At 49.7% G+C, this 230,686-nt stretch carries 197 protein-coding genes and 1 pseudogene (2 of these 198 only partly in view); 122 read left to right on the forward strand and 76 right to left on the reverse strand.

The features are described from left to right. The 8 genes from phhA to ACFSUS_RS09785 form a co-directional block, all read left to right on the forward strand. A protein-coding gene (gene phhA / locus ACFSUS_RS09750) for a phenylalanine 4-monooxygenase (protein WP_381522523.1) crosses the window boundary here: on the forward strand, window positions 1-248 show its final stretch. It extends 523 nt beyond the left edge of the window; the window shows 248 of its 771 coding nt (coding positions 524-771); its start codon lies off the left edge, out of view; it ends in the stop codon at window positions 246-248. Between the two features lie 65 nt (window positions 249-313). After that, window positions 314-751 carry a MarR family winged helix-turn-helix transcriptional regulator gene (locus ACFSUS_RS09755; RefSeq protein ID WP_381522006.1) on the forward strand — a complete coding sequence of 146 codons (438 nt, stop codon included), beginning with the start codon at window positions 314-316 and terminating at the stop codon, window positions 749-751. Between the two features lie 63 nt (window positions 752-814). After that, entirely contained in the window at window positions 815-2,011 is a 1,197-nt protein-coding gene (gene fahA / locus ACFSUS_RS09760; RefSeq protein WP_381522008.1) for a fumarylacetoacetase, read from the forward strand. Window positions 2,012-2,056: 45 nt separating this feature from the next. Continuing rightward, a complete protein-coding gene (locus ACFSUS_RS09765; protein ID WP_381522009.1) occupies window positions 2,057-2,539 on the forward strand; it encodes a DUF6452 family protein in 483 nt (160 codons plus the stop codon). Then, entirely contained in the window at window positions 2,536-3,192 is a 657-nt protein-coding gene (locus tag ACFSUS_RS09770; RefSeq protein ID WP_381522010.1) for a hypothetical protein, read from the forward strand. Before ACFSUS_RS09765 ends, ACFSUS_RS09770 begins: the two co-directional genes overlap by 4 nt. Continuing rightward, window positions 3,192-4,079, forward strand: coding sequence for a flavin reductase family protein (locus ACFSUS_RS09775; protein ID WP_381522525.1), 888 nt, complete (start codon window positions 3,192-3,194; stop codon window positions 4,077-4,079). The genes ACFSUS_RS09770 and ACFSUS_RS09775 overlap by 1 nt, the downstream gene beginning before the upstream one ends. A gap of 68 nt (window positions 4,080-4,147) precedes the next feature. Next, window positions 4,148-4,750, forward strand: coding sequence for a DUF4142 domain-containing protein (locus ACFSUS_RS09780; RefSeq protein ID WP_381522011.1), 603 nt, complete (start codon window positions 4,148-4,150; stop codon window positions 4,748-4,750). 98 nt (window positions 4,751-4,848) lie between these two features. Continuing rightward, entirely contained in the window at window positions 4,849-5,439 is a 591-nt protein-coding gene (locus ACFSUS_RS09785; RefSeq protein WP_381522013.1) for a DUF4142 domain-containing protein, read from the forward strand. Window positions 5,440-5,499: 60 nt separating this feature from the next. Here ACFSUS_RS09785 and ggt read toward each other — a convergent pair whose 3' ends face one another. Further along, entirely contained in the window at window positions 5,500-7,311 is a 1,812-nt protein-coding gene (gene ggt, locus ACFSUS_RS09790) for a gamma-glutamyltransferase (protein WP_381522014.1), read from the reverse strand. A 163-nt stretch (window positions 7,312-7,474) separates the two neighbouring features. Between ggt and ACFSUS_RS09795 the strand changes: the two genes are divergently transcribed. Then, on the forward strand, window positions 7,475-8,716 hold the full coding sequence (locus ACFSUS_RS09795) for an ABC transporter permease (protein ID WP_381522016.1): 1,242 nt from the start codon (window positions 7,475-7,477) through the stop codon (window positions 8,714-8,716). Window positions 8,717-9,118: 402 nt separating this feature from the next. Continuing rightward, window positions 9,119-11,836, forward strand: a complete 2,718-nt coding sequence (locus tag ACFSUS_RS09800; protein WP_381522018.1) for a S8/S53 family peptidase — start codon at window positions 9,119-9,121, stop codon at window positions 11,834-11,836. An 84-nt stretch (window positions 11,837-11,920) separates the two neighbouring features. Here the strand turns inward: ACFSUS_RS09800 and ACFSUS_RS09805 are convergent, their stop codons facing one another. After that, window positions 11,921-13,960, reverse strand: a complete 2,040-nt coding sequence (locus tag ACFSUS_RS09805) for an alpha-1,4-glucan--maltose-1-phosphate maltosyltransferase (protein WP_381522020.1) — start codon at window positions 13,958-13,960, stop codon at window positions 11,921-11,923. Window positions 13,961-14,400: 440 nt separating this feature from the next. On the opposite strand from ACFSUS_RS09805, the gene ACFSUS_RS09810 reads away from it, so the two are divergent. From ACFSUS_RS09810 to ACFSUS_RS09845, 8 genes are all read left to right on the forward strand, one after another. After that, window positions 14,401-14,910, forward strand: coding sequence for a response regulator transcription factor (locus ACFSUS_RS09810; protein ID WP_381522022.1), 510 nt, complete (start codon window positions 14,401-14,403; stop codon window positions 14,908-14,910). A gap of 529 nt (window positions 14,911-15,439) precedes the next feature. Further along, window positions 15,440-16,381, forward strand: a complete 942-nt coding sequence (locus ACFSUS_RS09815; RefSeq protein WP_381522024.1) for a sugar transferase — start codon at window positions 15,440-15,442, stop codon at window positions 16,379-16,381. Beyond that, on the forward strand, window positions 16,360-17,289 hold the full coding sequence (locus ACFSUS_RS09820) for a glycosyltransferase family 2 protein (protein ID WP_381522026.1): 930 nt from the start codon (window positions 16,360-16,362) through the stop codon (window positions 17,287-17,289). Before ACFSUS_RS09815 ends, ACFSUS_RS09820 begins: the two co-directional genes overlap by 22 nt. A 19-nt stretch (window positions 17,290-17,308) precedes the next feature. Continuing rightward, window positions 17,309-18,526: a glycosyltransferase family 2 protein gene (locus ACFSUS_RS09825; RefSeq protein ID WP_381522029.1), complete on the forward strand. Its 1,218-nt coding sequence runs from the start codon at window positions 17,309-17,311 to the stop codon at window positions 18,524-18,526. A 27-nt stretch (window positions 18,527-18,553) separates the two neighbouring features. Next, a complete protein-coding gene (locus ACFSUS_RS09830) occupies window positions 18,554-20,032 on the forward strand; it encodes an O-antigen ligase family protein (protein ID WP_381522031.1) in 1,479 nt (492 codons plus the stop codon). Continuing rightward, window positions 20,029-21,201 carry a glycosyltransferase family 4 protein gene (locus ACFSUS_RS09835; protein WP_381522033.1) on the forward strand — a complete coding sequence of 391 codons (1,173 nt, stop codon included), beginning with the start codon at window positions 20,029-20,031 and terminating at the stop codon, window positions 21,199-21,201. The genes ACFSUS_RS09830 and ACFSUS_RS09835 overlap by 4 nt, the downstream gene beginning before the upstream one ends. 126 nt (window positions 21,202-21,327) lie before the next feature. Beyond that, the gene (locus tag ACFSUS_RS09840) at window positions 21,328-22,188 is read left to right on the forward strand and encodes a glycosyltransferase family 2 protein (protein WP_381522035.1); all 861 of its coding nucleotides are present in this window, start codon (window positions 21,328-21,330) and stop codon (window positions 22,186-22,188) included. 63 nt (window positions 22,189-22,251) lie between these two features. After that, window positions 22,252-23,469: a glycosyltransferase gene (locus tag ACFSUS_RS09845; RefSeq protein WP_381522037.1), complete on the forward strand. Its 1,218-nt coding sequence runs from the start codon at window positions 22,252-22,254 to the stop codon at window positions 23,467-23,469. A gap of 45 nt (window positions 23,470-23,514) precedes the next feature. Here ACFSUS_RS09845 and ACFSUS_RS09850 read toward each other — a convergent pair whose 3' ends face one another. Beyond that, window positions 23,515-24,468 carry a hypothetical protein gene (locus tag ACFSUS_RS09850; protein ID WP_381522038.1) on the reverse strand — a complete coding sequence of 318 codons (954 nt, stop codon included), beginning with the start codon at window positions 24,466-24,468 and terminating at the stop codon, window positions 23,515-23,517. A gap of 100 nt (window positions 24,469-24,568) precedes the next feature. Continuing rightward, window positions 24,569-25,204 carry a 4'-phosphopantetheinyl transferase family protein gene (locus tag ACFSUS_RS09855; protein WP_381522040.1) on the reverse strand — a complete coding sequence of 212 codons (636 nt, stop codon included), beginning with the start codon at window positions 25,202-25,204 and terminating at the stop codon, window positions 24,569-24,571. A gap of 334 nt (window positions 25,205-25,538) precedes the next feature. Here ACFSUS_RS09855 and ACFSUS_RS09860 point away from each other — a divergent pair, with 334 nt between their 5' ends. From ACFSUS_RS09860 to ACFSUS_RS09875, 4 genes are all read left to right on the forward strand, one after another. Next, a complete protein-coding gene (locus ACFSUS_RS09860; protein WP_381522042.1) occupies window positions 25,539-26,537 on the forward strand; it encodes a T9SS type B sorting domain-containing protein in 999 nt (332 codons plus the stop codon). Between the two features lie 87 nt (window positions 26,538-26,624). Beyond that, entirely contained in the window at window positions 26,625-28,949 is a 2,325-nt protein-coding gene (locus ACFSUS_RS09865) for a T9SS type A sorting domain-containing protein (protein WP_381522044.1), read from the forward strand. 51 nt (window positions 28,950-29,000) lie between these two features. Further along, window positions 29,001-30,440, forward strand: coding sequence for an MOP flippase family protein (locus tag ACFSUS_RS09870; RefSeq protein ID WP_381522046.1), 1,440 nt, complete (start codon window positions 29,001-29,003; stop codon window positions 30,438-30,440). A 98-nt stretch (window positions 30,441-30,538) separates the two neighbouring features. Further along, on the forward strand, window positions 30,539-31,426 hold the full coding sequence (locus tag ACFSUS_RS09875; protein WP_381522048.1) for a cupin-like domain-containing protein: 888 nt from the start codon (window positions 30,539-30,541) through the stop codon (window positions 31,424-31,426). A 103-nt stretch (window positions 31,427-31,529) separates the two neighbouring features. On the opposite strand, the gene ACFSUS_RS09880 is transcribed toward ACFSUS_RS09875, so the two are convergent. The 7 genes from ACFSUS_RS09880 to ACFSUS_RS09910 all read right to left on the reverse strand — a co-directional run bounded on the left by ACFSUS_RS09880 (window position 31,530) and on the right by ACFSUS_RS09910 (window position 49,585). Next, on the reverse strand, window positions 31,530-35,561 hold the full coding sequence (locus tag ACFSUS_RS09880; protein ID WP_381522050.1) for a non-ribosomal peptide synthetase: 4,032 nt from the start codon (window positions 35,559-35,561) through the stop codon (window positions 31,530-31,532). Between the two features lie 7 nt (window positions 35,562-35,568). After that, the gene (locus ACFSUS_RS09885; RefSeq protein ID WP_381522052.1) at window positions 35,569-42,267 is read right to left on the reverse strand and encodes an amino acid adenylation domain-containing protein; all 6,699 of its coding nucleotides are present in this window, start codon (window positions 42,265-42,267) and stop codon (window positions 35,569-35,571) included. 87 nt (window positions 42,268-42,354) lie between these two features. After that, window positions 42,355-44,580, reverse strand: a complete 2,226-nt coding sequence (locus ACFSUS_RS09890) for a GumC family protein (protein ID WP_381522054.1) — start codon at window positions 44,578-44,580, stop codon at window positions 42,355-42,357. A gap of 9 nt (window positions 44,581-44,589) precedes the next feature. Then, window positions 44,590-45,417, reverse strand: a complete 828-nt coding sequence (locus ACFSUS_RS09895; protein WP_381522055.1) for a TolC family protein — start codon at window positions 45,415-45,417, stop codon at window positions 44,590-44,592. 270 nt (window positions 45,418-45,687) lie between these two features. Further along, window positions 45,688-46,884 carry a glycosyltransferase gene (locus tag ACFSUS_RS09900; protein WP_381522057.1) on the reverse strand — a complete coding sequence of 399 codons (1,197 nt, stop codon included), beginning with the start codon at window positions 46,882-46,884 and terminating at the stop codon, window positions 45,688-45,690. Between the two features lie 263 nt (window positions 46,885-47,147). Continuing rightward, window positions 47,148-48,659, reverse strand: a complete 1,512-nt coding sequence (locus ACFSUS_RS09905; RefSeq protein WP_381522058.1) for a phosphatase PAP2 family protein — start codon at window positions 48,657-48,659, stop codon at window positions 47,148-47,150. 23 nt (window positions 48,660-48,682) lie between these two features. After that, the gene (locus ACFSUS_RS09910; RefSeq protein ID WP_381522060.1) at window positions 48,683-49,585 is read right to left on the reverse strand and encodes a hypothetical protein; all 903 of its coding nucleotides are present in this window, start codon (window positions 49,583-49,585) and stop codon (window positions 48,683-48,685) included. 338 nt (window positions 49,586-49,923) lie between these two features. On the opposite strand from ACFSUS_RS09910, the gene ACFSUS_RS09915 reads away from it, so the two are divergent. Next, window positions 49,924-50,316, forward strand: a complete 393-nt coding sequence (locus ACFSUS_RS09915; protein WP_381522062.1) for a DUF983 domain-containing protein — start codon at window positions 49,924-49,926, stop codon at window positions 50,314-50,316. Window positions 50,317-50,402: 86 nt separating this feature from the next. On the opposite strand, the gene ACFSUS_RS09920 is transcribed toward ACFSUS_RS09915, so the two are convergent. The 4 genes from ACFSUS_RS09920 to ACFSUS_RS09935 all read right to left on the reverse strand — a co-directional run bounded on the left by ACFSUS_RS09920 (window position 50,403) and on the right by ACFSUS_RS09935 (window position 54,824). Continuing rightward, window positions 50,403-51,953 (reverse strand): phosphatase PAP2 family protein, encoded by a 1,551-nt coding sequence (locus ACFSUS_RS09920; RefSeq protein WP_381522064.1) that lies wholly within the window; start codon window positions 51,951-51,953, stop codon window positions 50,403-50,405. Window positions 51,954-51,961: 8 nt separating this feature from the next. Continuing rightward, on the reverse strand, window positions 51,962-52,855 hold the full coding sequence (locus ACFSUS_RS09925) for a hypothetical protein (protein WP_381522065.1): 894 nt from the start codon (window positions 52,853-52,855) through the stop codon (window positions 51,962-51,964). 66 nt (window positions 52,856-52,921) lie between these two features. Further along, window positions 52,922-54,058: a hypothetical protein gene (locus ACFSUS_RS09930; RefSeq protein ID WP_381522067.1), complete on the reverse strand. Its 1,137-nt coding sequence runs from the start codon at window positions 54,056-54,058 to the stop codon at window positions 52,922-52,924. Between the two features lie 226 nt (window positions 54,059-54,284). Then, complete coding sequence (locus ACFSUS_RS09935; protein WP_381522069.1) at window positions 54,285-54,824, reverse strand: hypothetical protein; 540 nt, start codon at window positions 54,822-54,824, stop codon at window positions 54,285-54,287. Window positions 54,825-54,976: 152 nt separating this feature from the next. On the opposite strand from ACFSUS_RS09935, the gene moaA reads away from it, so the two are divergent. Next, window positions 54,977-55,957, forward strand: coding sequence for a GTP 3',8-cyclase MoaA (gene moaA / locus ACFSUS_RS09940; RefSeq protein ID WP_381522070.1), 981 nt, complete (start codon window positions 54,977-54,979; stop codon window positions 55,955-55,957). A 72-nt stretch (window positions 55,958-56,029) separates the two neighbouring features. On the opposite strand, the gene ACFSUS_RS09945 is transcribed toward moaA, so the two are convergent. Beyond that, window positions 56,030-56,854, reverse strand: coding sequence for an alpha/beta fold hydrolase (locus tag ACFSUS_RS09945; protein ID WP_381522072.1), 825 nt, complete (start codon window positions 56,852-56,854; stop codon window positions 56,030-56,032). A 19-nt stretch (window positions 56,855-56,873) separates the two neighbouring features. Next, entirely contained in the window at window positions 56,874-57,659 is a 786-nt protein-coding gene (locus ACFSUS_RS09950) for a response regulator transcription factor (protein ID WP_381522075.1), read from the reverse strand. Between the two features lie 253 nt (window positions 57,660-57,912). Between ACFSUS_RS09950 and ACFSUS_RS09955 the strand changes: the two genes are divergently transcribed. The 4 genes from ACFSUS_RS09955 (at window position 57,913) to ACFSUS_RS09970 (ending at window position 60,562) form a co-directional block, all read left to right on the forward strand. Continuing rightward, entirely contained in the window at window positions 57,913-58,380 is a 468-nt protein-coding gene (locus tag ACFSUS_RS09955) for a hypothetical protein (RefSeq protein ID WP_381522077.1), read from the forward strand. A 98-nt stretch (window positions 58,381-58,478) separates the two neighbouring features. Then, window positions 58,479-58,838, forward strand: coding sequence for a DsrE family protein (locus tag ACFSUS_RS09960; protein WP_381522078.1), 360 nt, complete (start codon window positions 58,479-58,481; stop codon window positions 58,836-58,838). Window positions 58,839-58,872: 34 nt separating this feature from the next. Then, entirely contained in the window at window positions 58,873-59,043 is a 171-nt protein-coding gene (locus ACFSUS_RS09965) for a DUF1059 domain-containing protein (RefSeq protein WP_381522080.1), read from the forward strand. Window positions 59,044-59,239: 196 nt separating this feature from the next. Continuing rightward, window positions 59,240-60,562 carry a PKD domain-containing protein gene (locus tag ACFSUS_RS09970; protein ID WP_381522082.1) on the forward strand — a complete coding sequence of 441 codons (1,323 nt, stop codon included), beginning with the start codon at window positions 59,240-59,242 and terminating at the stop codon, window positions 60,560-60,562. 283 nt (window positions 60,563-60,845) lie between these two features. Here ACFSUS_RS09970 and ACFSUS_RS09975 read toward each other — a convergent pair whose 3' ends face one another. Continuing rightward, window positions 60,846-61,166 carry a hypothetical protein gene (locus ACFSUS_RS09975; RefSeq protein ID WP_381522084.1) on the reverse strand — a complete coding sequence of 107 codons (321 nt, stop codon included), beginning with the start codon at window positions 61,164-61,166 and terminating at the stop codon, window positions 60,846-60,848. 186 nt (window positions 61,167-61,352) lie between these two features. On the opposite strand from ACFSUS_RS09975, the gene ACFSUS_RS09980 reads away from it, so the two are divergent. Then, a complete protein-coding gene (locus ACFSUS_RS09980) occupies window positions 61,353-61,592 on the forward strand; it encodes a hypothetical protein (protein ID WP_381522086.1) in 240 nt (79 codons plus the stop codon). A gap of 104 nt (window positions 61,593-61,696) precedes the next feature. On the opposite strand, the gene ACFSUS_RS09985 is transcribed toward ACFSUS_RS09980, so the two are convergent. The 5 genes from ACFSUS_RS09985 to ACFSUS_RS10005 form a co-directional block, all read right to left on the reverse strand. After that, window positions 61,697-62,665 (reverse strand): ABC transporter substrate-binding protein, encoded by a 969-nt coding sequence (locus ACFSUS_RS09985; RefSeq protein ID WP_381522088.1) that lies wholly within the window; start codon window positions 62,663-62,665, stop codon window positions 61,697-61,699. Window positions 62,666-62,885: 220 nt separating this feature from the next. After that, a complete protein-coding gene (locus tag ACFSUS_RS09990) occupies window positions 62,886-63,821 on the reverse strand; it encodes a polysaccharide deacetylase family protein (RefSeq protein WP_381522090.1) in 936 nt (311 codons plus the stop codon). Window positions 63,822-64,010: 189 nt separating this feature from the next. Further along, entirely contained in the window at window positions 64,011-64,805 is a 795-nt protein-coding gene (locus ACFSUS_RS09995; RefSeq protein ID WP_381522091.1) for an SDR family NAD(P)-dependent oxidoreductase, read from the reverse strand. Between the two features lie 100 nt (window positions 64,806-64,905). Further along, complete coding sequence (locus ACFSUS_RS10000; protein ID WP_381522092.1) at window positions 64,906-65,487, reverse strand: DinB family protein; 582 nt, start codon at window positions 65,485-65,487, stop codon at window positions 64,906-64,908. Window positions 65,488-65,670: 183 nt separating this feature from the next. Continuing rightward, window positions 65,671-65,943, reverse strand: coding sequence for a hypothetical protein (locus tag ACFSUS_RS10005; protein WP_381522093.1), 273 nt, complete (start codon window positions 65,941-65,943; stop codon window positions 65,671-65,673). Window positions 65,944-66,409: 466 nt separating this feature from the next. Between ACFSUS_RS10005 and ACFSUS_RS10010 the strand changes: the two genes are divergently transcribed. Continuing rightward, window positions 66,410-67,567: a cysteine desulfurase family protein gene (locus ACFSUS_RS10010; protein ID WP_381522095.1), complete on the forward strand. Its 1,158-nt coding sequence runs from the start codon at window positions 66,410-66,412 to the stop codon at window positions 67,565-67,567. An 83-nt stretch (window positions 67,568-67,650) separates the two neighbouring features. Here the strand turns inward: ACFSUS_RS10010 and ACFSUS_RS10015 are convergent, their stop codons facing one another. Next, on the reverse strand, window positions 67,651-68,745 hold the full coding sequence (locus ACFSUS_RS10015; RefSeq protein ID WP_381522097.1) for a Fic family protein: 1,095 nt from the start codon (window positions 68,743-68,745) through the stop codon (window positions 67,651-67,653). A gap of 83 nt (window positions 68,746-68,828) precedes the next feature. Here ACFSUS_RS10015 and ACFSUS_RS10020 point away from each other — a divergent pair, with 83 nt between their 5' ends. Continuing rightward, on the forward strand, window positions 68,829-69,092 hold the full coding sequence (locus ACFSUS_RS10020) for a DUF2442 domain-containing protein (protein WP_381522098.1): 264 nt from the start codon (window positions 68,829-68,831) through the stop codon (window positions 69,090-69,092). Between the two features lie 313 nt (window positions 69,093-69,405). Here ACFSUS_RS10020 and ACFSUS_RS10025 read toward each other — a convergent pair whose 3' ends face one another. The 3 genes from ACFSUS_RS10025 to ACFSUS_RS10035 all read right to left on the reverse strand — a co-directional run bounded on the left by ACFSUS_RS10025 (window position 69,406) and on the right by ACFSUS_RS10035 (window position 70,415). Then, window positions 69,406-69,813 carry a type II toxin-antitoxin system VapC family toxin gene (locus ACFSUS_RS10025; RefSeq protein WP_381522099.1) on the reverse strand — a complete coding sequence of 136 codons (408 nt, stop codon included), beginning with the start codon at window positions 69,811-69,813 and terminating at the stop codon, window positions 69,406-69,408. After that, on the reverse strand, window positions 69,810-70,070 hold the full coding sequence (locus ACFSUS_RS10030; RefSeq protein ID WP_381522101.1) for a hypothetical protein: 261 nt from the start codon (window positions 70,068-70,070) through the stop codon (window positions 69,810-69,812). Before ACFSUS_RS10030 ends, ACFSUS_RS10025 begins: the two co-directional genes overlap by 4 nt. 111 nt (window positions 70,071-70,181) lie before the next feature. Then, entirely contained in the window at window positions 70,182-70,415 is a 234-nt protein-coding gene (locus ACFSUS_RS10035) for a hypothetical protein (RefSeq protein WP_381522103.1), read from the reverse strand. Between the two features lie 242 nt (window positions 70,416-70,657). Between ACFSUS_RS10035 and ACFSUS_RS10040 the strand changes: the two genes are divergently transcribed. After that, a complete protein-coding gene (locus tag ACFSUS_RS10040) occupies window positions 70,658-70,891 on the forward strand; it encodes a hypothetical protein (protein WP_381522105.1) in 234 nt (77 codons plus the stop codon). Window positions 70,892-70,918: 27 nt separating this feature from the next. Here ACFSUS_RS10040 and ACFSUS_RS10045 read toward each other — a convergent pair whose 3' ends face one another. Further along, window positions 70,919-71,902: an HNH endonuclease gene (locus ACFSUS_RS10045; protein WP_381522106.1), complete on the reverse strand. Its 984-nt coding sequence runs from the start codon at window positions 71,900-71,902 to the stop codon at window positions 70,919-70,921. Next, window positions 71,895-73,169: a DNA phosphorothioation system sulfurtransferase DndC gene (gene dndC, locus ACFSUS_RS10050; RefSeq protein WP_381522527.1), complete on the reverse strand. Its 1,275-nt coding sequence runs from the start codon at window positions 73,167-73,169 to the stop codon at window positions 71,895-71,897. Before dndC ends, ACFSUS_RS10045 begins: the two co-directional genes overlap by 8 nt. Before the next feature lie 362 nt (window positions 73,170-73,531). Between dndC and ACFSUS_RS10055 the strand changes: the two genes are divergently transcribed. The 3 genes from ACFSUS_RS10055 (at window position 73,532) to ACFSUS_RS10065 (ending at window position 80,390) form a co-directional block, all read left to right on the forward strand. After that, entirely contained in the window at window positions 73,532-75,013 is a 1,482-nt protein-coding gene (locus tag ACFSUS_RS10055) for an amidohydrolase (protein ID WP_381522108.1), read from the forward strand. 183 nt (window positions 75,014-75,196) lie between these two features. Further along, window positions 75,197-76,972 carry an aspartate--tRNA ligase gene (aspS, locus tag ACFSUS_RS10060; RefSeq protein ID WP_381522110.1) on the forward strand — a complete coding sequence of 592 codons (1,776 nt, stop codon included), beginning with the start codon at window positions 75,197-75,199 and terminating at the stop codon, window positions 76,970-76,972. Window positions 76,973-77,402: 430 nt separating this feature from the next. Continuing rightward, window positions 77,403-80,390: a sialate O-acetylesterase gene (locus ACFSUS_RS10065; protein ID WP_381522112.1), complete on the forward strand. Its 2,988-nt coding sequence runs from the start codon at window positions 77,403-77,405 to the stop codon at window positions 80,388-80,390. Window positions 80,391-80,424: 34 nt separating this feature from the next. Here ACFSUS_RS10065 and galU read toward each other — a convergent pair whose 3' ends face one another. The 6 genes from galU to ACFSUS_RS10095 form a co-directional block, all read right to left on the reverse strand. After that, window positions 80,425-81,291, reverse strand: coding sequence for a UTP--glucose-1-phosphate uridylyltransferase GalU (gene galU / locus ACFSUS_RS10070; protein WP_381522113.1), 867 nt, complete (start codon window positions 81,289-81,291; stop codon window positions 80,425-80,427). A gap of 68 nt (window positions 81,292-81,359) precedes the next feature. Continuing rightward, complete coding sequence (locus tag ACFSUS_RS10075; RefSeq protein WP_381522115.1) at window positions 81,360-82,355, reverse strand: mevalonate kinase family protein; 996 nt, start codon at window positions 82,353-82,355, stop codon at window positions 81,360-81,362. A gap of 157 nt (window positions 82,356-82,512) precedes the next feature. Further along, complete coding sequence (locus tag ACFSUS_RS10080; protein WP_381522118.1) at window positions 82,513-82,980, reverse strand: hypothetical protein; 468 nt, start codon at window positions 82,978-82,980, stop codon at window positions 82,513-82,515. A gap of 365 nt (window positions 82,981-83,345) precedes the next feature. Then, a complete protein-coding gene (locus ACFSUS_RS10085) occupies window positions 83,346-85,097 on the reverse strand; it encodes a RagB/SusD family nutrient uptake outer membrane protein (protein ID WP_381522120.1) in 1,752 nt (583 codons plus the stop codon). 30 nt (window positions 85,098-85,127) lie between these two features. After that, complete coding sequence (locus ACFSUS_RS10090; RefSeq protein ID WP_381522121.1) at window positions 85,128-88,667, reverse strand: SusC/RagA family TonB-linked outer membrane protein; 3,540 nt, start codon at window positions 88,665-88,667, stop codon at window positions 85,128-85,130. 281 nt (window positions 88,668-88,948) lie between these two features. Next, window positions 88,949-89,314, reverse strand: a complete 366-nt coding sequence (locus ACFSUS_RS10095) for an XRE family transcriptional regulator (protein WP_381522122.1) — start codon at window positions 89,312-89,314, stop codon at window positions 88,949-88,951. Between the two features lie 228 nt (window positions 89,315-89,542). Here ACFSUS_RS10095 and ACFSUS_RS10100 point away from each other — a divergent pair, with 228 nt between their 5' ends. From ACFSUS_RS10100 to ACFSUS_RS10125, 6 genes are all read left to right on the forward strand, one after another. After that, window positions 89,543-90,202: a hypothetical protein gene (locus tag ACFSUS_RS10100; RefSeq protein ID WP_381522123.1), complete on the forward strand. Its 660-nt coding sequence runs from the start codon at window positions 89,543-89,545 to the stop codon at window positions 90,200-90,202. Window positions 90,203-90,294: 92 nt separating this feature from the next. Then, a complete protein-coding gene (locus ACFSUS_RS10105; protein WP_381522124.1) occupies window positions 90,295-91,074 on the forward strand; it encodes a PD-(D/E)XK nuclease-like domain-containing protein in 780 nt (259 codons plus the stop codon). A gap of 32 nt (window positions 91,075-91,106) precedes the next feature. Continuing rightward, on the forward strand, window positions 91,107-91,454 hold the full coding sequence (locus ACFSUS_RS10110) for a hypothetical protein (RefSeq protein WP_381522126.1): 348 nt from the start codon (window positions 91,107-91,109) through the stop codon (window positions 91,452-91,454). A 95-nt stretch (window positions 91,455-91,549) separates the two neighbouring features. Beyond that, window positions 91,550-92,452, forward strand: coding sequence for an Rpn family recombination-promoting nuclease/putative transposase (locus ACFSUS_RS10115; protein ID WP_381522127.1), 903 nt, complete (start codon window positions 91,550-91,552; stop codon window positions 92,450-92,452). 118 nt (window positions 92,453-92,570) lie between these two features. Beyond that, window positions 92,571-93,344: a pentapeptide repeat-containing protein gene (locus tag ACFSUS_RS10120; protein ID WP_381522129.1), complete on the forward strand. Its 774-nt coding sequence runs from the start codon at window positions 92,571-92,573 to the stop codon at window positions 93,342-93,344. A gap of 230 nt (window positions 93,345-93,574) precedes the next feature. Next, the gene (locus ACFSUS_RS10125) at window positions 93,575-94,774 is read left to right on the forward strand and encodes a DUF748 domain-containing protein (protein ID WP_381522131.1); all 1,200 of its coding nucleotides are present in this window, start codon (window positions 93,575-93,577) and stop codon (window positions 94,772-94,774) included. Between the two features lie 95 nt (window positions 94,775-94,869). Here the strand turns inward: ACFSUS_RS10125 and ACFSUS_RS10130 are convergent, their stop codons facing one another. The 3 genes from ACFSUS_RS10130 to ACFSUS_RS10140 all read right to left on the reverse strand — a co-directional run bounded on the left by ACFSUS_RS10130 (window position 94,870) and on the right by ACFSUS_RS10140 (window position 96,977). Then, a complete protein-coding gene (locus ACFSUS_RS10130) occupies window positions 94,870-95,319 on the reverse strand; it encodes a hypothetical protein (RefSeq protein WP_381522133.1) in 450 nt (149 codons plus the stop codon). Between the two features lie 150 nt (window positions 95,320-95,469). After that, window positions 95,470-95,751, reverse strand: coding sequence for a hypothetical protein (locus ACFSUS_RS10135; RefSeq protein WP_381522135.1), 282 nt, complete (start codon window positions 95,749-95,751; stop codon window positions 95,470-95,472). A gap of 50 nt (window positions 95,752-95,801) precedes the next feature. Further along, window positions 95,802-96,977, reverse strand: coding sequence for a CaiB/BaiF CoA transferase family protein (locus ACFSUS_RS10140; protein ID WP_381522137.1), 1,176 nt, complete (start codon window positions 96,975-96,977; stop codon window positions 95,802-95,804). Window positions 96,978-97,177: 200 nt separating this feature from the next. On the opposite strand from ACFSUS_RS10140, the gene ACFSUS_RS10145 reads away from it, so the two are divergent. Then, window positions 97,178-97,774, forward strand: coding sequence for an RNA polymerase sigma factor (locus tag ACFSUS_RS10145; RefSeq protein WP_381522139.1), 597 nt, complete (start codon window positions 97,178-97,180; stop codon window positions 97,772-97,774). Between the two features lie 61 nt (window positions 97,775-97,835). Then, a complete protein-coding gene (locus ACFSUS_RS10150; protein WP_381522141.1) occupies window positions 97,836-98,279 on the forward strand; it encodes a hypothetical protein in 444 nt (147 codons plus the stop codon). 1 nt (window position 98,280) lies between these two features. Here ACFSUS_RS10150 and ACFSUS_RS10155 read toward each other — a convergent pair whose 3' ends face one another. Next, window positions 98,281-99,471, reverse strand: coding sequence for an acyl-CoA dehydrogenase family protein (locus ACFSUS_RS10155; RefSeq protein ID WP_381522142.1), 1,191 nt, complete (start codon window positions 99,469-99,471; stop codon window positions 98,281-98,283). A gap of 156 nt (window positions 99,472-99,627) precedes the next feature. On the opposite strand from ACFSUS_RS10155, the gene ACFSUS_RS10160 reads away from it, so the two are divergent. The 4 genes from ACFSUS_RS10160 to ACFSUS_RS10175 all read left to right on the forward strand — a co-directional run bounded on the left by ACFSUS_RS10160 (window position 99,628) and on the right by ACFSUS_RS10175 (window position 105,063). Continuing rightward, window positions 99,628-100,335, forward strand: a complete 708-nt coding sequence (locus ACFSUS_RS10160; protein ID WP_381522144.1) for a porin family protein — start codon at window positions 99,628-99,630, stop codon at window positions 100,333-100,335. 124 nt (window positions 100,336-100,459) lie between these two features. After that, window positions 100,460-101,170, forward strand: coding sequence for a porin family protein (locus tag ACFSUS_RS10165; RefSeq protein WP_381522146.1), 711 nt, complete (start codon window positions 100,460-100,462; stop codon window positions 101,168-101,170). A gap of 435 nt (window positions 101,171-101,605) precedes the next feature. Then, on the forward strand, window positions 101,606-104,611 hold the full coding sequence (locus ACFSUS_RS10170) for a glycoside hydrolase family 3 N-terminal domain-containing protein (RefSeq protein WP_381522148.1): 3,006 nt from the start codon (window positions 101,606-101,608) through the stop codon (window positions 104,609-104,611). Continuing rightward, on the forward strand, window positions 104,608-105,063 hold the full coding sequence (locus tag ACFSUS_RS10175; RefSeq protein ID WP_381522150.1) for a DinB family protein: 456 nt from the start codon (window positions 104,608-104,610) through the stop codon (window positions 105,061-105,063). Before ACFSUS_RS10170 ends, ACFSUS_RS10175 begins: the two co-directional genes overlap by 4 nt. Before the next feature lie 50 nt (window positions 105,064-105,113). Here the strand turns inward: ACFSUS_RS10175 and ACFSUS_RS10180 are convergent, their stop codons facing one another. Further along, window positions 105,114-105,518, reverse strand: a complete 405-nt coding sequence (locus ACFSUS_RS10180) for a hypothetical protein (RefSeq protein WP_381522152.1) — start codon at window positions 105,516-105,518, stop codon at window positions 105,114-105,116. 335 nt (window positions 105,519-105,853) lie between these two features. Here ACFSUS_RS10180 and ACFSUS_RS10185 point away from each other — a divergent pair, with 335 nt between their 5' ends. Continuing rightward, window positions 105,854-106,930, forward strand: a complete 1,077-nt coding sequence (locus ACFSUS_RS10185) for a glycoside hydrolase family 53 protein (RefSeq protein ID WP_381522154.1) — start codon at window positions 105,854-105,856, stop codon at window positions 106,928-106,930. Between the two features lie 33 nt (window positions 106,931-106,963). Here the strand turns inward: ACFSUS_RS10185 and ACFSUS_RS10190 are convergent, their stop codons facing one another. Then, complete coding sequence (locus ACFSUS_RS10190; RefSeq protein WP_381522156.1) at window positions 106,964-107,365, reverse strand: hypothetical protein; 402 nt, start codon at window positions 107,363-107,365, stop codon at window positions 106,964-106,966. A 138-nt stretch (window positions 107,366-107,503) separates the two neighbouring features. Between ACFSUS_RS10190 and ACFSUS_RS10195 the strand changes: the two genes are divergently transcribed. Beyond that, window positions 107,504-107,854 (forward strand): DUF6970 domain-containing protein, encoded by a 351-nt coding sequence (locus tag ACFSUS_RS10195; RefSeq protein ID WP_381522158.1) that lies wholly within the window; start codon window positions 107,504-107,506, stop codon window positions 107,852-107,854. A 58-nt stretch (window positions 107,855-107,912) separates the two neighbouring features. On the opposite strand, the gene ACFSUS_RS10200 is transcribed toward ACFSUS_RS10195, so the two are convergent. The 3 genes from ACFSUS_RS10200 to ACFSUS_RS10210 form a co-directional block, all read right to left on the reverse strand. After that, on the reverse strand, window positions 107,913-108,677 hold the full coding sequence (locus ACFSUS_RS10200; RefSeq protein ID WP_381522159.1) for a cyclase family protein: 765 nt from the start codon (window positions 108,675-108,677) through the stop codon (window positions 107,913-107,915). 167 nt (window positions 108,678-108,844) lie between these two features. After that, the gene (locus ACFSUS_RS10205; RefSeq protein WP_381522161.1) at window positions 108,845-110,260 is read right to left on the reverse strand and encodes a sensor histidine kinase; all 1,416 of its coding nucleotides are present in this window, start codon (window positions 110,258-110,260) and stop codon (window positions 108,845-108,847) included. A 6-nt stretch (window positions 110,261-110,266) separates the two neighbouring features. Then, window positions 110,267-111,211, reverse strand: a complete 945-nt coding sequence (locus ACFSUS_RS10210) for an acyl-ACP desaturase (protein WP_381522163.1) — start codon at window positions 111,209-111,211, stop codon at window positions 110,267-110,269. Between the two features lie 200 nt (window positions 111,212-111,411). Between ACFSUS_RS10210 and ACFSUS_RS10215 the strand changes: the two genes are divergently transcribed. Next, window positions 111,412-112,146 carry a lysophospholipid acyltransferase family protein gene (locus tag ACFSUS_RS10215; RefSeq protein WP_381522164.1) on the forward strand — a complete coding sequence of 245 codons (735 nt, stop codon included), beginning with the start codon at window positions 111,412-111,414 and terminating at the stop codon, window positions 112,144-112,146. Window positions 112,147-112,158: 12 nt separating this feature from the next. On the opposite strand, the gene ACFSUS_RS10220 is transcribed toward ACFSUS_RS10215, so the two are convergent. The 3 genes and pseudogenes from ACFSUS_RS10220 to ACFSUS_RS10230 form a co-directional block, all read right to left on the reverse strand. Next, window positions 112,159-112,500, reverse strand: coding sequence for a XisI protein (locus tag ACFSUS_RS10220; RefSeq protein ID WP_381522166.1), 342 nt, complete (start codon window positions 112,498-112,500; stop codon window positions 112,159-112,161). 10 nt (window positions 112,501-112,510) lie between these two features. Then, window positions 112,511-112,911, reverse strand: a pseudogene (locus ACFSUS_RS10225) (XisH family protein). A gap of 40 nt (window positions 112,912-112,951) precedes the next feature. Next, entirely contained in the window at window positions 112,952-114,322 is a 1,371-nt protein-coding gene (locus tag ACFSUS_RS10230; protein WP_381522168.1) for a sigma-54-dependent transcriptional regulator, read from the reverse strand. Window positions 114,323-114,514: 192 nt separating this feature from the next. On the opposite strand from ACFSUS_RS10230, the gene ACFSUS_RS10235 reads away from it, so the two are divergent. The 3 genes from ACFSUS_RS10235 to ACFSUS_RS10245 all read left to right on the forward strand — a co-directional run bounded on the left by ACFSUS_RS10235 (window position 114,515) and on the right by ACFSUS_RS10245 (window position 118,471). Continuing rightward, window positions 114,515-116,242 carry an ArnT family glycosyltransferase gene (locus tag ACFSUS_RS10235; RefSeq protein WP_381522170.1) on the forward strand — a complete coding sequence of 576 codons (1,728 nt, stop codon included), beginning with the start codon at window positions 114,515-114,517 and terminating at the stop codon, window positions 116,240-116,242. A gap of 182 nt (window positions 116,243-116,424) precedes the next feature. After that, window positions 116,425-117,672, forward strand: coding sequence for an efflux RND transporter periplasmic adaptor subunit (locus ACFSUS_RS10240; protein ID WP_381522172.1), 1,248 nt, complete (start codon window positions 116,425-116,427; stop codon window positions 117,670-117,672). A 121-nt stretch (window positions 117,673-117,793) separates the two neighbouring features. Further along, the gene (locus tag ACFSUS_RS10245; protein WP_381522174.1) at window positions 117,794-118,471 is read left to right on the forward strand and encodes an ABC transporter ATP-binding protein; all 678 of its coding nucleotides are present in this window, start codon (window positions 117,794-117,796) and stop codon (window positions 118,469-118,471) included. A gap of 101 nt (window positions 118,472-118,572) precedes the next feature. On the opposite strand, the gene ACFSUS_RS10250 is transcribed toward ACFSUS_RS10245, so the two are convergent. Next, window positions 118,573-119,016, reverse strand: a complete 444-nt coding sequence (locus ACFSUS_RS10250; protein ID WP_381522176.1) for a hypothetical protein — start codon at window positions 119,014-119,016, stop codon at window positions 118,573-118,575. 40 nt (window positions 119,017-119,056) lie between these two features. Here ACFSUS_RS10250 and ACFSUS_RS10255 point away from each other — a divergent pair, with 40 nt between their 5' ends. Next, window positions 119,057-121,441 (forward strand): ABC transporter permease, encoded by a 2,385-nt coding sequence (locus ACFSUS_RS10255; protein WP_381522178.1) that lies wholly within the window; start codon window positions 119,057-119,059, stop codon window positions 121,439-121,441. Window positions 121,442-121,453: 12 nt separating this feature from the next. After that, window positions 121,454-122,002 (forward strand): hypothetical protein, encoded by a 549-nt coding sequence (locus ACFSUS_RS10260; protein ID WP_381522180.1) that lies wholly within the window; start codon window positions 121,454-121,456, stop codon window positions 122,000-122,002. A 10-nt stretch (window positions 122,003-122,012) separates the two neighbouring features. Here ACFSUS_RS10260 and ACFSUS_RS10265 read toward each other — a convergent pair whose 3' ends face one another. Then, the gene (locus tag ACFSUS_RS10265) at window positions 122,013-122,465 is read right to left on the reverse strand and encodes a hypothetical protein (RefSeq protein ID WP_381522182.1); all 453 of its coding nucleotides are present in this window, start codon (window positions 122,463-122,465) and stop codon (window positions 122,013-122,015) included. A 57-nt stretch (window positions 122,466-122,522) separates the two neighbouring features. Between ACFSUS_RS10265 and ACFSUS_RS10270 the strand changes: the two genes are divergently transcribed. The 7 genes from ACFSUS_RS10270 (at window position 122,523) to ACFSUS_RS10300 (ending at window position 137,051) form a co-directional block, all read left to right on the forward strand. Then, on the forward strand, window positions 122,523-124,934 hold the full coding sequence (locus tag ACFSUS_RS10270) for an ABC transporter permease (RefSeq protein ID WP_381522184.1): 2,412 nt from the start codon (window positions 122,523-122,525) through the stop codon (window positions 124,932-124,934). A 98-nt stretch (window positions 124,935-125,032) separates the two neighbouring features. Next, on the forward strand, window positions 125,033-127,474 hold the full coding sequence (locus ACFSUS_RS10275; RefSeq protein WP_381522186.1) for an ABC transporter permease: 2,442 nt from the start codon (window positions 125,033-125,035) through the stop codon (window positions 127,472-127,474). A 46-nt stretch (window positions 127,475-127,520) separates the two neighbouring features. After that, window positions 127,521-129,971, forward strand: coding sequence for an ABC transporter permease (locus ACFSUS_RS10280; RefSeq protein ID WP_381522188.1), 2,451 nt, complete (start codon window positions 127,521-127,523; stop codon window positions 129,969-129,971). A gap of 333 nt (window positions 129,972-130,304) precedes the next feature. Next, on the forward strand, window positions 130,305-132,716 hold the full coding sequence (locus ACFSUS_RS10285; RefSeq protein ID WP_381522190.1) for an ABC transporter permease: 2,412 nt from the start codon (window positions 130,305-130,307) through the stop codon (window positions 132,714-132,716). Window positions 132,717-132,799: 83 nt separating this feature from the next. Continuing rightward, window positions 132,800-135,193 carry an ABC transporter permease gene (locus tag ACFSUS_RS10290; protein WP_381522192.1) on the forward strand — a complete coding sequence of 798 codons (2,394 nt, stop codon included), beginning with the start codon at window positions 132,800-132,802 and terminating at the stop codon, window positions 135,191-135,193. Window positions 135,194-135,246: 53 nt separating this feature from the next. After that, window positions 135,247-136,689: a DUF4932 domain-containing protein gene (locus tag ACFSUS_RS10295; RefSeq protein ID WP_381522194.1), complete on the forward strand. Its 1,443-nt coding sequence runs from the start codon at window positions 135,247-135,249 to the stop codon at window positions 136,687-136,689. A 68-nt stretch (window positions 136,690-136,757) separates the two neighbouring features. Further along, complete coding sequence (locus ACFSUS_RS10300) at window positions 136,758-137,051, forward strand: hypothetical protein (RefSeq protein ID WP_381522196.1); 294 nt, start codon at window positions 136,758-136,760, stop codon at window positions 137,049-137,051. A 3-nt stretch (window positions 137,052-137,054) separates the two neighbouring features. On the opposite strand, the gene ACFSUS_RS10305 is transcribed toward ACFSUS_RS10300, so the two are convergent. After that, entirely contained in the window at window positions 137,055-137,525 is a 471-nt protein-coding gene (locus ACFSUS_RS10305; protein WP_381522198.1) for a Uma2 family endonuclease, read from the reverse strand. 43 nt (window positions 137,526-137,568) lie between these two features. On the opposite strand from ACFSUS_RS10305, the gene ACFSUS_RS10310 reads away from it, so the two are divergent. The 7 genes from ACFSUS_RS10310 (at window position 137,569) to ACFSUS_RS10340 (ending at window position 146,256) form a co-directional block, all read left to right on the forward strand. Then, window positions 137,569-139,947: an ABC transporter permease gene (locus tag ACFSUS_RS10310; RefSeq protein WP_381522201.1), complete on the forward strand. Its 2,379-nt coding sequence runs from the start codon at window positions 137,569-137,571 to the stop codon at window positions 139,945-139,947. Between the two features lie 88 nt (window positions 139,948-140,035). Then, window positions 140,036-142,483 (forward strand): ABC transporter permease, encoded by a 2,448-nt coding sequence (locus ACFSUS_RS10315; RefSeq protein ID WP_381522203.1) that lies wholly within the window; start codon window positions 140,036-140,038, stop codon window positions 142,481-142,483. Window positions 142,484-142,792: 309 nt separating this feature from the next. Next, window positions 142,793-143,248 (forward strand): nuclear transport factor 2 family protein, encoded by a 456-nt coding sequence (locus ACFSUS_RS10320; RefSeq protein WP_381522205.1) that lies wholly within the window; start codon window positions 142,793-142,795, stop codon window positions 143,246-143,248. Between the two features lie 146 nt (window positions 143,249-143,394). Further along, window positions 143,395-143,805, forward strand: coding sequence for a hypothetical protein (locus ACFSUS_RS10325; protein WP_381522207.1), 411 nt, complete (start codon window positions 143,395-143,397; stop codon window positions 143,803-143,805). After that, on the forward strand, window positions 143,802-144,263 hold the full coding sequence (locus tag ACFSUS_RS10330) for a hypothetical protein (protein ID WP_381522209.1): 462 nt from the start codon (window positions 143,802-143,804) through the stop codon (window positions 144,261-144,263). Before ACFSUS_RS10325 ends, ACFSUS_RS10330 begins: the two co-directional genes overlap by 4 nt. 41 nt (window positions 144,264-144,304) lie before the next feature. Beyond that, on the forward strand, window positions 144,305-145,201 hold the full coding sequence (locus ACFSUS_RS10335) for a helix-turn-helix domain-containing protein (RefSeq protein ID WP_381522211.1): 897 nt from the start codon (window positions 144,305-144,307) through the stop codon (window positions 145,199-145,201). A 407-nt stretch (window positions 145,202-145,608) separates the two neighbouring features. After that, the gene (locus tag ACFSUS_RS10340) at window positions 145,609-146,256 is read left to right on the forward strand and encodes a hypothetical protein (RefSeq protein ID WP_381522213.1); all 648 of its coding nucleotides are present in this window, start codon (window positions 145,609-145,611) and stop codon (window positions 146,254-146,256) included. 200 nt (window positions 146,257-146,456) lie between these two features. On the opposite strand, the gene ACFSUS_RS10345 is transcribed toward ACFSUS_RS10340, so the two are convergent. Next, the gene (locus ACFSUS_RS10345; protein WP_381522215.1) at window positions 146,457-147,014 is read right to left on the reverse strand and encodes a sugar O-acetyltransferase; all 558 of its coding nucleotides are present in this window, start codon (window positions 147,012-147,014) and stop codon (window positions 146,457-146,459) included. Between the two features lie 229 nt (window positions 147,015-147,243). Here ACFSUS_RS10345 and ACFSUS_RS10350 point away from each other — a divergent pair, with 229 nt between their 5' ends. The 3 genes from ACFSUS_RS10350 to ACFSUS_RS10360 all read left to right on the forward strand — a co-directional run bounded on the left by ACFSUS_RS10350 (window position 147,244) and on the right by ACFSUS_RS10360 (window position 153,031). Continuing rightward, complete coding sequence (locus ACFSUS_RS10350) at window positions 147,244-149,631, forward strand: ABC transporter permease (protein ID WP_381522216.1); 2,388 nt, start codon at window positions 147,244-147,246, stop codon at window positions 149,629-149,631. A 71-nt stretch (window positions 149,632-149,702) separates the two neighbouring features. Continuing rightward, window positions 149,703-152,093, forward strand: coding sequence for an ABC transporter permease (locus tag ACFSUS_RS10355; protein ID WP_381522218.1), 2,391 nt, complete (start codon window positions 149,703-149,705; stop codon window positions 152,091-152,093). A 47-nt stretch (window positions 152,094-152,140) separates the two neighbouring features. Beyond that, entirely contained in the window at window positions 152,141-153,031 is an 891-nt protein-coding gene (locus tag ACFSUS_RS10360) for a hypothetical protein (protein WP_381522220.1), read from the forward strand. Window positions 153,032-153,074: 43 nt separating this feature from the next. Here the strand turns inward: ACFSUS_RS10360 and ACFSUS_RS10365 are convergent, their stop codons facing one another. Beyond that, window positions 153,075-153,461 (reverse strand): hypothetical protein, encoded by a 387-nt coding sequence (locus tag ACFSUS_RS10365; protein ID WP_381522222.1) that lies wholly within the window; start codon window positions 153,459-153,461, stop codon window positions 153,075-153,077. A gap of 92 nt (window positions 153,462-153,553) precedes the next feature. On the opposite strand from ACFSUS_RS10365, the gene ACFSUS_RS10370 reads away from it, so the two are divergent. Further along, entirely contained in the window at window positions 153,554-155,932 is a 2,379-nt protein-coding gene (locus tag ACFSUS_RS10370; protein ID WP_381522225.1) for an ABC transporter permease, read from the forward strand. A gap of 271 nt (window positions 155,933-156,203) precedes the next feature. Continuing rightward, window positions 156,204-156,950, forward strand: coding sequence for a head GIN domain-containing protein (locus tag ACFSUS_RS10375; protein ID WP_381522227.1), 747 nt, complete (start codon window positions 156,204-156,206; stop codon window positions 156,948-156,950). Between the two features lie 67 nt (window positions 156,951-157,017). Here ACFSUS_RS10375 and ACFSUS_RS10380 read toward each other — a convergent pair whose 3' ends face one another. Beyond that, complete coding sequence (locus tag ACFSUS_RS10380) at window positions 157,018-157,359, reverse strand: PIN domain-containing protein (RefSeq protein WP_381522530.1); 342 nt, start codon at window positions 157,357-157,359, stop codon at window positions 157,018-157,020. Between the two features lie 65 nt (window positions 157,360-157,424). Next, window positions 157,425-157,667, reverse strand: coding sequence for a hypothetical protein (locus ACFSUS_RS10385; RefSeq protein ID WP_381522229.1), 243 nt, complete (start codon window positions 157,665-157,667; stop codon window positions 157,425-157,427). Window positions 157,668-158,810: 1,143 nt separating this feature from the next. Here ACFSUS_RS10385 and ACFSUS_RS10390 point away from each other — a divergent pair. Continuing rightward, on the forward strand, window positions 158,811-161,225 hold the full coding sequence (locus ACFSUS_RS10390) for an ABC transporter permease (protein ID WP_381522231.1): 2,415 nt from the start codon (window positions 158,811-158,813) through the stop codon (window positions 161,223-161,225). A 73-nt stretch (window positions 161,226-161,298) separates the two neighbouring features. Further along, window positions 161,299-163,668, forward strand: coding sequence for an ABC transporter permease (locus tag ACFSUS_RS10395; RefSeq protein ID WP_381522232.1), 2,370 nt, complete (start codon window positions 161,299-161,301; stop codon window positions 163,666-163,668). A 2-nt stretch (window positions 163,669-163,670) separates the two neighbouring features. On the opposite strand, the gene ACFSUS_RS10400 is transcribed toward ACFSUS_RS10395, so the two are convergent. After that, entirely contained in the window at window positions 163,671-164,138 is a 468-nt protein-coding gene (locus tag ACFSUS_RS10400; RefSeq protein WP_381522233.1) for a Uma2 family endonuclease, read from the reverse strand. Between the two features lie 46 nt (window positions 164,139-164,184). Between ACFSUS_RS10400 and ACFSUS_RS10405 the strand changes: the two genes are divergently transcribed. The 4 genes from ACFSUS_RS10405 to ACFSUS_RS10420 all read left to right on the forward strand — a co-directional run bounded on the left by ACFSUS_RS10405 (window position 164,185) and on the right by ACFSUS_RS10420 (window position 172,360). Next, window positions 164,185-166,611 carry an ABC transporter permease gene (locus tag ACFSUS_RS10405; RefSeq protein ID WP_381522234.1) on the forward strand — a complete coding sequence of 809 codons (2,427 nt, stop codon included), beginning with the start codon at window positions 164,185-164,187 and terminating at the stop codon, window positions 166,609-166,611. Window positions 166,612-166,624: 13 nt separating this feature from the next. Then, a complete protein-coding gene (locus tag ACFSUS_RS10410; RefSeq protein ID WP_381522235.1) occupies window positions 166,625-169,066 on the forward strand; it encodes an ABC transporter permease in 2,442 nt (813 codons plus the stop codon). Between the two features lie 177 nt (window positions 169,067-169,243). After that, the gene (locus ACFSUS_RS10415; RefSeq protein WP_381522237.1) at window positions 169,244-169,855 is read left to right on the forward strand and encodes a hypothetical protein; all 612 of its coding nucleotides are present in this window, start codon (window positions 169,244-169,246) and stop codon (window positions 169,853-169,855) included. A gap of 87 nt (window positions 169,856-169,942) precedes the next feature. After that, on the forward strand, window positions 169,943-172,360 hold the full coding sequence (locus tag ACFSUS_RS10420; RefSeq protein ID WP_381522239.1) for an ABC transporter permease: 2,418 nt from the start codon (window positions 169,943-169,945) through the stop codon (window positions 172,358-172,360). Window positions 172,361-172,390: 30 nt separating this feature from the next. Here ACFSUS_RS10420 and ACFSUS_RS10425 read toward each other — a convergent pair whose 3' ends face one another. Next, window positions 172,391-172,831 carry a Uma2 family endonuclease gene (locus ACFSUS_RS10425; protein ID WP_381522241.1) on the reverse strand — a complete coding sequence of 147 codons (441 nt, stop codon included), beginning with the start codon at window positions 172,829-172,831 and terminating at the stop codon, window positions 172,391-172,393. Between the two features lie 216 nt (window positions 172,832-173,047). On the opposite strand from ACFSUS_RS10425, the gene ACFSUS_RS10430 reads away from it, so the two are divergent. From ACFSUS_RS10430 to ACFSUS_RS10455, 6 genes are all read left to right on the forward strand, one after another. Beyond that, entirely contained in the window at window positions 173,048-173,593 is a 546-nt protein-coding gene (locus tag ACFSUS_RS10430; protein WP_381522532.1) for an RNA polymerase sigma factor, read from the forward strand. Continuing rightward, complete coding sequence (locus ACFSUS_RS10435; protein ID WP_381522243.1) at window positions 173,568-174,404, forward strand: HEAT repeat domain-containing protein; 837 nt, start codon at window positions 173,568-173,570, stop codon at window positions 174,402-174,404. The genes ACFSUS_RS10430 and ACFSUS_RS10435 overlap by 26 nt, the downstream gene beginning before the upstream one ends. 35 nt (window positions 174,405-174,439) lie before the next feature. Next, the gene (locus ACFSUS_RS10440) at window positions 174,440-175,306 is read left to right on the forward strand and encodes a DUF4097 family beta strand repeat-containing protein (RefSeq protein ID WP_381522244.1); all 867 of its coding nucleotides are present in this window, start codon (window positions 174,440-174,442) and stop codon (window positions 175,304-175,306) included. Window positions 175,307-175,311: 5 nt separating this feature from the next. Continuing rightward, window positions 175,312-176,151, forward strand: a complete 840-nt coding sequence (locus tag ACFSUS_RS10445) for a DUF4097 family beta strand repeat-containing protein (protein WP_381522246.1) — start codon at window positions 175,312-175,314, stop codon at window positions 176,149-176,151. 234 nt (window positions 176,152-176,385) lie between these two features. Then, entirely contained in the window at window positions 176,386-178,827 is a 2,442-nt protein-coding gene (locus ACFSUS_RS10450) for an outer membrane beta-barrel protein (protein ID WP_381522248.1), read from the forward strand. Window positions 178,828-178,982: 155 nt separating this feature from the next. Continuing rightward, on the forward strand, window positions 178,983-181,340 hold the full coding sequence (locus ACFSUS_RS10455; protein WP_381522249.1) for an ABC transporter permease: 2,358 nt from the start codon (window positions 178,983-178,985) through the stop codon (window positions 181,338-181,340). Here ACFSUS_RS10455 and ACFSUS_RS10460 read toward each other — a convergent pair. From ACFSUS_RS10460 to ACFSUS_RS10470, 3 genes are all read right to left on the reverse strand, one after another. Next, the gene (locus tag ACFSUS_RS10460) at window positions 181,326-181,598 is read right to left on the reverse strand and encodes a PIN domain-containing protein (RefSeq protein WP_381522251.1); all 273 of its coding nucleotides are present in this window, start codon (window positions 181,596-181,598) and stop codon (window positions 181,326-181,328) included. The two genes, ACFSUS_RS10455 and ACFSUS_RS10460, sit on opposite strands and share 15 nt — an antisense overlap. 148 nt (window positions 181,599-181,746) lie before the next feature. Continuing rightward, on the reverse strand, window positions 181,747-181,944 hold the full coding sequence (locus ACFSUS_RS10465) for a hypothetical protein (protein WP_381522252.1): 198 nt from the start codon (window positions 181,942-181,944) through the stop codon (window positions 181,747-181,749). 266 nt (window positions 181,945-182,210) lie between these two features. Beyond that, window positions 182,211-182,678, reverse strand: a complete 468-nt coding sequence (locus ACFSUS_RS10470; RefSeq protein ID WP_381522254.1) for a hypothetical protein — start codon at window positions 182,676-182,678, stop codon at window positions 182,211-182,213. Window positions 182,679-182,878: 200 nt separating this feature from the next. On the opposite strand from ACFSUS_RS10470, the gene ACFSUS_RS10475 reads away from it, so the two are divergent. The 6 genes from ACFSUS_RS10475 to ACFSUS_RS10500 all read left to right on the forward strand — a co-directional run bounded on the left by ACFSUS_RS10475 (window position 182,879) and on the right by ACFSUS_RS10500 (window position 189,248). Further along, complete coding sequence (locus ACFSUS_RS10475) at window positions 182,879-183,490, forward strand: outer membrane beta-barrel protein (protein ID WP_381522256.1); 612 nt, start codon at window positions 182,879-182,881, stop codon at window positions 183,488-183,490. A 282-nt stretch (window positions 183,491-183,772) separates the two neighbouring features. After that, a complete protein-coding gene (locus tag ACFSUS_RS10480; protein WP_381522257.1) occupies window positions 183,773-184,384 on the forward strand; it encodes a hypothetical protein in 612 nt (203 codons plus the stop codon). 144 nt (window positions 184,385-184,528) lie between these two features. Then, entirely contained in the window at window positions 184,529-185,407 is an 879-nt protein-coding gene (locus tag ACFSUS_RS10485) for an alpha/beta hydrolase (RefSeq protein WP_381522259.1), read from the forward strand. After that, window positions 185,400-186,353: a GIN domain-containing protein gene (locus ACFSUS_RS10490; protein WP_381522261.1), complete on the forward strand. Its 954-nt coding sequence runs from the start codon at window positions 185,400-185,402 to the stop codon at window positions 186,351-186,353. The genes ACFSUS_RS10485 and ACFSUS_RS10490 overlap by 8 nt, the downstream gene beginning before the upstream one ends. Window positions 186,354-186,374: 21 nt before the next feature. Further along, window positions 186,375-186,779 (forward strand): hypothetical protein, encoded by a 405-nt coding sequence (locus ACFSUS_RS10495; protein ID WP_381522262.1) that lies wholly within the window; start codon window positions 186,375-186,377, stop codon window positions 186,777-186,779. Between the two features lie 6 nt (window positions 186,780-186,785). After that, window positions 186,786-189,248, forward strand: a complete 2,463-nt coding sequence (locus ACFSUS_RS10500) for an ABC transporter permease (RefSeq protein ID WP_381522264.1) — start codon at window positions 186,786-186,788, stop codon at window positions 189,246-189,248. A gap of 71 nt (window positions 189,249-189,319) precedes the next feature. On the opposite strand, the gene ACFSUS_RS10505 is transcribed toward ACFSUS_RS10500, so the two are convergent. After that, window positions 189,320-189,793 (reverse strand): CHRD domain-containing protein, encoded by a 474-nt coding sequence (locus tag ACFSUS_RS10505; RefSeq protein WP_381522267.1) that lies wholly within the window; start codon window positions 189,791-189,793, stop codon window positions 189,320-189,322. A gap of 513 nt (window positions 189,794-190,306) precedes the next feature. On the opposite strand from ACFSUS_RS10505, the gene ACFSUS_RS10510 reads away from it, so the two are divergent. The 9 genes from ACFSUS_RS10510 to ACFSUS_RS10550 all read left to right on the forward strand — a co-directional run bounded on the left by ACFSUS_RS10510 (window position 190,307) and on the right by ACFSUS_RS10550 (window position 199,430). Beyond that, window positions 190,307-191,386: an OmpA family protein gene (locus tag ACFSUS_RS10510; protein WP_381522268.1), complete on the forward strand. Its 1,080-nt coding sequence runs from the start codon at window positions 190,307-190,309 to the stop codon at window positions 191,384-191,386. A 285-nt stretch (window positions 191,387-191,671) separates the two neighbouring features. Next, window positions 191,672-192,745, forward strand: a complete 1,074-nt coding sequence (locus ACFSUS_RS10515) for a DUF4097 family beta strand repeat-containing protein (RefSeq protein ID WP_381522270.1) — start codon at window positions 191,672-191,674, stop codon at window positions 192,743-192,745. A gap of 68 nt (window positions 192,746-192,813) precedes the next feature. Continuing rightward, window positions 192,814-193,161 (forward strand): hypothetical protein, encoded by a 348-nt coding sequence (locus tag ACFSUS_RS10520; protein WP_381522272.1) that lies wholly within the window; start codon window positions 192,814-192,816, stop codon window positions 193,159-193,161. Between the two features lie 47 nt (window positions 193,162-193,208). Further along, window positions 193,209-193,472, forward strand: a complete 264-nt coding sequence (locus ACFSUS_RS10525; protein WP_381522274.1) for a hypothetical protein — start codon at window positions 193,209-193,211, stop codon at window positions 193,470-193,472. Next, window positions 193,469-193,732, forward strand: a complete 264-nt coding sequence (locus tag ACFSUS_RS10530; RefSeq protein ID WP_381522276.1) for a Txe/YoeB family addiction module toxin — start codon at window positions 193,469-193,471, stop codon at window positions 193,730-193,732. Before ACFSUS_RS10525 ends, ACFSUS_RS10530 begins: the two co-directional genes overlap by 4 nt. 137 nt (window positions 193,733-193,869) lie before the next feature. Further along, window positions 193,870-196,911 carry an FAD-binding and (Fe-S)-binding domain-containing protein gene (locus tag ACFSUS_RS10535; protein ID WP_381522277.1) on the forward strand — a complete coding sequence of 1,014 codons (3,042 nt, stop codon included), beginning with the start codon at window positions 193,870-193,872 and terminating at the stop codon, window positions 196,909-196,911. 88 nt (window positions 196,912-196,999) lie between these two features. After that, the gene (locus tag ACFSUS_RS10540) at window positions 197,000-198,073 is read left to right on the forward strand and encodes a hypothetical protein (RefSeq protein ID WP_381522278.1); all 1,074 of its coding nucleotides are present in this window, start codon (window positions 197,000-197,002) and stop codon (window positions 198,071-198,073) included. 123 nt (window positions 198,074-198,196) lie between these two features. Then, window positions 198,197-198,886 carry a 3-keto-disaccharide hydrolase gene (locus tag ACFSUS_RS10545; RefSeq protein ID WP_381522280.1) on the forward strand — a complete coding sequence of 230 codons (690 nt, stop codon included), beginning with the start codon at window positions 198,197-198,199 and terminating at the stop codon, window positions 198,884-198,886. 130 nt (window positions 198,887-199,016) lie between these two features. Then, window positions 199,017-199,430: a DUF596 domain-containing protein gene (locus ACFSUS_RS10550; RefSeq protein WP_381522282.1), complete on the forward strand. Its 414-nt coding sequence runs from the start codon at window positions 199,017-199,019 to the stop codon at window positions 199,428-199,430. Window positions 199,431-200,103: 673 nt separating this feature from the next. Here ACFSUS_RS10550 and arfB read toward each other — a convergent pair. Further along, window positions 200,104-200,505 (reverse strand): alternative ribosome rescue aminoacyl-tRNA hydrolase ArfB, encoded by a 402-nt coding sequence (arfB, locus tag ACFSUS_RS10555; protein WP_381522285.1) that lies wholly within the window; start codon window positions 200,503-200,505, stop codon window positions 200,104-200,106. 103 nt (window positions 200,506-200,608) lie between these two features. On the opposite strand from arfB, the gene ACFSUS_RS10560 reads away from it, so the two are divergent. The 10 genes from ACFSUS_RS10560 (at window position 200,609) to ACFSUS_RS10605 (ending at window position 205,295) form a co-directional block, all read left to right on the forward strand. Then, window positions 200,609-200,944: a hypothetical protein gene (locus ACFSUS_RS10560; protein WP_381522287.1), complete on the forward strand. Its 336-nt coding sequence runs from the start codon at window positions 200,609-200,611 to the stop codon at window positions 200,942-200,944. 20 nt (window positions 200,945-200,964) lie between these two features. Continuing rightward, window positions 200,965-201,306 carry a hypothetical protein gene (locus ACFSUS_RS10565; RefSeq protein ID WP_381522289.1) on the forward strand — a complete coding sequence of 114 codons (342 nt, stop codon included), beginning with the start codon at window positions 200,965-200,967 and terminating at the stop codon, window positions 201,304-201,306. Window positions 201,307-201,458: 152 nt separating this feature from the next. After that, entirely contained in the window at window positions 201,459-201,791 is a 333-nt protein-coding gene (locus ACFSUS_RS10570) for a hypothetical protein (protein ID WP_381522291.1), read from the forward strand. A 35-nt stretch (window positions 201,792-201,826) separates the two neighbouring features. Then, window positions 201,827-202,195: a hypothetical protein gene (locus ACFSUS_RS10575; RefSeq protein ID WP_381522293.1), complete on the forward strand. Its 369-nt coding sequence runs from the start codon at window positions 201,827-201,829 to the stop codon at window positions 202,193-202,195. A 90-nt stretch (window positions 202,196-202,285) separates the two neighbouring features. Beyond that, complete coding sequence (locus tag ACFSUS_RS10580) at window positions 202,286-203,179, forward strand: hypothetical protein (protein WP_381522294.1); 894 nt, start codon at window positions 202,286-202,288, stop codon at window positions 203,177-203,179. 148 nt (window positions 203,180-203,327) lie between these two features. Continuing rightward, a complete protein-coding gene (locus ACFSUS_RS10585; RefSeq protein WP_381522296.1) occupies window positions 203,328-203,690 on the forward strand; it encodes a hypothetical protein in 363 nt (120 codons plus the stop codon). A 103-nt stretch (window positions 203,691-203,793) separates the two neighbouring features. Then, a complete protein-coding gene (locus ACFSUS_RS10590) occupies window positions 203,794-204,138 on the forward strand; it encodes a hypothetical protein (protein WP_381522298.1) in 345 nt (114 codons plus the stop codon). 42 nt (window positions 204,139-204,180) lie between these two features. Next, window positions 204,181-204,525, forward strand: a complete 345-nt coding sequence (locus tag ACFSUS_RS10595; RefSeq protein ID WP_381522300.1) for a hypothetical protein — start codon at window positions 204,181-204,183, stop codon at window positions 204,523-204,525. Between the two features lie 73 nt (window positions 204,526-204,598). Then, window positions 204,599-204,943, forward strand: coding sequence for a hypothetical protein (locus tag ACFSUS_RS10600; RefSeq protein WP_381522301.1), 345 nt, complete (start codon window positions 204,599-204,601; stop codon window positions 204,941-204,943). Then, window positions 204,912-205,295 carry a hypothetical protein gene (locus ACFSUS_RS10605; protein WP_381522303.1) on the forward strand — a complete coding sequence of 128 codons (384 nt, stop codon included), beginning with the start codon at window positions 204,912-204,914 and terminating at the stop codon, window positions 205,293-205,295. Before ACFSUS_RS10600 ends, ACFSUS_RS10605 begins: the two co-directional genes overlap by 32 nt. A gap of 156 nt (window positions 205,296-205,451) precedes the next feature. Here ACFSUS_RS10605 and ACFSUS_RS10610 read toward each other — a convergent pair whose 3' ends face one another. The 6 genes from ACFSUS_RS10610 to ACFSUS_RS10635 form a co-directional block, all read right to left on the reverse strand. Next, window positions 205,452-206,666, reverse strand: coding sequence for an FG-GAP repeat domain-containing protein (locus tag ACFSUS_RS10610; RefSeq protein WP_381522305.1), 1,215 nt, complete (start codon window positions 206,664-206,666; stop codon window positions 205,452-205,454). A 73-nt stretch (window positions 206,667-206,739) separates the two neighbouring features. Beyond that, window positions 206,740-207,630, reverse strand: coding sequence for an MBL fold metallo-hydrolase (locus tag ACFSUS_RS10615; RefSeq protein WP_381522307.1), 891 nt, complete (start codon window positions 207,628-207,630; stop codon window positions 206,740-206,742). 55 nt (window positions 207,631-207,685) lie between these two features. After that, window positions 207,686-208,546 (reverse strand): SDR family NAD(P)-dependent oxidoreductase, encoded by an 861-nt coding sequence (locus tag ACFSUS_RS10620; protein WP_381522309.1) that lies wholly within the window; start codon window positions 208,544-208,546, stop codon window positions 207,686-207,688. Window positions 208,547-208,600: 54 nt separating this feature from the next. Then, window positions 208,601-209,338 carry an SDR family oxidoreductase gene (locus ACFSUS_RS10625; protein WP_381522311.1) on the reverse strand — a complete coding sequence of 246 codons (738 nt, stop codon included), beginning with the start codon at window positions 209,336-209,338 and terminating at the stop codon, window positions 208,601-208,603. A gap of 23 nt (window positions 209,339-209,361) precedes the next feature. Beyond that, a complete protein-coding gene (locus tag ACFSUS_RS10630; protein WP_381522313.1) occupies window positions 209,362-209,814 on the reverse strand; it encodes a RidA family protein in 453 nt (150 codons plus the stop codon). Between the two features lie 122 nt (window positions 209,815-209,936). After that, window positions 209,937-210,500 carry a Crp/Fnr family transcriptional regulator gene (locus ACFSUS_RS10635; protein WP_381522315.1) on the reverse strand — a complete coding sequence of 188 codons (564 nt, stop codon included), beginning with the start codon at window positions 210,498-210,500 and terminating at the stop codon, window positions 209,937-209,939. Window positions 210,501-210,619: 119 nt separating this feature from the next. On the opposite strand from ACFSUS_RS10635, the gene ACFSUS_RS10640 reads away from it, so the two are divergent. From ACFSUS_RS10640 to ACFSUS_RS10655, 4 genes are all read left to right on the forward strand, one after another. Then, on the forward strand, window positions 210,620-211,186 hold the full coding sequence (locus ACFSUS_RS10640; protein WP_381522317.1) for a hypothetical protein: 567 nt from the start codon (window positions 210,620-210,622) through the stop codon (window positions 211,184-211,186). An 84-nt stretch (window positions 211,187-211,270) separates the two neighbouring features. After that, a complete protein-coding gene (locus ACFSUS_RS10645; protein WP_381522318.1) occupies window positions 211,271-211,750 on the forward strand; it encodes a hypothetical protein in 480 nt (159 codons plus the stop codon). A gap of 97 nt (window positions 211,751-211,847) precedes the next feature. Beyond that, window positions 211,848-215,528, forward strand: a complete 3,681-nt coding sequence (locus tag ACFSUS_RS10650; protein WP_381522319.1) for a DUF7149 domain-containing protein — start codon at window positions 211,848-211,850, stop codon at window positions 215,526-215,528. Window positions 215,529-215,607: 79 nt separating this feature from the next. After that, window positions 215,608-216,555: a homoserine kinase gene (locus ACFSUS_RS10655; RefSeq protein ID WP_381522321.1), complete on the forward strand. Its 948-nt coding sequence runs from the start codon at window positions 215,608-215,610 to the stop codon at window positions 216,553-216,555. Window positions 216,556-216,624: 69 nt separating this feature from the next. Here the strand turns inward: ACFSUS_RS10655 and ACFSUS_RS10660 are convergent, their stop codons facing one another. Both ACFSUS_RS10660 and ACFSUS_RS10665 read right to left on the reverse strand, forming a co-directional pair. Next, complete coding sequence (locus ACFSUS_RS10660) at window positions 216,625-217,914, reverse strand: lytic transglycosylase domain-containing protein (protein ID WP_381522322.1); 1,290 nt, start codon at window positions 217,912-217,914, stop codon at window positions 216,625-216,627. 106 nt (window positions 217,915-218,020) lie between these two features. After that, window positions 218,021-218,641: a DUF6134 family protein gene (locus ACFSUS_RS10665; RefSeq protein WP_381522323.1), complete on the reverse strand. Its 621-nt coding sequence runs from the start codon at window positions 218,639-218,641 to the stop codon at window positions 218,021-218,023. Window positions 218,642-218,733: 92 nt separating this feature from the next. On the opposite strand from ACFSUS_RS10665, the gene ACFSUS_RS10670 reads away from it, so the two are divergent. Continuing rightward, entirely contained in the window at window positions 218,734-221,172 is a 2,439-nt protein-coding gene (locus ACFSUS_RS10670; RefSeq protein WP_381522324.1) for a glycoside hydrolase family 20 protein, read from the forward strand. A gap of 288 nt (window positions 221,173-221,460) precedes the next feature. On the opposite strand, the gene ubiG is transcribed toward ACFSUS_RS10670, so the two are convergent. Next, complete coding sequence (ubiG, locus tag ACFSUS_RS10675) at window positions 221,461-222,246, reverse strand: bifunctional 2-polyprenyl-6-hydroxyphenol methylase/3-demethylubiquinol 3-O-methyltransferase UbiG (RefSeq protein ID WP_381522326.1); 786 nt, start codon at window positions 222,244-222,246, stop codon at window positions 221,461-221,463. Window positions 222,247-222,378: 132 nt separating this feature from the next. Between ubiG and ACFSUS_RS10680 the strand changes: the two genes are divergently transcribed. Genes ACFSUS_RS10680 through ACFSUS_RS10690 form a run of 3 tightly spaced genes read left to right on the forward strand, consistent with a single transcriptional unit; the run spans window position 222,379 to window position 224,514 of the window. Then, complete coding sequence (locus tag ACFSUS_RS10680) at window positions 222,379-223,836, forward strand: APC family permease (RefSeq protein WP_381522328.1); 1,458 nt, start codon at window positions 222,379-222,381, stop codon at window positions 223,834-223,836. A 6-nt stretch (window positions 223,837-223,842) separates the two neighbouring features. Further along, window positions 223,843-224,199 (forward strand): hypothetical protein, encoded by a 357-nt coding sequence (locus ACFSUS_RS10685; protein ID WP_381522329.1) that lies wholly within the window; start codon window positions 223,843-223,845, stop codon window positions 224,197-224,199. 48 nt (window positions 224,200-224,247) lie between these two features. Continuing rightward, window positions 224,248-224,514, forward strand: a complete 267-nt coding sequence (locus tag ACFSUS_RS10690) for a hypothetical protein (protein ID WP_381522331.1) — start codon at window positions 224,248-224,250, stop codon at window positions 224,512-224,514. 385 nt (window positions 224,515-224,899) lie between these two features. Here the strand turns inward: ACFSUS_RS10690 and ACFSUS_RS10695 are convergent, their stop codons facing one another. Together ACFSUS_RS10695 and ACFSUS_RS10700 are read right to left on the reverse strand one after the other, a co-directional pair. Then, on the reverse strand, window positions 224,900-225,442 hold the full coding sequence (locus ACFSUS_RS10695) for a DUF2231 domain-containing protein (RefSeq protein WP_381522332.1): 543 nt from the start codon (window positions 225,440-225,442) through the stop codon (window positions 224,900-224,902). A 74-nt stretch (window positions 225,443-225,516) separates the two neighbouring features. Continuing rightward, window positions 225,517-226,275, reverse strand: a complete 759-nt coding sequence (locus ACFSUS_RS10700) for a ZIP family metal transporter (RefSeq protein ID WP_381522334.1) — start codon at window positions 226,273-226,275, stop codon at window positions 225,517-225,519. 210 nt (window positions 226,276-226,485) lie between these two features. Between ACFSUS_RS10700 and ACFSUS_RS10705 the strand changes: the two genes are divergently transcribed. The 3 genes from ACFSUS_RS10705 to ACFSUS_RS10715 all read left to right on the forward strand — a co-directional run bounded on the left by ACFSUS_RS10705 (window position 226,486) and on the right by ACFSUS_RS10715 (window position 228,911). Beyond that, on the forward strand, window positions 226,486-227,832 hold the full coding sequence (locus ACFSUS_RS10705) for a peptidoglycan DD-metalloendopeptidase family protein (protein ID WP_381522336.1): 1,347 nt from the start codon (window positions 226,486-226,488) through the stop codon (window positions 227,830-227,832). A gap of 81 nt (window positions 227,833-227,913) precedes the next feature. Continuing rightward, the gene (locus tag ACFSUS_RS10710; RefSeq protein ID WP_381522339.1) at window positions 227,914-228,267 is read left to right on the forward strand and encodes a hypothetical protein; all 354 of its coding nucleotides are present in this window, start codon (window positions 227,914-227,916) and stop codon (window positions 228,265-228,267) included. 113 nt (window positions 228,268-228,380) lie between these two features. Then, on the forward strand, window positions 228,381-228,911 hold the full coding sequence (locus ACFSUS_RS10715; RefSeq protein WP_381522341.1) for a ferritin: 531 nt from the start codon (window positions 228,381-228,383) through the stop codon (window positions 228,909-228,911). A gap of 78 nt (window positions 228,912-228,989) precedes the next feature. Here the strand turns inward: ACFSUS_RS10715 and ACFSUS_RS10720 are convergent, their stop codons facing one another. The 4 genes in view from ACFSUS_RS10720 to ACFSUS_RS10735 are tightly spaced (at most 32 nt apart) and all read right to left on the reverse strand, a layout consistent with a single transcriptional unit that may run on beyond the window. After that, complete coding sequence (locus tag ACFSUS_RS10720; protein ID WP_381522343.1) at window positions 228,990-229,625, reverse strand: HmuY family protein; 636 nt, start codon at window positions 229,623-229,625, stop codon at window positions 228,990-228,992. Between the two features lie 28 nt (window positions 229,626-229,653). Beyond that, window positions 229,654-229,869, reverse strand: coding sequence for a hypothetical protein (locus tag ACFSUS_RS10725; RefSeq protein WP_381522344.1), 216 nt, complete (start codon window positions 229,867-229,869; stop codon window positions 229,654-229,656). A 13-nt stretch (window positions 229,870-229,882) separates the two neighbouring features. Beyond that, the gene (locus ACFSUS_RS10730; RefSeq protein ID WP_381522346.1) at window positions 229,883-230,227 is read right to left on the reverse strand and encodes a hypothetical protein; all 345 of its coding nucleotides are present in this window, start codon (window positions 230,225-230,227) and stop codon (window positions 229,883-229,885) included. Between the two features lie 32 nt (window positions 230,228-230,259). Next, window positions 230,260-230,686, reverse strand: the 3' portion of a protein-coding gene (locus ACFSUS_RS10735) for a TonB-dependent receptor plug domain-containing protein (protein WP_381522348.1). The gene runs 1,694 nt beyond the window's last position; 427 of the gene's 2,121 nt are visible here — the last part of the coding sequence; its start codon lies beyond the right edge, outside the window; its stop codon occupies window positions 230,260-230,262.

Raw genomic sequence — 230,686 nt, forward strand, 5'->3', positions numbered from 1 at the left:
GGCTAATTCAGGAAGCCGACGGTCTACGCATCTACGGGGGCGGCATCTTGTCATCGCCGGGCGAAACCGTTTACAGCCTGGAAAGTGATCACCCAAAACGACTGCCTTACGACGTAGAGACGCTGCTCCAGACACCATACATCATTGATCACTTTCAGGAACAGTATTTCGTAATCAACTCCCACGAGCAACTGTTTCAGTCAGTACCCGAAATTGAACAGAAGCTGGAAGGGTTGTTAGTTAGCTAGTTTGGTTATTTTTGTCAGCAATACACGATTACTGCCAACTAGTAACCGGTTTCTGTTCGCCAACAATGACGCACCCCTCCGACACGCGGGCCTATTTTTTTAAGATTGACACCACAATCAAGAAAATTCGTAATGCACTTCAAAAGCAGTTCAACGACGCCGGTTTCGACTTGACGGTGGATCAGTGGGTAGTGATCGACCATCTGTTTCGCAATCCAGGAATCAGTCAGAATACAATCTCGGAAATGACCACCAAAGATGCGCCAACGGTTACCCGAATCATTGATTTATTGAGCCAGAAAGGCCTGACCGAACGGCGAATGGCAGATAACGATCGGCGTAAATTTCTAGTCTATCTAACACCAGCCGGTGAAGCCAAGCATCAGGAAGTGTTGCCGGTTGTATCAGCCATGCGACGGAAGGGTTGGGGAAATTTAAGCGAAGAAGATTATCAGCACTTCGTCCGAATCATGGATTCGATTTATACGAACGTAAGTGAATAACTGTGAAGCCGACACCCTTGTCGGCTTTTGTATATCAGTCAGTGAATGCATCAGCGCTCGATCATGTACGGAATTTTCAACTACGACATTGCCAGCCCTCGCATGGGCGTGAAAGTTGGCGAGTATATTCTTGATCTGGAATTAGTTAGTTTGCTTGGCTATTTCGGAGATCTCAACATCGATCCGGCCGTGTTTGCCCAGCCCGTATTGAATGACTTTATCGCCCTGGGCAAGCCAGTCTGGCAAGCGGTTAACCAGCACATCAAAGCATTATTGAGTGACGAACAAGCCGCTTTGGCCGACATTCATGACCAGGTATTCATTCACCAGTCGAGAGCGACGATGCACCTGCCGGTACGTATCGGCGACTATACCGATTTCTACGCGGGTATCCATCATGCCGAAAACGTCGGGCGCATGTTCCGGCCTGATGCCGAGCCGTTATTGCCCAATTACAGACATCTACCCGTAGCGTATCACGGCCGGGCCTCGTCAATTGTCGTATCCGAAACACCCGTTCGACGGCCGCAGGGACAGTTCATGCAAAACGGCCAGGTCACGTTTGGCCCATCACAGGCGCTGGACTTTGAGTTAGAGCTGGGGCTGATTATTGGCAAAAGCAATCCATTAGGTAAGCCAATACCCATTGACGAAGCCGAAGACTATATCTTTGGTATTACGTTGTTCAACGACTGGTCGGCACGCGATATTCAACGGTGGGAATATCAGCCGTTGGGCCCTTTTCTGGGTAAGAATTTCTCGTCATCTATGTCGGCCTGGGTGGTGCCACTCGACGAATTAGAGCCGTTTAGGGTAGAAGGCCCGGTTCAGGAACCAGCGCCCCTGCCCTACCTACAATCGTCTAAACCAGGGCACTTTGATATTCAGTTGGAAGCGATACTACAGACGAAACAGGGGACCGAGCATCGCATCTGTCAGACGAATGCGAAACACCTGTACTGGAGTTTTGCCCAGCTAATTGCGCACCACACCGTTGGGGGTTGTAACCTGAAAATTGGCGATGTGCTGGCTACAGGAACGATTTCCGGCACCGCGCCCGACTCGTTTGGCTCACTGCTGGAGTTGAGCTGGAACGGTACTCAACCATTGGCGTTAGCCGACGGCTCCAGGCGAACCTTTCTGGAAGACGGAGACAGCATTACGTTACGTGGTTTGGCCGTTGACGACGAGTTTGGTCTACGAGTAGAACTAGGTGATGTTTCGGGTAAAGTATTATCGGCGTTGCAACGGTTTAGTTAAGGTAAGGGTCAGTTGGTTAAACACCTTTCTTCCTTTTAAGCGTATATGTATCGTTCCTGGTTTATTCATTTACTGGCTGCCTTATCGTTGCTCAGTTTGTATAGCTGTGAGAACTGCGGGCCTTCAGCCGAACCGTCGCTTATACTATCGTTCCAGACGAACACTCGGCAGAAAATTGATACGTTATACGCCATTGGCAGCCAGAAGCCCGTTCCGGCTCAACCTTATTCAACCACAGCTCTGACAACGGGCACACAGCTTGCGCTTCCGCTAAATCTTAACGCCGATAGCACCCGGTATGTGTTCAGAATAGACGGGCAACGGGATACAGTAACCGTCTTCTACGAACGTCGATTTGCTTACCGCAACCGGAAGTGCGGCTACGTTCTGGACTTGTACCAGCCCAAAGGCAAGTCGGCCCGGACAACCCGTGGTACAATCCCTTACGTATCGTATCTGCAAAACCGCGATGGGGCATTTCTTAGTAGCTCTCAGAACACACAAGTTCAATTATCGGTGCGCCTATGAAACGGTTTATACTAGGAATTGTCTTGCTGCTGGTGACCTTACCAGGCCTCGGGCAAACAAAGAGTCCTTTGCTAATTGGTATCGACGTATTAAAACCGGTGCTTTCGGTAGCTACGCCCAACCGACCTGCCTTTCGGCTAGCAGAGCTTACAGTGAAGGTCCCACGACAGTATGGTTCCTACCTGTCAGTCGTGGGCGGTTATGGCCAGATGCGATCGGACACCACCTTTCGCAATGTGCTCATGAACTTGCAGGGTGGTTATCTCAAAGTTGGAGTGGAGTCCGTTACCGAACGAGGTTTCATAAAAGGCTTTCATGGTTTGGCAGCATTCTCAAATGAGTCTGCTGATTACGTGTTTTCAGGACCAAATTTCGGCGACTATCGAGCGATTGCCCTCCGGCAAAATCGTGTAGCGGTGGGCATAGAAGGGTTCCTTGCCCATCAGACACCTTTATCTAAACGATTCCTGCTTCGTATGAGCGCCCGAGCCACGTTAGCTGGCATGGTCGGTAATCGAACCGATAAAATTCCGGTTGTTTTCGCACCGGGCGTTGGCCTGGTTACAGGTGACCCAATTATGTATAGCGTTGGGGTTGGGGTACATTTGCTGTACCAAACCAATACGCGCCCAATTGCAACTCCTCAACAATGATCAAAACGATTAACCCCGCTGACCTTACTCCCCCCGAGTTCTATAAGTTCATGATCGGTACGATAGGCCCTCGACCGATTGCCTTTGCCAGCACAATTGATGCGCAGGGCAACGTCAATTTAAGCCCCTTTAGCTTTTTTAACGTCTTTGGTTACAACCCGCCGACGCTGGTGTTTGCGCCAAGCCTTAACCGACACGGCCACAAGAAGCATACGCTGCTGAATCTGGAAGAGGTGGGCGAGGTGGTTATTAATGTCGTGAGCTATGCCATGGTCGAGCAGATGTCACTGGCCAGTGCCGAGTTCGAGCGAGGAGTGAATGAGTTTGAAAAAGCTGGCTTTACGGCCGTGGCATCTGAGCGAGTTCGCCCACCAAGGGTACTGGAGTCACCGGCTGCTTTTGAGTGTGTAGTCCGGCAGATCATCGCCACCGGTGATAAACCCGGCGCGGGCCATTTAGTCATTTGCGAAGTTGTCATGGCGCATTTGCACGATATCATTTTCGACGAAAAAGGAGCCATTGATCCGCACCGTGTTGACCTCATCGGTCGCTTGGGAGCCGACTGGTACGCCCGTGCGCATGGTGATGCGTTGTTCGAAGTGGCCCGGCCTAAAGTTGGTATCGGCGTCGACCGGATTCCGGCTACGATACGTAACAGTGCAATTTTATCAGGCAACGATCTTGGTAAACTAGGCAGCTTTGCAGAACTGCCCACGGCGGACGAGATAAGTGAATTTCGGGCGTCCGGCGTGATGAACGAACTGTTCGACGAGGCAAAACACGGCTGTCAGTACCTGCCTGATCTGCTGCATATGCGAGCCAAACAACTACTTGCGGAAAACAAGGTACGCGAAGCATGGCTTACGTTGCTGCAAACCGGCCTGTAGCTATCGCCACTGTAAACAATGCCGTAACGGTGCCGTTAAGAACGTACGTCTTTACGCATAGCATTGTTATGAAAGGTATAATATTCTCTCTTACGTTAGTTGCAGGCATACTTCTGTTGGCCGGTTGCTCATCGGAACCAGATAGTAACGGATTGGCTGAAGAGATTAACAACCAGCGAATCGAAAACGCCAGTGAAAATACTCCTGAAGCTAAGGCAGCTACTTCTAAAAACGACCAGAAAGACGTGGCAGAATACATGGTCGACCTGGCAGATATTAGTTTGGCCAAGCACGTAATGAGCTTGTTAGCCATTAAACGATCTGTTCATCCAGCCGTACAAGTGTATGCCCATGAGACCGTTCAGCAGGAGGACGAAGAAAGGCAGAGGCTCAACGCTCAGGGTCAACAATACAAAATTACCTTGCCATCAACGCTCTCCAACACAAGTCAGCTCATGGTAGCAAAGTTAGAGGAGCAAAAAACGGGAGCCGACTTTGACAGTTATTACCTTAGCTACATAGCCGAACTCAACGATAGCGCGATCAGCAAGGCTCAGAATCTGATCAAAAACACCGATAAACCAGCTCTGGCTGGCTTTTTCGAAAACCTCATTGCTACTGATGAGCTGCATATGAAAAAGGCAACCGATTTAAAGAAGAGTATCAATTAGCCTTAAGGCGATGAAGTCAGTTCATTACTTGTTAATAAACTTACGAAACAAGCTGTCCTTTAGCGGGTTCTCTGGATACAACAATTCCATACTACGCTATGAAAATCAATCAGCTAACCACTAGTTTCTTACTAGCTCTGACCCTGTTTTACAGCTGTTCGTCGGGAACAGACAGCACTGAAAACGCCAATAAAGCCAACGAAGAACGGATTGATAAACAAGCTGTTGCTGCCAGTAGCGATGCCAAAGACGAAGCGAAGAACGTCAGCAAAAGCATGGTGGAGTTAACCAACACCAGCATGACAGAATACGAGCTGAGCAAGGTGGCTTTGCAAAAAGCGACAAATCCGGAAGTAAGATCCTTCGCCCAGCAAGCTATGAATGATCACCAGCAGGACGAACGGACTCTACGCGCCATTGCGAAGCAAATGAACGTAATACTGCCAACCGAATTATCGGGTAAAAGCAAAGGTAGTATAGGCAAGCTGAGCGATATGAAAGCGGGCACCGAGTTTGATCTTCAATACCTCGATTACATGACTAACGTTAATGACGACGCTCTCGACGCAGCTGATGAGCTGGAGGACAGCGCCCCGGCGGATAACGTTAAAAGCTTTGCCAAAAAGATTACCGAAGACGACAAAAAACATAAGGATCGGGCTAAGCAGCTCAAGAATGCCCTGGATTAGAAGTTGTTCATTCGGTGAAATAAGTGGAGTAAGTGACAATCACTTACTCCACCAAACTCTCTAATACCCTCTAGCCGTGTTATCAGCCCTTGGGTCAGAGGCTCCTTCGTATGACCCATCGGGACGAATCAAAACGCAGTCCATTCGACCGAGCGTATTGGTCAGCTTCTCCAGAATGTAGCCGCGGTTCTGCAGCGTCTGAATGGTGGCGTCGGAGAAGGCCCCGTTCTCAAACGTTGTTTTATCGGGCAACCACTGGTGGTGAAACTTCAGCGCATTAACCGCCTGCTGCATCGTCATACCATGCTCAACGACGTTCAGGATTGTCTGATACACTGACGTAATGATGGTTGAGCCACCCGGCGTTCCGACTACCATAAACAGCTTACCGTCTTTTTCCAGAATCGTTGGCGTCATGGATGATAACATACGCTTGTTCGGAGCAATGGCATTGGCCTGATTGCCAATCAGGCCAAACATGTTCGGTACGCCCGGCTTCACGCTGAAGTCATCCATTTCGTTGTTCATAAAAAAGCCGGCTCCCCCAATAACCACCCGACTTCCGTAACCGCCATTGAGCGTCGTAGTAATGCTTACGGCATTACCCTCTTTGTCTACGACGGAAAAATGTGTCGTTTCCAGACTTTCGTAGCCGGGGATATTACCGCCTTTCACCGCTTTGCTGTCCGTCGCTTTCGCGAACGAAAAGTCCGTCCAGCGGCTGCGCAGGTAATCGACGCTCATGAGTTTATCGACGGGCACCTTCACAAAGTCCGGATCACCCAAAAATTTGGCTCGGTCGGCATACACGCGCCGTTCGGCTTCAATCATGACCTGCACCGTCGAATCGCTGTTCCAGCCCCATTTCTTTAACGGATATGGTTCCGTGAAGCGCATTAATTGAACCAGCGCTACGCCCCCACTGGAAGTCGGTGGCATCGTGATCACATTATACCTTTTATAGGTAGCCCGGATGGGTTCACGCCAGACAGAGTGATAATTTTTGAGGTCTTCTTCAGTAATCAGGCCGTTTCCGCGTTTCATTTCTTCGGCGAGCAGACGAGCGGTTTCTCCCTCATAAAAACCGGCGCGTCCCTGGCTTTGAATGCGTTGTAATGTCTTGGCCAGATCCGTCTGAACCAATAAGTCGCCCTTGTGCCAGGTAGTGGTGTCGGTTGGACTAATGCTTTTCAGGAAATACGCTTTACCTGGATTGATCGTAGTTAAGTCATTTTTAATCCGGTTCAATGCTAGTGCATCTCGCTGGGTGAGATCGAACCCTTTCTCGGCCAGATCAATAGCGGGTTGCAGCACCTGTGCCCACGAAAGCTTGCCAAACCGTTTGTGCGCTTCGGCCATGCCATCAACCGAACCCGGTACGCCACTTGCCAGATGACCGCTGATACTCAGTCCTGGCCGCACGTTACCAAGCGAGTCGAGGTACATGTTTTGAGTAGCTTTACCCGGCGCTTTCTCGCGGTAGTCGAGCGTATAAGCATTCCCAGTATTATCTCGATACACCATAAATCCGCCCCCGCCGATGTTTCCGGCACTCGGAAATACGACGGCCAGCGCAAACTGTACAGCCACAGCCGCATCGACGGCATTGCCACCTGCTTTCAATACGTTTAGCCCTACCTGCGAAGCTTCAGGATGAGCCGAGGCTACCATACCATTTCGCCCAATGACGCCCTGACGGTCAGAGTAAAATGGACTGGTGGGCGTACCAGACCGGGCGGGACCTTCGTCGCGGTATTGATAAACGCCCTGACTCTCGCGTACTTTAGCATCTTTGCTACCTGGCGACTGAGTTTTGCAGGATGTAAGCAGTACGAAAGGCAGGGTAAACAGGAAGAGAAATGATTGTTTCATAGAGCTTCAGGTTGTCATCAGAAACCACTAATCTACGAAAATTGACCAAACGTCCGGCGATACGTCCGCACTCCTTGAAACCGCTTGAAAAGAACGCCTATAATGCGTTACTTTTGTTGGTACTCCGTCTGTTTCAGAACTTGAACAGAATCCCACGAAAGTCATGCAGTTCCTTCGTCAGGTCTTTGAAAGTTTCCGATTTGCGTGGCAGGCCCTACGCTCTAATTTGCTTCGTACAACCCTTTCGTTATTAGGAGTTACCATCGGTATCTTCGCCATCATCGCCGTATTTACGCTTGTCGATTCGCTGGAGCGTAACATCCGGACCAGTCTCTCTTTCATTGGCGATAAGGTTGTGTACGTACAGAAGTGGCCGTGGTCGTTTGGGGGAGAATATCAGTGGTGGAAATATTTTCAACGCCCTGTTTCGACCTATAACGAGTTTCGATTTCTGAGCGATCGCTTAGAAACCGCCCAGGCGATTGTGGCTATGGATTTTAAAGGACGTATTACCGTGAAGCGTGGCAACAACAGTATGGCATCGCTTATTCAGGGTACTACTTTTGATTACAACAAGATTTCCGACGTACCCATCGAACAGGGTCGCTATTTTACCCAACAAGAGATCGACGTAGCCCGAAACGTAGCCATTATCGGTTCGGATGTGTCCGAGAATCTGTTTTTGGGGCAAGATCCGGTCGGTAAAACGTTTAAGCTTAACGGCCTCAACTTTACCGTTATTGGCGTTCAGCGTAAAAAAGGCGAAAGTATAATCAATGTGGGCGGTAATCCGGACATTAAGTGCCTGATTCCTTTTGGAGCCTTTGCCAAAATGTTCCATTCGGTAAACCCAGATATTGACATTGCCATTAAAGGGTACGACGACGACGAAGGATTACTCGAACTTGAAAGCGAAATCAGGGGGCTATTACGTACGCGCCGTGGCCTCCGCCCTTCCCAGGACGACAACTTCGCCATCAACCGCCCTGAAGCGGCTGCCCAGGCAATTAGTGGATTATTTGCCGTATTGACTATAGCAGGCTGGGTTATTGGTGGTTTTTCGATTTTGATTGGGGGCTTTGGTATCGCTAATATCATGTTTGTGAGCGTAAAAGAGCGTACCAACATCATTGGCATCCAGAAGTCGCTGGGGGCGAAGAATTATTTTGTTCTTTTTCAATTTCTCTTCGAAGCCGTGCTCTTAAGTCTGGTGGGCGGTCTGGCCGGTATCCTCTTAGTATATCTGCTGTCGTTTATGAAGCTAGGAAGTCTGGATCTCCAATTGACGGCCAACAATATTGCATTAGGGCTAGGCGTATCCAGCGTCATTGGCATCTTGTCGGGTATCATCCCGGCCTTTTCAGCCGCCCGTATGGACCCAGTAATTGCTATTCGCGCCAAGTAATCGCATTAAAGCCAGGAGAGTAGCTGACTTACTAGCTACTCTCCTGGCTTTAATTATGCTAAAACCTTTATATAATTTTGTAGATTTTAAATAATCTTTATTTGTAAAATACATCTATAAACATTTCTATTCTTCAGATTATTAGTACATTATACGACTTATTCTGTTCAATACAAAATATAATTCTTCGATTTTTACATATCTCAGTAAAAACTACTAACACTGTTTGCCCGTAAGTAATATTGCTTAGGAGCAGAGTTAGTGATTCATGCAGACTGCAGGCTGCTTTTACGTTAACTACTAATTATGTTTTCCTGGCTAGTGCCGTAGCTTCAGCCGTTGAAGCCCAGGCTCTGTTTGCTTTCTTAACACTAACTAACATTTACTCAAAGCACACATCTCATGCGAAAACTTTTAGCAGTACTAGTAACAGTTATTTTGAGTGGGCAACGCTTGAGCGCTCAAACAGTAGTGGATGCCGCGTTAAAGACTATATTACAAACGAGTCCCGTTGCTCAGGTAGTCGTCACGTTTCACGGGAGTGGAGCTCCACTTCCTAGCCAGATAAACTTGCTTCAGCAGCTAGGCATAACCAAAGGAGTTACGCTTCAGGCCTTACCCATTGCTGGTGTACTGGCCACATCAGCTCAAATCGAAGCCTTGTCGCAGCGGCCCGAGGTTAAGTCAATCTACTTAAACAAACGGCTTACTTACTATAACTTCGACGATACGCACTTAACTGGTGTGAAACGCCTACGCGCCGATAAGGAAATGACAGCCCGCAATAACGGCATTCCTGTTTCAGGTAAAGGCATTGGCGTATTGATCAACGATAGTGGCGTCGATGGTACGCACGAAGACATCAAATTTGGTACTCATCTGGTACAGAATGTCCTCGGCTCCATCAACCTCAACTCGTTTGATGCCATGCTACCCGTTACCTATCAGGAAGGGGTACTCAACACCGATTCCAACTCGGGTCATGGTACGCACTGTGCTGGTACGGTAGGTGGCAACGGCACTCGATCAAACGGTAAGTATGAGGGCGTGGCTCCCGGGGCTTCGCTCGTGGGTTTTGGTTCCGGGGCTGCATTGCTCGTGCTGGACGCCCTTAGTGGCTTCGATTACGCCCTCACTCACCAGTATCAATATAACATTCGGGTCATTAGCAATTCATTTGGTTCCAGCGGTGATTTCGATCCGGCTCACCCCATCAACGTGGCTACTAAAAAAGCATATGACCGGGGAATGGTTATCGTTTTTGCGGCTGGTAACGAAGGACCAGGTGCTGACACCCACAATCCTTACGCCATTGCGCCCTGGGTTATCTCGGTAGGAGCCGGTGATAAAAACGGCAAATTGGCCGACTTTTCGTCGCGTGGGGTAAAAGGTGAACAAGGTACCTTTACCGTTGATGGTGAAACGTGGACATTCAAGAATGAACCTACCATTGTAGCTCCCGGTGTCGACGTTGTATCTACCCGCGCCATTGGTCCGGTTTCTACACTAGGGGCTCAATCCGACATCGAGCAGCTGGAGCCCGGCCAGATCCCGTTCTATACATTGAGCAGCGGTACATCGATGGCTACTCCTCACGTATCGGGTATTGTCGCATTGATGCTCGAAGCGAAGCCTTCGCTGTCGCCTGCTCAGGTAAAGCAAATTATTCAGAAAACCGCTACCAATATGCCAGGGCTCGAACCGTGGCAAGTTGGAGCGGGTTACGTTAACGCCTATGCTGCCGTTGACATGGCATTCCGGTCGTCGGCTTTCGGGGCTAGTGTCAACAGCACCCGCACCTTTAGCAGCACTGTCGACGCCCGCAGCAGTACGCAAGACTTTACTCTGGATTATAATCCGCTGCTCACTGCTAATAACCAACTGACTTTTTTTGTAGGTGCTGGCACGAACAGTCTGGAGGCCAAGATTATTGCCGGTGGCGTTTCGGGGCAAACGGGTAATCCAATCAATCTGATTCTGGTTGATCCGGCTGGCGTCGAATACCGGGCTGGCATTCCAGTAGCTTTTGCTTTATATCAGGACCGTAGCGTTGCTGTTGCATCGCCAGCACCGGGTACCTGGACACTGAAAGTAAATGGTTTGAACGGAGTTGGTATTCCGGAAACTGTATCGGGAAAGATCACTCAAATGGTAGCCAGCGGTACCTCTGGCTTAAGAGACATCGCGGGTCATGCGGCTGAAGCCTCTATTAAAATGGCCATTAGCAATCGATTAATGGACGGCGTTAACGGTAGCTTTAAACCCAATGATATACTTAAACGAATTCAGCTGGCTGACTACCTGCTGATGGGGCAGGCTATTCGTCAGTACTATCCAACGAATGGCACAAAAACCTATTCCGATGTAAGTGGTAGCGACGTCTTGTTATCAGAAGCTGTTTCGACCAAAGGGGCTGCGTTACGTGACCGGACGCATCAGTTTAATGGGGTGATGCAACCAACAGCCAGCGGTAAATTTTCGCCAACGGGCAATGTAGACCGCGTGACGGTAGCTTATGCTTTAGTGCAGGGACTTGGTTTGCAACAATATGCCCTGGAACGTACCGGGAAAGCCGTAACGGTGCAGGTTGACGGTAAGACCCTTCCTGTTGAAGATGCCGCTACCATCCCCGCTGGTATGGAAGGTTACGTGAGTATTGCTTTAGAACTCAACCTGATCAACGCGTTCTACAAATCAACGCAGGGACCGTTTGACCTAAAGCCAACGCTGCATGCAACGTTCAAACCGACACAAGCTGTTACCCGCGCTGATTTCGCCGTTATCGTAACGCGGACCTTCCCGCATTGGGAGGCCGTCACTCAACCAGCTGCGCAGGGCCGGATTGCGGCCTTCGGTGAGCCTCTTACCGACAAGACGTACGCTTATCCAAACCCATTTTCGGGTAGCACGACAATCAACTATAGCTTACCTCAGCAAAATCACGTAACCGTAGAAGTGTATAACGTTCTGGGCGGAAAGCTTAAAACGCTGGTTAATGAGTTTAAGCCAGCGGGTGATTATCAAGTCAAATTTGACGGCAGCACCCTTCCAAGTGGTACGTACTTGTTCAATGTTAATACAGGCACAAGCGTTACGTCTAAGCGTCTTATAATTAAGTAACCTTAGTTGCAGGAGCGTTATTAAGCAAAAAGCCGCGTCAGATTAGATCTATCTGGCGCGGCTTTCTATTTATTCGTTCTATTCTTACACTTCGATCCGGAATAAATGCATAGGCAGGACGTAAGGGTCTAGCTCGACATAGTTCCATTCACCTTTCCAGGTATAATACGCTCCGGTTAATAGGTCACGTACTGTATACGACTGGTCCTGGCTTATTCCGAGTTGCCATATAGGCACTTGCACCATACCAGCTCTACGTTGATAGGCGTCGGTATTGACCGCTATTAGCAAACGGTTATCGCCCGAGGCTTTTATATAAGCCATGATAGCATCGTCACTAACGTTACAGAATGTAAGGTTGTTTGTCTCTTGTAGAGCCGCATTCTCTTTACGCAGGCGATTTGTGAGCGTAATCAGGTACGTGAGCTTATTGGTCTTGTCCCAGTCCCAAAGCCGGATCTCGTACTTCTCTGAGTTCAGGTATTCTTCCTTACCCGGAAATGGTACGTGTTCCATTAGCTCAAACGATGGACCATAAATACCATAATTGCTTGATAACGTAGCAGCCAGGAAATAGCGAATCAAAAATTGAGGTTCATGCCCCGACTGCAAACTGTAAGGATTGATGTCGTGGGTCGTTGGCCAGAAGTTCGGGCGGAAATAATACTTCATTTCACTCTGCGTTAACTCTGTCAGATACTCCTGTAGCTCTGCCTTTGTGTTACGCCAGGTGTAGTACGTATAGGAATGCGCAAAGCCCCGCTTGGCTAGTTCCTGCATTACTTTAGGCTTGGTGAACGCTTCCGATAAGAAGATCATGTCTGGATACTCCTTCTTGACTTCAGCAATGATCCATTCCCAGAAGGCAAACGGCTTTGTGTGCGGATTGTCCACTCGAATCATGCGAACGCCCCAGGAACCCCACACCAGCAATACTCGCTTTAGCTCTTCCCAAAGGTTTCGCCAGTCTTCGGTCTCGAAGTAAACAGGGTAAATATCCTGATATTTCTTCGGCGGATTTTCAGCGTATTGGATCGTACCATCCGGCCGCTTCTTAAACCATTCAGGATGTTGTTTAGCCCAGGGATGATCGGGCGAACATTGAATAGCCAGATCCATTGCGACTTCCATATCATAGTTTTTCGCAATGGCAATCAGGTGCTTGAAATCGTCAACCGTTCCTAACTCGGCGTGTATCGCATCATGACCTCCCTCCTCAGAGCCAATGCCATAAGGAACACCCGGTTCGCCCGGCTGACATACGACCGAATTATTTTTGCCTTTCCGATGGGCATGGCCAATTGGGTGAATTGGGGGTAAATACAAGACGTCAAAGCCCATACCCGAAATCCGGGGTAATAGCGCTTCTACGTCCCGAAACGTACCATGACGCGGAACCGTTCTCCCGACCTCTTCGCGCGATGCGGAACGTGGGAACAAGCAGTACCATGTACTAAAGCCCGCCTTAGCACGGTCTACTTCTACAGCTAATTCCTGATGATAGCGGGTGGGATGCTGGCGTTCGGGATACCGATTCGCATAAAACGTGAACTGATCGCTTTCAGCCACAGAGACGGCTTCGTCGTAACGACTTTCATCACGGAATAAGGCTGCCATTTCCCGCAATCCACTAACATCAGGCGACTCATTTATGGATTCGGCTTTCTTTTTGCCTTTAGCTGGCGATTTACTATTAATAAGCGGTGTGCTGCCGCTTACCCGCTCAAGCATCTTATCTAGATACTGAGCTCCGGCCAGGAGTTCACTCGTGATCCGTTGCCCATCGGCAACCTTTAAGTGGATTTCATGCTGCCACGAGGCCAGGTGATCTACCCACCCTTCGAACGTGTATGTATAGCGGCCCTGTTTTTCGACTACAAATGAAGCTCCCCATCGGTCATTACCGAGTAAAGTCATAGGAGTTTCCCTCCAGGTGGTGTCGTCAGTGTGTTTATAAAGAAGCCGAACAGCTAAATAATCATGCCCGTCGGCAAAGATGTCAGCTTCTACAGCAATAACATCACCAGGCACGGCTTTTATAGGGAAACGGCCGCCATCGAGCTCGGGCGTTACTCGTTCTATCACTACGCGGGACTGGCCGGATAGATTAATAGGGATACTCATACAGAAGATTATTCGGTTAGTCTATGCTATATGAAGCAAGAAGGACGAACAATGTTACAAAAAAAGGCCAGGTTCGTAGACCTGGCCTCTATTTTACTATCTAATTGACGTTTTGTTTAAACAAAACGCCCACCGTTTAATATATAAATATACAATTTTTCATCATCTAATAATCATAAGAATTGTTAGATGATGAAAATATTGGTAGAATACAAAACTTCGATAATCAAACCTCTCCCCAAAAGATAACCTTCTAATTATCAAAAAGTTGATAAATATTTTTAAGAGCTCGGCTACTTATATTATTTTGGCTGGAAACCTTTATAGTTACTCAATACCAACTATTAAAACCACGAATTATCTGATCGCAAAAGTAACCGAATATGAGCTAGATAGTCTAAAAATCATCTTACCCACATTTGGTACTAAACGATTACAAAATGACATCCAAACATCGCTTACTCATAGTGGACGGCAATCCCTACGTAGCAGACATTCTCGTACAAACCCTCAAAAACGATTTTATTGTCACCGTAGCTAGCACTGGTCAAGATGCAGCTCGTTTACTAATCCAGGGTACTCGATTTGATTGCGTACTCACTGAGCTAAATTTACCTTTCTTTGATGGTTTAGAACTAACCAAACTCATACGCATGAGTCGGTTGCTCAGTCACACACCAATCGTTGTTCTTTCTAATGCTTCGGACAGTAATACCCGAATTATGTGTCTGGAACAGGGCGTTGACAGCTTCATTTCCAAACCATTCAATCCACTAGAAGTAAAAGCTCGCCTACAGGCTGTGCTTCGTCGGGTTGCACTTCCAGCCGAGAATCTCCAGGAACGCCCACTTCCCGTTCGCGGCCGAACCGAGAATCGATCGTTGGGGATGTTGAAGTCAAGAATCTTATCCATGATCCTGGGAGATTACGCAGTATCTCAAAGCGCCTAAATTTTGATACCTGATACGAACGAAGTGTAGCGTAGGGTATTCACCGTTTTGTTGCAAAATTTGTGCCAGATATCGAGCCATAATGGTGCTCAACTATATCTAGAACAAATATACTGTGATAATTCTTTATTTGTTATCTATTCCTCAAATAAATTAACTAATCGGCAAGAATTTTTCGAAAAACCATACTGGACTATAATTAGTAGTTAATAATCAAACTACATGCCAATTTATAAAATTTAGCGTTACTCAAATTGGTTTTTAAAAAACAACTGTGACTTAATCCGCCGTGCTACGTCTCTTGATAGTTGAAGAAAACGATCTTATTGCCAACCGATTTGTTTCTATAGCCGGCGAGATTTGTTCAGTAGTACGCTTCAAGGGTGTCAAAGACGCAGATGAATATTTAAAATGTGACGCCAAAGTTGACTTGATAGTTACTGATATAAAAAACGGGCGTACTATGGTAACAATAGCAAGGAGTAATCCAGCTAGTACTTCGGTGCCTGTTCTAACCATCTGTAACTCCATGAACAATCGTCTATTAAAAACCGCTTTTGATGTCGAGGTGACTGATGTGCTGCTTGCTAATGAGGATACGCAAAGCATTCAATCGACAATCCACCACTATCTCAATTTAAATGCTCATGTGGAGGCTTTGCCGCAACCGGCTCCTCCTTCACCTGTTGTGCGGCACGTAGGAACGCCCTGGTGGAAGCGAACAATTGACATCGCCGTTTCTTTTACCGCTTTACTACTATTATCTCCCCTACTGTTATTAGTGGCTGTATGTATAAGATTAGACTCGAAAGGGCCTATATTTTATAAATCAAAGCGAGCTGGTGCTCGTTTCCATATCTTCAACATGTATAAGTTCCGCACGATGCGGGTCGAAGCTGATCAGTTAATCGATACGTTAAGCTCTAATAACATTTATAGTAAGATAACAGCAGCTGATACCGCTGAGGCCGAAACTACCGACGAACTCTCTCACTTATGCAGTGCCTGTAGACAAAAGGGGACTTCATGCCAGCAACTTCTCTTTGATCAGGACCGACCTATCTGCGAAAAGCAGTTTTTACGGGAAAACGAAGGAGCTGCCAAGTTCATGAAATTCAGAAATGATCCCCGCATTACCCGAATCGGTACTTTTCTCCGTAATAGCAGCATCGATGAGCTTCCACAGTTATTAAATATCTTATTCGGCGATATGTCGTTGGTCGGGAACCGTCCGCTTCCCTTATATGAAGCAGAAAAACTTACGTCTAACGAGTCAGCCCAGCGCTTCGCCGGACCAGCAGGCCTTACTGGCCTGTGGCAAATTAAGAAACGGGCCAGGGGACAAGGACCGATGTCAGATCGCGAACGGACAGAACTTGACATTGAATACGCTACTACTTTCTCGTTCAAGACCGATATCTATATTCTCTGGAGAACTTTTTTCAGCTTATGGCAACAAGAGAACGTATAGACAGCACAGTTTCACCGGCGTTGGTATCTATCATCACCATCAACTATAACCAAGCTGAGATTACTCATCAGTTTCTGGATTCGTCGTTGTTATTGACCTACCCGAATTATGAGATAATTGTGGTCGACAACGCGTCCGAACCTATATTGAGTAACGTTATTGACCAGACGAAATACCCCCGGCTACGTATTATCCGTAGTGAGCGTAATTTAGGATTTACTGGAGGAAACAACCTGGGAATTCAGGAAGCCCAGGGTGACTTTTTCTTTATTGTCAACAACGACACCGAACTAACGCCTTCACTCCTTGACGAGCTACTTAAGCCCTTTCAGGAAAACGAACAGATTGGTGTTACCTGCCCCAAAATAAAGTTTTACGATACGCCTAGTTTAGTCCAGTATGCCGGCTACAATCCAATGAATATGTATACCGGTACAGCAACGGCTATTGGCTATAAACAGACTGACAATGGCAACTACGACAAACCTAGTCAGACCCCTTTCGCTCATGGTTGCGCTATGATGGTTCGTCGGGCGGTTGTGGACAAAGTTGGGCGGTTTGCCGAACGTTTTTTCCTGTATTACGAAGAACTCGACTGGTCGCAGCGCATCCGGAATGCGGGCTTCCTCATTTATTACCAACCCTCGGCCTCCATTCTGCACAAAGAGTCAGTGTCCGTTGGGCCGCATAACCCGCTGAAAACATATTACATGACCCGCAATCGGATTTTATATATGAGACGCCATTGCTCGTGGTCGCAGCGGTTGTTCTTTTACTTGTTCTTCGCAGGCTGCGTGTTTCCTAAACACATGTTATCCTATGTGGTAGCCGGTAAGTTCTGGCACGCGCGGGCGTTTGCCAAAGGAGTACTATGGAACCTTACGTCGGCAAGCGCTTCGCCGGTTTAGCCTAAATCAAGTTCAGACGATGACTTCTTCGTACTATTACACAAGCCTCATTTTCTTTTTCCTAACGTTCCTGGTGTTCTATACCTACTTAGGATACGGCATTGTAGCCTGGCTTTTGGTGAAAGCAAAACATTGGCTAAGAACACCGTCTACATCAATTAATCAATCTGCTAAAGTACCTGACGTCACTATTGTGGTGCCAGCCTATAATGAACTGGCTTATTTAGCCGATAAACTTCAGAATTGCCTTAGCCAGGATTATCCGGCTAAGTCGCTGCATTTATTGTTTGTTGTGGAAGGATCGACGGATGGATCAGCAGACTATCTAGAGCAGCGAAAAGCAGATGTGCCCAACTTAACAATTATCTCGGGAACACGACGGCTGGGTAAAGTAGCGGCTATGAATCAGGCCATGCTTCAGGTGAAAACCCCGATTACTATCTTTACGGATGCCAATACCGAGCTTAACCTCGAAGCCATTAGTCGGCTAGCCAACCGGTTTGCCAATCCGAACGTTGGGGCGGTAACAGGTGAAAAACGTATCCGGGTGCACGGTGAAGAATCAGCGGCCGGTAGCGGAGAAGGGCTCTATTGGCGCTATGAATCATTTCTGAAGAAATTAGACGCCCAGTTACATACTATTGTAGGTGCGGCTGGCGAGTTGTTCGCCATTCGGACAGAATTGTACGAACCCGTAGAGCCAGACACGTTACTCGATGACTTTATGATCTCGCTTCGGATTGCCGGACGAGGCTACCGCGTTGAATATGCTCCGGATGCCTATGCCTTTGAGCGGCCGTCGCATTCTGTGTCGGAAGAGATGAAACGAAAAGTGCGCATCGCCACTGGTGGCTTTCAGGCCATTCGTCGGTTAGCGCATCTGCTTAACTTCTTCAAATACGGCTGGCTCAGTTTCCAGTACATATCCCACCGCGTATTACGTTGGGCAGTTACTCCATTCTGCTTACCGCTGCTTTTTCTCTTAAATTGTATTATCTTAACGCAAACAACGAACTTATCGGCTACTAATTTCTGGTGGTGTATACTTAGTCTGCAACTGATTTTCTATGTTGCTGCCTACATCGGGTATACGCTTGAAAATCGCCAGACACGCTGGAAGCTAACTTTCGTGCCTTTCTACTTCGTGTTCATGAACTGGTGCGTGCTAGTCGGATTCGCTCAGTTTCAAACGGGTAATATTTCGGGCGTTTGGGAAAAATCGAGACGAGCGGCTTAATATGTAAGCCAGTGACAACAAAACAATATGCTTGAACGGACTACTTCTTTAACCAATCAATGGCGCGACAACCAATGGCTGTATAGTCTATTGGGAGTCTTGATTGCGTTAATAGCGGGGTGGCTAATTGGTACTTGGGGGGTAGTAGGCGCGCTCATGACCCTAGGTGTGCCAGTAGCTCTGATTGTGCTCGTCTGTATCTTCGTAGAACCCAAATTTGGCCTGCTGGTCTATGTAAACCTAAGCTTTCTTATTGGCTTTACACGGTTTATTCCAGGCGATACGCCATTAGGTCTCGGTCTCGACGGGTTGCTGATGCTGACTTTATTCAGCACCGTTTTGAATGGCAAGCGAATGGACTGGAAACAGCTTCGGCAGCCTGTATTCTGGCTGCTCATCGTTTGGCTGACCTACACCATATTAGAATACTTCAACCCAGAAGCTCCTTACCGGCCGGCCTGGTTCTATCATGCCCGGTCCTTTTCGTTGAGTTGGTTTTACATTGCTATCATTGTGCTTGTGAACCCCATTACAAAGGAAGACATTAAGTGGCTGGTGCGAATGTGGCTCTTCTGGTCATTTCTGGCTGCTCTATGGGGATTCAAGCAACAGTATATTGGCCTGGCGGCTGCCGAAGATAGATGGTTGGCCGAAGGTGGAGCCAGAACCCATATCCTTTGGGGCCAATTACGTAGCTTTTCTTTTTACTCAGATGCCGGTCAGTTTGGCTCAGAGATGGCTGGGGTAACCTTGATTTGTTTAATCCGTTTCTTTGAAAATAAGGCTTGGTTACGTAGGATCGCTTACCTCGCTCTGGCCGCGGTTATCTTTTGGGGGTACGCTGTTTCGGGAACCCGTAGTGCTTTGTTTGTTTTGATCGCTGGATATCCATCCTATCTGATTCTTAAACGTAATCCGGTTCATATACTTCGGGGGGTAATGGTAGCTGCTCCTGTCATGGCGATTCTGCTGTTCACCCACATTGGCGATTCTAACTATCAGATCTACCGGATTCGGACGGCCCTACGCCCTACCCAGGACGCTTCCTTTCTGGTGCGGCTTGAGAATCAGCAAAAATTACGAGAGTACTTAAAAGACAAACCCTTCGGAGCCGGTATTGGCACATCGTCGGGAGCCGGAGCACGCTTCTCTCCCGACCATTTTGCCGCTCAAATTCCGCCCGATAGCTGGTATGTTCAGCTTTGGATCGAAACAGGTGTTGTTGGCCTCTCTATTTATCTGGCCATGCTGCTGGGCATTATTTTGCTTGGTGTTTACAAAGTATGGCAACTGAAAGATCCCTGGTTGATAAGTATGATGTTGGCCCTGCTTGCCGAGTTTATCGGTATCGCTGTAGTGAGCTACTCTAATCCGATACTAGGTCAGTTTCCGACCAGCACAGTTGTATTTATCACATCAATTCTGTTTACGACCTGCGAACGATGGGATACGCCCACCGCATCGACAGCCTCCAATAAGAATTTAACGAGTAAAATGTTGGTATGAGAATTGGCATTGAAGCGCAGCGGCTCCTACGACCTCACAGGCACGGCATGGACATTGTGGCCCTGGAAACAATTCGGGCATTAGCTGACTACTCACAACATGAGTTCGTTGTCTTTGTGAAGCCTGACTCAGCGCATTTTGGTCTTCCTAGCAGCCCGAATATCGAGCTTGTCGAGCTACCCGGCGGTCCTTATCCTGTTTGGGAACAATACGCATTGCCTAGGGCGGTAAAACAATATGGCATTGACTTATTGCATTGCACGGCCAACACAGCCCCGTTACGTTGCTCTGTCCCGAGAGTGCTTACCCTGCACGATATCATTTTTCTGGAGAATCAACCACTACTTAGGGGAAGCTTATACCAACGCTTTGGAAATCAATACCGTCGCTGGAACGTGCCACGCATCATAACCGAATGTGAACGCGTCATTACCGTATCTCATTTCGAGCGCCAGCGCATTATCGATCATTTGAAACTCGACCCAGCACGTGTAGTGACCATCTGGAATGCCGTTAGCGATCAGTTTCGTCTCATTGATGACGCTGAGCAATTAGCGAATGTTCGGTCCCAGTATAACCTACCCCAGGAGTTTATCTTTTTTCTGGGCAATACAGATCCTAAAAAGAATGTGCAGGGAGTACTAAAAGCGTTGCTGTTGCTCAAGCAAGAAGGAAAGCTTTCGCTCCCGGTTGTTATTTCTAACCTACCGGCCGCTTCGCTGGACAGTATACTCACTGACATCGGTGGTCAGCAGTTAGCGGGCGACATTATCTTGTGTGGCTACATCCCAAACCATGTATTACCGCTGGTGTACAATGCGGCCACTGTTTTCCTCTGCCCCTCGCTTCGGGAAAGCTTTGGCCTACCGATATTAGAAGCTATGGCTTGTGGTACCCCGGTCATAACGTCTACAACATCATCAATGCCGGAAGTGGCTGGTGATGCAGCCCTGTTGGTTGACCCTAGTTCGGTAGAAGCAATGGCCTCACAGCTGGACCGGCTACTTAAAGAGCCGTCACTGCGGGATGAGTTGCGCCGAAAGGGGTTGGAGCGGGCTACCCTGTTTTCGTGGGCAGCTACTGCTTCTAACTTACTCGACGTTTATGCCGATTCGATAAAAGTTAATCAAACAATTAGTATTAGTAATACACAATCCTCTGACTACTAACCTCCTCACTAAACACTAGCAATCTATAAGCTGAACATAATTAGATCCATAAAATTGTTGATCGTTGCCCTATCATTCTGAGGTTACTCTAAACGGTAGGTGTAGATAGTTCAACTCCCATTACTAATGAGCATCTTTTCAAATCCCATATGGATCAAGCAACATGAGTATCCGTTTGAAAGCATCGACCAGGTGCCTCAAACTGTATTCGATGGGATAAATGCCCGCTTAGACAAGCGCATTAGTGCGACCCCATTGGTTTCTGTTATGGTCATCGCCTATAACGAAGAGATCAACATCCTACGTACCATAAGCACACTTTCTTCTCTGGCAACCAGTATTCCTTTTGAGATTGTTGTCATCAATAATAACTCAACTGACAAAACGCAGGAAACGGTCGACAAACTGCACGTTAAGTGTTTTTTTCAACCCGTTCAGGGATGTGGACCAGCACGACAGATGGGACAGGAGATGGCAATCGGGAAATACATTCTGTTGGCTGATGCCGATTGCCTTTACCCTACCAACTGGCTGGACGAAATGATGAAAGTACTTCAACAGCCTGGCGTCGTATGCGTATACGGCCGCTATTCATTCATTGCCCCGCCCAATGTGCCCAGGTGGCAGCTGTTTCTGCATGAGACCTTAAAAGACGTTATAGCTGGGTTTCGTCATTACAACAGGCCGTACCTCAACGCGTATGGTATTAGTATGGGATACGTTCGGGAAGCGGGTTTGAAAGTTGGCTACATGACCAACAATATTCGGGGCGAAGATGGCCGACTCTGCTTTGACATGATGCAATACGGCAAAGTTCGTCAGATGAAAACTCGTTCAGCGCGTGTCTGGACAGCACCACGTACGTTGTTTAACGAAAGCGCAACCATCTGGGAAGGCCTCAAACTACGTATCGCTAAAGAAGTAAAACGAGCACCTACCTACCTAACTCCTCATCCTCCTCACGATACCAAAACGTCTAACAATTAACGGGGCATTAGGCATTAAATAACTATCAATTAGCTAGTTGTCCCGTACTTTACCTATTTATACATGCAACAATTTGACAGCATAGTTTGCCTGGGGCAGACGACTTGGGAGGGGGATTATCAGAAGGCTGTGGTGCAATTGATGACTGAGTTATCGGTACGACACCGAGTTTTATACGTCGATTACCAATATACCTTAAAAGACTGGGCCATGGGCGTGGCCGGGCGGCAGGATATGCCCGTCCGAGCATCAATGCGACTAGCTAGCCCCCTTACCAAAAAAACGTTCGAGAATGGCAGTGAGGTCTACGTCTGGACTCCTCCCCTCATGCTCCCCATTAACTGGATGCCGCCCAAACCACATGACTTGCTTGTGCAGCAGAATGTGAGTCGGTTAGTGAAAGGCCTGAGGCAGATCATGCAGCAGTTAAATATGACCAGACCCCTGGTGATTAACGGACTCAATCCCGTATTTGGTCTGCCTATGCTCAATCAATTAAACGAGTGCGCCACCATCTATTACTGCTTCGATGAAATAAACATCATCAACTGGATGAGCCGCCACGGTAGCCGCTACGAGCCAGCGTACCTCAAACAGGTTGATGCAGTGGTTACTACTTCCGAAACACTGCGCCGATCTAAGTCAGAGCTACAGCCCAATGCGTACTGCGTCAAGAACGGGGTTAACTTTGAATTATTCAACCAGGCACATCAGATAGCTCAGCAACAGCCCCCCGACAGGCCAGTGGTAGGCTACCTAGGCACGGCCGACAATCGGATTAACATCGATCTGGTGGACTATTGCGTTCGTACCATGCCGGACGTAATTTTTCAATTTGTCGGCGAGGTGAATGAACCTGCTCTTAAACAGCGGCTATCCCAGTACTCCAACGTTACGTTCACCCCTCCGCACCAACCCGCCGATCTTCCTCCTTTACTGGCCCAGATGAAAGCGGCTATGATTCCTTTCGTCTGCAATGAACATACGTACACAATTTACCCCCTGAAAATCAATGAGTATTTAGCAGCTGGCCTACCAGTTGTTGCCACGCCTTTCTCTATACTGGACGATTTTAACGGTGTAGTCGAGCTAGCTGATCAGCCCGCTCAGTTTGCCCAAGCCCTTCGTCGTGCCCTGGCTGACGACAGCGATCAACGACTTAATGAGCGGATCACCATGGCCAAAGCGAACTCCTGGCAGAAGCGGGCAGAAGAGTTTGAAGCGGTTATCCGGCAAGTACAGGCGGCCTGGACACCAGACCCGGTTACAGAGCGTTTGTAACAATTTACCAGCGGTTTATCCCCACAGTAGTTCAACACCTAGTGGCTAATAATACTCACTGAGGTATCGAAAGACGTCGTCGGTATTCTTCGCATGTAAAATTTGGGCACCGGATAAAGCTGGGAAAATGGTGGCGTACTCATTGAAGTGATGCTCCATGCCACCTCCCGGATGCGACAGAATAATGTTCATCCCGCCAAAATAACTAGCCAACGCTGCGGTTCCTCCGTGCATGGAAATAAACCGATTGCAGTTTGCATATACCATCAATTGGAGGTGATTGAAATTATTGACCATGTTCTTATGCTGCTCAAACAGGTCGTGCATCAAGATGACTTCCGGATGGTTTTCGCGAAGCCATTGATGTTCATTCAAATCCATTATTTCGCTATTGTCCAGCACAATCTGCGTCGATAGCGGCCGGTTGTAAACGATCTGATACTTTGTTTTATACGTTGAAACAATCCGATTAAGCGCCGGAATGTCTAAGAAATTAATCGGGGGCTTATCCCATTCGATGTTGTATTTATTGGCGATCATCAGCATCGGCTTGTCAAATACAAACACCTCATTCTGATACCGTTTTTTGAATGGCACTCTAGTCCATTTCGAGAAATCGAAAGTTGGGCTGTGGGTCATGTTGGGTACATCGTAGTATTCATACCCAGCCTGCCATACACGTTTCTCGTACTGCTCTGTGTGGTGTTCGCTGAAGAAATAGAAATCTCTGGTGTTCGTGCAGGAGATGGTTTGCTTCAACGTTCCGTTCAGGTGGTGCCAATAAGCAAACGGTAATACATAACGCAGTTCCTGATCAAACTCGCCGTGAAAATCAATCACTTTATATTTCTTCCTGGCTATATAATCTTTCGTTACAAATCGAATCTGATTTAACCGAGAAAAATAGTTATCCCGAATAAAATAACGCAGATCACGTCTGATTCCTGGATACTTAAACGTGGCAACTACGTATAGAAATTTCAGCATGAATCGCTGCATACACTAAAGGTTATTAGACCAACTATTTGTTCTTCTTACTGTACCCTGAGTTGCTACTAGTTAACGACTTATCAAGACCAGCTAATTTTATTTTTTCAACTTATGACTTAAAATTATTGAATAAGCCACTGTCTAGTGTGTAAAATTTAGGAGTTTTCAGTTCTGCCAGACAAGAAACAGCCGCTACATAATCAGGCGCAATGTCAAAGCTACGAACCACCCACTCGCCGGTCGCCCCAATCAACTGGCTGGCTATATGATGGATACCATCCGCCGAAGGAACCTGCCCAAAGTCATCATCTATGCCTTTACCAGTCGCCTTAATGAGTGACTCTTTACGGGTCCAGAACCGATAAAAAAGCAACCGGGGATCAAGGCTACTTTCTACCTGATAACGTTCTTCTTGAGTAAAGCTAGTCAATAGCACCTCGTCAAAACAAAATCCGGTATCGACCCTTTCGACATCTATCCCAACGCAGTTCTTCGCAATAGCCAGCACGACCCAATCACCGGAATGCGATACGTTGAAAAACCAGTCTGTGTTATCCTGTAGCTCGGGCTTGTTAGTTGAGCCCACTACAAACCGGATTTTGTCAGGCTCCAGGCTTGTGTAGATACCAAGCAGCTTTCTCAGAATACTCCTTGAGTAAATGAATCGAAGGTAGTCTTCTTGCCGACGATACCGGTATGCCCGACTGATTTCGTCGGATTGCAACAAGGTTTGCCAAGCTGGCATGTTATCAGGCCGATTGGTTAACGAAAACCGGAATATAGCTAACTCCTCGTTAAATGAGCTGGCTAGCCAACTCTCCCACCTAACGTCTTGAATAGCAGCACACGAAACTACAGCATTAGACATTCTTGATCCGGTTGTACTCATTCTGAATACCTAACTGTTTATCTATCAAGCGTATAATATATTGATAATTAAACGATTCAACCAAAAATATAGTGACCATCACCGGCCAGTTTCGTCTCAAATAGCAAATAACCAAGACGTAATAAATACGACAAACGCCTGGTTTTAGGATGATTACAAAGCTTCATCAGGCCCGCCTTGACTATTATTTATGGTAACTCCGATTCGTAAATTTATCAGCAATGGTATTGTGTTGCTTAATAAGTTACATGTGACAATCGGTTTAGTTAGCTATTTAGCGTATGGAGTGTACCATCCTTTACTGGCTCAGGTATGTAATGAATCGTCTGGCGAGTTTTTGATTAACCAAACGTTTGGCAGCGCTGGTACTAGTTCATTGGGAGAATTAACTACGTATCAGTATATACCACAAGCTTGTCCCAGCGATGGTCAGTACACGGTATCGGAAACCGTAGATGGCACTTGCTTTAACTCTACCTGGCATAACGTTACAACGGATCACACGCCTGGTGATGTACGAGGTAACGTTATGATTGTTAACGGTACAAACGCTCCCGGAACGTTTTACCAGCAATCCGTATCCAGCTTGTGCGGAGGAACCAGCTACGAGATTTCTCTATGGGTGATGAACCTGCTCAGAACAGGTACCTGTCAGAATCCGTTGCTGCCTAACTTATCCATAAGCATTGAAACAAAAACCGGCCTAGTGATTCAGACAGCCGATATAGGCTTAGTTCTGCAAACGGACAGTCCGACCTGGCGTCGTTATTCAACCCTGTTCACCGCGTCGACGACCACCGATGAGGTTGTTATTAAACTGATAAATTATCAGGGTAATTACGGTTGTGGTAACGACATAGTCATCGATGACATTCAGTTAAAACAGTGTGGTGAGTGCGTAACCGAGCAAGTTTACGTTCCAGACGTGTTTACGCCGAATAATGATGGTAAAAACGACGCGCTCGAAATTTTTCTGAACCCAGCGGCTACGTTCAATCTGAATGTGTACAACCGATGGGGTAGTGTGATTTTTACCAGTACCAGCCGAGATTCCCGATGGGACGGAACCTATGCCGGTGCGCCGTGCTTACCAGGCAACTACTCATGGTCGCTTACGTATCGCTTTGATCAGCCAAGCCGTAAGGGCAGAGAGTATGTTCGAACCGGTCAGATTTTGCTACTCCGCTGATTCAATCCATTAGGGTAGTCAGCCTGCTATGCTTCGTCATCGAATCATTGATGCCGGTAGCTTACATAAGTTTAAGTAATGAATAAGATGATAAAAATCGTTTTCACGTCGATCATTGTCTACGCTTCCGTACTGGCAATAGCACCTATCCAGGAGCGTAGCCTATCGGCAAACGTAACTGAGTACTCAGCCCCTAAGGCTGGCAAAATACCTATTGACCCTAAGCGGTGGTATCAGGTTAATCATGTCGGTACGGGTCTCGAAGGGCTCTTCGACGGCGTCACTGATGTAAGTGTTAATACCGGATGGGGAAAAATATTAAGTAATTTTGATGCTTATTACCCCTTGCTGGAAGGGGAGCAATTGACCATTGAAAGTATCCGGTTTTATGACGGCGCAGGTACCAATCTGGAAACGCCTGTAACCTTGTCGATCATCACCGAGAAATGGGAGCGAATTCCCATCGGCCGTTTTATAGGGGATAAATATCAAGCGTGGGTTGGCCCTGACCCAACCCAGCCCAACGAGTTTACCCTTAAAACTTCCATCAAAAACGCCCGCTACCTGGTCTTGAATTCCTCCGGCGATTATCCTACAGAAATGGAACTGTATGGTACGTATCAGGCCGGAAAAGAACCTGCGCTGGCGGCCCGCCGATCTTATCCTTTCCGACATACATTAGGCATCAATGGATTCGAATGGTATGCTCAGGACCCCGATGCACCTTCTCCCCTACGTGTAGTCGAAGATTCTCGTATTAATGCGCTCAAAAGTTTTTCGTCCATGCGCCACTATATGGACTGGGATAAGCTCGAAGCAGAGCAGGGTAGCTATACCTATAATCCAACCTTCAGCGGTAGCTGGACGTACGATGGCATGTACGAGCGTCTGCAAAAGGAAGGAATCGAGGTGTTGGCTTGTTTACAAACCCTTCCGAAATGGATGGAGAATACATATCCGGCCGACGGTCGCGATTATAGCAATATACCGGCGCGGTATGGCAGTGACCTATCGTTACCTAGTTCTTATATTGAACATGCCCGAGTAGGATTTCAGTATATGGCTCGCTACGGCTTTAACAAAAACATTGATCCGAGCCTGGTAAAGGTTAGCCCCATTGTTACATCTGCCGGTGTTAACGTCCTGAAAATTGGGCTGGGATTGATTCGGTATATCGAGTGCAACAACGAACCTGACAAGTTCTGGAAAGGTCGGAATGGCTATCAATCGGCCCGGGAGTACGCAGCCAATCTATCAGCCTTCTATGATGGGCATAAAAACACAATGGGGCCAGGCGTTGGCGTCAAAAATGCCGATCCGTCTGTAACAGTCGTCATCGGTGGTATGTCTGCTTCGACCACTGATTATGTACGAGCCATGATCGACTGGTGTAAAGAGTTTAGAGGCTATCGCCCCGACGGTTCTATAAACCTGTGCTGGGATGTTATCAATCAGCATTTATACGCTAACGATGCAAAATCGTCGCAAAGCGGAGGAGCCACCCGGGGAGCCGCGCCCGAACTAGCTGGCGTTGGCGAACAAGCCGCTGAGTTTGTGAAGCTGGCCCGTCAGTATGCCGGAGGAATGCCCGTATGGATTACCGAAGCGGGATACGACGTTAATCAGGGCAGTCCGTTTCACGCAATTCCCATTGGCGAAAAGAGCGTACTTGAAACTCAGGCCGATTGGACGCTACGTACCTCCCTGCTGTATAGCCGAATAGGGATTGACCGGGTCTTTTTCTTCCAGGCTTATGACGACAATCTGCTTAATCCGACCCAATTCAGTTCAATGGGTTTGCTCAATGCCAACAAAAGTCGCAAGCCCGCTGCTGACTATCTCTACCAGGCAAAGAACCTTTTGGGTGACTATCAATATAAGGAAACGCTTAATAAAGACCCGCTCGTTGACCGTTATGAGCAGGATGGCCAGTCGGCTTACGTACTCCTGATTCCCGATGAGCGCGGCCGAACCGGCACCTATAACCTCCCGGTCAACAAAGGCGATACGGTACAAATATGTACCCCAGCAGTTGGTCGGGATGAGATGACGAAAACCACGCAGGTCAGTCAAACAGGAACGATCACGATAAACGTAAGTGAAACTCCCGTGTTTGTCATGCCTTTTTCCAAAGCAGGTGAGGTTAAGAACAACGATTTAAGCTCCCTGCAAATTTTTCCGAATCCTGCCGCCGATTACGCAGAGCTAGCCATGGAGAATGGAGCTAACGAAGCCGTGGACGTAACGGTGTACGGTAGTTCGGGCCGTCGGCTTAAGCAAGTAAGCTTTGCTAAACCAGTCCGGCAGCTTAGGGCACAAATCGATCTGGGCTCACTACCTAATGGCATCTATATGCTGGAAGTACGGCAGGGACAAGCCAGATTAGTAAAAAAAATTATCAGAGCTCGGTAAACAAGGCTATTTGACGTAGTAGACCAGATAACCAGCCAATAAAGTACTTACATGAGTAATACCAAAAAGGCGATAGATGGGGGGAAGTGGATAACGGTATCCACGGTCATTTCGACCCTATTTCAGTTTGTACAGGTAGCTGTGCTAGCCCGCTTATTAGCTCCCTCCGATTTTGGGATTGTAAGCATTAGTAATCTAATTATCTCTTTCTTTCAGGTTTTCGCCAATCTCGGATTCTCTAACTCTGTTATTTATAAGCAGGAAAGTGATCGTAACGTTTTGTCGACTCTGTATTTTTTGAACTTGATAGCGGGCCTTCTGATCTTTACACTCATTCATACCACCGCACCCTATGTGATCTCGTTCTACAAGGAACCAAAACTGGAACGAGTGCTAAACTATTCCTCCTATTATTTTCTGATTGCTTATTTTGGTCAGTTATACATGTTCCTGCTGGAGAAAGAGCTGCGCTTTAAATCAGTAGCTATCATTGATATAACAGGTACTATTATTGGATCAACAGTTACGATCTATCTGGCGTATAATGGCTACCACGAACTATCGTTGATTATTGGCTCACTGGTTATGCAAGCCGTCAAAACGGTATTACAAATTACGTTTGGGCTCAAATTATTCCTTCCGGCGCTTTCTTTCAACCTGAATAAAGTTAAAGACCACCTACGTTTCGGACTTTTCAATATGGGGGATGGCTTCCTGGGCTTCATTCAATCTAATTCCGACAATATTTTTCTGGGCGGTATGCTCGGCGTGAAAATGCTCGGATACTATACTATTGCCTATCAGCTGTCCATCTTTCCAATCACAAAACTGAATCCGATCATTTTGCAGGTGGCTTATCCTATCCTGGCTAAAATGAAGAATAGTACAGCAGAATTGAAGAAATCATACCTTAAAATCTTGGATTTCATCAGCTATTGTAACCTACCGCTGCTAGCTGGTTTGTTCATAACCGCTGACGGAGTTGTACCGCTTATTTATGGTCCAGGCTGGGAGCAGACTATTGATCTTATCCGTCTTTTCGTTTTTGTAGGTTTATTCTTTTGCCTTAGCCATCCGCTTTACACGGTGGCGTTCACAAAAGGAAAACCTAATCTGCTGTTCTACTTAAATCTGGGTACGCTACTTTTCAAAATTCCGTTGGTGTATATACTTGGTACGCACTGGGGAATCACGGGTATAGCAACGGCTTTTTTAATAACAACCTTTCTCAACATGGTTGCCAACTTTATCATTGTGCATTATCTGATCGGCGATTTCGCAGGAATTTTCCTGAAGAACATATCAAAGCCTCTTCTATTCTGTCTCATCATGATTGGTGTCATTACCGTGTATAAATCTTTAGTAGGCTCCTCCGGTTTAACGAACACATTAGTAGAAATCGGATTAGGCGGTCTCACATATGCCCTCTTCACTGTAACCTACAAGCTCTCCTTCACCGAAATTAAAGCCTACCGGCAGTCGATGCTATAATGTCTTGATTGATAAACTTACCTAGCTGTAGTCTGCCTTCACAGACCATAGCTGGTTTTATAGTGCCATAATTTTTTATACAATTCACTCCTATGAACATGGAAGCCATTCAACAGCTATCCCCTCAAAACGTTATTACTAAAATTGACAAACGTAGTAACATCACCCGCAGAGAGCTTATTAAAGAATACATTGAACCGGCGATTCCGGTCGTTCTAACCGACGCCACCAAAGAGTGGAAGGCGATGGGCAAGTTCACTCCTCAATTTTTCAAAGAGAACTACAAACACCTGTCTAAAGAAGTGAAAGGGAAAACGTATGCCATGTCAGATTACATCGATCTGATGCTGGCGTCTACCCCCGAGAATCCCGCTCCCTATCCATACAACTTTAACCTGGAACGGTTTGCGCCAGAGTTGCTGGACGACATGAAGCCCGAAATAGTGTACGCCAAGTCGGACCGGGTCAAGCATCCGCTCCTGCCCAAGTTCATGCTCAGCGGAACGGAAGTATATGAACTATTTCTCGGTGGTAACGGGAGCGCGTTTCCCTTTTTGCACGTCGATGCGCTGTTCCTTCACACGCAAATTACGCAATTGTATGGGTCGAAAGACTTCTTCTTTTTTTCGCCCGATCAGACGCCGTTCATGTATCCCAAAGAGGATAACCCAAAGATATCTCAAGTCAATGCGTTCAACCCCGACTACGAAAAGCATCCGCTGTTCAAAAAAGCGAAACCTATTAAAGTAACCGTAGAGGAAGGTGAAACCGTGCTTTTCCCGACGAAATGGTGGCACACCACCCAGATAAACGAGCCTTGCATCTCCTTAGGCCGGGTTCATTTGAATGCTTCTAATTGGGATGATTTTACGACTGACAACTTTTTATCGTTGAAAAAGTATAACCCTAAACTTGCCCTTCCAGCGCTGATTTACGGAAAAGTACTGGGACAGCTGATTAACCTACAAGAGATTATTGGTTCATAGGTGTAGCTGTTCGCTTAATCTTTGTCTTACCTTTGTTATATGCAAAAACTCGTAGTTTGAAGCGACTGTAAACTTCAAACTACGAGTTTTTTTTAGGCAACTTCTAGGCCTGGCTATTATCCAGAGCGCGTTGTAGTGACTCCGCCAGTGCTTTATCGTTCGGCGCGTGCATAATCGTTTCGTGATCCCCGGGAACATCATGTACACGTACACCACGGAGAGCAAACTCTTTCCAGCCCAGATAGTGATAATCATCCACGAAGTACAGCCGGGTTGTCGCTCTGAATAGATCAAGCGTACCATCGTAGGGATGCAACACGTAGTTTTGGAACGCAGTCTCGTGTTTGTCCATGATATAGTTCAGATGCGCCATCTCGGCCTGAGGTTTTGGCTCTTGCCCAAGGCCGACCATTTGAAGCAATTTTACGGCCTTCCGTTTAAAATAATCCCGTTGATACTGAATCGTCTGCGCAGGGCGTTCAAGCAGTGATCGACCAATCCAGACTAGCTTAGGGAACTGCCGACCAATTTTCCACATCACCCGGTTCAGCCCCGAATGGTGCATCGCCAGAGCACGGGCATCTGTATCAAACATAGCCAGCATTTTTATTTCTTTGCCCATGGCGGTTAGCTGACGAGCCATTTCATAAGCGACGTACCCACCAAATGAGTAACCGGCAATGGCATAGGGGCCGGTAGGGTTTTGCTCCAGCACCTCTTCAATATAGCAGGCCGCAATTGACTCCATCTTATCCAGCGGCTCCTCGGTACCATCAAGTCCACGGGCCTGCAACCCGTAAATGGGTTGCTCAGCATCCATGTATGTGGCTAAGCTGCTAAAGTTTAACAGATTCAGACCAATACCATGAATGATGTAGATGGGTTCTTTACTCCCATCCGGCTTGATAGGAACGAGTGATTTCCATGATTTAACCGGTTTATCAGGTTGAATCAATGCCGCTAGTTTCCGTATGGTTGGGTACTCAAACAACGCAGATAAGGGCAACCGGCGACCGGTTTGTTGTTCGAGCCGGTTCATAACCTGAACCGCAATTAGTGAATGCCCACCAATGTCAAAGAAGTTATCATCAATACTGATCGTGCTCAAACCAAACACATCCATCCAAATGGAAGCCAGTTGGATTTCTTCTTTGGTTTGTGGTTGGGTAGACCGGGCTTCTACGGCTACGGCACGGGAACCGGGCTTGGGCAACGCCTTCTTATCCGTCTTTCCGTTTGCCGTAACGGGTAACTCTGCGAGCAGCACGAAATTATTAGGTATCATGTACTCCGGCAGCATTCGCCGAATACCCGTACGCCATGTTTTGATTTGCTCCTCTTCGTCGCTAATGTACCGATCCGGAACAAGGTAGGCCACCAATCGTTGATCGCCGGGGGTATCTTCCCGAGCGATGACTACAGCATTCTTCACACCGGCCTGCTTCAGCAGATTATGTTCGATCTCGGCTACTTCAATGCGGTGCCCACGAATTTTAACCTGCTGATCAATGCGACCCAGGTACCGAATGTTACCACCGGACTCAAACTGGCCTAAATCGCCGGACCGGTACAGTTTTACCTGACGGCCGTCCGGCGTAACGAAGTCGATAAATTTTTCTGCCGTCAATCCAGGCTGGTTCAAGTAGCCCCTAGCAAGTCCAACCCCGGCAATACAAATCTCACCTGCCTGCCCTTCGGCTAATGACTGGAGCTGTTCATCAACGATGAAGACCTGCGTATTGTCAATGGGTTTTCCTATCGTGATCAGTTCGTCAGTCGGCAGAATCTGGGTGCCTGTCGCGTATATAGTCGTTTCAGTGGGGCCATAAAAATTCCATAATGACTTACACGAAGCCATCAGTTTATGCGCCAAATCCATGGGCAGGGCTTCGGCACACGAGATTACGGTTAACTGCTTATCACCCCGCCAGCCCGCTTCCCAAAGCATCCGCAATGTGGCAGGAGTCGTTTGCAGAAAGGAGATTCCTTCAGTACGTAGCAGATCGGCTAACGCCTGTCCATTTCGGCTAACGGTATTGTCAACAAAGACCAATTCGGCCCCGGTTAGTAAAGGCAGGTAAATCTCGACCGTAGCCAGGTCGAACGAGATCGTGGCCAGCGTAACAGTTTTGTCAGCAGGCAGTAGACCAGGCCTCTTCTGAACACTCAGTAACACGTTGACTACGCCATTATGCTTCGTCTGAACGCCCTTTGGTTTACCGGTTGTTCCGGACGTATAAAGCACATAAATAAGATCATCACCGGATGTTGGCACATTCAGGTCTGCCGTCGCGTATTGATCTAGGGATGGCCAGATTTCTTCGAGAACGATTTCTTCCAGCGCTAGCGAAATGCGGTTTTTAAAATTGGCCGAGGTAAGCAGGATTTGGCAAGATGCATCAGCCAGTATAAATTCAATACGTTCGGCTGGATGTTGCGGATCAACGGGAATGTAAGCAGCTCCGGTTTTCATGACCGCCAGGAGGCTAACCATCAATTCCAGAGAGCGCTCAGCGGCCAGGCCTATCCGGTCGCCGGGTTGTACTCCTTTCGCTACCAGAAGCCGGGCTAACTGATTAGCTTTCTCATTCAAGGCCTGATACGTCAGAGTAGCTTTACCAAATCGGACAGCTATGTTATCCGGAAATGCACGGGCCGTTTCAGTGAATAGGTCGTGCAGTGATTTATGGCTGGGGAAGTCGGCCTGCGTGTCATTCCAGGGCGCAATTTGTGGGCTAAGCCGCGGTTTTTCGACCAGGGGTATATCGCCCAGCAGTTGCTCTGGAGCTTCGACAACTGACCAAAGCAAACGCTCAAATTTTTGGTGAATGCCCTGAATAGTTTTCGCCTTAAAGAGATGAGCATTGTATGACCACTCCAGCGTCATCTTTTTTTCGGAGCCTGACGCGTTCAGTGAGAGCTCAAAGTTTTCAAAAGCTCTCGGATTACTAATAAGCTGGTATTGGAGCCCATGAAACGAAACACCATTGTCTAAGCCGATGTCAACATTGAAAACAACCGGTACAAGCGGCATTCGCGATACGTCGCGGGTAATGGGTAGTTTTTTCAGCAACCGGCCAAAGGTTAGCCGCTGATGCTCCAACGCATCCAGAAGACCAATTTTCCGTTGCTTCAGAAAATCGACGAATCGCTGCTCAGGGCTTGGATAACTCCGTAGGGGAAGCAAATTAACACAATGCCCAACCAGACCGGGATTGTCGGTCGCCGATTGCCCAGCCGCTGGTAATCCCAACACAATATCATTTTGGCCCGTTAGCCGGTGCAGGAGCACTTCAAAGGCGGCCATCAACGTAGTCACGAAACTACAACCGGCTTTAATACCCATTTGCCTGACAGCCAGTACTAACTCATCATCCAGCGGAAAATCGAGACGATTACCAGCGTAGGTTCGTATTCTAGGCCGGGAAGTGTCAATCGGCATCTCCAGAACAGGTACCGACTGTCGATACTGGTCCAGCCAAAACTGTTCTATTTGTTCATACTCCCGACTACCGACAAACGTTTGCTCGTCAATAGCATATTGGCTGAAGGGCAGTACAGCAGGCAGGTCAGGAGTTTTGTGCTGAACGTAAGCCGAGTACAAAACGCTAATGTCCTGCAACATTACGCCTAACGACCAACCATCGCAGACAAGGTGGTGCGCCGTAAAAGTGAAGTGGTGTATTGTGTCAGATAACTTAATCAGGCCAGCCTTAAGCAATGGCCCATTCACCAGATCAAATACATGCAGGGCGTCCTGTTTCACGTATTCTGCAACGATCTGCTCCTTTTCGGCGTCTGCCTTGTCAGAATAGTCCCGGTAATCAAGGCCAACGGGCATCTCCTGAAACACGCAAATGTGCTTACCATCGGCGCTAAAGGCCGAACGTAACGCTTCATGCCGATGCACCAGGCCCGACAAGGCCAGCTCTAAAGCAAGCTTGTCTACTGGTCCATTGAACCGTAAGGATACAGACTCATTATAAGCGCGATTAGCATCGTCTCCCCCAAACTGACAGGCTGTCCATATTTCGGTTTGCGGCTCGGTAGAAGGCGCTAACCGCACCAGATCAGGCCCGGCAAAAGGGTCAAAGTCAACGGCGATAAAATTCACATGGGTAGAGCTTGTCACCATTCAAGCATCAGTTTAATTCAACTTGTAAGTATTTGCCGGGCTGATCAGGATTAGGCATAAACCAGGCTGGATTCCCATGCTGATCGCGGCCTAATCTAGCACCAGGAGTTGGCGGTATATTTTGGGCAAAATTCAAGCCAACTACCTGTGTTTTAGCCCCTCTTGTTGAATCTATGCGTAAGAACCCGGCTTCTATTAATTCATCTAAGCTATCAATAAATTTACTAATTATCGCATCTATTTCTTTATCGGTATGCACTTCGGTCATAAAACAGGGGAAACCGTCCCAAATATGAATTCCTTTGTCACGCATTAGTGTAAATAGTAACTCTCCGTATGGTATCTCCTCTTTGAATTTTATTTTCCAGAGCGATCCAAACTGTGCTGCAAACATGGGGAGTTGCCGCTGGGTCAAGGCTGCGTTCAAGGCATCGGCCAGCCACTTCGTTTTGCGGGTTAGTTCCTGCTGCAAAGCTGGCCCCATCTGCTTCATGTATTGCAAGGATACTTTAGCTGCGGCCAATGCCAACGGATGCCGAACGAACGTACCGGCAAAGTACGTAACGCCCACTTCAGGGACAGAGCTGTCGCCATACTGCCAGAAACCCCCATCGAGAGCATCCATGAATTCACGTTTGCCAGCAATAACTCCGATGGGCAACCCAGCGCCAACTACTTTTCCGTATGAACCTAAGTCGGCCTTGATGCCAAATAGGGCCTGTGCTCCGCCGGGATGCATCCGGAACCCAGTGATTACTTCGTCGAAAATCAGCGCAGTACCCGATTCGGCTGTAATGGCCCGTACTTGCTTCAAGAAATCAATAGGGACGAATTCTGGTCGGCGGCTTTGTACCGGCTCCACCAGCACAGCGGCCAGTTCGTGCGCCCGTTCGCGGATTATGCGCAAACTTTCGTCGGTGCCATAATCCAGAATCAGCATGTTCTGCACCGACTCGGGCATAATGCCGGGAGAGGCCGGAAACGACTTAAGTTTTTTGGTGCCTCTAACAAGTACTTCGTCGACAATGCCATGATAAGACCCCGAAAAAGCTACGATTAGTGATCGGCCAGTTACGGTGCGAGCGATCCGCATGGTACCGAGTACGGCTTCAGATCCTGTGTTACACAGGGCCGCACGGTCGGCTCCTGTCAACTCACAGATCAGCTGGCTCACTTCGCCCGCCAATTCGTGCTGCGGTCCGACTTCGTAGCCCTTCTCAATCTGATCATGAAGCGCCTGCTTGACTAAATTAGGCTGATAACCGAACATGTTTGAGCCAAAACCGTTCAGGGCGTCGATGTATTCGTTACCGTCAATATCCCACAAGCGGCTGCCTTTCGACTGATTGACGACAAGGGGATACACAATCTCTTTGGTAAGGGGCCTGAACCCTGACACAACGCGAGGGTCGGCCATGTGCGAACGGTGCTCCTGCGCATAAGCTTTACTACGGCTCGTTTTCAGGTTGTAGCGTTGTGTAAGCTGTTTAAGAAAATCCTGTTGTTTATTACTTAATTCAGAGGCTTGGCGTTCAATGCGCGCTGTTGCGCCAAATGGTTTCTTGAGCTCGACCACCTCTTCTGGTGTTAAGTCAGCAATTGACGGCACTGAAGAGGATTGCTTAGCCGTTACATGCCCATTTGTGGTAGGCATCGGTGGTATTGGCATTGGTACCGTAACTGCTGGAGCGGCCGAAACGGGGGATAGAGAAGCCGTTGGCTGACTGCCTTGTAGCAGTGCCACCTGCTTAGCCAGTAATTGCAATTGCTGGGCTATAATTCCGAGAGCTGTGTCACTTTCAGGAACAGGGGCCACTGTAGGCGTGTACATTGGAGCAGGAGCTGTAGGCTGTGGAGCAGCAACATGATGCACGGGTTGAACTACCGGGGCGGGTTGGTAAGCCTCAGCCGGTAGCGCCTGATCGAGATACGTGACCAGCAATTCTGGGGTAGCATATTCATTTGTCAACTGCCGGAACGTAACAGGCAGGTTAAATTCCTTTTTCAGCGTCAGAGCGACCTGCGTCAGCAGCAGCGAATCAAGGCCTATTTCCAGAAAGCTCATGTCAGGCTTTAGACCGGCCATATCAATGCCAGATGCGTCTTCTAACAGCTCGTTGACTTTAGTAAGCAGTGTTTCTTTTCTCATAGGTATTGGTGCCAGGGGTGTGGAGTATTGGATTGATTCGGGTGTATGGGATGATGGTGTAACTGATGTTTCTGTAAGGATAGGATCAACCCAGCAGCGTTTGTTATCAAAGACGTAAGTAGGCAAAGCCACTTTTCGCCGACGCTGGTTCGCATAAATCGCAGGCCAGTTAGGCACTACGCCGTTCAGATACAATTGTCCTAAAGTTGTTAGCATCGACGTGCAAACCGTCGGCCAACCCGGCTCGTTTGTTAAGCCCGTCAATACTGTAACAGGCTTGCCAGCGGCCTGCTGCCGGGCCAACGTAGCCGAAACCTGCCCAGGGCCAATGTCTAATAGCAACGGGTTTTCCAGCTCCAGAATGGTGTCGAGCGCATCAGCGAAGCGGACCGTTTCGCGCAGGTGCCTGGCCCAATACTGCGGGTCAGTGGCTTGCGCATCCGTCATCCACGTACCGGTTGTCGTTGATACGATTGGCTTTTGAGGCCGGTTCAACGAAACTGTCTTTACAACTTGGGCAAACTCGTCGACAATCGGGTCCATCATGACCGAATGAAACGCATGACTCGTCAGCAGGAGCCGGTTAGGAATTTCCTGTTCGTCTAACAAGCGCGCAAAATCAGCAATGTGCTCATCGGGACCTGCTACTACGCATAATTTACGGCTATTGATAGCAGCAATAGACAGCGTTTCAGGCAGGATCGTTTGCAGCGCCGGGGCATCCAGCCGCACCGATAGCATACTTCCCCGGGGCTGTTCGCTGACCATCCGGCCTCGGGTCGCAATCAACGTTAAGGCATCCGACAGACTAAACACGCCCGCCAGATGAGCAGCGACGAACTCGCCAATGCTGTGTCCACAAAATACTGATGGCTCAATGCCCCAGCTCATCCACAACCGAGCCAGTGCGTATTCGGTAACAAAGAGCGCAGGTTGCGTATACCGGGTGTTCCGCAGCTGCTGCTCAGCCTGCGAATCAATTGCTTCGGGATAAATAATATCGCGAATATCAGTCTCCAGATATGCCATTAATTCCTGGGCACATTCGTCAACAGCTTGCCGGAATACGGTTTCATGCTCGTATAATTCACGGCCCATATTGAGGTATTGCGCCCCTTGACCCGGAAATAAGAAGACCATTTCCCCCGGCACATTCACGCCTGAACTTAGGCGGCCGGTTTGCCCGGACGAGTCAAGCTTTTCCCGTAGTTCAGTAGCTGTAGCCGCGACAACAAATCCACGGTGTTTAAAGTCGGCACGGGTCGTTTGCAACGTAAAGGCTGCGTCGGCCAGATTCAGCTGGTCCTCACCGGGAAGATGATCGGCCAGCCGTTTTGCATAGGCGTCCCGGCTCGTTGCCGATTTTGCCGACCATGTAATCAGTTGCACCGGCCGACCTGTATCGGTTGACACGAACACCTGCTGATTTGCTTCTTCTAAAACAACGTGTACGTTAGTTCCTCCCACCCCAAACGAGCTTACGCCAGCCCGGCGCGGGTGAGCAGGTTGCAGACCGGCAGATGGCCAGGCGGTGAGATGCGTATTGACGAAGAAGGGGCTGTTGGCAAAGTCAATGGCCGGATTGGGCTTCTCAAAGTTTATGGAGGCCGGAATTTGTTTGTGATACAGCGACAGGGCCGTTTTTATCAATCCAGCCACGCCAGCAGCCTGAGTCAGGTGCCCCATGTTACTTTTGATGGAGCCAATCGCGCAGAACTGCTTCTGAGTCTGCTCGCCAAACGCCTGAATTAAGCCGTCAATCTCAATCGGATCACCCAGCGGAGTGGCCGTTCCATGCGCTTCTACGTAGCTAATGGTTGACGGCTCAACACCGGCGTCGACAATGGCCATGGCAATAGCGCCAGCTTGTCCGTCGGCATTGGGAGCGGTAAAACTACCTTTCGCGCTCCCATCATTGTTAACCCCAATTCCTTTGATTACGGCGTAAATGGTATCACCATCCCGGCGGGCCGCTTCGGCATCTTTTAATAGCACAACCCCAGCCCCATCGCTGAAAACGGTTCCTTGTGCCTGTTCATCGAACGAGCGGCAATGCCCATCCCGGCTCAGCATAGCTCCTTCCTGGTAGGCATAACCGCTTTTGATTGGTGCCGTTATGCTGGCTCCACCCGCCAGCGCCACATCACACTGTCCATTCCGTATGCTTTGCACCGCCTGACTAATGGCGAGCAACGACGTAGAGCAGGCCGAATAAACACTAACGGCTGGCCCTTTCAGATTGAGTTGATAGGCCGTACGGGTGGCGATGTAATCTTTTTCATTGATGGTCATTACTTGAAACGCACCGACTTGATCAATCAGATCTTTGTGGCTAAGTACGTTATTCAGGTAATACGTATTATTGCCACAGCCCGCAAACACGCCGACACGACCGCTGTAATGCTGAGGCAGGTAACCGGTTTGCTCCAGCGCTTCCCAGGCAATGGTTAAGAAAATTCGCTGCTGCGGGTCCATGAGTTGCGCAACCGTGGGCGGTATGCCAAAAAGCTGCGCATCAAACTGGTCAGCATCGTCCAGAATACCTCTAGCTTTTACGTAAAGTGGATCGTTTTTAACCTGATCAGATATGCTTTGATCAAGCTCCTCATCAGTAAAAAACCGAGTAGTTTCCTTTCCTTGCTTCAGTAACTCCCACAATTCGTCGATGGTATTAGCCCCCGGAAAACGGCCCGCCATTCCGATCACCGCAATATCTTTCTGGGTAGTCGGCGGGTTGGCTACAACTGGCTGTGCTTTTGACTCTACCGCTGTGTGCGGCTGTAGGTAACGGGCAATACCGGCCGGAGTTGGGTATTGATAAAGCTTCGTAATCGGTAATGTGTGACCTTGTTCTCTAAAGGTTGCGACGGTTTTCTGAGCCAGCAACGAATTACCGCCTAACTCAAAAAAGTTGTCGTCTAACCCTACTTTATCAATCTGGAGCAGACCCGCCCAAATGCGCGTGATGGTCTGTTCGAGAGCGGTTTTTGGCTTACGGTAAATGGTTGCCCATTCCGACCGTTTACGTTCAGGACTGGGTAGTTTGTTTTTATCAATTTTGCCACTGCTGGTCCGGGGAAAATCGTCCATCCAGACAAAGGCAGAAGGCATCATGTATTCGGGCAGCCGTTGCGACAACCCCTGTCGCAGTGCCAGGGTATCCGTGTGCCCTGTAGAGGTCACGAGGTAAGCGACTAACTGCTTCTGTCCGTCGACACCATCACGGGCAGCAACCACAGCTTGCTTGACGCCCCCCATCTGATTGATGACTACTTCGATCTCACCCAGTTCAACCCGGTGCCCTCGTATTTTCACCTGATCGTCGCGACGACCTAAAAACTCGATATTTCCATCGGGTAAGTAGCGCGCCAAGTCACCCGTGCGATACGTCCGAATGATGCCTTCGGGTCGTGTTAAGCTGGTAAATTTTTCGTGGGTTAGGGTTGGCTGATTCAGATACCCTTCTGCCAGACAGCTTCCACTGATGCAAAGCTCGCCAATCGATCCGTCGGGCAACAGGTTTAGTTGTTCATCAACAACAAACAGGCTGACGTTGTCAATGGGTGTACCAATTGATGGTAGTGCAGGCCATTCGGCAGCATTGCCGTCTAACTTCAGCTGGCTTACCACATGGCACTCTGTTGGACCGTATTGATTATAAAGCACGCAACCCGGCAGTGCTGAAAAGAAGGTAGCTACTTGTGGCGTAATCTTTAGCTGTTCACCAGCCGTCATTACCTCCTGTAAATATTGGGGGAACAGCTCGGCGCTAACGGCCGCTTCGGCTAAATACTGTAACGCGACAAAAGGCAGAAACAGCCGGTTAATGGCCTGCTCATTAATAAACACTAAAAGAGCACTTAAATCTAACCGGAGCGTTTCGTCAACGAGCACGACCGTTCCCCCCGTACTGAATGTGGCAAACAGTTCCTGAAACGATACGTCGAAACTTAACGGTGCCAATTGCAGTGTTCGCGTTCCCAGACCCGCCTGAGAGTTGTTAGCCTGCCATTTGAGTAAGTTCACTAGGGGATCGTGTCCCATAGCTACTCCTTTTGGCTTACCCGTGGAACCGGATGTATATAAGACGTAAGCCGTGCTGCCTTGTTGAACAACCAGTTGTTCTGTATACGAATGTGATTGATCACCGGTTATTACCTGTACCCCCAAGCCCGCGAACTTAGCTCTGTCTTGCTTAGTGCTTAAGCATGTTTTCAGTCCAGAATCGGTGATAATTTGGTGCAGACGCTGCTCCGGATAGGCCGGGTCGAGCGGCAGGTATGCTTTACCCGCTTTCAGGATTGCCAGTACGCCGACAACCATGTCCAGGTTGCGGGCGCTACTTACTCCGATCAGGTTAGCCTTCGGATCGTTGTGCAAAATAGCTCGGCAGAGCTGATCGGCCCGCTCGTTTAGCTGCCCGTACGTAAGCTGCTCATCACCAAAAATGACCGCAATACGCTCCTGATTTGCACGGGAAACCTGCTCAACGAACTGATGAATTAGCAACGGACTGGTTATACCTGCCCCTGCTTCAATACCATTGAAGACCTGCATACAGTTGATGGTTTTCTATATCACCGACTCAGACAAAAACTTAGATCGCCAAGGCAGCTGATCGACTGGACAGTCTGGTTCATTCGCTTATCTACCGCTGGTTAGGCTGCGGTAATCCCAATTAGCATTACGTTGAGCTTGCCGAGGTTGTACGGGGCGTTCTGGCTGGAGAGTAGGCATAGCATCAGCCGGCTTTGGAACGTCTATGTAATTGTCTTCAACCCGGTTCAGAATGGTAAGTACGGGCTGGTTCGTAACCCGCTCATAGAGGCTTAAAAGCTGCTTCTCCGTCCGCCCCCAGGTACTGTTGGCATCGACAACCAACAGCGACATGGCACTTTCATTCATTAAATAAACCGGAATTTGATTGTTGATAAGCGCTGGTAATTCTAAAATGATCCGGTCAAATTGTGTAGCATCAAAGGGCTGGTTGTGATCGAGTAAGTATTCTATGCTCGTTACGTTCATGAAATCAGGACGTACTGTATACGGCAAAAACGTAACTCCTTTTTTCACTTCCCGCTGTTCGCGCCCGGTCACTCTCGGATAGCAATAAGCCACCCGCTGTTCGGCATTCGTATACAGATCGACCAGGCCATTAGCCACCCAGGATTTCCCCTGCTTAGAACGAATGCTAAACAACGTAACAATTGGCAGGTAGGGTTTACCCGATGCTTCAACAATTTCGATGTTGATAGCGTTGAAAAGCTGCTCAAACATGCTCTGAGCCGCCCGGGTCACTCGCGAGTACACCCGGGGTTTCCTCACGTTCGGGAACAAAGCGGTAACGGGCATGCCAATCAACGCTTCGGCCTGCTCCGGCGAATGAATACGTTTGTCAATCAAGAATCGGAGCGCCGTCAATAATAGCGCAATGAAAAGTCCAACGCCAAAACCAATGGCAATTAGCTGCCAGCGTTTAGACGCCTGCGGAGCCAACGGAAAATCAGGAGCGTCCAGCGTTTGCAACGTACCAGCAATAGCCACATCCTGACGGCGCGTACGGGACTGATCTACATTCTGAAGCAAATCTAGGTATTCTTTCTCGGCAACGCTTAACTCGCGGTTCAACTGACGCAGTTGGGACCCTAACGGGCTATACTCATCTGTTTTGGCCTGGTATTCGTCCAGGCGTTTCTGATACAGTTCCAAACGGGCGGATGACTCTTCGTATTCCAGCACCTTTGCTAACCGATCATTGGCCATTGACTGAGTGGGCACCGCATCGGGCGTATTGGTAGCAGCATCGTATTTCTGAGCACTCGCCTTCAACTCTTCGCCAGCCTGGGCCACATTGGCCTGTAGGCGACTGATAACGTTCTTTGGCTGGTTATACGCCCGGGCATTGGCCAATTGGTTTTCAGCCTGCGTCAGCTTGCGCTGTTTCTCGCTCAGGTCGTTGTTTGCCGTATACACATTGCCCTGCTGGCTCATGCGCCGGCTGAGGGCATCTAAGGCCGCTTTGGCGGCATTTTTCCGCATCAGCTCCTGATTATATTCACTAATGATTGCTTCGCGCGAAGCCGCCACATTTTTAGACTCTTCGTCGAAATCAACGACCTGGTGCCTGACATTGAATTCGCGCAGGTTTGCTTCAGCACGATCCAGGTTCTCTTTAGCTTTCTTTAACTGAACTTCATAATAGCCAACAACCGAGTTTGTCTCGGAGGTTTTAAACAGCGAATAGCGCTTATTTAAGATCTGGATAGCGTAACGAAGCGTTTGTTGTGCCACGGCCGGGTCATCCGACTCATACTCCATCAACAATATATCGTTTGTGTTCTTACGAGCCGACGCTTCGAGCTTCTTGCTGATTTGTTCAATCGAGTAATACGAATCTGACTTCAATAGCAAGTTCTTGATCGGATTATCAGTCTGTGTTTTCGACAGACTGTCAATAGCTCGGTATAGTTGAGCAGAATCGCCTTCAACGGGCAACATGGCACGCCAATCCAGTGGAATTTCGCTCTGAAGCCGCTGAAAGCCAGTTTCTCCCAATACCAATGTATCAGACTGCTGGAGCCGAAGATGATCAGCCAGCAAGCTAATGCCGATCTGAAGTAACGTCTCTTTCGAGTTAAGGGTCGTCAGTAGGTTATCGAACGCATTCGCTGACCGGTCAAAATAACTATTCTGCTTATCAGACAGCAATGAATAGCGCGACACCATGCCCGTGTAAATCGTGGCCTGCGACTTATATATGTTTAACTGGTTACGTGTTACATACCAGGCGGTAAGCGCTGTTATGCACGGAATCAGAATAAACAAAAGCAAGTGCTGCTTGAGAAGACGTAGAAAGACCTGGATACTCATACGATGCTGTTAATTACGTTTCATGCGTTGGATAGGCATACCAACCATAGCTTCGAACTGATGAACATTCTTCAGGAAATTGCCTTTTATTTCCTCAGATGCCGACTTAGTCTGTACGTAGCGAGACGTGGATTCGGCCAGTTGGTCGGCGGTTATTTTTCCCTTCTGGGCTTCAACTTCTGCAATCCGAAGGGCCACCAACGAAGCCTGCTCGTCGGTCAGACGAATTTTTAGCAGCTGCTGCGCCGTGATCATATCCTGATAAATGGTGATCAGTTCGCGTCTTAGTTGCAATTCAACGGTTTGTTTCTGCGCTAAAGCAGCCTGATAATTGGATTGGGCCTGCCGGATCTGATGCTTACGTCCGAATAAATCATACAGCGACATCCGAACCTCAACCCCAACCCGGTAGCCATTAGCGATCTGACCGATGGCATCTGAGCCTGTACCCGTTGGTAACGATGATCCTGATGAGATTATCGACTGGTTACCGCCCGAATAATTCGCAAATCCTGCAGCATTCTGTAAAACCTGAGCTTTAGAAAGGGCGTACCCCGAACTCAAGGAATTCGCTACTTCATTCTGGTACTTGACGAACGGCGAATTGGTGGCCGCTATTTTTACCAGTTCATCAAAAGGAATCAATTGTACAGCAATGTCCTGATCAATGTCGAGGTATACCGTATCAGCAGCCGCTCCCGATGATTGACCAAACATCATGAGTTTACGGCCACTAACCGTCTGGCCCGAGCAGACGGTACAGAATAATCCGATTACAGCAACCAGAAAGATTTGATACAGATTACGTACAAGTACAGTTGACAAATAAATGTTCATTCTAAAAAAATTTACGGCGGTAGGTGTACCCTGTAATTTACTAATATTATTTGATAGTAGAACCTTCAATCAGCAGCCCAGAAATTATTTTAACTACCTATTGGTCAACATCTTGCTACCTATTCAGCCACTTTCTCTATTTACACGGTAGACTCTTGTTACTTCTGACGTTTCATTTGCTTTTGTGTCACATTAGTAACCGTTGCTTATAGTAACTAGAGGTTATGTGTCGAGTTGGTAAAGATTAGGCCGTCGGACTGTGGCTGGTCCCTACTTGATTTTATCTACTGGTATAGGGGTCTGATGCGGAGTGTGAATAAAACTTTTAAAGGCTTTACGCATGTTAAATATAGCCTTGGCAAAATTTAGCATGAGAGCCGGAATAAGCAGTAGCTCACGTAGGGTAACGCGCTTCCATAAATAGAACGGAACGGAAATAACCAGACTGATGCACAGGGTAATAAGCGACACCAGCGGCAAGCCCCACAAGAGTACGTCACTGCTTAACAAGCCCACACAGGTGCACACAGCTAGCAGCCCAAGTAACATGACTCTGGGCAGCACGAACGCTTGAATAAATTTGAACGCACTAGCTATACGCCCCTTCAAAAGCTCGCTTATACCCACGCTGGAGTAAAATTTCAAAAACTGCCATTGAGCCGCTATCCAGCGAGTCCGTTGCTTTTCAAATACCGCTCGGTTGGCTACTTTTTCGTCGTAAATAAACGCCTGTTCGAGGTAGCCAATCTTGACGCCACTCAACACAATTTTTTTCTCCAGCTCCTTATCATACCCGCCAATGGTATGCAGATCGGTCATGGCAGCTTTCATCAACTTAAAGTCAATGGCCATGCCTGAACCGATAATTGACGATGATAAGCCCAGCGCCCGGCTTCCCTTACGGAAGATATGGTTGTTAATTTCTTCGCTAATAGCGTCCAGAACGGCAACGCTCGTGTTCGTATTCTTAGCAACCCGATGCCCCTGAACCGCTTGCCAACCGTGCTCAAACGCGGTGTTTACCCGCATCAGGAAATCAGGAGCCATGTGATTGTCGGCATCCGACACTAGCGCTATGTCGTAACGCCCCTCTGGTAACCAGTTTAAAGCTTCGTTGATTGCCTTAGTTACGGTAGAAACCTCGAACGAAACCTCAAGCACTTTGATGGGCAAAGTTGCCAGCTCAGCTAGAGTGGTAGGTTGCAGGGAATCGGCAATAACAATCAGATCGAACCGATCCGTGGGGTAACTCTGCTTCAGATTTACCAGGACCGACTCAACGATTACGGCATCTTCTTTATAAGCCGGGATTAGCACCGCTATTTTTCTAAAGATGTTAGGCAGGCGCACAGTTTGTATGTCATCCGCCCGACCGATCCGGCCAGCAATAGCAAAAGCCGTTATATACAGTACAGTGAATGCAATGTAACCCAGAAAGAATAAGTAGATAACGTAAAGTATGGACATAAGGCAATAACTAAAGCGATCAATAACAAGTGTTTATCAAACCGGCAAAGTGCCGAATAGACACCAGGCCCTTACGCTTGTTGAACAGCGTATTTATTCAATAAGACGAAAAGTTAGTTTAAAAGGTCACTTTGTTATCAACAAGAAAGTAACAAAAAGGTATTAAGAAAGCCATAAGCGTTAATTTCCTATACACCGCCACTCAGACAGGAGCTTTGACCGAATGTCACTTTCTGGCTGGGTGAATATATGGTATGCTTTCTTTATTGGGCACCGTCGGCTTTGGCCCAGTCGACAGCTATTTGACCAACACGTGTTCCGCTCTGGGTTCCGGCTTCGTTATCGAATCGATAATGAATGCCACTGTAGAGTCGGGAAACAGCTGCTTCATCAGCCTGCTGTTGCAATGTGGTTGCTTCGTCGGGGAAAATATATTTAAGCACAGTAGCCGCGGCCGCGGCTATTGTAGCATGGCTTGAGGCATAACTTGGGAAGTTAGGAATGCCATTAACCGTCTTGATGGTAGGGTCTAGTTGAGAAGGACGCGGCACAAAATATTTGTAAGTGGTTTGCCAACAGGCAGCGGCCCCATCTTGCATAGCCCGGTTCATGAGGGCATACGTACGAGCGGCTCGTAGTTCGTTCTGACGGGCTTGCCGAACAAGATCTTCGGTTATGTAATTCCAGTGACCAATGGGCGTGTACGTACCAGCTCCGTCGGTCCAGAAATCGGCGATACGCCATTGCTCACGGGTGCGGGTGTTGGCGATGTCACGCACTTCGGCCAACGCCTTCTGGAATTCCGGTGATGATGTCAACGGTGGAGCCGGTGGCACACTACGAAATACAGCCGTTGAGTCGTACCAGGTCTTTACGTTCGTAGCCAGCGGCAGCATGGGTGGCCGCTCCGGAATTTCCAGGCTCTTCCATTTCACGTCGTAAGGCGCATTGGCTAACAGCGTCTGCCAGGTATCAGTGGGGTTACGAGCCTGACCGTATCGATCGTTTTGAGCGTAGGCCATTACTTTAGCTGTAACGGCAGCCGCCAGATCTTCACCCGCTTTCAGATCACTGGGTACGTTGACTCCAGCCGAAATACGACTTTGCTTATGTTCAGCAGCTTTGGCTTTGAGCCAGGCGGTTTCGTTGGGAAAGAAATAAGCAAGCATTCGGCAGGAAGCTTCCGCAATGGCCGCATCTTCTGATGGATATGAGGGCACATCTGCTACGGGCACCTGCGTAGCAACGTCCTGACGCGCCAGCGACGGGCGGTTATATTGGTACTTAGCTCGCCAGGCAACCACTAAGGCATCATACTGCGCTACACTAAGCAGCGCATAGACACGAGCCGCATAGGGCGGATTGGCGAATGGATTATTGGCATCGTAGGCCTGGTACTGACCGGGTTGCTGGGCATTATCGGGCGATATATTGTATTTGGCGACTAACTGACGGGCAATCTGGTTCCAGCGTAATACGCCCCCATCAGCCCAATAGCTAACGGCCGTCAGCTGCTCGGGGGTTAATCCCTGTACACCCGTTTTAACCGCCGTCAATTCGCGCTGGTATTCATCCGAGGTGATAGAAGCAGGCTGTGGCACACTAATCTCAGCCGCTGATTTCAGCACAATGGTACGCCAGTTTCCCCCGTTCGGGTCAGCGGTAGCAGGCTCGCGAAGTGGCAAAACGCCTTCGCTGATGGTCTGCTCTTTACAACCCGGCAGAAACAGGGTAATGGCACAAACAAAAAGATACTTTATCGACGGGTGTTTCATAGGTACAAGCCGGAAATCGTAAGCTATCGTCCAATAACAATTCCTGCATTCAGCCGTTCGGCTTTGCCAGTGTTTCGGCCGCTCAGGGTCGTGCTATAACCCGCGGTTAAACCAAATTTTTTCAGCAGGGGTATATACACCGTGGCGCCCACGCGGGTAAACCCGATAGCGTTCGTTGGAAACGGAATACCGGGACCGATGTTGGTCCCTTCGTTATAAGGGGTTTGGCGCTGAGCCCAGCCATCTAGATAGAAATGCTTAGTTGTTATGCCAGTACGTACGACTGCATCCGTTACGTCCGGTACGTTGGCCGATGTGCCGCTGTTGGGATTGAGCTGGCTGGGATCGTAATAGTTAACGATTCGGTCGAGGGTCACTTTACCGCGCCGGATGTAGCCAAACTGACCTGTGAGGAAGAAAGCGCCCGCCTTGAAGTGCAACATCGTGCGGCCGTCGATGTTGCGGGAGCCTTGTCCGATGGTTACGGGTGAGTCAATCACGTAGTTTTGGAGCGGCATTGAATACCCTACCGAAAATAACCAGGACACTCTGAGGCCGCCGAACTTATAGTCATACGCTTCCCACCGCAGGGCCGCCGATAGATCCTGAAAACCTTCCTGTTTTTGCCAGTAGCCAGCGCTCGCTTCGGTACGAACGTAGGGAGCAGATACAATCAAATCGAGGTCATAGTCCAGCCCATAGCTGGCATAGAGATTAAGCGCCTGGGTTGAAACAGTACCCAGATTAGGATTACGAACTTCGGTCGTGTTGACGTAGTACGTATCGTAAGACCCCTGCGAATAGGTTACGGCTAATAATCCGTGTCGCTTCCCTCGCATAAACCCGTCTACCAATCCTTGCGCCTTGGTTTGCTGGCCTAAAAAAACAGAAAAGAAGATAGCAAGCGTGATGGGTATAGATCGCATAGAATAGTAGTAGAGCGAGTAAAGTTAATCGTTAGGTTTACTCGTCCGTTATCTAAATTGGTATTCTGTATAACCGGCCCCATATCGATACGGGCAGGCGAAAGTTGTGTTGCTCCTTTTCAAAACATCCTTACTAGTTATTCTGTATACTATACTTTTTATTAATTCCCTCCAAACAATATCAGTAGGTTCCCCAATACCAACGGCTGATTTGTCCTATACATAGGCGAATCTGTCCTTATAGGAGCGGTTCGGGTCAGGTACTTTTACATTGTTTTAAAGCACGTACTAATTGCGTGCTGAAACCCGAAACAGACATCCATAACCGCTCGATAGCCATGTTAACTGACAGCCGATTCTATAGTGTTCTGAATAACAAATGCCCTCGTTGTCATCAAGGCGACTTCTTTGTTGAGAAAAGTGCGTTCAGCCGACATTTCGACCAGATGCACAAGCACTGCCCGCATTGCGGTGAGAATTTTATGCCAGAGCCTGGCTTTTACTGGGCGTCTATGTTCGTGAGCTATGCCTTTTACACCATCTATACCCTTTTTACGTTCGGGGTAGTTGTATTATGGCTTGACATTGACCTGGACTATTATTTGATGGGCTTGATCCCTACGTTAGTGCTTCTAACGCCCTATTTTTTCCGGATGGCCCGCCGGACATGGCTAACAATATTTGTTGCCCCTGATCCTAGCTTAATACATACGCCAACAAAAGCGTTATAAACACGTTCGAAGAAATCTGTAACAAAGACAATGGCAACCTTCAGCAGGTTGCCATTGTCTTTGTTAGCAATTAATTAAAGCTCGGTTTACAATCCTGAGCCGTCGGCTTTACCCCGTGCCACGGCGTACGCCCCAATGTTCTTACCACACTTTAAGCCAACTTCGCAGTCGAAACGATAATGAATCAGCCCATACATACGTGAATCTGATGCTTCCTTTGCCTGTGCTTCAAATTCGTTGGCACGATCGGGAAAAACACTGCCCAGCACTGTAGCAGCAGCTGCGGAGAACGTAGAATGTCCCGATGTGTAGGACGGGAAGTTGGGTAGACCAACCGATGTTTTTAAACCAAACTGCTGTGGCCGCGGGTAGTAATAGTAGTATTTCGTCTCCCAACAGCAAACACCAGCGTCCATCAACGCTGTGCCGACCAGGGCTAACGTTCGGGCCATACGTATTTCACTATACTTGGCCTCGTGAGCCGCATTGGCCGCCGTACGATGCCAGTGACCGGGTGGTGTGTAACTTCCGGCACCGTCCGACCAGAAGTTGGCGATGCGAGCCTGTTCACGGGTTTGGTTTTTGTTGATGGCCTTCAACTCGTCCAATGCTTTCGTAAACTCGGGGCTGTTCAGGGCTGGGGGAGCTTCTGGACGCAGCTTTATCTTAGTAGCCGCATCGAAATTCCAGGTCGAAACAGCTCCGTAGTTAGGCAGCATTGGTGGGCGAATAGGGCTTTCCTGACTTGTCCATATCTCAGTCAAGCCCCGGGCTTTGGCCGATTCGATCATACCAGCCGTCACAGTCTGGTTGTTAGCGGCACCCATGCCGTCTGTTCTGGCACGCCCCATCACTTTGGCCGCCACCTGATTGCCAAGGTCACTGCCCGCTGTCAGGTCACTCGCTACGTTCATGCCCGCCCACAAGCGGCTGTTGCGATGCTCGGCCAGTTTAGCGTCCAGGAACGGCACTTCGCCAGGAAACATCGCCTTCAATATGGTATACGACGCAGCTGCCACGACGGCATCTTCAGATGGATACGACGGTAATGCCGACGTTGGCAATGCCACGCGCACGGTACCGTCAACTTTTGATGGAGCCACTCGCTTGAATTGATACTTGTAACTCCAGGCCGCTACCAGCGCATCGTACTGCGCTACGCTCAAATACGCCAGGGCACGAGCGGTGTAAGGCGGATTAGCAAACGGAAACCGTGGGTCGGCCAGCGGGTTAGCCGCGTCAGGAACAGGATACTTACCGTCGGGCGTCGACGCCGGGGGTACGTTATAGCGGGCCGCCAATTCACGGGCAATCTCGTTCCAGCGATAAACAGCCCCAGCTCCCCAATACACGACCGCTTCCTGCTGCTCCTGACTAAGGCTAGCCGATTTTGATTTCAAATCGGCTAGTTCGGCCTGATATTCTGCCGAAGAAGTAGCCGATGGCGTAGCTAGTGTTACGTCAGTTGGACTGGTTAATACGTATGTTTTCCAGGTTCCGGCTTTTTCATCTACACTGGCGGGTGTATAACCAACGCGCTGAGGCTCAGTAATACTTTTATCGCAGGATATCAGAGAGGCCGAAACGCCCAAAACAGATACACTGGCTATGACAATGTTACGGATTATTGATTTCATAGGGATGCTTACTTAAAATTTAACTGGTACAAAACACCAACGGTATAGCTTGTATTCTGGCCCACGTTTCGGCCATCAATGACGTAACCGATCCGGGCGTTGAGGCCAATGTTGCGAGGTTGTACTTTACCATACCAGCCGACCGACGTTGCCTGCATGTTGTTGGTGGGGAAAGGCATATCGTTCCGGCGAATGTCGTCGCCACTCAGGCCAGCCATGCGTTCAGCCCATACTTCAGTCTGCCATTTCTGGCGCACAACACCCAGCCTTATGCCTGCGTCATAGGCATTGGGTACGCTCACCACATTCGTGTTATAAACTCGACCCTCAGCCTGATAAGCATCCCGGTCAACTTTGATGGTACTCCGCCAGTTATAAGAGCCATGTGCGGTCAGGTACAGCCCCGTTTTAGGATGCGTATAGTTGACCAGGAGCCGTCCGATGGCCGTCCGAGCCTGTAATCCAATCGACAACGGTAAAAAGTCAGGGACGTAATTGCTGACCGGAACGGAGCCGCCTACAACCGCATGTAAGGAGAGTCCACCCACTTGTACAGCCTTTACTTTCAGCCAGGCCGATACATCCTGGAGGCCTTTCTGGCCCATTAAGTTACCCGCGCTCGTGCTCGTCCAGACGTAAGGCAAGTTTAAGATGACGTTGACCCGATCACTAACACCAATAGCGGGCATTATCCCAACGCTTTGTGTAGTTAGGGTACCAATATTGAAGTTTTCGCGCTTGAGCGACCCTTCCCAATATTGATTCCAGGAGCTATGACTATACATACCAGCAATACATACCGTTTTCTTAGGCATATATATGGCGTCGTGTGGCATCTGGGCCCAGGCCGGAGCTGATACAAACGCGATGCCTATGAGCAGCAACTGACTAATTTTTTTCATGATAAGTACGGTAAATGATGTTCCCTACGGCCAGGGGCTAGTATCCGGCCGTAGGGTTTTCAAGTATTAAAACCAGCGAGATACGTTGACAGAAATAAGATAATCCGCAAAAGCAGCGTCACCTTGCCTCAGGCCCAGCGGGTCGAGCCGATCCGCAAAGCTCTTGATGCGATTGCGGTAGATAGCTACTGGAACTGTAGCAGCAACAGACGTTTTATGGCGCATGTAGGCCAGTCCGGGCTCGACCGATACAATGTAGCCGGGCCGACGAAAACCACTACTGCCACCAAACGCGTCGATGGCCGGGACGCCCTCAACGCGGCCACCGAGCATTACTGATAAGCCAGGGATGAACGCGATTGACTGACTCAATCCAACACGGGCGGCAAACTGGTCAGCCACCGAGAATTTGCCCGTCACCAGATCAATTGTAGTTGCTTCCGGACTGCGAACAACGCCATTCGTTTCGCGGGGATTGAACAAGTAGTAGCCGTTGGCATAAGCCGTCAGCCCCTTTGTTAGTTGCGCATAGGCTTGTAGTTCGATGCTTACTCCTACGCCACCGTCGCCGAGTTGGATGGACTGATCAACGGGCTTGTTGATGGTATAGTCGGCCCCTTCTTTTGTCAGTTTATGGAAATCGTCGGTTACGCGGTAGTTGCCGGTTGGCAGCTTTACTCCTACTCCAACGGCTAAATTTGCTTTAGGTAGCTTAACGGGATTAACCAGCCAGTAGCTTCCCGAAAGGCGTAGATCGCCAATGCCACGCGAGCCTGTATGAAACCGCTTTTGCTCAGGATTTTGCGCAACGGCGTTGCCGTAATGTTCGTAAAGAGAAGAACGATCGTTATCCTGAACGGGCAGATTTGCCGAGAACGACAGCCGAGGGTTGACAATGTACGTGATGCCCAGATCAATGGCGTGCGATACGTTGATCACCTGTGTTCCCTGCTCAACGCGCTGTTTTTGTTCAACGTCGCCCACAAAATGCTTATAGGAACGGAAGAACCGGTAGCCCGCCGACACTTGCCAGCGACCAGTACGTTGTTTAAAAAAATCAGCGGAGTTGGTGCCCTGCATGGATATGCCTGCTGGAGCCGAGCAGCTCATGTGCCGGACTGCCACACAGCCCTGCGCCCAGACGGATGCAATAGAAAGAAATATAAACGCTATCGCCAGAACGATAGTAGATGTCGCTTTCATGAATTCGAATGTCTAAGATGTTTGATGGATTTGTGCTAAGACTACTTTACCCGTGGTCTTTGAGGACACTGATCACTTCACCGATAGTGCACGCTGACACATAGGCTGTCGGTGAAGACAGACTTAAGTATCAAACACCAAACGCGTGGGTAGGCTCAACACCAACTCAGCAGTGAACCTCTTCCGGAAAGCGCAAGAAAGCAGTCTTAAATACCAGGAAAACAGCTTACACTTCGGGCGGGGGTGAATGAACAGGCAGCGCGCGGGCAGTAACCACAAACAATTGTTGTGGGATACGTATGGCCTCGCGCCAAACAGGAGAGGGAAAGGAAAAACTAACGCGTGGATTGGGTGAATATTCTTTCAACAACAACTTCAGAAGTTGATTTTCTTTCTGGTGCGAATTGGTGGCACCGGTGACGTGGTCGTTCAGAAAAGATAATAAATCACTTTGCCAGAACGATCGACTTTCAGATTCTAAGCCAGCGATATGCAGCGTGTCTCCCCGTACTTCCAGACTCACTACGTCGTAATAATGTCCCCGATATGTGAAACCGTCGGAGGTAGTTGTCGTAATGGCGCTGGCATCGGGGGAATCTTTGAGAGGAATCTGAAACTCGACAATACTGTCAACTGACCGATACACCAGCAATCGTTCCGATAAGTCATGCTCTGCCTGCCACCACGCGCCCACACACACCAGCACATGAGCCAGGGTGTGGTAGAGTAGCAAGCCAAAGAGACTTATAGAAACAATTTTCTTCACGGAAACAAAGTAAATTTATCCCAAAAATAATACTAATTCTGAAACAATCCATACACTTTTCTATTGACTCTGTTTTTCTAGTTTGTTAATGGGGTTTCCTTTTTCTTACCTCTGCAATCAAAATTCGTAGATTTGTGTTAGTCCGATAGCCAATGATTTACGACAACCACAACCGCCCCATCACTTACCTCCGACTGGCCGTGACGGACCGCTGTAACCTGCGGTGCTTTTACTGTATGCCCGAAGAGGGAATCAAGTACCTGCCCAGGCATCAGGTACTGACCTACGAGGAGATGGAGCGTATTGTGCGTGTGTTGGCCAGGTTGGGAGTCTCGAAGGTACGGATCACGGGTGGAGAGCCATTTGTCAGGACAGGCTTGATGGACTTCATGCACAAGCTGGCCAGCGTTGAGGGGCTTAACGACCTCTCGGTGACAACCAACGGCGTATTGACGGCACCACACGTGACTGACCTAGCCGCGCTGGGGGTTAAAGCGGTAAACTTAAGTTTGGATACGTTAGATCGGGAGCGTTTTCGGCAAATTACCCGGCGGGATGAACTACCGGCTGTCCTGAAAACGTTAGATGCGCTCCTGGCGGTCGGCATTCAGACTAAGATCAACGCGGTTGTGATGGATGGGCAGAACACGCAGGACTTAATTCCATTGGCTAATCTGACCCGCACGGCACCGGTTGATGTACGCTTTATTGAAGAGATGCCGTTCAACGGTGAAGGGAGTCACTACCCAGTATTACATTGGACACACCAGCGCATTGTCGACGAACTCCGTAGGCATTTTCCGTTGCTGAAAAAACTGCCCGATTCGCCTTTTTCGACCTCGGCGAATTATCAGGTACCGGGCCATCAGGGAACAATCGGCGTGATTGCCGCCTTCAGCCGCACCTTCTGTGGCACCTGCAACCGCATCCGTCTGACCGCACAGGGAACACTCAAAACCTGTTTGTACGATACTGGCGTGCTGGATGTTCGGGCCTTACTACGTTCCGGCGCTTCAGATGAAGAATTGACGGCTGCTTTTCTGAAGGCTTTCGCCCATCGCCCGGCGAATGGTTTTGAAGCGGAGGGCAAGCGCGATAGTGTCACTGAATCTATGGCAACGATTGGTGGGTGAATGTTCATTGGGTAGCCGATGTGATAGCCCTGCTGAATGATACAGCAAGACGACAATTTTAGGCGGCTTCCATTACGCGCAGTCTTCAATAAAACTGGCCAGCAATTCGTTGATCGTAACCGGGTTTTCCCACGGCAGTAGATGCCCGGCTTTATCGACAAACTGGGGTTCATGTCGCCAGATGGGTAGATCGAGCGTTTTCAGGTAGCTCAGCTCGTGAATTTGATCTTCTACGCCAGCCGCTAGCGCTACGGGAATGTGGTTATTTTCAATCAATTTCAGCTCGTCTTCATAGTTCTCGTTGATGATAGTCTGCAAAAGTCCTATATGAACGGCCGGGTCAGTACGGTTGAAGTCAGTTTTTAAAAAGTCCGGGACATAATCTGGCGCGAACCGGAGCATATGGTTTACGTATTCATCAACATCAGCAGGCAAAGGATTTGGTTGCAGTGCCCGCCCATCCAGCCATTTTCTGGTGTACATGCGTTCGGCCTCCAGTGGTTTAAGTATAGGCATGGTCATAGCAAAAACACCCCGGCATCCGTGCAGCTTGGGTAAGGCCTGCAACACGATATGCCCACCCAAAGAAAGACCAACCAGGAAAAATTGGGTCAGCTGACAATGCGCGATTAGCTCAATCAACATCTGTCTGTAGCTTTCCAAACTATACTCCGACGAACCGGCAGCATTTCCCGATGTACCATGCCCGGGCAGATCAAATGCCACCAGCCGAGAGGAGCGGAGCAGCGGACTTGCAAATTGCTTTTCCCAAACGCGGACTGACATGCAACGGCCATGGACAAACAAGATGGTGAGCTCACCCGCACCAGGTCTTTCCATGCAATGGATAGTAATGCCGTTGATGATTGTGTCATATTCACGTATAGAATCAGTCATAAGCGGCAGAAATGGTTTACTACAAAAGTTTACGCGCTATGGCGTACTGTAACAATTCAAGCGAGTTCTGGCAGTTGGTTTTACGAAGCATATTCCGCCGGTGTGTGTTCACTGTGTTGAAACTAACGTGAAGTTTGTCGGCAATCTGTTTGCTGCTGTAGCCTTCTACGGCCCACTTCATAATTTCAATTTCCCGTTTGCTCAACAGGTTATCCGGTGCTATATCCGGAAAGTACTCCTTCGACAACAGCAATTTCCATTGCTGATTCACTGAATCATACTGCTCGATCTGATGAACAATCTTCCCTTTTTCGGTAAAATCAGTAATGTCGGTCGCCGAGCCAAAAATGGCAATAGGCGTTGACTGCTCGCTTACGCTAATAATAGTATTTCGCTGCAAAATAGTACGATAATGCCCTTCCTGATTTCTGAATCGGTAGGTCTTGGAAAACCGAAACGAGGCCAGGTCTTCATCCTGATGTTGGGCAATAAACCGAACCTCATCTGGAAATATTGTTTCGCTGAACACGGCAAAATCGTGTCGGTGGTAGAGCATAAAATCCAGCCCCCCTTCCACAAAAGCTTCTCTGGGTTGCCCAATTACCTGTTTCGCATCTGGACTTAGAAACGGATATTGTTTGGAACTGTAATCGAGGATAAACACATCGGTCGAGGATAGCCCCGACCACAGGTGCCGCGTACCGACTTCGGCTAGGTACTGCCCATAATCCCACCCACTGGGTTGAGGCTGTTGCGCCAGTAGGTTAAGGTAATCGACATAGGTTGGGAGGGTAACGGTTTTCATCTGTATGGCCAGTGGATAGCAAGACTTTGAAAATAAAATACTTAAAGTCAAGTGATAAATATACTTAAAAATGAGTATTGTCTACCAACTTACAGACTGCGATTTTTGTCAGAGTAATTCAAAGGCAGAGAAGGCCCGTTGAGCAGCCAATAAACCATCAAACAGAGAATATTGGCTTACCGGTCAGCAAAGCTAACTTTTACTCTTATATCCACACTATCTTTTAAAGAACTGTAGGCCAGTGCTTTTAACTATGAAGTTGTCTATTTCAAGCTTCATCGTTGCTGCCCTGCCGAGTGCTACGCTTGTTGTGGCGCAAAGCAACGATACAGCGGCCATCAGAACGTTGGTCCAAAACGAAACTCAGGCCTATTGTGCTGCCGACGCTAACGCCTGGCGCAACTGTTGGGCCAATGTTGCTGAAGCACGCGCGCTAAGCTATGGTGCTATGACAAGTAAGGTTAGCCAAAGTGTAATGCCAGCCAATGCGGCTGCAATCATAGCTGGGCGGAAACCCGTTGGGGTAAAAATTGATACAACGAACGAGCAGATACGGCTGAACCGCAACACGGCCTTTGTCCAGTATAATCAACACCTGACCCATGACGATGGAGCCGGGAACTTCTCCTACCGGACTCGCTATCCGGAGAACAGGAGCGGTGTCTGGAAAATCATTCACGTCGGATCAGTATCAATTAAGTATGTCCCACCTCTAAAATAAACCTGCCCTTTCTGTTTTTTATGAACGCCCGACTACTTCCTGTACTGCTCCTGTTTGTAAGTACTTCGTTTGCACAACCCAATCCGAACAAGCCGACCATGAAATTTCTCATTCACATCACTTGCAGTCCAGCCGACCCTACCCGTGCTGCGCTGGGTTTTCTGGTGGCCAAAACGGCCCTCGCCGAAGGGCATACCGTTACGCTCTTTCTGGCAGGCGATGCAGCTGTATTGCTACGCGACGCTGAGCTCGATAAGATTGAAGGGCTGGGTACGGGTAAACTCCGTGAACACTACGATGCGTTGGCCAAAGGCGGAGCACGATTTTATGTATCGGGGATGTCGGCCAAAGCGCGGGGCGTTGCCGATGCCGACATAGCCGGTAAGCCCGCTGAATTTGCCATGCCTACCAAACTGGTTCAGCTTGCCGCCGACAGTGATCGACTCTTTACGTACTAAGTTAACTTCACCTGACACCCTTAGTTCAAACGCCATGAAAACCCTGAACTGCCGCGATGCGGGTTTCGACTGCAACGCACAAATCAAAGCTGAGACCGAAGAAGCTATTCTGACGCAAGCCGCTGAACACGCCTATAGCATTCACGGCGTAACCGTAACGCCCGAACTCGCCGAGGGTCTAAAATCGCTGATTCACGACGAATAATTACCCGCACGGCTCCGCTTCTACGTACTCACCAACTTCATCAATCCAATGAAAAATCTCTTTGAAGCCGCGCTGTTACTGGCCGACGCAAGACATTTGAACAATCGGTCGCACTTCACGCATGAGCGCTGCAAAGAATTATTTCGGCCAATGTAGCCTGAGTAATCTTATTTAACTCCACAATCCACTCCACATCATGAAACTGATTCTCGTTAAGTTCAGGTCAATTATTTGGTCATCCATGCTCACTGTAGTATTTGCTATGAGTATGTGTACAACCAAAACCGATCCAGTTCCCGCTCCTAACGCATCGTTTTCTTATACGCCCAACAGCAACCTCACCGCACCTATAACCATCTCCTTTACCAACACTTCAACCAACGCAGATAGCTATCTGTGGACGTATGGCAACGGCCAAACGGACACGGATGAAGACCTAACTTTACAAATAAGTACTGGAGGCACGTACACTATTACGTTGAAGGCAATCGGCAAGGGTGGTTCGGACACGTATTCACGCACGATTTCGGTAGAGAATCCTACGGTCGTTACGCCACCCGCTACCCAACCTACGGCTGATTTCACATTCTCTCCTAGTAGTAACTTGACGGCTCCTATAAAAATCACATTTACGAATACATCAAAAAACGCGAGTAGTTATAAATGGGATTTTGGCGATGGCACAACTTCAGTCGAAACAAACCCGACAAAAGAGTATAATAGAGCAGGCAATTATGAGGTGAAATTGACAGCTACCGATACGAGAAGTCAGTCGACACAGAAATCAACAATCATATCCGTAAAAGGGGCTGCTGCCCCGCCAACCACCTCGAATATTAATCCATTTCGGTATCTGGCACGCCATGCCACTTCGCTGCAATCTAAAGAGTTGACCGCTCGTTCGTTTAGAATAACCAGGCCCACACCCGTGGTGATTATGAACACCTCGCGCTATGCTTCTCAAGCGGGCCTTATGACGGCCGATGAATACGCAAAATTCATCAACAACGGTGCGTTCCAGGGCTGGGGAGTGTTTGATAAACAGAACGGCTATGAATTTCTGACACTCGATCCGGGTACATATTACGTGGGCGTTCGGGACGCCAGCGGAAATAGCAAAGAAAACTATTACTGTTATCAGGTCTACTATGCTACGCAGATTCCGGAATCAGACCGCTGTGAGTTTGTCGATATATATATTAAAGACTTAAAGACATTACAGGCTGGCGAATATCTGTATCACAAATTCACCATTCAGGAAGGCTTTCGGTATGTATTCAATGGTGGTTATTCTTCGTGGAATTTAAGGGGCTATTTTATTCCCGAAAGCGAATTGGCCAACTTCACCAGCGGCCGGACTTTTCAATCATACACTGATTATGTAGCGGGTGCCGATGGCACATTAGCCGTCGAAGAACTGAAGCTTCCTGCGGGCAATTACTACTTTGTGTTTAAAAATACGTTGACAAAGCTGCCCCTCAATATCACCTATTTTATGGAACGCTACCGGCGATTATAAACCGGACTCGATTGGCCTATCTACAAAATGGTTCTACGGTAAATTTTCGCTGTCAAATCCAGACCATCATAGAAGAAGTAGTTATCGGGGTGTTGCCCCTGTGCACCTTAGTAAGGTATTCAGTTTTGCCCGCTGTACTTGCAGTAGGTTGCCAAAAAGAAAAAGAGGAAGCCACACCATAGCAAAACGGGTCGCGCTTGACGCATGAGCGACTACGAAGCCCACATGGCGGGTGATAGGGGTCAATCACCGCTACTGTACCAGATGATGTGAGCCTAACTAATCATGGGCCTATCCGGTCAAAGCCGGAAAACAAAAACAGTACGAACACTTTATACACGACATATTCTGAGCGGGAGCCAACAAATTGTCGGCTTCCGCACAACGCGTATTCCAGCAAACACGGGTTATGCACCCGCTGAAAGCAAACTCTGATGGTACCTCCATTTACCTGTTTGTCATGGACCCCTACATCAAAGGCGGGGACTTTGATGTCGAATCGCTCATCAAGAAGATGTACGATCCAAAACAGGGTGCAGAACACTACAAGTTGTTTACTGATGCGATTGTCGCGGGGCAAGACGTCGGCTATCGAGTTACGCAAAGATTAATAAATCATTGTTAAACCCAATAGACTATGAACTCCCGAAATCTGTTCTCTTTTGTTACCCTTATAAACGTACTGTTTGGGCTAGGGCTCGTATTCGCTCCTCAAGTCATGGCCACTCAGTATCTGACTAACCCCAGCTGATTCAATCCCGGTGCAGCCTTTATAGCGCAGGGGTGGGGCATGATACTGCTTGCACAAGGGGTGGCCTGCTGGGTTCTCCGAAGCACGGGCCTCACTAGTGGCAGTCAAGCTATGCTTTGGATGCTCGTGTTTCAGAATACGGGCTGGGTCGTGCTACATACACTGGCTATTGTCAACGGCGTCAAAACTCCAATGGCTTGGTTACAGGTAGGTATGGCGGTGGTGGTTGGTGGATGGTCAGCAGTGCTATTGCGCCAGACTACCAGCGTAACAGTCTGATGTTGTTGGTCTGTCCCTACCTACGGCAATGTAAATTACGACCTCGAGGTTGCTCCTGAAGAAACGAACTACCAAATCAATGGTCCGTCGACTGCTTTAGACAGCTAAGCGGACTTCTCGACCGCAAGCGCTGGTACTCCTTCTAAATATTCATTGGTAAACAGCGTCTCCGGATCAATTTGCGGAATCAGTTCACCCTCTGTATTCTTCAGTAGCTCATTACGAATCAACCAGCTGGAAAACGACGCCCAAACGGTCCGGTGCATGAATCCCCAGTTACCCTCGCCATCCAGGTAATAACCCGACACCATTTGCTGACTTTGCTCCAGGAAGTTTCGATTCGATAATGTGGGATGCTTAGCCGTTTCAGCCAACAACCGGGCGGCTTCGTCAGGATCTTTAACGGCAAACTTGAAACCCGCAGCCGTTATTTCCAGGAATTGACGTAATGCTTCCGCGTTTTCGTTGGCCCAGTCGCTATGAGCGGCCAGCACCGGACTGTAGCCGTATGGGATTTCGTAATCGTCCAGCAAAAACTGATGAAGCTCAATACCGCGAATGTCAGCTTCGACCCCTTCCCACGGCAGGAAGATCCAGGTAGCGTCAGCTTCGTTCGTCAAGAGCGTCTGCCACATATCGAGCCGGGCGGGCTTGTGCGCCACAAACTGTCCCTGTCCGCCATCGTTCTGAATCATATGCCGAACGATTTCATCTTCGTATCGAGCGCTATAAGATGCGTACACTTTACCGTCGAGCTGTTGTGGCCGGGTGATGCCGCTTTGTTTGAGCGTAACAATAGCACTGGCATCGCGAGCCAATACAGCGGCTATAGCTACTAGCGGCACCCCATTCGTCTGGTAACTAATGATACTTTCAGAAGGCGTAATGGCCAGATCGGCAGTCCCTTGGGCGACTCGTTTAGCGGGGGTCACCTGGTAATTGTCTTCGTCAGGGAGGATGATCTCTACATCAAGACCAGCTTTTTGGTAAGCTCCTTTTGCCAAAGCAACATAAAATCCGGTGTGGTTGGTATTTGGCGTCCAATCGAGGGCTAAGCGAATGCGGGTATCCATAGAATACAGTAGTGTTTCGGGTACCTAAACAGTACAGCAACCATAAGGTTTAGACATAAAACCAATGAGCCTAAAAGCTATTTATTCATTCTTATTTATTACCTGAATAGTGCTACAAAGGCTAATTAAATACAGCGTCACAGAGAACACACGGAGTAGCTAGTTAGGCCCTTTGTGTGTTCTGTGACGCTGTGTTTTATAAATTTATTGGCTACCCTGTTCAATCAAAACTTCCGATCATGTTGCGGTACAGGGTTTTTGTTTTCCATTGACCACCCGCAATAATACGTCGGACGGTCAGGAGCGGCATTTCTTCGTCGCGGCCGTCGGCTAATGTGAAGGCGGCCAGGTAACCACGTTTCTGCAATTCAGGAAGCGCCTGCTTATTCCACAAGCCAAACGGATAAGCAAAGTAATGAATGGGCTTACCCGTAATAGCCTCCAGCTTTGCTTTTGGCTCTTCGATCTGGATCTTCCAGTCTTCACCCTGGTATTTTTTCACGTTGTGGTGATCCCAGGTGTGCGCGCCAATGACGTGGCCGCGGTCTGCCAAATCTTTAATCTGGGTTTTATCCATGTAGGGTTGTTTTCCCCGCCGACCAATGGCTACCGTCATGATAAAGAACGTACCCTTAAACCCATGCTTCTCTAACTCGGGCATCGCCACCGTATACTGATCGAGGTCGCCGTCGTCGAACGTAAGCATGATTGGTTTTGGAGGTAGCGGTGCTCCGGTTGCCAGGTACGCATACAGCTGGTCGGGCAGGATGGTATGATAACCGCTATCCGCCAGCATCTGCATTTGTTCTTTGAAAGCGGCTACGGGAACGATGTAGTCTTTCGCGCTTTTTGAATCTTTAGCACGCCAGTCGCGGATTTGGTGGTAGCACAGGATTGGCACCTGCGGACGGCTCAGGATCGTAGCGGCATCGGCTATTTTACTGACTGGAATCTTAGTAGGGTCTACTGCTGCAGATGCGCCGGGCTTAGCGTTCGCGTCGGCGGACTTTTCGGGGCTCGCCCCTGCCGCAGCTGCGGTCGTGTTGGCGGCTTCGTTGGTGTCGGAGCCTTTGGATTGACAACCAGTGATGCCACTGGTAATAAGAACAGACAGGCAAAGGGCTGTTACGAGAGATACTGACTGACGAGTAAACATAGCAAATTAGTGTACCCCCAAACATACTGAAATCTGAGCGGGTAACTAGGAGATTCTGCGCAAGTGATTAAAATTTTTAATTACCTGTTGTGTTTGTAGCTTGTTACCCTAACCGGCTTGTAGCCGGGATTGGTGTAGCCCCCACCGGTCCGTCGTTACCGCTTCGGAGCTACACCAATCCCAGCTACGTTACACAGCGGCTTTGACGACGCCCCCATCAACGCGGATGGCGGCTCCGTTGGTGGCTGAGGATAACGGACTACACAGGAACGCGACCATCTGCGCGACTTCGTCGGTTGTGGCGAAGCGATGAATTAAAGAAGTCGGACGCATTTCGCGGAAGAACTGATCTTCCATCTCATCCTCACTGATGCCTTGTTTGTCGGCCAGTTCTTTAACGAACGTACCTACGCCTTCGCTCTTGGTCGGGCCGGGCAAAACTGAATTTACGGTGACGTTGGTGCCTTTTGTTAACTCAGCTAATCCCCGCGCTACGGCGAGCTGTGCTGTTTTGGTAGTGCCGTAATGAATCATCTCTTGCGGAATCTGAAGGGCCGACTCGCTGGAAATAAACAGGATGCGTCCCCAATCTTTAGCCAGCATCTTCGGGAAATAAACCCGCGACAGCCGAACACCACTCAGGACGTTGACGTCAAAGAATCTAAGCCATTCTTCATCGGTAATATGCTCAAAGTCTTTTGGACCGAAGATACCCACATTATTAACGAGGATATCCACATCCGGTACTTGTTTGAGCAGTTGGTCGATCATGTCCACCTTGCCAAAATCGACTACTACACCGGTCAGCGTTCCGCCACCAGCTTCGGCCTGAATCTTGCCAATTGCTTCGTCGATTCGTTCCTGGCTCCGCCCGGTTAGCACAACGTTTGCACCTTCTTTGGCCAGCAGTTTAGCAATGGCAAAGCCAATACCCGCCGTCGAGCCGGTAACCAGGGCTGTCTTGCCTGTTAATTGTAAGTCCATACAGAGATTTGCTAGAACATAATGCAAGCAGGCACCCTACCCACTTGCGACTTTCGTACTAAGTAATCGCTATGGATCGGCATTAGTTTACATTTTTAAGCTACCTGCTAAGCCCATCGCCCAGGAAAGCACTTGGTTGAAGCCCCAGTGCTAACTCGATATGCCCCTGATGATGCACGACATGCCACGTGGCCATGTACAGAAACTGCTTCAGGCTCAGGTTAATTTGCCGGGATGGGTGGTAATACGTTTTGGTCTGCGTTTGCTCGTCAAGCGTGCGCCACAGATACACAAACCGCCGGGTGATGCCGTCAAACATCAGCAATGAATCGTCAATTGGTGCAGTCGTAGCATCCGGCGTTTTCGCCCAATCGTTCATTTGCACCAAGGTTATCACGTAGTCATCTTCGGTCAGCGCCTTCTTGAGCCGCAGGAAATTCAGCAGTTGAATATCGGCTATGTGGTGAACCAGTTGCTGGACGGTCCAGCTTCCTTCCCGATACGTTCTGGCAAGGTCTTCATCCGAGCGCCCGGCGAGCAGCTTTTGGTATCGGGCCGGTGCCGTTTCCTGAAGCCCGATCATCCGGTTTACCTCTTCGATCGAGTAATCTTCCTTCGGCGCAAAACGCCCGATGGGGTATTGAAGCTGTTCGAGATTAGTAGTCGTTTGTGTAGTTGTCATGGGTAGCTTTTATGAGCATTGTCGTTCGCCACAGGTTGATTCCGGTAGCGTTGTCTACGGTGCAAACATACGGAGTCGCTGCCCACGAAACATGTATTCCCCCGCATTAGCGAACTAGCCACAACCGACGAGATTGTCGACAAATTGCCAACGCGGGGGAAATAATGTCTAGGCACTAAGCAGCTATTTCTTTTCCTGGCTTTGGAGTTCTTCGAAATCACCTTTCAGCCAGCGAGGTCTTCCGATGGTAGTGCCCTCAAAGATGTACTTCCCTGTTTTTGTATCGAGAATAACAGTGCCCTTCTCGCCGGTGGCTACCTGGTACCGGCGTATCTCACCCGTGTCTTGCTGGTGCGTATCTGATTTATTGAAGTTCGACAGCGACATGATAGCGAATACGCCCAAAGCGCCGATGCACAGCGATTTCAGGTCTAAGGTGATGGTTATGTTTTTCATGAAAGTTGGGGTTTGAAAGTGAATACCGTTCTAACGACTGATTTGCGAAAGACCATTCATCGTTGCTGTTAACTTTACTTTATGCTTTATCGCATGGCCTGACAACTCTCTACGACGTCACGTAAACATCAATTCCGTTATTCAAAATCTTACAACGTCTTTTCCTGCACTCACTTCCCAAAAGCGCCAAGGCGGCTTACAGTTACGAGTAGCCCACCCTTCGTCCCGTAGGGACGCAACAGCGCAGCGTCGGTAGCAAAATGCCTCGCTCAGCACGCTTTGTCCCGTTATGGACAATACAACCCCTTTTCGACATATAATTGCTCAGCCCAAGCCTGTAGGAAACGCCGTTCGTACCCTGGCCGGATTAACCCGTACAGCTTCCGTAACCCGCCTATGTAGAAACCCGTGAAAACGTACCGACGTAATCTCTCAAACCCTATCTTCTGCTGCTTATCTTTACTGAATGATCTACCTCGACAATAACGCCACCACTCGCATTGACCCGCGCGTCCTGGATACGATGATGCCGTTCCTGACTGACAACTTCGCCAATGCCGCCAGCACGCACCCGTTTGGCGTATCGGCGCACGAAGCCGTCAAGACCGCCCGGCAGCAGGTAGCCGATTTGTTAAGTTGCGAAACACATGAACTGGTCTTTACGTCGGGCGCTACGGAGGCAATCAACTTGGCCATTAAAGGCGTCGCTGAAAATTATCAAAGTCGGGGCAAACACATCGTTACCGTTCAGACTGAGCATAAAGCTGTGCTCGATGTTTGCCACTATTTGGAAACGCGTGGCTTCGAGATCACCTATTTACCTGTTCAGTCTGACGGGTTACTCGATATTGACGTAGTGAAAGCCGCTATCCGGCCAGATACCATTTTGGTGTCGGTAATGCTGGCCAACAACGAAACGGGCGTTATTCAACCCATCAACGAAATTGCGGCTTTGGCCCACGAAGCGGGTGCCTTATTCATGACCGACGCAACACAGGCCGTTGGTAAGATGCCGATTGATGTGGATGCGATGGGACGGTCCGACGCTTCGGTTGACCTGCTTACATTTTCGGCGCACAAATTCTACGGCCCAAAAGGTGTCGGTGGCCTGTTCATCCGTCAGCGTCGCCCGAATAAAGTAAAGTTAGAAGCACTGCTACACGGCGGAGGCCATGAGCGCGGTTTACGAAGTGGAACGCTCAACGTACCGGGTATTGTCGGACTCGGCAAGGCCGCCGAGCTCGCCCGGCTAGACATGGCAAAGGACAGTCTGCGCATCAGCGCCCTCCGCGACGAACTGGAAACGGGCTTGCTGACGATTCCCGGTACTAAAATAAACGGTAATCAGGAACACAGGCTGTACAACGTCACCAACATCTATTTTGAAAACTGCGACAGCGACGCATTAATTATGGGCTTAGAAGGCATGGCCGTTTCCAACGGTTCAGCATGTACGGCGGCTTCTATTGATCCCTCGCACGTATTACTGGCGCTGGGCTTAAATGAGCAGGAAGCCTTTTCGTGTCTGCGGTTTAGCCTCGGGCGGTTCAATACCGAAGCAGATATAGCAACTACGATTGATGCGGTAAAGGGAGTTGTGGAAGAGTTGCGGGCGTTGGTGTAACGCCATCTTAACCCCGTAAATTTTAAATTGAATTTAAAATTTACGGGGTTAATTGTTCAATACCACCTAGTTTCGGTATTTAACTATTCTCTCAGTAAGTCGAACAAACGGGTGTTAATGAATAAGGTTTCCTTCCACTTTTGCTCCGAGCGTAACAAGCCAAGCTTCTCAACTGTACGCAAGTATTTGGAAGCTGTTCGCCGGTCAACTGCTAACCGCTCGACAACGTACTCAATCTTGCTGTAAGGATACAGAAACAGCACTTCAACCAGTTCTTTACTATAAACACGGGGTGCTTCGCGCCGTATTTGTTCGCTCGTCTGATCAAAAAGCGTCTGGATGCTGAGTATCTGCTCAATTGTCTGTCGGGCGGTTTCCTCCACTGCCCGCAATATGAATAGAATCCAATCCGTCCAGTTCTGACGCGTGCGTACTTCCTGTAGCAGCCGATAGTAGTCAGCCTTATGACTAATGATGTAACCACTTAGATAAAGAATCGGCTCGGTCAGCAGGTCCTGCAAGATCAGATACAATACGTTGATAATACGTCCCGTGCGGCCATTGCCGTCGTAAAACGGGTGAATGCTCTCAAACTGGTAATGCTGAATTGCTAATTTGATCAAGGGCGAAACGTCATCCTCCTCATCTGAATTCAGGTACAATTCCAGGTTTCGCATCAATGTCTGAAGTACATTCGGGTCGTCGGGAGGTGTGTAGATTACTTCGTTGGTGCGGTCGTTACGCAACGCCGTACCGGGTAATCGCCGAATGCCCGCTTGATTGGCTTCTAATTCCTGCTGGATGGCTATGATTGCATTGGTGCTTAGAAAACCTCGTTCGCGAACAAAGCGAAACCCGGTATACAGTGCCTGACGATACCGCAAAACTTCCTTGGTGGCATTGTCAACCAGTCGCCCTTCGGTGGTTAAGGCCTGGTATAATCGGTCGCTGGTGGTGATTATGTTTTCGATTTCCGAGCTGGCTTTCGCTTCTTTGAGCACCAGTGCATCAACCAGGATATCTGGATTAGGTAACAGTCGGGTTAACCCTTTCAGCTCTGCCAATGCCCGAACGGACCGGCTTTCCTGCCGAAGAATAGGCAAACTCTCAATTTGCTCACGCATAGGTGGCAACAGAGGTAGCTGATTGTAGGGATGGTCGAGCTGTAAATTTATCATGTACAAAAATGTGCTTTTTTTGTACATGACAATCGACTCGTGTGCATTTTGTGTACATGATAGATTTCAAACCTATACAAACTATGAGAACGCTTACAGTTACCAATGCCGACTATGTAGATCAATATCAGCTGCGGTTATCATTTTCTGATAGGACGTCGCAGGTGGTTGATTTTGGTCCTTTTTTGCTGAATCACCCGCATCCTCAACATAACAAATACCGCAAACTGACCAATTTCAAACGGTTCCGGCTTGAACGGGGTAACTTGGTTTGGGGAAGAGACTGGGACATGATTTTTCCCATTTCACAATTGCATCAAGGATACGTAGCCCCAGCTATGTATTGATCCCTAGCACGTATTACTAGCGCTCAGCCTAAACGAGCAAGAACCGTTCTCGTGTCTACGGTTTAGCCTGGGAGGGTTCAACACCGACGCAGACGTAACGGCTATAGTGAGTGAAGGAAATAGTGGAAGAGTTACGAGCGATAGTCCGTTAACTTTACGTTATCCAAGTAAATTTTAAATCTGACTTTAGATTTACTTGGATAATGTTGAGCGCCATTTGCTGAGCCAGCTAAAAGCGTCGCTAAGTTATTTCCCGGCTGTGGCACTTCTGAGGCCACGTCAAGTCGATAAAGACGTTGATTGGCCATCGGCACTACAGAATATTGATCGTTAAGCTGGTTAACGAACGAATGCGATCAAATTCTTTTCGATTGTAGGTTATCAACCCGGTGCAGTTTTGCGCTTCAGCGATGGCCGTGTGCAGACAGTCATTGATATTTTTGAAGCCAATGTGCTGCGCGATTTCTGAGGCTCGTCGGAAGTTGGCCAGGTTGTAGCCAATCGGGCTTGTCAACAATAACTGACTCACTGCCTGATTTATATCAATCAGCGACTGTTGCAGCTTAGTCATTGCAAAGCTCAACTCCTGAATGCACAACAGCGACACGTAAAACGTTTTTTCATCAACGGCCTGTTGCACTACCTGCCGTGCCTGCTGATGTTTGGTTGGATCGTAGTTTACAAAATAATGAACGAGGACGTCGGTGTCAAAATAGGTCATGGTTGATCAAAGTCCATGTCATTGACGCTGTCGATTAGTTCGTTTATATCCCCAATATTAACCGGAATCGGAACAAGCTCTGTTCTCATCCGAATTGCTTCCATACCCTGAAATAACTGGTGAAAGTCGAATTGTTTCGGCTGGGCTTCGGTCATGTGAACAATTACCGATCTTTCCTTATCTACGAAAAAGCTAAGCATTCGCTCAAGCACTTGAGCATCAATCTCTTTGGGATTCACTACAAACGTCGCTTCCATACGCATACACGGTTATCTATTGGCAAGATAACGAAATTTAGGGTGGCTAGGTTGCTTACCAAACCGTTTCCAGATATAGCACAATGGTCATTGTGTCAGTAATGTACTGATTCATTCTTCCGGTAATTGCTGGTCAAAATCGGCAAACTCGTCTTCGAGGTGTTGCCGCTCACGAGCATCCAAGAGACTCAGTTCTTGACGGATGCTCTCTGCATCATACGGCTCCTGTTCCATAGCCCGACGCCGGATGAACACGACGAAATCAGCTACCTCGCTCAGGTATTGTGCTGATAAACCTTTGATGCCTTCCGTAATCAGTTGTTCTAAATCCGGGGCCGTATCCATAGCTGTCTGGGGTTAGCTATCAGCAAGATAACGATTTTTTACTTGCTTTGCGCTCATGCAACGCTGGCCTAGCTATTAGAATACTGATCAATAGTATTATCAGTATTATCGTGTCAAAAAGCCTGATGAAAGTATCAAAAATCATTCAAACACACACCACAGTTACTTTTTCAGGCTTTTTTCACTGGAAGATGTGCGTCTTATCATCTCATCTGTGCAGGTAGATAAAACCCATTTGCTATATGGAAAGTATTAAAATTAAGTTTGATGAATACCGAAATGCATTTGTTGTTAGTAGACAAATTATTGATCCTAGCGATACTTTATATCTATTGCAATGGGAGTGGGAGGAAGGGCAATACGAGTGCGAGCGATTGGCTTACCTTCAGGCCCGGCATAAGTTTCCTAATCACGAGATAGTGGCGATAAAGCCAATCTTTTACGCTGGTCAAGTGAGTCCATCAGGACGGCCATAAATCTGTAAAATCACAATCATAAATAGACTACTTCTTAAAGGTGTTCATCCGGTGCCAAGCAAAACCTTCCAATGATGGCTGAAATTGCTTGTCTTTTGGCAGATTAATCTGCTGACCTTCTAGCTGTTTAAAGCTAAACGGGCTATCTACATTTTCGGTAAACGCTTCAGATAGAATCACCCGATAATTATCATCTATAGCGATTAAACCACGGTCAAATGCCCGATGGAGATTGGGGCAAAGTGCAATGCCATTGGTTAGACTATTGTTGAAGTGAAGCGCAAACGGCATAATATGGCAGGCATCTACCATAGTTATTGTAAACGTAGCGGATACGCGAACGCCTGAAATGCAACAGGTTTCATTATAAATTTTCACTATTTCCCGCCGAAACACAGCCCCTCTGTTGTAGACTTCAACTTGATACGTTTCGGGGTCAAGCCGGGTTTTCAGGTCAATTATTTGTGCTTTGTATTGAGCAGGGCTTTCTTCTACTATATCCTTAAGTAAGCCGTCAACGTAGCCATCTTCCGAAACATTCGGTTGCGTTTGTTGATTGGGAAAATATTTACTTAATAATGTTTGGCGCAGAATCTGACGAGTCTCTTTGCGGAGCAGCAGATCAGTAAGTTTATTGTCTATTTCAGCGTAAGCAACTGCTACGTTCAAGTTGCCGAAACTTTTCATTGAGCCTTTATTCTCTAACCAGATTTCACAACCGGGATTAGCCACTAACTGCCACCAATTACCTTTCGCATTATTCAGATGGTAAAAAGGCAGAGCAAAGCCAAGAGTGTGGTTTGTTGTTACTAAAGCTGACCAGTAAACCGAAAAAGAATGAGTTAGCTCTGGCGTAATATATATCCTGTTGGTATTTATGCGCCCTGATTCGTATTCATGAATTACACTTAACAGGAGGATTGGTTGGTGAGGAGCACCGCCGTTTTTTTCATCCCGGTGTAGATGCGTAAAAGCGTAGATAAAGTAATCAAGTATAGATTTTTCAGGCATGAATAGATTCTTCGCTTCGTTTCGTTTTAGCCAAATGTCGTTCAATATGCCGCTCCAACTCGTCTTTAAGGTTGCGTTTTACCTTCATCAGCGATTTATTCTTCTGAAGAGTCAGCAATTCCTGGATCAGGTTGAAATCATCGGGGTTGTCGGCGCATACTTCCCGTAGCAGTTGCTCCTCCCGCTTGAACTTCTCTTCGTGTTTGCTCATGTCTATTTGTTGTTCATTTATCTGGTTATAAATATCGGCAACTTTATAGTTAAAAATCCCGTCGCGATACCACGTCAACTGAATAGCAACTAACTCCTGGTGTGAAATTAATTGCATGTCCTCACCCTGCGAAAGCTGGATTTCACGTTGCGCCCGGAGTAGCATTGTCAGGAATTTGGCACGAGATTCGGGCGTGTATGGTCCCCACGTATTTGGATCATCTTCTTTGAACGGACTATCGGTACGTCGGCGCATTTCGCGGTAAGCCCGGTCGTTACGCGTGTTGATCAATACATCCCGAAATTCCATGAGCGGTTCCATCCAATCGTCGCCGTTCACTACCAACCCTTCCATTGACTTGTCGCGGGCTACAACCGTGCAAACCCAGCACCCAAACCGGCTCTGTCCGCAAGAAGGCGTTGTTTCATCAATTACTAATGGGCAATCACCATCGGTATTCGCATTGCGATACAATGTTTGCAGTTCTTTGTGCTTTCCACCCCAGGGGGCATCAATCTGCATTAAGTATTGCCAAACTTCGTTGGTTGTAATATCCTGCAAGGGCGCAAAAACGAACGCATTTGGCAACAGGTGCTTGCGCAACCGACCCGTTTTCATCGAATGCCGTTTCATGGACCGGGCGCGGGTCTGGCTTTCCTGCGAACGTGTACCGAGCAGAATGATAGCCTCTCCTTTTTCGCTGATTTTCTCCTGAATAAAGCGCGTCGTCGGGTTAATCTTAAGCCGTTCGGTACACCACCGGAACGAGTTATTCGGCGCGGGGTAGCCCCGTCCTAGCAGGTTCACCCAGAATGTGTCTTCAAGTCGGGGTGTCGTGCGGTGAACGGTAATAGGCAGACTTTGCTCGGCGGCTGCTTTTTGAACCCGTTCGAGCGTCCGATTAATGAAACTAACAATTTTAGGATTCTCAACCAGCGTGTCGTTACAGACCACATAAATTGGACGGTTACGAGTACCATCCGGTATTTTCAAAAGTGCCCGCCAGACGACCTGTAGCAGCATGGTCGAATCCTTACCACCACTAAATCCAATGATCTACGGACGTGGATTGTCATCGTACAGATACTGGTCAATAATTTCGTCTTCGATGAATGGGAGCTTGAGCGACATAACGGAGGTGGTATTGGCGAAAGTAGGATTATTGCCGGATAAAGTAAACTTCTGACAACGGTTAATTTTACAAATATGCCGAAATTTAGGGTTCGGTAGGCTGGCTTTTATAAATACAACACGTTAGGAATTCCTAACGCTGGATAGGCTATGACGTAAAGCCTTGAAGACGTGTCCATCGCGTTTTACATAGATTGGCTTCTTCACATTGCCCGGCTTACCTTTTTCGCCTATTTTTATCAGCTTACAACCAACTCCCCATACAACCGCTTCGGCGGTCCGACACTATGAAAACACGACTTCTCACAACAGTCATGCTCTTGCCGCTACTCGCCCTGGCCCAACCTAAAGCGAAAAAAACAGCCGCTAAAGAGAGTGGTTCAACCGACAAAGACAAACAAACCATCGTTGCCGACCTTGACAAACGATTTCCGGAATACGCGGGCATCTCGAAGCAAATCTGGGACTTTGCCGAACTCGGCTATCAGGAAGAGAAAAGCTCGGCACTGCTGCAAGAACAACTCAAAAAAGAAGGCTTCGACGTGAAAGCGGGTGTAGCCGGTATTCCGACGGCTTTCGTCGCGACCTACGGCAGTGGTAAACCTGTAATTGGTATTCTGGGTGAATACGATGCCCTGCCCGGTCTGGCGACGGAAGCCAAACCCGAATTCACGCCCATCCAGGGACAGAAAGGTGGGCACGGCTGTGGACACAATCTGTTCGGGACGGCTTCCGTGGCTGCGGCCACCGAGATAAAGGACTGGCTGAAGAAGTCAGGTCATAGCGGAACGATCAAAATCTACGGTTGTCCGGCCGAAGAAGGTGGTTCGGGGAAAGTGTATATGGTGCGGGAAGGGCTGTTCAACGACGTTGATGTGGTGCTGCACTGGCACCCCGGTTCGCAGAATGCCGCCGATGCCGGTACGTCGCTGGCGAACAAGAACGCCAAATTTCGCTTTAAGGGCATTGCCGCCCACGCAGCCGCTTCACCCGAGCGCGGCCGGTCGGCGCTGGACGGCGTTGAAGCCATGGACTACATGGTCAACCTGATGCGCGAACACATTCCGTCCGACACCCGCATTCACTACGTCATCACGAAGGGTGGCGAGGCCCCAAACGTTGTGCCCGCCTTTGCGGAGGTATATTACTACGCCCGTCATAAAGACCGCGACATCCTGCAAAGCGTCTGGAAACGGATCGAGAACGCAGCCGAAGGAGCCGCCAAAGGCACCGGCACCAAGGTAGAGTGGGAAGTACTAGGTGGCGTATTTAACCTCCTGCCCAATGTCACACTGGCCGAGGTGATGCATAAAAACCTGCAAACCGTCGGCGGTGTCACGTATACGCCGGAAGAAACTGCCTTTGCCAACAAAATCAGCGAAACCTTTGGCGAAGGCCAGAAAGTACCGATTACCAACGCAGCGCTGGTAAAAGATTTCCGCGATGCCTCCGAAAGTGCTACGAGTGGCGGCTCTACCGATGTTGGTGATGTAAGCTGGACCGTTCCGACCGTAGGCTTACAAACGGCTACGTGGGTACCGGGCTCGTCGGCGCACAGCTGGCAGTCGACAGCAGCCAGTGGCATGAGCATCGGCCAGAAAGGCATGATCGTGGCGGCCAAAACGTTGGCCTTAACGGCGCTCGATCTGTACAAAACACCGGCCCTGATCGAGAAAGCCCGTGCCGAATGGCAGCAGAAACGCGGAGCCGACTTCAAATACGAAGCGTTGCTCGGCGACCGAAAACCTGCACTGGACTATCGAAAATAATGAGTGAAAGAGTCAACCGGAGCGCCGGACCGGAGTGAAAGAGCGAAAGGTGTGCCCAATACGCACAAACTCCCTACCTTTGCGACCAGATTTTATAAGAGTGAAAGAGTGAATGAGCGAAAGAGTGGAAATTTCTGTGCTTTTATTCACTCTTTCACCCTTTCACCCTTTCGCTTTTCAAACATGCTTCGAACGCATACTTGCGGAGAACTTCGCCTTGCAGACGCTAACACCACCGTTACACTGGCCGGCTGGGTTCAGGTCACCCGCGACAAAGGCGGAGTTCTCTGGATTGATCTCCGCGACCGCTACGGCATTACTCAACTCATTTTGGAAGAAGGCGTTACGACCCCTGAACTGTTCACCATCGCCCGGATGCTGGGCCGCGAATACGTGCTGAAAGCTACCGGCACGGTGGTCGAACGTAAGTCTAAAAACCCGAACATTCCAACGGGTGATGTTGAGGTGCGTGTTACGGCTCTGGAGATTTTGAATCCGGCCAAATTACCGCCATTCCTCATTGAAGACGACACTGACGGGGGCGACGACCTGCGGATGAAATACCGCTATCTCGACCTGCGCCGGAATCCGGTTCGCCGAAACCTTGAATTGCGTCACCGGATGGCGCAGCAGACGCGGCTGTATATGGATGGGCAAAATTTTATTGAGGTCGAAACGCCGGTGCTGATCAAGTCGACGCCGGAAGGCGCACGGGATTTCGTGGTACCGAGCCGCATGAATCCTGGTGAGTTCTACGCCCTGCCGCAGTCGCCCCAGACGTTCAAACAGTTGCTGATGGTGTCAGGCTTCGACCGCTACTACCAGATTGTGAAGTGCTTCCGCGACGAAGACCTCCGCGCCGACCGTCAGCCGGAGTTTACGCAAATCGACTGCGAGATGTCGTTCGTGGAGCAGGAAGACATCCTGAACATGTTCGAGGGCCTGGTACGTCACCTGTTCAAGGCCGTGAAAGGTATCGACCTGGCTGAAGTACCGCGCATGACCTACGCCGACGCCATGCGATTGTACGGGTCCGACAAACCCGATACGCGCTTTGGTATGGAGTTCGTCGAGTTAAAGGGTACGTTCGACACCATCGACCTGACATCAGGCAAAGGCTTCGGCGTGTTCGATTCCGCCGAGATTGTGGTGGGTATCAACGCACCGGGCTGCGCGAGCTATACGCGTAAGCAATTGGATGAGCTGACGGACTGGGTAAAACGGCCGCAGATTGGTGCCAAAGGCCTGATCTACGTCCGCTATAACGAAGATGGTACGCTAAAATCGTCCGTCGATAAGTTCTACGACGAAGAATCACTCAAGCAGTGGGGCGCCCGTTTTGGTGCGAAACCTGGCGACCTGATGCTGATCATTTCGGGCGATGCGGCTAAGGCGCGCAAACAACTTAACGAGCTACGCCTGGAAATGGGCAACCGCCTGGGCCTCCGCGATCCGAACGTATTCAGTACGTTGTGGGTACTCGATTTTCCGCTGCTCGAATACGGCGAAGAAGAGCAGCGGTGGTTCGCCATGCACCACCCCTTCACATCGCCCAAACCGGAAGACATTCCGCTGCTCGACACCGCCCCCGGCTCCGTACGCGCCAATGCCTATGATTTGGTTATCAACGGTACTGAAGTAGGCGGTGGCTCCATCCGGATTTTCAACCGGGACTTACAGGCCCGCATGTTCAGCCTGCTTGGCTTCACGGATGAAGAAGCGAAAGCGCAGTTCGGCTTCCTGATGGACGCCTTTGAGTTTGGTGCTCCACCGCACGGCGGTATTGCCTTTGGCTTCGACCGGTTGTGTTCACTCTTCGGCGGGGCCGATTCGATCCGTGACTTCATCGCCTTCCCGAAAAACAACTCGGGCCGCGACGTCATGATCGATTCTCCTTCAGTGATTTCTGACAAGCAGCTAGACGAACTAAAAATAGCAACCGTGCCCGAAAGCAAGTAACGCGGAGCGATTTCCCCAATACAGCTAATTAACGTTAATGTCCAGTCTTTGCCAACAGTGATTCTGTGGTAAAGACTGGACATTAACGTTATAAGCCTTTTATAAATAAAACACGGAATTCGTACGACTACTGGTGAAACGTTAAGGTGAAAAAGACTCCGTTGCTAGCTTAGTCGAGGTTACGGTTACTAATGGAATCATCGTCTCGGCTCTATTTATCAGCCTATTTCTATCAACTTGGCTTACTAATTGTCTAATTGCGTATACAGACCACGAGTACTTACAACATAACTATCTAATTAACAACAAATTACTATTCAAAAAAAGCAAATTATTATATCAAAATTTTAACATGAGTTTAGGTAGGAAGGCATAATAATTGCTCCGTTTGCCTTAGTCAAATCCCACTTTATTTAACCATTCCTCTTTCATGCTCACACACGTTTTGCGGATATGGCTACTCGTAGCCGGCCTGCTGCCTGGTGTTTCCTTGGCGCAGCTTACAATCTCTACACCCGTTCCGCGAATGGTATTTCAGCGGGATTTAGTGAACCAAGCTTCAGTTCTGGTGGCAGGCTTAGCCCCCTCGTCGGCCATAACTATCGAAGCACGCTTTGTGCCCTTAGCCGTTAATCAGGGGGCGGTAACGCCCTGGACACCCCTTGCCTTTTTACCGGGCTCGAAAGCGTTTCGCGGATCGGTTACGGTATCGGCGGGTTGGTACCGGCTTGATGTTCGAGCCAAATCGGGTAGCGCAACACTCGCGCAGACGCAGGTCAATCGAGTGGGGGTGGGCGAAGTGTTTGTCGTTGCCGGGCAGTCCAACGCCTATGGCGGCTTCGAGCGAGTTCCCGGTGCCACAGAAGACCGCGTTTCGTGCCTTGATTTCCGGCAGGACAGCCTAAGCGAGCAATTGCTACCCCTTCGGTTTAGCTACATCAGTGAAGGAACGGCCATTGGCCCCAGCCAGCCACCACACCTGTGGGGTATGTTGGGCGACAAACTAGTGCAACGGCTCAATGTGCCGGTTTTGTTTCTGGGGTCAGCGTTAGGCGGTACCAGCAGCACCGAGTGGCAGCAGTCAGCCATCGGCAACATCGGCACCGACTACCGATCTTCGGTCTATCGACGGCTGGGCGTGGCCTTACTGCACTACGTTCTTCGGACGGGCGCCCGCGCTGTGCTCTGGCATCAGGGTGAGACCGATATTAAAACCGATAACCAAACGTACTTCAATAACGTAAAAGCGGTTATTGACAAAAGTCGGCAGCAAATTGGCAATGTATCCATTCCGTGGATGGTTTCGCGGGCGAGCTACATCAACAACGAAACGAATCCCAACGTGATCGCGGCCCAGAACCGGCTCATTGCCGAACTGGCCAACGTGTTTCCAGGGCCATCCACCGATGACATCATTGGGCCGGACAACCGCCCAGACAACATTCACATGAAGGGGCCAGGACTTTTGCAGTTCACCGACCGGTGGAATCAGAGCCTCTCCAATGAGTTTTTTCAGAATGCAGTGCCCTTCATTCCGGATGACGAATCGTCGCTTATCACCAGCGGCTATACCTTACCCTTAACCCGACGACCCGGTGAAACCATTGCGGTTGCCTCGCTACGTAGTGTTCCAGCCGAGGCTGATAACCAGTTTTTTGCCCAGATCATCCGAACCAGCGACGGCGCAACGGTTTATGAATCGCCCCGTAGCAACGACAATCCGTTACTAGTTACCCTACCCAACGACCTGCCCGATGGCAGCTACCAGTTGCGAACCCTCTCAACCCATCCGGCCACTGCCGGTACGTTAGGCGAACCATTTCGGATACTCCGGTCGGCTCCTTCGTCGGGTTTGCTGCCGGTTATACGCCCACCCGTTAAGAATGGCGCTGAAAATCCGTTGATTCAGCGCTTTGCCTACCGATACGAGAGCGGTAGCCACGGTTTCTTTCTGATGGTGCAGGCTGATGTGCAGACCGAAGTCCGGGTAGAACGTACGGACGGCGGCCCTTTCAACGATTCGGGCTGGAACGTCATACCGCCCAGAAGCCAGGCCCCCGATTACGTAGACTTCGCCGATTTCAACTATGTACGTTATTATCCGCCCGTTGCCTTCGCTGTGGGAGGTGTTGAGCCGGGTCGTTATCGGCTGTCGGTACGTCGGCAGGGGGATACAGGGCCCGGTCTATCGTATGAGATGAATTTAATTGATGGCCGCGTTATTCTGTACTATGCCATGGAGCCGCTTGGCGCCATTCCGCCAGTATTGAATCTCAACAACACCGCCCAAGCCATTTGCCGGGGGAGCTCGTTCAACGTCAACATTGAAGTAACCGACGGTACACTAAACAACGATAATGTCTTTAGCGTCCGTCTCTCAGATGCGAACGGGTCATTTGCCAACGAAACAACGATTGGCAGTGGTTCTGGTAACCCGGTTACGGCTACGCTACCCGCTTCATTGCCGGCAGGCAACAACTACCGGCTTCGCGTACTGGCCAGTAGCCCAAACGTAGCCAGCGCCCCCAGCGATCCATTAACGCTTTGTTCGACGGCAAACAATACCGCCGATTTGTCAATGGCTTTACGCGTCAGTACCCGAACCGCGCAGATCAACCAGCCCGTTACGCTGACGTTGGTATTGGCGAATTCGGGTCCTCTTCCCGTCAACGATGTGTCAGTCAAAAGCATATTACCTAGTGGCGTCGACTTTGTTGATGCCCCCACGTCAGCTGTTAGTGTCAACGCAAATCAGGTCAACATCAACGCAGGTACATTGCCCAGTGGCGCCAGCGCCCCGTTTGTTTTCCGACTCAAAGCGAACCGCTCCGGCGCATTTGCTACGGCGGCTCAGATTACAACCAGTAGCGTTACTGACCCCGACAGCCAGCCTAACTCGGGCACGGGCGACGGTCAGGACGATGCCGCCCAGGTAGACCTTCGGACGAGTGACGGGGGTGGGCCGCTGAGCACTTCGCCCAACCCCGATCAGGTACCCCTTCCTCCCGTACAATCGAACCAACCGCCAGCCGATCCGGCAAAAGCCGACCTGAGCCTGAGCTTGTCCAGCAGCCAGTTAACTCCTCAGGTAAGCACGCCCATCAGTCTATCGCTCACAGTAAGCAATCGGGGGGGTGCAACGGCCAATAACGTAACGGTTCAAGCGCAACTGCCAGCCGGCTGGCAGCTCACCAGCACGAACGGATTAGGCGTCAATGGGCAAAGTGTGACGGGTGCCCTTCCTGCTATTTCAGCAGGTAGTTCCGCGACCCTAGTTCTATCGGTTCGGCCAACGGGTAGCGCTACCCTGCTCGCCCAAATCCAGACAGCTACACCCGGCGACTCGGACTCAACACCAAACAACGGCTACACCAACGGCGAAGACGACGAAGCCACCCTAACGGTGCGGACGCGGTAATAACCCATGAGGCCCCATTACTGGGGCCTCATTGTTAGTCTTTGCTTACAATCTCTTCTAAAAACGCCCGGAACTTATCGGCAAACTCGGGGCGCTTGAGGGCAAACTCGACCGTTGTTTTCAGGAAGTCAAGCTTATTGCCGATGTCGTGGCGCTTGCCCTCAATGCAATGTGCGTACAGGTTTTCGCGCTTCAGTAGCAGGAGCATGGCGTCGGTCAATTGGATTTCATTATTCTTTCCAACGGGTGTCTGCTCCAGCATCGAAAAGATTTCCGGCGTCAGGATGTACCGACCGGCAATGGCCAGATTCGACGGAGCTTCGCTCAGAGCGGGTTTCTCGACCAACGTTTCGAGCTCCATGATTCGGTCGCTCAGGAACTTGCCACCAACAATGCCGTATCGGTTCACTTTGTCGTGGGGCACCTTCTCAACAGCAATCACCGAACCGCCATATTGGGCGTGAGTGTCAATAAGCTGCTGCGTTACGGGAATGACGGCATCCATGATCGTGTCGCCCAGCAACACGGCAAACGGCTCATTACCGACATGGTGGCGGGCGTAGCGGATGGCGTCACCCAGACCGTTTAACTCGCGCTGACGAACGTAATGCAGATTGGCCATATCCGATAGGCGACGCATCTCGTCCAGCAGCAGTTGATCTTCCTTTTCTTCCAGCCGCATCTCCAGTTCGAAGTTGCGGTCGAAGTGATCCTCAATGGCTCGTTTACCCTTACCGGTAATAATCAGAATGTCTTCAATGCCTGAATCAACGGCCTCCTGCACGACGTACTGAATCGTAGGGCGGTCAATAATGGGCAGCATTTCTTTAGGCTGAGCCTTGGTAGCAGGCAGAAACCGGGTTCCAAGTCCGGCAGCGGGAATAACGGCTTTTTTAATCATGGGCAGAGAGTAATGGAGTGATAGAGTGATAGAGTGAAAGGTTGTCGCGTCTGCCACCCTTTCGCTCTTTATACAACATATGGTTTTATCACGCGGGCGTTAATTTTCTTTAGTTCGACAAACAGCCGGTTTAGCATGGCATCGTCGCGGTAAAGCCCGATGATGGAGCCGCCCGATCCCGTAAACGAAGCCGACGCACCGCACGCCCGCGCTGTTTCAATCAGACTTCGATTGCGGTCGCTGATGGTATAAATCTTCGCTCGTAAATCGAAATTACGATTGACTAATTCATGCAAAGCTTCAGTGTCCTGCCGAAACAGGGCTTCGCGCCCCTCGCGGGCCACATCGGCAATGGCGCTCATTGTTTCGACCACCAGCTCTTCGCCTTTTACCCAACGTGTGCGTACGTCGTTATGGACGCGCCCCGACTGTTTGCCCAGGTCGGTATTATAGGCAATGTACAGTTTTGGCAGCAGGCGCGGGTCCAGCGGCTCATACTGGCCATAGCCTTGTCGATCCATAATGGTGCGGTCGAAGTCCATATACACACAGCCCTCGTAGCACTGGATGACTCGATCCTGTAATCCGGCCGTAATGCCTAACTCTTCAGATTCTGTGGCCAGCACTAAGTTGGGGAGCACCGGCTGCAGAATCTCGACGCTGTAAAATTGCATCAGAGCCCGAAACGTAGCGACAATAATGGCGCTGGAGCCCGACAATCCCACCTGCCGGGGAATCGACGTGTTATAACGAATGGAAAAATTCTGATTCGGTAAACGGATGCCTTCTGTTTCGCAGTACTCAGAAAATTTTTTGATGGCTGCTTTCAGCAACGGAACACCCCCGTGATAACCCAGCGTGCTGACCGAGTCGCGGAGGTGATACAAGCTCCGAAAAACGTTGGTATCCTGCAACTGAGGTTCAATATGCAGTTCCGGCGACGGATAGAGCGTGACCGACGCGCCGAAGTTGCGAACGGTAATGGCGATGGTTTTACCGAAAAAGCCGTCGGACGGGTTTCCTAATAAGCCCGCTCGGGCATAGGCACGGGTTTCAATAAGCAAAACGGTAGGCGAACGCGTCGTCCGCAGCTAAACGATTAAGGGGCAAGTTTACAAAAGAATACTACGCATAAGAATGAAGGACCAGCCACTTTACTAATAAAAAAAGCGACCGGGATTTACTCCGGTCGCCTTAGTCAACAAATCAAGTTGGATAAGTTTATTGTGGATTAACTTTGTCTTTGTCTTTATACCCTTGATTATGAGGGTCATATCCCTGATTTGGGTTATCGCCTTCTTCCAGATATGTAGCGTCGCCCCGGTGGAAAAGCGCATCGTCAGATGGATTTTCCGCCACCTCGTCGAGCTTACGGCTGGCTTCGTCGCTCATCATGTGGCCTTTAGGCTGATCTGTCTGGATGGCGTCGGCGTTAACGTCCCACTCCTGGGTAACGCCGTAGTTCTCACCCTCCGGCAAGTCCGGGTCGCCTATATTGACATTAGCTTCACGAACACGGGCCATTTCTTCGGAAGTCCCTCCGCGGTCGTTTGTTGTTACTGAGTTATACTGAGCGTTACCTACGCCTTCGGATTCGCGACCGTAGTCGGAATCACCATGCTGGTTTGGATCGTGCGAATAAAACTCAGGATCAACTTTATCGGGATCGAATGGGGATGTCGTTGCCATAACGTTACGTGTTTTTCGAGGTATAACCTGAAAAGGGCTTTGGTTGTTTGGAAGGTGTGGGGCTAAGGGCTGGGGGCTGAGAGTACGGGGGGCGTCCGATACCCTATACTCTCAGCCCTATGCCCTTAGCCCGCCGTTGGCCGTAGTTTAAAACTACGGCCGGGCGTTATCCGGTCTGTGACCGGTGTACAAATTCTATACACCTTATTAACGTCTGATTAGTAGCTTGGTCAGACCGGTCAAAGACCGGATAGCGCTAAAGCATAGTCTGGAGACTACGCTTAACCAAGGGAAACCAGACTCAACAAAGTCTAACTCTCACCCTACGCGCTTAACCCCAGCCCTACGCACCGAGCTCCATGCCCTTAATACCCCTGATTCTGAACTAACGTCGCCTTGCCGTTAGACGTGCTGTTGATAATCTCCTGTTGCGGAATCGGGAAATACTCGTTCTGGTTTTTCTTGAATTGAGCCCCATTCAGAAACGTTCGTTTAAGCTGCTCTTTGGCTACGTAAGCGTTCAGCGTCGGTTCGGCAATGCCCCAGCGTACTAAATCGAAGAAACGCGTGCCTTCCATACCAAACTCCAGCCGCTCTTCAAACCGCACCGCCTGGCGGGCAGCTGCTTTATCGGTCCAGGGTGCCGTGTAGAGACCGATTACGTAATTGGCTGCGGGCTTACCGTCGCTGGTTTTTACGAAACCCGCCGGATTGCCCGCTCGTGTACGAATCTGATTGACGTACGTGCGGGCCGTTTCCAGACTACCAATTTCGGTTTCGACTTCAGCCGCCCAGAGCAGTATGTGGTCGTAACGCAGATACCGGTAGTTATTGCCGCTCCGCTTAATGTTACCTGCCGACGTACCTGAATATGCTTTTTCGGGGATGTGCTTGAGTGGTGAATAGGGACCGGCATACGCCTGGTCACGTATCCAGTCATACCCGGCATGAATGCCCCAATCTTTATACGGAATACCCCGACGACCAACCGTATGGTCTAAACGGGGGTCAAGCGTACCAGCATAGGGCGTAAAGGGCTGGTTCGATTTGATTCCTTCATCATTGGTCACATCCGTATCGTTAAAGGTGGTCGGCATGGGCAATCCGTTAGCATCGGTCTTGAAGGCGTTGACTAGGTTCTGCGATGGTTGATAAAATCCACAGCAGCCTCCCGGTCCGGCATTATACGGCCAGGCCAGGTCATCGCCTGCGCCCCCGCCCCCATCGGCTGCGGCTGTTACGGAATACTGCACCTCAAAAATTGACTCTTTATTATTTCGATTAGCCGGTGCCGCCGAGTAATTATAACCATACTGGTCGGCCAGCGCGAAGCGGTTGCTGTTAATAATCTGATCGAGCAGCACTTTAGCCGCCTGCAACGCAGCCGTGTTGGGCGCGCCCGTATACGGGTCAAATGCCTGAAACATCTTGGCCTTCGCCAGCATCCCAATGGCCGACCACTTGGTAGCCCGCCCGGGCTCACCCGCAAACTGCTCGGGTAAAGAGTCAATAGCGGCCTGGAAATCGGCTTCAATCTTCGGCCAGGCATTGTCGGTATTGGGCACTTTAGTACTGTTCCCATCCTGCGGGTCATACGTCTTCTCGTCGATGTACGGAATGTTATTCCACATCTTTTTAGCTTCGAGGAGATAGAAGCCACGCAGGAACCGAGCTTCCGCCCGAATCTGCACCCGTCGGGTAGCACTCAGGTCAGTCGCCTTAGGAATACCCTGTAAGACCAGATTTGCCCGGGCGACACCGTTATACAACGCTCCCCATTTTCCCCGAACGTGCTGGTTGGTCGTTACCCAAACGTAACGTTCTAAAGCGGTTTGCTCGGGCTGGTCACCGGCATCGGTACCTTTATACGCATCGTCGGACGTAATGCCGCCAAACACCCAGTTTGACACCGCGCCCTGCCATTCGCTACCCGGCACTGGAATACCATCCAACTGTCCGTAAGCACCGGTTAATAATGCCTCTACGCCTTGCGCGTTCTGCGTAGCGCTGGGGCTGTATGTTCCCTGCGGCACTCGCACTAAGAATTGATCGCTACAGCCGCTCAACAGATAAGAAGCCGTCAGGGTAATAGTCGTTGCTAAACGTATTTTTTTCATTGGTTTCTATATGTCGTCAATGAGTGGAGCCTAAAAACCGAGGTTAATGCCAAATATGAAATTACGCGAGGCTGGATATCGCCCTTCGTCTACGCCCAGTTGCGAATCCTGACCCGATCCATAGCCGCGTGTGTTCACGTCGGGATCAAGGCCGGTGTATTTAGTGACCGTGAAGAGGTTAGTTGTCTGAAAGTAAACGCGGGCCGTTCCTAAACCCACCCGTTTTGTCACAATAGGTGGAATGGTGTAGGTCAGCTGCACGTTTTTCATCCGGAAGTACGAGCCTTTCTCCACGAAGTAGGTAGACGCCTGCGAGCTGAGCGCGTCGTTCTCGTCTAAAATGGGCAGTTTGGCATTCGTATTGGTTGGCGTCCACGAATCGTTTAGCACCCGGATGCTACGGTTCCCCTGGAAGGTGTTGAAATCTGTCCAGTAACGCGTGTAATTAAAGATATCGTTGCCTTGTACCCCCTGCGCAAATAGTGTTAAATCGAAAGCTTTATACCCCAGATTAACGTTTAACCCATAGGTAAACTTAGGGTGCGGATTACCAATAAACGTCTGGTCATTTGCATCGATCTTGCCATCTGGTTTTCCGTTAGGTCCGCTGATGTCCCGGTATTTGAATTTACCAACTCCTTTCACGGGCTGCCCATTAATGTACACAGACGCATTCGTGTACCCGTCCAATTGCGGTGCCGCAGCGGCTTCTTCGGCGGTCTGCAAGATGCCATCAATCACGTAACCGTAAAACAGTGAAATCGGCTGGCCAACCACCGAACGTGTAATGGGCGGTAGCCGGGTGCTGTAGCCAAGCAGGGGTTGATCGGGTGAGGTTGGATCGAGTTGCAACACCTTGTTGCGATACGTCGAGATGTTTCCACTCACCGAGTAGCGCAGCTGATTCCCCAGCGTGGTTCCCTGGTAACTGAGTTGAACATCTACCCCGCGGTTTTGTAACGACGCTACGTTCTCGGCGGGTAAGTCGCCTTGGCCGCCCGTAAAGGGCCGGGCGCGTGTATAAAGCAGATTCGTAGTTTTGCGGTTCCATACATCGAGGTTCAGTTCGAGCGCTCCATTGAACAGGCCGACATCTAAACCAAAGTTAGTCGACGTGTTGGTTTCCCACTTGGCATTTGGATTACCAAACCGCTGAATCGAGAACCCCTGATTGTAGGCGTTCGGGTTGCCGTTCAGGCTATACCCCGCCTGATACAGGTCTGATGTGTAGGTTGTGTAGGCGTTGTAATCCCCGATGTTCTGATTACCCGTCTGTCCCCATCCGGCCCGCAATTTCAGGTCGCTGAACAGCTTGATGCCTTTCATAAACGACTCTTCGGATATCCGCCAGCCGCCCGACACCGCCGGAAACACCGCACTCTGGCTGGCCGCCTGGAAACGTGACGAAGCATCCTGCCGGAGTGTACCCTGGAGAATGTATTTGTCCTTGAACGAGTAGCCGACCTGACCGAAGTATGAGAACAGCGTAAAATCCTGGAACGCATAGCCATTGTTCTGCTGCGTCTGCGGGTCGCCCGTGGTCAGGTAGCGTAGCGACGGATCACCATTGTAGTAGTTATTTCGGTAGCCACTCTGAAGTTCACCAAACGACTTAATCGATTCGACGCCCACGTAAGCATTGATGCTGTGGTCTTTGTTAATGACCCTCTTGTAAGTCAACGTATTGGTCCACGTCCATGAGTACCGGTATTGAAAATCCTGCGACAGGTTATAGGTTCGGCCGGGCTCTGAGGCTTCCGGCTCTGGGAAACCAGCGTAGGAGCCGCGTGAAACCGTAGCATCCAGACCGAAGCTGGTACGGGCCGTCAGTCCGTCAATGATGTCAAGTTCGGCGTACGTATTACCGAATACGCGGTAATCGCGGTAACCATTGTCTTTGCCACGGTACAGGGAGGCAACGGGGTTTTTAGCATTACCCAGGTTACTACCGAGCGTACCAGCGAAGTTACCGGCAATGTCATAGACCGGCACAATCGGCTGCATCCGCAACGCCATGAAAATCGCATTCCCTTCCGTGTCTTCGTTGCGGAAAGCGCCCTTCCGCTGACTTAACAACAGTTGCAGGTTTTCACCGATTCGGAAGCGTTTTTTGATCGTGAATTCGGTGTTGGCCCGCAGACTGTATTTGTTGAAATCATTATAGATGATAATCCCCTTCTGGTCGTAGTAGCCCAGCGAGAAAGCATACCGGCCGGTTGGCGTGCCACCCGTTACGCTCAGGTTGTAGTTCTGGATAGGCGCGGCCTTGATGATTTCGCGCTGCCAGTCAGTACCTTGTTTATTGGCTGGGGTAATCTGAAATACCGTCTTGCCGAAATTAGGGTCAGTAAAGCGAGCGATGCTGTAGTTCTTGGGATCGACACGAGGGTCGCCAGCCATTGCTCCGTCGGGTACGATATAATCGGGAATGACCGGATTTGGGCCGTTACCGTATTGCGCCTGCGATGGGTTTCCATTCGCCGGATTCACCACGCCCGCGTTTCGCTTACTTTGCCACAGATAATCACCATACTGCTGTGTGTTCAGTACATCGAAGAACTTGCGGGGCGTCTGCGAACCATAATAGGCATCAAAGGAAAGTTTCGGATCGCCTGATTTTCCTTTTTTAGTCGTAATGATGACCACTCCGTTCGACGCTCTGGAACCATATACCGACGCCGACGTGGCATCTTTCAAGATTTGAATACTCTCAATATCGTTCTGGTTAAGATTATTTAGGTTTTCCTGCGTCGGCACTCCGTCGATGATGTAGAGCGGATCGTTGTTACCCAGCGTTCCATATCCACGAATCCGGATGGAGGTTCCTCCGCCCGGCGAATTATCCTGGTTGACCGTTACCCCGGCCACGCGTCCCTGCAACTGCTGACCGAAATTGGCGGCCGGTACCGAAAGCAGTTCTTTGGGATTAACAACGGCTACGGCACTAGTCAGGTCTTTCTTTTGCTGCGATGCGTAGCCCGTTACGACTACTTCATTCAACGTCGAAACATCCTCAACCAGCGTTACGTTGATTGTGGTTTGGCTCCCCAAAACGACCTCCTGGGGCTTATAGCCGATAAACGAAAACACCAGTGTAGCGTTATTCTCGGCCTGAATGCGAAAATTTCCCTGGGCATCGGTGGTTACCCCGCGTTGCGTGCCTTTGATAGCGACGTTCACACCGGGCAACCCACTTCCTCCATTTTTATCGGTTACTTTACCACTGCGGTTACCACCCTGACCGGGTGTAGGTTGTGAAGCTGTAGGCGTCTGATCGGTTGCCGGAGCTGGCGTTGTGGGTGCGGACTGGCCTGTGGCGGGCGGAGTAGCGGGCGCAGCCGTTTGAGCAGGTACTGTTGTGGGCGTGATGGGCGTTGCGCTCTGTGGAGAGGCTGTTTCGGTTCCCATGATGGCCCGCTCGGCGGGTGTCGGTGTAGCCGACGTGGGGCTACCCTGTGTGGTTGACGTACTCTGTTGACCAGTTGGATTCTGACCTACTGCCGATGAGCCTATCATCAACATACCAACCGGTAACCAGAAACGCACATGCAATTTCCAGAAGTTCCTCATTGAGTAAATGGTTTAATTATTTAATAGATAAATACTTAAGTAATAACATAGAACTAGTACAAATTATACATTTTGTTGAAATAGTATTATAGCTAAGTACCAACGTAGTGGTTGAAGTCGATAAAACTTATTTAATAGGCTTATATCAATAAAAAATAAGAGATAATAAATAGAAACTGCCCATTACAGACTAGCGAAGTAACTAGTTCATAGTGAGCAGCTTCTAGTGAGAGAGACCCGTGTATAATTTATATGTTAATATAGTATCATTTTGTAATATTTTAACGACTTTTTAATGCAGTAATTTCAGCAAGTAATTGATCATTTGTCTGCTGTAAGAGGGTTATGCGCTCAGTCAGCTGAAAGAGTAGAAATTCCATGTTTCGTAGGCGCTCCTCAGTAGTGATGGCGGCCGATGGTGAATCAAGTTGCTTAAACATAAGTCCCTCTCCCCGAAGCAGCCAGTCGGCATTGACCTGCGGGTAAGCCACCAAAATCTTTTCAATCGTATCGTAACGCGGTTTGAGTCGACCGTGAAGAATGTGATACACCTTTTCGCCCCGCCGTTCACCGAGTTGCCGGGCAAATTCGAGTACGCTCACATTAAGCGCATCAATTAACTGCTGAAGGCGAGATTCGATTGTCATAGGCGTAGGGCCAAGGGCTTGGGGCGGAGGGGGTATGGTCCAACTCTTTGCCCCAAGCCCTCTGCCAATATTACATAAAACTGCGTAAAAATAAGGCGTAATAGTTAGGAAATGGGTTTGGTTTTTACGCAAAACTGTGTAATTTTAAACCAGTAAACACGACCCTTTAAAAAGGCAAAAGGGACCGCAAAACGGGTCCCCTGCTTGAACAGTAAACAACAAATACTAATGAACACACAAAACAAAGGCCAAATTGAGACAATTCAAAGCGATGATGCTCTGAAACCGTACCAAAAGATTCATGAACTTACGGGCGAGGTGGTCAGTAACGGGGCCGCCCGGCGGTATAAATATCTGGAAGGACACCCCCGCCAATACCGGTTCGATGCCAAAGAAGGTGTGTTCAATATCAATGGTACCGAGAAGCTGGGCCGCACCCTTACCTTTCAGCCAATCGCCTGGCGCATTTTCACGGACAACATCCTGAACATGGGCACCAAGAACTGGGCGGAGATCTTTTTTATCGACGATAAGAACTGCGTATCGGCGGTGCTGTTTCATGGCTACTCGGTCGATAACATCTTCCGGCTGATTGAACCTTTGTATTACGATGACCTGACATTGGCCGACGTAGTAATCACGGCCGTGGCCGAGAAGAAAGAGAACACCAAGATTCAGCCCAAAGGTGTTTATTACATCGCGACGTTCTCGTATAAAATGGGCGACGTTGAAAAAACGAAGGAGCTAAAGCAGTTTGCGCAGGATGTTAAAGTATTCCGGCAGGAAACGCTCACGGACATTGCCAACATTAAAACGGCAATGAACTACTATAACCCCTTCGCCATCGCAACCGAAGAGCCCGAGTTGCTGTCGCCCGGTCAGATTTAATTAACGGAGGAAAGGAACACTGAGCAAGAGAGCCATTTACACACGATGGCTCTCCTCTCTTTTGTGTCCTTTTCCTCCCTCTCCCTTGTTTTATGATTACTCAACCCATAATTACGTCTCCTCAACTGCTGACATCGCTTGGCGACGACTATCGCGCCTTGCAGCGGGTGTCGAACTCTGATCTGACAAGGTTGAAGGAGGAGCATTTAGGTTATTGGTCAGTACCGTCAGCCCGGTTTATTCCGGAGAAGGCGAAAGTGTTTGGGCGAGCGTTTCACCAGCATTTGCTCGAACCCGAAACCATCGGTACGGTGATGCAGCAACTGCTGCCCGACATGACTCCCGATAACGGCGTACTGGCACCCAAGCAAACTGAGCAATTAGCTACCCTGATGCAAACCATCCGCCAGGACGCATTCTGCCGTCGGTACCTGCGCTTGTCGGAGCGCGAGCGGGTAGTGTTGTTTACGGACCCAGTTAGTCAGGTAGCCTGCAAATCGCGGCTGGATATGGTGTACACGAGCCCGAAACGCCGAAATGCCCTAATTATCGACGTTAAGACAACGTCCGCCCGCACGCAGAGCCAGTTTCTGGAGTCGTGTTATACGTATGATTACGACCGGCAGGCCGCGTTTTACATTGATAGTCTTCGGCATGCCGACAGCGCCGACTGGGCCACAACCCGGCAGTTTCGGTTCGTGTTTATTGGCGTTATGAAGCAGCGGCCGCATCGGCTGTTTGCCGTAGATGCTACGTCGATACCCAACTTTATTGACTACGGCCGGAAGAAGTACCGCTTCTGGCTCCGCAAGTGGCGCGAAGAACAGCAAACGTTTGAGCCCTCGGTTCAGGCCTGGAGTATGAGTGCATAAACCGAATACGGTAACCCCAAACAAAAATCATTATGAACGCTTCCATCATCACATTAACGCCCAGTGAACTCCACTTCGATTGGGGTACCGATGGGTTAGTGCTATGGATTGAGGAATTAGATGGTGCCGACAGCATTGTGGGTCAACTCGATGAGGTGCTGAACCGTATTGCGTTCGCCATCGAATTACAAACCGGTTGGGACCATCGGACAGACGGCGCTACGTTGCACCCGCTCTATGGCTACCGCCTGCTGTTGCGCGATGCGTCGGGGCGTTGGAACGCCGTTAAGACCGACGAGCACGGCCAGTTTGCTAGCCTGATTCCTCTCGAAGAGATGGATTATGAAATCGCCTATGATAAAGTCATGTGGATGGATTAGTAATGCGGGTGGAAGCCCGCTTTGATAAAAAGCGCCGGACCTGGAAACGAGTCCGGCGTTTTTGTTTTAGCAACTGAATGTGCTAGTTTGGCCACATGGCCGAAAACATCCATGACAGGTTTTTCAAAGAAAACTTCTCCCGACAGGACATTGCTATTGATTTTGTACGCGAGTTCTTCCCCAAACATTTAGTAGGCAAAATCAATCTGGATACGCTAACTATAACTAACAACTCGTATACTGACCCAGCGCTGGACGAATATTTTGCGGACATAGTGTATACCTGCAACTATCAAGGTGAAACGACAATTGAGGTTGCAATACTGTTCGAGCACAAAAGCTACAAAGAGAAGTATCCACACTTTCAATTGCTACGGTATTTACTTAACCGCTGGGAAGAAGCCCGCAAGCAGGACCAGCCACTGACTTTGCTGATCCCGGTGATAATTTACCACGGCAAAGCCCGATGGCCGTATGAATCCTTACCAACGTATTTTGGCTCGGTCGATGCCAATCTAATGCCTTTCTTGCCAGCTTTTGATTATTTATTGGTTGACATCTCGCGGTATCCCGATGAACAGATCCTAAATTTTCAGAATAAGTTTCTGGCAACGTCGTTGTTTCTGATGAAACACCGGGAAAACGAAGAAAGGTTACTAGCGCAGAAGGAACGGCTGTTTGTTTGGTTAGAAGAGATCATCGACACGGAAACCGGCGAGAACTATCTGCACACCAGCATTGTATATTTGTCGAGAAACCTGGAACTTAGACCTAAAGAGTTTTTCCAAAGCTTATTTTCCTTTAAACGTACCAGTTCTAAAGTTATGAGCACATACGATCAGATAGTTGCAGAAGGTGCTGAACGCACGTTGGTTGTACTGCTCAAGACAGCCCATCAGCAAGGTATTGACATTACCAGGCTGGCCAATCAGGATTACGGCCTATCAAAAGAGCGGGTAGCCACGATTGTTGAGAAGATCAAAAAAGGAATTTTATAGATAAAGGCATATGTAAAAACGCCGGACCCGGAAACGAGTCCGGTGCTTTTGTTTATGGGCCACGCAACCTTCTCTCGCTGGTTTGCATCTTTACGAAAACAACCCCAGCAACAAGCTTATGAAAACGCTCATTACCTGTTTGTTTTTAGCCTTTGCGGTAATACCAGCATTCGCTCAGAAAACGATTGACGCCAAAGAGATCATTGAAAAAATTAATAGAAGGCAAGCCGTTTCGTACCAGAACGTAACCATTACGGGCGACTTCGATTTGACTAATCTGGCCAACCGTAAGGAAATTCGGGAAGGCAACTGGCGTGGTGATTCACAACAATTTTTGAGTGTTGTTGACGTGCCAATGACATTCAAAAACTGCACCTTTAAAGGTAAATTCCTGGCGTATCGGACCGAAGAACAAGAAAAACGGCTACTGAACATGACGAACATCGTGTATAACACCGACTTTACGGAAGCTGTCACGATTGAAAATTGCCAGTTCGAAGACAATGTAGCGTTTAAATATTCGGTATTCAGTCAGCGCGCTCTGTTCACCGGTAACACCTTCCGGGACGAAGCACTGTTCAAGTACACTAAATTCCGGAATGCAGCCGACTTTAGCGGATCAACGTTCCGCGACTATGCCGATTTTAAATACACCAAATTTGATGAAGCCTCAGCGTTCCAGAAAGCTTCCTTCGAGCGGGCTGCAGATTTCAAATACACGAAATTTGACGAAGGTGTCGATTTTCGGCAGGCTCGTTTTAACGGCAACGCTGACTTCAAGTACACGCACTTCCCACGCGGCACAAAGTTCGACGATGTGCGCTTTGAAGGCTCTACCGACTTTAAATACACTACGCTCGACGGTCGTAAGTTCGCCCCGAGCAGCCGGTAACTCGGTTGTTAATCTAACGAAAAGCAGATTCCAGCCAAGAGAGCTGGAATCTGCTTTTACATTTAAGGCGCTTTTGAATAACACAGCGGCAGCTAGCGCAGCATGGATGTAAGAGATTAACCCTCCGGTTAGATCACAAAACCTAACTATTGACTTTCCAAGATAGGTCAAAATCCAACCTCCAACCCTTTTTTTGCGTTTACTAGCGTAACATCAAGTCATACAACGCTTTGAAACGTACGACCAAAATTCTGATTGCGCTTGCTGTCCTGCTGGTCATAGCCCGGTTGCTGCTTCCTTATTTCGTACTGAAATACGTCAATAAGACGCTGGCCGATATGGGTGATTACACGGGCCACGTTGACGATATTGATATTCAACTTATTCGGGGGGCTTATCAAATTGACGACCTGCGTATTCGAAAGATCAATGGTAAGATAAAGGAACCCTTTTTGTACATACCCAAAACTGATTTATCTGTCGAGTGGAAGTCCTTGTTCAAAGGCAAGCTGGTGAGTGAAGTGGAAACTTATGAGCCGGAACTTAACTTTGCCTTCAGCGACGATGAAGCCAGTAGTCAGACAGGAGCCGAAGTCGACTGGACAGCCTACCTCAAGAAATTACTTCCCATCAGCATCAACCGGTTTGCCGTCATTAACGGTAAAATCGACCTGACCAGCCTAGTGACGCAGCCCCGCGCTGATTTGTCGCTACAAAACTTTCAGGCCGAAATTCGTAACATCCGCAACGTCGAGGACAAGAGTAACAAGTTACCTTCTCCGGTAATAGCCACGGGCGACGTACCAGGTTACGGCGGTACCATGAACTTCTCGGCCAACATGAACCTGCTAAAGGTCATGCCGGACTTCGATTATAATCTCCGCTTCAGCGACATTCAACTCGTTAAGGTCAATGAACTGGCGAAAGCCTATGCTAACCTGGACTTTGAACGCGGTACGGTAAGTGTCTATAGCGAGATGGCTATGCTGGATGGTAAGCTGAATGGCTACCTGAAGCCACTGACCAAAGACATGAAGATCTTCAAGCTCAATGAGCACGAGGGTCGCTCAGTGGGCAAGTTCTTTACCGAGTTGGTGGCTCAGGCAGGTACGGCTATTCTAAAAAATCAGAAGAAAGACCAGGTGGCCACGCGCATTCCACTCAACGGTACCGTTGACGACATCGAAACGGCGGTCTGGCCAACCATATTCGGTATTTTACGTAATGCTTACATTGAAGCATTTAAGGGTGAGTTCGACAATACCATCACGTTACAGGACGCGCTTAAAGATTTCAAGGATGATTACAAGGCCAAACGCGCCGAGCGGAAACAAGAGCGAAAAGAGAAACGCGAAGAACGTAAGCAGGAGCGTCAGGAAAAACGAGAAGAGCGTAAAGCCGAACGCCGAGAGAAAAAAGAAAAAGCGTAGCAGTCAGAATTCCGACCGCTACGCTTTGGTTCGTTCCTGTTGGGAAGTCGCGCTGAGAGCCAACATGTCAGACACGTCTATCAAACAATTGGTTATCAGGGTTTCCGTTGCGTCATGGTATCCTTGCGGGCACCCGACTCGGTACGTCGAGGAGTGTATTCCCGTTTCATTCCACGATCTGTTTTCGCCTTCTCAACATTGTAATATGGATTGTTCGTATTGTCGTTTTTCAGCTTTGTTCCTAACGAATGCTCGGGCAACGGCTTCATTGGAGTTACCGAAGCGGGTTTTGTAGCTCCAGCCCCGGAAGTAGCTGAACCAGCCGCAGGCTTGGCGGCACCAGATGCAGCCGCACCAGATGTTGAAGCGGTTGAGCCAGTTGCCGGTTTAGCAGCGGCCGACGACGATTTAGTTGGCTTAGCGGCCGAGGCCGTAGCATTGGATGCTGAGGCTGGCTTACCTGCGCCAGTCTTAGCTTGTGGAGATGCAGTTTGAGCCACTGCTACACTAGTCATCAGCAGTAGCCCTATCAAAAGCTTGTTCATAGGTTGTGTTAATATTCCTGAATAGGACTATTCTAGAGCGAAATTTGTTTGGCGGGCTAAGCAGTTGGACACCACAAAAATTTTACGCACCCATCTTTAGGCGCCTTCACCTTCTTAACCAGACATAGCATTTACCGCTAGATAACCAGATCACCGAATGGTGTCTACTCGGGTGGCTCCACCGCGTCGTAACGAGTCGGACCGCAGCCGCCGTTGCTTCCGACCTTTAGGCCGGGTTGTGTCTTGCGCCTGTTGCATTTTTAACTGATCACCTTTACTAACCTTCTGCAGTTGAGGCTTAACCGGGTTGGCCTGGCGGGTATCTTCGGTTGAGGTCGATTGCTGCATAACAGGTGCCTGATTGCTCTGGGCCGAAGCGCCAACCGCAAAACCGAGGCTCAAGAGGCTGGCAATAAACATGGTACATTTCATAACGTTGATAGTTTAGTCTATGCATAGTAACGACTGACCAAGGCGTTAAGTTACGGTTCGGCTGGCTTATCGAGGAAGTGACCCAGTACGGCATCGGTGTCTTCTCCTAATGTTGGTGCCGGCCAGGCTGGTTGAGCAGGGGTTGCCGAAAACTTTAACGGAACGCCTATACTATGTATCGGTCCCGCTACTGGGTGAGTTTCCCTAAGAATCATACCCCTCGCTTGCAGGTGCGGATCGTTTTCAAGTTCGTTAAGGCCATAAACGGGTGTTAGGAGAATATCCTGCTCCAGTCCAACCTGCGTCCACTCGTCACGATCTTTCTCCGCAAATACGCCCTGAATCTGCGTTTTGATGTCGGCTAGCTGAGCCGGGCTTTGGTAGGTGTTGATCATACGCCAATCGGGTTTGTTAACCAGGGTACAGAATCTTTCCCAGAATTTTGGTTCCAGCGTACCAAGGGCTATATACTTGCCATCGCGACATTGATACACACCGTAGTTAGGCAAACCGCCCGATAGCGGCATTGTTCCACGCTCTGGCACTTGACTCGTTCCAGCGAAACTAGCGTAGGCCACCGACAGCAACGGCATGACGGCATCCGTCATAGATACGTCAACGTGCTGACCTTCGCCGGTACGTTCGCGGGCGTACAACGCCGAAAGTACCGCCATTACCCCCATGTATGAACCACCCGCAATATCGGCCAGTTGAACTCCTGGAATAGTTGGCGCTTCCGTTGGCGTTTCGCCCGTTAAGCTCAGTACACCAGATAAGGCCAAATAATTTAGGTCATGCCCCGCCAGGTTCGCATACGGCCCTGTTTGCCCGTAGCCCGTAATAGACACGTAAATAATGCGTGGATTGACAGCCCGGGCTACTGGGTAATCTATGCCAAGCCGAGTTAAGTAGCCCGGCCGAAACTGCTCAACAACCACATCGGCGGTTTTCACTAATGCCAGAAATTTATCCTGTCCTTCTGGTGTTTGATAATCGAGTAAAACGCTTCGTTTTGAGCGGTTGTAGGCTAGATAATTAACCGACTCACCCTGAACGTAAGGCGGAAACGCACGGACGTAATCGGGCGCATGGGGCAGTTCGATCTTGATCACTTCGGCGCCCATATCGGCCATGAGCATGGTACCGAGCGGGCCAGGTAGCAGCCGGGTTAGGTCAAGGATACGTAGGCCTACTAACGGGCCAGTGGTGGGTTTACGATCGGGCATGGATTCAAGTTATTTTTCGCCTTTTCAAAATAGAACCCTGATTTTGGTGATTACTATGATTTTTCACTAAACAGCATTAGTGTAAGCTTTTAATAGTCAGCATGATCTTAAAAATCATAACCATCAGCGTTCTATACATGACAATCTGGTGTGGAATCTAACCACTTTGTGCATCTTATTAGCAAGCAGTCAGACAGCGCATGTTCCTGAAACGGTTCCGTAAATCTAAACCCTCTACCGACGCCGAGTACGTCGCGGCCTACCGAGCCACGGGCGATCTGGCCGTATTGGGCGAACTCTACGAGAAGCACATGGAGCTGGTGTACGCGGTTTGTTATAACTACCTCCGCGACGAAGAAGAAGCCAAAGACGCAGTCATGCACCTCTTCGAGCAATTAGTGACCGACCTGCGTCGACATGATGTGCAGCAGTTTCAGCCCTGGCTGCATAGCGTGGCCCGAAACTATTGCCTCATGCTCCTGCGTAGCCGAAAGACACACGTAATGGCCAGCCTTGACGATACAGACCGAGACTTGCTGGATCAATCAGGCAAAGACGAAAGCGCTACGCCGGTGCAGATGTCCGTCAGCGACGAGCCAGACCTGGAAGAAGACCTAAGCCGGATGGAAGCCTGTTTGCAGACGTTGCCATTTGAGCAGCGCACCTGCCTAACCTTGTTCTATTTGGAACGAAAAACGTATACGGAGGTGGCCAACTTAACCGGATACGATCTGAAACAGGTTAAAAGTTATTTGCAAAATGGCCGCCGAATGTTGAAAATTTGTATGAATAAATAAAGCGGCTGACCCTGCTTCGGCAATACGATAAATGCGTGGCCTACGGCCCACCAACAAAACGATGAACGAACAACTAACCTTTGACGATCTACGAGCTTATCAGGACGGGCGGCTGAGCGGCCCGGCGCGATACCGTGTAGAGCGCCTGTTGCTCGAAGATCCGTTTTATGCCGATGCACTAGCGGGCCTGGAAGCCATGCAGCAAAAAGCCGCTGACACCACGGCACGGCCAACTGCCGAGCAGCTGGCCAGCCTACGCGACGCCCTGCACGAGCGCATTCATCAGTCAGCCACCAAAAAACGGCTGTGGCCCCTCTGGATTGCGACGACTACGGCCGCTATCCTGTTCATGCTGGCCATGGCGATCTATTTTATTTTCTTCGCACCTAAACAGCCTACCAGGCCCAAACCGGTACAAAAACAAACGAGTCAATCTGTGCCGCGGGCCACAGACTATTTTGCCGGTAGCAGTTCTATTACGTCACAAGCTCATCTAAGGTTGTAGCCTACCCCTGATTGTACACAGGTTTGTAAGCAACAGCATCAATGACAATTTTGGCGATGATCTCGCGCATAATTTCCGATGAACCGCCCGCAATGGTTCCCACCCGAACGTCGCGGTAAGCGCGGGCAATGGGGTAATCTTCAATATAACCATAGCCTCCGAAAAATTGCAGACAGGTATCGACCACTCGTTTCTGCATTTCCGACGTAGCCAGCTTAGCCATCGAACACTCTTTCACCACTGTTTCGCCCTGGGTGAATAGCCAGCAGGTGTGGTAAACAAACTGGCGGGCCATCTCGATCTCGGTCGCTACGTCGGCAATTTTGTGGCGAATCGCCTGAAACGCGCCAATTTTCTTGCCGAACGCTTCTCGTTCATTCAGGTACTGGAGGGTCCAGTCCAGCGCTAGTTGCGCACCCGATACCGACAATATAGCCGCCACCAGCCGTTCGAGTTGCAGGCTCTCCATGAGGTAGTAGAACCCTTTATTCTCCTGTCCAATCAGATTAGCTGCCGGAACGCGTACCTCATCAAACCGTATTTCGGCCGTATCGGAACTGTGCCAGCCAATTTTATTGAGTTTTGTGCGCGTCACGCCGGGGCTATCCAGGTCCACCACCAGTAGACTAAGGCCGTTACTACCAGCCGCCGGACCATTTGTCCGGACAGCGAGCGTTACAAAATCGCCATAGGTGCCGTTACTGATAAACGTTTTGGTCCCGTTAACAACAAATTCGTCGCCGGTATCGGTGCGGATCGCCGTCGTTCGAATGGCTGATACGTCGGAGCCAGCATCGGGTTCGGTTATGGCTAAAGCAGCGACTTTATGGCCCGCAACGGCCGGTGCCAGATACCGCTGTTTCAGATCATAACTGCCCACTTTTGCAATATGGTTAACGGCCATATATTGGTGGACACTAACGGCGGTTGAGAAACCTCCCATACCACAGCGGGCCAGTTCTTCCAGAAATACCACCGAATACCAAAAATCGGCATTTACACCGCCAAATTCTTCGGGATAAGGCAGGCCCAGGTAGCCTAGTTCGCCCAGCCGTTGAAAGACGGAAGCGGGAATTCGACGATTCGTTTCCCAGGCTTCGGTATGCGGAATGACTTCTTTATCAATGAATTGACGGACGCTCTGCCGGAACAACTCGTGTTCTTCCACGAAGTAAAGTGAATAGCGTTTCATGCGTTGCTGATGAGATAGTATAAGTACCGTAATTTCTAATGAACAAGCTAATCTGAGAAACTGTATTTCAGCCAAAACCTAAAAAGTAGCCTATTGTCATAAAACATTTAAGAAAGGTCGGGCGTTAACCGGGCGTAACACCTTGTTTCATGTTCTATGTTTCGCTCAATTTCGCTACGCTCGACAAGTCTATCCGTTCTATTGGTTTTAGCCTGTTTATCAACCAGTTTAGCGCAACAACGCTTTAGTGCTGGCCCGAGAGTAGGCTTGAATTTATCTAATTATTGGGGCAACTCAGATTATATGCATATCAAGCCGGGCTTCACGGCAGGCGCTTTTCTGATGTACAGCTCGCTGAACCACTTCGGTATTTCGGCCGATGTTCTCTACTCGCAACTGGGCACTAAGTACGATGGCCCCATACAGGGTTTCAACGGCAATAGTACGTTCCGTCAGCGAGTTAACTACCTGGAGATTCCCGTTGTAGCACGCTACTTTTTGACCTTGTCTGGTAACTTTCGACCCAATATTTTCATTGGTCCTTCGCTGGGAATCAAACTAAACGCCAAACGGGTGGGTGGCAAGCTAAATGGCAACGATGAGCCCCGCTTAAATGGTGATAACAACAATGATTTTAACGACCTGGATCTGGGAGCAACCGGCGGTTTTCAACTCAACTGGCGTGCAGGCAACCGGCAGCGCTTCCTGATCGATGCTCGTTATACGCTGGGTCTGACTGATGTACAAACCAATTTACCGAATCTATGGGGTCGACGTAACTCACTTCAAAATTCGGCCATTACACTTACTTTGGGCTATGGTTTTGGAGTGGGTCGTGAATACCCTAGCCGCTACAAACGGTAGAGTCGGCGCTAAAATAGGTTTCCAGGATAATTAATTCGGTTCTGTTTACCTTGCGGGCACGATTAAGGATTCCCACAATCAATCGTTACAGGTATCTTTTCAGTAAATCATTATTTTTTATTTCATGTCTGGTTTAACTTCATTGCGTTATTTTTTCGCTTTACTCCTTCTTTCAGTTTGTGTATCAACGGCTTCGGCCCAACAACGGTTTAGCGCCGGGCCTCGGGTGGGTGCCAACATGTCTACCTTACGAGGAGACGTCGACGGATATAAACTAGCGCCAGGCTTCGTAGGCGGTGTTTTCCTGATGTACAGCTCCTTAAACCACTTTGGCATCTCGGCCGATGTACTGTATTCACAACGGGGTGGTAAATATTCGGAAACGGTTACGCCCCAAGCCGGCAACCCAGTAACCAATACGTTTCGCCAGCAGATCAATTATCTTGAAATTCCGGTCGCTCTCCGTTACTTTCTGACCCTAAACGGCAACTTCCGGCCTAACATTTTCTTTGGTCCATCGCTGGCTTTACCGCTCAGCGCTAAACGAGTCAATACCAAAAGCAATAATGTAGACCAGCCTGATGTAGACAATTCAGACGCCTTCAAAAATACAGACCTGGGCATTTTGGCTGGGTTCCAGTTAAACTGGCCTGGTTTTGGCGAACGCCAGCGTTTTCTGATCGACGCCCGCTATACACTGGGTTTAGGAGACGTAACGAAGCTACCTATTTCTGGAGGCCGAGGTTCACAAGACATACGTAGTTCAACCATTACGCTCACGCTCGGCTACGGCTTTGGTGTTGGTCCCGAATACCGCAGCCGCTACCGTCGCTAGTCATATCAAATATGCGCTGTAGGTGGTCAAGTATTGTCAGGTGATGGCTAAGAAGTAGTCATGAGTGGTGAGCCGCTTAACACTGCTTGACGATTTCTGACAATATCTGCCTGACTACCTACCAAATCGCTTCAGTCGTTCCCGAATGTGCTCTGACACTAACGGGAACGACATTTTTTTGATAGGCATTAGGGCCATCGTGGTGTAGTTACGAATCGTTTACCATTCAGGCTCGTGTTGGCCAGATCTCGGAATTGCCCACACCCGGCAATGAATACTTTGGCCGTACAAACCAACGGCCACGCTTGTTTCACGTAACCGAAGAGTAAAAATAAGAGTGTTTACGCTGTCTTTGGGCTAGCTAACCAAAAGCGCTGGCCCTGTCATCGGCTAGATTTTGTATTTTTGACACTTCACGACCTACTATAATTGCTCATGACCATCTTGCGGTCCGTCTTTTCTGCTTTACTGTGCATTTTTTTGTCCGTAACGGCTTTTTCGCAAACGAACTTACCTACCTTTTTACAAGCTAACAACCGTACAAACCGCTGGGCCGACTCCGTTTTTGCTACGTTAACGCCCGACGAGCGTATTGGTCAGCTCATTATGGTGGCGGGTTACTCGAACCGCAAACCAGCTTACGAAGACTCACTCGTTACGCTCGTACGGACCAATAAACTCGGTGGCGTCGTGATGTTTCAGGGCGGCCCCATCCGACAGGCAAAGCTTACCAACCGTCTGCAAGCCCTTTCGACGGTGCCGTTGCTGATTGCTATGGACGCAGAATGGGGACTGGCTATGCGGCTGGACAGCACGGTTCGTTACCCGTACCAGATGACCCTCGGAGCTATTCAGGGGAATGACTCGCTCTTGTACCGAATGGGCGCTAACCTGGCCAAGCAAGCGCGTCGGTTGGGCGTTCACGTTAACTTTGCGCCCTCTGTCGATGTTAACAACAACCCAAATAACCCAGTCATCAATTTCCGGTCGTTTGGCGAAGATAAGTATGCGGTTACTCGCAAAGCGCTCGCCTATATGCGGGGTATGCAGGACAACCGCTTGTTAACCAGCATCAAACATTTCCCCGGTCACGGCGATACCGGTACGGATTCGCACTATGATCTACCACTCATCAGCAAAAGTCGGGCGCAACTCGACTCTCTGGAATTGTATCCGTTCCGGCAGCTTATCAACGCCGGAGCAGCGGGCGTCATGATCGCTCACCTGAGCATTCCGGCTTTAGATACGACCCGCAACCGCCCCTCTACCCTTTCGCCCAATATTGTCACTAACCTGCTGAAAAACGAACTTGGCTTTCAGGGATTGATTTTTTCGGACGCCATGAACATGAAAGGCGTTACGAAATACTTTCCGTCGGGACAGGCCGATGCATTGGGTATCGAAGCGGGTATGGACGTACTCGAATTTACGGAAGATGTGCCAGCGGCCATCGCCCTGATTAAGCAAGCCGTGGCCGAAGGGCGCATTACGCAGGAGTCGCTGGACGCGCGTTGCCTGAAAGTGTTACGGGCGAAAGCCTGGGTGGGTCTGGACAAGTATAAACCCATTGTGCTCGACAACCTGGTACGTGACCTTAACCCTGTGCAGGACGAATTACTAAACCGTCGGCTCACCGAAGCAAGTCTGACTGTCCTCAAAAACGATCGTAATATCTTGCCCCTGCAACGTCTGGACACGTTACGTATCGCGTCGGTAGCCATCGAGAGCGATAAGCTGACGGCTTTCCAGCAAATGGCGGCCAACTATACGCAGGTCGATCACTTCAACCTGACGTCTAAAACGCCGGATTCATTAGTTGCCCAAATCCGTGATTCGCTTAAAAACTATAATCTGTTGCTGGTTGACGTTCACCTGAACAACATCCGGCCGGGCGCTCGCTACGGATTGCAGGCTAAAACGGCAGGGTTTGTCAGCGAACTGGTCGCTACTGGTAAGGCTGTCGTGACGGTGTTCGGCAATGTTTATGTGTTAGATAAATTAACCTTCCCGGCCGATACGGCGCAGCCTAGTCGCAATATTGAACAGGCCCGGGCTATTGTGATGCCGTATCAACTGACGACCCACACCGAAGAACTGTCGGCGCAGTTAATTTTTGGAGCCATAGGAGCCTCAGGCAAATTACCTGTAACGGTCAACCAACGCTTCCGGCTCGGCGATGGATTACAAGTTCAGCCCATTGGTCGGTTGAAATACACTATTCCTGAAGAAGTGGGTGTTGATGGCCAGTTTCTGGCGCAGCAGGTCGATTCGCTGGTTAACGTCGGCATCACGCAGCGAGCTTTTCCGGGCTGCGTGGTTCAGATGGCGAAAGACGGTAAGGTTATTTTTCGCAAAGCGTACGGCACGCATACGTATGATGCCTCATTGGGGGCAGAACCCAAACCCACACAGCTCGATGATCTCTTCGATATGGCATCGGTGACTAAAGTCAGTACGTCGGTGCCCGCGCTTATGCGGTTGGTCGATCAGGGCAAATTTAACCTGAACGGCAAGATGGCTGATTACCTGCCTGAATTCAAAAAATCGAATAAAGCCGACCTGCTCTGGCGCGACGTATTAACCCACCAGGCCCGGCTGAAGGCCTGGATTCCGTTCTGGATGGACACCAAGAACCCCGACAGCACCTGGAAGCCCAAAACGTTTAAATCAGCACGGTCGGCCCGCTATCCAATTGAGGTTACCGACAGCTTGTACCTGTTCAGGAAGTACCCAAAAACGATTTTTCAGCAAATCAAAGACTCGCCCCTCAACGCTAAAAAAGAATACGTTTATTCGGACTTGTCGTTCATCCTTTACCCTCAGATTGTGAAACGGCTGACGGGTGAAAATTTTGAAGATTACTTAAAAACCAACTTCTACAAACCGCTCGGAGCAGCAACTCTGACCTACAATCCACGTCGGTTTTACAGCCTCAACCGAATCGTGCCAACCGAGTATGATTCGCTGTTTCGTAAGACGTTGATCTGGGGACGCGTTCACGATGAAGGAGCAGCTATGCTCAATGGCCTGTCGGGACACGCTGGTTTGTTCGGCACGGCCAACGACCTGATGAAACTAGTGGAAATGTACCGCCAGCGAGGCAGTTATGCCGGTCAGCAGTTTATATCGGCCAAAACGATTGCCGAGTTCACGCGCTATCAATTTCCGGAGTTGGGCAACCGACGCGGCCTGGGTTTCGAGAAGCCATCGTTTACCTACACGGGTAACGCCCCCCGCTCGGCAACGAAGGAAAGCTTTGGGCATTCGGGCTTCACGGGCACATTCACCTGGATTGACCCAAACCCGGCTTACAACCTTACGTACGTGTTTTTGTCCAACCGAGTCTACCCAACCCGAAACAATAACAAGATTACGGCGTTGAACACCAGAACGAACGTTGCGGAAGCGTTTTACCAGGCAATCAAGCGCGGTATTCAATGAAGAACTATCTTATCCACTTATTAAACTACGAACTCTGGGCGAACCAGCGTGTAATTGAGTCCCTTGAATTAGTAGACAATCCACCAGCGCGAGCCATTGCCATCATGGGCCACATTTTGTCGGCACAGCAGGTCTGGTTGGGTCGGGTCACGAACGAAACCACGTTTGTATCCATCTGGGAAGACATTCCCGTTAGCTGGCTGGGCGAAACCGCCGAGCGACAGCATCGCCATATCGTCAGCTACGTAACCGGCCTGGCAGAGTCAGAACTGTTGCGATCAGTCGAGTACGTCACGTCTCAAGGTGAGTCTTATCAGAGCACACTAATTGACATTCTGACGCACATGAGCCATCATGCCGCCTACCACCGTGGACAGGTTGTACAGCTTATTAGGCCTCAACTACCCGAAGCACCCTTCACCGACTTTATTATTTGGGCGCGGGAAGCGTAGACGAAAGAGGAGAGCGAGGGTTTTACTTGCTCTCCTCCTGCGACACTATCTCATAGCACAGTTATGCTACGCGTTGTGACAACGGGCTCACGATTCGTGACCTTTATATCGCGAATCATCATCTCCAGCCCATTTGTTACTTTCAATGTATAATCGCCCGTATCTAAGTTAGTTAAATTCAGGCTTAATCGAACTTCAGTCTCTGCCGAATTCATGATCCGTTCAAAAATCTGGGTTCCTTTCTTGTCGTAGAGCTGGACATACACCTGTCCACCTAATTCTTTGTCGACGTTGATGCGCAGTTTTGCTTTATCTTTTGTCAAATAAACACCCATTTCATAATGGGCTAACTTCGTAGGGCGAGGCACTCGGGGGCCAGATTCACCAGTCCCACCAGCGAATGTCAAAGAGCTAATACTTAAAGCTACTACCAGCGATTTAACGAACGTACTCATGACTAGGTCTTTAAGAGAGTTGGAGATAGGTAAGCAATGTGGTGTTTTGGAATCGACACCGTAAAGACAAGCCAGGAATCGAATGAATCAGTATTTGTAGCTGAGTGGTCGTTCTAATCCACGAACGGTAAGAGGCCATACGTTTACCGTAGTAGGCCTAAGAGATTGATGGTTAAAACATTAACTAACAATATTATAAGGTTACTTAGCTTACATCGACGGAACGTTTAGCTAACCTAATTACGACCTGAATGGCTGCTAAGGATATAGGTTAGTGTTTTGAGCCCTGTAGGGGCTCAAAACACTAACCCAAACGACTTTTAAAACAATGCAACATGAACGTACTCGACAAATCAACGATATTAGGTTTCGTGCTGAGCATGCTTTCGGTGGGGCTATTTACCAGCGAGATATCAGTAGAGACCGACCCCGTTAAGCAGGTGGGCCATGGGCCGTCAAAAGCTTTCGCAAAAGGTGCCGATGTGAGCTGGTTGCCGCAGATGGAAGCAACGGGCTACAAATTCTATAACGATCGGGGAATTGAACAGGACTGCTTCCAAATCCTGAAAGATCACGGCATTAATACCATTCGGTTGCGAACCTGGGTAAATCCATCAAACGACCCAGTCAGCGGCCATTGCAGCAAAGAAGAAACAGTTGCCATGGCCGAGCGCGCCCAAAAGTGGGGCATGCGTATCATGATTGACTTTCATTACAGCGACAGTTGGGCCGACCCTGGGAAGCAAAACAAGCCAGCCGCCTGGCAGGGCCACGATTTCCCTACGTTGTTAACCGACTTGCACGACTACACCCGCGACGTTATGAAAGCGCTGGCTACCAAAGGTATCTCGCCCGAATGGGTACAGATCGGCAACGAAACTCCTGGGGGCATGATTTACCCGGAGGGTAGCACAGCCAACTGGGGTCAGCTGGTCCAGCTCATCAACAAAGGCTACGAGGCCATCAAGGCAGTAAGCCCACAATCGAAAGTGATTCTCCACCTCGATCAGGGGAACAACCGGGAACGGTTCCGAACCTGGTTTGATAGTGCACAGGTGCACGGGGCGAAGTACGACGTCATTGGCTTATCGTATTACCCCTACTGGCTACCCGGAAATCCAGACTACACGCTTTCCATTAACGACTTAGGCACTAACCTCAACGAGTTAGTAAAGCGGTACGGCAAAGAGGTTATGGTTGTTGAGGTAGGAGGTGAAGACAATAAAGCGCAGAACACCTACGACATGTTGGTCGCCGTGCAACGTAAGGTTAGGGCGGTACCCAATCAGAAAGGGCTCGGGGTTATTTACTGGGAACCAGAAGGGGCCCGGAGCTGGAGTAAGTACGGCCTAAGCGCCTGGGGCGAGAATGGCAGACCCACCAAAGCCATGGATGCGTTTTTGATTGACTAAATGGCTTGTCACTGGCAACTTAACCAACGACGCCTACTTCGGCTTTTCTTCCTTAGGTTTTAACGTACCACGGGCAATGGGCTCAGGCTTCGACTTTGGGGTGGCAAAGCGTAGCAAGGTCGCGGTTGGCAAGGTGACCTTCGGCGATTTAACCACAAGCAGCTGGTAAGACCGAGTGCCGACTACCAGATTGTAATACGTAATATTATTTCCCGATTCCTGGGGCAGGCTCCAATTAGCTACCGGCTCTTTGGCCAGCAACGTTTCGTCCTCGTCGGTCAAAGCAGCATAAGCCGTATCGGGCTCAAAGTTTTTGCTGGTAACGCTCTCAATCACGGCAACTATAGAAGCAGATGTTGGCGGAGCCGATTTGGTTTGCGCTACCGCTGATGCTCCCATCAGCAGCAACGGTAAAAATAGGAATAGTGCTTTCATTGGTATAAGCAATGGTGATAACTCATCGTGTATTCAAGTTCTAACCATGCTGCTTCCTAAATGTTGTATAGATTCCAACGGTTGTCCGAGATAGGGAATCGTAGCTCGTAACATCTCTAAGCTAGACGTATTGTCAACATGAAACTCTCGATCAGATGCCTCGCTTTTATTTGTCTACTTGGATTTGGTTGTGACAACGATCCTATTCCGAGAGAAACACCAGACTGCATTAGGGATAGAATTAATCAGATTAAGAGCCAGGATAAATGGAATCCACCAGCGAAGGTCTTTCGCTACTCATACAAAGGACAACCTGTCTACTACATTCCATCCAGATGTTGTGACATTCCAGGTATAGTATTGGATGCACAATGTAACGTAGTTTGCGCCCCAGATGGAGGTTTAGGCGGCTCTGGAGACGGAACATGCACTGATTTCTTTAAGTCCCGAACAGACGAACAGCTGATTTGGCAAGATTCCAGAAAATAAGCTTACTCTTGACGAATAGCTGAGGGCTTAGCCTAATATGCCCAAGAACAACGTTCCACTAGCCAACAATAGCCACTACGCGAGCTGGGGCCGCAGACGCCCCAACAATCTTGAGGGGAAACACACAGACTTTGAAGCCGAACGGCGGTAACGCGCCCAGATTAACGAGTTGCTCCATATGGCAGTATTCGTGTTCACGCCCTACTAAGTGTGCCTGCCAGAACAACTCACGATTTTGGGTTTGTTTAGCCTGCTTCACCATGTAGGGCAGCGGCAGATCCCAGCCCCACTGGTCGATCCCCATCACCTTAATGCCCTGGTCAATGAGCCAGCGCGTGGCTTCGGGGCTCATCCCGGTTCCTTTTTCGGCAAACTCTTTTGTGCCGTTGAGTACATCCCTACCCGTCCGAATTAAAACTATCATCGAAGGCGTAAGTACTGCTCCGGTTTTTTGTAGCGCTTCCTCTAAATCGGCAACGGTTATAAGATCAAAGTCAGCTTTATGACTTACATCGATGACTACGCCATCGCCGTAGCACCACTCCAGCGGAATCTGGTCAATCGTTTTGGCGGGTTGCCCTGCCACCGTGGGTGAATAGTGCCAGGGAGCATCGAGGTGAGTTGTCGAGTGAACGCCCATCGACTTAATAGTGTCATCGGCCCAGCCGGTAAAGTTTTTAGGAAAAAGCCCGAACGGCAAACCCAGAAAACGAATCAGCCAGCGAGCCCGGCTGTGAGGTTTGTGCTTTATCTTAACCCGCATGAACCAAGGGTCGTTGGCATTGTAACGGATTGGTTTTGACAGGTCAATAAGCTGTGGCATTGCGAGTATCAGTCAGCAGTGAAGAGGTAGTTCACTCAAAAATAACAGGACTAACTAATTCAACCGTGAATTGCCGTTCAAACTACCATTCGCGGAGCCACTACTAGCCTGTCACCAATGCGTCCGACGCCCTACAGAAGGTCACCGACAATGTCAAAGATTATTAATCAGAAAACCATGCTGAACGTGCTGCCCTGGCCCGGTGTCGATTCGGCCGTTAGCTGGCCACCATGAAGCTGCATAATCTGCCGCGACAAGCTCAATCCAATGCCGGAGCCGGTTTTCTTAGTAGTGTAGAAGGGAATGAAAATTTGCTCCAGCGCTTCAGGCTCGATACCAGGCCCGTTGTCCGACACCCGAATGATAACCCGTGGCCCGTCGGCTACCGCTTCAAGCTGAATAACGGGGCTGGCATGATTCGACCACCCCGCGGTGCTTTCCAGGCTTTCCACCGCGTTTTTAAGTAAGTTCAACAACACCATCTCGATTTGAGTAGCATCGGCCCGAATCGCCAGATTTGGGGAAGTCGTGGTAATAGAAATCTGCGTTTTCTGGGCGTTTGTTTGCGCCAGTTGGGCAACATGTCGGAGCAGTTGATCGACCGGTACGTCGGCAAATACCGGTTGCGGAATCGTCGTGAAGTGGCGGTAGGCATCAACGAAGCGCATCACTCCGGCTCCCCGTTGCTCAATGGTCGTTAAAGCATCGCGCAGATCACTGACCGATTCAGATACAATAGACGGCAGGTTTGCGTGATTTCCGGAAGGTGTCCCGTCGAGACCCAGCGTTTCAACTGCCTGTTCACTTTTGGTAAATGGTACTAAGTCGGTTTCTACAATGTCGCGCATGGTGCCCGCCAGCGACACAATCGGCGTTATGGAATTCATGATCTCGTGCCGTAATACCTTAGTTAGGTTTTGCCAGGCTTCGAGTTCGCGCTGTTGTAGCTCGGTGCGAATGTTTTGTAGAGAAGCAACCGTTATCAGCCGCCCCCTCAGCCGAACGGCCGTACAACGAACCGATAGCTCTCCATCCGTTCCAGTCTGGTACATGATGGGGGCCGATGCATTCGTAGCCGACCGGAGTAATTCAGCTAAATCTTTGTGAGTTGCGTTGAGGTCGTTTAACGTCCGGATTCGATAAATACCCAGTAGCCTCAGGGCTGTTTGATTAACCAACTCAACCTGCCCCGATGCGTCGAAGGTTAGTAAACCTACACTGACGTGCTGAACAATGGTGTTAACATAGTGCAAATTAGCTTCCTTTTCGGCCCGAGCCTGCCGAAACGCATCCAGCACCTCGTTGAACTGGTCGTTAAGGTCCAGAAATGTAGGCCCCAGGTTACTATCCGTACGAAAGGCAACGGCAAAGTCTGAATACCGAACCGACTCCAGAAAACGGGTAAGCTTACGGTTTAGCCCTGTAACGTATTGGTAAAGGTTGATGCCTAAGACAAGCAGTAGTATCGATGATGGAAACAGCCAGAACTGATTCGTTTGGCGTAAATACATCGTCACTATCGCGCCGGTCACGACAACGATGGCGACAATACGCCAACCAATACCAATGGCGAAACGGTTCATAGCTGATTAGGCAATCCAGCTGAATGGATACTCAAGTTCAGGCACTTTTGTGCGCTCTGCCACCCGACGCAGCCGATTCGGTAGCGCCATCAGGTAGTCGCGGGCACGCTGTCCGGCATCGTTCAGGTCAACAATTGACCCAATGTTCCAATCCACCAGCAATGACTCGGCAATGTCGATGTAATCGTTGGTGGTATAGACGCCGACGCGCTGGGCAGCGTCCGAAAAGTGGCTGAACGTTTGGCCAATTTTAACGCCAGTTTCGCGCAGGAAGTGAGCGGGCATCACGATTTTCTTGCGCATCATATCTTCAAATGCCAGCATCATTTCGGACGGATCGACCTCGAAAATCTGGCTCACAAAGGCTTTATAGGCTTTGGCATGGCGCATTTCGTCAGATGCAATCACCCCGCATATTTTTGATAACTGTGGGCACCCCGCCTGTTTAGCCAGCGTAGCCGTCCGGCGGTGCGATACGTTGGTGGCCAGTTCCTGAAACGACGTATAGACGAAATTGCGGTACGGATCACGTCCGGTGCCGATATCAAATCCATCAGCGATTAAGTACTGCGTCGACACTTCCATGGCCCGCATATTAACCCGCCCTGACAGATACAGAAACTTGTTGAGTAAGTCGCCATGCCGATTTTCTTCGGCGGTCCAGCCACGAATCCAGCGGGTCCAGCCCTGCGGATCGGCCTGGTTAATGCCTTCCATATCCATCAGCCATGACTCATACGTCGGTAGGGCTTCTTCGGTAATGGTGTCGCCGATGAGTACCGCCACGTAGTCGTAAGACAATTCACGAGCACTTTCACGGAGTAACTTAACCTCATCCAGAAAATTATCCTTAGTGGCATCGGGCAATAAATCGGCCGGTTGCCAATGTGATTCAACGGGCTTAAGAAACTCTCCGATCAAGGCGTCAATCTTCTCGCCTACGAAACGCATAACATCCAAACGTGTCCCTGATAAACTCATGTAAAATCAACACAGAAATTTGACAAATAATCCAAAAACCTAACAAAGTACGGTTAAAATCAGTACTCGATTACCTTCATATTACGATTTCTACCCAATAAACGGTGGTTGATCGTTAATTTTGGCCGTCGTCAATTAACTCCGTTGAAGCTATTCCGCGGAGTGGTCTTATGAAAAAAGTTATTGATTACCTATTGAGCTGCGTCTATCTGCTCTACTTTGGGCTGGTGTTAGTTGTGTTTCACGTTGCCCAAGTCGTGGCCTTTCACGCATTTGGCAAGCCAGCGCACAAAAAAACGGTCGACTGGATGAACGCCTTCATTGCCTACGGCTGGTACATAACGGGAAGTACTATCCGGTTTCAGCAACAGCCGGGCCTCCCCACCGATCGCCCGATCATATTCATAGCCAACCACCAGAGCATGTTTGATATTTCGCCCATCATCTGGTTTTTGCGTCGACACACGCCGGTTTTTGTTTCCAAGATCGAACTGGCGCATGGCATCCCGGGTGTATCGTATAACTTACGCAAGAGCGGGGCCGCGCTCATCGATCGGAAAGACCCTAAGCAAGCTATTGTTGAAATTGCGCGGCTGGGGAAGTTCATCAAAGAGCACAACTTTTCGGCGGTCATATTTCCGGAGGGCACCCGATCGTCGTCGGGCCAGATGCGCCCCTTTGTAACCGGCGGGGTTACTACGTTGCTGAAACGAGCCCCTAACGCCCTGGTGGTTCCGATTGCCGTTCGCGGAACGGGTCATTTTAACCCCAAAGGCGTCTTCCCGCTCCGGTCGTTTTCCAAAATGTCGTGGAAAGTCCTGCCCGGCATCGAACCGGCCGGTCATACACCCGATGAGGTAGTTCAGTTGGCGCGGGAGGCTATTGTCAGCGAATTGAATACGTAGCTTTTATACTTGTTAAGCTACTGCATAGCCTGTATACTGCCGGTATTGGGGTGGCTGAAAACCAATAACAATGTCTGACTTTGGCACGCCCATCTGCTCAAGCTCTTCGGCAACATCCCGATCTGTATTGTTGACCTGAATCCTGATTTTCCCATCAGGCTTGATGTCAAAATGATAAATAATAGCGTAACTAAACGCTTTTTTATCCCAGCCAATACTAACAAATTGATAATGATTACGTTCCGTATCGATAATCAATTGATTTTCTACATCCTGCAGATTAACGGGTATTATGTGAAGGTAGTCATTCAGGATCGCCAGAATGCTTTGGCGGTAATGATCTATCTTTTCCACGTGTTGATTGTTAATTTTTCGTCGTCGAAAGCCAATAAAAATAATTTAGCTTTTCCCGAATAAAACGAACACCCGGTGATTCGAACCGGTATTCGTATACTTCTTTGGGAACAGCCAGGAATAATATGCGGTCTTTTTCCTGCTCTTCAAGCAACAGTCGATAGTTTGTATACTGGCCAACCGCCTGATGAAAATCCCGCATAAACGAGGGACTTAAGAAGCTTTTTACCTCTACAGCAATTTTTTCAAGCTGGTTATCACCCGCTCGCTCTGCGGCTAAAATACGCTCTGCCCTAAATCAACATCTAAGTCAAAGCCAAGCAGTCGGATGGGGTACGGATCGTGGGTAATTGTCCAGCCATCTTTTTCAAGGGCTGTCCTTACAGCCTGGTGAAATATATCTTTTGCCATAAACTCAGGGACACCAGCAAAGATACGCTGTTTCTGGTCGTTACAGCCCGAACTTCTCCAATCGCCGGTACAAGGCCTGCCGCGATAGACCCAGTTCTTTCGCTACGTCGGTAATGCTGCCCCGGTGCTTTTGCATAGCTTGCTGAATCAGGTGGCGCTCCATGTCTTCTAGCTGCAGTGTCTCATTTACCGGCGTTGTGGCTGAGGCATCTTTTCTGAACACGAAATCGCCCGGCTCCAGCGTCGTTCCTTTCGTTAGTTCAGGCCGTGCCAAAATAACGGCGCGCTCAATGGCGTGCTGCAACTCCCGCACATTGCCCGGCCAGCGGTATTGCTTCATCTCAGCCAGCAGTGCCGGGCTTAGACTGGTCACCGGACGATTGTATTGCTTGGCGTATTTCTTCAGGAAGTACTCGGCGAGTGGCCCAATGTCGGTTGGGCGATCACGCAGGGCGGGTAAGTGCAGCTCAATTGTGTTGATCCGATAAAGCAAATCCTGGCGGAAGGCGCGCTCTGCTACGCGCTCGTTAAGGTCGGCGTTGGTGGCGCAAATAAGCCGCACATCAACCGACTTAGCTTTGTTGGCCCCAACGCGGGTTACCTGCCGTTGTTGCAGCACCGTTAAAAGCCGCGCCTGTTGCGAAGGTGTCAGGTTTCCAATTTCGTCGAGGAAGATTGTTCCGCCATTAGCCTCTTCAAATCGCCCGGCGCGATCTTCGCGGGCGTCGGTAAATGCGCCTTTTACGTGACCAAACAACTCGCTCTCGAACAGGCTCTCGGTTAAGGCACCGACGTCGACACTCACAAATGGCTTATCGCTCCGGTTCGAGTGCTCATGGATAGCGCGCGCAATCAGGTCTTTACCGGTGCCATTTTCACCTAAAATTAAGACGTTGGCATCTGTTGGCGCTACTCGCTCAACGGTCTCCAGTATAGGCCGCATGGCCGAGCCAATGATCGACGTTTGCTTGGGTGACGACGTACGTCCTTCAGCTTTAGTACCAGGCTCAGGCATTTGCAAACTACCGCCTGCTTTGGCAATAGCCGCCCGAATTGTGTCCAGAAACTTGTCGTTTTGCCAGGGTTTAAGCACGAAGTCAACGGCTCCGGCTTTAATAGCGCGAACAGCCATTTCTACGTCTCCGTAAGCCGTAAAGAGCACGACCCGCGCTTTGGGATCAATGTCCAGAATGCGGTCGAGCCACGCGAACCCTTCGCGCCCACTGCTCACATCACGCTGAAAATTCATGTCGAGCACAATGGCGTCATAGCGGTTGTTGTTGAGCAGAAACGGAAGTTTTTCGGGGTTCTTTTCGATGTCCACCGTACCAACGTGTCGTTTGAGCAGCAGCCGGGCCGCTAGTAACACGTCGGGGTCATCGTCAACGATGAGAAGTTTAGCATCTTGCATAGTTCAAAGATATACGGGAAGAGCAGATTGTTGCACGCAAATACTGGTTGAACGGCAGATTAGGCTTTTCTTACGTACTTTGACGATTATAAAGAGTCATTACATTGGTAGTACTACCTGTTGATTAAGGTTTATTTTTTCGACGATCACCGAAAAGCCCACTACAATTTAATGACGATCAATGACAATTTAATGACTGCTCATTACGCTCCTTTTAACGACCGTTGGTTTTATGCTCTTGTCGCCGTCGGCCTATTTCTGAACGCTACCGGCCTGTTTGCCCCAATCTTGGAACCCGATGGCGCTTTGTATGCCTGCATCGCCAAGACAATGGCCCAAACCGGCGATTTTGTTAATCTGTATGCGGTGGGCAGCGACTGGCTCGATAAACCCCATTTTCCGTTCTGGGTTACAGCTGTAAGCTATTTAATTTTTGGCGTTAATACGTTCGCCTATAAATTTCCGGCGTTACTGTTCTTTTTCGGCAGTGTGTTCTACGCGTACAAGTTCGCCCAGTTAACCTACTCAAAGCTGGTAGCGCAGGTAACCGCGCTTATCCTATTAACGGCTCTCCACGGTGTTATATCCAACAGTGACGTCCGGGCGGAGCCTTACCTAATGGGCCTCATTATGGGAGCCGTCTACCACTTTTACCGCGTCTTTGATACTCGTACGTCTTTCCCTCAACGATATAAGCTTACCAAATCAGTACATCTGCTGCTCGGGGCCTTACTAACTGGTTGCGCCCTGATGACAAAAGGCGTATTTGTGCTTGTGCCGATCGGGTCAGGCCTGGTACTGCATTGGCTGTTGACCGGCAACTGGCGTGAACTCCTGAAACCCCGCTGGTATCTGGCGGTTCTGTTATCTTTCTTGTTTACTCTGCCCGAAATGTATTGCCTCTACCAACAGTTTGATCTGCACCCCGAAAAAGTTGTTTTTGGTGAGACGGGTGTGTCGGGTGTGCGGTTTTTCTTTTGGGATAGTCAATTCGGTCGCTTCTTCAACACGGGACCAATTAAGGGCCAGGGCGACAAGTTCTTCTTCGTACACACATTACTTTGGGCGTTTCTGCCGTGGTCACTGCCGCTTTACGTCGGCATTGGTAAAGCGTTGGCCAGGGTAGTCAACCGACAGCCTAAGTCGCCAACCCAGAACCAGCCAGAATATATTTCGCTAGGTTCCGGCCTGGCAACGTTCGTGCTGTTTTCGCTGTCAGGCTTTCAGCTGCCACACTACATGAATATTGTGTTCCCATTTTTTGCCATTATAGCCGCTCAGTTTCTGGTCGGCTTAAAGCCACTTAACGTGCGTCGGTGGACCATTGGCCAAACCGTAATTGGAATCTTAGTTATCATTCTGATTGTCGCAATTTTGTTTGTCGTCCAGCCCGCGCAAGTTGGCCTTGCTTTGGGTTGGGTCGCTGTCGTTACATTGGCTACGTTCATTTTGTTTCGGCAAACGGACCTCCTATCGCTCACGGGGCGCATGGTGGGAGCCATGCTGGTAGTAGCCGGTATTTTGAATTTGTTTCTGTATCCAACCTTCATGTATTATCAGGCGGGCATGACGGCCGCCCGCTATGCGAATCAGCAACCAGGGCTATCTAACCGACCGACGATATTGTACGAACCTGGCACTGGTGTTGGCGGAGGTAGTTTCTGGACATACGAGTTTTATGCCGATGCACCCACGCGATACGCCCGCTCCGATTCGTCGTTGAGAAGACAGGTGCAGAGTGGACCGAAGCAAGTATTTACGACAGCCGTTTTTGCCGATTCGCTGGTTGCAAGAGGCTTCAACATCCGGCGAATTGCCGTATTTCCGTACTACCATGTTAGCGTATTAACGTATGCCTTTCTTAATCACGAAACCCGAGCCCAGACGGTCGAACCCTATGTGCTGGCTGAAGTAAAATAGAGCGACAAAAGCGGACAGCAATTTGTCCGAAACCGGACAGATAGCAAGCAATAAAATCCGATAAACAACTGATTTATAGGCACACAACCTAGTTGGCACGGCTATTGGGAAGTAGTAATCAGGCGAATGAGTCTCCGGCGTTTATTCGCGCTTTCACTATTTCACTCTTTCGCTCATTAACAATGGATCGCGTCTTACCTAAACGATTTTGGACAACACAGCGTATCGCCCTATCTGGTGGAGGTATACTGATTGCAGCTTTGCTGGCGTACACATTCTTTTTTGCCGATCGGCGCTCAAAACTCAACGTTGAAAAAGACAAAATTACCGTCTCGAATGTCACGACTGGGCCGTTTGAAGATTTCATTGCCGTAACGGGCGTTGTACAACCGCTGAAAACGATTCGCCTTGATGCTATCGCGGGTGGTTATGTAACCGAAAAATTAGTTGAAGGGGGTAGCATGGTAAAGCAGGGGGATGTCTTGTTGCGACTGGAAAACCAGAACCTGCGCCTAAACTTCCTGCAATCGGAGACGGAAGCCAACCGACTGGTCAACGACTTGCAGAATACCCGGCAGCGCTTACGGGTCGAGCGGTATTCGCAACGCAAAGCCCTATCGGACCTTGACTTTCAGATCAACCAGGCAAAAGACGTATTTGATCGCCAGGCCAAACTGTTTAAAGACAAGGTTGTCTCCGAGCAGGATTACGTAAAAGCGAAGCTAGACTACGAGAAGCTGGTGGAGCAACGTAAAATCGAGGCCGAGTCGCAGAAGTACCAGGAAGACAACGCCAAAATGCAGATTCAGATGCTGGAAGGCACGTTGGCCCGGACCCAGAAGAACGTAGCACTCTGGCAGCAAACGCTCAACAACCTTGTGGTGAAAGCCCCCGTATCAGGCCTGCTGTCGTCGATGGATATTGAAGTTGGATCGAACATTAACCAGGGTCAGAATATCGGCCAGATCGATGACCTGAACGGGTTTAAGATGCGGGTGGGTGTCGATGAACATTACAACAACCGCATCTTTACGGGTCTGAAAGGCTCGTTTGAGTATAACGGCGAGAAACACGAACTGGAGATCACGCGCGTTTATCCGGAGTCCAAGAATGGGCGCATCGATGTCGACATGGTTTTCACCAAAGTTGCCCCTAAGGGCATCAAGCGAGGCCAGTCGACACCAATCCAGTTGGAACTGGGTAAAGCAGCCAAGGCAACCTTATTACCCGTAGGTGGCTTCTTCTCCGATACCGGTGGTAACTGGGTGTACGTCGTTGATAACTCGGGAAAGCGGGCCGTCAAGCGTAACATTACACTGGGTCGCAAGAATCCAGAATATTACGAAGTGCTGGAAGGCCTCCAACCTGGCGAGCAAGTCATTACAAGTTCTTACGAAAACTTTGGTGATAACGAAGTCTTAGAATTTTAATAAGTCTGAACCGGGATTACACTGATTTTTGGATTAATCCGATTTTGTTGTTCGCTTTTAAAAGCAAAATCCTGTTAATCCACAAATCAGTGTAATCCCGGTTCAGACAACCATTCCAAATATGATCCAGACAATTAACCTTCAGAAACTCTTCGCAACCGAAGAAGTCGAAACCACTGCCCTGAACGGCATCAACATGGATGTGAAAGACGGCGAGTTTGTTGCCATTATGGGCCCATCGGGCTGCGGCAAATCAACGCTGCTCAACATTCTCGGCCTGCTGGACAATCCCAGTGATGGCGAGTACAATTTCTACGGCACAGAGGTTGCCAAAATGACGGAGCGGCAACGGGCGCAACTTCGAAAAGGCTCCATCGGGTTCGTCTTTCAGAGCTTTAACCTGATTGACGAATTAACCGTGTATGAAAACGTTGAGCTACCCTTGTTGTATCTGAAAACGCCCGCCGACGAACGTAAGGCGCGTGTAGAAGAAGCCCTGAACCGGATGAGCATTATGCACCGGAGAAATCACTTCCCGCAACAGCTGTCAGGTGGTCAGCAACAGCGGACAGCCATTGCCCGTGCCGTCGTTGCCAAGCCTAAGCTGATCCTGGCCGATGAGCCGACGGGTAACCTCGACTCGAAGAACGGAGAAGAAGTGATGAAGCTGTTAGGCGAATTGAACGACGAAGGCACGACCATTATCATGGTGACGCACTCCCCTTACGACGCTGGCTTTGCCCACCGAATCGTAAATCTGTTTGATGGTAAAGTGGTGACGGAGAATTTCCACGTCTGAACCGGGATTGGGAGGATTTAAAAGACTTTCAAGATTTGTTCATAGAAACGGACAGCAAAATTCTGTCAATCCTTTAAAAATCCTAGTTCAGACATCTTGGTTCAAAGGAAGGTGTTCAGGTCAATTTGTAGCACTTCCGAGAACGACGATTCAGTGGCCTTACTGCCGTCGCCAAACCGATAACGAAGCCATTTTTGAGTTTTGTAATTGTAGATGAATCCCTCGCGAATGCCGTAAATATCTTCGTCAATAAGTTGAATAACCTTTTGTAGGTCGCCTTTCTGACCATTGGTTTTGCAGACTTCAATGATGATTGGCGTTTGATCGGTGTCGTTATCGACTAAAGATAAGTCAGGGACTGGACTGGCTTTTGTATCATCGAGCATCGTTTCCGGTAGCGGCTCCAGTCTTATCGTTTTTTTATGATGATAAAGAATACCTAAACCTATTGTTAGTCTGGATATGATTCGCTGATGATCAACAGGTGCCCAGACGCCAAAGTCCTCGTTAGCGACGGATGGAAGAATAGCCGGTGGAAAATACATAGTACATGCGTGTTTCTCACAAAACTAACCGAAAACCAACATGTTCCGCAACTACCTCAAAATCGCTCTACGTACCCTGTGGCGCAACCGATTGTTTACAGGGATAAACATGCTTGGGCTGTCGGTAGGGCTTGCCTGCGTGGTGGTGTTGATACTGTTTGCCCAAAAATGTTTAACCTGGGATAGTACCCACGCTAAGCTTGACCGTATTTACTACGTAAGGACGCAATATCCGGGCGGTGATGCCGGCAACCAGACGGTATACCCGTTACTCGACCAGATGCTGCGTGATTACCCTGAGATTGAAACCGGTACGCATAATCAAAGCTGGAATTGGCCGTGGATTGAGTACGGCGGTAAGAGTATTCAGGAGTCAACCCGATACGTAGATTCGACCTATTTCCGAGTGTTTACATTTCCGTTCAAATACGGCGATCCAGCGACCGCGCTTAAAAATAAACGGTCGGTGGTGCTGAGTGAAAAAATAGCGCAAAACCTGTTTGGCGAAACCAATCCCGTCGGCAAGTACGTAACAGTCAATGATACGCTCCAATATGCCGTTACAGGTGTTCTAGCGAAACTACCTTCTAACTCATCGCAGCAGTTTGAGGTCTTGCTACCAGCCGCTAATTTGTACGATAACCCCTACTTTCCCGAAAACGCCGATTGGTCTAATACCTTCGCATCAACGTTCATACTCCTTAAGGAAGGCGCCGACCCTGCCCAACTAGAGGCCAAGCTACCTCGGTTAGTAAAGGCACATTATAAGGCTCATGCCCAGAATTCGACATTACGATTAGCTCCATTTAAAGATTATATCTATACCGAAAATCCGTCGTTTCAGGGTCTGATTTATGGGGCGATCCTGATTGCTTTGTTTCTGCTATTCATCATCAGCGTCAATCTCATTAACTTAAATACAGCCTCGGCCCTCCCACGCGCTAAAGAAGTGGCCATGCGGCAGGTGGTAGGCGCTACACGCCGGTTAGTACTCAATCAGTTTTGGATCGAATCAGGCTTAGTCGTTATTCTTTCGCTGGCGCTGTCTGTACTGTTCGCTCTGTATTACCTGATTCCTAATTTCAATCAGTTACGCAGTGAAAATATGCAGTTGGTCATTAATTTGGCCACAGACTATCCTACTATCCTGATGGTACTGGGCGTTGCGCTGGCGGTAGCCGTGGTAGCCGGTACGTACCCAGCGCTGTATCTGCTAAACCTGAAAACGACTGAGGCCGTAAAAGGCAAAATTTCGGCCAGTCCAAGGCAGGGGCGGCTCCGTCAGAACGCCCTGATCGTATTACAGTTTGTATTGGCCGTTGTGCTGATCCTCGGCACCATTGGCATGCGTCAACAGCTCAAGTACATGAAAGAAGCTAACCTAGGCTACGATAAAGAGAATGTACTGGTGTTTAAAACAGACTTAGCTTACCGAGACGAAAAAGTAGCTTCATCACGGGCAAAAGGCATTTTTGATCAGCTTCGGCAAAACCCGAATGTGGTTTCATTTACCAGTACGTACTACACTCCTGTTGCCTATCAGGATAACTTCAACCAGTATTACCCAGACGGCAATCAAAGCCAGCAAGTTCACATGCGGCATATGGGTGGAGCCGTCAACTACACCGAAACGCTGAAGATACCGATGCTGGAAGGGCGTAATTTTTCCGATGCCACACCGGCCGATTCGGTCAGCAATGCAGTCATTATTAACGAATCAGCCATGCGGGCCTTCGGTTGGAAAACGGCGGTAGGCAAGAAGCTTCGTCAGCTCAACAACTCCTCAGCCTATACTATCATCGGCGTAACCAAGGACTACCATTACCGCGACCTAACCAGTCGGGTGGAACCGATGCTCCAGGCTTACAGTGGCCGCGAAAGTCTCAGTGGGTATCTGATGATTCGGATTGCTGATCCAAGCAAAGCCCCTGCTCTCTTTCATGAGTTAGATCGTGAGTTCAAAAAGATTCCAGCCCGGCGTGCGCTCAGCTATACGTACCTATCCGACGATATAGTGCGGTCCTATCTGTCGCTCGATAATATTTGGCAGATGATCCGCTTCGTGACCATGATCGCTATCTTGACAGCCTGTGCAGGTATCTTTGGTCTAATCTCACTAGTAGCGCGGCAGCGCACCAAAGAGATTGGCGTTCGAAAAGTACTGGGTGCGTCGGTTGCCAGTGTTGCCATTCTTCTGTCGATGGATTTTCTTAAGCTGGTGTTGCTGGCGATTTTTATTGCTGGCCCTATTGGCTGGTGGCTTGGCCAGGATCTGCTAAACTACTTTGCTTATCACACCAATGTTCAATGGTGGTACGTGGCCGTGGCGGGCGCATTAGCCATAGGTATTGCGTTAGTATCAGTACTCTTCCAAGCGCTCAAAGCTGCGCTGATGAACCCGGTCAATGCATTACGCAGCGAATAAATAAGTCATGTCATGAAAACACGCTTAACAATTTCTTTTGTTGGCCTCAGACTTATTGTCTCAGCTCAGACGATCGTGAAAAGCATGCAAACGACCAATAACGATAAGACGCTGGCGATGAATATCGTCGGTAAACGAGACGGGCGGCCGTTCCGGCATAATCTGCATTTTGATGTAGAGGGCCTGACTCAAATGCAACGAGATTCGCTTTATGAGCAGACCCTTCATACGCTCGGCGTATTAGGGATCAAAAACGTACCAGGTCTAAAGCCGTTAAAAAGTACTGTAGATGAACAAAACGATAACAAAGCACAAGAAAGTAGTGCCGTTACGTTCGGGTGCGAAACCTGTACGGGTAAGGGTCGGCTAGAGGTTTATGGCAATAACTTTCTAATGACCCGATCATTTAATACGAAACGCGATGCTCAACCGCTGTTCCCGTTAACAGTTCGCTTGAGTGCAGGGCAATATCGCAACAAATACTGGCAGAATGGCGTACTGCAAACGGAACTTCCATTTACGGTAAATGCCGGTGAAGCAAATGAAGTGAAGATAAAGTAGTGGCCAGTCGTTAGAGCAGAAATTCGTTCAGATCTAACTGTAGTACGTCAGAGAAGGATTGTGATTCGAGTTGCCAGCCACTGTCTTTGCGGTACTGGTGCCAGTCATGGGTTTTGTAGTTGTAAACGAATGCTTCCAGAATACCGTAGCTGCCTTCATCAACCAACTGCATTATCTTTTTGAGGTCTTTTTTCAGGCCTTCCTGATTGCAGACCTCAATAATGATACGGCTCTCGGCAGTCTCATTATCGTAAAGCAACAGATCAGGGACCGGGCTGGCTTTTGATTCATCAATCATTGTCTCCGGGAAGGGCTCTAGTTCAATAGATTTGTCTACATAAAAGAGCATACCTAGCCTGGTGTTGAGCTTACTGATGACGCGCTGATGGTCTTTAGGGCCATAGACACTCATATCGTCTTCATAGACGAACGAGTAATCAAAAGTTGGACGGTTTGTGTACATCGTGTTATTAGCTTATCGACAAGCAGCTTTTCTCCAAAGATAATAAAACAAAGTTTTATGTTCCGTTCCTATCTTAAGATCGCTCTGCGCAATTTGTGGAAGCACCGTACTCATACGGTCATCAACGTTGTGGGGCTTGCAGTGGCTTTTGCAACCGGCCTACTCCTGTTTCTGACCTCAGCGTTTGAGTTGTCGTACGACCGTTTTCACACCGACGCCGACCGCATCTTCCGGCTTTACTTTGAAGAAAACAACCGCGACGGCACCTCCAATAATAGTGCGTCGATGCCTTATCCGCTGACACCTGCTTTGAAGGCAGAGATTCCGGAACTAGAAGCCGTTACACGGATTATCTGGAGCAGTGGTGGCGTTCGCAGGGGCGATCAGACCTACCGAAAAATGGTCCGAAGCTGTGACGCTGATTTTCTGAAAGTGTTTTCGTTCCCGCTCAAAAAAGGCAATATTAACTCGGCGCTGGCCGATCTGAGCAACATTGTCATTAGTGAGAACATGGCCAAAGATGTGTTTGGCAAAGAAGATCCTATTGGCAAATCCCTGCAAATCCGAGTCGATGATGGCTGGCGTCCGTTCGTAGTTACGGGCATCATCGGCGACTTTCCGGACAATTCAACCCAGCAGTACGACGCCCTCATTCGGGTGGAAAACAAAGGCGATTATGCCGAATATAAATCTCGTTGGGACCATACAAACCATGATGTTTTTGTAAAGCTAAAGCCGGGTGTAACGCCAGCCATGCTGGAACGACGCTTGCAGGCTTTTACCAACAAATACTTTGCAAGCGACATCAAAGAGCGGGAGAAGGATTACCCCAAGAACAGGCTGGGTTATCAGAAAAGCCTGTTGTTAATGCCCCTAACGGATGTCCACTTCGATACTGAAACGGGTAACGGGCAGGGTGTCAGCCGCATGTATATTTACACGCTCCTGCTGGTCGGCCTGTTCATTTTGGTCATTGCCTGCATCAACTTCATTAACCTGACCATTGCTCAGGCAGTCGGCCGGGCCAGGGAAGTAGGCGTTCGTAAATCGCTCGGTGCAGGTCGAGCTCAGTTGTTTGGCCAAATTTGGGGCGAAACGTTTCTGCTTTGCTCGGTTTCGCTCCTTATCGGGCTGGGAGTAGCCTGGGGCTCTTTGCCCACCTTCAACCAATTATTTAGCAGCCACTTAAAATTAGATAATTTCCTCCAGGCCGACGTACTGACCGTGACTGGGCTAAGCTTTCTGTTAGTAACCCTCATAGCGGGCGGTTACCCTTCCTGGTTCGCGACACGGTTCAATGCAGTAGAGGTCTTGAAGGGTAAAGTGAGTATGAAACGGCCCGGCGTTTTACGTAACTCGCTCATCGTTGCCCAGTTTGCCATTGCCTGCCTGCTTATTGTCTGCACGCTGGTGATGGGTCAGCAGATAACGTATCTGCGCGAAAAACCAATGGGTATTAATGAAGAGCAGGTGATCAGCATACCGGTTGGGCAAGACCTCGACGGTGCGACTGCCCTACAGCAAGTCCGTAATCAGCTGGCCAACAAACCGAGCATCGTATCGGTGTCAGGTTCGGGTGTTAACATCGGCTCAGGACTGGACGGTAACTCGTCGCGCATGATGTTTGGCTTCGCCTACAAGAAACGAGATGTCCGCTGTGACTGGTTGCGGATTGATTTTGATTACTTAAAAACACTGGGCGTTAAACTGGTGCAGGGCCGTGATTTTAGCCCAACGTTTGGCACGGATACCGTATCGTCCGTGCTGATTTCGGAGAGCATGGCGAAACAATTGGGCGAGTCGAACCCCGTCGGTAAGTTCATTAAACCCGATCAAAAGCAATATCAGATCGTCGGCGTTGTCAGCGACTTCAATCTGTATTCATTGCATCAAAAGGCGGAGCCCATCACCTTACAAATGAGCGATGGGCCCATCAGCTACGTACTGGTTCGGGTAGCTCCCCAAAACCTGACGAGTGCGATGGAAACCGTGAAAGCAGCCTGGTCAGCCATTGCTCCCAAACAGGAATTTCAGGGCTCTTTCCTGAACGAGAACACCGACCGCTGGTACAGACGCGAACAACGACTATCGACTATTTTCTCGACGGCGGCTGGGATTGCTATCCTGCTATCGTGTATGGGCTTGTTCGCGATTGCCGTACTCAGCATTGAGCAACGTACCAAAGAAATTGGCGTGCGCAAAGTGCTGGGCGCATCAGTGGCGAGCATTGTCGGCTTGCTCTCGAAAGACTTTCTGAAGTTGGTCTTGATTGGAATCGTGATAGCCTCGCCCGTTGCCTGGTGGGCCATGAGCCAATGGTTAACAAATTTTGCCTATAAGATTGACATGCCGTGGTGGGTGTTTATTCTGGCGGGCGTACTCGCCGTGGTTATTGCGCTGCTGACCGTAAGCTACCAAAGCATCAGAGCCGCCCTAACAAACCCAGTGAAAAGTCTACGGTCAGAATAGCGAAGGGTTTTGGGCAGGGGGCAAAGGGTATAATTAACTATAGCCTTTCGCCCCTGATCCCCCGCCCCCTGCCGCCAGAACTTAATCCTCTTATAACTATGATACGTAATTACATAAAAATCGCCTGGCGCAACCTCCGCAAACAACGGGGGTTTGCCTTTATCAATATCTTCGGTCTGGCGGTCGGACTCGCTTGTTGCCTGCTCATTACGCTCTACGTGGCCGATGAGCTGAGCTACGACCGTTTTCACGCAAAGGCAGACCGCATCTACCGGATTAACGCCGACATTAAGTTCGGGGGTAACGACATGAGAATGGCCGTTTCGCCGGACCCCGTCGGCCCGACGTTAAAAAACGATTACCCACAGGTAGAGCAATTCGTGCGGCTTCACGAGCGTGGAACGTGGTTGGTCAAACAAGCTCGAGCCGCAACCAGTCTACGCGAAGATCACATTACGTTCGCCGACTCCACCCTGTTCGATGTTTTCACCTTACCACTCGTCTCAGGTGATCCGAAGCGGGCGTTGGCTCTGCCAAACACCGTAGTTATTAGCGAATCGGCCGCCAAACGGCACTTCGGTGGGCAAGATGCGCTGGGCAAGACGCTCATTTTCGATAATAACAAGGCGTACAAAGTCACGGCCGTTATGCGCGACATGCCGACTAACTCGCACTTCCGCTCCGATTTTTTCCTGACCATGCTCAACGACGAGTATCCGTGGGGACAGTGGCTTAGCAATAACCACTATACCTACGTCGTATTGCGCGAAGGCGTCAACTACAAGCAGTTCGAGAAGAATTTTGACGCTGTAATCGAAAAGTACGTTGGACCACAGGCACTCCAGGCCATTGGCTCAACTATGGATCAGTTCCGAAAAGCGGGGAATGCCTACCGTTTGTGGCTGCTACCAATCACGGATATTCATTTGCACTCGAAGCAACAAATTGAATTCATGCCCGCTGGCGACATTCAGTACGTCTACATATTCTCAGCGGTAGCCTTGTTCATTCTGTTAATCGCCTGTATCAACTTCATGAATCTGGCCACCGCCCGTTCGGCTAACCGGGCCAAAGAGGTGGGTGTTCGGAAGGTGCTGGGATCAGAGCGGCAGCAACTCATTGGTCAGTTCATGTCCGAATCCGTCTTAATGACAGTGCTGGCTATGGTACTGGCCCTGATCATGGTCGTAGTTGCTATTCCGTTTTTCAACACGATTGCCGCTAAAGAGTTAAGTGCCCAAAGCCTGCTGTCGCCGTATTTACTACCGGTACTTGTCGTACTGCCTATTGCGGTAGGCTTGCTGGCCGGAAGTTATCCGGCGTTCTTCCTGTCTTCCTTCAGACCGATCAGCGTGCTGAAGGGCGGTACGGCGACCCGGAAGACCAATGTCAGTCTGAAGAATGTTAGTCTACGTAGCGGACTGGTCGTTTTTCAGTTCATGATGTCGGTTATCCTGATTGTCGGAACCATAATTGTGTATCGACAAATTACTTATATCCAAACCACAAACCTAGGGTTTAAGCGCGATCAGGTTTTAACGATTAATGATGTGTATGGGCTTGGTAAACAAGCCGAAACTTTCAAACAGGAGGTAATGCGATTACCGGGAGTCGTGAGCGGCTCCATTTCGGGCTACCTGCCCACTCCTTCGAGCCGCAACGATAATTCGATGTTTCCCGAAGGCCAGATTGACCAGCGGAAAGCGGTACAAATGCAGACGTGGGGCGTTGATCACGACTATATCAAAACGCTGGGTATGCAGATTGCGCAGGGACGTGATTTTTCGCGAGAGTTTGGCTCCGATTCAACCGGTATTATTCTGAACGAAACGGCGGCTAAGCTATTTGGAGGAACTAATATCTTGGGCAAGCGGATATCGCGCTTCGACGATCCTCAGGGTAAAACCTTCAAGACGTATACCGTTCTGGGGGTGGTCAAAAACTTCCACTACGAATCGCTCCGGCGAAACATTGGCGCGTTGAGTATGGTACTCAGCCCCAACAGTGGAGCTGCGTCGTTCCGGCTGAGTAGTACGAATCTACCCGCGCTGGTCAAACAGATTGAAGCAAAATGGAAGCAGATCGCCCCTGGCCAGCCGTTCAGCTATCAGTTTCTGGAAGACAGCTTCGATAGCATGTACCGCGCTGAGCAACGGATTGGCACCATTGCCCTGACATTTGCAGGCCTGGCGATCCTGATTGCTTGTTTGGGCTTGTTCGGCCTGGCTGCGTTCATGGCTGAGCAACGGACCAAGGAAATTGGCGTTCGCAAAGTACTCGGCGCATCAGTTTTCAGCATCGTCGGCTTGCTCTCGAAAGACTTCCTGAAGCTTGTCGTCATCGCGATTCTGATAGCCTCACCCATTGCCTGGTACGCCATGAGTCAATGGCTAGAGGACTTCGCGTATAAAATTGACATCGAGTGGTGGGTATTCGCTCTGGCGGGCCTACTGGCCATTAGCATTGCCTTGCTGACGGTTAGTTTCCAGAGCGTGAAAGCCGCGTTGATGAATCCGGTTAAGTCGTTGAGGAGCGAATAGTACCGAACCCAGTCTTTAACAGCTGGCCGAGATGTCGGCTTTATATATGCTAAAAAACTATCTCACTACCGCCCTCCGCGCACTGAAGCGCAACTGGAGTTACTCCATCATCAATGTATTGGGCCTGACGCTGGGCCTAGCGTGTTGTTTGCTGTTGTTTGTAGCCATCCGCTATGAACTGAGCTTCGACAAACACAACGCCAACGCTGATCGGATTTACCGTATGCTCGGGGCGAATAAAACGGAGCCTGACGGCAAGCCAAATACGGGTATAACCTTTCCAGCATTGGCTGCGCTACGCAATGATTTTCCGGAACTGAAGCACCAGCTTACCCTGGTTACCCGGATAAAATCGGCGGTGGTAGCGGTACCGGGCAAGGCAAATGTTGACACAAAACGATTTCAGGAAACGGACGGTGTAATCGCGTTTGCTGAACCGGAATACTTTAACCTCTTCAATTATACTTGGGAAAAAGGCAGCCCGCAAACGGCACTCACCAACCCAAACACAGTAGTACTTTCGGAGCGAATCGCCCATAAATACTTCGGCGACACGAACCCAATGGGCAAAATCATTCGACTGGAGAATCGGATGGACTTTGTGGTAACGGGCGTTATCCAGGACCCGCTCCCTACGAGCAGCATGCCATTCGAGGTGTTCCTGTCGCACGCGTCCGTGCTGGCGTATGGCAGCACATCGCCCCCCGACGACTGGAAATCAACTTATGGCGGAGCCCAGATTTATATGATGCTACCCCCAGCCCAGGCTGGAGCGGAGACCCCGGCGGCCCGCATGGAGCGCCAGTTAGTGGGCTTTGTCAATAAATACCACGCCCCGGAAGATGCCAAAACGCTGGCGTACGTTTTACAACCGCTGACAGACATTCATTTCGCGACCAACATTGCGAATTACGCCCAGCGAAGCATCAGCATCGAAATGATCTGGGCGATGGTACTCATCGGTCTATTCATTTTGGGAACGGCCTGTATCAACTTCATCAATCTGGCCACGGCGCAGGCCGTCAGACGGTCGCGGGAAGTGGGCGTTCGGAAAGTATTGGGCAGTACACGCGGGCAGCTAGTGCGTCAGTTTCTGGGCGAAACCAGCGTATTAACTGGTGTGGCGCTTGTTCTTGCGCTGTTTATTGCTCAGGTGGCATTGCCGTACGTAGGTGAACTACTTAACATTAAGCCGGGAGCCGTAACCTTATTTAGCCCAACCGTGATTGGCTTTCTAGTGGCCTTAGGCGTACTCACGACCGTTTTGGCAGGCTTTTATCCCGCACTGGTCCTATCGGGTTATCAACCCATTCTGGCTCTCAAAGGTAAAATGCAGACAGCAGGTACAGGCGGTTATCTGACCCTTCGCCGAGGGCTTATTATTGGGCAGTTTGCGATCTCTCAGTTACTGATCATTGGCACCATCATCGCCTACAGTCAGATGAAGTATTTTCGTTCGGCCGATCTCGGCTACAATAAAGATGCTGTTTTGACGATGCCTTTACCCGACAATGATGCGGGTAAGATCGCCAATTTACGGGCTAAACTTACGAGTCTGCCGGGTATACAATCGATTAGTTTTGGCATGACCAGCCCCTCCTCCACCAGCAACTGGACGACAGGTTTCCGCTTTGGCAACGACGATAAAGACCCCGGCTTCGGTATACTGATGCGCCCCGCCGACACCGCCTATGCGCGCACCTATGGCCTGAAACTACTGGCCGGACGGATGTACCAACCCGCTGACTCCATCCGTGAACTGGTGATCAACGAGACATTCATGAAGCGACTGGGCTTTCAAAAACCCGAGCAGGTGATTGGTAAGCTGATGACGGTGGCAGGCGAGAGCGTCAAGAAGCCCATTGTGGGTGTGGTGAAGGATTTCAACATGTTTTCGTTGCGGGAACGGGTCGAGCCAAGCGTCCTAACCACCCAGTTGGGCAACTACCGCACCATCGCCATCAAACTGTCGACCCAGCAGGGCGGTAGCGAGGGCATTCGTCAACTCCTGAAACAAGTTGAGACCGCCTGGACGGCTACCTTTCCGGAGTTTGTCTTTTCGTATGAATTTCTGGACGAAACGCTCGCGAATTTCTATAAAAGTGAGCAACAGACGTATTCCCTGTTTCAGTTGCTCGCGGGTATTGCTTTGTTCATTGGTTGCCTGGGTCTCTACGGCGTGGTAGCTTTCATGGCTGAAACCCGCACCAAAGAAGTGGGGGTACGCAAGGTACTGGGTGCATCAACCGCCCACATCTTCGGCTTGTTTTCCATTGATTTCATCCGGCTCGTGCTGATAGCCCTCCTGTTAAGTTCACCCATCGCCTGGTACATTATGAACCAATGGCTTCAGAAGTTCGCCTACAAAATCGAAATCGAGTGGTGGATGTTTGCGCTGGCAGGTTTGCTGGCGGTCGGTATCGCCCTGCTAACGGTCAGCTTCCAGAGCGTGAAAGCCGCCCTGATGAACCCGGTGAAAAGTTTGCGGGCGGAGTAACGTAGCCTGGACGGCCACGTCCGGGTAGCCGCAGGCTAATAGGACTGCTCATGCTTTACTTACAACTTAGCCTGCGGCTACCCGGACGTGGCCGTCCAGGCTACCATAACTCCTGTATCACCCGTGCGGATTCCCACATTAGTGGTATATCTTTCGTTGCAATGGGAGCCACGTCAAACGAATGTCCGCAACTGTACGTTAGCTCGTCCGTTTGCGGACATTTTTCGTTAGGTAGTAATAATTATTCGTTGGTATACAGCTATTTACAATCCTGGTACGGCGTTTGGGTTGCCTGAGGGTGGTCTACCTCAGATCATTTTCGGACATTCGATCATGATAAAGAACTACCTTAAAATAGCTTGGCGCAACCTACTCAGCCATCCAACTACGACCGGTATTCACATACTTGGATTAACGATTGGGTTAACGACCTGCCTGCTCATCCTACTCTTTATCCGAAACGAGTGGAGTTACGACCGGCATCACAAGCTGGGTGAGCGCATCTACCGCGTCAACGAGATTACAACCACCGGCGGAGAGGTTGAGCGATCCGGCACGACGCCTTACCCGTTGGCGGCTGCGCTACGTAATGACTTCTCCGACTGGTCGAAGATTACCCGAATTCACGCCGACCGCGATGTAAGAGTCATGGTCTCGCGAGACAAAATTCTGCTGGAAGACAAGGTTCTGTTTGCGGAGCCGGAGTTGTTCGACATTTTTGATCTTGATATGGTGTCGGGCAATAGCCGCGCGATTTTGAACCAGCCAAACCAGGTAATCTTAACCGAAAGCACGGCTCAGAAGTATTTTGGGACGATTTCGGTAGTGGGAAAAACCCTGAAGCTCGACAACAAAGTAACGGTGCAGGTAGCGGGGATCATGCACGACATACCTTCTCAGTCGATTCTGAACGCGCGAATGATTGTCTCCTTCCCGACAATGAAAGACTACTTTGAGTTAGGGGTAGAGCAGTGGGGAGTTCGCTCGGGCGGAAGCGTATTTGTCTTGTTGCCCGAGGGCCGCTCACCCGAGCAATACACGACCCGACTGGCGGCTGCCACCCGAAAATACTTTGCTGAAGAACGGGGGACAACCCACCAATTGGTGCTGCAAGCGTTGCACGACATTCATTTCAATCCGGATTTTGACGGTAGCAAATTCGCACCACCTATCTCGCCGACGTACCTCTATGTATTCGGTATCGTTGGCCTGTTCGTGCTCCTGATCGCCTGCGTGAACTTCATTAACATGTCGACGGCCCGCGCTATGACCCGTGCCCGCGAGGTGGGAGTTCGTAAGGTGGTCGGCGCAACACAGGGGCAATTAGTCAGTCAGTTCCTCGGCGAAGCGTTCTGGCTGGCCGGCTTATCGGCGGTGCTGGCGCTAGCACTAACGTATAGCCTACTGCCTTCAGTGAACGACTTCATGCAGAAACAAATCGGGTTCCGTTGGGACGAGTCGATAATCTTCATCGCGGTGCTGGCTTTGCTGACCACGGTTCTGGCGGGTATGTACCCGGCCTTTTTCCTCGCGCGGTTTGTACCCGTCAACGTCTTGAAAACTCATGCTGAACCGGGCCGTGGAGGGCAGGCGTGGTTACGCCAGGGGTTAGTCATTTTCCAATTCACTATCTCCCTGGTACTGGCTGTGGGCGTACTGGTCGTATATCGGCAGATGAGCTACTTCCGGGAGAAAGATCTGGGTTTCAGCCGCAATGCCATTGTGACGGTTAGCTTACCCGAGACAAAAAACTTAACCCCACTGGGCCAGGAACTTCGGCAGATTTCGGGCATTGACGAGGTTTCATTCGCCCTGGGCGCCCCCACGTCGGGCAACAACTTCGGAACCGATATGCGCCCTGACCCAACCAATGAAGACAAAAAGATTGGCATATCGCTTAAGATTGCCGACGCCGATTACCTCAAAACATACGGCCTCAAACTCCTGGCTGGTCGCTTCCTGGAACACCGCGATACGCTGGCTATTTCCGGCAAGATTCCGGAGAAAGATCGGCGATACGTGTTTGTCGTCAACGAAAACGTAGTAAAAGCGCTGGGGCTGTCGCGGCCCGAACAAGCCTTAGGGCGCAAGATTCGAGCAGGAATCAATGACATAACAGCTGAGATTGTCGGCGTTGTCAAAGACTTTCATAGCAGCTCACTTCGCGAACCTATTGAGCCAGTAGTTATGATGAACTTCCCGTATTTCTACCGTACTGCGGGGTTGAAGCTACAGACAACGAATTACCAAAAAACAATAGCTGCGGTTGAACGCACCTTCCGAAAGTTTTATCCCGAAGGCTTATTTGAAGCCAAATTTCTGGACCAGAGTCTACAAGAGCAGTACGACGAAGAAGAGCGTCAGTTTACGTTGTTACGCGTGTTTGCGGGCCTGGCATTGGTCATTTGCTGCCTTGGCTTATGGGGTTTGGCTACGTTTATCGTCCAACGCCGGACTAAAGAAATCGGGGTTCGCAAGGTGCTCGGCGCGTCGGTGCCGGGCTTGGTTGCGCTGTTATCCAAAGACTTTCTCAAACTAGTTTTTGCGGCCCTCGTCATCGCCACCCCAGTAGCCTGGTACGCCATGAACCAGTGGTTAAAGTCATTCGAATACAAGATTGACATTGAGTGGTGGATGTTCGGGGTAGTAGGTATGCTGGCCACGTTGGTCACTCTATTAACGGTCAGCCTCCAGAGCATAAAAGCCGCCCTGATGAACCCCGTAAAATCGTTACGTTCCGAATAGCATAGGGCATGGGGCCGGGGGCTTAGGGTTACAACTCCGCTCCCTGCCGCACGCCTTCAGCCCTAAACCCTCTCTCCTTATTTATGCTAAGCAACTACCTCAAAATCGCCGTTCGCCAGTTGTGGCATAACCGGTTGTTCAGTCTGCTGAACATCGTAGGGTTAACCGTTGGCTTAGCCGTCAGTACGTTTATTGGGCTCTACGTCTGGCATGAGTTTCACTATGATCGCTTTCACCCCTTTGCCGACCGTACGTACCGTATTATGTCGGCAGCCAAATATGGTGAGGACGTAATAACCATGCCGCAACTTCACGAATCGTTTGGGCGGGAAGCCAAACGCCAGCTTCCGGAGGTAGAGCAGTTTGTTCGCTTTTGGGGAGGATCGGGCCCTACCCTACTGGAGTTTGGCGACAACCACTATAAAGAAGATGAGATTGGCTTCGCCGATGCATCGATGTTGACGGTGATGGGCTTTCGAATGCGGCAAGGTGATGCGCAAACAGCACTAAGTCAGCCCGGCCGTATCGTTCTGACCCGACGACTTGCTGAGAAATACTTCGGCAACGCAAATCCTGTTGGTAAGACCATGTTGTACGATAAACAGTACCCGCTTCAGGTAACCGGAGTTCTGGACGATCTGCCAACGAACAGCGTATTACAGTTTAACGCCCTGGTGTCGATCTCATCCATACCCTCGCTTGCCCCCAAACTACGCGATGGATTCGAACACGCCGGTATCTTCGACACGTATCTGGTTCTCCGGGCGGGGACAAATGCGGCCATTACCGAGAAGAAATTGGCGAAAATCAACACAGGCATCAAATTCACTGATCTCTCAGCAACGTTCTCGCTCGAGCCGCTTCCGTCACTGCATCTAGATAGCCGGGGGGCTTCTATAGATAGCCGTACCGGAATCTCCAAAGCGCGCCAAACGCTGTACATTTTTCTGTCAATTGCTTTACTGATTCTGGTGCTGGCCATTATCAATTATGTCAGTCTGGCTACGGCCCGTGCTACAAAACGTGCCCGCGAAGTGGGAGTCCGCAAAGCGGTTGGGGGATTACGTAGCGAGTTGATCGGTCAGTTTTATACCGAGTCCTTCCTGACTACTACCCTAGCCTTCCTGCTTTCCATTTTTGTGCTCCAAGCCATGTTCCCGTGGGCTAATCAAGCCCTTGATATGCACATGGACAATCGGGTACTGAGCCAGACCAGCTACTGGGGAATCATGCTGGCCTTGTGGTTGAGTTGCAGTTTAATAGCTAGTAGTTATCCTGCTCTGTTATTATCGGGTTTCCGTCCTCACGAGGTTCTGAAAGGCACAATGAGTTCAGGGCGTGAGGGAGCCGGAGTCCGCAGGCTGTTCACGACCGTTCAGTTCGCCACTTCGGTAGGGCTGTTACTATGCAGTTGTGTATTCTTTATGCAAATGCGGTACCTACGCACCAAAAGCCTGGGCATTAACCGCGCTCAAGTGGTAGCCATCAATGTGGATGCCGACATGGCTATCCGGTTCATTGGTTTCCGCGATGCTGTGCGGCAATGGGCTGGCCGGGATAACGTAGCGGCCACGAATACGGCGCTGTTCACTAACAACATCATGACTTATTTTCTGGACGATAAAAAGACTAAAAAGCAGTTGATGGTAAACGCGCTATCAGTCGATGAAGGCTTTTTCAAGATGCTGGGTGTTCACTGGGCTAATCCGCCAACCAGCTGGGGCAAGCGGCCCGTGGGCGACGATTTGACTGTTTACAACCAGACCGTTATTCGCGAAACGGGCCTGAAAGGCAATCCGGTCGGGCAGCCCGATCCCTTCTTCAATAAACCGATCGACGGGGTTACAGCTGACTTTCATATTCGGAGTCTGCACGGCCCTGTATCACCCATGATGCTGACCGTTGTGGGCGATAACAGCCGCAGCGTTGTAGAAAACGGCGGGTATTTACTCGTGCGGTTAAACGCATTTACCGACGTACCAAAGGCGCTCGATCACCTCAAGACACTGTACAACCAACAGCAACCCGCCTTACCTTTTGATTACTATTTCCTGGACGACGCTTACAACAGGCTGTACGCTAAAGAAGACCAGTTAGCACGGCTGTTCAACGCCTTCACCGGTCTTACGTTGCTGGTGGCCTGCCTGGGGTTGTTGGGACTGATGACCTTCAACGTTGAAGCTCGCACGAAAGAGATTGGTATCCGCAAAGTACTCGGTGCGTCTGTCGCCAGCATTGTGACGCTTCTTTCCAAAGATTTCGTAAAACTAGTGCTGCTATCGATCCTCATTGCCTCCCCAATCGCCTGGTATGCTATAAATCAGTGGTTAGAAGATTTTGCTTACAAGATTGACATGGCCTGGTGGATGTTTGCGCTGGCGGGTGGCCTGGCGCTGAGCATTGCTTTACTAACCATAAGTTTCCAAGGTATCAAAGCTGCCCTGATGAATCCAGTGAAAAGTTTGCGAAGTGAGTAAATGAATAACCTTAATCACCATCAATACTAGTACACATTGACAATCAGTTTATAATGCGACAATTCCCCCTTATACGTCTCTTACTGCTTTTGTTGACAGCACATTACGCTGCCACAGGGCAGGCTATCAGCAACCGCCCGGCATCACCCGCGGTACAACTAGTCCCGAAGGTTGACCAACGCGTTGAGCTATTGAGCATCATTTTTCGGCTGGCCGGGAACGACGAATACAATGGGGACCAGTTTAAGAAATATGTGCAGGACATCCACGAACATTTCGACGCCTACCAAACGCACCCGGCTGTGGCAATGGCCAAACAACTAGCGCATGACAACGGTGTGGGATATGATGCCGTTATGTCGATGGCCATTCATCTGGAGCAGCCACCCTCGTTGAAGCCTATCTATGCATTCACCAAAGCGCAGTTGGACAAACGGTGGGGCGCTACCAACGCTGAAGCCTTTGCTAAACTTGTCCAACGGTTTTATCAGGATACTCACTGCCAGTCGTTTTTCGATAAACACAAAGCGATGTACCAGACCGCCGTCGATCGCTTTAACCAAGTCTTAAGCCAGGTAGACGTCAGTTGGTACAAGCAATACTATGGAACGTTGCCGACCGGTAAATTTAACGTAGTGATCGGCATTGGGAACGGTGGAGGCAATTTCGGCCCTAAGGTGTTATTACCGAATGGGCAGGAAGAGATTTACGCCATCATGGGTACCTGGGCCGTCGATAGTACGGATACTCCTACCTACATGGCCGCTTCCGTTTTGCCTACTATCATCCACGAGTTTAACCACTCATTCGTTAACCCGCTGATTGATAAACACGAAGATGAGCTCGAAGCCGCGGGCAAGGCGATCTTTCCGGGCGTAGCGGATCAGATGCATCGACAGGCATACGGCAATTGGAAAACCATGTTTTATGAATCGTTGGTCCGTGCATCGGTGATCCGCTATTTGACTACCCACGAACCCGATGGGCAGGCCGCTCGTCAGCAGCTACGGACGGAAGAAGCGAACGGGTTTATCTGGACCCAGGGGCTGGTTGATTTGCTTGGTGAGTACGAGAGCAGCCGTACGAAGTATCCAACGTTAGCAAGCTTTATGCCCCAGATCAATCAGTTCTTTCAATCTACGGCTACCAATTTCGCGACACTGCAACAACAATACAACCAGAAGCGGGCCCACGTTGTGGCCGTTGAGCCGATCCAACAAAACACGGCCGATGTTGACCCTACCGTAACCGAGTTAGTCATCCGGTTCGATAAGCCGCTGAATCCCAAAAAGCTATCTATTTCGTTTGGCGACGGGGGCAAGCCCCATTTTCCACTGACGGATGTCATTGGCTTTGCCGATGATAACCGCTCGTTGCGGTTAAAAGTGAATTTAAAACCCGATTGGCAGTATTCATTTAAGCTTACGTCCAAAGGTTTTCAGACACCCGAGGGCTATCCACTGGCCGATCACGAAGTGGCATTTAAGACGAAATAAATTCATCGTTGACCATACTTTATGCGCTAAGTTTTAACACCGATTAACCAAATAAATCCTAGACAACCATGGCACACATTGCTATTCCTATCCCCAGCCTGCCCGGTAAGCAGGACATCGAAATTGAAGTAACCATCAACGGCCAGAAGCAGGCGCTGCACTACCGCGTTGAGCTATTTTACTGGGGTGATTGCAACATTCCTACGTTCGACCGCGTGGAATGCATTCAGCAACATCTGGCGGGCTACGATCAGGACTGGAAGCTCTATTACATCGGCGCGCCAACCGACGATTTTGTGCCCGTTACGTTCGTGAAGAAGGAAGATTGGGAGAAACAGCGAAAGTTACTGACAATGAGCTAGCAATTAACCTTCAAACACCTCAGCTAAGTTAATCTGAATGCCAATAGCTGGATCGGTGATGACGCCCTCGGTGAAGTTGATGCGTTGCCGATCCGGTAGGAAAATGGTGATGATTTGAAGAGCTGGCGACACAATCCAGACCGTTTTAACGCCTGCCGGAAAATGTTTCTTATAAATCCGGTCAATTAAACTGTTCAGGCTCTGTTCGGGCGAGAGAATTTCAATAGTTACCAACGGTACGTCATGCACGACGATTTCGTCAGCCATCCAGTCCAATGTTCGCTTTGGGAAAATGCATAAATCAGGTCGCGTTTTACCAGAAGCAAACTCAAGGTCTAATTCGGTGAGAATACTGTACTCAGATCGATATGACAACATAAGCAGAAAAGCCAATCGGCTCTGCAATTCAGCATGATTTAAGCTTGACATTTTCTCTTCTTCAAGTTCGGGAGTACTGACGACGGGAGTTTCCATAACACTGGGAGTTTTTTCAAATATAACCAAAAAGCGAGACGCTATGCTTCAGAATTACCTCAAAATCGCCGTCCGCAACCTATGGCGGTCGCCCTTGTTTAGCGTGCTCAACATTGGCGGACTGGCCCTGGGCATTGGCTGTTGTTTGCTCATCGCGCTATACGTTTACGACGAGTGGAATTACGACCGCTTTCACACGAATGCCAACAACATCTATCGCGTTGTTGAGAAGCAGACTCAGGCAGGTGAGGTGTACGACGTAGCTGTGACACCCGGCCCGTTAGCCCCAACGCTTAAAAGCGATTTCCCCGAAGTTGTGAACGTTGGTCGGCTAGGCAAGTGGAGCGGAATCGTGAAGCACGGGAAACAAACGTTTGAAGAAAACTCACTCTATTTTGCCGATAACGGGTTGCTGAAACTATTTGATTTTCCGTTGCTGAAAGGAAACCCGAACACCGTACTAACCGGCCCCGACGAGCTGGTTATGACCGAGGCTGCAGCCATTAAGTACTTCGGAGCCGACTGGCAACGCAATCCTAATGTGCTCGGTACGCTGCTTCGGTTGAACAACGAACGGGATTATAAAGTAACGGGCATCCTGAAAAACATACCCCCAAACTCGCATCTGCAGTTCGATATACTGCTGTCGTTTAAGAACATTGAGCTATTTGACAAATGGGGCTATCAATGGAATAGCAATAACTACCATACGTATGTACAGCTACGCGAGGGTACCGTTGCATCGGCGTTCAATGAGAAGATAAAAAAGCACATACAGCGGTATAAGCCTTCTGCCGAAACGACCCTATGTCTTCAGCCCTTAACGGACATATACCTTCGCTCGAAGTTTGCCTTCAACACCGACAACTGGGGGAAACGCAGCGACATTTTCTACGTCAAGCTATTTGGTGCCGTAGGGCTGATTGTGTTGTTGATTGCCTGCATCAATTTCATTAACCTGTCCACCGCCCGCTCCATGCGACGCGCCCGTGAGGTAGGTGTCCGAAAAACGATGGGCGCGTACCGGTGGCATCTTATCTTCCAGTTTCTTGGCGAATCGCTGCTGATTGTCATGCTGGCGGTCTTGGCATCGCAGGTACTTGCTCAGGCATTAATGCCCGTGTTTAACGAGTTGTCGGGTAAAGACCTCACCTTAAACTATGACGCATGGCCGCTTTGGTTATCATTGCTAACTCTGACCTTGTTGGTCAGTTTAGTAGCGGGGATATACCCGGCTTTCCTGCTATCGTCATTTCAGCCGGCGAAGGTATTTAAGCGCGTCTTTAGCGTACCGACCGGAAAAGTATTTCGGCAAAGTTTAGTAATTGGGCAGTTTGCTCTGTCGGTTGCCCTGATCGTATGCACGTTGTTAATCTACAGGCAGTTGCAGTACATGCAACGCAAGAACCTCGGCTTCGACAAGTCGCAGCTGTTGTATGTTCGGATGGGTGGTGCTCTGAAGCAGAAAGCCGCCCAGTTTAAAGAAGAGCTGCTGAAGCAATCCGGCATTGAAGCCGCGGCTGCAACAACGGCGACGCTCGTTGACGTGGGTAATGAATCGAATATTACGTGGGAAGGCCAGCAACCTAAAGACGAGTTTTTAATTACGCAGGTGAACGTAGATCCTGACTTTCTATCGACCGTTGGCATGAAGCTCGTCCGGGGCGAAAACTTCAGAAAGAAAACGGCCGCCGATACCAACTGGACGTATCTGATCAACGAAACAGCGGCCCGGCGCATGGGCTACACCAACCAGAGTGCGCTTAATAAGCGGGTCGAGTTTTGGGGTATGAAAGGTCGTATTGCCGGGGTTATCCGCGATTTTCATTTCCGACCACTCAGCGTACCCATTGCGCCGTTGATTCTCCGTTACGCACCAGGCGACTTTTTTACGATGCTGGTTAAAACCCGACCTGGCCAGGCGCAACAAGCCATTCAGACCATTAGTCAGCTGTATACCCAATACGAAAAAGAGACTCCATTTAAGTTTGGTTTCATTGACCAGGAGCTTGATAAACAGTACAGGCGCGAGCAGCGTACCGGACAGATTGTACTTTATTTTTCTGGTTTCGCCATTTTGATTTCGTGCCTGGGTTTATTTGGATTAACCGCCTTCACGGCTGAGCAACGCACTAAAGAGATTGGCGTTCGCAAAGTGCTGGGGGCCTCCGTTGTTAACATCGTCGGCCTGCTGTCCAAAGATTTCCTGAAGCTGGTTGTCATTGCAATTATCATTGCGACTCCCCTCGCCTGGTATGCCATGCACGAGTGGCTCCAAAGCTTTGCCTACAAGATTACTATTGAGTGGTGGGTGTTTGTCCTGGCGGGTTTGCTGGCCGTGGGCATCGCTTTACTAACCATAAGTTTCCAAAGCGTGAAAGCGGCCTTAACAAATCCGGTGAAATCATTACGTACTGAATAGCAAAGGGCGCAGGGCTGAGGGCATGGGGTAAAGACTTGTAAACCCTTCTCCCTACGCCCCAAGCCCTTCGCCCTAAACCCCAGCACTTATGCTACGAAATTATCTCAAAATCGCCGTCCGGAACCTGCTTCGGAGTAAGTCATTTTCAGCCATCAACATTTTAGGCTTGTCCGTTGGCATGACCTGCTGCATATTGCTGCTGCTATATATACGCAGTGAACTGTCATTTGACAGTCACCAGGAACACGCTGATAATCTGTACCTGTTAGGTTCAAAAGCAAAAATAGGCCAGAACGCGGGCAGAGAATGGCCAAATGCCTCTGCTCCGTATGGACCGGCGTTGAAGACCGAGTATTCAGAAGTCGAGAAGATGGCGCGCCTGTGTGCCTTTGATGAAAAGGCGCTGTTGCAGGTTCGTGAACAGGGAAAACCGGTAGTATCGTTCTACGAAACTAAAGCCTACCAGGCTGACTCGACGTTCTTCGACCTGTTTACGTATGAGTTCGTAGAAGGCAGTCCAAAAAACGCGCTCACCGATCTACATTCGGTGGTCCTGTCCGAAGAGGTCGCCCGGAAGTTGTTCGGCAACGCGAGCGCACTTGACAAAATTATTCGTATTGGCGGATCAGCCGGTTTAGGCGAGGATTTCAAAGTAACCGGCGTTTACCGCGACGCCAGTGCCAGATCGCACATCGACGCGCGGCTGTTTCTACCGCTCTACGCTGGAGGTATTGGTAGTTTTCTGCGTGAAGGACCGCTGGATTTTGCCAACAACAACATGTTTTTGACGTACATCCGCCTGAGACCCGGCACCAACCCCGGGCAGTTGACCAGGAAGTTTCCGGCCTTTATTGAAAAATACGCCCGAAATGATTTAAAAGCGGTCGGTTTCGATAAAGACATGTTCCTCGTTCGGGTACCAGACCTGCATTTGTACAACAACTTCCAGGCCGTTGTAACCCCCACTAACAGCATAACGTATCTCTACATTCTGGGCTCCATTGCACTCTTCACGCTGCTGATTGCCTGTATTAATTTCATGAATCTGTCGACGGCGCGATCGGCTAAGCGGGCCGCTGAGGTAGGGGTTCGAAAGGTGATGGGCGCTGAACAAGGTGCGCTGGTACGGCAGTTTCTGGGCGAGTCGATGGTGCTGGCCTCTCTTGCATTAATCATTGCGATAGTTTTAGTAGCGATTTTTCTACCCCTGTTCAATCAGCTTACCAACAAATCCATTTCTTTTATTGAGCTGTTTGAGCCACAGATTGCGCTCACCTTCGTAGGGCTGGCTTTGCTGACTGGCCTGATTGCAGGCAGCTACCCAGCATTTTACTTGTCGCTGTTCAATCCGGCGCAGGTTCTGAAAGGTAAATTTATCAACACGATGTCGGCCGTGGCGCTACGTCGGGGGCTGGTCGTTTTTCAGTTTGTGGTATCAGTCGGCCTGGTGCTGGCTACATTTATCATTCAGGAACAAATGCGGTTCATGCGCGATCAGCCACTGGGTTTCGCGCAGGACCAGCAAATTGCCATACCCTTGCGGAGTAGTGAGGCTCGCGCTTCCTACAGTGCATTTCGGACGGAGATTCTGCAGAACAATCAGGTTGTTGGTGCATCGGGCACGCAGTTTTATCCAGGAATTGCCAACCTGAGCGATATGGTGTTTCACCGCCCCGACCAGAGTGTCGATCAGGGGCAGGACGTCCGGATTAACCGGGTCGATTATGATCTGCTGCAAACAATGGGCTTCAAACTGAAGCAAGGTCGACTGTTTTCGCGGCAGTTTCCGGGCGACACCAGCGACCGGCTGATTGTCAACGAAGCGACGTTACGTAAGTTCCAGATCGACGAAAAGAAGGCCGTTGGCCAACGGCTGAGCTTCACCTGGCAGGGTCAGACGTATCCCTTCGAGATCGTAGGCGTGGTGAAAGACTTCCACTTTGAAGACCTCCATGAGAACATTGAGCCGTACGCCTTCATGTTGAACCGGCGCCCAGACTTCAACTACGTTATTGTGCACGTGAATACGGCCAATATGGCAAACGTACTGGGTTTCATTGAACAGAAATGGAAAGTACTACGCCCCGACGAGCCGTTTGAGTACACCTTCCTGAACGAAGATTTTCAAAAGAACTACCAGGCTGAAGCCCGTACGTCGCGCATTGTCACTACGTTCACGATCATTTCCATACTGATTTCGTGTCTTGGTTTGTTTGGTCTGGCCGCCTTTGCGGCTCAGCAACGCACTAAGGAAATTGGGGTTCGCAAAGTATTGGGCGCATCGGTTACCAACATTGTTGTGCTGCTCGCCAAAGATTTCCTGAAGCTCGTGTTGCTAGCCATTGTGATTGCTTCGCCGATTGCCTGGTATGCCATGCACAAGTGGCTGCAGGGCTTCGCCTACAAGATTGACATTCCGCTGTGGGTATTCCTGGTATCGGGTGGGCTTGCGATTCTGATTGCCTTTGCGACCGTAAGCTTTCAAAGCATTAAGGCCGCCTTGATGAACCCGGTGAAGAGTTTGCGGACAGAGTAGCCAAGAGCAGGGGGCAAGGGGCGAAGGGTTTTACGCTTTGCTCCTGCCCCGCTGTTGTTGAGCGAAGTTTGATACTTCGCTCTGGTGTTATCCGGTCTGTGACCGGTGTCATCTCTGCCCGCTGCTATCTCAGGCCGGAATGACAAATTGCTCCGGTCAGAGATGGTAGCGGGCACCCGGCCAATAACAATCCGGCCTGGTTTGCACACTACGCACCGGCGGATCAGCCGAACCTGGCCATAAAAATTAATTCGAACAGTTTCTAAACGTATTACCCCCCAGCCCCTGCCCTTACCTCCCAATAACACTATGAAAAATCTAGTTTTATCAGCCCTCCTCACCCTTTCAGTAGCCAACGTATTTGGTCAGAATGACGACGTAGCCGCCGTTCGGCAAGCCTGCTTCAACTACATTGATACATTCTATAAAGTTGATACAACATTGGCGTACCAGAGCATCCATCCTACCTTACAAAAGCGCGGATTCTTTTTCGACGATAAAACGAGTGCTTATTCAAAACAACTGGAGATGCCATTTCCGGCGCTCATCCGGTTAGCCAAAACCTGGAACAAAGATGGTAAACGTACCACCTCAGATTCGCCCAGGGCTGTTGACGTCTTTGAAGTCGCCGACAAGACAGCAACGGCCAAAGTTACGGCAGTCTGGGGCATCGACTACATCCACCTGATTAAGGAAAATGACCGCTGGATGATCGTCAACGTGCTGTGGCAATCGGCACCGAAATTGGTACAGGCAATGAAGTAGCGCAGATAAATACCTCTAATTGTCAACGGATTAACTAAGGTCTTCAAACTTTTACAATTCGTTTACACTGTTTTACAAGCGTTTTTCATCTACCAAAGCATGAGTCAATACATTTAGGCTGTCTTTCATCTAAATCAGACAGAACTATGAAAAAGGTAAATTGGCTCATGTTATTTTTGGTGTGCGGTGGCTGGTCTACCGGCTGCCTTGCACAGAGTAATTTTCAGCAATGCACGGCCGCTTTTATCGACAGCAAAATGGTAGTTAACGAGTACAGCCCAACAGGAAAATGTACGCTACCTTTAACCAGCACCGGTGAACTGAGCGTGCAGACGGTCGAGCTATCGCCGACATCAACCAAAGCCCTCGACAAAATTGTGTTCAGGGTGGCCATACGGGATAAGGACACTAAAACGCTGTTCATGTACTCAAGCGATGAATACAGACAGATACCCCTTAGAAACGTACTGACTAAGTGCCAGCAAGGTGACCACATCGTTCTGCTCACCGTAGATAAGCAGTATTCACTTCCTCACAACGAAATTCTGGTCAGATGAGACAGGTACGCCAATTAACTATCTTAACTGCCTGGCTACTTATGGTGGCTGGTGCGTTTTCTCAAAGTGTAGCCAATGGACACTACCGCAATCCGATTACATTGAATGGGAAGCCGGTAGAATCTAGTACCTTCACACGAGGTAACCGAGGCATATTAACAGTGGTTACTGGTAATCCTGCGACGTCTGAAGCCCATAAGATACCCTTCAGGGTTTATTTAAAACGGGGCGCCATGACTATTTATGGAGCTGGTTGCCACAGCAATCAATTGGTGACGGAGATAGAAATCGGTAACGTTCTGGCCATGGCTAAGCACGGCGACGACCTGATTATTGAGCCGGTTCACCCAGGTCAATCGCAAACCAGACAAATTATTCATGTGGTGGATTGGGTAAGTTATTTAGTAGCGCCCAATATCAACTGGCTATTTCCGCGAAAACCAGGAGATGGTTGTTGAACCAGCGGCTTTCTTATTTTTGTAGATAAGCCCTTCAGATTATGAGAAAAGCAGCCGTTGTTATTACGCTCCTATTGACGAGTCTGCTCTTTACACATTTTGTGAGGTTAACCTCCGATGCGAGTAAAGTTGAACAAAATCAGCTCGCCAGGAAGGTTAACCTCGCCTTACGTCGCACAGCTCATCACTTACTGACCGAACAAGGAGATTCTACCTCCGCAATCCCTCCGGCGCAACAAACCAGTGCCACTACGTTTGTGATCCGGCTGGAGCGGCACTTTGCTTACGACCGCCTGCCCGCTTTGTTACAGGAATCCCTGGCGCTTCACCACGTGAACACAGATTATGATGTTGCTGTACTGGATTGCACCAACGGCACCCTTCTGTTAGGCTACAGCTTACAGGATTATACTCAAAAAAGCGGAGTTCCGTGCGTTGGCCGCGAACAAGCACAAGGGTGCCATACCTTACAAGTCACCTTTGCCGCTCCCCAAAGTGCTGTGCAATCGACTAATTTTTGGTGGGTTGGGGTGGTGGGCTTTCTGTTGATAAGCTTGGGCGGTTTCATCTATTTCAGAGTTGCCCGACCGAAAATTGCGCCTGCGATTTTAACCCAGGCCCCTGCCGAACCAGCAGGATGTATTCGAATTGGTCAAACAGTGTTCAACCCGGCGGACCAATCCATCAACACGGCTGGCTTGCAGCATACGCTCACCTACCGGGAAACGAAGCTGCTACGGCTTTTCGTTAGCCACCCGAACCAATTGCTCGAACGAGATTTTATCCTCAAATCAGTCTGGGAGGACGAAGGAATCACGGTTGGCCGAAGCCCTGATGTGTTTGTCTCTCGTTTGCGGAAGATTCTGCAAAACGATTCTACACTACGGATCGCGACAGTACACGGTGTAGGCTACCGGTTAGAAGTGGAACCAATTTAGTTGGTGAGACCTATTTACTTTCTTCAACAACTACTGCCCTTAAACATTGTGAATCGATTGCCCCAAAACCGGATCGAGTAGATGGCGGCTTTTGCGGCAGCCACCGCAGACATACAACAAGTTGTAGCTGTATTTCCAACTCTTTATAAAGCAGTTAGGTCTACGTCTGAAAACTTAGATCATGCGAATATTGATTAGCTCACTCCTGGTTGCCATGTTGAGTTGCCGCGCCCCTGATTGTTATCCTTATAATCTTAAGTTATGTGACTAAGCTCTCCAAAGTATCATTTTCGTTTCCTTGTGTCCCTTAGCCTAATTTTCCTCGAAAGCCCGCGCTTCCACTGTTGTGAGTGAACTTATCAGTCAATAGTTTTAAGAACCTAAACACCTCATATCAACTGAGAACGATGCTGACTCAACTGAGAAAACACTACTCCCCTTCTTTTTGGGCGCTGAACGTAGCACTAGCCATCGGGGTAAGCGCCTGTTCGAGCCCCGACAAACTTGAACCGCAGGCTACGCCCCCAGCTCAATACGAACTCACCGACGTTCGTTACTTCCTCAAGCCCACTGATCGGGTCGATACGGTCACGGTAAAGCTGAAAGAGCTTAGCGTTCAGAATCTGAGTAATACTTTATCAACTCAGCAAGTTGAAAGCAGTTTTGACGAACTGGTCAGGACATCACAATTTGAAGTCGATCAGGTAAATACCCTTCCCAAGGAAGTAAAACTGGATAAGTTTGCCGTGCGAGTTCCTCAAAACTGGTATGGACAGAACTTGTTCGACTACTACGCTGAACCGTTTCCGCTGAGTCCTGATCCGCAACAGAAACCTTATGGTGGCTACAAGAATCAAGTGATGACGATTCGGGTTCCTGCTAAATCGAAAATCAACATAAACCGCCAGATTGACGCTTATTACCTGACTTGCTCCTTTGAGGGTACTATTCAAAATAAAACCACAGGTCAACGCTACCCACTAACAGGCAAGTGGACCGGCCTTTTACGGTACAACAACACCCTGATCGATTTGAAGCAATCCCCCTTGCCTTAGTTAATGAAGTCGACGAGTAGAGTGATTGGCTACAAACTCAAGGAAACATATTCATCAGACTCCTTGCTGAGCCTTTAGGATAAAGGAGGTGAGGAAATAGCCTGATAATGGCCCAACTGTTATTTTCCGGAAAGAGCGTAAGGCAGAGGGCATTGAGCTGAGGAATCTTACCTCAAACCCTTTGCCTTGTGCCCCAAGCCCTACGCCAACGGTCTGATTACCCGGCAGGGGTTTCCGGCAGCGAAGACATTAGCCGGTATATCTTTAGTGACGACGCTACCCGCTCCGATCGTCGTGTTATCCCCAATCGTTACGCCGGGACAAACGATTACGCCACCGCCCAGCCAGACATTATTGCCAATCGTTATCGGTAAAGCCAGCTCCGGCCCCTCGATGCGTTCGGCAGCATCTACGGGATGGTAAGCCGCATACAGCTGCACGTTGGGGGCGCACTGGAAGTTATCGCCAATTGTAATTCGGGCGCAATCCAGAAAGGTGCAGTTGAAGTTGAGGAAACAATTTGTTCCAAAGCTGATGAAGGAACCATAATCGCAGTAGAACGGCGGCTGAATATTAAGTCCTGGCCCAAAATTGCCCAATAGCTCCCGTAGGATTGTCTGACGCTCTGGCTCGGCATCGTAGGGTGTACGGTTGAACTCAGAGAACAAAGCGCGGGCTTTGTACCGCATGGCGGTTAAGGTTGGGTCACTGGCCACGTATAGTTCACCATCCAGCATCTTTTCTAATTCTGTCTTCATTTCGTTGGCTCTTTTATAGGCAGTTAACTCATCAACCAAAGAAAAACCAAAAGCGCTGCTTATACTTAACCACGGTGTCCGCAATTGAACGAAAAGCCGTCCATTTGCGGACATATCTTTTCCATGTCATACTAATAACTATCTGACATATAGCTATTTATAATTAATGGTACGACCTTTGGACAAGTAGAATAAAAAGCGAATCATCCAACCTAAACATAAAGCACTCATGATACGAAACTACCTCAAAATTGCCCTTCGGAATTTGTGGAAGAACCGGCTGTTTAGCACGTTAAATATCGTGGGAATGGGCGTAGGCATGGCCGCCGTCGGTTTGATGGGGCTCTACATCGCCCATGAGTTGAGTTATGATCGTTTTCATACTAACGCCGACCGAATTGTGCGGGTCGCGCACTACGCTTCCTGGCCAGGTGGCAACCTCAAATTGGCCCCCACGTCGGCACCTTATGCCGATGCGCTCAAAAGCGATTATCCAGAAATTGAAAAAACGGTACGCATCCAGCCCGAAGGCGGAGGGATTATTACCTACAAGGATAAAAAAGTAGAAGCCAACGATATTTTCTTTGCGGATAAGACGCTGTTTGACGTCTTCACGTTTCCGTTTCTGTATGGCAACCCCGCCACCGCTCTGGCTCAACCACAAAGCATTGTGCTTACCAAAAGCCTGGCGGAGAAGCTTTTTGGGGATGCACGGAAAGCGGTCGGCCAGCCCATTGAGTTCAGTAATAATTTCGTGAATACCGTAACCGGTGTTATCGACGACGTACCCAGCAATTCGCACTTGCAGTTCAGTGCCCTGCGTTCGCTCCCGGCCAACTACACAGCGGGCTGGCAGAACTTTGAACTATACACGTATCTATTGCTGACGAAGGGAAGCGATTCCGAAGCGCTCGAAGCTAAACTTCCCGGCTTTTACACAAAGCATCTTAAGAAAGAAGTGGGTGAACTAAGCTACCGCATGGAGCTTCAGCCGCTCCCGTCGATTCACCTCCATTCCCACCTGGACTACGAAATCAGCCCTAATGGTGATAGTAAAACCATTATGATTTTCGCCATTGTATCCGCTTTAGTCTTGCTCATTGCCGGTATCAATTACGTAAATCTCTACACTGCCCGGTCGATCACCCGAACCCGCGAAGTGGGCGTCCGCAAAGCTATTGGCTCTCGCCGGGGCCAGCTTATCGGGCAGTTCATGACTGAGTCATTACTGATGGCTTTTCTGGCCGGTACAGTGGGACTTATACTGGCCAATGCGTTGCTTCCGTGGTTTAATGAACTGGCCGACCGGTCGCTCTCACTCTCGCACTATGGATGGTTCATTACGTTAACCAGTCTAGTGTTATTCACTATGTTACTGGGCGTTGGGAGCGGCCTATACCCGGCCCTGCTCTTATCTGGTTTTCGGCCCGTTACGGCCTTGCGGGGCCAGTTGGGAAGCCAGCTCGGGAAAGTACGGCTGCGGCAGTCATTGGTCGTCTTTCAATTTGTCGCTGCCGTGACTCTGATTGCCTGCTCGGGCATGATTTATCGCCAGATGAGCTACGTGCAGGCGAAGAATCTGGGCTTCAACAAAGACCAGGTGCTGACATTTCATCTGGAAAATGACGAATCGCGTCGGCAGGTACAATCCCTAAAGGAAGAACTCCAGAAAAGTCCATTCATCGAAGAGGTAGCCGCAGCAACCAATCCCATTGGCAACAACAATATTGGCACCAACGGAATGTTCTTCGAGCAGAATGGCGTCATGCCGACCGAGACGCAGGTTGTTCAAAAATTCTCCGTTGATTCGGATTATTTGAATACGCTCCAGATTCATCTTGTGAAGGGCCGTAACTTCTCCGAGTCGTTTCCCAGCGATGCCCTTGGCGCGGTACTGGTGAATGAATCATTGGTGCAGAAAATGGGGTGGCAGGAGCCGATTGGTAAGCGCGTGAAGTATTTCCTGGGCAAAGATCAGACAGCCGAAGCACGCGTCGTTGGGGTTGTCAACGATTTTCATACATACTCCCTGCAACACAAAATTGAGCCGTTGGTGCTGCAGATGCCCGCCCCATCTGAGAAAGACAATCTCTACGTTCGCCTACGTCCCGAGAAAACAAAAGAAGCGCTGGCTTACATTAGTCAGGTATACCACAAGTTTGACCCGTCGACCAGCCCTAGCTTTCATTTTTTGGATGAGAACTTTTCGAAGCAATACAAAGCCGAACAAAAGCAGGGACAGGTGTTGCTTTCATTTACCATTCTTGCCGTATTGATCGCCTGCCTGGGTTTATTCGGTCTGGCTGCCTTTGCCGCCGAAGCCCGCACGAAAGAGATTGGCGTGCGCAAGGTGCTGGGTGCATCAGTCGGCAGTGTCGTTATCATGCTTTCTAAAGATTTCACCCGGCTGGTCTTGCTGGCGATCGTGATTGGGCTGCCCATTGCCTGGTACCTCACGGGGCAATGGTTACAAAACTTTGCCTATCACATCGACATCGAATGGTGGATATTCGCCCTGGCCGGGTTGCTCGCCATGAGCATCGCCCTCATCACCGTAAGCTTCCAGAGTGTCAAAGCCGCATTGATGAATCCCGTGAAAAGTTTACGTACCGAATAGCTGTGAACGGGGGTTGGGGGCATGGGGTCTACCCTCAGCCTTTAGCCCCATGACCTAAATCTATAGCCCCTATGCTAACCAACTATCTCAAAATTGCCGTTCGGAACCTTATCCGCAACAAGACGTACAGTGCCCTCACGTTGTTGGGTTTAGCCAGTGGTATAACCTGTGCTATTCTGTTAGGACTTTATGTCAACGACGAATTAAGTTTCGACCGGTACCACACAAACGCAGACCGGATCTTTCGCCTAAATCTGCACATCAAATGGGCTGATAACGAGTTTAAGATTGGCGTAGGGTCATCGCCAATGGGTCCGGCATTACAGCAGGAGTACCCAGAAGTCAAACAGGTATTGCGAGTCAAGCCCAGTAAAGAAACTTTGTTTCGGGCTGGAGAAAAGACACTGTACGTCAAAGACATAATTTATGCGGACTCGACGCTGTTTAAATTCTTCGATTATGATTTTATCGAAGGTAGCCCAAAAAACGCGCTAACGAGTCGAACTAGTGTCGTCCTGACGCAAAAGTTAGCACTCAGCCTCTTCGGTAAAACAGACGGTATTCTAGGAAAAGTCGTCACTGTGAAGGAAAACTTGCCCTTTACGATTGCAGGAGTCATTAAGGATGCCCCCGCTAATCATCATCTGACGTTTGAAGCGATCCTACCGTATGCCAATGTTGCGGTTAGTGGCATAGATCCCAGCAAGTGGGACAGCTTCACCTCAATGACATACGTTTTGTTGAATCAACCAGGCGACCAGTCAAAACTGGAAAGCAAAATGGCCACGTTCTACAAAAAGTACATAGCCAAAGCGATTGGAGCTGACAACGGAACAAAAATTACGTTCGATATCACGTTTCAACCGTTGGTGAATATGCACCTGCGGTCAACGCATCTGATGGGCGAAGAAAATGGCGGCAACATGGCCTTCGTCTATACTTTTTCGGCCATTGGCTTATTCATTCTCCTGATTGCCATCGTGAACTACATCAATCTGGCAACGGCCCGGTCAGCTGGCCGAGCGAAGGAAATTGGCGTTCGGAAGGCGGTTGGCTCGCTTCGGTCTCAGTTAATTGGGCAGTTCCTGACCGAGTCCATGCTGTTGACATTTCTCGCCTTGATGATCAGTTCCCTTCTGCTCTTTGCCTTCCTTCCCTTGTTCAACTCTTTGGCAGACAAGACGTTGATCATTAACTTATGGAGTGCAAAGACGCTTGGGCTGGCCCTCGGATTTACCTTGCTAATCGGGTTAGTCAGCGGGCTTTACCCGGCTTTGATTCTTTCCCGATTTAAACCGGTCGCTATCCTGAAAGGCGCTTTCACGACCAGCGGCCAGGGCATTGTATTACGAAAATCATTGGTTGTGCTCCAGTTTACCATTTCGATGGTCATGATTGTAGGCACAATCATCGTTTACCGGCAGTTGCAGTATATGCGAACGACTGAATTAGGCTTTAATCAGGAACAGGTGGTTACGATTCCGCTTAAAGCCCCGTCTGTTCAGCAAACTGCCGCCGTTCTGAAAAGCAAACTGCTTCAGAACGCAATCATCAAGGGTGTAAGTCTGACCGATGGATCGGTAGGTGACGGAATGAACGACAAAAGCACCTTCAGCTTTTACGCAGGTGGCACCGAACAGCCGGTAAGCACGGAATATTTCTCCGTTGACCACGACTTCTTAAATGTGTTAGGTATCAAACTTAAAGAGGGTCGTAATTTTTCACCCGATTTAGCCAGTGACTCGACGGGCACCGTGCTGATTAACGAAGCGATGCTCAAGCGTTTAGGCTGGAAAAACCGAACAGCCGGATTGATCGAGTTTGATACCCGAAAAATACCGATCGCGGGTGTTATCCGTGACTTTCACTTGCGATCGCTGCACAACAGGATTGAACCGCTGGTACTGGTTTTCCACAAGGATCGGGGCGATAGGCTACTAGTCCGGGTGTCGCCACAAAATGTACCAGCTGCGTTGGCTTTTGTAAAAGATGTGTATGAGAAAGTAAATCCAAATCAGCCATTTGACTATGCATTCCTCGATCAAACCTTTGCTCAGCAGTACCGATCCGACGAACGAAAAGGCGGACTCTTTCTAGGCTTTTCGGGCATGGCTATTTTTATCGCGTGCCTAGGTTTGTTCGGGCTAGCTACGTTTACGGCTGAGCAGCGCACTAAAGAGTTTGGCGTCCGTAAAGTGCTGGGCGCGTCGGTTAGCAGCCTCGTTGCTCTGCTGTCAAAAGACTTTCTCAAACTAGTGCTCATTGCCATTGTCATTGCTGCACCTCTAGCCTGGTATGCCATGAATCAGTGGCTACAAAACTTCGCTTACAAGATTAACATCGAATGGTGGATATTCGCCTTGGCCGGTTTGCTCGCCATGAGCATCGCCCTCATCACCGTAAGCTTCCAGAGTGTCAAAGCCGCCTTGATGAATCCCGTGAAAAGTTTACGTACCGAATAGCGTAGGGCTTAGGGTGAGTTGCCCCATGCCCTCAAACCCTTAACCACATGAAGGCTACACCGTCCATCTGCCTGCTACTCATTGCTATTTTGACCATGACCTGCAAGCAACAAACGGGCCCGTATATGGGTCAGGAGCCGCCTGGCACGGAGGCTAAACTGTTTGCGCCCGGAACGGTTTCCGAGGAGGGCCGATACGAGTATGGTTCCTACTTTTCCAATGATGGCAAGGAGTTTTACTACGCCGTCATTGTCAATGAGAAGCCCCAGATTTGGGTTTCGCGATTAGAAGACAACACGTGGACTGATCCGGAAGTCGTACTGGGCAGTGACAAGTACGAGTATAATGACCCGTTTCTGTCGCCCGACGGCAAGCGGCTGTTTTTCATCTCCGACCGAGCCTTGGATGGGCAGGGCAACAAGAAAGATTTTGACATCTGGTACGTAGAGCGGAAGGGCGACGGCTGGTCTGACCCTATCAACTCAGGGCCGTCCATCAATACGGATAAGAATGAGTACTACATGTCGTTCACAACCGATGGCACCATGTACTTCTCCTCCAACGGCGAGGGCGAACCCGGCAACAAAGACTATAACATCCGCTTCGCAACGTATCCGGGTGGCCAGTTCCAGCCTTCCCAAAAGTTGGGTGACTCAGTGAATTCCGAGTACTACGAAGCCGATGTATTCGTTGCGCCCGACGAGAAATACGTTATCTTTTGCGGAGAACGTCCCGAGGGCATGGGCCAGGGCGATTTGTACATCAGTTTCAAAGACGATAAAGGCCATTGGCAGAAAGCCAAGAACATGGGCGAAGCCATTAACACCGATAAGTACGAGTTCTGCCCGTTCGTCTCCAGCGACGGTAAATACCTGTTATTCAGCCGCGATGGCGACATATTTTGGATAAGCGCCGAAGTGATCAATAAACTCAAGTAATCTTATAGTGGCAAAGGGCGCGGGGTTCAGTTGTCCTTTGCCACTAAAGAAACTGGTTCAAATCCAGCGATAGTATTTCGGAGTACGATAAGGCTTCAGTTACACCGTTGTCGCCGAAACGATAGCGGAGCCACTGTTGAGTTTTATAATTGTAGATGAAACCTTCACGAATACCGTATCGGTCTGCGTCGATTAACTCAATGACTTTTAAAACATCATCTTTCATACCGTTCGTATGGCATATTTCGATAACGATTGGGGTCTGATCAGTTTCGTTATTGTACAGCGACACATCCGGCACCTGGCTAATTCGACCCTCATCCAGCATTGTCTCAGGCAACGGCTCCAATTTGATTACGGCGTTGTGATATAAAGGTGATAAGCCACTGATGAGTTGAGCAATGACGCGCTGGTGAATACGGGGGCCCAAACACCCTGATCTTCTTGAACAATGAAAGGCCGTTTCGCAGAAGGAGAGTACATGATACGTTCGTTTCAGACATAAATGTAACCTAAAAAGTTATGCTGCTCAATTATCTTAAAACTACCTGGCGTAGCCTGCTTAGGAACCGTAGTTACGCTCTGATTAACTTAATAGGCCTGACGCTCGGGCTGAGCGTGGCCATTGTGTTGTTCTGGATTGTGCGGTTTGAGTACAGCTTCGACCGCTACCACCAGAACGCTGATCGATTGTACCGAATTATCTATAAAGATGCCCAGGAAAAAGGATCGCACGTACCGCAGGGCGTTATCAAAGCCCTGAACGAGCAGATTCCTGGTGTTGAGCAAGCGGTAAACACACGCGCTATTGACTCAGATGGATTAAAGGTTGGCCAAACTGTCTATAATGTAAAGCATCTGTTCTTCGCCCCGCCCGAATTCTTCGACATGATTGATGTCGAGTGGTTGAGTGGCTCCCCTAAACAGTCGCTTAGTCAGCCGTATCAGGTGGTACTGGACGAGCCCACTGCCCGGCGACTTTTTGGAAACGGAGACGCTATGGGGAAAACGCTTCGCGTTCGGGGCAATGTCGAGTTGACGGTATCGGGCATCATCCGCAAAATGCCGGTGAACTCCGAGTTCCAGTTTCAGGTCCTGGCCTCCCGCGAAACGTTGAAACGAATGGAGCCGGAGTATGCCAATGATAATTACTGGGGCGGTGGCAATTCGATGCATCACGGCTACGTCTTGCTGAAACCGGGAACCTCCGTATCGGCCGTGGAAGCAATGTTGTCGAAGCTGGCAGCTCAGCACCAGAATGAGGTTAAACGTATTGGCTACGAACTGCTGCCGCTCGTGGATGTCCACCGCGATACGCAAAGCGATGCCGATCCTTACAATTACGTCATTCCGCAGTGGATGCTGTACACGCTGATAAGCATTGGCTTGTTTCTGATCATTATTGCCTGCATCAATTTCATCAACCTGGCAACGGTTCAGGCCGTAAAACGGAGCCGCGAAATAGCCGTTCGGAAAGTGCTTGGGAGTAGCCGCAGTCAACTGGTTGTACAGTTTCTCGGCGAAACGGCATCCCTGGTTTTCCTGGCTATCGCAATCGGGAGCTTGCTAGCCACGCAGTTAATTCGTAACGCCGATCAATTGTTAACTACCCAAGTGGCCCAATCAAATGTTTGGGATAGCTCGGCGGTGTTGTTTTTGCTTGGTCTGGGCTTAATTGTGACCGTATTAGCGGGTAGCTATCCAGCGTTGGTCTTATCGGGCTACGAACCCGTGCGCGTATTACGGAGCCGTCTGTTTATTCCAAAGCGGGGCGGTGTTTCCTTGCGCCAGGCACTGGTTGTTACGCAATTTGTCATTGCCCAGGTGCTGGTGATCTGTACATTAATCGGCACAAAACAAATTCGTTACTTCTACCAGACCGACCTGGGTTTCAACAAAGAAGCCGTGGTGACGGTCAACATGCCCGACAAAGGAAACGCCGTAGTACGTGAGCGCTTCCGCCAGCAGTTGCAGCAGCATTCCGAAATCAAAGACGTAGCCTTCGCCCTGACGACGCCTTCGAGTGACCGTAATTGGTGGTGGAACTCAGTACGCCACCCGAGCCTGCCCAATGGCGAATCCACGTTTCGGTTCCAATTCGTTGATACGAACTACTTCCATTTCTTCAACATTCCATTGGTTGCCGGCCGGTCATGGACGCATGCCGACACGAACACCGTAGCCATTATCAACGAAAAAGCGGCTCGTGATTTAGGCTTTATGGTACCGGAGAAAGCGATTGGGCAACGAATTAATCTGTATTACGACAAGCCCTTTACGGTTATGGGCGTCGTGAAGGATTACCATTCGCAAAGCCTCAAGTCAGCCATCGTACCGCACGTGTTTTTGTATGCCGACTGGAATTTCCAGGAGGCCAGCATCCGCATTGATCCGACTCGTAAAACCGAAGCCCTCCGGCATATTGGCCAACACTGGAAAGCCCTGTTTCCTAACAACTATTATGACCCGCAGTTTCTGGATGATGAACTGCAAACGTTTTATGAAGACGAACGGAAGCTGACTAACTTCCTGACTCTGCTTGCCATCGTTGGCATCTTCATTGGCTGCCTGGGTCTGTTCGGTTTAGTATCGTTTGTCGTGACGCAACGCACCAAGGAAATTGGTGTCCGGAAGGTTCTCGGCGCTACGGTTGCCAGCATCGTATCTCTCCTTTCGACCGACTTCCTCAAATTGGTGTTGGTTGCCTTCGTGATTGCTACTCCGATTGCCTACTACACCATGAACTGGTTCTTGCAGGAGTACACCTACAAAATTGATATCGAGTGGCAGATTTTTGCTCTAGCGGGTATCCTGGCCACATCAATTGCCCTCTTGACGGTGAGTATCCAGAGTGTCAAAGCCGCGCTGATGAATCCGGTGAAGAGTTTGAGAACGGAATAGCGAAGGGCTGGGGGCATAGGGCTAAGGGTAAACAAACTTCAGGCCCTATGCATTCAGAATTACCTTTCGTCTTCCGCAAGTTGTGTAAACGAAAGTCCCACAGCCTACACACGTTTTCATCGGCGCAGAAACTTTAGTGTTGTGCGTGGGGGTATTACTAGTGTTGGGTGTCTTAACCATCGGAATCAGGACGTACTGCGCTGGCTAACCCGGCCGACAGCTTACGGACAGAATATGATTCAGATCTATCGACCTTATTAACGCATTGGTCATGAACTACGTACTAAGAATCACACTCATCGTTTGCTGCGCTCTATCGATTGCACACGCGCAAACAACCGACAAGACGCTACCGTCTTTCGACAAAGTCATCGTTAGTCCACTCGTTAGCATTATACTGGTGGCGGGGGAGCAGGAAAGCGTCCGGCTTGAATACGAAAACGTTACTCCCGAAAAAGTAAACTGCTTCGTTCAGGATAAAACGTTACGTATCTACCTCGATGACGCTAAGATTACCGTCAAACAGCAGAAATGGGAAGACGGCAATCATAGCTACAAGAAGCCAATCTATGGCAAGGGGGTAAAAGTAACGGCCTATGTCACCTACCGGCAGTTGAGTGAGCTGGAAGTACGTGGCGAAGAAGAGGCCATTTGCCAGAGCGAAATTACCGGCGACGTATTCAAACTGCGGGTCTATGGCCAGGCTACCGTTACGCTATCGTCACTGAAGGTTAACGAGTTAAAGGCGTCGATCTACGGCGAAAACAAGATAACGATTCAGTCAGGGCAGGCCGACGAGCAGTTATACCGGGTGTATGGCGAAAGCCAGATTGAGGCTGAGAATCTGGTAGGGCAAAATGTATCGACCAGTTTATACGGTGATAGCAAGTTGAGATTATATGCCTCCAACCGAATTGGCGTAACGGCCGTCGGCGAATCAGACGTTACGTATTCCGGAGGGGCCCACCTGCATAAAGGCATCGTGCTGGGCGATGTGACGATTCGGAAGACAGAGTAAGCATGTAGCGCAACGCGAAGCCGAAACACGTTAAATAATGTTAGCAAGCGAGACAGTATTGATATGATCAGGAGTCAATCCAGTTTTCTAAACGGATGTGCTCTAAATTTTCGAAGTCCCGTACGTTTCGGGTAATGAGCGTTAGTCCATGTACTACAGCCGTTGCGCCAATCAATAAATCAAATTCACCAACAGGACGTCCCAACCGTTTCAAAGCAGCTTTCTGCCGGGCATATTCGTGGAAGCACGAACCGATTCGCAATATCCTTCCGGTGAATGCGGTCTGGAGCCAATCGAGGTTTGCCTGGTTCTGGCTGCGCCGGGTTGGAGCACTGTTTTCGATACCGTACAGCAGTTCGGCAATTGTGATCTCGGACAAATAACAGGAGCGAATGCCTACCGCATTGATCTTGCGTTCTAAATCGCCCTGACCTTAAAAAAGGTAGATGCAAATATTTGTATCCAGCAGATAGGTCATAAGTCAATATCGCGCGGCTGGTCGTTTCGTGCGCTGTAGATTATCTCGACCAGTTCATCTGCCGTTTCTTCGCCCTGCCAGCTACCTACGAAATTTTTAAAAGCCACTTCCTGTTGGGGCTCCTTTATGGGGTCGTCTGTGTGGCTTTCTTTGACATGAAGACCTAGCCGTTGCGCTAACTCTTTCATCAATGCAAAGTCACTGTCGTTCTGTGTTTCGATGGTGATGCTGTGTGTCATATTGCGCTACTGTTTTTAAAGCGTTCATCCAGCTTTTTTCACTACATAACATCAAAATTAACGTTTATGATGCAGTTGTTGGATAGCTAGGCTTCGAGTTCGCTTCGGATAAGTTTGTCGTTCTCCCAGAGGGTGATCGTCACGTTGACACCCTTCGGTTCTATAATACACTATAAATAACACAACAGCCCAAAATACTATTTTTAATTCCATTTTCAAATATGAACTTGTTGCTTCTCAGAAGTTTACTACAATAACCGGCATAAACTGTCGGTAAGGAGCGGGATGGCCTTCAACGGTGTACGTACTTTTGAGGGCTACTATGTTACAGGGCTTTGATTTGGACTTTAATTATCAGATGATGAATAATTGTAAGTATATCATTATTAACGGCCAAATAATTATAATAAACGTAGAAATATACATTATTAAATTGTCCCTATCCTTTTGATGTGCTTCATATTTGATTGGCTGATTTAAATAACTAACAGCCCTTATAAATATGTCCCACCAACCCACATTCCCCTCAGAGACACCACAGCCGGATTTTGATTCCTTCGTTAAAAAGTTGTTGAATCTAATCATTTTAGTGCTTCTCACTGTTGGCTTGGTAGCTCAAGTCAATGGCTGGCCTAATCTTGGATATGCATCTGAATTAGTTGCCAAATTGCTAGAGATTATTTTGTTGTTGATGCCATAGTGAGGCAGTAAAAGAACGAAGCGAAATAGTGCGATTTAAGCTCTTTAGCACTATTTCGCTTATTCGAGCAGAGCCCAAAAAAGATCATTCAATCACATTCACGTGGTAAGCTGTACAGGTAAAAACTGAGATTTGAGGTCGAATTTAGGCCAACATCAAATGGCATTTAAAGAGTTGTTGAACATCGTTAAAATCCATTGGCTAATCTTATTAAAGTACAAAACGGTATGTAGTTCAGTCTTCACATTTGGAAGTGTTGAAATTTACTTTTCGTTTTGTGATTTATAACCCGCTCAATTAAACCCTGTCCGCAACTGTACGCCCGTCGTCCGTTTGCGGACATTTTATGTAGCAAGGCTAGCATCTAAGCATTGACAATCAAACAATTAACTTTCTGGTACAAGGTTTGGGTATTAAAAAACGCGTCTAGACCCGTTCAAATTATGATACGTAATTACCTGCTCATTGCTTTTCGCAATTTGCGGAAGCACAAAGCATTCAGCTTCATCAACATCATTGGTGTTGCCGTTGGACTGGCCTGTTTTCTTCTGATTTCTCTTTACGTCAAGGATGAGCTCAGCTACGACCGCTACAATGTAAATGCTGACCGAATCTATCGCGTCGCCCGGACCTTCCTGTCGTCAGAGGGTACGCCATCGCTGCGGCTGGCACAGGCGGCTCCACCATTTGGGCCGCTGATCAAGCAGGATTTTCCGGAGGCCGAGCAGGTCGTTCGCACCCTCGAAACAAATGGACTGGTTCGCTACGGCGAACACCGCTTCGACGAGCAGGATGTTTACTTTGCCGAAGCTAATCTGTTTAAGGTTTTTAGTTTTGATTTTGCCAGCGGCAATCCCGAGAAAGCTCTCGAAAATCCCTTTTCGATTATGCTCTCGCGCCCCATGGCCGAGAAGTATTTCGGGAAAGAAAACCCCATTGGCAAAACAGTACGCTACGAAAATCAGTACGATCTGACCGTTACGGGGGTCTACGAGCCATTACCTGCGCAAGCGCACTTCCACCCGAGTTTTCTTCTCTCGTTTTCAACCCTGAATGACCCGCGCATCTACGGTGCCGAGGGGTTGCGGACTAACTGGAGCAACAACTCTTTCAACACCTACGTACTGCTGGCTAAAGGAAGTGATCCGCAACGGATGGAAAAGGCCTTTGCGCCATTTCAGGACAAGCATGTTCCGTCTGATGGTAGTACCAAAGCGTCGAAGTGGTCGCAGCTGACGTTGCAAAAGGTCACGGACATTCACTTGTATTCGCACACGGATTCGGAAATAGAGCCGACCAGCGACATCAAATACGTTTATCTTTTTTCGGCAATTGGCTTATTCATTTTGCTCATTGCCTGCATCAATTATATGAATCTGGCAACGGCTCGTTCGGCTGGCCGGGCCAAGGAGGTTGGGATGCGCAAGGTTGTAGGGGCCTTGCGCACTCAGCTCGTTGGTCAGTTTCTGAGCGAGTCACTTTTATTAGTTTCCTTTGCCCTGGGCATCGCTATCGTGCTCGTGCTTCTCTGCTTACCCGCGCTGAATGAATTCACCCAGAAGAAACTGGCGTTCAGTCAGCTCGTCGATCCGGTTTTCCTGACCATTCTAGTTACCATCACCCTGCTGACAGGACTCGTAGCAGGCAGTTATCCGGCCTTTTTCCTGACGTCGTTCCGGCCGATTGGCGTGCTGAAAGGGCAAGTTGCGTCGACATTACGTACCGGCAAGCTGCGACAGGTGTTGGTGGTCACCCAGTTTGCAATTGCCATTGCGCTCATCATCGCCACCGCGGTGGTATACAACCAGATGAACTACATTCAGAACTACCGATTGGGCTACCAAAAAGACCAGATCGTATTGCTGTCGGACGTTGGTGATTCAACGACTAACTACCAAACGCTTAAGCAGGAGCTAAAAGCAACTGGCCTTGTGCAGGCGGTGGGTCGTTCGTCACGCATTCCGTCGGGACGGCTGCTCGATTCCTGGGATGCGTCGGCCATGAAAGGGGACAGTATGGCTCCCGTTAACATCAACCTGAGAGGTTTGCAAATCGATGAAGATTTCATTCCAACCTATCAAATTGAGATGGCGGCCGGCCGAAATTTCTCGCGGGACTACCCAACCGATACTTCAATGACCGTGCTGAACGAAACGGCCGTTAAACTGCTGGGTTGGACGCCCCAGCAGGCCATTGGCAAACGGTTTAAATATGGGTCCCGGAATGGGCAGATCATCGGCGTAACGAAAGATTATCACTTTGAATCGTTGCACCAGAACATGTCGGCCATTGCCATGGTGATGGCTCCCGAGCGACTGAACTGGATGTCGGTGCATATTGGGGGTGGCGGACGTAATGTAGAGGCTGGACTGAAACAAATCGAATCCGTCTGGAAACGGTTCTTTCCCGAGCGCCCGTTCGATTACCAGTTTCTGGATGCGCGTTTTGACCGGCTCTACGCGCGTGAGCGAACGCAGCAAACGTTGTTCAGCATCTTTGCGGGCGTTGCGATCCTGATCTCCTGCTTAGGGTTGTTCGGTCTCTCCATGTTCATGGCCGAGCAACGCACCAAGGAAATTGGTATCCGGAAAGTATTGGGTGCGTCGGAAATCAGTCTGGTTACTTTGTTCTCAACGGACTTTATGAAGCTGGTCGTTATCGCCCTGTTGATTGCTTCACCAATAGCCTGGTATGCCATGCACAATTGGCTTAATAGCTTCGCCTATCGCACAGACATTCATTGGTGGGTATTCCTGCTGGCAGGCGGTCTGACCGTGCTGATCGCCCTGCTGACCGTCAGCTTCCAAAGTGTGAAAGCCGCGTTGATGAACCCAGTCAAGAGTTTACGAACGGAATAGCGTAGAGCTGGGGACTAGGGGTAGACTCCTGAAGCCTACTCCCGTAGCCCCCAGCTCTTTGCCTCATACAACCATGTTAAGAAACTATATCACAATCGCCTGGCGGAATTTAGTCCGTAATAAGACCTTTTCGGGCATCAACATCTTAGGCCTGGCATTGGGCCTGGCTTGTAGCCTGCTGATTGGGCTCTGGATTCAGGATGAGCTAAGCGTTGGCAGGCAGCACCCGAACAGCGATAACCTGTATCGCGTCTATCAACGGCTGAATCAGAACGGCACGGTAAGCGCTGGTGAGGGCACGCCCGGTATGCTGGCAACGGAACTAAAACAGCAGTTTCCCGAAGTGGTATATGCCGCCAGTTTCTCCTGGGAAGAGCCCCACATCGTTACAATTAATAATAAAATTGAGAAACAGACTATTCGGTACGTCGGGGCCGATTGGTTCCGGCTGTACGGTATTCCGGTGTTGGCGGGCTCCTCAGCTTCTGCACTCGATGTCCCGAACAGCGTAGCCATCTCCCGCAAAGTTGCCGAAACGTATTTCGGCGATGCACAAGCCGCTATCAATCAACCCATACGCTTCGACAACAATACTGATTATCAGGTAACCGCGGTTTATGAGGACCTGCCCGCCAATGCAGAAGCCAGGTATGATTTCCTGCTGAGTTGGTCTCAGTTCATGACCCAAAAAGATTGGGCAAAGGAATGGGGCAACAGTCCGGTTCAAACCCGCATCCAGCTACGAGCGGACACGGACCCGGTGGCTTTTGAAGCAAAGATCAAATCCCAATTAAAAAAGCATAATGTAGGCAACTCCGCCAGCTTTGACGTTCAATTGTTTCTGTATCCCGAGCGGGACGCTTATCTGTATTCCAACTTCGAGAACGGGTACCCCAACGGCGGCCGGATTGACTACGTGCAACTGTTTGGCATTGTGGCCATATTCGTTCTGCTCATCGCTTGCATCAACTTCATGAACTTAGCCACGGCTCGTTCAGCCAAGCGGGCGCGGGAAGTAGGCGTTCGGAAGGTGGTCGGGGCCAAGCGAGGGGCACTGATCGGGCAGTTTATTGGTGAAGCACTATTACTTACCTTCCTGGGCCTGGCACTCGCCATAGGTTTGGCCGCCCTGGTTTTACCCGCGTTTAACCAGTTAACCAATAAGCAGATTATACTGCCGGCGAGCAACCCTATCTTTTGGGCGATGCTACTTGGGTTAGGCTTAGTAGTTGGGGTGATAGCGGGCAGTTACCCAGCTTTGTTTCTCTCGTCGCTCAGTCCGGTACGCGTGCTCAGAAACTCACTTCGTTTCGGTGCGGGTGCTCAGGTGTTTCGCCAGGGGCTAGTTATCGTTCAATTTGCTTTATCCATGCTGTTGATTGTGGGAACGGTGGTGGTGTATCGGCAACTGAATTACATGCAGACCAAGAACCTTGGCTACGAGCGAGAAAATCTGCTGTATGTGATGGCCGAAGGGGAATTAGTACCCAAGTACGAAACCTTTAAACAGGAGCTGCTCCGAATGCTGGGTATTCAAAGCGTGGCTCGTATGCAGAGTCCATTGTTAGGTTTCGCCAACATGAGCACCTTCGGCATCAGCTGGCCGGGTAAAGACCCCAACAGCAACCCTAACTTCATGATTCAATCGGGCGGCTACGACTTAATCAAAACGTTGAAAATGAGCGTTAAAGGGCGTGATTTTTCACCGACTTTCGGGACCGACTCAAGCAACTACATCATCAACGAAACCGCGGCCAAAATCATTGGGTATAGTGATCCGCTGGGTAAACCTCTCACCCAATGGGACCGGCCCGGTACGATCATCGGTGTGGTAAACGACTTCCACTACGGCTCGCTCCACAAGCCTATTGAGCCTTTAGTCATTCGGCTCGGGAAACTCTATCCGTACGAAACTATTCTGATTCGTACACAGCCCGGTCAAACCAAAACGGCCCTGGCCAGTCTGGAGAACGTGTACCAGAAATTTAACCCGAAGATCCCGTTCAGCTACCAGTTTGCCGATAGTGAATATCAAAAGCTCTACAAAAGCGAAATGATTATCGGTACGCTGGCCAACGTGTTTGCCGGACTGGCAATCCTAATCGCCAGTTTGGGTTTATTTGGTTTGGCGGCTTTCATGGCCGAGCAACGTACCAAAGAGATTGGCGTGCGTAAGGTGCTGGGCGCATCGGTCACCAGTGTGGTCACCCTGCTGTCGAAAGATTTCCTGAAGTTAGTGCTGATCGCCATTGTGCTGGCTACTCCACTGGCCTGGTACGCGGCTCAGCAGTGGCTGCAAAATTTTGAGTACCGAATTGAACTGGCGTGGTGGATGTTCGGACTGGCGGGTCTGGTGGCGGTGGTCATTGCCCTGCTAACGGTCAGTTTCCAAAGTGTGAAAGCCGCCCTGATGAACCCCGTCAAGAGTTTACGAACGGAGTAAGGCTACTTAAAAAGATAAGCTAAATCAAGTTCGAAGCCGGTCACTGGGTCGTGCAGGAGCCCTTCAGCGAATATGCGTTTAGAGCCGTCAGGTAGTAAGATATGGAGGATTTGCAGAACAGGAATGATCAACCAAACAGCCTGCACCCCCGCAGGAAAATACTGCTTGTAAGCTTTATCGGTCAGTTCGGTAAGTGCTTGCTTTGGTGACAAAATTTCAACAGCGATAATGGGCGGTTTGGTGTAGAAAATAACATCGTTAAGCCAATCAACAGAGAGCTTGTTAAATATAGACACATCAGGCTTGCATTTACCCGTTGAAAGTTCAAGCTCTAATTCTGGTAAAATATCGTATTGGCCCTCATAGCGGTCAAGAGACACGCTTAACCGATGAATCAATTTAGAATGATTGACCGACATAATATCTTCGGAGTGGAATTCTTCGATTAAATCGATTGATTGTCCTTCCATAACTAACCGAGTTTTTATCAAAGATAACAAAAACAGGCTAAACGTTATGTTCAGTAACTACCTAAAAATCGCTCTGCGACTATTCAGGAAAGATAAAACGTTCACGCTCATCAACGTAGTGGGGCTGGCTACCGGTTTAGCCGTGGCATTACTGATTATCCAGTATGTGCGCTTCGAGTTGAGTTACGAAAACACACACCCGCTGGCTGATCGGATTGTGCGGCTCACTCTCGACTACATGAACGGTGGTACGGTCGACGCGCAGGATACAGAAACCAATCCTCCGCTTGGCGACAAAGTGAAACGGGAAATGAACGAGGTCGTCAACTATACCCGCGCTTATCCGATCGGTGAACCCAGTGTGACGGTTCAGATTGGTGAGAAGTATTTTCTGGTCAATAAAGTCTACGCCGTCGATTCATCCTTTTTCTCGATGTTCAATTACCCGCTGCTCCGGGGAAGCCGAACCAATCTCTTTACCAGACCACGACAGGTTGTCCTGACAAGATCGATGGCATTGACCTACTTCAATACGCTGGACGTGCTGGGTAAAACCCTGAAAATTCCAAGGTCGGAAAGTAACGTTCTATTTGACGTAGTGGGCGTCGTGCCGGACAGTCCTGCCAACACGCACCTAAAATTTGATATGCTTTTTTCGTACCCGACGATGCTATCAGACTTTGGCGAGCGGGAAGACAACTGGGATGGAAACAATACCCTCACCTACGTGCAACTAGCCGATAACGCCAGCTACGAAGGGTTTACAAAATCGCTGGTGGCCCTTAATGACCGGTTAGCCAGTGAGAAGAAAATGAGAAATCATCGGGTAATCGGCCAGAAGCTTGGCGATATTCACCTGTATTCTCACAAGAACTTTGAAACTGAACCGAATGGCGACGCCCGTTCCGTGTACTTTCTGTTGGGCGTGGCCCTTCTGGTACTCGTAAGCGCCTTTGTCAACTACGTGAATCTGACCACCGCCAAAGCCCTCGACCGGGCGCGGGAAGTTGGCATGAGAAAAGTCGTCGGCTCCACCCAGGGGCAGATACAAGCCCAGATTTTCACAGAAACCGTCCTGGTCAATCTCGTTGCCGGGATTCTCGCTGTAGGATTAGTCGCAGCCCTTCGTCCGGTGTTTGTCGATGTGGCGGGTCTGCCTAAAGGCTTCACCGTGTTTGAGGATATGTTTTTCTGGGAAAGCGTTGGAGCATTTCTGGCGCTAAGTATTATTCTGTCGGGTTTCTACCCCGCCTTCGTCCTGTCTTCGTTCAATCCGGTCACGGTTCTCAAAGGTAATTTCTCACGCTCAGCCAAAGGAACATTGCTACGCAAGTCGCTAGTGGTTTTTCAATTTGCCGTTACTCTGATTCTGCTGGTGCAAACATTTGTCGTTTACCGGCAAGTTAACTTTCTGCGGGAACAAAATTTAGGCGTAAACATTGATCGCACCCTCGTCGTGAAAGCCCCGGTGGGCAACAATGCCCAGAAGGATTACGGTACGTTTCGGCAAATGCTGCTCAACCAGTCACAGGTGAAGGCTGTATCCCTTTCTGGCACCGTACCGGGCATGGGATCGACCCAAATGAGTACGACAACGGGAATCAATTTATCGGATGTTGTCAAAAAGACCTCCTACAATTATTACCTGACCCAGATAGACACGTCGTTTATCGGGCTGATGGACATCAAGTTGCTGGCGGGCAAAAACTTTGATGCCACGACCCGGCCCGGCTTTTCGGATACAACTGATCGGCAACTTATTGTCAATGAAGAAACCATCCGGCTCTGGGGAATTCCTACGCCTGAAGAAGCGATCGGCAAGCGGGTTGATCTTTGGGGGCACAAGGCAACGATTCGGGGAGTCGTGAAAAATTACCACTACGAATCGCCCAAGGCGGCTTACATTCCGATCATCCACGTGTACTCGCCCAACTTTGATTCGTTTGCCAGTGTGAAGTTTGCGGGGGGAAATGCCAAAGACCAGCTCGCTACGCTGAAAAAGGTTTACGAAGCCAGTTTTCCTTATTCGCCGTTCAGCTATTTCTTCATGGATAGTGAGTATGACAAACAGTACAAAGCTGATGACCGCTTTCAGCAGGTATTCGGTGCCCTGACCGGCTTCGCCATTTTGATCTCCTGTCTGGGCCTGTTTGGCCTGGCTACGTTTACCGTTTCCAAACGAACGAAGGAGATTGGCATTCGGAAAGTGATTGGCGCCAGCACGACAAACCTGATGGTTTTGCTCTCGAAAGATTTTATCCGAACCGTTCTGGTATCCATACTGATCGGCCTGCCGATTACCTATTTTTTAGTCAAAAACTGGCTGGCCAATTATGCGGCCCGTATCGAACTAAGCTGGTGGCTTTTCGCGGTACCCGCCCTGTTTATCCTGTTGCTGGTGCTACTATCCGTTGGCAGCAAAACAATTGCTACTGCCCTGATGAACCCCGTTAAATCTCTTCGTTCCGAATAAATTCTGAGAACCGATGATCCGCAATTACGTTACTACTGCTCTCCGCGCCCTGAAGCGCAACTGGAACTATACGTTTATCAACGTCATTGGCCTAACGTTTGGGCTGGCCTGTTGCTTGCTGGTATTTATGGCCATTCGGCACGAGCTAAGTTACGACCGCCATAACGCGAACGCCGACCGGACGTATCGATTGGTTGCCCATTACCAGAACGGCACATCTGACGGCTTCGATACGGGTATACCACTGCCTGCTCTAGCCGCCTTACGTATTGATTTCCCAGACTTGAAACACGACTTGACACTCATCCATGAGATTGGTGACGTAGTGATCCGAACCGGTGGTTCAGCCGCTAATAAGTTTAAAGAAGGCCGTGGTCTGGTCGCCTTTGTTGAACCCGAATACTTTCGTTTGTTCGATTACGGCTGGAAAAGCGGGAATGCTTTGTCGGCCCTTCAGAACCCGAACACCGTCGTTCTATCGGAGCGTATGGCTAAGAAATATTTTGGCAACACCGATCCCATCGGAAAAATAGTACGCCTGGAAAACCGGCAGGATTTCACCGTAACAGGTGTTGTGCAGAATCCTCCGGCAACGAGCAGCGTACCCTTTGAAGTCTTGCTTTCGTTTGCTTCCCTGAAACAATACGGCGCTTTCACCGACTGGGACGACTGGCAGTCGACCTACAGTGGAGCCCAGCTTTATCTGACCTTGCCCAAGGCATCAGCTAGTCAGGCTACCGTAGCTGCGCAAATGGAGCAAAAGCTGGCCGGTTTTGCCAAGAAACACTTACGCCCTGAAGATGCAAAAAACCTACGGTACGAACTGCAACCGCTGACCGACATTCATTTTCATACCCGCACCGGTAACTACGCGAATCGTTCGATTAGCAAGGAAACGATTTGGGCCATGGGGCTGATCGGCTTGTTCATTCTTATTACGGCCTGCGTCAACTTTATCAACCTCGCTACGGCTCAGGCCATTCGGCGGGCGAAAGAGGTCGGCGTCCGGAAAGTACTGGGCAGTTCGAGAGGGCAGTTGGCCCGGCAATTTTTAGGTGAAACAGGGTTACTGACCGCCATTGCCATTGTATTAGCCCTGGGGGTTGCTTACGCTGCCCTTCCGAACGTAGCCGAACTCTTAGATATTCAGGCCGACGCCTTAACCCTGGTAGATCCTGTGGTTATCGGCTTCCTGGTAGCATTAGGTTTCTTCACAACCATACTGGCCGGCTTTTACCCTTCTTTAGTCTTGTCGGGCTATCAGCCTGTACTGGCCTTAAAAGGCAGACTTCGGGTGGCAGGCAGTAAATACCTCACGCTCCGCCGAAGCCTAATTGTGGTACAGTTTGCCATTTCGCAGATGCTCATCATCGGCACCATCATCGCCTACAGTCAGATGCAGCATTTCCGATCGGCCGATCTGGGGTTCAACAAAGAGGCCGTAGTCACCATACCCATTCCGGAACGCAAGCCCGGGCAACTCGAAAATCTGCGGGCTAAGCTCGCTGGCCTGCCCAGCATACAGTCGTTGAGCTATGGCATATCAGCTCCCTCGTCCAACGGTAACTGGACGGCTAGCTTCCGCTTTGAAAACGCGGATAAAAATGAAGACTATGGGGTGGTCATGCGGCCGGCCGATACGTCATACGTTCGTACGTATGGCCTCATATTAGTGGCGGGCCGCATGTTTGTCCCAGCTGATACCATGCGCGAATTTGTGGTCAATGAATCGCTGGCGAAGCGATTAGGCTTTGCGCAGCCTCAGCAAATTCTGGGTAAGATGATCGCCTTAGGCGGACCTAATTCGGTGAAAAAGCCCATCGTTGGCGTCGTGAAAGATTTCAACACGTTCTCTTTACACCGGAAAACAGCGCCCTGCCTGATGTCCACTAAACTGGATACATATAACACACTTGGCATCAAGCTCGCTTCGCAACAAGGCAGTCCAGAGGCCATCAGTGCGTTGTTAAGCACCGTTCAGAAAGCGTGGGAGGCTACCTTCCCCGACTTCGTGTTCCAGTACGAATTTCTGGACAAAACCCTCGATGACTTTTATAAGAACGAAGAACGTTTGTTTGGCCTATTCCGCCTACTAGCAGGCATTGCCATTTTTATTGGCTGCTTAGGCCTATACGGAGTCGTCGCGTTTATGGTAGAATCGAGAACCAAAGAAGTAGGCATTCGTAAAGCTCTGGGCGCGTCGACGACTCATATTTTCGGCATTTTCTCCAATGAGTTCATTAAGTTGGTTGGTATCGCTCTGGTTATAGCCTCCCCCATCGCCTGGTACGTAATGTCGGAATGGCTTAAAGATTTTGAATACAAGATTTCCATCGAGTGGTGGATGTTTGCGCTGGCCGGTTTAGTAGCCGTTATCATTGCGCTGATAACCGTTAGCTTTCAGAGCATACGAGCCGCCCTGATGGACCCCGTCAAGAGCCTACGTACCGAATAGACAGGGTATATTTACTTGTCCGCTGCCGTACGAGAAATGTCCGATATCGGACATTTCTCGTGTTCTACTTAAATATAAGCTGTTGATAAACAAATGCGTATATACTTGGCATGATCCTAGCTTAATTAAGAAAATATACCTTGTCTAATCAAACCGCTACGCAATTATTGTCAGATTATGAAAGCGCTATTTACCCTGTTACTACTCGCGGTTGGATTCAGCGGGGTAGCACAACGGTCATCGAGCAAAGAGATAACGACGGATGGTCGGCAGCTGCGGATTCGCGTTGATATTGAGCAGCCTGGTCGGTCTGTGCATTACAACCGTTCTTTCGACGTAGCGGACATGGACGAGAGTGACGTAAAAGAACTTGAACATCGGATTATCGATTCACTCGATCAGGCTCTTTCGGTGAAGCGCCGGGTCGTGGTTGTTAACAGAAAGCGTGACGTATGGACCAAGAAACAGCCATGCGATGACGAAGTTGCGTATGCAAATGCAGCTAGTGAGTATGCTACCCTTGCCAGCGCCCGCGCTGGTGAACCAACCGACCCAGCTGAAACTAAAGATACGGCCTCGCTGTCGCCCAGCGACGTAGCGCCTTCATCCGTTCTGTTTCGCGAAGACAAAGAAAACGGTCGCTTATGGATGCAATACGTTTTCCAGAAAGATGGCGAAGAACTAGTTGTTGAGCGGACAGCCAACGTAGTCGGCAAAACCGAGCGCGAAAAGCAGGCCATTATTAAAGAAACCGAGCGCAGCCTGGGCATTAAGTCGGCCAATCAGTAAAAAATACGGCGAACAATCATACAAGGAGGCTCAACTTGGTTGCTGCCTCCTTTCTCATTTATTCCTATTCCTTTAACTCTTTTTGTGATGTTCAGGAACTACCTCAAGGTGGCATTGCGCAGCTTTGCCCGCCACAAGATCTACTCATTCATCAATCTGGGCGGACTCACGGTGGCCGTAACCTGCTGCCTGCTGTTAGGATTGTATGTCCGCCATGAGTGGAGCTACGACCGCTTCCATACCAAAGCCAACCGACTGCACCGCGCCTGGACCCAGGAGGAATACAAAGGCGAGCAGTTTACGAACATCTCAACTCCTTACATCCTGGGCCAAACCTTACAGGAAACGTTCCCGGAAGTGGAAGGCATGACCCGCGTGCGGATCAACGAATTTAACGTCCGCAAAGGCAGCGAAGTTTTTAATGAACGGGTCCACATGGTCGACCCTGACTTTTTGAAGATGTTCGATTTTCCACTGGTCACCAGCCAGTCCACTAATCCCTTGCAGGAGTTGTACTCAGTCGTGTTGACCGAAGAGATTGCCCAGAAATACTTTGGTTCGGAGGATGCCGTGGGCAAGATACTGAACATGCAGTTAGACAGTACCATGCAGGCCTTTACGGTCAAAGCCGTAGCGAAGAACGTACCGACCAACTCCAGCATTCGGTTCGGTGTACTTATCCCAATGGCACACATCAAGGGGCTGGTGTCAGATCGGTACCAGAAAAGCTGGTTCAACGTCGATCCTGAAACATACGTATTGCTGCGCGAAACCGCCAGCGTTGACAAGCTGGCCGCTAAGTATCCATCTATGCTTCGGACGGCGCTGGGAGAAAAATATAAGGGCAACAACTACGTCATTCATTTGCAACCTATTACCGACATACACCTCAACAACGACCTACCCGCTGGTCTGGAACCCATTAGCAACCCAGCTTACTCGTATATACTGTCCGGTATTGCGCTGTTTCTGCTCATTATCGCCTGCATTAACTTCATGACGCTATCGTTGGGCCGCTCGGTCAGTCGGGCGCAGGAGGTGGGCGTTCGGAAAGCGATGGGAGCCCTCAGGAGCCAACTTATGAATCAGTTCTGGAGCGAAGCCTTACTAATGACCGTATTGGCCGTAATACTGGGCTTAGTCTTATCAATGGCGCTGACCCCACTGTTCGGCAAACTTGCCAATCAGGAGTTACAGTTCCACTTTGACGGCACTACGGCCCTTCTCCTGCTCGCGTTGATTGTCGTGGTCGGCTTGGTGGCGGGTAGCTACCCGGCGCTGATTCTGTCGGGTTTCCGACCGGTGGAAGTCTTAAAAGGAAAATTATCCCTGAAAGGTGACGTTAGCTTTTTCCGGCGGGCGCTGGTGGTGGTGCAATTTAGCTTATCGGTCATGTTAATTGCGGGCACCTTTGTCCTGAATCAGCAACTAAGTTATCTGCAAAACAAATCATTAGGTTACCAGAAGGAGCAGACGGCGATCATTCCGGTAGGGGTTAGCGGCCCCGAAGGCCGGGCGCTGGTCGAGCGGTTTCGGAATGCGTTGTCGGCCCAGAAAGATGTGTTAGGAGTAGCCTCGTCGGCTTTCCCCTTTGCCGGGGGCGGTTGGGGCGACATGGGGTTTTCGGACAATCAGAAAGTGTACCGCGAATGCAAATTCAACGTGGTCGATCCCTACTTCATGCCAACGTACGGCATCAAACTCGTTGCCGGACGTAATTTTGACCCCAAAAACAGCGCGGATAATTACGGGGCTATCATCGTCAATCAGGCGTTTGTCAAGAAGTTTGGCTGGACAAACCCAATCAATCAACGGCTACCGGGCAAGTTTCCGGATCATCGCGTCATTGGCGTTACCGAAGATTTTCACTACGCGTCCTTACACGCCAAAGTAGAGCCGCTGATTATGATGATGCGGTCTGATTCAATTTTCAGAGGCATTGAGAATCTTATGTACCAGTCGTCGCCCTCACCTGATTTGTCCGTGCGTTTATCGGTGGGTAACGTTCAGGAGAAAGTAGCTATGCTGGAACGAACCTGGAGAAGTGTGGCACCAAACGAGCCGTTCCGCTTTACGTTCCTGGATGCCGATCTGCAACGTCAGTACGAAGCGGAGCAGCGCATGGGCCGAATTGTCACGATTGCCTCTGTACTCTCTATCATCATCGCGTGCCTGGGCTTATTCGGTCTGGCAACATTGGCGGTCGCTCGGCGAACCAAGGAAATCGGCGTTCGCAAAGTGTTGGGAGCGTCGGTACCTAGTATTGTAAATCTGTTAGCAAAAGACTTTTTGAAGCTCGTCTTTGTCGCCATCATCATTGCGTCTCCACTAGCGTGGTATGGCATGCACCAGTGGTTGCAGGACTTTGCTTACAGGATTGACATCCAATGGTGGGTATTTGTGCTGGCTGGTGTTCTTGCCCTGGGGGTGGCTTTCCTGACCGTTAGTTTTCAAAGCATCAAGGCGGCTCTGTCAAATCCCGTGAAGACGTTACGGGCCGAGTGATTAGCCTTCAAAGATTTCACTCAGGTTAAGCTAAATATTCGTCACAGGATCAGTACCAACACCTTGTGAAAAGTTGATCTGTCGGCGCTCAGGCAATAGAATGGACACCGTCTGCACGGTTGGTACCACCAGCCAGACGGTTTTCACGCCCGCCGGAAAGTGCTTCTTGTAGATTCGGTCGGTCAGGCTGTTCAGGCTTTGCTCTGGCGAAAGAATTTCGATGGTTGTGATAGGGACATCCTGCATAATGATCTCATCAGCCAGCCAATCTACTTTTCGTTTAGGCATAATGCATAAATCAGGGCGGGTCTTACCAGCAGCGAAGTCAAAATCGAGCTCAGTATAAATGCTATATTCTTGCCGATAAGCGGCCCGTAATAGAAAGGATAAATGGCTCTGTAATTCAGCGTGGTTGATACTCGATATTTTTTCGTCTTCGTAATCGGTGACTGGCTCAATAATAGCTTCCATAGCGCAACGAGTTTATACAATACTACCTAAATATAAAAAACCTAATTGCTAAATGGGTTGAGTAAGCCCTACTAGACCCTTTATAATCCCATCTATTTTCTCCGAAAAATATTTTTCACTTTTTCTGTAACCTTGGCCGAAAGTCTCAGTTTCCACTGCCAAATACGCTAAACTCACCACCTTCATCGCTTGAATTCGCTAACAGACAACGCGCTTATGCTTCGGGTAAAAGCAGGCGACTTAGACAAGATGGGCTTGCTCTTCGAGCGATACCATCGGCCTCTGTTCGGCTTCCTTTACCACATGACGAGCCAGCAGGAAGTGAGCGAAGATCTGGTGCAAACCGTGTTTTATCGGATGTTGAAGTATCGGCATACGTTCACCGGCGACGGTGAGTTTCGCACCTGGATGTATCACCTCGCCCGAAATGTTCTGGCGGATCATGTACAGAAGTCGAAGCGTTCGGGGCATCAATACGACGTAGCTGACTTTGCCGAGAAGGTAGGCGGTGGGGTTGCCGCCGATGAGCAGCTTCAGAAGCAACAGGAGCTGGACTTACTCAACAGGGCCATGACGAAGCTCAGTGATGAACACCGGGAAATATTAATCTTGAGTCGTTTTCAGGAATTGAAATACGACGAGATCGCCAAAGTGTTAGCCACGACAGAAGGAGCCGTGAAGGTTCGGGTTCACCGGGCCATGAACGCGCTGAAAACTATTTTTTTACGGATTGAAAATGGAAGTAAAACCCATGGATTGTGAGCACGCCAAGGAGCAGTTGACCGACTTGCTGAGTAACCAGCTCCCCGAGCCCGAACGGGCCGCGCTGAACGCTCACCTGGATCAGTGCCCGGCTTGCCAAATCGAGTTGGCCACGGTTCGGCAGCTCTGGCAGGTGATGGGCGAACTACCCTTGCCGGAACCTGGCAACACCATGCACATTCGGTTTCAGGCTATGCTCGATACGTACAAAGACACCGTAGCGACAGAGCGGAAAAGCTGGGTAGAAAACCTATTGGCGAAACTTCGGCAGGGCTGGATGAGTCAACCCGCTTTGCGAATAGCCTACAGTCTGACGTTGCTGCTGGTTGGCGTGGCGGCTGGCTACTGGTTCAATCGTCAGAGTGCACCGGCCGTAGCTTCTCAACAACAGATTGATACGCTCTCGAACCAGGTGCAGGAGATGCGCCAGATGATGCTGCTCTCGCTCATTGACAACCCATCGGCGAGTGAGCGACTACGGGCCGTGAGCTACACGAACGAAATTAGTGAAGCCGATGACAAAGTGGTGTCGGCATTGTTAACGACGCTCAATAATGACTCAAACGTGAACGTACGATTGGTGACCCTGGAAGCTCTGGCCAAGCTGGCCGACGACCCGAAAGTACGTGAAGGCCTGGTGCAGTCCATTGCCCGGCAAGACTCCCCGTTGGTGCAGTCGGCTCTGGCCGACGTAATGGTCAAATTGCAGGAGAAACGATCGATCAAACCACTCCGGCAATTACTGAAAGACGATGGTCTGAACGACCTGGTCAAAACAAAAATTGAGCAAAGCATTAAGGAATTGTCCTGACGCTACTACGTAATCACCCTAAATCAAAACGCATTATGAACCGATTTATCATTCCCTGTTTGGCGGGGTTAGTGCTCGCCTGTGCCCAATCGCCAACGAAAGCCCAGGAATTTAAGGAGCGCGTCACAAAGGAATTTACCTTGTCTAACGGCGCGGCAGTCAGCACGTTAATCATTTACAACATCAACGGTCTTGTTAATGTCGAAGGTACGTCGGGCGATAAAGTATCGCTGGACGTTGATAAGAAAATCACGGCCAAAGACAAAGACGCGCTGGAAGAAGGTAAGCGTGAGTTTAAACTCGCTTTTGAACAGAAAGGCGACACCATCATCGCCTACATTGCTGAACCGTTCGATTCGCGGCCTAATCGCAATAACTGGCGCAACCGGGACGACCGACGTATTGAATACGATTTCACGCTGGATTTTACCGTGAAAGTGCCGAGCCAGATGAACCTACGGGTGTCGACGGTCAATCATGGCGACGTAACGGTGAAGGATGTTGCGGGAGCCATGCGGGTTAGCAACGTGAACGGAGCCATCCGATTAACCAACGCCCGCGGTGCAACCGACGCCCACACCATTAATGGTAATGTGGAAGCCAATTACCTCGCCAGTCCGCCCGAAAAATCATCGTATTACACACTTAACGGCGACATCAAAGTCACCTATCCGGCTAACCTCTCGGCTGATCTGCAATTCAAGACTTTCCAGGGTGAATTCTACACGGATTTCCCACAGGCAGAAATATTACCCGTACAGGTCGTCAAAAATGAAGAGCGGAAGGGCGACAAAACGGTGTACAAACTCAACAAGACAACCTCCATACGCCTTGGAAACGGTGGTAAAACCCTTCGTTTCGAGACATTCAACGGTAACGTTTACATCAAAAAGCAATCTTAATAATCATGAATACTATCGTAACTGCCATCCTGCTCTTTCTACTGACGGGTGCTACACCCATCATTGCCCAGAGCGAAGTAAAAGAACAACTAGTCGTCCCGTTAACTGACCCTGGCAAGCCTGGTTTTATGGATGTTGGCTTGATTAATGGCTTCATTCACGTCGTTGGCTATAACGGAAAAGATATAGTCATCGACGCTTCCTCCGACGTTAATCGACGTAGTCGGAGTGATGACCGACCAAGTGCCAGTCGCAATGGGGAGTCGGGTATGAAACGCATTCCAACGGGCAACGCCCTCGACGTTTCGGCGGAAGAACGAAATAATCGAGTAACGGTTAATGCCAGCAGCCATTCAAAACCGGTTAACCTGACCATCAAAGTTCCCCAGCGATTCTCGCTGAAACTACACACAATCAACCAGGGCGACATTACCGTGGAGAACGTATCGGGTGAACTAGAGATTAATAACGTGAATGGTCCAATCGAGTTGACCAACATAGGCGGTTCGGCGGTGGCCAATACCATCAACGGCGATCTGAAAGCGACCTTCCGCGACATTGATTCGAAGGCTCCCATGGCTTTCTCAACCCTCAACGGCCGCGTTGATGTTACGTTTCCCAACTCGGCCAAAGCAAACCTTAAAATGAAAACGGATCGGGGCGATATATTCAGCGACTTTGATATTGACGTTGAAAAAGCGCAGCCCAAAGCGAGCCGGTCCAGCCAGTCGGGTATGTACCGGGTAACAATTGAAGACTGGGTGTATGGCAAAATCAACGGGGGTGGCCCCGAAGTCATGATGAAGAGCATGCAGGGCAGTATTTATGTGCGAAAGTCTAAGTAATTGATGCAACGAACCAGAATAAATGGTGTCTTTCTAGTACACCATTAAACCCAGCCCTGCTGCCAATCTAGTCAACGCTAACTTACCGCAACGATAGATCATCCCGAGTCACTACGTGCTAGGTTGACGATCTTGTAACCACAAACAAATCTGATCAAGAAAGCCCCCTTTTCGGAGGGGTAGGGTGAGGTCTGTCGTTGCGGTAGGGTAATCACTTCATGCAAACCTAAAGCTATGAGAAACGCCTACTTGCTTTTACTCTTCATGTGCTTAATCCTGATCAGTTCCGTAACCTCGGCGCAAACCACAGGAAGGCTAACCGGGACCCTGAAAGATGAAGCCGGAGCGGCTATCAGTTTTGGCACTGTGGCCGTCATGAAAGCCTCTTCCACAAGCATTGCCATGGGTGGCGTTAGTGAAGTCGATGGAACGTTCAGTATACAGGCACCTACTGCTGGTACATACTTTCTCCGCATTACGGCCGTGGGGTACAAACTACTCGAAACACCGCCGTTCACCGTAACCGGAGCTTCGTTTGCCAAAAACTTCGGGACGATTGCGTTGAAGAGCGACGTGAAGCAACTGAAGGAAGTAAACGTGCAGGCGCTGCAACCGACCATTACCCAGGAAGCCGACCGGATGGTCGTAAGCGTTGAAGGAACGGCCATGGTAGCGGGCAACACAGCCTATCAGATGCTGGCTAAAATACCGGGGGTGTTTATCGATCAGGAAGGCAACATTCAACTCAATGGCCGTAGTGGTGTAACGGTCATGCTCGACGGCAAATTGACGTACCTCTCGGCCCGCGATCTGCGCACGATGCTAGAAGCGATGTCGGCCGAGAACGTCAAAAATGTGGAGATTATCACAAATCCATCGGCGAAGTACGATGCCGAAGGGTCATCGGGCATCCTAAATATTAACCTCAAAAGAAACACCCAACGCGGCATGAACGGCAGTTTGTACGCGGGGTACACGTACAACGGCAAGCAGCACGGGTATAATAGCGGAGCAACGATCAATTACAAAAATGGTCCGTGGAGCTCATTCGCAACCCTCGATTGGGCGCGTCGGGTCGGCGGACGCGAGGCCACGTTTACGCGCGTTTTCTACGGGGCGCAGCAAACGACGTATTTTGATCAGGTAGCTACCGGTAATTTCCAGTCGCAGGGACCACCCGCCATTCGGATCGGCACGGATTATTCGCTCAACGACCGCCACAGCATTGGGGTGATGGCCTATTACAACAACAACCGGGCTTACAGTGATTTTCTGACCGACACCTACGTTGGGAGTGCGCCCAACCGGCCGTCGTCGTACATAAATGCAGATAATTACACGACCAGCCAGTTCAGTAACCTGGCCACGAACCTGCACTATTCCGGTAAACTCGATACGGCCGGTACCACTTTAACGGCCGATCTGGATTACGTGCGCATTACCAACCCAGCCCGGTCTGATTTCTTTAATTACTTCCGCGACCTAAACTCCGACCAGCCCGACAGCACCGACTTTCTGTTTACCGACATCCGAAGCGGCTACACGATCTACGCAGCTAAAATGGACTTTACTCGCCCGTTCTCGCGGGGACGTAAGTTGGAAATAGGCGCGAAAACCAGCCGGGTTATCTCGGACAACGACGCACGGTTTTACCTTAACAACAGCGACGTACCAGTCCTCGACACACGCCGAACGAACCACTTCTACTACCGCGAGTACATTTACGCGGCCTACCTGAACTGGAACAGCAAACTCGGCGAACGTTACACAGTACAGGCTGGCTTGCGGGCCGAACAAACCGTATCGAACGGGCAGTTGTTGACAACCGGGCAGGAAACCAACCGGTCGTACCTGAGCCTGTTCCCGAGTGTGTTTGTGCAGCAAAAAGTAAATGCCGATTATGACATAAGCTACAGTTACAGCCGACGCATTCAGCGGCCCAACTACGGTAATTTAAACCCTTTTGTTTTATATCGTGATCCATACACCTGGTGGCAGGGTAACCCGTATCTGCGCCCTCAATACACGCACGCGTTCAGCATAACCCACAACCTAAAGAAGAAATATAGTTTGGTCATGAGCTATCAGCTTGTCAACGACGTGATTGCCGAGCTGCCCTTGCTGGATACCGAAAAGGCGACGACAGTATATTACATCGGTAACGTAAACGATGGGCACAACCTCAGCCTGACGGGTATCATTCCAATCAAATTCGGGAAACGCTGGGAAAGCAGTAACACGCTGGTCATGTCGTATAATAAGTACAACACGGTCGTGAATCAGACGTCCATCGCCAACGACCGCGTCTTTTACATGATCCAGTCGAACCAGACCATTCAACTACCGTTCGACCTACGGGCGGAGATCAACGGTTCGTACCGGGGGCCAACCGCTTACGGCCTGTATTTCGTCGATTCGCAGTGGTGGATTCACCTGGCTTTAAAAAAAACGTTCCTCAACAAGGCGCTGGATGTCAGCGTGAACGCGAACGACATCTTCAAGGGCCAGCGGATCAAAACCGCAACCGTCGTCGACCGCAATATCAACGAGTTCGACCAGTACTTCCGCGCACGGAGCCTTGGCATAACATTGCGGTACAAATTTAACCGCGGCCAGAAAGTAGACGAGCGTCGGCGCAACAACAGCCTGGAAGAGCTGAACCGTACAGGAGGCTGAGAGCGTAGGGCATGGGGTTGATCAGGTTTTCGCTCTCAGCCCTTTGCCCCAGTCCCTACGCCATGATGCAACGTCCCATACTTTTTCTGCATCATTTGTAATGATCGGCTAATTCAATCGTCTCATCGGGATTCACCCCCTTTGCCCTAAGCCCTATGCTACGCAACTACATCAAAATTGCCTGGCGCAACATCGCCAAGAGTAAAACCTTTTCATTCATCAACGTGCTGGGCCTGGCATTAGGCATGACCTGTAGTTTACTTATTTTACTGTGGGTGCAGGACGAACGGAGCATCAACCGATTCCACGCCAATGGTTCGCGCATCTATCAGGTATTCGAAAATCAGCGGTGGACTGGCAACGAGGTGAGCACAACCCAGTCGACCCCTGGCCCGCTGGCTCCTGCCTTAGTCGCGGAAGTTCCGGAAGTGGCCAAAGCCGTTAAAGTGACCTGGGAAGAAGAACGTCTGCTGGCACTGGGCGACAAAGCCTACAAGGAAAAAGGCCGCGTTGCCGGACCCGATTTATTTCAGATTTTTTCGTTCCCCCTCCTCCACGGTAACGCTAAAACCGCCATTTCGGAGCCTACGTCCATTGTTATTTCGGAGAAAGTAGCCCGGAAGCTGTTCGGAAAAACGGACGTATTGGGACGCATGATCCGCCTGGACAACAAAGAGAATCGGAAGGTGACGGGCGTCCTGCGCGACATCCCCAAAACGTCAGCCTTAAAATTCGACTTTGTATTGCCGCTGGAGCCGTTTGAGAAAGAAAACCAATGGCTGACCAAGTGGGATAATAATGGCATCCGGACGTTCGTGCTGCTACACGCCAATGCGAACATTAATCGGGTCAATGCCAAGATCTTGAACATGGTGCATCAGCACGACAAGAACGTGACAACAATCACTACGTTTTTGTTTCCGTTTGAGGATGCGTATCTGTATTCAAAGTTTACCAATGGACAACCCGACGGCGGACGTATCGAGTACGTCCGGCTGTTTACAATTGTCGCCATTTTTATCCTGATCATTGCCTGCATCAACTTCATGAACCTGGCCACGGCTCGGTCGGCGAAGCGGGCTAAAGAAGTAGGTATTCGCAAAGTAGTTGGTGCCGAACGGACGTTTCTTATTGGCCAGTTCGTGGGCGAAGCGGTGCTCACAGCTGGCATGGCGCTTATCTTCGCCATCGTGCTGGTGCAGATTCTGCTTCCCTTTTTCAACCAGTTGACCGAGAAAGAAATCAGCATTCAATACGGCAATCCTTTTTACTGGTTAACCTTACTGGGTCTGGCCCTGGTAACGGGTATTATATCGGGGAGTTATCCGGCGTTGTTCCTGTCGTCACTTCAACCGGTAAAAATTCTGAAAGGTACGTTACGCTTTAACTCAGGGGCTGTACTCTTCCGACAGGGGCTGGTTGTGTTCCAGTTTGCCTTGTCGCTCCTGCTCATCATTGGTACGCTGATTGCCGGTCGCCAGGTCGATTACATCCGTACCAAAAATCTTGGCCTCGACCGCGAAAACATGGTTTATATGTCTCTGGAAGGCGACTTACCGAAGAAGTTTGACGTATTTAAGCAGGAGTTGCTGCAATCACCGGGCATTCAAACCGTCTCGTCATCCGGCTCTGATCCGCTGGCAATCGGTAACTCAACGATTGGGGTCGAGTGGAAAGGGAAGGACCCGGCCGACAAGACCTTATTCACCCAGATGCCGGTCAGCTATGATTTCATCAACACCATGAAGATCAAGTTACTGGACGGCCGCGACTTCTCGAAGGATATTGTTACCGACAGCACCAATTACCTGGTCAACGAAGAAGCCGCCCGGCGGATGGGTATGAAAAGTCCTGTCGGTCAAAACCTGAAATTTTGGGGTAAGTCGGGCAAGATTATTGGCTTGATGAAGAACTTCCACCTCAACTCGCTCCGGGTTGCCATTGAGCCGCTCATTCTTCGACTCGACACGACTTACAACAGCACCGTACTGGTGCGGACTCAACCGGGCCAGACTGAAAAGGCTCTGGCGAGCTTAAAACTGCTGGCGAAAAAGTATAATCCGGCCTACCCCTTCGACTATCAGTTTGCCGACGAAAGCTTTGAGCAGCAATACAAAAGCGAAACGCTTATCGGGAAACTGGCGAATTACTTTGCCATTCTGGCCATTTTTATTGCCTGCCTCGGTTTGTTTGGCCTGGCCATGTTCACGGCGGAGCAACGTACCAAAGAGATTGGCGTTCGCAAAGTGCTCGGTGCATCTATCCCCAGCATTGTTGCGTTGTTGAGCAAAGACTTCCTGCGGCTGGTGCTGATTGCCATCCTAGTTGCCTCCCCCATTGCCTGGTACAGTATGAGTCAGTGGCTTCAGGATTTCAAGTATCGCATCGATATTGAGTGGTGGGTGTTTGCCGTCGCGGGCCTGATGGCCGTAGTTATTGCCTTGTTCACGGTCAGTTTCCAGAGCATCAAAGCCGCCCTGATGGACCCGGTTAAGAGTTTACGGGCGGAGTGACTCCTTGTACTGATGCTCAAATTCGTCGTATGACATCACGGAGATGGGCGGGAACGGACTCGTTACCAAACTACGTAGATGACGGTCATTGCTAATAATGTGGTCAGACTGGCTGGCCAGGTAGCAATCCACAAATTTGTTATCGTCTTTATCGTTTTCAACTAACTGCCAAAGGAATGACGGATTGATTAATGTGACATTGGGAAGCAACAACAAGTAGTCGAAGGAAGCATTCGTTCGTTCGATACCATAGCGCATCACTACTTATTCATGGTACTCGGTCAAAATTTCGTTTGACACAGCCAGTTCAAAATCGCCTTGGATGAGACATTGATAAATCCAGTGGTATTTATATTGGGGAGCCAGTGAAACTATAAATACGTTAGTGTCCAGAATTAACCGTAGCTTATTCATTTAGCCAGCCATCAAGGTCAGCCTCGGTTATGCCTTGTTCATCAACAGACTGCTTTACCTTAGCAACAAGTTTATCTGAGAAGAAAGTAGCCAATAGCTTTTGTACAGCTAACAGGTCTTCGTCGCTCGGTTGAAATGAATAGACTTTAAGCAATTCAAGTTGGAGCGAACTTAACTTTTGAGTTTGCATATTTCTCGAACGTTTATCAAAGATAACCAAAAACCGACTTTAACGCTTCGGCTTATTACCATGCTTCTATTAGAGAGCTGATGATATAGAATGGTGGATGTTTGCCCTGGCAGGCTTACTGGCCGTAGTTATTGCCTTGTTCACGGTCAGCTTCCAAAGCATCAAAGCCGCCCTGATGGAGCCGGTTAAGAGTTTAGGGGCCGAGTAGACGGACCAGCAGTTTCAATACATTGCCTATCGAAACAGCCATTTCCTGGAGCCTTAGGTCAACGCGATGCTTGCTCCAGATAGGTCTTGAGCGAACTTAGCTGGCGGTTGACTTCTTCATCGATGCGACCCAGATAAGCGGTTATATGGTTTACCGGGCTAGCATTGTAGTATTCCAGCCGTTCACCAGTAACAACGATTCCCCTGTGCGTAACTACTGACTTCCCTATAGTGAAGTTACCCACTTGAGCACGATAGCCGCCGTTACGAAAGTCAATGACCAGCGTATAGTTTACTACCGGCGTTGCAATAAGTCCACCCCCTTTGGTATACATTTTGGGTGGCATAAACGAACAGGCAACAATAAAATCATTTGTAAATAAACTATCCGAAACAATCTCACGGGGCTGGATCGGGAAATGGTCCAGCGCTAGCCATTGACGCACGTAACGCCTGATTTGAGAGTCCGATAAGCCGGGTAAATTCACTCGGTCGGTATACAAAATGCGGTCACTTTGTTTTGGCATAATGCCCATATGTTTGCCATTCTGGTCAGATAAGGCCCCTGACGTTTGAAGTGAACAGCTAGCAAACGAAATGCTAATAACGATGAGGTATAACGCATGTTTCATGTACCAAACATATGTAAAAGATTGTATACAGAAATAAAATTTAGTTCATATCCGTTTAGCTGTAGGGCGAACCTTGTTCGTAACAATATCAAGCGATGAAAGCTTTTCTACTCTTAGGAGGATTACTCCTGACAATAACAGTCTCCTCACCTGCTCAGAGCCGAGTTTCGATAGCACCTTCATACTGGTTTAACTATAATCCCTATTCGTATCAGGCTAATTTGACTTACAATGGATCGAACACCCAATTCCGGGCATCTGGCTACAACATAATATCGTCGTTTGGTTTGACCACCCGCTATCATTTCACGCCCCAGTGGAATTTGTCAGTAGGGGTGCTTTACAACCGAAACACCGATTATATACAGAGTCCGCAAAGTCCGTATGGCGAGCCAACACCCTTCACCAGCGAGGGGTGGCAGGTCCCGGTTCTGGTGAGTTACCGTTTAACCAGCCGCCGTTTGTCTACCTATTTTTCGACCGGAGCCCTACTCACCAAGAGTAAAACGTTTACCGAGGCTCCTATCAGGACTGACGGTGTAGTTGGTGTAGGTTTAGCCTACCAATTCGATTCCGGATTGTCGCTACTGCTTCAGCCCACAGCTAGTTACCCATTCACTAAACCCGCCAGTGACGCCTTCTATCAAGTCACGAACTATAGCTCTTACAGCATTGGACTCCAGACTCAATTAATCTGGCATTTTTGAGCCAGATAATTACTTTTTTACTCCGCTACAATTGGTGTCTACAACGCTGTTGAAGTACTTAAGACTGACTACCCCAAACCCTGGCAAACCGCTCTCAATCTAATATTTGATTAAGCTTTTTTTATTTACCTAAGCCTATTTTACCGTTCGCAATCGGACGGCCAGGTGTCCAGTTTCGGACAGTGGTCTTCAACAAATCGCCGTCTCTGCTTAGGATACGGCGATTTGCGTTCGTGGCACGGCAGTTGATTCAATAGAGAGTAATCTTGACCTACAACGAACATGAATCCTTTTTTCACGATACTGTTACTCAGCGTCAGTGCCGCAGCTACGGCGCAACAGTCGACTAATTCGACAATGAATACCTCTATTAACGACGACGGCAAGACGCTATCTATTCAGGTCGATGGAAAACGTAATGGCCAGTCAATTAATTACCAGCGCACGTTTAATGTCGCTAACTTAAGTTCCTCAGAAAAAGACGCACTAAAATCTAGAGTCTTGGATTCATTAGGTATCGGCTCACCACCGGTACCACCAACGCCCCCCGTGCCGCCTACTCCTCCTACGCCCCCTACCGGAGCTACGGGGCAATCGCCCAAACCACCTACTCCGCCAACTCCTCCTGGCAGTGCGACATCGGCGGATCAGCAGGCCGTAACGTTCCGCTGCGAATCCTGCACGGGCCGAGTAAAGTTATCGGTAGTTAGCGAGTCTGAAAATTACGCTTACGAGCGCTCGACAAAGGTTGATAACGAGAAACGTTTCTTTCCGCACCAGCTTTCCCTGGTCCCGGGTGAGTACCGGTTGAAATACTACCAGGATGGCGTGTTGCAAATTCAGTCGACATTTACGGTGAAAGCGGGCGACCCCAATGTCGTAGTGGTCAAATAAAGATACCGTAACGCGGGTTTCCACCCGCAACTTTACATAGAATCACCTGCCCGCGTTACAACGTAAACGATTGGTATTTATCGACTTACGGCATCATCTCGTATATCGCTACTTGCAACGGACTGAGCATAACAACAAGAAATGATGAAAACACCAGTACAAGTTATTACGCTCCTGCTCGGCTGGCTGCTTTTGTTGTGCCCGCCGGTTTACTCCCAATCCGTCTCGCCAGTAGCGCTACCAGGCACTGAATTAAGGCCGATTGTATCCAGCGTCTTAAAGGGTGAAACGTACCAGCTTCTAGTACACTTACCCGATAACTATGACCCAGGTAAAAAGTACGATGTGTTATTTGTTCTCGATGGTGTTGGCGCTTTTTCAACAGCCATTAATTGCCTGGGTATCTTACATGGCGAATGCGACAAATCGTATAATGAGCCCCTCCTGATCGGCATATCCGATGGGGCCGAGATTGGCAAACCGGGTAACAAACGCGATCGCGATTTCACGCCGACGGCCTTCAAAACCGAATGGGGATCGGGTGGTGGCGGAGGTGGTCCGGCCTTTCTGCGGTTTCTTGAAGAAGAAGTAATTCCTTATGTAGAAAAGCAGTATTCAGTCACAAAGAACCGCGCGATTTATGGCTATTCATACGGCGGGTTGTTCACTTCCTACGTATTGCTAGCTAAGCCGAAACTCTTTAACAAAGTATTGATTGGCAGTCCATCGTTATTTGCCGATAATGGGGTGATATTTCGCAAGTTCGAACCCGACTACGCCCGAGCGCATACTGACTTACCCGTGAATGTCTGGCTATCTGTTGGCGAAAAAGACGAGTTTCTGGTTGACGATACCAAGAAGTTTGCGGGCGTATTGAAAAATAGAAAATACCCATCGCTACGCCTGCAAACGGCAACGCTTAGTGGTTTAAATCACCTCACGGGCATTCAGCCAACCATGCTGCAGGCCTTTAAATGGGCTTATTGCGAAACCCAAACCGCCACTCCAAAATCGAATGAATAAGCTTTTACTAGTATTTCTATCCGGCCTGTGTGCGCTTCACACGTATGCCCAGGGCAATAAATACGACGCTACCAAAGAACTTCGGGGCAACGGTCAACTTATTCGTGAAACGAAGTCCGTCGAGTCGTTTGAGGAAATTACGATTAACCAGTTTCCGGCTAAAGTAGCGGTAGAGGTAGGCGGCACTACGTCAGCGGTAACCCTTTCCGTAGATGACAATTTACGGCCATTGCTACACATTGAAAGTAAGAATGGTACGCTGACACTATCGTTTAAAGACCCCAATGACAAACCCTTCTGGATTAGCAAAGCTAACGTTGCCGTCGCGGTGAAAACGCCTGTGCTAAAGCGATTATCCAACGGCTCCAATGGTGATGTGACTGTGAGTGGGATAACTGGTAATTCGTTCGATTTGACCAACCAGGCCAATGGCAACGTGACCCTGCGCGGGACGGTCAACCGGCTTAATGTAGTTAGCTTGGCCAATGGTAGGGTCAATGCTGAGCAACTGATGGTAGATCAAGCCAGTGTGGTAACCCAGGCCAATGCTACCGTTTCTGTGAATGCGAAGCAGCTTAGCTCGCAGAAAATGGCTTTCGCCACGATTCGTAACGTGGCCGAACAATCAGAGAGTTCGTCAAAAACTCAGGTCAGCGAAGCTCGATCGGATCAAAAGCTCGTCAGCATCCGGTTTAAGAATAACAGTGCATTACCGCGTACCTTTACCCTTATTTCCTACGCTCCGGGCGAAGAAGGCAATGAAACAAACGGTTTTACACTAGCTCCGTACGCCAATCGTCAGAAACAATACCCGGTCGGTACAACGGTATACGTAGCGACTAAAGATCAGGTGGGTGTGGTCATGAGCGGCAAACGCCTTAGTGGGAAACCGTTTCTAACAGTTGATCCCGGCGACGATGGGCGCACAGTTGATCTTGTGAAGTAAGACCATAAACTAATCTGTACTATGCTTCGCTCCTACCTTAAAATCGCCTTTCGCGAAAACCGAGCATTTTCGGTTGTCTACATTGCCGTATTATGCATCGGAATTACGGCTTGTAATCGATCAGTTCTGAACTCTGCCCTGACTGTGCAGCCTGGAAAACAATTCAGATTAGGAGGTAACCAGAAAGGAGCGTTTACAGTACAGGTCAAAAATGTCGGCAATGTCCCGGTAACCATCAGCGAACGCCGGGTAGATGGGCAAGAAGTCACACTGGGCACATTTCGACCCGGCGACGGACAAACCGTACGCTTTTCAGCAGGGTCAGCGGCCTTAGTTGACAATGCATCAAAGCAATCAGCGCAACTTAATCTTGTCGTTACTGGCGATAAAGATGGTCTTAGTATGGGCGAAGTCAATAAACAATAGACACTTATGTTACAATCTTACCTTAAAATCGCCTTTCGCAACCTGCGCAAAAACCGGGTGTTCTCAGCCATTAACATTGCCGGACTTGCCCTGGGTATTGCCGCTTTCATCCTGATTCTGGAATATGTAGCATTCGAGCGAAGCGTCAATACGTTTCACAAAAATCTACCGACGCTATACCGGATGATGGGACATGACCCGGAAACAGGATTTTACACATCTATGGCTCCGGCGGTGGCTCCCTTAGTTAAACGGGAGTTTCCTGAAGTCCGGGATGTCTGCCGCATTGCAGAGAGTTCCGCCAATGGTATTATTACCATTACTGACGAGAAAGGCGGTCAATCGCAGCAGACGTTTCGAGAAAACCAGTTAGCCTACGCCGACGCTAGTTTCTTCACGCTTTTCACCTTCCCGCTCGTGCAGGGAACCGCAACAGCAGCGCTCACTCAACCCAACACAATTGCGATATCACAATCTCAGGCACGCAAGTACTTTGGTACCGGACGAGCCATTGGCCGATCGTTAACAGTTAACAATCAATTTGGAAAGACGCTCTACACCGTTACGGCGGTGTATGCCGACATGCCCTCCAATTCGGATTTACAGTTCGATGCGGTGCTTTCGCTGGAAACCCTGGCCAATCCGGCCAATCTCAACGGCAACAGCTGGGCCCGGCTCGACGGCTTCGACGGCACGTACCTGACCACCTTCCTGCAACTGCCCAAAGCTGCCGATTACAAGGCGCTGGAAGTCAAATTTAATGCGCTGGCCAAAAAGCGCGACCCCAAAGAAGATAATCAGTTCTTGCTTCAGCCAGCTGCCAACATGCACCTGGCGTCTTCGCTTAACGACCCATACCAGACCAGTGGCAGTTTAGGATTTGTGTATTTGCTGAGCGGCATTGCCGGGCTCATTCTGGTGATTGCCTGGTTCAATTACATCAACCTGTCAACGGCGGGGGCGTTGAAACGGGCAAAAGAAGTGGGTGTCCGTAAGGTAGTTGGTGCTGGCCAGACGCAGTTAATCAGGCAATTTCTGGCTGAGTCACTGCTGCTCAATCTGATTGGCTTTATGCTCGCCCTGCTGATGGTTGTTTCGCTGCAAAGCACATTTAATGAGTTTGTCAAAAAAGAGCTGAGCCTGACTACGTTGCTCAACACGGGCGGATGGCTGATTGGGCTAGCCCTGCTGCTTGTCGGCTCGTTGGCATCGGGGGGCTACGTAGCATTCGCCATGACATCGTTTCAGCCCGTTCAAACGTTGAAAGGTACGTTCCGAACCAACCGGGGTGGCTTGTTACGAAAAACGCTGGTAGTCGCTCAGTTCAGTGCATCAATAGCACTGGTCGTATCGACGCTCGTGCTGTACCGGCAGTTGCAATACATGCAGAACAAAGACCTGGGGGTTCAACTCGACCAGCGCGTCGTGATTCAGAGTCCGCAAATAGGCGACGATAAATCAATTGCCGCACGCACGGCCGTACTGGAAGATCAATTGGCGCAACTACCGTACGTCAAAAACTTCTGTCAGGGCATTGTGCCGGGTAATTACTACAGCTTCGGGGCGGTCAATATTACCAAACAAAATCCCCGTCCTGGCGACGAGAAGAAAAACTACTCGATGGGCATTGTTGATGACCGCTATCTGAAGACGTACGGACTGAAGCTGGTAGCCGGACGTAACTTTACCACCCGCGAAGCAGAGTTAGCCTGGGAGAAAAGCGCCAAACTGATAATTAATGAAACAGCAGCCCGGCAACTGGGTTTTGCCTCACCCGCTGCGGCCGCTGGTCAAATCATCAATTGGGGGCAGCCTTACGAGATTGTCGGCGTCGTGAAAGATTACAATCACCAAGGATTACGCAACCCCATCGATCCTATCATTTTTATGCCTCGCCGGTTTGGTCCTGCCAGCCTAACCGTTCAGCTCACGACGGACCCGGTCGGCCCAACCCAGGGGGGCGGCAGTATTCAGCGTAAACTGGCCGAACTCGAGCGACTCTACAAAGCCGCCTATCCCGGTAACCCGTTCGAGTTTTACTTCGCCGATGAGAACTTTAATAAGCAGTATGAAACGGAGCAGCAGTATAGGCAGGTGTTTACGATGGCATCCATTCTGGCCATTTTCATTGCCTGCCTGGGCCTGTTTGGCCTGGCCACCTTTATGACAGAACAGCGTACGAAAGAAATTGGCGTCCGCAAAGTGCTGGGGGCGTCGGTAGCGAGCATCGTAACGCTACTCTCTGCCGACTTTCTGAAGCTGGTTGTTATATCAATTGTCATTGCATCGCCCCTGGCCTGGTACGCCATGAATAGCTGGCTAAAAGACTTTGCCTATAAGATTGACATTGAGTGGTGGATGTTCGCCCTGGCGGGTTTACTAGCGGTAGGTATCGCTTTGGTAACGGTGAGCTTCCAAAGCGTAAGAGCAGCCTTGACGAATCCGGTAAAGTCATTGAAAGTGGAATAAACCCTACCTAACAAAGCCGCCTGCCAATACCTGAACAGGTCATTGGCAGGCGGCTTTTCACGTGACATTGACTAGGGATCGATTTGAGCGATATTTCCCCGGATCTCACCACCTGGGTTCGCCGTTGTGTGCAGGTTGGCGTAAGTCCGTTTCGCATACATAGCGTCCTGTTGCTCCTGAGTCAGCGTCGTCTGTCCAACAATCGGGCTGGTCAGCGACGTAAACCCAATCGACACCGGGCCGTTGTTACCAGCCGCGGTGGCCGCCGTTACCGAATGAATGTGGCCCATTGTTGGGGTCAAGCCCTGATAGGTTACTGTATAACTCAGGGCTCGTGTCTCCCGGTTGTAATTAGCCGTGTAGTTGCCCGTAGCGCTGGTGCTCACCGGCGGAACTTCGTTGGCACCACTCATGGCTGCGCCAAATCGGTCGTTTGGATCATCGGGGGTTGGCGGGTTACTGCTCGAGCTTGAGCTACAGGCTGGCAACAGCAATGGAGCAGCAGCGAGTAAAAATACGGACACCAATTTTTTGGGTTTAATCATAACGTCTTTTTTGTAAGTGAATAAAGGGTTACTTACACCGTAACCTTCTCAGCACAAAAAATGATTTGAAAAGTCTTAGTTTTCGACCGTACTAAAAGCTCCGCCTGTACTTAAAAATCTGGTAATCAATCTACTATTTTACAAAGTGCAACGATTTAACAGGGATCGAGTTTCGCGACTAACTTGGTAAATAAACCGCCTAAAGCAACTCTACAAACAAGTGCTACCTGGCTTTGAGTACTTGTACTACTCCTAAATCAACGATTAAGTAGGCTCATACTAACTTAGCGACAACTTATCTCCGAGCTAGTACTCTAGCTTTACAAAGTTCTCTAGCCTGTTTTTACAGTTATCCTAACTGAAAGTAAAATCTACTCGGCAACGATTATGGTTGACAGAGCCGCTGAAAATCGAACATAGTGAGTACTAGAACGTATTGTCTCAATACCTATCCACCGGGCTTAGATTACCGGCCAGCTTCCGTAACTTTTATCAACAAAATCAGCCTGTTGTATGAAGGGACTACCGACGAAGTGGATAGCAGGATTATCACTGATTGAGAGCCTGGCCTTAGCGCAGCAACCCGCCCTCAACGGGTTGAAAGGAGAGTATTTTAACGGCCCCAATTTTGAACAAAAGGCCTTCACCCGAACCGATCCGCAAGTCGCCTTCGACTGGAACTGGCGGACGCCCGCACCAGGTGTCCAACGCGAGTATTTTTCGGTACGCTGGACTGGGAAGCTCTACGCCCCTACGTCGGGGAAATATCGGTTTAGTGCTACGGTCGATGATGGCGTGCGGGTTTGGGTGGGCGGGAAGAAAGTCATTGACGAATGGCGAAAGCAGGACGACAGCCAGTTTGTTGGTGAGATTCTCCTTCAGGCCAAGAAATTCTACGACCTTAAGATCGAGTATTACAACGACTGGAAAGGCAGTGTCATCTACGTTTTCTGGGAAACACCAGAGGATCGTAAAAACAATAAACTCAGTTTTTACGACGCAGGCCCAACGAAGACAATTCCAACCAAATACCTCTTCAACGCATCGACGCACTCATCGTTAGTCAGAACGAATTCGGCTACCCCTGTGGTCAAGTCAACACCTAAACCGCCAGTAGTCGTCGCGACTAAACCACGTCCTAAATCAGCGACGCAGCCCGTTCCGACCAAACGTGTTGCGATTGAGCCGGCACCTCAGTTGGCCATGGCAACGCCAACTCTAAAACCCACCGAAAAGATTATTGAGCTGGTAGCTGGCGAACCTGTTGTGCTTAACAACGTCTTCTTTGCCCAAAGCGAATACACACTTCTTCCTGAGTCGTACGAAGAACTAAACAGGCTGGTTAAAACCTTGCAAGCACAGTCATCGCTACGGATCGTCGTCGCTGGCCATACCGACAATGTGGGCGATGCCCGCTTAAACCAGGCGCTTTCTGAAAATAGGGCGAAGGTTGTTATGAGCTACCTCATTCGCCACGGCATTGCCGAAGACCGACTGGAAGCGAAAGGCTACGGCGGTTCTCAACCCTTAACTGGTAATACAACGGAAGGCGACCGATCGAAAAACCGGCGTGTTGAAATCAAAGCAAAGTGATAGGACTGATTGACAAGCAGCCTGTTTATAAGCTAATGTAAAGATCGACGTAGTGACGTAGGGGTACAGCGTAGGTTAACTGTCATGTGTCCGGTTGCGAACAAATGTTGTTCGCAACCGGACATTTTATCATTTGACTAAATATGTAATAAATTGATTATCAACCATTGCTTCATTATGGCACACCGCTTGTCATCAACTCCTACAGTATGCAGGCTTTAAATAAACAGGCCGTGCAACCTTCTGTAGAGCAACTGCATCTTTAATCCAAACGAAACAAAGCTTATGAAACGCCATCAATTTCTCCTTACCCTATTGAGCGCAGGCACCTTCGCCCTGGCAGTCTCTACCAACAGCACCGCTCAACGCAACGACCGCGATCGTAACGACGAACCGACCCCATACCAAACAAAAACATTCTCCGGCAATATTAGCGATGTAAAGGCTGAAACCTCGGGAGGTAGCCTGAGCGTAGAAGGCGGCTCTGGCAAAGAAGCCAAAGTTGAAATGTACATCCGGCCTAACAACTGGAACGGTCGTGACAACCTCAGCAAAGAAGAGATCGAAGAGCGCCTAAAAGAATATGACATAACTATCGCTCAGGAAGGCAGCACGCTCGTGGCTACGGCTAAACGCCGGGGCAATAATAACGACTGGAAACGGTCGCTCAGCATTGGCTTCAAATTTTACACCCCACGTAACGTAGCTACGGATTTGCGTACGTCGGGCGGCAGCATTCGTCTGGCATCGCTGAACGGCAACCAGCGGTTCCGCACCAGTGGGGGTAGCCTGCACCTGGACGACGTAGAAGGTAACATTAAGGGCCAGACGTCGGGCGGCTCTATTCACCTCGACCGGTGCCGCAAAGACATTGACCTGCAAACCTCGGGTGGTTCTATCCACGCGAAAGCTTCATCGGGCAACCTGCGCCTGCACACCTCTGGTGGCAGCATTGAACTTACGGACCTGAAAGGTACCATCGACGCCCAAACCAGCGGGGGTAGCGTACGCGGCAGCGATATCGAGGGCGATGTAAAAACGGGTACGTCGGGCGGCTCAATCCGACTAGCCAACGTAGCGGGCAGCATTGACGCCAGCACCAGCGCCGGTGGCATTGATGTAAGCATCACCAAATTAGGCCAGTACGTTCGCTTAAACACCAGCGCGGGTAGCATTCATGCTGACATGCCCTTGAACAAAGGCCTGGACCTGAACTTAAGCGGCAACCGGGTTGAAGTGGGCACACTGACCAACTTCAGCGGTTCGCACGAGAAAGACCGCGTTCGTGGCACCGTTAACGGTGGGGGTGTTGCCGTCAATATTTCGGCCAGCAGCGGCAGCGTTTACCTAAATCGTTAGGACCTTTTTGCCCCTGAGTTTGTTCTCTTTTTGAGGCTCGCCCGAACGCCCGGCGAGCCTCTTTTTATATGTTTACGTCCTTCTTCGATCGCCGATTACTGACCAATCTTGGCTTGACGCTGCTAAGCAGCATCATTATTTTAATCTGCATCAAAATAACGCCAACCATCCATTTGCCTTATTTCGTAACACCGGCCCTGGCTGCGGGTTTAGGTTTTCTGGAGCCACGACGCGGCTGGTTTCTGGCCCTCGTGCAGGCGATTGTAATCTGGCTTGGCTACGTACTCTTGGTTCCAACTCCAGATGGCCCCGCTGATCGCGACATTGAGAATTTTGGCCTGTATGGGTCAATGCTTCTGACCTTTGTAGGTAGCTTCATCGGTGGGCTGTTGAAACGAGCGTTGGATCGGGGGTGAAGCTACTCATAACGCACTTTTTTGGTTATATTTGAAAAAAAGTAAACATGGATTCGCTCATTTTTCATATCGAGGCAGATAAAGCAGGTCCTAATCTGCTTGAAAGTATAAAAGCGTATTATGGCAACCGTCGAATTCAGGTGATTGTAACACCTGAAGAAACACTCACAGACCTGATTGAGAAAAACGAAGTTGCTGACCATGATTATGCACTTCCTTATGATGAAATCGTGCGTATAGCCGACGCTTTAGAGCGAAACGAGCCAATTGATGTCATAGCTGAAGTAAAGAAGTTTCAGGTCACCAAATGAGAACGACTCGTGTTCAGTCTGAAGCCCTTGAGCATTTAGCAGAGTGGGCTGCTTTTGAACCCAAAGTACTCAAGCGTATCTTCCGCATAATTGAAGAATGTTGCCGGACTCCCTTCGATGGCATTGGTAAGCCTGAACCTTTGAAAGCTAACAAAGCTGGTTTATGGTCGCGTCGGATTAGTGATGAACATCGAATAGTCTACGAAGTAACGGATACAGAAATCATTATTCACACATTACGTGGGCATTATGATGATTAATGCGACAAGGTTCATTTTTAACCTCGTCCCAGAATTGTAGTAAAAAGCTCCCTTGCCTGTACTCTTTCTATGTACTTTTATGCGCACTAATCCCCTCGCGCTGAATTACGTTCGGCTTTAGCCCCGGCTCTCGCATTATGTTTCGCCTGACGCAAAAACCACCCTTCGCTAACTTACTGTCTTCCTTTGAAGGCGAGTTGTATTTTGATGAATCACCGGAGCATACTGCCCGACGGGTGCTCTACGCAACGGACGCGTCGGTGTACCAGGAAATGCCAATTGCGGTGGCATTACCGAAGTCTGTTGCCGACATCAAACAACTGCTTCGTTTTGCGCAACAGCATAATCTGGGTTTGATTCCTCGGGCGGCCGGTACGTCCCTGGCCGGGCAGGTTGTTGGCAGTGGCATTGTTGTCGATATTTCTAAGTACCTGGGGCAAATTGTTGAAATTAACGCCGATGCTCGATGGGTGCGCGTTCAGCCGGGCGTTATTCGCGATGACCTGAATGCCTTCCTGAAACCACACGGTTTGCTGTTTGGTCCGGAAACATCCACGGCTAGTCGGGCCATGATTGGTGGTATGATTGGCAACAACTCCTGCGGTCTGCACTCAATTATTTGGGGCACCACCCGCGACCACCTACTCGAAGTACGGGCCGTGCTAAGTGACGGCGCCGAAGTCACCTTTGGCCAACTCACCCAAGCACAGTTTGACGCCAAATGCCGGGGCGAAAACGTTGTCAGTCCGCTCGAACAGCGGCTTTACACGCAATTTCGCAACTTGCTTTCTGATGCCACCGTTCAGCAAAACATCCGCGATGGCTATCCTAAACCGACAGTCAAGCGCCGGAATACAGGGTATGCGCTGGATGCATTGGTTGACTTTTTTACCCCCCCTACGAGAGGGGGATTCCCCGCGTCAGCAACTCCCCCCCTCGTAGGGGGGGCAGGGGGGGTAAACACCTTCAACTTCGCCAGCCTCATTGCCGGTTCAGAAGGTACGCTCTGCTTCATTACCGAAGCGAAGCTTAATTTACTGCCTTTACCGCCCAAAGAGACAGCGCTGGTTTGCGCCCATTTCGCGACTATCCGTCAGTCGTTAGAAGCGAATTTGGTGGCGCTTGCTCATAGCTGCTCAGCCTCAGAATTAGTGGATGATTACATCCTACAGCTTACGAAAACAAACATTGAACAGGCTAAGAACCGCCATTTTGTCGAAGGTGATCCGAAGGCGATTTTGATGGTCGAGTTTTTCGATGAGACGACCGCTGGTGTCAGGCAACAAGCCGAAGCATTCGTACAGGCGTTACGTGATAAAGAACTCGGCTACGCCTACCCTATTCTGTTCGACGAAGACACTAAAAAGCCCTGGGCACTGCGCAAAGCCGGGTTGAGTATCATGTACAACATTCCCGGCGACGACAAACCAGCCAACGTAGTCGAGGACACCGCCGTAGATGTTCATGACCTACCCGATTACATTGACGAACTCGACCGCATGGCCTGGGAGCAGCACGGCCTGAAGTTAGAGTATTCAGCTCACGCGGGCGCGGGCGAAATCCATGCGTTGCCGTTGATTAACCTCAAATCGTCAGAAGGGCGGGCGAAGTTTCGGGCGTTGCTGATGGATACGGCCCAACTGGTGAAAAAATACGGCGGTTCGTTGTCTGGCGAACACGGCGACGGACGGCTGCGGGGCGAGTGCATTGCGTTTATGCTCGGTCCCGAAAATTACCAGCTCTGCAAAGACGTCAAAGCGCTCTGGGACCCCAAAAACACTTTCAACCCTGGCAAGGTGGTTGATACGCCTGCCATGAATGAGTCGTTACGTTCAGAAGCCGACGTTGTGATTCCGCAACCCAAAACGGTGTTCGACTTCTCCCGAGATGGTGGTCTGCTTGAACTGGCCGAGAAATGCTCAGGCTCGGGCGATTGCCGCAAAACTGAGATTTCAGGAGGAACCATGTGTCCTAGCTACATGGCGACCCGAAGCGAGCGCGATACCACACGAGCGCGAGCCAATATTCTCCGTCATTTTTACACCAATCAGGAGAAGCCAACCGACCACGACTACGAAGCCGTTAAGGACGTACTGGATTTGTGTTTATCGTGTAAAGCCTGCAAAGCCGAATGCCCATCGAGCGTGGACATGACGCGGATGAAAGCTGAGTTTACGCAACAGCAATACCGCGAGAAGGGTGTGCCGTTGCGTGCGCAGCTGGTGGGCAACTTCACGAAGCTGATGTCGCTGGCAAGCATTGCCCCCTGGACATACAACGCCATTTACAATACCCCTGCTTTGCGCCGGATTGCTAACCGCACGGTTGGCTTCCACCCCGACCGCACGATGCCCGAACTGGCCAAAACGACGTTACGCCAGTGGGCGAAGGGCGTAGGGCTGGGGGCCGAGGGTAAAAATAACACAAACCCCAAGCCCCCTGCCCCTAACCCTACGCCAGTCTACGTCTTCGCCGATGAGTTCACAAACTATAACGACGTTGAAGTAGGGCAGAAAGCAATTCAACTGATGCAACGTTTAGGCTATTCCGTTACGATTCCAAACCACGTTGAAAGTGGGCGTACGTATCTGTCGAAAGGTCTGGTCGATGACGCCCAAAAGATTGCTATTCGTAACGTAACGCTGTTGAAAGACCTCGTTACTGACGAAACGCCACTGATTGGTCTGGAGCCTTCGGCAATCTTAACCTTCCGCGACGAGTACCCTGACCTAGTGCCGACCGAGCTAAAAGTCGACGCCCAACGCATTGCCAAAAACACCTTTCTGTTTGAAGAATGGCTGGCCCGCGAAGCCGATGCGAACCGCGTTGACCGTGGCCTCTTTACCACCGAAGCACGCCAAGTGAAAATACATGGTCACTGCCACCAGAAAGCCTTATCGTCAATGGTGCCCGTTAAGAAAGTGTTGTCGTTGCCTAAGAATTATGCGGTGCAACTAATTCCGTCCGGCTGTTGCGGCATGGCAGGGTCATTTGGCTACGAAGCCGAGCATTACGACATTTCGATGCAGATCGGCGAACTGGTTTTGTTTCCAGCCGTACGGCAGGCTGAAAACGCGATTATCTCAGCCGCGGGTACATCCTGCCGCCATCAGATCAAAGACGGCACCGGCCGTAAAGCGCAGCACCCCGCCGAGATATTATTCGATGCCCTCAAGTAGCACCGATATATTCTCGGTGCTACTTGAGCCACAAAAACCTTTTGCGCCCCCGGTGGTTTTCCATAGACTCAAAACATTCACAGCAGTTATGGCAAACGACGCAAATTTAAGCGATGGTGCACGGCAGGCTAATATTGTCACCCAGGAGGGTGATACGCTCTTCGGAGCAGACCAGGCCGAAACCAATATGGTGAAGCTGGTTGATGGTAAATTAGTCCAGACCGGCGATACACACGATGACGTCTCTGATGATATGCCCCGCATTCGGCTAGGTAGCGACGAAGAGCGGGCCTTACAGGGTGACGACAAAAAGAAATACGAAAATTCGGAAGCAGCGCTGCGGGCGGGTACCATGTTCGACCCAAGCGTAATGCCTGACGACCCCATTGCCGTAGGTGACATCACGGGTAATCCCGACGCCGGATCGACCGTTAATACGGGCTTACCATCGGAAGATGCGCCAACGAACACTACCGAGCAGGATAACGACGCAACCCCAACCAGTACGTTTGGTCTATGGCAAGTTGGCAACGGCAGCTACATGTCTCACGTGATTTACCCAGGCGGAGATATGATTCCGGCAACACCGGGTTCGCCACCCGACCCAACACAGCCTGTACCCGGTATTCCGGAAACACCGCCCTACAATCCAATTCCCGGACCGGAGATTCCCGATTTACCAGGCGCGCCACAGCCTGCCAATCCCGAAATACAGGAACCAGATCAGCCCGATCGTTCGCATGAGGTGAACGGCCGAATGGCAGCCAATCAAACTGTCGGGATGTTCAGCAACTTCGTTACTTATACAGCCGGTGCCCCCGGTATCCTGTCTTCTGACGACGTAGAGCCAGGCAAAGCCGTACCGGGTAATCAGTATGAAGGGTTATCGGCTGGTCCAGAAGAAGGCATGGAGGCTGACCCTGACACAGGGGAGTCGGCCCGACCGTATGACGTAAATGCGAAAGATACTGACGAGTATCAGCCGGGCGAACGCCCTGAAGAAGGCCGGGAAGCGCAAAAGCTACCGCGCGAACTGGCCGACGAAAGCAGCGTTACGGCCCAGGACATGATCTCCGGACCAGACCGCTCCGACCAGAAATCGACCGACGGCCTTGATCGGAAGTATAATGATCCGCAGGCTGCCCGAGACATGGCCAGCTAATAAATTAATAAACGAGTAAAGCGGGTGGAAACCCGTGCTTTGTGGCTGTGTAAGCAGTCTTGACAGAGCGCGGATTTCCACCCGCTTTACTTTTTAGTACTTTTACCGAAAAACCAGATCCCTATGAAAAAACTACTCTTCTCCTGCCTCTTGCTCAGCGTAATAGCGTTGGCAGCTCCTCCCAAAAAAGACAAATGGACGTCTTTATTTGATGGTAAAACGATTAAAGGCTGGCACAGCTATCATAAAGACGGCGTTGTTGGCTGGTACGTAGAAGATGGGGCTATGACCCCCGACGGCACAGGCGGTGACCTCGTTACGGATAAAGAATACGAGAACTTCGAACTGGAATTTGAGTTCAAAATCCCTAAAGGCAGCAACAGTGGCGTTGTCTATAAAATCATTGATAGTCCTGATATCAAGACAACGTACATGTCAGGCCCTGAGTACCAGGTCATCGACGACAAAGGGTATCTGGATGCACAAGGCAACCCTTATAAGTTAAAAGATAGCCAGCTCACCGGCGCTAATTACGACGTAATGCCGCCATCCGATATGAATGCCGCCAAACCCGTCGGAGAGTGGAACAAAGGCCGGATTGTGGTGAATAACAACCACGTTGAACACTACCTCAACGGCAAGAAGGTCGTTGAATACGAATATGGCACGGATGAGTGGAAAGCTATGGTAGCCAAAAGCAAATTTGCCAACTGGCCCTACGCCACTCCTCATGCAAGGGGGAAAATTGCGCTCCAAAACCATAGCCCCAAAGAGCGCGTCTGGTATCGGAATGTGCAGATTCGGGAGCTGTAAAAAAGTCACCGTTCGCTCTACCCCTGCTCCAGTGACGAGCAGGGGTAATTAATATAAACGAAAGTTGCTGCACTACCTATAAACTGCTAGATTGGCCGTAGATTAATATGTAAGAGATTATACAATAGCAATGACGCTTGGCAGAGACGCTTATACCAGTATTATAGACCATCTTAAAAGTCAATTTTTTGCGACAGATGAACTGTGGGCAGTCACTGCTTACGCCAATGATTACAGCATAATGGGAGACTACACGTCCTATCAAAATCGCATTAATTTGTTTAGTAGTGTACTCGAAGAGATTCTGAGAAGGGAAGAAGCGCGTATAGCGAAAAAAGGGCAGTTCCTATCGGGTTCACCTGAAGAACAAGCTAATCAATTCAGGAATGCTTTTCCAACAACGTTGGAGGAAATGAATGAGAAAGATGCTTATTGGTGGTATTTAGATGAATGCCCTGGCGGATTAGTCTGGTATACCGACATCGATGATAATGGATTTGAAACTTCACCGACAGGTGATGGACGTTTCTATCTTTGGACTTAACATAACGGCACTTATACAAAGGCAGGGATACAATTACACACAACGAGGTATTCAATATTTTTATTGAATATTACAACCAAGGGTTATTTACTTCAAGCCCAACAGTTCTTTTACAAGATCTACCGACCAAAAATGAATTAGAAAAAGGTATTAGAGCTGATATATTACAGTCAGATTATTTCCTTGTGTTTGGTGTTAATTCCTATTCTGATATCAAAATTGGAGCAACCTTTAATTGCTTGTTCCGGCCTAAAGATGTTGAACACTTCGTACCCGTAGAAGCAGTACTGAGATACGTTTCTATTAACAGAAGTTATGAAACGGATCTATTATCAAAGGGCCATTCAGGAATATGTGCCTTTGAGTTTCGCCAGACACCTCCCATTTTACTAGATAGACTATCTTTGTTTAATATTAAAAGAGATCCCTTAATTAACGATTTTTTGATACTTACTCAACAATATGTTCTTAACAAACTGCTGAGTAGTGATTTATCTTATTTTGATGATCAACAAAGTCTTTGACTTTGATCAACCACCATTTAATCCATTAACATATTCTTAGTCATGAACCAGAAACAAGAATAATACAAAACCCTGATTCAAAAATTCTTGTACGCATAGCAGGCTTGCTCTTTTGATCAGCCTCGGCCAACAGAGAAAAGAGCGTTCCCTCAATAATCCACCTTCTTCCGGTTTGCTTTCACGTCGCCTTTACGCTTCTTTTCGGCGATACGTTCGGCCACAGCCGCTTTTGATGGCTTGGTCACCTTACGCGGCTTTGGCTGCTCGAAGGCTTTTTCAATAAGCCGGTAAAACTTCTTGGTTACCTTTTCTTTATTGGCTAATTGTGTCCGCTCTGTCTGGTGAGTTAACACGAGTTCGCCATCGGTGGTGAGTTTGGTGGCTAGCTTTTCTTCCAGAACGGCACGTTCCTCGTCCGTTAACAGTGTCGACGTACGCACATTGAAGCGCAGTTCGGCCTTCGTGGCTACTTTATTCACGTTTTGGCCACCCGCGCCCCCACTCCGCGCAAACTGATACTGAACATCGGGCTGTAGACGAGTCGCATCCATTTTAACCAAGTCAATCAATAGATTTTATATGAAAACACATATACCGGGTGAACAATCCCCGGATAGCATGGTTCTTTTCGTCAAAACTAATTGATTCAACGTTATGGCACATGCTCACCCATTGACTATGCTGGAAGGTACGTTGCAGAGCTTACAGCAACGCGATCTCCAACCGGCATCTGGCGCCGATTTAATCAAAGACTGGATTTCTGTTTTGAAACATACCAACGGTGCCGAACCAGCCACTCAGAGCTTGCAATCATTGTATGATGAGCTCCACGCGATGGAACCCGACGGGAGCCGCGTTCGTGATCTGCTGAACCAGGTCGCCCAACAAACCGAGCACCTTTCACGCGGTGCGGATAGTCATTATACTGATTCATTGAAACAATTAGCTAGTTCACTCCGCTCATTTGCACTCGACCTGGAACAAGCTTAACCTTATCAAACCCAACTAACATGGCACATCACGATCAAAAAATCGCTACGATGCTCGACGATACACTGTCGGCGCTTGGCGGTGGCGCTCCTTCAACTACGCCCGATCATGGGGTAAACTTAATTGAAGACTGGATTGCAATTGTTCGCACCAATGTCAGCACCCAATGGGTTTCCGAACCCCTTGAAAAGCTTCGCGACGCCCTCAACAACAATAACATGCGCGAGGTAGAACGTGTGATGCGTGACCTGTCGGGCTCAACCATCGACCTGGCCAACAATGCCGCCGAGGGCGAATACAAACAGCAATTGCAGAACCTCTCAACGGCGCTGAAAGACTTTGCCCAGGGAATGGCGAAGTAAGACGTACGGCCTTGAACATGTTGTAGATTTTAGCTAAAGCTTTCAGGGAATTAGTATAAATCTATAAACAATATAGAATTACATCAAGTTGAAATGAGGCCAGTTGTTTAGCTGGCCTCATTCATTTTTCACCCTGCAAACAGCTGTTCGTCATGATAGCCAAAGCTGATCAACTCATTGAATCCACCATCGATACACTCGACAGTGGATCTGACTCAGTTGAGCCTAAAGACGGAGCCAGCCTGATCAGCGATTGGATCAAGGCGCTCAGAAAAGAAGAACTACTCCACAGCCTGGCCGACCAACTACAGACCCTGTACGACGAGTTGAACACGAGGGAACCAGATGGTAAAATGATATCGGCCCTTCTCGAAAAGCTTAGCGTTCAAACTGCCAAAGCCGCCCGACGGGTCAACCGCGACTATCAGGATTCGCTCGAAGATCTGGCCGACTCGCTCAAGGAATTTAGCAAAGAATTGAGGTAAGCTACGGCAACATAGACCAGTTAATAAACACGACCATGATTACACAAGACCCGAATCAAACGTCGCTCATTGAGCAGACCGTTAACACCTTCGACAGCGGCATCGGCGAAACAACCGCTACCGATGGCTTATCATTTATTGACCAGTGGCTTAACCGGCTACAGGATTCTGATGTTGAGGCCACCGACGAAATTGCCGATACGCTGGCCAGTCTGCGTATTGAACTCGATACCCTGCAACGCTATAACCGGCCCGATGCCGAACGTATTGCGTCGCTTCTGCAACGGCTCATCGATCAGACGCAGAAAATAGCGACTACGGCCGAAGCCAGCGCTGAACAGGATGAACTGTCGCAGTTGGTTGCCGTTCTCGAAAATTTACACAGACAGGTAGCAAACGCATAGTGATGTATAATTGGGGGCTGAAAACATGCCTAGTAGGCAACGTTTTAACTCCTCAATCAACATTGTAACCCTTAAAACATACATCTCAACATGGCACTGAATCAACAGGCATCTAATTTAGTTGACACGACTGTCAGCGCATTCAACGGCGACGTAACAAGCATTTCGCCGATTGATGGTATTTCGCTCATCGACAGCTGGATTAACACGCTTCGTAGTGACAACCAGGGAGCAAACCCGGTGGTGAACGGCCTAAGCAGCCTGAAAGCTGAATTGCAAAGCGGTAACCCCGACGGCTCCCAAATTCATAGTATTCTGGAAGACCTGGTCGATCAGGTTAAGCAAGCAGCCAATTCAGCCGAAACGGATGTTAAAACCAAACTAACACCACTTGTGGATGCCTTACAAGGCTTTAGCGAACATTTTGGTGGCTCGTCGAGACCAGCAAATACCGGGGGGCAGGCCCCCATGACCAGCACCGTGGGTGGCGAATCGAACAACAGTGGTGCGGGAGCTTCGGCGTTCTATAAAAACAGCGATGACGACCTCTCGAACCGAAACGGTGGGGCAGCCAGCATAGTCAATGGTAGTGATGATTCAGCAGTTGGTATGGATGATCCAACGGGCAGCGATGGTGGGTATGCATCGGGCGCGAATGCTAATCCTACCAATAACGATTCGGCAATGGGTATGGACGACGAAACCGGTAGCGAAGGCGGCATAAGCTCAACCACGGGTAGCTCATCGGGCATGACTCAGGACGTCGGTGATTCAGAAAGCGGTAGTGCTTACGGCGCTTCGTCGGGCGATAGTGGTCGACCACAAGACGGTGGCTCCTATGGCTCAGGTTATGGCACCGGTTCGGATGGCGACGACTATAGTGCTAACTCGGGTACCCAACGCTCAGGCGTATCGGGCGGCTCAATCAGTGGCGGCTCCAGCGATTCAGAGGTTGGCGGCTCGGGAGGCCGGTCGCAATATTAAAAATAGCGGAAGGTGAAAGAGCGAATGAGTGATCTAGTGTCAGAACGCTCTTTCACCTTTCGCTCCGCTTCGGTGGTTTAATTTTACCAAACAAACTCCCGGCAGACGGGTTTAGTCTGACACATAATAAACATCACTCAACGTTATCATGGCAAATCAACATTCGCAAACAACAGGCTCATCAGCAACTACGCTAATTGACGATACCATTCGTGCCTTTGACCAGGGACAGGCCGCTTCACCGCAGGAAGGCATGTCGCTCATTACGGACTGGTTCTCATCGATTAAAAACAATCATATTGCGGGCGATGTCATGGAACCGCTCTCCCAATTGCGGGAGGAGCTCCAGACTGGAGCGCCCAACGCGCAACGCCTTCAGCAGTTGTTCAACCAACTGGCTGACCAGACCGAGCAGTTGTCCGCAAGAGGAGAAGGTGACCTGCCTTCGCGCCTGACGACGCTATCGACAGCACTGCGCAACTTTGCCGGTCAGTTTTCAACCACTGTTTAAATCAAGTTTTATAGTCATACAGTTGTCGAGTTCAAAAACAGGGCAAAGCGTTATCAGCCTGAAAACTTTACAACTCTATGACCTTCTTATAATTCGTAACAATATGCCTTCTCACGCATTAGATCAACGACTTTTTGAGCAGATGTTCACTACCATCGGTGAAGGTGACGCCAGCACGGCTGCGCCTACGGATGGCATCAAGCTCATCAACGGCTGGTTAGAAGTAGTTCAGGGAACCCAACGCACAGCCGCCATAGAAAATCAGTTAATCGAGTTACGTGGTCAACTGCAATTCGCCAATCCTGACCCTGACCGCATTCGGGATTTGTTAGCAAGCCTGGCCGACAACGTAACGCAGATTACTCAGGGCTCAAACGTGCAGGAACAGACCATAGGAAAACTTGAAAAGCTAGCTACGGCCCTCCGAAACTTTGGCGACCGGTTATAGTTTACAACTGTGTACTACATATAAACCAAAACGCGAACGCCGATGGGATCGAATATTTTGGAAGAGCGTATGCTCGAAGACACGCTCGGACTTTTTCGGGATGGCAATCAGTCTGGTGTTTCGCCCGCTCAGGGCGTCATGCTCATTGACGGCTGGCTACAATCGTTACAAGGTGAGCCGAACCTCTCGCAGTTAGAGAGCCATCTGAATGAATTACGCGCCGAGTTGCAGGCAGCACAGCCCAATAGCCAGCACATCCGGCAAGTAATGATGAGTCTGGCAGATCAGGCCGAACAGGCAGCCCAGGGCCCAACTGCTGAGGGCACCTGGACAGGCGGCATGATCAGCCTGTCGAAGGTTCTACGGAATTTTGCCAGTAAGTTATAAACCAACCGGTGCGGTTAAGTAGTGCCATGGATTGACGGTGCTACCTAGCTGCGCCGTCTTCATTCACTACACTATGGAAGGAACAACGTTAGAAACCCGAATGCTAGCCGACACCTTAGGCGCATTCGGCGAAGGAAGTGCTAGTACCATCTCGCCCGAACGGGGAATTCTGTTGCTCGAAGGCTGGCTGAATGCCTTGCGGGGCGACGTAGGCGCCGAACGTATTGTGGCCGAAGCGGGTGTACTACGCGATCATCTCAAATCGGGCAACATCGACGGCGATACGGTCCGGCATTTATTGATTAACATGGCTAGCCACACGTTAGCCATATCTAATGAGCCATCTGTTGACGGGACGACTTCAGGTCGACTCAAGCAGTTAGCGAGTGCGTTACGCAACTTTAGCAGCCAATTTTGATATGCTCACCCACGAAGAATCAACGGATTTGCTCGATGCAACGACGAGCATTCTAGAATCCGATATTACGAACGAGACGCCCCAGACCGGAACGGGGGTTATCGATCAATGGTTGGAACAGCTGCGCCATAGCGATAACACAAAAGAGATTACTGACTCGCTCGAACGCGTGAAAACGCAGCTGAAAAGTGACCAGATTAATGCGAATGAACTTAGCCAGCTGCTGACTACGCTAGCCGACCAGACCGCTGAGTTCAGCACGCTGATTGGCCCCGAAGGCGATCTTCCTTACCGGCTCGAAGGCATTTCATCGTCGTTACGTTCGCTGGCGGGCCAGTTGGGCAACTCGTAAACTGAGTTATCTGTTTGACATAGTCCGGGGTTGAGCATAGTCTCCAGACTATGCTCGGGCGTTATCCGGTCTCCGACCGGAAATAAACTACATCATACCGGTCACAGACCGGATAACACCCGAGCGTAGTCTAAGACTACGCTCAACTTCTATACCTTACTTCTTCAACTGATTCCAGTAAATCAGCACATTGAGTGTGGCCCGACCCGACGCAATCAGGTCAAGATCACCATCGCCGTCCAGGTCAGCGGCTTGCAGGTCCTCGCAGGCCATCCGAACACTCTCGTCCAGGGGGTAACCCTGAAAATTGTTTTCTTCCTGCGGGTTGAACAATCGCACACCCACTTTGCCGTCAGGATTCGGGTTACGCCAACCGGCCACAATCTGGTCGCGGCCAATGCCTAAAAAATCTCCACAGACCAGCGCGTGGCCCTGACTAAGCCCGTCGGAAAGGATGCTGATCTCTTTGTCGGTTACCACCTCTTTAGGCGACTTGAGCGAGTAATAACCATTCTCTACCTGAAGCAAATTGCCGTGCATCGGCTGAATGGTGGCGATACCTTTCCCATTATCGAACCGCCGGATTTCGCCCATACCGTCGGTGTTGTTGGTTAGTAAGGGCAAGGCGTTGCGGGCGGCTTCGTCGGGCATGTAGCGCCAGGCGTTGTTTTTCCACTCGATAATCTTACCGCCTTCCTTGCTGGCAATGATTACACCGGTTGAGGAATTATCTTCCCAGACTTCAAAATTATGCGTCAGATGAAGTGTCGAATCAATCAGGTTTCGTTTCCAGGGAGCGCGTGGGTTCTTCGGAAACTCGTATCCCCAAACACGTACCCCACGCCCTTCCCCGTTTTTGTTTCCCAGGCCGTGCAAAGGTACAACGACTAGCTGATAGGTAGCCCCCGTTTTAGCCCAACGCATTCGATGCGTTGTTACTTCGTGCGGCAACCGAACCGGCTCCCACCGCTGGGTCGGATCACTGGGACGAATGAGGTAAAACACGGCACCGGATTTTGTGCCATCACTCGTTTCGGACGGATTCCAGCCTGCACCAACGGCCACTTCCACTCGTCCGTCACCATCCAGATCCCGGGCTGCAATGCAGACATTATCCTGAGGAGTCAGATCAGCGGCCATGACGTAGCGCTTCCAGGGAGCGGTTTTATTACCGGGGTTCTGATACCAGACAAACTGTTTCTGATCCGCCAACAAAATATCAGGCCGCCGGTCGCCATCAACATCACCAATCGCCAGCCCATAGCCAATAGCGATCTGATTGTCGACAACCTGTATCTTAAAATCTGGCTTCAATTGCTGGGCAACGACCGTCCGAACAATTAGCAAACAGAAAAGTATTGTCTTCTTCATAACGTAAGTGATTAGATACATAGCGTCGACAAGAGTGTCGACGCTACGTATCAAAGCTAGTGCTTTTGCGGTTCTACCGACGGATGCTTACGCGTTCGCCCAGTTGCATGATGTGATACGACGTACCGTATGCTTCGCAGGCCCGTGCGAAATCGGCCGGATCGGCGGTGTTAAACTCGAATAAATCGTAATGATGAGGAATGGTCAGTTTGGCCCCAATGTCACGCCCAAGCCGGGCGGCTTCGTCGGGATTAAGGTTACCGGCTACCCGTCGCTCGGGTTTATTACCGTTGATGGGCAGCAAAGCGACGTCTATGTCAAACGGGCGCAGTATATCCACAATACCGTCATACCAAAGTGTATCGCCGGAATGATAGATTTTATAAGATTCATTATCGCCCGAAGCAATCTCCACCACAAATCCCATAAACTTGTTCTGCCCCAGTTCATCCACCTCCAGTTCGTTATGGGCAGCTGGCACGCCGTGAATCAGCCAGCCATCAACCAGCACCGACATGCCGTTGGTAAGGCCAATGGGCCAATCTGCACCAGGCCACTCTAGACCAGGCCAAATTGGACTTGCTCGGAGTCGATCGGCTACAAAGGCTCGGTTAGCCTCTGGGATAACGAAATCAATGTCGGGATTGGTAGCCAGCAGCGGTAACAGCGTTTCGGCATCAAGATGATCGGTATGGTTATGGCTGGAAGTCACTACGTCGATATTGGCCAGGCGGGCAGAATCAATAACCCGTTCTGATAGGCGGACGTGTGGCTTATCGGTGCCCGCGTATTTACAGCTCAGCGAGTCAGACAAGTAGGGGTCGAACAGCAACTGCTTACCCTGACATTGCACGAGAAAACCGCTTTGGCCAAGCCACCAGATATGAAGCATATCGGGTTCACCTCGGGCAGCTTCAATATCAGCCAGGAGCGAGTCATCTTTTTGAAAGGCGGGTTTAAGCATAGAGCGAATGTGATGAAATTGTTACCAAAGTTGAGAAGTTTTGGCAATGTTTTCATCACACCTTCGATCGTAAGCCGCTCATGCGGCCCAGAATCCAATCCAGCGCACGATCGGGCAGCATCCGTGGAATCAGCCAGCCGGTTACCTTACGAGGCACTAATGCATACCGAATACGCGGGTTAACGGCTTCGTGAATCTGCACAATACGCTTACCAATGTAGTCTATTGAAAAGCCACGTTCTTCAGCTACCTGTACTTGTTTCAAAAATCCCTGCATAGCCGGATAATAGGCCGTATCCGCATAAGGACTGATGTCGGTTCCTTTTCCCCAGATAGGCGTTTTCACCGCGCCGGGCCCGACGATTACGACCTTAATACCAAATAAAGCCAGCTCCCGGCGTAAACTATGCGACATGCCCTCGACCGCGTGTTTCGAACCCACATAAGCACCCATGAACGGAATGGCAATCTGCCCATTCACAGAACTGATGTTCTGAATACGGCCGGGCTGAACCGGATGATTGTCTCGCGCTCCGAGTAAGGGCAAAAATGCCTGGGTTACTTGCAATAGTCCTAGCACGTTAACCTCAAAGTGCTTGCGAACGACGTCGATCGGCTGGTGTTGCAGAGGCCCGCCAATGGCAATACCAGCGTTGTTTATTATCCCACCTAATCCATCATTAGCGAGTCGATCGGTTAACATCTGAGCGGCTGCTCTCAGGGCATTGGCATCTGTTACGTCGAATACGAGTGGCACGAAGCGTTCACCCAACTCTGCCCGCAGCCGGTCGCCATCCGCCTGGGCCCGAACGCTACCAAAGACGGTATAGCCACGCTGGACAAATTGCCGGGCGGCACCGTAACCAATACCCGTCGAGACGCCGGTGATGAGGATGTTTTTGCTGATGGGTTTCATTCAGTAAATGTAGCACCGGTCAGTGGTCCAGCCTTCCAGCCTGTGCTACAAAACTTAGCCATTCTTTAACATTCGGTCGGCCAGCCCCGGCGACAAGCGATGAATGAGCCGGAATAATTTAACCTTGCCGACGTCAATAACAGCCTGCCCTCGTTCAACACCCCGAATCAATTCATAAGCCACTTGATCAGGCGAGATTTTGCTACTTCTGGTTCGCCGGACGGTCATTGGCGTATCGACCAAGGGAAGCACAACATCGACCACCTGTACTGATGAACCTTCAAGCTGGTAGCGCAACGCTTTAGAAAAAACCTGAAGTCCTGCTTTCGTCGCGCAATAGACGGGTGCTGATCGCTTGGGCGATAGGCCTAATCCTGATGTTACATTAATGATAGCGGCTTCGGGCTGCAGTTTCAGGGTTGGCAACAGTGCATCGCAGAGCTGAATTATTGCCGTTAAATTAGTTTGTACCTCGCTGACAATGCGCGACTGGCTTTCCGAATCATCGCCGAGCATGTAGTTGTATTGCACACCGGCATTGTTAATCAATACCGAACAGTTATTATGCTCCCGCTGCATGGTTAAAATTAAATCAGCAACGTCGGCCGAAGAAGACAGGTTATACTGTAGAAACCGTACGTCTGGATAACTGGCCTGCAACTCCGCCATACGCTTTTCGTTACGTCCTACAACAACAAGTCGGTTTCCCCGTTGGTGCAGCGCGTGAAGCAGGGCAAGGCCAATTCCCGAAGTTCCGCCCGTAAGCAGAATACATTGATTCGTTAGCTTCATGGCTAGTGTAGCTGTTAGACAGGCTATTTCGTTGCCAGACTTTCTACTTCAATCAGGCAGCCGGGCGCCGTAGCCAATACAGGCAGCGGTACGATGGTGCTGGTTGGGAAAATCTCAGCGCCCCACTCTTTTGCAGCGATCTTACCCAAAATAGCTTTCTTCTCGGGCGTGAAATCAGCGATGTATATCGTCTGCTTAACAACGTGCCGGGTTGAAACGCCCGCTGCGGCCAACGCAGCTTTCACATTAATGAGCGTCTGCCGAACCTGCTCCTCATAATCGGTAGATACCAGTTTACCGTCTGCATTTGACGCCCACTGCCCCGAAACAAAAATCAATCCTGTACCGGCAGGTACTTTACCAACGTGCGAAAAGCCGTTGTACACGGGGTTGAACAGTTCCTTCGGGTTAATAAACGTGTTTTTCTCTTGCTGAAGAACATTGGGAGTTTGAGCGTTTGCTGCGGTCGTTGCCATAAGGATTGCGATTGTAACTCGTTGAATTAGTCGCGTTTTCATTTGCGTAAAATTTGTTTAGAACTTGACACAAAGGAAAAGAGGCCTAAGGCCCCGCGCATTTACATAGGTAAAGAAATAAGTTATAACGCCCGAATTCGGCTCAGCTGCGTTGGTGTTATGCCCAGATGAGAAGCTATGTGATACTGGGGAATTCGTTGTTCGAGGTTCGGATACTCTTGTTGTAATTTTTCGTAGCGAGCTTTAGCGTCGAGCATTACCAGATCGATTTCGCGCTGCTCTTTGATCAGAAATAAGCGTTCGGCTTGCCGACGAGCCATTCGCTCAATAGCCGGATGAGAATCGTACAATGCTTCGACCTGGGTAAAATTGGCGACCCACAACGTACAGGATGTTAGCGCCTGTACAGACAAATGACTGGGTCGGCGAAGGAGCAGGGCGTAATAAATACCGAACAAGTCATTTTCGACAAAAAACGTTTTGTTGTATTCAACACCGTCGGGCGAGGTAAAATAGCCGCGTAGAATACCCGTGCGAACAAAAGCGATTTGTTGCGTTGGCTCACCTGCCTGAACAAAAAACTCGTTTTTGGCCAACTGCAATGGAGTGAATAAGGAAGTGAGCGCAGCTTGTGCATCCAGCGGCAACGTAACCAGCAATTCGAGTTGACGAAACATTTCTTCCATATAACAAACCTATACAGTTTTGTAAATGGTACGGCGTTTTTTGCTCAACAAACGCCCGAAAAAAGGCGTTATTCGTGAGGTTAGCCTTTCTAAAGCCACCGGGACTAACCACCTCAATCATGCAAGACATTGAACCTTTCTACGGCTGGGAAAAATACTACGTAGCGTCGGAGGATGAACGGTCGCCGTTTCATGAGCGCGAGTACAATATGCAGCAGTACGAGAATGATATTTACGGCTACTACATTCACCCACTTTGGGATGAAATTGGCTCCGAAACGCTTTATTGTAAGATTCTCTTCGCCAATTACGACCGCCAGTTTGTCGTCATTGAACTGTTTGGCGAGTGGAACGACACGCTTCACAATGACATCATGTATCTCAAACGGCAGGTCGTCGATCCGCTCGTCAATGAAGGCATCAAGTATTTTATCCTCATCAGCGAAAACATTCTGAACTTCCACGGGTCCGATGATGCCTACTACGAAGAATGGTTTGAAGACGTGGAAGATGGATGGATTGCGGCCGTTCACTCACCGGAGTTTATTGAGCGCGAGTGGAAAAAATACCACCTCGACTATTACATAAACTTTGGTGGCACGCTCGACATTGCCAATTGGCGCACCCTCAAACCAGCTGGTTTATTTGAGCTGGTTAATGGGTTAATTGTCCGGCGGTTGGGATAACGTAGCGCCAATACGGCTGCGTTTTTGCAATTCCCCTGCTTTCTGTTCAACTTTCGCACGTATCAAAACCCCACAGGTAATCTTATGGAAAACAACGCAAAGCCCTCAGCCAGTGAACAACTGAAATCCGCTAAGGCAACGGCCGCCGAAAAACTTGAAGCGTTCAAAACCGAAGCTAATCAGCACCTCAACACGGCCGCTACCCAACTCGATGAGTTGAGAGATCAGTTGGTTGCCAAAGCGCAGGAGGTTGGTAAAGACATTGACATAGAAGGTCTGAAAGCCCAGGCAACCCAGCATTTTGAAGCCGCCAAAAGTGCCACCGCCGAAACTCTGACCAACCTGCAGGCACAGGCCGAAACCACCTTTGCCGCAGCCTCCGCCAAAGCGGATGAGTTATCGGATGTGGCTGAAGATAAGTTTGACGACATGAAAGCCGAAGCCGCCGTGCAACTCGAAGCGGCACAAGTTAAGCTCGACGAGCTGAAAGCTGAAGCCGCTCTTCAGATTGAAGCCGCTAAAGAAAAAGCTAAAGGCATCTGGAATCAGCTGTTTGGCGAATAACGTTGCCCTATAGCAGCCAACGCAGAGGTTGCGCAGAGAACGCCAATAAAGGTTAAGTTCTCTGCGCAACCTCTGTCTTTACCCGTAAATTTGCCCCATGAGGCTGCTTCTCCGCAAACCCACTCAGGTACTTAACAAGGCATACGCGAAACAATCGATCTCACAGGGTCGCATGGATTTGTTCCGGCAGGCGTTGGGACGGCTATTCTCGCGAGTTGACGAAAACGGGGCGGAAGAACATCAGAAGAATATCATCGCGGGTTTTCTGAACGAAGCGTTTTACGAACGCCCGTTTACCATTAACACTCACGAACGAACTGGTCTTGTCATTCACCATAGTTCGAGTAGCCAACTCCCAACAGAAGCAATCATCAACGCGAAGACCGTGTTTGCCGGCGAGATGATGACAACGATTAAAAACAACGTCAAAGCGCTGCACGAATTAATCCTGTACTACTTTGACGAGCGGGAGCGACAGCCAGAAACAGTCATCAGCCAGTTGATTATTACCGACGTTTACAACTGGTTTATCTTCGATGAACCCGATTTCCGGCAGTTCTTTTACGAGAACGTAAAGCTTCGGAAACTCTACCAGATTAAGCAGCAACAACAGAGAGATAACGCCTTCTTCTATGCTGAAACGGCTCGTATTCTGCGCGAACTCGATGCCGAGGTGCCCGTTACCTGTCTCAATCTGCGCAAAACCGCTGATATTCTCAAATCGCCACCTCAGCAGGCCGACTACGTATTAATTCCGATTTTTAAACTGTTTTCGCCAGAGCATCTGCTGAAGCTCCCTTACCCGAACGATGCCAATACGCTTAACCAGGCGTTTTATAACGAACTGCTCCACATTCTGGGATTCCACGAAATTGAGGAAAGCCGGTCGGCTAGCCGAAAGTCTGTTGCCGTAAGCGTTAAGCGCATCCAACGCCTGCCTCCAGACCAACGTCTTACTGGTGCGCTGCTGGAAAACACCATCCAACGCCTGGAGGAAACAAATGCGCTGGCAAAGCTGGAAAACCGGGAGCAGTACGGCGTTGATGAAAACGATCAGCTTTTCAACGTAGCACTGACCTTGTGCTTCACCTGGATCACTCGACTTGTGTTCCTTAAACTACTCGAAAGTCAGCTAGTCCGTTACCACCGCGGAGATGGCTCGTTTTCGTTTTTGGGGCCACAGCACATTCGGCGGTTCGAGGAGTTGAACGAGTTATTCTTCGACGTATTGGCATTACCCCAAGATCAGCGTCCAGCTAATGTATCCAGCCAATACGATGACGGACGACCCGACTCCCTCCCCTATGTAAACAGTTCGTTGTTCGAGTTAACCGATCTCGAGCGTAAGACCCTAACCGTCAACGATCTCAACGACCAAACCGACTTACCTTTGTTTGGGCAAACGATCCTGAAAAGCGAGGATACGCGTCGTCTACCGACCTTACACTACCTGCTGACGTTTCTGGATGCGTATGACTTTGTGTGCGATGGTGCAGCCGAAGTACAGCCCGACGGTAAGCCCTCGATCAATACTGCGGGACTCGGATTGGTTCTCGAAAAACTCAACGGGTACCGCGACGGCTCGTTTTTTACGCCGGGTTTCATCACAACCTATGTCGTTCGCGACGCGATCCGGAAGGCAGTTGTGGCTCGCTTCAATGAACGTTTCGGCTGGACTTGCGCCGATACGACGGCACTGTATGACCGTTTGAGCAGCATTAGTCTTCCCGAAGCCAACGCCGTTGTCAACTCGTTACGTATCGTGGACCCGGCCGTGGGTAGTGGGCAATTGTTGGTATCAGCCTTGAACGAGCTGATAGCATTAAAAGCTGAACTAGGCATCCTCGTCGACCGCGATGGACGGCTTCTTCACCACTGTACGATCACGATTGCTGATGATGAATTGATTATTGCTAATGAGGACGGCGAGATTTTCCAATACGTTGCTCCAGACCTGCGTAACGCGAATGGTCATGTGCGGGCTAATGGTTTGCAGCGTTCGGATGTAGGCATTCGAGTTGTGCACAGCGAAGTTCAGCGCGTTCAGGAAACGCTTTTTCACGAGAAGCAGACGCTCCTGGAAAACTGTCTGTTTGGGGTAGACATCAACCCAAACGCTATCAGCATCTGTCGCTTGCGGCTTTGGATCGAGTTGCTAAAGAGTTTGTATTATCGCGTTGATGGCCGGGAGACGAAAGAGCTTGTGTTACTGCCTAGTCTCGATATAAACATCAGAGTGGGAAATTCGCTGGTGAGCCGGTTCGATACGGAGTTTCGGATCGATAGTCTGCGCAATCAGGGTCTACGGGAGAAGCTTTTGCCCATGCTCCAGCAATACACTACGGATCTACTGGCCTACAAACACTCGTACGATAAAGCGCAAAAAGACAACGTTCGCACCCGCATTCAGCAGTTTCACGAGTTCGTCGTTCAGATGGCGCTCGTTGATCAGAAAGACTATGCGGACATACGTCGGCTTGAAGCGAAACTAGCCCAGTCGGCCCTGACCCTGGATTTCATTGACCAGGATGCTCAATTCCTAAACTTAACCAGTCAGTTAAACGCCAAAAAGCGAGCCTTTGCCAATAAGCAGCGCATATTTGAGCAGGCGTTTGAGTGGCGGTTTGCATTCCCCGAGATTTTAGACGAAGCTGGTGATTACGTTGGTTTCGACCTGGTAGTAAACCAACCCCCTTGCAGGTCAATCGTTGAGAGCTACGAAAAGAAATACCTCAGTAGCAAATACAAAGCTACGGCCGACCTGTACACACTGTTCCTGGAACGGGGGTTAGAGTTAGTAAAACCTCAGGGATTATTAGCCTACGTTATGCCTTCCTCCTGGCAAACGGGAAGTGCCTACTACGCAGCCAGAAAATTGCTGGCAGAACATGGTACCCTCGAAAACGGCATTACGCTTCCCCACCATGTGTTTGAGGACGCTAATCTGGAAATGGGTCTTTATCAGATCAGGAAGGGATACCAAAAAACGTATAATGCTGCGGTGTTCGCATTCAATCCAGAAGCCGAAATTACTGAAGACCTGGCCTCTCACGTACGGTTTGCGTCAGTAGCCTCTTCGGTATGGACAAACACAGCAGGTTTAGAGTTGATTTTCGACAATAAGATTCTCTCTGTAAAACAACGCTTAACGGCATTTCCAAAAACGCTTGCTGCTATCTCGACAGTAGTCCGGGGCATTGTAGTCAATAAGAAAGACGCTTCCGATCATCAGATCGACGAAACCTACGTACCGTTTTTCTCTGGAATTATAAACAGATACACAGCTCCCGTACCTGATTCATTTATACGTTATGGGGAGAATTCGTCCGAAGCATACGCCCTTATTGACAAACAACGCCTACTGGTCAGGCAAAAGCCGGGGCGTCCGTTTCGCATAATTGCCACATGGACTAAGGATAAATTCGCGACCAAACCTGACCTCTACACCTTAGTTATCACAGACTCGGCTTACTCGGTAAAATATATTCTGGCGATCTTAAATTCGTCGTTCGCCACTTACTTGAAGACAGCCGGATTGTTGGGCGGAGACAAACAATCGCTTACACAACTTACTATAAACGACATTCGAGCCGCCCCCATTCCTGAGTTGTCACCCGAAGCTCAGGCACCATTTATATCAGTAGTGGATGCAATTCTATCGGCCAAGCAAGGAGATTCCGGAGCCGACACGTCTGAGCTGGAGTCAACGCTCGATGCATTAGTGTTTGACCTGTATGGCCTGACGGCCGAAGAGCAGCGCATGGTCTTCGGAAAATAGCTGCCCACCAGCTGGGAACAAAATTGATTTTCCAGCCCGAAAGCCTTAAACTTGTGCTTTAGTCGCTTTCTCCTCTGCTGTGAATTCTATCCGAGTCTTTGCCCCTGCCACCGTCGCCAATGTTGCCTGTGGATTCGATATTTTCGGCTTTGCCGTCGCTAACCCCGGCGATCAGATCACGTTAACCACCCGCGAAGAACCCGGCGTTAGCATCACCGACATCTTTGGCGATGAGGGCCGATTACCCCGGGAAGCAGAGCGGAACACAGCGGGCATTGCTATTCAGACGTATTTGCAACACATTGGCCGCACCGACGTAGGGATCGACGTAGTGCTGCACAAGCAGATGCCACTTGGTAGCGGATTAGGCTCCAGCGCGGCCAGCGCCGTTGCCGGTGTTTATGCAATTAATGAGTTACTGGGCCGACCGTTACCTACGGTTAAACTGTTACCTTTTGCTATGGAAGGCGAGCGCCTAGCCTGCGGCTCAGCTCACGCCGATAACGTAGCGCCTTCGTTGCTCGGCGGGTTTGTCGTGATTCGGAGCTACAATCCACTCGATGTTATCCGGATTGAAACGCCGGCGTCTCTGTTCTGTACGCTTGTTCATCCCGACATTGAGGTAAACACCAAAGACGCCCGGTTTATCCTTAAGAATGAAGTTTCGCTGAAGAACACCATCATTCAGATGGGTAACGTAGCGGGTTTGATTGCCGGTTTAATGACGCCCGACTATGACCTAATTAGCCGTTCGCTGGTCGATGTGATCATTGAGCCCGTGCGCGCCATCCTGATTCCGGAGTTTCACGAAGTCAAGCAGGCGGCTCTGGATAACGGGGCACTGGGATGTAGCCTATCGGGGTCGGGGCCATCCATGTTTGCGCTAAGCCGGGACATCCAAACTGCCGAACGTATCGGTCAGGCGATGCAGCAGGCCTTTCTGTCGGTAGGCATTACCAGCGACGCCTACGTGTCAGACATCAACAAACAGGGACCTAAGGTATTGGAAAGCAGTGTATTGAGTTGAGTAGTAGCTGATGTTTCGGGAGGGGTAAGCAGGGGCAGGCAGGATACAAGGTAGTCTTACCCAATCAACCTACAATTGCTCCCACTCCAGCTTCCAGTTCTCCAAACGGGTTGGCAAAGCAACGCCTGGCTGATGAGGGTGTTCGGTAGCGACGAGCTTTAAAGGAACCGTCTCCTGAGTCAGAGCCGTCGTCAATCGGTCAGTATGCAGAAAGACCCGGCCAGAGGCTGCATCAATTACATCAATATGGGCGTGAATAAGGTCGCCAACGTTGAAGCTGCGCTCATCAATTTTTATGGGCTGTACAACCTGAAATATACACAATTGTCCCTCGGTTAAGGTGCCTTCGCTCATACTTCGGGTTATGAGCCGGTTAATAGGTGCAGCAACCACAGGCTCAGATGCATGATGAACAGAATCCGCTGGCTCACTCTCACGTTCGTTACCAGGCTCCAGCCCATCGTCAATGAGCAAGACTACGTTCGTTGTCGAATCAGCGATAAAGGCAGGAGCCGCATCAGCTTGACCCGTTAATGGAGACATCGCCGATTCATTCATATCAAACGAAGCGAGAATATCAGCTCGCTCCGCGGCTGCCATGGGTAGCTGATCTTCGCTGAGCGCGGCCAGATGACGAGTACTCAGCCGATCCCGGTAGGCCTGTGGATGCGTAAGTAGCTCTTTAACGGCCACGGCCTGAAATAAATAAGCTTTTGTTTCAGGCGCTCGATACGGCAACGCCATCGGATGCCGATTGGGATACTGACGGCTTAACTGCTGAATGTAGTTAGGTCCGGCGTTATAGGCAGTGGCCACAAGCATCCATGACCCCAACTGGTCGTAGAGTTCATTAAGGTATCGACAGGCCGCGTGCGTAGCCTTTTTGAGGTTAAACCGCTCGTCGCGCCGGTGCGATATACTTAAGCCAAGCGACTGCGCCGTTTGGGGCATCAGCTGCCAGAAACCAGCGGCCCCTCTGCGCGAAACAGCCCGATTCGTGACTGCGCTTTCGAGTAGGGGAAGAAACTTAAAATCGGACGGAATTCGGTATTGTTTGAGAATCGGCTCAATAAATGGAAAGACGACAGCGGCCCGTCGCTTCAACAGCGTTAAACTTCCGGCCAGGGCAGCCTGGTGATTCAGGGTACGAGTCCAGCGAGCGGTAATGTCGGGATGGGTGGTTGGAATATTCTCTCCGCAGAAATCAATAGGTTCAGCAGCAATACCCTTGGTGGGCTTTATAGCTGCGGAGGTCTCCGTATGTAGCGCAATGAAGTTTGTGGCGGGCTGAGCAACGGCAGAGAGTCTGGTAAATGAGCAGCCGATTCCAGCCGCTACTAGCAGTAGGTATTTCGTCATGGACGACAGTGGGTTACGGTGGGTACGCAATTCTTCAGGCGTTCCCTCGAACAGCCTTCGGTACTAAACTTGGCGGCTTCCTCTCCCCTGTTTTGTCCCTGCTACACTACTCTAGCAGCCGCAATACAAAATTCTTTAACGAGTTGTGTTTTATTACTTTTACCAGCCTACCGTTCTCATACATATAGTCGTCTTGCCGGTCGCCCAGTTGGGCTCGATAGGTGCCTTGTGCGGTTTGGCTGACGTTGAAATAGTCCCCAAAATACTCCGCAAATATTCTTTTTCGCCCGACAGGCTCGTAAAAGTACAAAGACGAGATTGGAAAATCAATATTATTACGTTCAACCGCCTGATGTTTGTATTTATACTGGTTCGCGACGATATCATAATGATCGCCTTTCCACTCGGTTCGGGATGCATAATTACCCCGATTAGTGTGGGCATCGACGGTTGATAACATGAGTTTCTGGCCAACAAACTGGTTAACGACTTTGTAATAAATTTTTACGGTATACACCAGCAAAGACACTTTTACGTCGCTGATGAGCGTATAGGTAGTGCGATTGTCGACCTGGGGTTGGCGTACGGCCGTCATGGTACCCACCCGAATACCCGCTACTTCAATGGCATACTGATGCGTCTCGGCGGTTGGTTGAGCGAAAAGAAACGACGCATAGAAAATTAATAGAAAAGTTAACCGACAAGCCTTCGTAAAACTGATACTCATTAACGTTTATATAAAAAGTAATTTTGGATGATAAACCCGATTTCCGCACTACTAAGCCGCTGTACAGCCGACTCTATCCTGCTGTGTTTTCTATGACTGTTCGCTCTGCTCTTTTAGCTTTTACTCTCTTAGTCACTACCTGTTTTGGTTTCGGCCAGTCTGTTGACCGATACACCGTTATTCCGCGTCCTGCCCAGTTGGAACCCCGTGCTGGCGAGTTCATCATTAACAACACGACCCGCCTGGTAATACCCGTCGAGCAGGCAGAGTTGAGGGCTATTGCTGACACCTTTGCCCATCAACTGAACCGGGCCACTAATCTGAACATTCAGGTTCGAAATAGCAACCCAACGCCTGGTGGTACAACGCCCCAAACCGGCAACGTAATTCAATTCAGTCCTTCTCAGGATACATCATTGGGCGAAGAAGGTTACCAGCTAGACGTCACCAACCAACTCATCAGCATTGAGGCCAGGCATCCAAAAGGCTTTTTCTACGCCGTCCAGACGCTTTATCAACTTCTGCCGCCGACTGTTTTGGGCGTAGGGCAAGGGGCTAAAGGCAGGGGAACAACGTCGAATACACCTTCCCCCCAAGCCCTCAGCCCCCTGCCCTTAGCGCTTACCATTCCTGCCTGCCGGATTCAGGATCGGCCGCGTTATGTGTATCGGGGTATGCACCTCGACGTGAGTCGCCATTTCTTTCCGGTGGCTTTCATCAAAAAATATATTGATCTGATGGCCCTGCACAAGTTTAACAACTTCCACTGGCACCTGACGGATGACCAGGGCTGGCGAATTGAGATCAAAAAATACCCAAAGCTAACCCAAGTAGGTGCCCAACGACGCGAAACCCTTGTTGGCCATTACGACGAATACGATCCACAGGTGTTTGATGGAAAGCCATACAGTGGCTTTTATACGCAGGACGATATTAGGGAAGTGGTTCGGTATGCAGCTGCCAAATATATTAACGTAGTGCCCGAAATCGAAATGCCAGGACATGCGCTGGCGGCTCTGGCGGCCTATCCTGAATTGGGCTGTAATGGACGTAGCGATGGTGCATCTCCCTACCAGGTTGCTACCAAGTGGGGTGTTTTCGACGATGTATTTTGTCCATATGACAAGACGTTTCAATTTCTGGAAGACGTCCTGACCGAAGTCATGGCCTTGTTCCCCAGCAAGTACATTCACATAGGTGGCGACGAGTGCCCTAAATCAACCTGGCGTAAGAGCGACTTCGCGCAGCAGCTTATGAGGCAACAAAACCTGAAAGATGAAAACGCGTTGCAGAGCTACTTTATCAACCGTATCGACAAATTTGTCAATGCAAAAGGTCGCCGAATTATCGGTTGGGACGAAATTTTAGAAGGAAACAGTTCGACGATCCGGTTGTCGCCAGACGCTACGGTCATGAGTTGGCGGGGTATAAAAGGCGGTATCGAAGCCGCCCGCCAACGCCACGACGTGATCATGACACCCGGCCAATACTGTTATTTCGACCAATATCAGGGCGATCCTGCGCAGGAGCCAATGGCGTTTGGCGGGCAACTACCAATCGCGATGGTCTACTCCTACAATCCAACCCCAACGGAGCTGTCACCCACGGAAGCAACGCACATTTTGGGTGCCCAGGGTAACATTTGGACCGAGTATCTAGCTGAGCCAGCCGAAGTAGAATATATGGCCTGGCCACGCGCAGCCGCCTTAGCCGAAGTGCTGTGGACACCCCTGGCTCAAAAGAACTATACGGATTTCTCGCGTCGTTTACCTGCGCATTTTGCCCGATTAACCGCCTTGAACGTCAATTTTGCCCGAACGTTTTACGACGTAACGCCGTCGGCAAAGCCCATACCCAACGGAAAGCTAACCGTAACGCTTAGCGCCGACGCTCTCGCGCCCGACATCCGTTATACCGTGGATGGCTCCGTGCCATCCAGCGAATCGCCCCGTTATGAAAGGCCGTTCATGCTCGATCAATCCACGACCGTTCGGGCGGCTACGTTCAGCAACGGACAACCACTAAGCCAGCTGGCGAAAATCCAGAGGGAGTTTATTGTTTCGAGCGCTACGGGTAAAGCTTACAAATTACTCAGTGCCCCAACGACAGGCCGACCCGACAGAAATTACAGTCTTACCGATGGTACAACCGGTAGCATGGGCGGCTATGAGCTAGCCAATGTTGTTTCGTTTGCCAACGATATCAATGTTATAATTGACTTAGGCAAGCCGCAGCCCGTTTCAAGCGTTCGGGTCGGTTTTGTGAAATACACGGCCCGTAACCTTTGCTTACCAAAGCAAGTTGAGATATTAGTTTCCGACGACGGTCAAACCTTCCGGCCGGTACTGTCGATAAAAACGAATGCTGCTGAGGGTGGCAAGCGGGGTATTGTTCGCTTGCCATTTGATTTTGCCCAAACAACGGCCCGCTACGTTCAGGTTATTGCGCTGAACGTTGGGCAAGTTCCAGCTGGGTTACGTAATCCGGGTAAACCCGCACAGATGGCCGTTGATGAGATTGAGGTGAAATAGGATACAAAGTGGCTTGCTATAAAAAGAACGGTCAAATCGGAGAGCATAGGTCTATGAGAATATTCTGGCTCATCATAATAAGCCTGGTAGTAAGTTACGTATTGATCGCTTATTTCAGTGGAGATTGGATGATATTCCATTGGGATAGATCTCAGTCTGAAGCGGTGAAGCTGGTGGGCGAAGTAACGCTTGTTGTACTATTTATCCTTTTTCGGAACAAGCTCAACAAAAAGTAGCCATGACGCCATACGGCAGCTGAAACTAAGTATCGTTGAGATCTTCACTTGATTAGGTGTTCTTTTTGGCCCACCCCATATAGCACAAGCTGGTATCCTGGCCTTCGCGCATCTTCATACGCTGGCCCAGTTCGCGAAAGGTCCACTTACCGGACGTGCGTTTGCGTAGGTAATACAGTGTTTTCAATACGTTGTAGTCCCCAACCATACCACGCGTATCATGATTCGATAAGCCATTTTGCTGGAGCTTATGATGTAGTTCGGAGGGCGTAATAAACCGTTCGTAAAGATGCTGGTCAGGCTGCATAAACGCCCAGCGTGGCCAGTCCTGTGCAATTTTTATCAGAAACAACCAGCTCAGCCACGTTCGGTTAACGGTGTCATAGAAAAAGATGCCTTTCGGCTTTAGCACCCGACTAATCTCCGACAGCACCGCATCTACATCCCGAACATGCTCCAGCACATCGCAGCAACTCACATAGTCGAACGTAGCGTCGGCAAAAGGAAGTTGTTCGCCCGAACCAAGCTGATAGGTAATATGAAGTTGCTGTCGGTCCGCGTGTCGTTGGGCTGTATCAATAGCCGATGTCGATGGGTCGATGCCCGTAACCAGCAAGCCCTGCTCGGAAAATTCCTCGGCAAGTATGCCCCCTCCGCAACCGACATCGAGCAGGGTCTTGTTGTTTACCTCCGTTTGCTGTTGTCGCAGAATACGTTTAAAATAGCCCATGCGCGCCGGATTCACGGATGTTTTCAGCATGTAAAACAACGCATCCGGGTTCCACCAGATGTCGTGATCAGCGTCGTAAACGGTGTTGTTCGTAGCTACTTTTATCATTACCTCTGATGGTCTTACAGAATTAACCGCGCGCGATCAATCTTGTTAATCGGGCAATCCTGGCCTAAAAAGTTTTATTTCTGATAATTCCCGTGCTTCTTGTAATATAAATCACATAAACCGGAAACCTCTGTGCAACCTGTAGTTGAAGAAAAAACTGATTTTAAGCGCTCTTTAAGCCTACTCGACTCTACACTGATTGTTTCGGGGTCTATGATTGGCTCCGGAGTCTTTATTGTCACGGCCGACATGGCCCGTAATCTCGGTTCATCGGGTTGGTTACTCATGCTATGGGTCTTAACTGGCGTATTGACCGTAGCAGCGGCACTGAGCTACGGCGAATTAGCGGGCATGATGCCGAAAGCCGGTGGTCAATACATTTACATTCAACGCGCGTACGGTCACCTCACCGGTTTTGTGTACGGGTGGACGGTGTTCACCGTTATTCAGACCGGCACTATAGCGGCCGTGGCGGTAGCTTTTACCAAATACACCGCGGTATTCATTCCGGCGTTAGGGCCAGACAACGTACTGATGACTCTGGGGCCCGTTAAAATTTCGTTGGGCTCACTCTTTGCCATCGCCAGTTTAGTGCTTCTTACCTGGCTCAATAGCCGGGGCGTTCAAAGTGGCAAGCTGATTCAGAACGTTTTTACGTCGGCTAAACTAATCGCGCTGTTGGGGCTGATTGTGGTTGGCATTGCCCTGGGTTTGAACAGCGGCCTGTTGTCGGCCAACTTCGCGAATGCCTGGGACGCCAGCACAACGTCAGCTGCGGGCGAAGTAATTCCGCTGGCTGGTATCGCCCTCGTATTGGCGTTTGGTACGTCTATGGTAGGCTCTTTGTTTTCGGCAGATGCCTGGAACAACGTAACGTTCATTGCCGGAGAGATCAAGAATCCACGTCGCAATATTCCCCTAGCGTTGTTCTTTGGTACGCTCATTGTAACAACCATCTACTTCCTGGCTAACGTTTCGTACCTCTCTCTTCTTCCACTGAAGGGATCACCCATCGCCACTGACATTGTGGGTCGGGGTATTCAGTTTGCCGAAGCCGACCGGGTCGCTACAGCCGCAGTCTCAACCATTTTTGGCAATATTGCCGTCGCCTTCATGGCCGTGCTGATTATGATTTCCACATTTGGCTGTAACAACGGCCTGATTCTGGCCGGAGCACGACTGTACTACGCGATGGCCAAAGATGGACTATTTCTGAAACAAGCATCGCACTTAAATCGGAATGCCGTGCCGGGTCGGGCGTTGTGGCTGCAATGCATCTGGGCGTCGCTACTGTGCTTGTCAGGCACCTACGGCGATTTGCTGGACTACTGTACGTTTACATCGCTGTGTTTTTACATCGTCACCATTGGGGGGTTATTCCTGCTTCGTCGTAAAGAACCTGATGCCGAACGGCCGTACCGAGCTTTTGGCTATCCGCTGGTGCCCGCCCTTTACATCCTGGCCGGATTAACAATTTGTGGTATTTTGCTGTATACCAAAACATTTAACACGGGCATGGGCTTACTCATCGCAGGATTGGGGATACCCGTTTATTTCATAACAACGCGAAGTCATAAGGAAGACCGATAAATAGAGATGGATATTCAGCTTTATGATACGTATTTCGTGCTACCCTGGTACACCTGTCTGCCCATTGTGCTCACGTTCGTCCTGATCGGGTTATTAGTAGCCATGACTCGGCTAGGTTTACGCAAACTATTCTTTGTATCGCTTTGTGCAGCCGTTGGTTTGTTAGTAAGCCTTTCTCAATGGGTCAACATGGCCACAAGCATTGTTTCCACACTCACGCCAAATCTGACGGGCCAATCTAAGAGCGACCAAGGCTGGCTTAACAACTTACTGCCCCTGGTATTCAGCTATCAACTCATTGTCGGCGGTGTTATCTTACTGCTGAGCTGGCGAATGCTAAATAGAGCTTACTATACACGGTAGCAGCAGGCTTTTTTGTAAATCTACGAGTACGAGTAAACACATACGTGTATGTCAGTCGTCATCACCTTCAATCAGTTAGCTAAATTAGCCAGTCAGCTTCCTCCAGCGGAAAAACGACGTTTAGCCAAAAAACTGGAGCAGGAAGCCAATCAGGAGGAATCCCACACTACCGATAACGTATCGGCTGAATCGCAGCTGACACCGGCTCAGCGTAAAACCAGGAAGAACATTCGGCAAGGTTTCGAAGAATTAAAACAAATTCGCGAAGGAAAGGCTAAGGCCCGTCCACTAAAAGATTTGTTAGATGAGCTTTAGCGTAGAGACCATCGCTAACTTTGACAAAGAATTAAAACGATTAGCGAAAAAATACCCTTCGTTAAAGCAAGAAGTTGCTCAGTTGGGTGAATCATTGGCTGAAAACCCCGAGCGGGGAGTTTCAATAGGTAAAGACTGCTACAAAATTCGGTTATCTATAAAAAGCAAGGGGAAGTGAAAGTCGGGCGGTGCCCGGGTTATTACCTGCGTTGTCATTCTTGATGAACGAGTGCTGTTGTTATCGATTTATGATAAGTCAGAGCAAGCAGACATCTCCGAAAAAGCGCTCAAACAACTCCTTAACGAAGCGGAACTGTAACCTAATCGGGCCTATGGCTGGGTCGGTACAATAACGACAATCAAGCCACAGACCCAATTAAGTAATCTACGCAAAACGCTCGCGGCCGTGCGTGTCAACAATTCGGCCCCCCTGGCCGTCAACATCGGTGGCAGGTCGACCAGACAACGTATTGGGCGAATTCAGATGGGCTCCGTTGTAGACCCCTACGCTGAGTCGTTCGACCAGTTCGCTGCCTAGCCAGCCGGTAAGGCCAGCAATCAGGAAAGCAATGAACGACAAACCGATTGCCACACTCGATGGCACGTAGCCAGCTTCATCGCGCCGGAATAACCAGCTTACGGCAAACAAGATCAGAACAATAACATTGCCTAAGCCATGCACCAAACCAACTCGCTTGGCCCGCGTCCCCGACGGAATCGCAAACCAGTCGATCCAACCTGGTACGGCCGCAACCAATCCGCCTAGCAAACCGGCCACAATCATCCAGTAAGACACCAATGCGAAGGTTGAATTGTCGGTTAGCAGGTAGACAACATCAAAAATTACCGCTGTAGACAGCAGTCCGAGCGGAAATACAATCATGATCGGGTGAGCTGCGTGGCCCGCCAATTTTGCTCTACTTTCCATAGTCGTTGAGTATAGTAATTGCGCTTACAACGACTGATAAATAGCAATGTTCGGGTTTATGAGGTAGCGGTATGTCACCCTTGCATCTTCGATAAGACAAATGCCAGCAGAAAGCCCACAACCGTAATAAGCCCTGCAAATTCATGGGTCTCGTCGAAGGCTTCGGGAATCATTGTATCGACTAGCATGGCCAGAATGGCTCCCGCAGCTACGGCCGTTGTAGCCGCAATAACATCGTTGGAGTAATCTTGAAACAAGGTATAGCCTAACAAGGCAGCCAGGCCAGAAATCAAAGCAATACCTGCCCAGATACCTATAACATAACCAACTGAGCGGCCCGCGTTTTTCATACCAGCCGCACTGGATAACCCTTCCGGAATGTTAGACAGAAACACGGCGACCACCGCCACCACACTCACGCCTTTACCACCCAGCAAGCTCAACCCGATCACAATCGATTCGGGAATACCGTCCAAAAGTGCCCCGACAGCAATAGCTAGTCCACTGCCTTTGTTATCCTCCTCCGAAAACTGCTGTTTACCCGAGCGCTTCCGGTGCTGAGCGCCCCGCTTCGACAGATAATAGTTGACCGTCGTATAAACAATGGCCCCGCCGAGAAACCCAACGGCCGTAGCGTCAAACCCACCCGTTTTGTAAGCTTCGTCCATCAACTCAAACGATAGCGCGGAGAACAATACCCCACTACCAAAAGCCATTATGCTGGCAATCAGCCGTTGAGGTACCTCAACGAAATAGCCAATAGCTGCTCCAATGAGCAAGGCACCACCCGACAACAAACCCCATAACCCTGCCTGTATCCACTCTGGAATCATACGCTGTACGCCTTTTGTGGCTGCCAACCTTGAACCGTCGGGCCTGACTTTTGTTAAAAATACTAACTCAACGTTGTGACGCCCTTTGTTGACTCATTGCAACTTTTCTAACATCAACCTTTATCTCATTGCCTTATAAAACTTGTCCGACGGCCCATTACAGGCTGAAATATCACAGCGGCCTAAGTCGTTTATTAGTATAGTATTACTATGGCATTCATAAGCTTATTCCGTTATCTTCTGGTAGGCTCATTAGCAGGTTGTTTTGCAGCCTGTACTGGGGTTGGTCCAACCACAAATTTATTCCGGTCATCGTCTCCGCACGAGCAATATGGCCAATCGCTCAAAGAGGCCAAACTTGACCGAACGGCCCTGGGTACCGATTGGCTTCAGGCTGGCGAACGCGCCCTTCGCGACTCCCTCAAGATTACAGTACCTTACCGCGAGAGTGGCTACTTCGCGTCGAATAAAGCCTTTGCGGTAGGCTATCGGCTGGATGCGCAACGGGGAGACCGTTTTCTGGTGCAAGTCGAAACGCAAGGGCAAAAAGATGTGCAGGTGTTTATTGACGTATTTGGGTTGGAAGGCCGCGGCCGAACCAACCTGATTGCTTCGTCGAAAGCTGACACGAACGTACTAGCCTGGGAGCCTCGACGTACCCAAACGTATCTGATTCGGGTTCAGCCTGAGTTACTGCGGAGTGGCCGCTACACCATTTCAATCACTCGGGAGCCAGCGCTGAGCTTTCCGGTGAAAGGCCGCGACAGCCGACAAATCAGCAGTTTCTTTGGCGCATCGCGCGATGCCGGGCGCCGACGGCACGAAGGGGTTGACATTTTCGCCCCGAGAGGCACGCCCGCGGTGGCTTCAGTTGACGGCATCGTGACAGGAATTGGCACCAATAGCTTAGGTGGCAATGTGGTATTTATATCGGATAACGAACGTAGCATTCGGCTCTATTACGCCCACCTCGACCGTTGGATCGTCACGAATGGCCAACGTGTATCGGTCGGCGATACGGTTGGGTTTGTGGGTAATACAGGTAATGCTCGCACCACTGGGCCTCATCTCCATTTTGGTATTTACGGCTATAACGAAGGGGCTACCGATCCGCTGCCGTTTATCCGGCTTGGGCGAGGTCCGGCCCGGCAATCGCTTTTGTCGGAATCACGCCTGGGCGATTCAGTACGTGTTTCAGCGGCTCGTTCGTTCGTCCGTTCAGCGCCTGGTAGCGACGCCCCTATTATACGTCAGCTCCCGAAATCAGCCGTTGTAACGATCGTAGGTGGTACCGAAACCTGGCTACGCGTTGAGTTACCCGACGGACAGACTGGCTATATGGCCAGCAATACGACCGAAACCGCCAAGCGCCCACTGCGACGTCTGACGCTTCCTACGCCGGGCAGTTTAGTGGATGAAGCGAATCCCGCAGCAGCAACCATTGACACCTTAACCCAGGGAGCTACCGTAGAGGTTTTGGGCGTATACAATCAGTTTCAACTGGTGCGCGGCCCTGATCAGCAGACCGGCTGGCTTCTGCAAGCATCCGCTCCCTGAGCAATTAGAAATAATTCTGTTTAGACCTAGTCTAAATTGATCACAAGCCCTTATCTTTGTCCTGTGGACTTTGACACCGTAATGAACAACGTACCAACCTCCTATCAGGAAGTATTCAAAACCGATAAAGGCGTAGTCTATCAGTGCGATGCAACCAATCGGCTGGTCTTGGAATTTTGGGATACGCACACCCCCATGTCGGCGCGGGATTTTGCTCAGTTCCGGCGCATGGTGCAAACCATCGACATTCGCCAGATGGCACTCAGCACCGACAATGCCTACGATGTTGAGATTTTAGCCCTTCCACGTTCCGAGCGTTGTTACGTATTGACTCTTTGTGAGGTCATTCATTTACGTGAATTACTCAACGGCGCTACCCTGATGCTTGAGCTAAATAGTATGCTTCGCGAGTGCGGCTGCTCTATCGCCCCTTAAGCTAACACAGACTGTTTCTAAATTTTACTGGAATTAACCGGCCCTATAACATCGGCCGGTTTTTTGTTGTTAATTTGTTAATCAAGATGTTCCACCGAAAGCAGTAAGTAATTATGAAAGATTTAGCAAGGCTCCGTACATCGATCAAAGAACCCGTTGAACTGATTCTGAACCAACAGATTCAGATGGAGATGGTTTCTTCATCGAAATACCTCGCCATGGCCGGCTGGTGCGACCGGAATGGCTTCGACTACAGTGCGGGCTTTTTCTATAAACAGTCTGAAGAAGAACGCGGCCACGCGATGAAGATATTCCATTACCTCTGCGATCAAGGCGCTACGGCCCTATCGCCCGAAGTACCGTCCGTTCCGCAGGAGTTCGATACGCTACGTTCGGTGTTTGAAGGCGCCCTGGAACAGGAAATTGCCGTTACGGATTCTATTAACCGTATCATTGCCGTTTGCCGTCGGGAAAGCGATTTCGCCACCGAAGAACTGATGAAGTGGTACGTGAAAGAGCAAATGGAAGAAGAATACATCGCTCGTCGCTGCATTGACCTCTTCGACCAGATTCCGGCTGACCAGATTTTTGAGCTCGACAAGCAATTATCGAAAGTGACCTACGACGGCAACGTATTTGAGTAACAATCGCACTCTTTCTAAGAAAAAACGGCACCTCATTCTGAGTGCCGTTTTTTTGTTATCTACTGCTATAGTGTTTATTTAGTTTAGCTTTTGGCTTCCGTCGGGCTGGTACACGTACCGGAAGGTATAGTACCGTTGCTTACTGGTTGGATCAGGTGTTGCCGGTGCATTCAAATAGTAGCTCAGCACTTCCATCTTGGCATATCTACCCTCGCCTGTGCGTACAACTAACACCTTTCCCGGAATTGGAGAGACAACATTCGTTGTCTGATTGTAGTTATACCACCCCTTTCCAGAGCCGGTGGTAATCGCCAATTGCGTCGGGCTCTGATCCTGCGCAAACGTAGCGCTGGTGGGTATGGTCGTCAACTCTTCGAACGTTCCCGTGTGCAGGTAAGCCCCACCCTGACCGCTCCGAATCGGACCGCCGTTTACGATAACCGTCGTTCCCCGAAAGCCGATGTCCCATTTATTAGTGGCAGAATCAGTATTGGGCACTTGTTTGTTCTCCCTGAAACTAAACAAAGTAAATTTGTTTGTACTGCCAATTGCTTGGCCCGTTTGTGGATCAACGGAAGTTGGCGGATCAGCTGCCAGGTCTTTCACGGTGGTAGCCGTTAAGGGTTGGGGCAAAGTGGGGTTATCATCAGTACTGTTGCAGGCAAAAAACGTGGTAGTTAGCAACAGAGCCAACGTTAATTGAGAGATTCGCATGGGTACACTAATTGAGTGATTGGTAAAGTCAGTTCAGGCTATCGCACTGGAAGCCCGCCCGAGTCAGCAGCCGGATAATATCTGCTTCGGTGAGTTGGTCGGTTTCAACACGTAATACGCAGTCGCTGTCTTCGAGATCAATGCTCCAGCGACAGATCCCGCGTAACTTGCATAGTCGACAGGCCGCCTGATGAATGCGTTTGTCCGAATTGATATTAGTTCTGAAAACGAGCACGTTTGTCATACAGCATACTTGGTTAGTTCTGCGCTTTTTTCAACATCTCTAACCAGTGCAGCCGGGCCGCTGCCCCACTCAGCATCTTGCGTAACTCGATCAGTTCGTCGGGCCGAAAACTAAAATTCAGATAGCGCGAGGGTGTACTGAGATGAATACGCTCTTCATACGGATTGTTGTCAAAATAGGCAGCTATGTCAATGGCTCGAACGTTCCACTCCAGCGCTAAGAAGTCGTCGTAACATAACCACTGCGTGATGTTGTTGAAATGCAGGATAATGTTGTGCGTATCATCAGGGGCTGCGTCGCCGTAAAGCACAATACGACCGCTGACTGAGTTGGACAGAATATGGCATGTACACTTCATAAAAATCAGGTGTTTAGCGTTGAGGAAAATCATTAACTAGCCCGTTTCAAACGAGGCATCCAATTCCACCGGAGCGATGCGTACCAAAGCCGCCCCGCCAGATTCGGAATGTATTGTGGATCGGTATATCCGGCTAAGTTGTCTACGCCAACTTGCAGGGCAAGCGATCCAACGTCACGAATGGCCCAGGTTTTGGCCGCCGAGACGTTATGCGTTACATAACCCCGAACGTACTCGCTGTCATTGTCCAGAATCAAATTACCATCCCGGTCGGCAAAGCCATAACGCCCTCGATAAATAGACCGTAATGAAGCTGAAACGCCGTTTTTAGCATGCTCATAAAATAGCTTGACATTAGCCATATGCCTCGACCGATTCAATAACCCGCCATATTCGCTGGAGCTGACCCGCTCGCTGACTAAGGTTTCGGGGTTTCGGCGGTACACCGTCCCAGCCTTG

Origin of the sequence: Spirosoma soli, from assembly GCF_042684525.1 — a bacterium.
GTDB lineage: Bacteria > Bacteroidota > Bacteroidia > Cytophagales > Spirosomataceae > Spirosoma > Spirosoma soli.

What these genes read in the sequence shown, in the direction of transcription:
- ACFSUS_RS10575 (WP_381522293.1), top strand. Translation starts at nt 201,827, where the DNA reads ATGATTACACAAGACCCGAATCAAACGTCGCTCATTGAGCAGACCGTT.
- ACFSUS_RS10275 (WP_381522186.1), top strand. Translation starts at nt 125,033, where the DNA reads ATGATACGTAATTACATAAAAATCGCCTGGCGCAACCTCCGCAAACAA.
- ACFSUS_RS10445 (WP_381522246.1), top strand. Translation starts at nt 175,312, where the DNA reads ATGAATACTATCGTAACTGCCATCCTGCTCTTTCTACTGACGGGTGCT.
- ACFSUS_RS10425 (WP_381522241.1), bottom strand. Translation starts at nt 172,831, where the DNA reads ATGGAAGCTATTATTGAGCCAGTCACCGATTACGAAGACGAAAAAATA.
- ACFSUS_RS10625 (WP_381522311.1), bottom strand. Translation starts at nt 209,338, where the DNA reads ATGAAGCTAACGAATCAATGTATTCTGCTTACGGGCGGAACTTCGGGA.
- ACFSUS_RS09890 (WP_381522054.1), bottom strand. Translation starts at nt 44,580, where the DNA reads ATGAGTATCCAGGTCTTTCTACGTCTTCTCAAGCAGCACTTGCTTTTG.
- ACFSUS_RS10175 (WP_381522150.1), top strand. Translation starts at nt 104,608, where the DNA reads ATGAAGAACTATCTTATCCACTTATTAAACTACGAACTCTGGGCGAAC.
- ACFSUS_RS10550 (WP_381522282.1), top strand. Translation starts at nt 199,017, where the DNA reads ATGACGCTTGGCAGAGACGCTTATACCAGTATTATAGACCATCTTAAA.
- ACFSUS_RS09960 (WP_381522078.1), top strand. Translation starts at nt 58,479, where the DNA reads ATGAAATTTCTCATTCACATCACTTGCAGTCCAGCCGACCCTACCCGT.
- ACFSUS_RS10485 (WP_381522259.1), top strand. Translation starts at nt 184,529, where the DNA reads ATGAAAACACCAGTACAAGTTATTACGCTCCTGCTCGGCTGGCTGCTT.
- ACFSUS_RS10350 (WP_381522216.1), top strand. Translation starts at nt 147,244, where the DNA reads ATGATACGAAACTACCTCAAAATTGCCCTTCGGAATTTGTGGAAGAAC.
- ACFSUS_RS09780 (WP_381522011.1), top strand. Translation starts at nt 4,148, where the DNA reads ATGAAAGGTATAATATTCTCTCTTACGTTAGTTGCAGGCATACTTCTG.
- ACFSUS_RS10720 (WP_381522343.1), bottom strand. Translation starts at nt 229,625, where the DNA reads ATGCGAATCTCTCAATTAACGTTGGCTCTGTTGCTAACTACCACGTTT.
- ACFSUS_RS09965 (WP_381522080.1), top strand. Translation starts at nt 58,873, where the DNA reads ATGAAAACCCTGAACTGCCGCGATGCGGGTTTCGACTGCAACGCACAA.
- ACFSUS_RS10515 (WP_381522270.1), top strand. Translation starts at nt 191,672, where the DNA reads ATGAAACGCCATCAATTTCTCCTTACCCTATTGAGCGCAGGCACCTTC.
- ACFSUS_RS10470 (WP_381522254.1), bottom strand. Translation starts at nt 182,678, where the DNA reads ATGCCAAAACAAAGTGACCGCATTTTGTATACCGACCGAGTGAATTTA.
- ACFSUS_RS10200 (WP_381522159.1), bottom strand. Translation starts at nt 108,677, where the DNA reads ATGCCACAGCTTATTGACCTGTCAAAACCAATCCGTTACAATGCCAAC.
- ACFSUS_RS09885 (WP_381522052.1), bottom strand. Translation starts at nt 42,267, where the DNA reads ATGCAGGTCTTCAATGGTATTGAAGCAGGGGCAGGTATAACCAGTCCG.
- ACFSUS_RS09990 (WP_381522090.1), bottom strand. Translation starts at nt 63,821, where the DNA reads ATGTTTACTCGTCAGTCAGTATCTCTCGTAACAGCCCTTTGCCTGTCT.
- ACFSUS_RS10210 (WP_381522163.1), bottom strand. Translation starts at nt 111,211, where the DNA reads ATGCGTTTCGTAGGCGAGAAGATTGACGCCTTGATCGGAGAGTTTCTT.
- ACFSUS_RS10010 (WP_381522095.1), top strand. Translation starts at nt 66,410, where the DNA reads ATGATCTACCTCGACAATAACGCCACCACTCGCATTGACCCGCGCGTC.
- ACFSUS_RS10340 (WP_381522213.1), top strand. Translation starts at nt 145,609, where the DNA reads ATGCTGACTCAACTGAGAAAACACTACTCCCCTTCTTTTTGGGCGCTG.
- ACFSUS_RS09860 (WP_381522042.1), top strand. Translation starts at nt 25,539, where the DNA reads ATGGTAACTCCGATTCGTAAATTTATCAGCAATGGTATTGTGTTGCTT.
- ACFSUS_RS10310 (WP_381522201.1), top strand. Translation starts at nt 137,569, where the DNA reads ATGCTTCAGAATTACCTCAAAATCGCCGTCCGCAACCTATGGCGGTCG.
- ACFSUS_RS10325 (WP_381522207.1), top strand. Translation starts at nt 143,395, where the DNA reads ATGAAAAAGGTAAATTGGCTCATGTTATTTTTGGTGTGCGGTGGCTGG.
- ACFSUS_RS10520 (WP_381522272.1), top strand. Translation starts at nt 192,814, where the DNA reads ATGTTTACGTCCTTCTTCGATCGCCGATTACTGACCAATCTTGGCTTG.
- ACFSUS_RS10355 (WP_381522218.1), top strand. Translation starts at nt 149,703, where the DNA reads ATGCTAACCAACTATCTCAAAATTGCCGTTCGGAACCTTATCCGCAAC.
- ACFSUS_RS10510 (WP_381522268.1), top strand. Translation starts at nt 190,307, where the DNA reads ATGAAGGGACTACCGACGAAGTGGATAGCAGGATTATCACTGATTGAG.
- ACFSUS_RS10630 (WP_381522313.1), bottom strand. Translation starts at nt 209,814, where the DNA reads ATGGCAACGACCGCAGCAAACGCTCAAACTCCCAATGTTCTTCAGCAA.
- ACFSUS_RS10130 (WP_381522133.1), bottom strand. Translation starts at nt 95,319, where the DNA reads ATGAACAAGCTTTTGATAGGGCTACTGCTGATGACTAGTGTAGCAGTG.
- ACFSUS_RS10710 (WP_381522339.1), top strand. Translation starts at nt 227,914, where the DNA reads ATGAACAACGTACCAACCTCCTATCAGGAAGTATTCAAAACCGATAAA.
- ACFSUS_RS09970 (WP_381522082.1), top strand. Translation starts at nt 59,240, where the DNA reads ATGAAACTGATTCTCGTTAAGTTCAGGTCAATTATTTGGTCATCCATG.
- ubiG (WP_381522326.1), bottom strand. Translation starts at nt 222,246, where the DNA reads ATGATAAAAGTAGCTACGAACAACACCGTTTACGACGCTGATCACGAC.
- ACFSUS_RS10465 (WP_381522252.1), bottom strand. Translation starts at nt 181,944, where the DNA reads ATGCAAACTCAAAAGTTAAGTTCGCTCCAACTTGAATTGCTTAAAGTC.
- ACFSUS_RS09795 (WP_381522016.1), top strand. Translation starts at nt 7,475, where the DNA reads ATGCAGTTCCTTCGTCAGGTCTTTGAAAGTTTCCGATTTGCGTGGCAG.
- ACFSUS_RS10400 (WP_381522233.1), bottom strand. Translation starts at nt 164,138, where the DNA reads ATGGAAGGACAATCAATCGATTTAATCGAAGAATTCCACTCCGAAGAT.
- ACFSUS_RS09835 (WP_381522033.1), top strand. Translation starts at nt 20,029, where the DNA reads ATGAGAATTGGCATTGAAGCGCAGCGGCTCCTACGACCTCACAGGCAC.
- ACFSUS_RS10670 (WP_381522324.1), top strand. Translation starts at nt 218,734, where the DNA reads ATGACTGTTCGCTCTGCTCTTTTAGCTTTTACTCTCTTAGTCACTACC.
- ACFSUS_RS10415 (WP_381522237.1), top strand. Translation starts at nt 169,244, where the DNA reads ATGAAAGCGCTATTTACCCTGTTACTACTCGCGGTTGGATTCAGCGGG.
- ACFSUS_RS10570 (WP_381522291.1), top strand. Translation starts at nt 201,459, where the DNA reads ATGATAGCCAAAGCTGATCAACTCATTGAATCCACCATCGATACACTC.
- ACFSUS_RS10600 (WP_381522301.1), top strand. Translation starts at nt 204,599, where the DNA reads ATGGAAGGAACAACGTTAGAAACCCGAATGCTAGCCGACACCTTAGGC.
- ACFSUS_RS10660 (WP_381522322.1), bottom strand. Translation starts at nt 217,914, where the DNA reads ATGACGAAATACCTACTGCTAGTAGCGGCTGGAATCGGCTGCTCATTT.
- ACFSUS_RS10245 (WP_381522174.1), top strand. Translation starts at nt 117,794, where the DNA reads ATGATCCAGACAATTAACCTTCAGAAACTCTTCGCAACCGAAGAAGTC.
- ACFSUS_RS10440 (WP_381522244.1), top strand. Translation starts at nt 174,440, where the DNA reads ATGAACCGATTTATCATTCCCTGTTTGGCGGGGTTAGTGCTCGCCTGT.
- ACFSUS_RS10370 (WP_381522225.1), top strand. Translation starts at nt 153,554, where the DNA reads ATGCTGCTCAATTATCTTAAAACTACCTGGCGTAGCCTGCTTAGGAAC.
- ACFSUS_RS10455 (WP_381522249.1), top strand. Translation starts at nt 178,983, where the DNA reads ATGCTACGCAACTACATCAAAATTGCCTGGCGCAACATCGCCAAGAGT.
- ACFSUS_RS10240 (WP_381522172.1), top strand. Translation starts at nt 116,425, where the DNA reads ATGGATCGCGTCTTACCTAAACGATTTTGGACAACACAGCGTATCGCC.
- ACFSUS_RS10460 (WP_381522251.1), bottom strand. Translation starts at nt 181,598, where the DNA reads ATGCGCTATGGTATCGAACGAACGAATGCTTCCTTCGACTACTTGTTG.
- arfB (WP_381522285.1), bottom strand. Translation starts at nt 200,505, where the DNA reads ATGGATGCGACTCGTCTACAGCCCGATGTTCAGTATCAGTTTGCGCGG.
- ACFSUS_RS10115 (WP_381522127.1), top strand. Translation starts at nt 91,550, where the DNA reads ATGGCCGAAAACATCCATGACAGGTTTTTCAAAGAAAACTTCTCCCGA.
- ACFSUS_RS09765 (WP_381522009.1), top strand. Translation starts at nt 2,057, where the DNA reads ATGTATCGTTCCTGGTTTATTCATTTACTGGCTGCCTTATCGTTGCTC.
- ACFSUS_RS10495 (WP_381522262.1), top strand. Translation starts at nt 186,375, where the DNA reads ATGCTTCGCTCCTACCTTAAAATCGCCTTTCGCGAAAACCGAGCATTT.
- ACFSUS_RS09910 (WP_381522060.1), bottom strand. Translation starts at nt 49,585, where the DNA reads ATGCGATCTATACCCATCACGCTTGCTATCTTCTTTTCTGTTTTTTTA.
- ACFSUS_RS09980 (WP_381522086.1), top strand. Translation starts at nt 61,353, where the DNA reads ATGATACTGCTTGCACAAGGGGTGGCCTGCTGGGTTCTCCGAAGCACG.
- ACFSUS_RS10650 (WP_381522319.1), top strand. Translation starts at nt 211,848, where the DNA reads ATGAGGCTGCTTCTCCGCAAACCCACTCAGGTACTTAACAAGGCATAC.
- ACFSUS_RS10640 (WP_381522317.1), top strand. Translation starts at nt 210,620, where the DNA reads ATGCAAGACATTGAACCTTTCTACGGCTGGGAAAAATACTACGTAGCG.
- ACFSUS_RS09850 (WP_381522038.1), bottom strand. Translation starts at nt 24,468, where the DNA reads ATGCAGCGATTCATGCTGAAATTTCTATACGTAGTTGCCACGTTTAAG.
- ACFSUS_RS10490 (WP_381522261.1), top strand. Translation starts at nt 185,400, where the DNA reads ATGAATAAGCTTTTACTAGTATTTCTATCCGGCCTGTGTGCGCTTCAC.
- ACFSUS_RS09925 (WP_381522065.1), bottom strand. Translation starts at nt 52,855, where the DNA reads ATGAAAAAAATTAGTCAGTTGCTGCTCATAGGCATCGCGTTTGTATCA.
- ACFSUS_RS10170 (WP_381522148.1), top strand. Translation starts at nt 101,606, where the DNA reads ATGACCATCTTGCGGTCCGTCTTTTCTGCTTTACTGTGCATTTTTTTG.
- ACFSUS_RS09880 (WP_381522050.1), bottom strand. Translation starts at nt 35,561, where the DNA reads ATGGTGACAAGCTCTACCCATGTGAATTTTATCGCCGTTGACTTTGAC.
- ACFSUS_RS10165 (WP_381522146.1), top strand. Translation starts at nt 100,460, where the DNA reads ATGTCTGGTTTAACTTCATTGCGTTATTTTTTCGCTTTACTCCTTCTT.
- ACFSUS_RS09875 (WP_381522048.1), top strand. Translation starts at nt 30,539, where the DNA reads ATGGAAGCCATTCAACAGCTATCCCCTCAAAACGTTATTACTAAAATT.
- ACFSUS_RS09955 (WP_381522077.1), top strand. Translation starts at nt 57,913, where the DNA reads ATGAAGTTGTCTATTTCAAGCTTCATCGTTGCTGCCCTGCCGAGTGCT.
- ACFSUS_RS10480 (WP_381522257.1), top strand. Translation starts at nt 183,773, where the DNA reads ATGAATCCTTTTTTCACGATACTGTTACTCAGCGTCAGTGCCGCAGCT.
- ACFSUS_RS10020 (WP_381522098.1), top strand. Translation starts at nt 68,829, where the DNA reads ATGAGAACGCTTACAGTTACCAATGCCGACTATGTAGATCAATATCAG.
- ACFSUS_RS10065 (WP_381522112.1), top strand. Translation starts at nt 77,403, where the DNA reads ATGCTCACACACGTTTTGCGGATATGGCTACTCGTAGCCGGCCTGCTG.
- ACFSUS_RS09785 (WP_381522013.1), top strand. Translation starts at nt 4,849, where the DNA reads ATGAAAATCAATCAGCTAACCACTAGTTTCTTACTAGCTCTGACCCTG.
- ACFSUS_RS10215 (WP_381522164.1), top strand. Translation starts at nt 111,412, where the DNA reads ATGAAAAAAGTTATTGATTACCTATTGAGCTGCGTCTATCTGCTCTAC.
- ACFSUS_RS10585 (WP_381522296.1), top strand. Translation starts at nt 203,328, where the DNA reads ATGGCAAATCAACATTCGCAAACAACAGGCTCATCAGCAACTACGCTA.
- ACFSUS_RS10320 (WP_381522205.1), top strand. Translation starts at nt 142,793, where the DNA reads ATGAAAAATCTAGTTTTATCAGCCCTCCTCACCCTTTCAGTAGCCAAC.
- aspS (WP_381522110.1), top strand. Translation starts at nt 75,197, where the DNA reads ATGCTTCGAACGCATACTTGCGGAGAACTTCGCCTTGCAGACGCTAAC.
- galU (WP_381522113.1), bottom strand. Translation starts at nt 81,291, where the DNA reads ATGATTAAAAAAGCCGTTATTCCCGCTGCCGGACTTGGAACCCGGTTT.
- ACFSUS_RS10270 (WP_381522184.1), top strand. Translation starts at nt 122,523, where the DNA reads ATGTTCCGTTCCTATCTTAAGATCGCTCTGCGCAATTTGTGGAAGCAC.
- ACFSUS_RS10180 (WP_381522152.1), bottom strand. Translation starts at nt 105,518, where the DNA reads ATGAGTACGTTCGTTAAATCGCTGGTAGTAGCTTTAAGTATTAGCTCT.
- ACFSUS_RS10335 (WP_381522211.1), top strand. Translation starts at nt 144,305, where the DNA reads ATGAGAAAAGCAGCCGTTGTTATTACGCTCCTATTGACGAGTCTGCTC.
- ACFSUS_RS10405 (WP_381522234.1), top strand. Translation starts at nt 164,185, where the DNA reads ATGTTCAGTAACTACCTAAAAATCGCTCTGCGACTATTCAGGAAAGAT.
- ACFSUS_RS09920 (WP_381522064.1), bottom strand. Translation starts at nt 51,953, where the DNA reads ATGAAATCAATAATCCGTAACATTGTCATAGCCAGTGTATCTGTTTTG.
- ACFSUS_RS10230 (WP_381522168.1), bottom strand. Translation starts at nt 114,322, where the DNA reads ATGCAAGATGCTAAACTTCTCATCGTTGACGATGACCCCGACGTGTTA.
- ACFSUS_RS10150 (WP_381522141.1), top strand. Translation starts at nt 97,836, where the DNA reads ATGAACGAACAACTAACCTTTGACGATCTACGAGCTTATCAGGACGGG.
- ACFSUS_RS09810 (WP_381522022.1), top strand. Translation starts at nt 14,401, where the DNA reads ATGACATCCAAACATCGCTTACTCATAGTGGACGGCAATCCCTACGTA.
- ACFSUS_RS10015 (WP_381522097.1), bottom strand. Translation starts at nt 68,745, where the DNA reads ATGATAAATTTACAGCTCGACCATCCCTACAATCAGCTACCTCTGTTG.
- ACFSUS_RS10265 (WP_381522182.1), bottom strand. Translation starts at nt 122,465, where the DNA reads ATGTACACAAACCGTCCAACTTTTGATTACTCGTTCGTCTATGAAGAC.
- ACFSUS_RS10595 (WP_381522300.1), top strand. Translation starts at nt 204,181, where the DNA reads ATGGGATCGAATATTTTGGAAGAGCGTATGCTCGAAGACACGCTCGGA.
- ACFSUS_RS10235 (WP_381522170.1), top strand. Translation starts at nt 114,515, where the DNA reads ATGACTGCTCATTACGCTCCTTTTAACGACCGTTGGTTTTATGCTCTT.
- ACFSUS_RS09830 (WP_381522031.1), top strand. Translation starts at nt 18,554, where the DNA reads ATGCTTGAACGGACTACTTCTTTAACCAATCAATGGCGCGACAACCAA.
- ACFSUS_RS10045 (WP_381522106.1), bottom strand. Translation starts at nt 71,902, where the DNA reads ATGCCTGAAAAATCTATACTTGATTACTTTATCTACGCTTTTACGCAT.
- ACFSUS_RS10025 (WP_381522099.1), bottom strand. Translation starts at nt 69,813, where the DNA reads ATGACCTATTTTGACACCGACGTCCTCGTTCATTATTTTGTAAACTAC.
- ACFSUS_RS10345 (WP_381522215.1), bottom strand. Translation starts at nt 147,014, where the DNA reads ATGAAGACAGAATTAGAAAAGATGCTGGATGGTGAACTATACGTGGCC.
- ACFSUS_RS10255 (WP_381522178.1), top strand. Translation starts at nt 119,057, where the DNA reads ATGTTCCGCAACTACCTCAAAATCGCTCTACGTACCCTGTGGCGCAAC.
- ACFSUS_RS10330 (WP_381522209.1), top strand. Translation starts at nt 143,802, where the DNA reads ATGAGACAGGTACGCCAATTAACTATCTTAACTGCCTGGCTACTTATG.
- ACFSUS_RS10295 (WP_381522194.1), top strand. Translation starts at nt 135,247, where the DNA reads ATGCGACAATTCCCCCTTATACGTCTCTTACTGCTTTTGTTGACAGCA.
- ACFSUS_RS10730 (WP_381522346.1), bottom strand. Translation starts at nt 230,227, where the DNA reads ATGAAGTGTACATGCCATATTCTGTCCAACTCAGTCAGCGGTCGTATT.
- ACFSUS_RS10100 (WP_381522123.1), top strand. Translation starts at nt 89,543, where the DNA reads ATGAACACACAAAACAAAGGCCAAATTGAGACAATTCAAAGCGATGAT.
- ACFSUS_RS10525 (WP_381522274.1), top strand. Translation starts at nt 193,209, where the DNA reads ATGGATTCGCTCATTTTTCATATCGAGGCAGATAAAGCAGGTCCTAAT.
- ACFSUS_RS10685 (WP_381522329.1), top strand. Translation starts at nt 223,843, where the DNA reads ATGGATATTCAGCTTTATGATACGTATTTCGTGCTACCCTGGTACACC.
- ACFSUS_RS10285 (WP_381522190.1), top strand. Translation starts at nt 130,305, where the DNA reads ATGATAAAGAACTACCTTAAAATAGCTTGGCGCAACCTACTCAGCCAT.
- ACFSUS_RS10610 (WP_381522305.1), bottom strand. Translation starts at nt 206,666, where the DNA reads ATGAAGAAGACAATACTTTTCTGTTTGCTAATTGTTCGGACGGTCGTT.
- ACFSUS_RS10590 (WP_381522298.1), top strand. Translation starts at nt 203,794, where the DNA reads ATGCCTTCTCACGCATTAGATCAACGACTTTTTGAGCAGATGTTCACT.
- ACFSUS_RS10035 (WP_381522103.1), bottom strand. Translation starts at nt 70,415, where the DNA reads ATGGATACGGCCCCGGATTTAGAACAACTGATTACGGAAGGCATCAAA.
- ACFSUS_RS10435 (WP_381522243.1), top strand. Translation starts at nt 173,568, where the DNA reads ATGGAAGTAAAACCCATGGATTGTGAGCACGCCAAGGAGCAGTTGACC.
- ACFSUS_RS09800 (WP_381522018.1), top strand. Translation starts at nt 9,119, where the DNA reads ATGCGAAAACTTTTAGCAGTACTAGTAACAGTTATTTTGAGTGGGCAA.
- ACFSUS_RS10620 (WP_381522309.1), bottom strand. Translation starts at nt 208,546, where the DNA reads ATGAAACCCATCAGCAAAAACATCCTCATCACCGGCGTCTCGACGGGT.
- ACFSUS_RS10450 (WP_381522248.1), top strand. Translation starts at nt 176,386, where the DNA reads ATGAGAAACGCCTACTTGCTTTTACTCTTCATGTGCTTAATCCTGATC.
- ACFSUS_RS10615 (WP_381522307.1), bottom strand. Translation starts at nt 207,630, where the DNA reads ATGCTTAAACCCGCCTTTCAAAAAGATGACTCGCTCCTGGCTGATATT.
- ACFSUS_RS10700 (WP_381522334.1), bottom strand. Translation starts at nt 226,275, where the DNA reads ATGATTCCAGAGTGGATACAGGCAGGGTTATGGGGTTTGTTGTCGGGT.
- ACFSUS_RS09770 (WP_381522010.1), top strand. Translation starts at nt 2,536, where the DNA reads ATGAAACGGTTTATACTAGGAATTGTCTTGCTGCTGGTGACCTTACCA.
- ACFSUS_RS09815 (WP_381522024.1), top strand. Translation starts at nt 15,440, where the DNA reads ATGAACAATCGTCTATTAAAAACCGCTTTTGATGTCGAGGTGACTGAT.
- ACFSUS_RS10120 (WP_381522129.1), top strand. Translation starts at nt 92,571, where the DNA reads ATGAAAACGCTCATTACCTGTTTGTTTTTAGCCTTTGCGGTAATACCA.
- ACFSUS_RS10715 (WP_381522341.1), top strand. Translation starts at nt 228,381, where the DNA reads ATGAAAGATTTAGCAAGGCTCCGTACATCGATCAAAGAACCCGTTGAA.
- ACFSUS_RS10545 (WP_381522280.1), top strand. Translation starts at nt 198,197, where the DNA reads ATGAAAAAACTACTCTTCTCCTGCCTCTTGCTCAGCGTAATAGCGTTG.
- ACFSUS_RS10665 (WP_381522323.1), bottom strand. Translation starts at nt 218,641, where the DNA reads ATGAGTATCAGTTTTACGAAGGCTTGTCGGTTAACTTTTCTATTAATT.
- ACFSUS_RS10530 (WP_381522276.1), top strand. Translation starts at nt 193,469, where the DNA reads ATGAGAACGACTCGTGTTCAGTCTGAAGCCCTTGAGCATTTAGCAGAG.
- ACFSUS_RS10205 (WP_381522161.1), bottom strand. Translation starts at nt 110,260, where the DNA reads ATGAACCGTTTCGCCATTGGTATTGGTTGGCGTATTGTCGCCATCGTT.
- ACFSUS_RS10290 (WP_381522192.1), top strand. Translation starts at nt 132,800, where the DNA reads ATGCTAAGCAACTACCTCAAAATCGCCGTTCGCCAGTTGTGGCATAAC.
- ACFSUS_RS10190 (WP_381522156.1), bottom strand. Translation starts at nt 107,365, where the DNA reads ATGAAAGCACTATTCCTATTTTTACCGTTGCTGCTGATGGGAGCATCA.
- ACFSUS_RS09840 (WP_381522035.1), top strand. Translation starts at nt 21,328, where the DNA reads ATGAGCATCTTTTCAAATCCCATATGGATCAAGCAACATGAGTATCCG.
- ACFSUS_RS10385 (WP_381522229.1), bottom strand. Translation starts at nt 157,667, where the DNA reads ATGACACACAGCATCACCATCGAAACACAGAACGACAGTGACTTTGCA.
- ACFSUS_RS10095 (WP_381522122.1), bottom strand. Translation starts at nt 89,314, where the DNA reads ATGACAATCGAATCTCGCCTTCAGCAGTTAATTGATGCGCTTAATGTG.
- ACFSUS_RS09865 (WP_381522044.1), top strand. Translation starts at nt 26,625, where the DNA reads ATGATAAAAATCGTTTTCACGTCGATCATTGTCTACGCTTCCGTACTG.
- ACFSUS_RS09930 (WP_381522067.1), bottom strand. Translation starts at nt 54,058, where the DNA reads ATGAAAGCGACATCTACTATCGTTCTGGCGATAGCGTTTATATTTCTT.
- ACFSUS_RS09870 (WP_381522046.1), top strand. Translation starts at nt 29,001, where the DNA reads ATGAGTAATACCAAAAAGGCGATAGATGGGGGGAAGTGGATAACGGTA.
- ACFSUS_RS09820 (WP_381522026.1), top strand. Translation starts at nt 16,360, where the DNA reads ATGGCAACAAGAGAACGTATAGACAGCACAGTTTCACCGGCGTTGGTA.
- ACFSUS_RS10315 (WP_381522203.1), top strand. Translation starts at nt 140,036, where the DNA reads ATGCTACGAAATTATCTCAAAATCGCCGTCCGGAACCTGCTTCGGAGT.
- ACFSUS_RS10690 (WP_381522331.1), top strand. Translation starts at nt 224,248, where the DNA reads ATGTCAGTCGTCATCACCTTCAATCAGTTAGCTAAATTAGCCAGTCAG.
- ACFSUS_RS10300 (WP_381522196.1), top strand. Translation starts at nt 136,758, where the DNA reads ATGGCACACATTGCTATTCCTATCCCCAGCCTGCCCGGTAAGCAGGAC.
- ACFSUS_RS10195 (WP_381522158.1), top strand. Translation starts at nt 107,504, where the DNA reads ATGAAACTCTCGATCAGATGCCTCGCTTTTATTTGTCTACTTGGATTT.
- ACFSUS_RS10410 (WP_381522235.1), top strand. Translation starts at nt 166,625, where the DNA reads ATGATCCGCAATTACGTTACTACTGCTCTCCGCGCCCTGAAGCGCAAC.
- ACFSUS_RS10145 (WP_381522139.1), top strand. Translation starts at nt 97,178, where the DNA reads ATGTTCCTGAAACGGTTCCGTAAATCTAAACCCTCTACCGACGCCGAG.
- ACFSUS_RS10055 (WP_381522108.1), top strand. Translation starts at nt 73,532, where the DNA reads ATGAAAACACGACTTCTCACAACAGTCATGCTCTTGCCGCTACTCGCC.
- ACFSUS_RS10430 (WP_381522532.1), top strand. Translation starts at nt 173,048, where the DNA reads ATGCTTCGGGTAAAAGCAGGCGACTTAGACAAGATGGGCTTGCTCTTC.
- ACFSUS_RS10155 (WP_381522142.1), bottom strand. Translation starts at nt 99,471, where the DNA reads ATGAAACGCTATTCACTTTACTTCGTGGAAGAACACGAGTTGTTCCGG.
- ACFSUS_RS10080 (WP_381522118.1), bottom strand. Translation starts at nt 82,980, where the DNA reads ATGGCAACGACATCCCCATTCGATCCCGATAAAGTTGATCCTGAGTTT.
- ACFSUS_RS10540 (WP_381522278.1), top strand. Translation starts at nt 197,000, where the DNA reads ATGGCAAACGACGCAAATTTAAGCGATGGTGCACGGCAGGCTAATATT.
- ACFSUS_RS09805 (WP_381522020.1), bottom strand. Translation starts at nt 13,960, where the DNA reads ATGAGTATCCCTATTAATCTATCCGGCCAGTCCCGCGTAGTGATAGAA.
- ACFSUS_RS10360 (WP_381522220.1), top strand. Translation starts at nt 152,141, where the DNA reads ATGAAGGCTACACCGTCCATCTGCCTGCTACTCATTGCTATTTTGACC.
- ACFSUS_RS09995 (WP_381522091.1), bottom strand. Translation starts at nt 64,805, where the DNA reads ATGGACTTACAATTAACAGGCAAGACAGCCCTGGTTACCGGCTCGACG.
- ACFSUS_RS10110 (WP_381522126.1), top strand. Translation starts at nt 91,107, where the DNA reads ATGAACGCTTCCATCATCACATTAACGCCCAGTGAACTCCACTTCGAT.
- ACFSUS_RS10580 (WP_381522294.1), top strand. Translation starts at nt 202,286, where the DNA reads ATGGCACTGAATCAACAGGCATCTAATTTAGTTGACACGACTGTCAGC.
- ACFSUS_RS09845 (WP_381522037.1), top strand. Translation starts at nt 22,252, where the DNA reads ATGCAACAATTTGACAGCATAGTTTGCCTGGGGCAGACGACTTGGGAG.
- ACFSUS_RS10105 (WP_381522124.1), top strand. Translation starts at nt 90,295, where the DNA reads ATGATTACTCAACCCATAATTACGTCTCCTCAACTGCTGACATCGCTT.
- ACFSUS_RS10375 (WP_381522227.1), top strand. Translation starts at nt 156,204, where the DNA reads ATGAACTACGTACTAAGAATCACACTCATCGTTTGCTGCGCTCTATCG.
- ACFSUS_RS10560 (WP_381522287.1), top strand. Translation starts at nt 200,609, where the DNA reads ATGGCACATGCTCACCCATTGACTATGCTGGAAGGTACGTTGCAGAGC.
- ACFSUS_RS10260 (WP_381522180.1), top strand. Translation starts at nt 121,454, where the DNA reads ATGAAAACACGCTTAACAATTTCTTTTGTTGGCCTCAGACTTATTGTC.
- ACFSUS_RS09825 (WP_381522029.1), top strand. Translation starts at nt 17,309, where the DNA reads ATGACTTCTTCGTACTATTACACAAGCCTCATTTTCTTTTTCCTAACG.
- ACFSUS_RS10395 (WP_381522232.1), top strand. Translation starts at nt 161,299, where the DNA reads ATGTTAAGAAACTATATCACAATCGCCTGGCGGAATTTAGTCCGTAAT.
- ACFSUS_RS10085 (WP_381522120.1), bottom strand. Translation starts at nt 85,097, where the DNA reads ATGAAAAAAATACGTTTAGCAACGACTATTACCCTGACGGCTTCTTAT.
- ACFSUS_RS10090 (WP_381522121.1), bottom strand. Translation starts at nt 88,667, where the DNA reads ATGAGGAACTTCTGGAAATTGCATGTGCGTTTCTGGTTACCGGTTGGT.
- ACFSUS_RS10475 (WP_381522256.1), top strand. Translation starts at nt 182,879, where the DNA reads ATGAAAGCTTTTCTACTCTTAGGAGGATTACTCCTGACAATAACAGTC.
- fahA (WP_381522008.1), top strand. Translation starts at nt 815, where the DNA reads ATGTACGGAATTTTCAACTACGACATTGCCAGCCCTCGCATGGGCGTG.
- ACFSUS_RS10635 (WP_381522315.1), bottom strand. Translation starts at nt 210,500, where the DNA reads ATGGAAGAAATGTTTCGTCAACTCGAATTGCTGGTTACGTTGCCGCTG.
- ACFSUS_RS10030 (WP_381522101.1), bottom strand. Translation starts at nt 70,070, where the DNA reads ATGGAAGCGACGTTTGTAGTGAATCCCAAAGAGATTGATGCTCAAGTG.
- ACFSUS_RS10135 (WP_381522135.1), bottom strand. Translation starts at nt 95,751, where the DNA reads ATGAAATGTACCATGTTTATTGCCAGCCTCTTGAGCCTCGGTTTTGCG.
- ACFSUS_RS09855 (WP_381522040.1), bottom strand. Translation starts at nt 25,204, where the DNA reads ATGCCAGCTTGGCAAACCTTGTTGCAATCCGACGAAATCAGTCGGGCA.
- ACFSUS_RS09945 (WP_381522072.1), bottom strand. Translation starts at nt 56,854, where the DNA reads ATGACTGATTCTATACGTGAATATGACACAATCATCAACGGCATTACT.
- ACFSUS_RS10140 (WP_381522137.1), bottom strand. Translation starts at nt 96,977, where the DNA reads ATGCCCGATCGTAAACCCACCACTGGCCCGTTAGTAGGCCTACGTATC.
- ACFSUS_RS10535 (WP_381522277.1), top strand. Translation starts at nt 193,870, where the DNA reads ATGTTTCGCCTGACGCAAAAACCACCCTTCGCTAACTTACTGTCTTCC.
- ACFSUS_RS10185 (WP_381522154.1), top strand. Translation starts at nt 105,854, where the DNA reads ATGAACGTACTCGACAAATCAACGATATTAGGTTTCGTGCTGAGCATG.
- moaA (WP_381522070.1), top strand. Translation starts at nt 54,977, where the DNA reads ATGATTTACGACAACCACAACCGCCCCATCACTTACCTCCGACTGGCC.
- ACFSUS_RS10500 (WP_381522264.1), top strand. Translation starts at nt 186,786, where the DNA reads ATGTTACAATCTTACCTTAAAATCGCCTTTCGCAACCTGCGCAAAAAC.
- ACFSUS_RS10505 (WP_381522267.1), bottom strand. Translation starts at nt 189,793, where the DNA reads ATGATTAAACCCAAAAAATTGGTGTCCGTATTTTTACTCGCTGCTGCT.
- ACFSUS_RS10005 (WP_381522093.1), bottom strand. Translation starts at nt 65,943, where the DNA reads ATGAAAAACATAACCATCACCTTAGACCTGAAATCGCTGTGCATCGGC.
- ACFSUS_RS10705 (WP_381522336.1), top strand. Translation starts at nt 226,486, where the DNA reads ATGGCATTCATAAGCTTATTCCGTTATCTTCTGGTAGGCTCATTAGCA.
- ACFSUS_RS10420 (WP_381522239.1), top strand. Translation starts at nt 169,943, where the DNA reads ATGTTCAGGAACTACCTCAAGGTGGCATTGCGCAGCTTTGCCCGCCAC.
- ACFSUS_RS09905 (WP_381522058.1), bottom strand. Translation starts at nt 48,659, where the DNA reads ATGAAACACCCGTCGATAAAGTATCTTTTTGTTTGTGCCATTACCCTG.
- ACFSUS_RS10565 (WP_381522289.1), top strand. Translation starts at nt 200,965, where the DNA reads ATGGCACATCACGATCAAAAAATCGCTACGATGCTCGACGATACACTG.
- ACFSUS_RS09900 (WP_381522057.1), bottom strand. Translation starts at nt 46,884, where the DNA reads ATGTCCATACTTTACGTTATCTACTTATTCTTTCTGGGTTACATTGCA.
- ACFSUS_RS09950 (WP_381522075.1), bottom strand. Translation starts at nt 57,659, where the DNA reads ATGAAAACCGTTACCCTCCCAACCTATGTCGATTACCTTAACCTACTG.
- ACFSUS_RS09895 (WP_381522055.1), bottom strand. Translation starts at nt 45,417, where the DNA reads ATGAACATTTATTTGTCAACTGTACTTGTACGTAATCTGTATCAAATC.
- ACFSUS_RS09915 (WP_381522062.1), top strand. Translation starts at nt 49,924, where the DNA reads ATGTTAACTGACAGCCGATTCTATAGTGTTCTGAATAACAAATGCCCT.
- ACFSUS_RS10280 (WP_381522188.1), top strand. Translation starts at nt 127,521, where the DNA reads ATGCTAAAAAACTATCTCACTACCGCCCTCCGCGCACTGAAGCGCAAC.
- ACFSUS_RS10250 (WP_381522176.1), bottom strand. Translation starts at nt 119,016, where the DNA reads ATGTATTTTCCACCGGCTATTCTTCCATCCGTCGCTAACGAGGACTTT.
- ACFSUS_RS10040 (WP_381522105.1), top strand. Translation starts at nt 70,658, where the DNA reads ATGGAAAGTATTAAAATTAAGTTTGATGAATACCGAAATGCATTTGTT.
- ACFSUS_RS09985 (WP_381522088.1), bottom strand. Translation starts at nt 62,665, where the DNA reads ATGGATACCCGCATTCGCTTAGCCCTCGATTGGACGCCAAATACCAAC.
- ggt (WP_381522014.1), bottom strand. Translation starts at nt 7,311, where the DNA reads ATGAAACAATCATTTCTCTTCCTGTTTACCCTGCCTTTCGTACTGCTT.
- ACFSUS_RS10695 (WP_381522332.1), bottom strand. Translation starts at nt 225,442, where the DNA reads ATGGAAAGTAGAGCAAAATTGGCGGGCCACGCAGCTCACCCGATCATG.
- ACFSUS_RS10390 (WP_381522231.1), top strand. Translation starts at nt 158,811, where the DNA reads ATGATACGTAATTACCTGCTCATTGCTTTTCGCAATTTGCGGAAGCAC.
- ACFSUS_RS10725 (WP_381522344.1), bottom strand. Translation starts at nt 229,869, where the DNA reads ATGACAAACGTGCTCGTTTTCAGAACTAATATCAATTCGGACAAACGC.
- ACFSUS_RS10160 (WP_381522144.1), top strand. Translation starts at nt 99,628, where the DNA reads ATGTTTCGCTCAATTTCGCTACGCTCGACAAGTCTATCCGTTCTATTG.
- ACFSUS_RS10645 (WP_381522318.1), top strand. Translation starts at nt 211,271, where the DNA reads ATGGAAAACAACGCAAAGCCCTCAGCCAGTGAACAACTGAAATCCGCT.
- ACFSUS_RS10305 (WP_381522198.1), bottom strand. Translation starts at nt 137,525, where the DNA reads ATGGAAACTCCCGTCGTCAGTACTCCCGAACTTGAAGAAGAGAAAATG.
- ACFSUS_RS10000 (WP_381522092.1), bottom strand. Translation starts at nt 65,487, where the DNA reads ATGACAACTACACAAACGACTACTAATCTCGAACAGCTTCAATACCCC.
- ACFSUS_RS09755 (WP_381522006.1), top strand. Translation starts at nt 314, where the DNA reads ATGACGCACCCCTCCGACACGCGGGCCTATTTTTTTAAGATTGACACC.